At 69.8% G+C, this 223,870-nt stretch carries 221 protein-coding genes, 3 tRNA genes and 3 pseudogenes (1 of these 227 running past the window's edge); 92 read left to right on the top strand and 135 right to left on the bottom strand.

Annotation, left to right across the window (positions count from 1 at the left end):
• Positions 1–14: 14 nt before the first annotated feature.
• The 3 genes from LDL49_RS16580 to LDL49_RS16590 all read right to left on the bottom strand — a co-directional run bounded on the left by LDL49_RS16580 (position 15) and on the right by LDL49_RS16590 (position 1,888).
• Positions 15–743 (bottom strand): polysaccharide deacetylase family protein, encoded by a 729-nt coding sequence (locus LDL49_RS16580; RefSeq protein WP_225291953.1) that lies wholly within the window; start codon positions 741–743, stop codon positions 15–17.
• Positions 744–833: 90 nt separating this feature from the next.
• Positions 834–1,139, bottom strand: coding sequence for a hypothetical protein (locus tag LDL49_RS16585; protein ID WP_225291954.1), 306 nt, complete (start codon positions 1,137–1,139; stop codon positions 834–836).
• Between the two features lie 173 nt (positions 1,140–1,312).
• A complete protein-coding gene (locus tag LDL49_RS16590; RefSeq protein ID WP_225291955.1) occupies positions 1,313–1,888 on the bottom strand; it encodes a helix-turn-helix domain-containing protein in 576 nt (191 codons plus the stop codon).
• An 89-nt stretch (positions 1,889–1,977) separates the two neighbouring features.
• On the opposite strand from LDL49_RS16590, the gene LDL49_RS16595 reads away from it, so the two are divergent.
• A complete protein-coding gene (locus tag LDL49_RS16595; RefSeq protein ID WP_225291956.1) occupies positions 1,978–2,811 on the top strand; it encodes an EamA family transporter in 834 nt (277 codons plus the stop codon).
• Positions 2,812–2,919: 108 nt separating this feature from the next.
• Positions 2,920–3,864, top strand: a complete 945-nt coding sequence (locus tag LDL49_RS16600) for an anti-sigma factor RsbA family regulatory protein (RefSeq protein ID WP_308016129.1) — start codon at positions 2,920–2,922, stop codon at positions 3,862–3,864.
• Between the two features lie 31 nt (positions 3,865–3,895).
• Here LDL49_RS16600 and LDL49_RS16605 read toward each other — a convergent pair whose 3' ends face one another.
• Positions 3,896–4,480 (bottom strand): sigma-70 family RNA polymerase sigma factor, encoded by a 585-nt coding sequence (locus tag LDL49_RS16605; protein ID WP_225291958.1) that lies wholly within the window; start codon positions 4,478–4,480, stop codon positions 3,896–3,898.
• A gap of 243 nt (positions 4,481–4,723) precedes the next feature.
• Between LDL49_RS16605 and LDL49_RS16610 the strand changes: the two genes are divergently transcribed.
• On the top strand, positions 4,724–5,800 hold the full coding sequence (locus LDL49_RS16610; protein WP_308016130.1) for a PLP-dependent cysteine synthase family protein: 1,077 nt from the start codon (positions 4,724–4,726) through the stop codon (positions 5,798–5,800).
• A 75-nt stretch (positions 5,801–5,875) separates the two neighbouring features.
• Here the strand turns inward: LDL49_RS16610 and LDL49_RS16615 are convergent, their stop codons facing one another.
• Positions 5,876–6,841, bottom strand: a complete 966-nt coding sequence (locus tag LDL49_RS16615; protein ID WP_225291959.1) for an ABC transporter substrate-binding protein — start codon at positions 6,839–6,841, stop codon at positions 5,876–5,878.
• Positions 6,842–7,055: 214 nt separating this feature from the next.
• Between LDL49_RS16615 and LDL49_RS16620 the strand changes: the two genes are divergently transcribed.
• The 3 genes from LDL49_RS16620 (at position 7,056) to LDL49_RS16630 (ending at position 9,989) form a co-directional block, all read left to right on the top strand.
• Entirely contained in the window at positions 7,056–8,090 is a 1,035-nt protein-coding gene (locus LDL49_RS16620) for a FecCD family ABC transporter permease (RefSeq protein WP_225291960.1), read from the top strand.
• Between the two features lie 76 nt (positions 8,091–8,166).
• Positions 8,167–9,210 (top strand): FecCD family ABC transporter permease, encoded by a 1,044-nt coding sequence (locus LDL49_RS16625; RefSeq protein WP_225292245.1) that lies wholly within the window; start codon positions 8,167–8,169, stop codon positions 9,208–9,210.
• On the top strand, positions 9,207–9,989 hold the full coding sequence (locus tag LDL49_RS16630) for an ABC transporter ATP-binding protein (protein ID WP_225291961.1): 783 nt from the start codon (positions 9,207–9,209) through the stop codon (positions 9,987–9,989). The genes LDL49_RS16625 and LDL49_RS16630 overlap by 4 nt, the downstream gene beginning before the upstream one ends.
• 60 nt (positions 9,990–10,049) lie before the next feature.
• On the opposite strand, the gene ftsY is transcribed toward LDL49_RS16630, so the two are convergent.
• The 12 genes from ftsY to LDL49_RS16690 form a co-directional block, all read right to left on the bottom strand.
• Positions 10,050–11,231 (bottom strand): signal recognition particle-docking protein FtsY, encoded by a 1,182-nt coding sequence (gene ftsY, locus LDL49_RS16635; protein ID WP_225291962.1) that lies wholly within the window; start codon positions 11,229–11,231, stop codon positions 10,050–10,052.
• A gap of 136 nt (positions 11,232–11,367) precedes the next feature.
• Positions 11,368–15,051, bottom strand: coding sequence for a chromosome segregation protein SMC (gene smc, locus LDL49_RS16640; RefSeq protein WP_225292246.1), 3,684 nt, complete (start codon positions 15,049–15,051; stop codon positions 11,368–11,370).
• Between the two features lie 184 nt (positions 15,052–15,235).
• Positions 15,236–15,436, bottom strand: a complete 201-nt coding sequence (locus LDL49_RS16645) for a hypothetical protein (protein ID WP_225291964.1) — start codon at positions 15,434–15,436, stop codon at positions 15,236–15,238.
• 191 nt (positions 15,437–15,627) lie between these two features.
• Positions 15,628–15,897 (bottom strand): acylphosphatase, encoded by a 270-nt coding sequence (locus tag LDL49_RS16650; RefSeq protein ID WP_225291965.1) that lies wholly within the window; start codon positions 15,895–15,897, stop codon positions 15,628–15,630.
• A 75-nt stretch (positions 15,898–15,972) separates the two neighbouring features.
• A complete protein-coding gene (mutM, locus tag LDL49_RS16655; RefSeq protein ID WP_225291966.1) occupies positions 15,973–16,818 on the bottom strand; it encodes a bifunctional DNA-formamidopyrimidine glycosylase/DNA-(apurinic or apyrimidinic site) lyase in 846 nt (281 codons plus the stop codon).
• Entirely contained in the window at positions 16,819–17,538 is a 720-nt protein-coding gene (gene rnc / locus LDL49_RS16660) for a ribonuclease III (protein WP_225292247.1), read from the bottom strand.
• A gap of 238 nt (positions 17,539–17,776) precedes the next feature.
• A complete protein-coding gene (gene rpmF, locus LDL49_RS16665; RefSeq protein ID WP_033409409.1) occupies positions 17,777–17,956 on the bottom strand; it encodes a 50S ribosomal protein L32 in 180 nt (59 codons plus the stop codon).
• A 1-nt stretch (position 17,957) separates the two neighbouring features.
• Complete coding sequence (locus tag LDL49_RS16670; RefSeq protein WP_225291967.1) at positions 17,958–18,509, bottom strand: YceD family protein; 552 nt, start codon at positions 18,507–18,509, stop codon at positions 17,958–17,960.
• Between the two features lie 69 nt (positions 18,510–18,578).
• Positions 18,579–19,055, bottom strand: coding sequence for a pantetheine-phosphate adenylyltransferase (coaD, locus tag LDL49_RS16675; protein ID WP_219530151.1), 477 nt, complete (start codon positions 19,053–19,055; stop codon positions 18,579–18,581).
• Between the two features lie 15 nt (positions 19,056–19,070).
• Positions 19,071–19,637, bottom strand: a complete 567-nt coding sequence (rsmD, locus tag LDL49_RS16680) for a 16S rRNA (guanine(966)-N(2))-methyltransferase RsmD (protein WP_225291969.1) — start codon at positions 19,635–19,637, stop codon at positions 19,071–19,073.
• 416 nt (positions 19,638–20,053) lie between these two features.
• Positions 20,054–22,231 (bottom strand): ATP-dependent DNA helicase RecG, encoded by a 2,178-nt coding sequence (gene recG / locus LDL49_RS16685; RefSeq protein ID WP_225291970.1) that lies wholly within the window; start codon positions 22,229–22,231, stop codon positions 20,054–20,056.
• Between the two features lie 34 nt (positions 22,232–22,265).
• Entirely contained in the window at positions 22,266–23,885 is a 1,620-nt protein-coding gene (locus LDL49_RS16690) for a DAK2 domain-containing protein (protein ID WP_225291972.1), read from the bottom strand.
• A 201-nt stretch (positions 23,886–24,086) separates the two neighbouring features.
• On the opposite strand from LDL49_RS16690, the gene rpmB reads away from it, so the two are divergent.
• Complete coding sequence (gene rpmB / locus LDL49_RS16695) at positions 24,087–24,272, top strand: 50S ribosomal protein L28 (RefSeq protein WP_049556934.1); 186 nt, start codon at positions 24,087–24,089, stop codon at positions 24,270–24,272.
• A 93-nt stretch (positions 24,273–24,365) separates the two neighbouring features.
• Here rpmB and thiD read toward each other — a convergent pair whose 3' ends face one another.
• From thiD to LDL49_RS16710, 3 genes are all read right to left on the bottom strand, one after another.
• A complete protein-coding gene (thiD, locus tag LDL49_RS16700) occupies positions 24,366–25,169 on the bottom strand; it encodes a bifunctional hydroxymethylpyrimidine kinase/phosphomethylpyrimidine kinase (protein ID WP_225291974.1) in 804 nt (267 codons plus the stop codon).
• A gap of 133 nt (positions 25,170–25,302) precedes the next feature.
• The gene (locus LDL49_RS16705) at positions 25,303–26,547 is read right to left on the bottom strand and encodes a hypothetical protein (RefSeq protein WP_225291976.1); all 1,245 of its coding nucleotides are present in this window, start codon (positions 26,545–26,547) and stop codon (positions 25,303–25,305) included.
• A gap of 784 nt (positions 26,548–27,331) precedes the next feature.
• A complete protein-coding gene (locus tag LDL49_RS16710; protein WP_225291978.1) occupies positions 27,332–28,354 on the bottom strand; it encodes a thiamine-phosphate kinase in 1,023 nt (340 codons plus the stop codon).
• Between the two features lie 47 nt (positions 28,355–28,401).
• On the opposite strand from LDL49_RS16710, the gene LDL49_RS16715 reads away from it, so the two are divergent.
• Both LDL49_RS16715 and LDL49_RS16720 read left to right on the top strand, forming a co-directional pair.
• The gene (locus tag LDL49_RS16715; RefSeq protein ID WP_225291979.1) at positions 28,402–28,635 is read left to right on the top strand and encodes an Lrp/AsnC family transcriptional regulator; all 234 of its coding nucleotides are present in this window, start codon (positions 28,402–28,404) and stop codon (positions 28,633–28,635) included.
• Positions 28,636–28,649: 14 nt separating this feature from the next.
• Entirely contained in the window at positions 28,650–29,090 is a 441-nt protein-coding gene (locus LDL49_RS16720; protein ID WP_225291980.1) for a DUF3515 domain-containing protein, read from the top strand.
• A 1-nt stretch (position 29,091) separates the two neighbouring features.
• Here LDL49_RS16720 and LDL49_RS16725 read toward each other — a convergent pair whose 3' ends face one another.
• From LDL49_RS16725 to LDL49_RS16735, 3 genes are all read right to left on the bottom strand, one after another.
• Positions 29,092–30,186 carry a D-alanine--D-alanine ligase family protein gene (locus LDL49_RS16725; protein WP_225291981.1) on the bottom strand — a complete coding sequence of 365 codons (1,095 nt, stop codon included), beginning with the start codon at positions 30,184–30,186 and terminating at the stop codon, positions 29,092–29,094.
• 103 nt (positions 30,187–30,289) lie between these two features.
• Positions 30,290–31,300 (bottom strand): NAD(P)H-dependent glycerol-3-phosphate dehydrogenase, encoded by a 1,011-nt coding sequence (locus LDL49_RS16730; RefSeq protein WP_225291982.1) that lies wholly within the window; start codon positions 31,298–31,300, stop codon positions 30,290–30,292.
• A gap of 4 nt (positions 31,301–31,304) precedes the next feature.
• Positions 31,305–32,015, bottom strand: coding sequence for a lysophospholipid acyltransferase family protein (locus LDL49_RS16735; protein ID WP_225291983.1), 711 nt, complete (start codon positions 32,013–32,015; stop codon positions 31,305–31,307).
• A 74-nt stretch (positions 32,016–32,089) separates the two neighbouring features.
• On the opposite strand from LDL49_RS16735, the gene cofC reads away from it, so the two are divergent.
• Together cofC and LDL49_RS16745 are read left to right on the top strand one after the other, a co-directional pair.
• On the top strand, positions 32,090–32,725 hold the full coding sequence (cofC, locus tag LDL49_RS16740) for a 2-phospho-L-lactate guanylyltransferase (RefSeq protein WP_225291984.1): 636 nt from the start codon (positions 32,090–32,092) through the stop codon (positions 32,723–32,725).
• 48 nt (positions 32,726–32,773) lie between these two features.
• Positions 32,774–32,974, top strand: a complete 201-nt coding sequence (locus LDL49_RS16745; RefSeq protein ID WP_225291985.1) for a hypothetical protein — start codon at positions 32,774–32,776, stop codon at positions 32,972–32,974.
• 83 nt (positions 32,975–33,057) lie between these two features.
• On the opposite strand, the gene LDL49_RS16750 is transcribed toward LDL49_RS16745, so the two are convergent.
• The 4 genes from LDL49_RS16750 to leuC form a co-directional block, all read right to left on the bottom strand.
• Positions 33,058–33,357 (bottom strand): HU family DNA-binding protein, encoded by a 300-nt coding sequence (locus tag LDL49_RS16750; protein WP_225291986.1) that lies wholly within the window; start codon positions 33,355–33,357, stop codon positions 33,058–33,060.
• A 98-nt stretch (positions 33,358–33,455) separates the two neighbouring features.
• Positions 33,456–33,695, bottom strand: coding sequence for an SCO5555 family protein (locus LDL49_RS16755; RefSeq protein WP_225291987.1), 240 nt, complete (start codon positions 33,693–33,695; stop codon positions 33,456–33,458).
• On the bottom strand, positions 33,674–34,261 hold the full coding sequence (leuD, locus tag LDL49_RS16760; protein WP_225291988.1) for a 3-isopropylmalate dehydratase small subunit: 588 nt from the start codon (positions 34,259–34,261) through the stop codon (positions 33,674–33,676). Before leuD ends, LDL49_RS16755 begins: the two co-directional genes overlap by 22 nt.
• Before the next feature lie 12 nt (positions 34,262–34,273).
• Complete coding sequence (leuC, locus tag LDL49_RS16765; protein ID WP_225291989.1) at positions 34,274–35,662, bottom strand: 3-isopropylmalate dehydratase large subunit; 1,389 nt, start codon at positions 35,660–35,662, stop codon at positions 34,274–34,276.
• 97 nt (positions 35,663–35,759) lie between these two features.
• Between leuC and LDL49_RS16770 the strand changes: the two genes are divergently transcribed.
• Both LDL49_RS16770 and LDL49_RS16775 read left to right on the top strand, forming a co-directional pair.
• On the top strand, positions 35,760–36,476 hold the full coding sequence (locus tag LDL49_RS16770; RefSeq protein ID WP_225291990.1) for an IclR family transcriptional regulator: 717 nt from the start codon (positions 35,760–35,762) through the stop codon (positions 36,474–36,476).
• A 58-nt stretch (positions 36,477–36,534) separates the two neighbouring features.
• A complete protein-coding gene (locus tag LDL49_RS16775; protein WP_225291991.1) occupies positions 36,535–38,253 on the top strand; it encodes a hypothetical protein in 1,719 nt (572 codons plus the stop codon).
• Positions 38,254–38,380: 127 nt separating this feature from the next.
• Here the strand turns inward: LDL49_RS16775 and LDL49_RS16780 are convergent.
• The 4 genes from LDL49_RS16780 to LDL49_RS16795 all read right to left on the bottom strand — a co-directional run bounded on the left by LDL49_RS16780 (position 38,381) and on the right by LDL49_RS16795 (position 39,317).
• Positions 38,381–38,453 (bottom strand) — tRNA-Glu (locus LDL49_RS16780).
• An 18-nt stretch (positions 38,454–38,471) separates the two neighbouring features.
• Positions 38,472–38,547, bottom strand: a tRNA-Glu gene (locus LDL49_RS16785).
• 80 nt (positions 38,548–38,627) lie between these two features.
• Entirely contained in the window at positions 38,628–39,206 is a 579-nt protein-coding gene (locus LDL49_RS16790; protein ID WP_225291992.1) for a hypothetical protein, read from the bottom strand.
• Between the two features lie 39 nt (positions 39,207–39,245).
• A tRNA-Gln gene (locus LDL49_RS16795) sits at positions 39,246–39,317 on the bottom strand.
• Positions 39,318–39,481: 164 nt separating this feature from the next.
• On the opposite strand from LDL49_RS16795, the gene LDL49_RS16800 reads away from it, so the two are divergent.
• Complete coding sequence (locus LDL49_RS16800; protein WP_225291993.1) at positions 39,482–41,449, top strand: M3 family metallopeptidase; 1,968 nt, start codon at positions 39,482–39,484, stop codon at positions 41,447–41,449.
• 81 nt (positions 41,450–41,530) lie between these two features.
• Here LDL49_RS16800 and gltX read toward each other — a convergent pair whose 3' ends face one another.
• Positions 41,531–42,904, bottom strand: coding sequence for a glutamate--tRNA ligase (gltX, locus tag LDL49_RS16805; RefSeq protein WP_225291994.1), 1,374 nt, complete (start codon positions 42,902–42,904; stop codon positions 41,531–41,533).
• Complete coding sequence (locus LDL49_RS16810) at positions 42,897–43,673, bottom strand: fumarylacetoacetate hydrolase family protein (RefSeq protein WP_225291995.1); 777 nt, start codon at positions 43,671–43,673, stop codon at positions 42,897–42,899. The genes gltX and LDL49_RS16810 overlap by 8 nt, the downstream gene beginning before the upstream one ends.
• A 198-nt stretch (positions 43,674–43,871) precedes the next feature.
• On the opposite strand from LDL49_RS16810, the gene LDL49_RS16815 reads away from it, so the two are divergent.
• The 6 genes from LDL49_RS16815 to LDL49_RS16840 are packed head-to-tail and all read left to right on the top strand — an operon-like array spanning position 43,872 to position 46,584.
• Complete coding sequence (locus LDL49_RS16815; RefSeq protein ID WP_225292248.1) at positions 43,872–44,330, top strand: Asp23/Gls24 family envelope stress response protein; 459 nt, start codon at positions 43,872–43,874, stop codon at positions 44,328–44,330.
• Entirely contained in the window at positions 44,327–44,746 is a 420-nt protein-coding gene (locus tag LDL49_RS16820) for an Asp23/Gls24 family envelope stress response protein (RefSeq protein ID WP_225291996.1), read from the top strand. Before LDL49_RS16815 ends, LDL49_RS16820 begins: the two co-directional genes overlap by 4 nt.
• Entirely contained in the window at positions 44,743–44,931 is a 189-nt protein-coding gene (locus LDL49_RS16825; RefSeq protein WP_225291997.1) for a hypothetical protein, read from the top strand. The genes LDL49_RS16820 and LDL49_RS16825 overlap by 4 nt, the downstream gene beginning before the upstream one ends.
• The gene (locus LDL49_RS16830; protein ID WP_225291998.1) at positions 44,928–45,326 is read left to right on the top strand and encodes an Asp23/Gls24 family envelope stress response protein; all 399 of its coding nucleotides are present in this window, start codon (positions 44,928–44,930) and stop codon (positions 45,324–45,326) included. Before LDL49_RS16825 ends, LDL49_RS16830 begins: the two co-directional genes overlap by 4 nt.
• Positions 45,323–46,006: a DUF6286 domain-containing protein gene (locus tag LDL49_RS16835; protein ID WP_225291999.1), complete on the top strand. Its 684-nt coding sequence runs from the start codon at positions 45,323–45,325 to the stop codon at positions 46,004–46,006. The genes LDL49_RS16830 and LDL49_RS16835 overlap by 4 nt, the downstream gene beginning before the upstream one ends.
• The gene (locus LDL49_RS16840; RefSeq protein WP_225292001.1) at positions 46,003–46,584 is read left to right on the top strand and encodes an Asp23/Gls24 family envelope stress response protein; all 582 of its coding nucleotides are present in this window, start codon (positions 46,003–46,005) and stop codon (positions 46,582–46,584) included. Before LDL49_RS16835 ends, LDL49_RS16840 begins: the two co-directional genes overlap by 4 nt.
• 10 nt (positions 46,585–46,594) lie before the next feature.
• Here LDL49_RS16840 and LDL49_RS16845 read toward each other — a convergent pair whose 3' ends face one another.
• On the bottom strand, positions 46,595–47,191 hold the full coding sequence (locus LDL49_RS16845) for an HD domain-containing protein (RefSeq protein WP_225292002.1): 597 nt from the start codon (positions 47,189–47,191) through the stop codon (positions 46,595–46,597).
• A gap of 139 nt (positions 47,192–47,330) precedes the next feature.
• Between LDL49_RS16845 and LDL49_RS16850 the strand changes: the two genes are divergently transcribed.
• Positions 47,331–48,962: a heparinase II/III family protein gene (locus LDL49_RS16850; protein ID WP_225292003.1), complete on the top strand. Its 1,632-nt coding sequence runs from the start codon at positions 47,331–47,333 to the stop codon at positions 48,960–48,962.
• Here the strand turns inward: LDL49_RS16850 and cimA are convergent.
• From cimA to LDL49_RS16870, 4 genes are all read right to left on the bottom strand, one after another.
• Positions 48,959–50,536: a citramalate synthase gene (gene cimA / locus LDL49_RS16855; RefSeq protein ID WP_225292004.1), complete on the bottom strand. Its 1,578-nt coding sequence runs from the start codon at positions 50,534–50,536 to the stop codon at positions 48,959–48,961. The two genes, LDL49_RS16850 and cimA, sit on opposite strands and share 4 nt — an antisense overlap.
• Positions 50,537–50,759: 223 nt before the next feature.
• Positions 50,760–51,410, bottom strand: a complete 651-nt coding sequence (locus LDL49_RS16860; RefSeq protein WP_225292005.1) for a DsbA family protein — start codon at positions 51,408–51,410, stop codon at positions 50,760–50,762.
• Positions 51,411–51,472: 62 nt separating this feature from the next.
• Positions 51,473–52,114 carry a TetR/AcrR family transcriptional regulator gene (locus tag LDL49_RS16865; protein WP_263655138.1) on the bottom strand — a complete coding sequence of 214 codons (642 nt, stop codon included), beginning with the start codon at positions 52,112–52,114 and terminating at the stop codon, positions 51,473–51,475.
• Positions 52,115–52,326: 212 nt separating this feature from the next.
• Positions 52,327–53,556 (bottom strand): RNA-guided endonuclease InsQ/TnpB family protein, encoded by a 1,230-nt coding sequence (locus LDL49_RS16870; protein WP_225292007.1) that lies wholly within the window; start codon positions 53,554–53,556, stop codon positions 52,327–52,329.
• Between the two features lie 137 nt (positions 53,557–53,693).
• On the opposite strand from LDL49_RS16870, the gene LDL49_RS16875 reads away from it, so the two are divergent.
• Positions 53,694–54,338, top strand: a complete 645-nt coding sequence (locus LDL49_RS16875) for an O-methyltransferase (protein ID WP_225292008.1) — start codon at positions 53,694–53,696, stop codon at positions 54,336–54,338.
• 16 nt (positions 54,339–54,354) lie between these two features.
• Here LDL49_RS16875 and LDL49_RS16880 read toward each other — a convergent pair whose 3' ends face one another.
• Positions 54,355–55,308 carry an erythromycin esterase family protein gene (locus LDL49_RS16880; protein ID WP_225292009.1) on the bottom strand — a complete coding sequence of 318 codons (954 nt, stop codon included), beginning with the start codon at positions 55,306–55,308 and terminating at the stop codon, positions 54,355–54,357.
• A gap of 74 nt (positions 55,309–55,382) precedes the next feature.
• Here LDL49_RS16880 and soxR point away from each other — a divergent pair, with 74 nt between their 5' ends.
• The gene (gene soxR / locus LDL49_RS16885; RefSeq protein ID WP_225292010.1) at positions 55,383–55,832 is read left to right on the top strand and encodes a redox-sensitive transcriptional activator SoxR; all 450 of its coding nucleotides are present in this window, start codon (positions 55,383–55,385) and stop codon (positions 55,830–55,832) included.
• 7 nt (positions 55,833–55,839) lie between these two features.
• On the opposite strand, the gene LDL49_RS16890 is transcribed toward soxR, so the two are convergent.
• Positions 55,840–56,127: a hypothetical protein gene (locus LDL49_RS16890; RefSeq protein WP_225292011.1), complete on the bottom strand. Its 288-nt coding sequence runs from the start codon at positions 56,125–56,127 to the stop codon at positions 55,840–55,842.
• A gap of 53 nt (positions 56,128–56,180) precedes the next feature.
• On the opposite strand from LDL49_RS16890, the gene LDL49_RS16895 reads away from it, so the two are divergent.
• Positions 56,181–57,098 (top strand): FAD-dependent monooxygenase, encoded by a 918-nt coding sequence (locus LDL49_RS16895; protein ID WP_225292012.1) that lies wholly within the window; start codon positions 56,181–56,183, stop codon positions 57,096–57,098.
• Here LDL49_RS16895 and LDL49_RS16900 read toward each other — a convergent pair.
• Positions 57,079–57,420 carry a VOC family protein gene (locus tag LDL49_RS16900; protein WP_225292013.1) on the bottom strand — a complete coding sequence of 114 codons (342 nt, stop codon included), beginning with the start codon at positions 57,418–57,420 and terminating at the stop codon, positions 57,079–57,081. The genes LDL49_RS16895 and LDL49_RS16900 overlap by 20 nt on opposite strands.
• Positions 57,421–57,574: 154 nt before the next feature.
• On the opposite strand from LDL49_RS16900, the gene LDL49_RS16905 reads away from it, so the two are divergent.
• On the top strand, positions 57,575–58,042 hold the full coding sequence (locus LDL49_RS16905) for a cupin domain-containing protein (RefSeq protein ID WP_225292014.1): 468 nt from the start codon (positions 57,575–57,577) through the stop codon (positions 58,040–58,042).
• A gap of 94 nt (positions 58,043–58,136) precedes the next feature.
• Here LDL49_RS16905 and LDL49_RS16910 read toward each other — a convergent pair whose 3' ends face one another.
• Positions 58,137–59,390, bottom strand: coding sequence for an ATP-binding protein (locus tag LDL49_RS16910; protein WP_225292015.1), 1,254 nt, complete (start codon positions 59,388–59,390; stop codon positions 58,137–58,139).
• A complete protein-coding gene (locus LDL49_RS16915) occupies positions 59,378–59,974 on the bottom strand; it encodes a Uma2 family endonuclease (RefSeq protein WP_225292017.1) in 597 nt (198 codons plus the stop codon). Before LDL49_RS16915 ends, LDL49_RS16910 begins: the two co-directional genes overlap by 13 nt.
• A gap of 58 nt (positions 59,975–60,032) precedes the next feature.
• Between LDL49_RS16915 and LDL49_RS16920 the strand changes: the two genes are divergently transcribed.
• From LDL49_RS16920 to LDL49_RS16930, 3 genes are all read left to right on the top strand, one after another.
• Entirely contained in the window at positions 60,033–61,202 is a 1,170-nt protein-coding gene (locus LDL49_RS16920; RefSeq protein WP_225292018.1) for a helix-turn-helix domain-containing protein, read from the top strand.
• A 97-nt stretch (positions 61,203–61,299) separates the two neighbouring features.
• The gene (locus LDL49_RS16925) at positions 61,300–61,656 is read left to right on the top strand and encodes a hypothetical protein (protein ID WP_225292019.1); all 357 of its coding nucleotides are present in this window, start codon (positions 61,300–61,302) and stop codon (positions 61,654–61,656) included.
• A 50-nt stretch (positions 61,657–61,706) separates the two neighbouring features.
• Entirely contained in the window at positions 61,707–61,937 is a 231-nt protein-coding gene (locus LDL49_RS16930) for a hypothetical protein (RefSeq protein WP_225292020.1), read from the top strand.
• 154 nt (positions 61,938–62,091) lie between these two features.
• Here LDL49_RS16930 and LDL49_RS16935 read toward each other — a convergent pair whose 3' ends face one another.
• Together LDL49_RS16935 and LDL49_RS16940 are read right to left on the bottom strand one after the other, a co-directional pair.
• Positions 62,092–62,994, bottom strand: coding sequence for a GNAT family N-acetyltransferase (locus tag LDL49_RS16935; RefSeq protein ID WP_225292021.1), 903 nt, complete (start codon positions 62,992–62,994; stop codon positions 62,092–62,094).
• Positions 62,995–63,336: 342 nt separating this feature from the next.
• Positions 63,337–64,047: a 2-phosphosulfolactate phosphatase gene (locus LDL49_RS16940; protein WP_225292022.1), complete on the bottom strand. Its 711-nt coding sequence runs from the start codon at positions 64,045–64,047 to the stop codon at positions 63,337–63,339.
• Between the two features lie 172 nt (positions 64,048–64,219).
• Between LDL49_RS16940 and LDL49_RS16945 the strand changes: the two genes are divergently transcribed.
• Positions 64,220–64,387 (top strand): hypothetical protein, encoded by a 168-nt coding sequence (locus LDL49_RS16945; RefSeq protein ID WP_225292023.1) that lies wholly within the window; start codon positions 64,220–64,222, stop codon positions 64,385–64,387.
• A 391-nt stretch (positions 64,388–64,778) separates the two neighbouring features.
• On the opposite strand, the gene LDL49_RS16950 is transcribed toward LDL49_RS16945, so the two are convergent.
• From LDL49_RS16950 to LDL49_RS16960, 3 genes are all read right to left on the bottom strand, one after another.
• Positions 64,779–65,876, bottom strand: a complete 1,098-nt coding sequence (locus tag LDL49_RS16950) for a branched-chain amino acid aminotransferase (RefSeq protein ID WP_225292024.1) — start codon at positions 65,874–65,876, stop codon at positions 64,779–64,781.
• A gap of 215 nt (positions 65,877–66,091) precedes the next feature.
• Positions 66,092–67,138, bottom strand: coding sequence for a 3-isopropylmalate dehydrogenase (locus tag LDL49_RS16955; protein ID WP_225292025.1), 1,047 nt, complete (start codon positions 67,136–67,138; stop codon positions 66,092–66,094).
• A 180-nt stretch (positions 67,139–67,318) separates the two neighbouring features.
• Entirely contained in the window at positions 67,319–68,527 is a 1,209-nt protein-coding gene (locus LDL49_RS16960; protein WP_225292026.1) for an ROK family transcriptional regulator, read from the bottom strand.
• 99 nt (positions 68,528–68,626) lie between these two features.
• Between LDL49_RS16960 and LDL49_RS16965 the strand changes: the two genes are divergently transcribed.
• Genes LDL49_RS16965 through LDL49_RS16985 form a run of 5 tightly spaced genes read left to right on the top strand, consistent with a single transcriptional unit; the run spans position 68,627 to position 73,338 of the window.
• Positions 68,627–69,727, top strand: coding sequence for a sugar ABC transporter substrate-binding protein (locus LDL49_RS16965; protein ID WP_225292027.1), 1,101 nt, complete (start codon positions 68,627–68,629; stop codon positions 69,725–69,727).
• Complete coding sequence (locus LDL49_RS16970) at positions 69,727–70,446, top strand: ATP-binding cassette domain-containing protein (protein ID WP_225292028.1); 720 nt, start codon at positions 69,727–69,729, stop codon at positions 70,444–70,446. The genes LDL49_RS16965 and LDL49_RS16970 overlap by 1 nt, the downstream gene beginning before the upstream one ends.
• A complete protein-coding gene (locus tag LDL49_RS16975; protein ID WP_225292029.1) occupies positions 70,443–71,627 on the top strand; it encodes a sugar ABC transporter permease in 1,185 nt (394 codons plus the stop codon). The genes LDL49_RS16970 and LDL49_RS16975 overlap by 4 nt, the downstream gene beginning before the upstream one ends.
• A complete protein-coding gene (locus tag LDL49_RS16980; RefSeq protein ID WP_225292030.1) occupies positions 71,624–72,499 on the top strand; it encodes an ROK family protein in 876 nt (291 codons plus the stop codon). Before LDL49_RS16975 ends, LDL49_RS16980 begins: the two co-directional genes overlap by 4 nt.
• Before the next feature lie 29 nt (positions 72,500–72,528).
• Complete coding sequence (locus LDL49_RS16985; RefSeq protein ID WP_225292031.1) at positions 72,529–73,338, top strand: class I SAM-dependent methyltransferase; 810 nt, start codon at positions 72,529–72,531, stop codon at positions 73,336–73,338.
• Between the two features lie 478 nt (positions 73,339–73,816).
• Here LDL49_RS16985 and serA read toward each other — a convergent pair whose 3' ends face one another.
• The gene (serA, locus tag LDL49_RS16990; protein ID WP_225292032.1) at positions 73,817–75,406 is read right to left on the bottom strand and encodes a phosphoglycerate dehydrogenase; all 1,590 of its coding nucleotides are present in this window, start codon (positions 75,404–75,406) and stop codon (positions 73,817–73,819) included.
• 239 nt (positions 75,407–75,645) lie between these two features.
• Between serA and LDL49_RS16995 the strand changes: the two genes are divergently transcribed.
• Positions 75,646–76,500 carry a hypothetical protein gene (locus LDL49_RS16995; RefSeq protein WP_225292033.1) on the top strand — a complete coding sequence of 285 codons (855 nt, stop codon included), beginning with the start codon at positions 75,646–75,648 and terminating at the stop codon, positions 76,498–76,500.
• A gap of 146 nt (positions 76,501–76,646) precedes the next feature.
• On the opposite strand, the gene LDL49_RS17000 is transcribed toward LDL49_RS16995, so the two are convergent.
• Genes LDL49_RS17000 through LDL49_RS17010 form a run of 3 tightly spaced genes read right to left on the bottom strand, consistent with a single transcriptional unit; the run spans position 76,647 to position 80,385 of the window.
• A complete protein-coding gene (locus tag LDL49_RS17000) occupies positions 76,647–79,199 on the bottom strand; it encodes an ABC transporter permease (RefSeq protein WP_225292034.1) in 2,553 nt (850 codons plus the stop codon).
• Complete coding sequence (locus LDL49_RS17005; protein ID WP_225292035.1) at positions 79,196–79,876, bottom strand: ABC transporter ATP-binding protein; 681 nt, start codon at positions 79,874–79,876, stop codon at positions 79,196–79,198. The genes LDL49_RS17000 and LDL49_RS17005 overlap by 4 nt, the downstream gene beginning before the upstream one ends.
• Positions 79,873–80,385, bottom strand: a complete 513-nt coding sequence (locus tag LDL49_RS17010; RefSeq protein ID WP_225292036.1) for a PadR family transcriptional regulator — start codon at positions 80,383–80,385, stop codon at positions 79,873–79,875. The genes LDL49_RS17005 and LDL49_RS17010 overlap by 4 nt, the downstream gene beginning before the upstream one ends.
• Before the next feature lie 88 nt (positions 80,386–80,473).
• On the opposite strand from LDL49_RS17010, the gene LDL49_RS17015 reads away from it, so the two are divergent.
• Positions 80,474–81,022 (top strand): FHA domain-containing protein, encoded by a 549-nt coding sequence (locus LDL49_RS17015; protein WP_225292037.1) that lies wholly within the window; start codon positions 80,474–80,476, stop codon positions 81,020–81,022.
• 123 nt (positions 81,023–81,145) lie between these two features.
• Complete coding sequence (gene dacB, locus LDL49_RS17020) at positions 81,146–82,690, top strand: D-alanyl-D-alanine carboxypeptidase/D-alanyl-D-alanine endopeptidase (protein ID WP_225292038.1); 1,545 nt, start codon at positions 81,146–81,148, stop codon at positions 82,688–82,690.
• Between the two features lie 213 nt (positions 82,691–82,903).
• Here dacB and LDL49_RS17025 read toward each other — a convergent pair whose 3' ends face one another.
• The 15 genes and pseudogenes from LDL49_RS17025 to LDL49_RS17095 all read right to left on the bottom strand — a co-directional run bounded on the left by LDL49_RS17025 (position 82,904) and on the right by LDL49_RS17095 (position 91,119).
• Positions 82,904–83,356 (bottom strand): class I SAM-dependent methyltransferase, encoded by a 453-nt coding sequence (locus LDL49_RS17025; protein WP_308016131.1) that lies wholly within the window; start codon positions 83,354–83,356, stop codon positions 82,904–82,906.
• On the bottom strand, positions 83,353–84,003 hold the full coding sequence (locus LDL49_RS17030; protein ID WP_308016132.1) for a VC0807 family protein: 651 nt from the start codon (positions 84,001–84,003) through the stop codon (positions 83,353–83,355). The genes LDL49_RS17025 and LDL49_RS17030 overlap by 4 nt, the downstream gene beginning before the upstream one ends.
• 414 nt (positions 84,004–84,417) lie before the next feature.
• Positions 84,418–84,573, bottom strand: coding sequence for a hypothetical protein (locus tag LDL49_RS17035; protein WP_225292040.1), 156 nt, complete (start codon positions 84,571–84,573; stop codon positions 84,418–84,420).
• A 43-nt stretch (positions 84,574–84,616) separates the two neighbouring features.
• The gene (locus tag LDL49_RS17040; protein ID WP_225292041.1) at positions 84,617–85,402 is read right to left on the bottom strand and encodes a SigB/SigF/SigG family RNA polymerase sigma factor; all 786 of its coding nucleotides are present in this window, start codon (positions 85,400–85,402) and stop codon (positions 84,617–84,619) included.
• A gap of 117 nt (positions 85,403–85,519) precedes the next feature.
• Complete coding sequence (locus tag LDL49_RS17045; protein WP_225292042.1) at positions 85,520–85,990, bottom strand: hypothetical protein; 471 nt, start codon at positions 85,988–85,990, stop codon at positions 85,520–85,522.
• Positions 85,991–85,996: 6 nt separating this feature from the next.
• Positions 85,997–86,596, bottom strand: a complete 600-nt coding sequence (locus LDL49_RS17050; protein WP_225292043.1) for a hypothetical protein — start codon at positions 86,594–86,596, stop codon at positions 85,997–85,999.
• A complete protein-coding gene (locus tag LDL49_RS17055; RefSeq protein ID WP_225292044.1) occupies positions 86,584–86,976 on the bottom strand; it encodes a hypothetical protein in 393 nt (130 codons plus the stop codon). Before LDL49_RS17055 ends, LDL49_RS17050 begins: the two co-directional genes overlap by 13 nt.
• Positions 86,977–87,019: 43 nt before the next feature.
• Entirely contained in the window at positions 87,020–87,316 is a 297-nt protein-coding gene (locus tag LDL49_RS17060; RefSeq protein ID WP_225292045.1) for a GlsB/YeaQ/YmgE family stress response membrane protein, read from the bottom strand.
• A gap of 227 nt (positions 87,317–87,543) precedes the next feature.
• Positions 87,544–88,515 carry a LysR family transcriptional regulator gene (locus LDL49_RS17065; protein WP_225292046.1) on the bottom strand — a complete coding sequence of 324 codons (972 nt, stop codon included), beginning with the start codon at positions 88,513–88,515 and terminating at the stop codon, positions 87,544–87,546.
• 86 nt (positions 88,516–88,601) lie between these two features.
• A complete protein-coding gene (locus LDL49_RS17070; RefSeq protein WP_225292047.1) occupies positions 88,602–88,799 on the bottom strand; it encodes a hypothetical protein in 198 nt (65 codons plus the stop codon).
• 77 nt (positions 88,800–88,876) lie between these two features.
• Entirely contained in the window at positions 88,877–89,233 is a 357-nt protein-coding gene (locus LDL49_RS59165) for a TerC family protein (RefSeq protein ID WP_372470374.1), read from the bottom strand.
• Between the two features lie 130 nt (positions 89,234–89,363).
• Positions 89,364–89,570 (bottom strand): annotated as a pseudogene (locus LDL49_RS59170) (TerC family protein); the annotation flags it as partial.
• A 12-nt stretch (positions 89,571–89,582) separates the two neighbouring features.
• Complete coding sequence (locus LDL49_RS17085; protein ID WP_225292048.1) at positions 89,583–89,783, bottom strand: hypothetical protein; 201 nt, start codon at positions 89,781–89,783, stop codon at positions 89,583–89,585.
• Between the two features lie 3 nt (positions 89,784–89,786).
• Complete coding sequence (locus LDL49_RS17090; protein WP_225292049.1) at positions 89,787–90,788, bottom strand: acyl-CoA desaturase; 1,002 nt, start codon at positions 90,786–90,788, stop codon at positions 89,787–89,789.
• A 19-nt stretch (positions 90,789–90,807) separates the two neighbouring features.
• Positions 90,808–91,119 carry a UBP-type zinc finger domain-containing protein gene (locus LDL49_RS17095; RefSeq protein ID WP_225292050.1) on the bottom strand — a complete coding sequence of 104 codons (312 nt, stop codon included), beginning with the start codon at positions 91,117–91,119 and terminating at the stop codon, positions 90,808–90,810.
• A 540-nt stretch (positions 91,120–91,659) separates the two neighbouring features.
• Between LDL49_RS17095 and LDL49_RS17100 the strand changes: the two genes are divergently transcribed.
• From LDL49_RS17100 to LDL49_RS59175, 7 genes and pseudogenes are all read left to right on the top strand, one after another.
• Positions 91,660–92,622, top strand: a complete 963-nt coding sequence (locus LDL49_RS17100; protein ID WP_225292051.1) for an acyl-CoA desaturase — start codon at positions 91,660–91,662, stop codon at positions 92,620–92,622.
• A complete protein-coding gene (locus LDL49_RS17105; protein ID WP_225292052.1) occupies positions 92,619–93,164 on the top strand; it encodes a DUF5994 family protein in 546 nt (181 codons plus the stop codon). Before LDL49_RS17100 ends, LDL49_RS17105 begins: the two co-directional genes overlap by 4 nt.
• Positions 93,165–93,350: 186 nt before the next feature.
• Positions 93,351–93,749: an ATP-binding protein gene (locus LDL49_RS17110; RefSeq protein WP_225292053.1), complete on the top strand. Its 399-nt coding sequence runs from the start codon at positions 93,351–93,353 to the stop codon at positions 93,747–93,749.
• A gap of 411 nt (positions 93,750–94,160) precedes the next feature.
• Entirely contained in the window at positions 94,161–94,607 is a 447-nt protein-coding gene (locus tag LDL49_RS17115; RefSeq protein ID WP_225292054.1) for an STAS domain-containing protein, read from the top strand.
• A 163-nt stretch (positions 94,608–94,770) separates the two neighbouring features.
• Positions 94,771–95,166: an STAS domain-containing protein gene (locus tag LDL49_RS17120; RefSeq protein WP_225292055.1), complete on the top strand. Its 396-nt coding sequence runs from the start codon at positions 94,771–94,773 to the stop codon at positions 95,164–95,166.
• A gap of 75 nt (positions 95,167–95,241) precedes the next feature.
• Entirely contained in the window at positions 95,242–95,544 is a 303-nt protein-coding gene (locus LDL49_RS17125; protein ID WP_225292056.1) for a hypothetical protein, read from the top strand.
• A 17-nt stretch (positions 95,545–95,561) separates the two neighbouring features.
• Positions 95,562–96,098: pseudogene (locus tag LDL49_RS59175) on the top strand (protein kinase domain-containing protein); the annotation flags it as partial.
• 138 nt (positions 96,099–96,236) lie between these two features.
• Here LDL49_RS59175 and LDL49_RS17135 read toward each other — a convergent pair.
• Positions 96,237–97,343, bottom strand: coding sequence for an AI-2E family transporter (locus tag LDL49_RS17135; RefSeq protein WP_225292250.1), 1,107 nt, complete (start codon positions 97,341–97,343; stop codon positions 96,237–96,239).
• A 319-nt stretch (positions 97,344–97,662) separates the two neighbouring features.
• Here LDL49_RS17135 and LDL49_RS17140 point away from each other — a divergent pair, with 319 nt between their 5' ends.
• From LDL49_RS17140 to LDL49_RS17160, 5 genes are all read left to right on the top strand, one after another.
• Positions 97,663–97,962 (top strand): hypothetical protein, encoded by a 300-nt coding sequence (locus tag LDL49_RS17140; RefSeq protein ID WP_225292057.1) that lies wholly within the window; start codon positions 97,663–97,665, stop codon positions 97,960–97,962.
• Positions 97,893–98,342 (top strand): YhjD/YihY/BrkB family envelope integrity protein, encoded by a 450-nt coding sequence (locus tag LDL49_RS17145; RefSeq protein ID WP_308016134.1) that lies wholly within the window; start codon positions 97,893–97,895, stop codon positions 98,340–98,342. Before LDL49_RS17140 ends, LDL49_RS17145 begins: the two co-directional genes overlap by 70 nt.
• A gap of 320 nt (positions 98,343–98,662) precedes the next feature.
• Positions 98,663–100,204, top strand: coding sequence for an ISL3 family transposase (locus tag LDL49_RS17150; protein ID WP_263655141.1), 1,542 nt, complete (start codon positions 98,663–98,665; stop codon positions 100,202–100,204).
• Between the two features lie 277 nt (positions 100,205–100,481).
• Positions 100,482–101,210, top strand: a complete 729-nt coding sequence (locus LDL49_RS17155; RefSeq protein ID WP_225292058.1) for a CAP domain-containing protein — start codon at positions 100,482–100,484, stop codon at positions 101,208–101,210.
• Positions 101,211–101,405: 195 nt separating this feature from the next.
• The gene (locus tag LDL49_RS17160; RefSeq protein ID WP_225292059.1) at positions 101,406–101,804 is read left to right on the top strand and encodes a hypothetical protein; all 399 of its coding nucleotides are present in this window, start codon (positions 101,406–101,408) and stop codon (positions 101,802–101,804) included.
• Positions 101,805–101,819: 15 nt separating this feature from the next.
• Here the strand turns inward: LDL49_RS17160 and LDL49_RS17165 are convergent, their stop codons facing one another.
• The 3 genes from LDL49_RS17165 to LDL49_RS17175 are packed head-to-tail and all read right to left on the bottom strand — an operon-like array spanning position 101,820 to position 104,103.
• On the bottom strand, positions 101,820–102,599 hold the full coding sequence (locus LDL49_RS17165) for an ABC transporter permease (RefSeq protein ID WP_225292060.1): 780 nt from the start codon (positions 102,597–102,599) through the stop codon (positions 101,820–101,822).
• Entirely contained in the window at positions 102,599–103,354 is a 756-nt protein-coding gene (locus LDL49_RS17170) for an ABC transporter permease (RefSeq protein WP_225292061.1), read from the bottom strand. Before LDL49_RS17170 ends, LDL49_RS17165 begins: the two co-directional genes overlap by 1 nt.
• Positions 103,351–104,103: an ABC transporter ATP-binding protein gene (locus LDL49_RS17175; RefSeq protein ID WP_225292062.1), complete on the bottom strand. Its 753-nt coding sequence runs from the start codon at positions 104,101–104,103 to the stop codon at positions 103,351–103,353. Before LDL49_RS17175 ends, LDL49_RS17170 begins: the two co-directional genes overlap by 4 nt.
• Here LDL49_RS17175 and LDL49_RS17180 point away from each other — a divergent pair.
• Positions 104,102–104,731 (top strand): amidohydrolase family protein, encoded by a 630-nt coding sequence (locus tag LDL49_RS17180; protein ID WP_225292063.1) that lies wholly within the window; start codon positions 104,102–104,104, stop codon positions 104,729–104,731. The genes LDL49_RS17175 and LDL49_RS17180 overlap by 2 nt on opposite strands.
• A 19-nt stretch (positions 104,732–104,750) precedes the next feature.
• Here LDL49_RS17180 and LDL49_RS17185 read toward each other — a convergent pair whose 3' ends face one another.
• Positions 104,751–105,896, bottom strand: coding sequence for a PucR family transcriptional regulator (locus LDL49_RS17185; protein WP_225292064.1), 1,146 nt, complete (start codon positions 105,894–105,896; stop codon positions 104,751–104,753).
• 88 nt (positions 105,897–105,984) lie between these two features.
• Here LDL49_RS17185 and LDL49_RS17190 point away from each other — a divergent pair, with 88 nt between their 5' ends.
• Complete coding sequence (locus LDL49_RS17190) at positions 105,985–106,923, top strand: adenosine deaminase (protein WP_225292065.1); 939 nt, start codon at positions 105,985–105,987, stop codon at positions 106,921–106,923.
• A gap of 48 nt (positions 106,924–106,971) precedes the next feature.
• A complete protein-coding gene (locus LDL49_RS17195; RefSeq protein WP_225292066.1) occupies positions 106,972–107,565 on the top strand; it encodes an O-methyltransferase in 594 nt (197 codons plus the stop codon).
• An 11-nt stretch (positions 107,566–107,576) separates the two neighbouring features.
• On the opposite strand, the gene LDL49_RS17200 is transcribed toward LDL49_RS17195, so the two are convergent.
• The gene (locus LDL49_RS17200) at positions 107,577–108,128 is read right to left on the bottom strand and encodes a peroxiredoxin-like family protein (protein WP_225292067.1); all 552 of its coding nucleotides are present in this window, start codon (positions 108,126–108,128) and stop codon (positions 107,577–107,579) included.
• Positions 108,129–108,196: 68 nt separating this feature from the next.
• On the opposite strand from LDL49_RS17200, the gene LDL49_RS17205 reads away from it, so the two are divergent.
• Positions 108,197–108,820, top strand: coding sequence for a TetR/AcrR family transcriptional regulator (locus LDL49_RS17205; protein ID WP_225292068.1), 624 nt, complete (start codon positions 108,197–108,199; stop codon positions 108,818–108,820).
• Here the strand turns inward: LDL49_RS17205 and LDL49_RS17210 are convergent.
• The 7 genes from LDL49_RS17210 to LDL49_RS17240 all read right to left on the bottom strand — a co-directional run bounded on the left by LDL49_RS17210 (position 108,817) and on the right by LDL49_RS17240 (position 117,824).
• Positions 108,817–110,004, bottom strand: coding sequence for a low temperature requirement protein A (locus LDL49_RS17210; RefSeq protein WP_225292069.1), 1,188 nt, complete (start codon positions 110,002–110,004; stop codon positions 108,817–108,819). The two genes, LDL49_RS17205 and LDL49_RS17210, sit on opposite strands and share 4 nt — an antisense overlap.
• A 105-nt stretch (positions 110,005–110,109) precedes the next feature.
• Positions 110,110–110,322, bottom strand: coding sequence for a hypothetical protein (locus tag LDL49_RS17215; RefSeq protein WP_225292070.1), 213 nt, complete (start codon positions 110,320–110,322; stop codon positions 110,110–110,112).
• Positions 110,323–110,578: 256 nt separating this feature from the next.
• Positions 110,579–111,562, bottom strand: coding sequence for a ketol-acid reductoisomerase (gene ilvC, locus LDL49_RS17220; RefSeq protein ID WP_225292253.1), 984 nt, complete (start codon positions 111,560–111,562; stop codon positions 110,579–110,581).
• 22 nt (positions 111,563–111,584) lie between these two features.
• The gene (gene ilvN, locus LDL49_RS17225) at positions 111,585–112,109 is read right to left on the bottom strand and encodes an acetolactate synthase small subunit (protein WP_225292071.1); all 525 of its coding nucleotides are present in this window, start codon (positions 112,107–112,109) and stop codon (positions 111,585–111,587) included.
• On the bottom strand, positions 112,106–113,842 hold the full coding sequence (locus LDL49_RS17230; RefSeq protein ID WP_263655142.1) for an acetolactate synthase large subunit: 1,737 nt from the start codon (positions 113,840–113,842) through the stop codon (positions 112,106–112,108). Before LDL49_RS17230 ends, ilvN begins: the two co-directional genes overlap by 4 nt.
• A gap of 202 nt (positions 113,843–114,044) precedes the next feature.
• Complete coding sequence (locus LDL49_RS17235; RefSeq protein WP_225292073.1) at positions 114,045–116,678, bottom strand: putative bifunctional diguanylate cyclase/phosphodiesterase; 2,634 nt, start codon at positions 116,676–116,678, stop codon at positions 114,045–114,047.
• Between the two features lie 237 nt (positions 116,679–116,915).
• On the bottom strand, positions 116,916–117,824 hold the full coding sequence (locus LDL49_RS17240) for a 2-hydroxyacid dehydrogenase (RefSeq protein ID WP_225292074.1): 909 nt from the start codon (positions 117,822–117,824) through the stop codon (positions 116,916–116,918).
• A 29-nt stretch (positions 117,825–117,853) separates the two neighbouring features.
• On the opposite strand from LDL49_RS17240, the gene LDL49_RS17245 reads away from it, so the two are divergent.
• On the top strand, positions 117,854–118,915 hold the full coding sequence (locus LDL49_RS17245) for a PQQ-dependent sugar dehydrogenase (protein ID WP_225292075.1): 1,062 nt from the start codon (positions 117,854–117,856) through the stop codon (positions 118,913–118,915).
• Between the two features lie 131 nt (positions 118,916–119,046).
• On the opposite strand, the gene LDL49_RS17250 is transcribed toward LDL49_RS17245, so the two are convergent.
• The 3 genes from LDL49_RS17250 to LDL49_RS17260 form a co-directional block, all read right to left on the bottom strand.
• Complete coding sequence (locus tag LDL49_RS17250; protein ID WP_225292076.1) at positions 119,047–121,014, bottom strand: VanW family protein; 1,968 nt, start codon at positions 121,012–121,014, stop codon at positions 119,047–119,049.
• A gap of 153 nt (positions 121,015–121,167) precedes the next feature.
• Complete coding sequence (locus LDL49_RS17255; protein WP_225292077.1) at positions 121,168–121,830, bottom strand: response regulator; 663 nt, start codon at positions 121,828–121,830, stop codon at positions 121,168–121,170.
• Entirely contained in the window at positions 121,827–123,401 is a 1,575-nt protein-coding gene (locus LDL49_RS17260) for an ATP-binding protein (RefSeq protein WP_225292078.1), read from the bottom strand. The genes LDL49_RS17255 and LDL49_RS17260 overlap by 4 nt, the downstream gene beginning before the upstream one ends.
• Positions 123,402–123,558: 157 nt before the next feature.
• Between LDL49_RS17260 and LDL49_RS17265 the strand changes: the two genes are divergently transcribed.
• The 4 genes from LDL49_RS17265 to LDL49_RS17280 all read left to right on the top strand — a co-directional run bounded on the left by LDL49_RS17265 (position 123,559) and on the right by LDL49_RS17280 (position 127,323).
• On the top strand, positions 123,559–124,533 hold the full coding sequence (locus LDL49_RS17265) for a Bug family tripartite tricarboxylate transporter substrate binding protein (protein ID WP_225292079.1): 975 nt from the start codon (positions 123,559–123,561) through the stop codon (positions 124,531–124,533).
• Positions 124,533–125,045 carry a tripartite tricarboxylate transporter TctB family protein gene (locus LDL49_RS17270; protein ID WP_225292080.1) on the top strand — a complete coding sequence of 171 codons (513 nt, stop codon included), beginning with the start codon at positions 124,533–124,535 and terminating at the stop codon, positions 125,043–125,045. The genes LDL49_RS17265 and LDL49_RS17270 overlap by 1 nt, the downstream gene beginning before the upstream one ends.
• Positions 125,046–126,569, top strand: a complete 1,524-nt coding sequence (locus LDL49_RS17275; protein WP_225292081.1) for a tripartite tricarboxylate transporter permease — start codon at positions 125,046–125,048, stop codon at positions 126,567–126,569.
• Between the two features lie 304 nt (positions 126,570–126,873).
• The gene (locus LDL49_RS17280; protein ID WP_225292082.1) at positions 126,874–127,323 is read left to right on the top strand and encodes a VOC family protein; all 450 of its coding nucleotides are present in this window, start codon (positions 126,874–126,876) and stop codon (positions 127,321–127,323) included.
• 24 nt (positions 127,324–127,347) lie between these two features.
• On the opposite strand, the gene LDL49_RS17285 is transcribed toward LDL49_RS17280, so the two are convergent.
• Positions 127,348–128,256, bottom strand: a complete 909-nt coding sequence (locus LDL49_RS17285; protein ID WP_225292083.1) for a TIGR03564 family F420-dependent LLM class oxidoreductase — start codon at positions 128,254–128,256, stop codon at positions 127,348–127,350.
• 84 nt (positions 128,257–128,340) lie between these two features.
• On the opposite strand from LDL49_RS17285, the gene LDL49_RS17290 reads away from it, so the two are divergent.
• The 3 genes from LDL49_RS17290 to LDL49_RS17300 all read left to right on the top strand — a co-directional run bounded on the left by LDL49_RS17290 (position 128,341) and on the right by LDL49_RS17300 (position 130,882).
• On the top strand, positions 128,341–129,012 hold the full coding sequence (locus LDL49_RS17290; RefSeq protein ID WP_225292084.1) for a TetR/AcrR family transcriptional regulator: 672 nt from the start codon (positions 128,341–128,343) through the stop codon (positions 129,010–129,012).
• Positions 128,961–130,187, top strand: coding sequence for an IS30 family transposase (locus LDL49_RS17295; RefSeq protein ID WP_225292085.1), 1,227 nt, complete (start codon positions 128,961–128,963; stop codon positions 130,185–130,187). The genes LDL49_RS17290 and LDL49_RS17295 overlap by 52 nt, the downstream gene beginning before the upstream one ends.
• Before the next feature lie 146 nt (positions 130,188–130,333).
• Positions 130,334–130,882: a hypothetical protein gene (locus LDL49_RS17300; RefSeq protein ID WP_225292086.1), complete on the top strand. Its 549-nt coding sequence runs from the start codon at positions 130,334–130,336 to the stop codon at positions 130,880–130,882.
• Between the two features lie 318 nt (positions 130,883–131,200).
• On the opposite strand, the gene gatB is transcribed toward LDL49_RS17300, so the two are convergent.
• From gatB to LDL49_RS17340, 8 genes are all read right to left on the bottom strand, one after another.
• Positions 131,201–132,706 carry an Asp-tRNA(Asn)/Glu-tRNA(Gln) amidotransferase subunit GatB gene (gatB, locus tag LDL49_RS17305; RefSeq protein WP_225292087.1) on the bottom strand — a complete coding sequence of 502 codons (1,506 nt, stop codon included), beginning with the start codon at positions 132,704–132,706 and terminating at the stop codon, positions 131,201–131,203.
• A 197-nt stretch (positions 132,707–132,903) separates the two neighbouring features.
• Positions 132,904–133,083 carry an AAA family ATPase gene (locus LDL49_RS17310; RefSeq protein ID WP_225292088.1) on the bottom strand — a complete coding sequence of 60 codons (180 nt, stop codon included), beginning with the start codon at positions 133,081–133,083 and terminating at the stop codon, positions 132,904–132,906.
• A gap of 30 nt (positions 133,084–133,113) precedes the next feature.
• Positions 133,114–134,604 (bottom strand): Asp-tRNA(Asn)/Glu-tRNA(Gln) amidotransferase subunit GatA, encoded by a 1,491-nt coding sequence (gene gatA / locus LDL49_RS17315; protein ID WP_225292089.1) that lies wholly within the window; start codon positions 134,602–134,604, stop codon positions 133,114–133,116.
• Positions 134,601–134,900, bottom strand: coding sequence for an Asp-tRNA(Asn)/Glu-tRNA(Gln) amidotransferase subunit GatC (gatC, locus tag LDL49_RS17320; RefSeq protein WP_101787882.1), 300 nt, complete (start codon positions 134,898–134,900; stop codon positions 134,601–134,603). Before gatC ends, gatA begins: the two co-directional genes overlap by 4 nt.
• A gap of 173 nt (positions 134,901–135,073) precedes the next feature.
• Positions 135,074–137,146, bottom strand: a complete 2,073-nt coding sequence (locus LDL49_RS17325) for a putative bifunctional diguanylate cyclase/phosphodiesterase (RefSeq protein ID WP_225292090.1) — start codon at positions 137,144–137,146, stop codon at positions 135,074–135,076.
• A 173-nt stretch (positions 137,147–137,319) separates the two neighbouring features.
• Entirely contained in the window at positions 137,320–139,503 is a 2,184-nt protein-coding gene (gene ligA / locus LDL49_RS17330) for an NAD-dependent DNA ligase LigA (RefSeq protein WP_225292091.1), read from the bottom strand.
• Positions 139,504–139,662: 159 nt separating this feature from the next.
• A complete protein-coding gene (locus tag LDL49_RS17335; protein ID WP_225292092.1) occupies positions 139,663–140,082 on the bottom strand; it encodes a hypothetical protein in 420 nt (139 codons plus the stop codon).
• 14 nt (positions 140,083–140,096) lie between these two features.
• Positions 140,097–141,089, bottom strand: a complete 993-nt coding sequence (locus tag LDL49_RS17340; protein WP_225292093.1) for a methionine synthase — start codon at positions 141,087–141,089, stop codon at positions 140,097–140,099.
• A 23-nt stretch (positions 141,090–141,112) separates the two neighbouring features.
• On the opposite strand from LDL49_RS17340, the gene LDL49_RS17345 reads away from it, so the two are divergent.
• Positions 141,113–141,745: an MBL fold metallo-hydrolase gene (locus LDL49_RS17345; RefSeq protein ID WP_225292094.1), complete on the top strand. Its 633-nt coding sequence runs from the start codon at positions 141,113–141,115 to the stop codon at positions 141,743–141,745.
• 2 nt (positions 141,746–141,747) lie between these two features.
• On the opposite strand, the gene mnmA is transcribed toward LDL49_RS17345, so the two are convergent.
• A complete protein-coding gene (gene mnmA, locus LDL49_RS17350) occupies positions 141,748–142,809 on the bottom strand; it encodes a tRNA 2-thiouridine(34) synthase MnmA (protein WP_225292095.1) in 1,062 nt (353 codons plus the stop codon).
• 79 nt (positions 142,810–142,888) lie between these two features.
• On the opposite strand from mnmA, the gene LDL49_RS17355 reads away from it, so the two are divergent.
• Positions 142,889–143,941, top strand: a complete 1,053-nt coding sequence (locus LDL49_RS17355; RefSeq protein ID WP_225292096.1) for a DUF695 domain-containing protein — start codon at positions 142,889–142,891, stop codon at positions 143,939–143,941.
• Positions 143,942–144,142: 201 nt separating this feature from the next.
• On the opposite strand, the gene LDL49_RS17360 is transcribed toward LDL49_RS17355, so the two are convergent.
• Entirely contained in the window at positions 144,143–145,306 is a 1,164-nt protein-coding gene (locus LDL49_RS17360) for a cysteine desulfurase family protein (RefSeq protein WP_225292097.1), read from the bottom strand.
• 53 nt (positions 145,307–145,359) lie between these two features.
• Between LDL49_RS17360 and LDL49_RS17365 the strand changes: the two genes are divergently transcribed.
• From LDL49_RS17365 to LDL49_RS17380, 4 genes and pseudogenes are all read left to right on the top strand, one after another.
• Positions 145,360–145,866 carry a TetR/AcrR family transcriptional regulator gene (locus LDL49_RS17365; RefSeq protein WP_225292098.1) on the top strand — a complete coding sequence of 169 codons (507 nt, stop codon included), beginning with the start codon at positions 145,360–145,362 and terminating at the stop codon, positions 145,864–145,866.
• 100 nt (positions 145,867–145,966) lie between these two features.
• Positions 145,967–147,157 carry an MFS transporter gene (locus LDL49_RS17370; protein WP_225292099.1) on the top strand — a complete coding sequence of 397 codons (1,191 nt, stop codon included), beginning with the start codon at positions 145,967–145,969 and terminating at the stop codon, positions 147,155–147,157.
• A 77-nt stretch (positions 147,158–147,234) separates the two neighbouring features.
• A complete protein-coding gene (locus LDL49_RS17375; RefSeq protein ID WP_225292100.1) occupies positions 147,235–147,909 on the top strand; it encodes a rhomboid family intramembrane serine protease in 675 nt (224 codons plus the stop codon).
• Positions 147,855–148,214, top strand: a pseudogene (locus tag LDL49_RS17380) (HIT family protein); the annotation flags it as partial. The gene LDL49_RS17375 and the pseudogene LDL49_RS17380, both read left to right, overlap by 55 nt.
• 212 nt (positions 148,215–148,426) lie before the next feature.
• Here LDL49_RS17380 and LDL49_RS17385 read toward each other — a convergent pair.
• The gene (locus tag LDL49_RS17385; RefSeq protein ID WP_225292101.1) at positions 148,427–149,587 is read right to left on the bottom strand and encodes a serine hydrolase domain-containing protein; all 1,161 of its coding nucleotides are present in this window, start codon (positions 149,585–149,587) and stop codon (positions 148,427–148,429) included.
• A 394-nt stretch (positions 149,588–149,981) separates the two neighbouring features.
• Between LDL49_RS17385 and LDL49_RS17390 the strand changes: the two genes are divergently transcribed.
• The gene (locus LDL49_RS17390; RefSeq protein WP_225292102.1) at positions 149,982–150,662 is read left to right on the top strand and encodes a GbsR/MarR family transcriptional regulator; all 681 of its coding nucleotides are present in this window, start codon (positions 149,982–149,984) and stop codon (positions 150,660–150,662) included.
• A gap of 452 nt (positions 150,663–151,114) precedes the next feature.
• On the opposite strand, the gene LDL49_RS17395 is transcribed toward LDL49_RS17390, so the two are convergent.
• From LDL49_RS17395 to LDL49_RS17440, 10 genes are all read right to left on the bottom strand, one after another.
• Positions 151,115–152,068, bottom strand: a complete 954-nt coding sequence (locus tag LDL49_RS17395; RefSeq protein ID WP_225292103.1) for an electron transfer flavoprotein subunit alpha/FixB family protein — start codon at positions 152,066–152,068, stop codon at positions 151,115–151,117.
• Between the two features lie 20 nt (positions 152,069–152,088).
• Positions 152,089–152,868: an electron transfer flavoprotein subunit beta/FixA family protein gene (locus LDL49_RS17400; protein WP_225292104.1), complete on the bottom strand. Its 780-nt coding sequence runs from the start codon at positions 152,866–152,868 to the stop codon at positions 152,089–152,091.
• Positions 152,869–153,109: 241 nt separating this feature from the next.
• The gene (locus LDL49_RS17405; protein ID WP_225292105.1) at positions 153,110–154,324 is read right to left on the bottom strand and encodes a serine/threonine-protein kinase; all 1,215 of its coding nucleotides are present in this window, start codon (positions 154,322–154,324) and stop codon (positions 153,110–153,112) included.
• Between the two features lie 34 nt (positions 154,325–154,358).
• Positions 154,359–156,173 (bottom strand): serine/threonine-protein kinase, encoded by a 1,815-nt coding sequence (locus LDL49_RS17410; protein ID WP_225292106.1) that lies wholly within the window; start codon positions 156,171–156,173, stop codon positions 154,359–154,361.
• A gap of 16 nt (positions 156,174–156,189) precedes the next feature.
• Positions 156,190–158,253, bottom strand: a complete 2,064-nt coding sequence (locus LDL49_RS17415; protein WP_225292107.1) for a serine/threonine-protein kinase — start codon at positions 158,251–158,253, stop codon at positions 156,190–156,192.
• 145 nt (positions 158,254–158,398) lie between these two features.
• Entirely contained in the window at positions 158,399–158,911 is a 513-nt protein-coding gene (locus tag LDL49_RS17420; RefSeq protein WP_225292108.1) for a YbaK/EbsC family protein, read from the bottom strand.
• A gap of 59 nt (positions 158,912–158,970) precedes the next feature.
• Positions 158,971–160,521, bottom strand: a complete 1,551-nt coding sequence (locus tag LDL49_RS17425) for a flavin monoamine oxidase family protein (RefSeq protein WP_225292109.1) — start codon at positions 160,519–160,521, stop codon at positions 158,971–158,973.
• 148 nt (positions 160,522–160,669) lie between these two features.
• Entirely contained in the window at positions 160,670–161,512 is an 843-nt protein-coding gene (locus tag LDL49_RS17430) for a M55 family metallopeptidase (RefSeq protein WP_225292110.1), read from the bottom strand.
• Positions 161,513–161,798: 286 nt separating this feature from the next.
• A complete protein-coding gene (locus LDL49_RS17435; RefSeq protein WP_225292111.1) occupies positions 161,799–163,004 on the bottom strand; it encodes a DUF6395 domain-containing protein in 1,206 nt (401 codons plus the stop codon).
• Positions 162,995–163,549 (bottom strand): proline-rich domain-containing protein, encoded by a 555-nt coding sequence (locus LDL49_RS17440; RefSeq protein ID WP_225292112.1) that lies wholly within the window; start codon positions 163,547–163,549, stop codon positions 162,995–162,997. Before LDL49_RS17440 ends, LDL49_RS17435 begins: the two co-directional genes overlap by 10 nt.
• A gap of 145 nt (positions 163,550–163,694) precedes the next feature.
• On the opposite strand from LDL49_RS17440, the gene LDL49_RS17445 reads away from it, so the two are divergent.
• The 4 genes from LDL49_RS17445 to LDL49_RS17460 all read left to right on the top strand — a co-directional run bounded on the left by LDL49_RS17445 (position 163,695) and on the right by LDL49_RS17460 (position 166,306).
• Positions 163,695–163,916, top strand: a complete 222-nt coding sequence (locus LDL49_RS17445) for a hypothetical protein (protein ID WP_225292113.1) — start codon at positions 163,695–163,697, stop codon at positions 163,914–163,916.
• Positions 163,909–164,886 (top strand): phosphotransferase enzyme family protein, encoded by a 978-nt coding sequence (locus LDL49_RS17450; RefSeq protein WP_225292114.1) that lies wholly within the window; start codon positions 163,909–163,911, stop codon positions 164,884–164,886. The genes LDL49_RS17445 and LDL49_RS17450 overlap by 8 nt, the downstream gene beginning before the upstream one ends.
• 119 nt (positions 164,887–165,005) lie before the next feature.
• Entirely contained in the window at positions 165,006–165,545 is a 540-nt protein-coding gene (locus tag LDL49_RS17455; RefSeq protein WP_225292115.1) for a DinB family protein, read from the top strand.
• Positions 165,546–165,760: 215 nt separating this feature from the next.
• Entirely contained in the window at positions 165,761–166,306 is a 546-nt protein-coding gene (locus LDL49_RS17460) for an RICIN domain-containing protein (protein WP_225292116.1), read from the top strand.
• 99 nt (positions 166,307–166,405) lie between these two features.
• Here the strand turns inward: LDL49_RS17460 and LDL49_RS17465 are convergent, their stop codons facing one another.
• Positions 166,406–166,825 carry a MarR family winged helix-turn-helix transcriptional regulator gene (locus LDL49_RS17465; RefSeq protein WP_225292117.1) on the bottom strand — a complete coding sequence of 140 codons (420 nt, stop codon included), beginning with the start codon at positions 166,823–166,825 and terminating at the stop codon, positions 166,406–166,408.
• Positions 166,826–166,886: 61 nt separating this feature from the next.
• Between LDL49_RS17465 and LDL49_RS17470 the strand changes: the two genes are divergently transcribed.
• On the top strand, positions 166,887–167,690 hold the full coding sequence (locus LDL49_RS17470) for an alpha/beta fold hydrolase (RefSeq protein ID WP_225292118.1): 804 nt from the start codon (positions 166,887–166,889) through the stop codon (positions 167,688–167,690).
• A gap of 4 nt (positions 167,691–167,694) precedes the next feature.
• Here the strand turns inward: LDL49_RS17470 and LDL49_RS17475 are convergent, their stop codons facing one another.
• From LDL49_RS17475 to LDL49_RS17490, 4 genes are all read right to left on the bottom strand, one after another.
• Entirely contained in the window at positions 167,695–168,261 is a 567-nt protein-coding gene (locus tag LDL49_RS17475) for an SIS domain-containing protein (RefSeq protein WP_225292119.1), read from the bottom strand.
• An 82-nt stretch (positions 168,262–168,343) separates the two neighbouring features.
• Complete coding sequence (katG, locus tag LDL49_RS17480) at positions 168,344–170,575, bottom strand: catalase/peroxidase HPI (RefSeq protein ID WP_225292120.1); 2,232 nt, start codon at positions 170,573–170,575, stop codon at positions 168,344–168,346.
• Between the two features lie 32 nt (positions 170,576–170,607).
• The gene (locus LDL49_RS17485; RefSeq protein WP_225292121.1) at positions 170,608–171,045 is read right to left on the bottom strand and encodes a Fur family transcriptional regulator; all 438 of its coding nucleotides are present in this window, start codon (positions 171,043–171,045) and stop codon (positions 170,608–170,610) included.
• Between the two features lie 210 nt (positions 171,046–171,255).
• A complete protein-coding gene (locus LDL49_RS17490) occupies positions 171,256–172,479 on the bottom strand; it encodes a serine hydrolase domain-containing protein (protein ID WP_225292122.1) in 1,224 nt (407 codons plus the stop codon).
• On the opposite strand from LDL49_RS17490, the gene LDL49_RS17495 reads away from it, so the two are divergent.
• The 3 genes from LDL49_RS17495 to LDL49_RS17505 all read left to right on the top strand — a co-directional run bounded on the left by LDL49_RS17495 (position 172,478) and on the right by LDL49_RS17505 (position 174,447).
• Positions 172,478–172,627 (top strand): hypothetical protein, encoded by a 150-nt coding sequence (locus tag LDL49_RS17495; protein WP_225292123.1) that lies wholly within the window; start codon positions 172,478–172,480, stop codon positions 172,625–172,627. The genes LDL49_RS17490 and LDL49_RS17495 overlap by 2 nt on opposite strands.
• A 105-nt stretch (positions 172,628–172,732) precedes the next feature.
• Positions 172,733–173,677, top strand: coding sequence for an ATP-binding cassette domain-containing protein (locus tag LDL49_RS17500; protein ID WP_225292124.1), 945 nt, complete (start codon positions 172,733–172,735; stop codon positions 173,675–173,677).
• Entirely contained in the window at positions 173,674–174,447 is a 774-nt protein-coding gene (locus tag LDL49_RS17505; RefSeq protein ID WP_225292125.1) for an ABC transporter permease, read from the top strand. The genes LDL49_RS17500 and LDL49_RS17505 overlap by 4 nt, the downstream gene beginning before the upstream one ends.
• Here the strand turns inward: LDL49_RS17505 and LDL49_RS17510 are convergent.
• Positions 174,426–177,500 (bottom strand): AfsR/SARP family transcriptional regulator, encoded by a 3,075-nt coding sequence (locus tag LDL49_RS17510; protein ID WP_225292126.1) that lies wholly within the window; start codon positions 177,498–177,500, stop codon positions 174,426–174,428. The two genes, LDL49_RS17505 and LDL49_RS17510, sit on opposite strands and share 22 nt — an antisense overlap.
• A gap of 155 nt (positions 177,501–177,655) precedes the next feature.
• Between LDL49_RS17510 and LDL49_RS17515 the strand changes: the two genes are divergently transcribed.
• Positions 177,656–178,393 carry a VOC family protein gene (locus LDL49_RS17515; protein WP_225292127.1) on the top strand — a complete coding sequence of 246 codons (738 nt, stop codon included), beginning with the start codon at positions 177,656–177,658 and terminating at the stop codon, positions 178,391–178,393.
• A gap of 6 nt (positions 178,394–178,399) precedes the next feature.
• Here the strand turns inward: LDL49_RS17515 and LDL49_RS17520 are convergent, their stop codons facing one another.
• The 6 genes from LDL49_RS17520 to LDL49_RS17545 all read right to left on the bottom strand — a co-directional run bounded on the left by LDL49_RS17520 (position 178,400) and on the right by LDL49_RS17545 (position 181,569).
• Positions 178,400–178,972: a GNAT family N-acetyltransferase gene (locus LDL49_RS17520; RefSeq protein ID WP_225292128.1), complete on the bottom strand. Its 573-nt coding sequence runs from the start codon at positions 178,970–178,972 to the stop codon at positions 178,400–178,402.
• A 142-nt stretch (positions 178,973–179,114) separates the two neighbouring features.
• Positions 179,115–179,216: a DUF397 domain-containing protein gene (locus tag LDL49_RS58385; protein WP_308016135.1), complete on the bottom strand. Its 102-nt coding sequence runs from the start codon at positions 179,214–179,216 to the stop codon at positions 179,115–179,117.
• Between the two features lie 214 nt (positions 179,217–179,430).
• Positions 179,431–179,802: a hypothetical protein gene (locus LDL49_RS17530; protein ID WP_225292129.1), complete on the bottom strand. Its 372-nt coding sequence runs from the start codon at positions 179,800–179,802 to the stop codon at positions 179,431–179,433.
• Positions 179,803–180,193: 391 nt separating this feature from the next.
• Positions 180,194–180,448 (bottom strand): DUF397 domain-containing protein, encoded by a 255-nt coding sequence (locus LDL49_RS17535; RefSeq protein WP_225292130.1) that lies wholly within the window; start codon positions 180,446–180,448, stop codon positions 180,194–180,196.
• Between the two features lie 6 nt (positions 180,449–180,454).
• Positions 180,455–180,649: a DUF397 domain-containing protein gene (locus LDL49_RS17540; RefSeq protein ID WP_225292131.1), complete on the bottom strand. Its 195-nt coding sequence runs from the start codon at positions 180,647–180,649 to the stop codon at positions 180,455–180,457.
• Positions 180,650–180,660: 11 nt separating this feature from the next.
• Complete coding sequence (locus LDL49_RS17545; protein WP_225292132.1) at positions 180,661–181,569, bottom strand: helix-turn-helix domain-containing protein; 909 nt, start codon at positions 181,567–181,569, stop codon at positions 180,661–180,663.
• 152 nt (positions 181,570–181,721) lie between these two features.
• Between LDL49_RS17545 and LDL49_RS17550 the strand changes: the two genes are divergently transcribed.
• On the top strand, positions 181,722–181,907 hold the full coding sequence (locus LDL49_RS17550) for a hypothetical protein (protein WP_225292133.1): 186 nt from the start codon (positions 181,722–181,724) through the stop codon (positions 181,905–181,907).
• A 528-nt stretch (positions 181,908–182,435) separates the two neighbouring features.
• Positions 182,436–183,779, top strand: a complete 1,344-nt coding sequence (locus LDL49_RS17555) for a glycoside hydrolase family 30 protein (RefSeq protein WP_225292134.1) — start codon at positions 182,436–182,438, stop codon at positions 183,777–183,779.
• 110 nt (positions 183,780–183,889) lie between these two features.
• Here LDL49_RS17555 and LDL49_RS17560 read toward each other — a convergent pair whose 3' ends face one another.
• Both LDL49_RS17560 and tnpA read right to left on the bottom strand, forming a co-directional pair.
• On the bottom strand, positions 183,890–184,663 hold the full coding sequence (locus tag LDL49_RS17560) for an enoyl-CoA hydratase/isomerase family protein (RefSeq protein ID WP_225292135.1): 774 nt from the start codon (positions 184,661–184,663) through the stop codon (positions 183,890–183,892).
• A gap of 126 nt (positions 184,664–184,789) precedes the next feature.
• Entirely contained in the window at positions 184,790–185,206 is a 417-nt protein-coding gene (gene tnpA, locus LDL49_RS17565; protein ID WP_225292136.1) for an IS200/IS605 family transposase, read from the bottom strand.
• A gap of 34 nt (positions 185,207–185,240) precedes the next feature.
• On the opposite strand from tnpA, the gene LDL49_RS17570 reads away from it, so the two are divergent.
• A complete protein-coding gene (locus LDL49_RS17570) occupies positions 185,241–186,608 on the top strand; it encodes an RNA-guided endonuclease InsQ/TnpB family protein (RefSeq protein ID WP_225292137.1) in 1,368 nt (455 codons plus the stop codon).
• Positions 186,609–186,630: 22 nt separating this feature from the next.
• Here the strand turns inward: LDL49_RS17570 and LDL49_RS17575 are convergent, their stop codons facing one another.
• A complete protein-coding gene (locus tag LDL49_RS17575; protein ID WP_225292138.1) occupies positions 186,631–187,497 on the bottom strand; it encodes an NAD-dependent epimerase/dehydratase family protein in 867 nt (288 codons plus the stop codon).
• Between the two features lie 112 nt (positions 187,498–187,609).
• On the opposite strand from LDL49_RS17575, the gene LDL49_RS17580 reads away from it, so the two are divergent.
• A complete protein-coding gene (locus LDL49_RS17580; RefSeq protein ID WP_225292139.1) occupies positions 187,610–189,538 on the top strand; it encodes an N-acetylmuramoyl-L-alanine amidase in 1,929 nt (642 codons plus the stop codon).
• Here LDL49_RS17580 and LDL49_RS17585 read toward each other — a convergent pair.
• Both LDL49_RS17585 and glgP read right to left on the bottom strand, forming a co-directional pair.
• Positions 189,501–190,397 (bottom strand): MurR/RpiR family transcriptional regulator, encoded by an 897-nt coding sequence (locus tag LDL49_RS17585; protein WP_225292140.1) that lies wholly within the window; start codon positions 190,395–190,397, stop codon positions 189,501–189,503. The genes LDL49_RS17580 and LDL49_RS17585 overlap by 38 nt on opposite strands.
• A gap of 81 nt (positions 190,398–190,478) precedes the next feature.
• Positions 190,479–193,061: an alpha-glucan family phosphorylase gene (glgP, locus tag LDL49_RS17590; protein WP_225292141.1), complete on the bottom strand. Its 2,583-nt coding sequence runs from the start codon at positions 193,059–193,061 to the stop codon at positions 190,479–190,481.
• A gap of 238 nt (positions 193,062–193,299) precedes the next feature.
• Here glgP and LDL49_RS17595 point away from each other — a divergent pair, with 238 nt between their 5' ends.
• The 3 genes from LDL49_RS17595 (at position 193,300) to LDL49_RS17605 (ending at position 198,587) form a co-directional block, all read left to right on the top strand.
• Positions 193,300–195,450 (top strand): alpha-1,4-glucan--maltose-1-phosphate maltosyltransferase, encoded by a 2,151-nt coding sequence (locus tag LDL49_RS17595; protein ID WP_225292142.1) that lies wholly within the window; start codon positions 193,300–193,302, stop codon positions 195,448–195,450.
• A 68-nt stretch (positions 195,451–195,518) separates the two neighbouring features.
• Positions 195,519–197,219: a maltose alpha-D-glucosyltransferase gene (gene treS / locus LDL49_RS17600; RefSeq protein WP_225292143.1), complete on the top strand. Its 1,701-nt coding sequence runs from the start codon at positions 195,519–195,521 to the stop codon at positions 197,217–197,219.
• 3 nt (positions 197,220–197,222) lie between these two features.
• On the top strand, positions 197,223–198,587 hold the full coding sequence (locus LDL49_RS17605; RefSeq protein WP_225292144.1) for a maltokinase N-terminal cap-like domain-containing protein: 1,365 nt from the start codon (positions 197,223–197,225) through the stop codon (positions 198,585–198,587).
• A 7-nt stretch (positions 198,588–198,594) separates the two neighbouring features.
• On the opposite strand, the gene LDL49_RS17610 is transcribed toward LDL49_RS17605, so the two are convergent.
• Positions 198,595–199,434 (bottom strand): NAD(P)-dependent oxidoreductase, encoded by an 840-nt coding sequence (locus LDL49_RS17610; RefSeq protein WP_225292145.1) that lies wholly within the window; start codon positions 199,432–199,434, stop codon positions 198,595–198,597.
• Between the two features lie 82 nt (positions 199,435–199,516).
• Between LDL49_RS17610 and LDL49_RS17615 the strand changes: the two genes are divergently transcribed.
• The 5 genes from LDL49_RS17615 to sppA all read left to right on the top strand — a co-directional run bounded on the left by LDL49_RS17615 (position 199,517) and on the right by sppA (position 208,922).
• Positions 199,517–202,618 (top strand): ATP-binding protein, encoded by a 3,102-nt coding sequence (locus LDL49_RS17615; RefSeq protein WP_225292146.1) that lies wholly within the window; start codon positions 199,517–199,519, stop codon positions 202,616–202,618.
• Positions 202,619–202,799: 181 nt separating this feature from the next.
• Positions 202,800–204,959, top strand: coding sequence for a 1,4-alpha-glucan branching protein GlgB (gene glgB / locus LDL49_RS17620; RefSeq protein ID WP_225292254.1), 2,160 nt, complete (start codon positions 202,800–202,802; stop codon positions 204,957–204,959).
• Positions 204,960–205,024: 65 nt separating this feature from the next.
• Positions 205,025–206,899, top strand: coding sequence for a S8 family peptidase (locus LDL49_RS17625; RefSeq protein ID WP_225292147.1), 1,875 nt, complete (start codon positions 205,025–205,027; stop codon positions 206,897–206,899).
• A 67-nt stretch (positions 206,900–206,966) separates the two neighbouring features.
• Positions 206,967–207,143, top strand: a complete 177-nt coding sequence (locus LDL49_RS17630; protein WP_225292148.1) for a hypothetical protein — start codon at positions 206,967–206,969, stop codon at positions 207,141–207,143.
• Between the two features lie 81 nt (positions 207,144–207,224).
• The gene (gene sppA, locus LDL49_RS17635) at positions 207,225–208,922 is read left to right on the top strand and encodes a signal peptide peptidase SppA (protein WP_225292149.1); all 1,698 of its coding nucleotides are present in this window, start codon (positions 207,225–207,227) and stop codon (positions 208,920–208,922) included.
• Positions 208,923–208,943: 21 nt separating this feature from the next.
• Here sppA and LDL49_RS17640 read toward each other — a convergent pair whose 3' ends face one another.
• Genes LDL49_RS17640 through LDL49_RS17660 form a run of 5 tightly spaced genes read right to left on the bottom strand, consistent with a single transcriptional unit; the run spans position 208,944 to position 212,856 of the window.
• The gene (locus tag LDL49_RS17640; RefSeq protein ID WP_225292150.1) at positions 208,944–209,429 is read right to left on the bottom strand and encodes a flavin reductase family protein; all 486 of its coding nucleotides are present in this window, start codon (positions 209,427–209,429) and stop codon (positions 208,944–208,946) included.
• Positions 209,430–209,469: 40 nt separating this feature from the next.
• A complete protein-coding gene (locus tag LDL49_RS17645; protein ID WP_225292151.1) occupies positions 209,470–210,396 on the bottom strand; it encodes an ABC transporter substrate-binding protein in 927 nt (308 codons plus the stop codon).
• A gap of 36 nt (positions 210,397–210,432) precedes the next feature.
• A complete protein-coding gene (locus LDL49_RS17650; RefSeq protein ID WP_225292152.1) occupies positions 210,433–211,104 on the bottom strand; it encodes an ABC transporter permease in 672 nt (223 codons plus the stop codon).
• Positions 211,101–211,775, bottom strand: a complete 675-nt coding sequence (locus LDL49_RS17655) for an ABC transporter permease (protein ID WP_225292153.1) — start codon at positions 211,773–211,775, stop codon at positions 211,101–211,103. Before LDL49_RS17655 ends, LDL49_RS17650 begins: the two co-directional genes overlap by 4 nt.
• Positions 211,776–211,797: 22 nt before the next feature.
• Positions 211,798–212,856 carry an ABC transporter ATP-binding protein gene (locus LDL49_RS17660; protein WP_225292154.1) on the bottom strand — a complete coding sequence of 353 codons (1,059 nt, stop codon included), beginning with the start codon at positions 212,854–212,856 and terminating at the stop codon, positions 211,798–211,800.
• Positions 212,857–213,121: 265 nt separating this feature from the next.
• Between LDL49_RS17660 and LDL49_RS17665 the strand changes: the two genes are divergently transcribed.
• A complete protein-coding gene (locus tag LDL49_RS17665; protein WP_225292155.1) occupies positions 213,122–214,756 on the top strand; it encodes an RNA polymerase sigma factor in 1,635 nt (544 codons plus the stop codon).
• Positions 214,757–215,005: 249 nt separating this feature from the next.
• Here LDL49_RS17665 and LDL49_RS17670 read toward each other — a convergent pair whose 3' ends face one another.
• From LDL49_RS17670 to LDL49_RS17695, 6 genes are read right to left on the bottom strand one after another with little or no spacing between them, the layout of a single operon-like run.
• Positions 215,006–216,172 (bottom strand): lipid-transfer protein, encoded by a 1,167-nt coding sequence (locus LDL49_RS17670; RefSeq protein WP_225292156.1) that lies wholly within the window; start codon positions 216,170–216,172, stop codon positions 215,006–215,008.
• A 26-nt stretch (positions 216,173–216,198) separates the two neighbouring features.
• Positions 216,199–216,612 carry a MaoC/PaaZ C-terminal domain-containing protein gene (locus tag LDL49_RS17675; RefSeq protein WP_225292157.1) on the bottom strand — a complete coding sequence of 138 codons (414 nt, stop codon included), beginning with the start codon at positions 216,610–216,612 and terminating at the stop codon, positions 216,199–216,201.
• The gene (locus tag LDL49_RS17680; RefSeq protein ID WP_225292158.1) at positions 216,612–217,619 is read right to left on the bottom strand and encodes a bifunctional MaoC family dehydratase N-terminal/OB-fold nucleic acid binding domain-containing protein; all 1,008 of its coding nucleotides are present in this window, start codon (positions 217,617–217,619) and stop codon (positions 216,612–216,614) included. The genes LDL49_RS17675 and LDL49_RS17680 overlap by 1 nt, the downstream gene beginning before the upstream one ends.
• The gene (locus tag LDL49_RS17685) at positions 217,616–218,770 is read right to left on the bottom strand and encodes an acyl-CoA dehydrogenase family protein (RefSeq protein WP_225292159.1); all 1,155 of its coding nucleotides are present in this window, start codon (positions 218,768–218,770) and stop codon (positions 217,616–217,618) included. The genes LDL49_RS17680 and LDL49_RS17685 overlap by 4 nt, the downstream gene beginning before the upstream one ends.
• Positions 218,770–219,810 (bottom strand): acyl-CoA dehydrogenase family protein, encoded by a 1,041-nt coding sequence (locus LDL49_RS17690; protein ID WP_225292160.1) that lies wholly within the window; start codon positions 219,808–219,810, stop codon positions 218,770–218,772. Before LDL49_RS17690 ends, LDL49_RS17685 begins: the two co-directional genes overlap by 1 nt.
• Positions 219,810–221,441 (bottom strand): AMP-binding protein, encoded by a 1,632-nt coding sequence (locus LDL49_RS17695; protein ID WP_225292161.1) that lies wholly within the window; start codon positions 221,439–221,441, stop codon positions 219,810–219,812. The genes LDL49_RS17690 and LDL49_RS17695 overlap by 1 nt, the downstream gene beginning before the upstream one ends.
• A 242-nt stretch (positions 221,442–221,683) precedes the next feature.
• Here LDL49_RS17695 and LDL49_RS17700 point away from each other — a divergent pair, with 242 nt between their 5' ends.
• A complete protein-coding gene (locus LDL49_RS17700; RefSeq protein ID WP_225292255.1) occupies positions 221,684–222,277 on the top strand; it encodes a TetR family transcriptional regulator in 594 nt (197 codons plus the stop codon).
• A 195-nt stretch (positions 222,278–222,472) separates the two neighbouring features.
• On the opposite strand, the gene LDL49_RS17705 is transcribed toward LDL49_RS17700, so the two are convergent.
• On the bottom strand, positions 222,473–223,435 hold the full coding sequence (locus tag LDL49_RS17705; RefSeq protein WP_225292162.1) for a GlxA family transcriptional regulator: 963 nt from the start codon (positions 223,433–223,435) through the stop codon (positions 222,473–222,475).
• A gap of 71 nt (positions 223,436–223,506) precedes the next feature.
• Between LDL49_RS17705 and LDL49_RS17710 the strand changes: the two genes are divergently transcribed.
• Positions 223,507–223,870 carry the 5' end (the start) of an NADP-dependent oxidoreductase gene (locus LDL49_RS17710; RefSeq protein WP_308016137.1) on the top strand. The gene runs 623 nt beyond the window's last position, so 364 of the gene's 987 nt are visible here — the first part of the coding sequence; its start codon is at positions 223,507–223,509; its stop codon lies off the right edge, out of view.

The raw sequence follows: 223,870 nt of genomic DNA on the forward strand, positions 1-223,870 counted from the left end.
ACGCGCCGCACGGCTCATCGGGCTTTGTACACCCGGGCCGAGTACATGCGGCCCGGCGCCGGCGTCCTGCCGTACAGCTCCGAGATGGTCACCGGCGTGCAGCCCTTCTTCGCCAGCAGGTCGAGCAGGGCGGGGACCGCCTGGACGGTGCTGCGGTGGATGTCGTGCATCAGCACGATCGACCCCACTGCCGCCTTGCCCGCGCGCCTGGCCACGAGGGCGGGCACCCGGTCCTGCCAGTCCAGGGTGTCGACGCTCCACAGGACCTGCGCCAGCCCCAGGCGCCGCGCCTCGGCGGCCACCCGGCGGTTCGTCGCCCCGTACGGCGGGCGCATCACCCGCATCCGGACCCCGGCCACCCGCTCCACCAGGTCGTTCGTGTGCTTCAGCTGGAAGCGCAGCCCTCGGTCCGTCAACCCGGTGAGCGGCGGATGGTTCCACGTGTGGTTGCCGAGCTCGTGCCCCTCGGCCACGATGCGGCGGACGAGCTGGGCGCCGCCGTGCGCGGCGACCATCTGCCCCACGACGAAGAACGTGGCCCTGACCTGCCGGGCGCTCAGCAGGTCCAGCAGCTTGCCGGTGTAGTCGCCGGGCCCGTCGTCGAAGGTGAGCGCGACGCACTTCAGACGTCTGCAGTCGATCCTGCGGACCGTCGGCCAGCCCGGCTGCATGGCCTCGAGCCGCCTGGCCAGCTTCCTCGGCTCGATGGGCGCCTGTGGGCGGGCCAGCTGGGGTTGGATCATCGGCTGGGTCCCGCATCCCGCCACCGCGGCCAGCAATGCCAGAGATACCACCCAGACCCGCATGGCGCCCTCCGAGAGCGTCTACGGGGTTTAGGGATATTCCTGTACCGGGTTACCCCGCAACTCCTTGGCCAGGTCCTCCCACCAGAGTGGGATATCGGCCTGCAGTTCGGTGTATCGACGCGCCACTCGTATGGCACATCCAACCGGATCCGTACCCAAATGCCGACGTTTCACGGGCCCTTCCTGCCAGCGGTAAAACCCGTCCCTGTAATGCACGACCAGGCCGATCCACACCGAGACGGTGGCGTCGTCGCCCACCTCGTAGGCGCTGGTGACACCGAGGCCGTGCAGCTCCGCGTGGAGCTTCTCCGTCGCCGTGCGCCCTTCGGTCACGCGCCACCCCCAGCTGACGTTTCGTCGCACACACCGGGATGTACCCACCATCCGGCATCAGCCGTCAAGGACATGCTGTAATCATGAAACTCCAGAAGGTGATCGGGAGGCCGTTCGACGTTATTGGTAAGGCCCCCTCAATCGGTCAGCCGCCCTCAATCAGTCAGCCGCCTTCATTGGTCAGGCGCCTCTCTGGGCTCTGCGACCACCATCACCAGCCGGAGCTCCTCGGATCCCTGGTTGGCGTAGCGATGGGGCCTGTCGGCGGTGAAGAGCACGGCGGAGTCGGCCTTGACCACGTGGCTCCTGCCGTACACCGTGAGCGTCAGCTCGCCCTCCAGAACCGTCAGCATCTCGCGGGTGCCCGGCGGGTGGGCGTCGCCGTCGTGGTGCCGGCCGGGCGCCAGCCGCCAGTCCCACAGCTCGAGGATCATCGGCGTATCGGCCCCGACCAGCAGCTTCGCCTGCACCTCGCCCTGGTCGAACGTGACCACGTCGGCCTTCTCGACGATCCGCACCACCGGCACGTCGGAGACCTCCACCAGCCTGGCCACGGTCACGCCCAGCGCGGAGGCGATCCGGGTGAGCGTGGATACGCTGGGGTTCGTCCGGGCCTGCTCGACCTGGACCAGCATGCCTCTGCTCACTCCCGACCTGGCGGCCAGCGCGTCGAGCGTGAGCCCGCGGTGCGCGCGCTGGGCGCGCACGTTGTTGGCGATGGCCTGTGTGATCGTCTCCGGATCCTCCATACAGTGCAGTGTAGTGAAGATGATTTGCAGTGTGTTGTACTCTAATGAGCTGTACTAGTAGTGCACTCTGATGAACTGGACGGTGGAGCATGCTCGCGGTGATCCTCGCGACGGCCTGCGCGGTGGTCTATGGCACGGCCGACTTCTTCGGCGGCCTGGCCACCCGCCGATCGCAGGTGTTCTCGGTCGTGACGCTCTCGCAGCTCTCCGGCCTGGCCGTGATCCTCGTCCTGCTGCCCCTGCTGCCCGGCGTGTTCAGCAACGGAGCGATGCTCTGGGGGCTGGGCGCGGGCGTGGCGGGCGCCGCCGGGCTGGTGCTCTTCTACCGGGCGCTCGCCGTCGGCGTCATGTCGGTGGTGGCGCCCACGACCGCGGTCACGTCGGCGGCACTCCCCGTCATGTACGGCCTGGCGACCGGCGAGCGCCCCGAGCCCGTGGCGCTGGTCGGGGTGGTGCTGGCCCTCGGCTCCGTACTCCTGGTCAGCCAGGACCGCTCCGCCGCGAAGAGCGGCTCGATCGGCTCGGTGCTCATCGCCCTGGCCGCGGGCGCCGGGTTCGGCGGCTTCTTCATCCTGCTCGCCCTGGCTCCCGACGACGGCGGGCTGTGGCCCCTGGTGGGGGCCAGACTGTCCTCGGTGGCGCTGGTGGTGCTCCTCGCGGTGGCGACGCGGCGCACGTTGAAGCCGGCCGGCCGGTCGCTGCACATCATCGTCGCGGCGGGCGTGCTCGACATGCTGGCCAACGTGCTGTATCTGGAGGCCAAGCAGCAAGGCCTGCTGAGCCTGGTGGCGGTGCTGGTGTCCCTCTATCCGGCGAGCACGCTGCTGCTGGCCCGGCGGGTGCTGGGCGAGCGGCTGCACACGATCCAGGTGGCGGGCGTCGCGTGCGCGCTCGGCGCGGTGGCGCTCATCGCGGTCGCCTGACGCGGCTCGTGTGGGTTTCTGCCGTCGCTTGGCGCGCCGATTCGGCCGTCCGGCGCTGTGCTGTCCTCAGCCGTTGCGCAGATTGCAAGCGCTTGCTACGTTTCGGCCGTGCGCCCTGATCGGGCTCGTCCAGACCGCCAGTCGTTCAAGCACGTTGCGGTGACGTATGACTCCAATGACGCCTTCCTGAGGCTGATCGTGCCGCGCGTGCGCGCGGCGCTCGCCGACGACCGGCGGATCCTCGTGGCGATCTCGGCCGAGAAGCTCCGGCTGCTCGACGAGGCGCTGGGCGACGACGCCCGGCAGATCGACCACAGGGACTCCCGCACCTGGTACCTCCACCCGCCCCGGACGCTGGCCGCCTACCACGAGTACGTCCGGGGGCGGCGCACGCTCGTCGTCGGCGAGATCCCCTGGCCCGAGCGCGGCGAGCGTGAGACCCGGGAGTGGATCCGGTACGAGTCGGTGCTGAACGCCGCCTTGGAGGACAGCTGGGCCGTCGCGCTGTGCCTCTACAACCCGCGAACGGTCCCGGAAGCGGTGCTGGAGCATCAGCCGGTGATCCATCCCCTGCTGCTGGATGCCACCGGCGAGGCGGTCAGCACGGGCTTCGTCCGGCCGCACGAGCTGGTGCTGAACGGCGACCTGGAGCCGCTGCCCGCACCGAGCGGGCTGGTGGCGACGGTCAGGTTCACCGCGCGGGAGATCAAGGGGCTCAGGCGCACGGTCCACGACTACGCCAGCGCGGCGGGGATGGACGTGAACCTCATCGGCTCCCTGGTGCTCAGTGTCTCCGAGATCGCCGCGAACAGCGTCGAGCACGGCGCCGGCCACGGAATGATCAAGATGTGGGTGAGCGGAAGGGAGATGATCTGCGAGATCGCCGACCCGGGCGGCGCGCTCGATGACCCTTTACCGGGCTATATACCACCGGAGCCCGAATCCTCGAGAGGATACGGGCTCTGGATCAGCCGACAGCTCTGCGACTACGTCGACCTGCGCGCCGAGAACGGAACACTCCGCGTACGGCTCCATATGGGGTTGGACGGCTAGGCGACGCTTTGGGTATGGGGTTGGACGGCGGCTATGCGGCGCTCTGGGCCGGCACGCGTAGGGCGCCCTCTTCGCGGGCGTAGCCCTCGAGCATGCCGCGCAGCTGGCGGCGGCCCCGGTGCAGCCGGGACATGACCGTGCCGATCGGCGTGCCCATGCGCTCAGCGATCTCCTTGTAGGCGAACCCCTCGACGTCGGCCAGGTAGACGGCGACGCGGAAGTCCTCCGGCAGGGAGCGCAGCGCATTCATCACGACGTTGTCGGGCAGCCGTTCGATCGCCTCGGTCTCGGCCGACTTCAGGCCGGTGGAGCTGTGCGACTCGGCGGCGTGCAGCTGCCAGTCCTCGATCTCCTCGGCGGCGGCCAGCTTGGGCGAGCGCTGCTTCTTGCGGTAGTCGTTGATGAAGTTGTTGGTGAGGATCCGGTGCAGCCACGCCTTGAGGTTCGTGCCCTCACGGAACTGGTGGTACGAGGTATATGCCTTGGCCACGGTCTCCTGGACCAGGTCCTCTGCGTCGGCGGAGTTGCGGGTCAGGCGCATGGCGGAGGCGAACAGCTGTGACGTCACGGGCACGACGTCGCGCTCGAACCAGTCTTGTCGCTGTTCATCGGTCATGGTGATCAAATCATTCCCCCTTGCGCTATCCCCCATCTCGGCCAAGCCGCTGGCCTCGGTACCAGTTTCGCAATCGGCACGTAAGGGCCGCGTTAACGGTTCCGCCAGGTCAGAGAGGTTAAAGGTCCACCTGCTCGCGGCGTGCGTCATCACGTCCACGGCGGGACCAGTCTCATTAGCATAACACTATACCCCCAATTTCGCACTTAATGTGGTCAGAGTCACATGGGATAGCGTATGGACATGGATTTCGTGGATCGGCATGACATGGAGGCGCGACTGTGGGTGACGGAGGCGATTCGTAAGGTCGAAGCCGACGCCAACCGGAGCTGTGATACGCACCTCCACGTCTTCCCGCTTCCCTCGCATTGGGGGGTAAACCTCTACTTGAAAGACGAATCAGTCCACCCCACTGGTTCACTCAAACACCGACTTGCTCGATCTCTCTTCCTGTACGGCCTGGCCAACGGCTGGATCGGGCCGGCCACCACGGTCGTGGAGGCGTCGAGTGGATCTACGGCGGTCAGCGAGGCATATTTCGCCCGGCTCCTCGGTCTGGCCTTCATCGCGGTGATGCCCGCGTCCACGTCACCGGAGAAGATCGCACTGATCGAGTTCTACGGCGGCAAGTGTCACCTGGTCGACGATCCCGGCACCATCTATGACGAATCCCACCGCCTGGCGGCCGAGACGAACGGCCACTTCATGGACCAGTTCACCTACGCCGAGCGGGCCACGGACTGGCGGGGCAACAACAACATCGCCGAGTCGATCTACGCGCAGATGTCCATGGAGCCCCACCCGGAGCCCACCTGGATCGTGGTGGGCGCGGGCACGGGCGGCACCTCCTCGACGATCGGCCGCTACATCCGCTACCGCCGCCACCCCACGCGTCTCGCGGTGGCCGACCCTGAGGGCTCCGCGTTCTATCCGAGCTGGGTGTCGGGCGACATGTCCGTCACCGGGCGGGGCTCCCGCATCGAGGGCATCGGCCGGCCGAGGGTGGAGCCCTCGTTCCAGCCGATGGTCATCGACCGCATGATCACCGTTCCGGACGCCCGGTCGATCGCCGCGATGCACTGGGTCCACGAGGTGACGGGCCGCGACGTGGGCGGCTCCACCGGCACGAACGTGGCCGCCTGCGTGGACCTGATCCGCGAGATGCGCCGGACCGGCACCCGGGGCAGCGTCGTCACCCTGATCTGCGATGGGGGCGAGCGCTACCGGGGCACCTACTGCGACCAGGACTGGCTCGCCGCCCAGGGCCTGGACCTCGCACCTCACCTGGCAGACCTGCGTACGTTCCTGACGACGGGCTGACCTGGCTGCGGCCGGCCGGGATGGGCTTCCTGACCTGGTTGTGGCCGGTCAGGAAGGGCTTCTGGCCGGCTCGGCTCAGGAAGTGGTTCTGGCCGGATCGACGGCGAAGAGCTTCGCCACGTCGTCGAGGATCGCGTGGGCGCCCTGGATACCGACCGCGCTCATCCAGGTCAGGTCGCTGACCTCATGCTTCTCGCCCTTGAGCTTCCCCCACAGCGGATTGCCCACGAACTTCTCCTTGGGCCCCGCAGACGACGGGTCCGGATATGTCGCGACAAAGAGGTGGTCCGCGTCCAAGTCCGCGATGCGCTCCTGGCTCACGTCCACCACGATCGCGTCCTGCTTGGTGGGCTGGCCCTCAGGGCGTGGGAAGCCGACGTCCTTCATCACCACCCCCGAGTAGGACTTCTCGACGTACAGCCGCGTCGTCGGCTCACCGGCGAACCTGACGATGGAGATGGTCGGCAGCTTCCCGTCCTTCTCCTTGATCGCGGCGCCGATCTTCGCGGCCCGCTCCTCGTACGACGTGATCGTCGCGTCGGCGAGCTGCTCCTGACCCAGGGCCCGCCCCATGAGCCGGAGGTTGTCCTTCCAGATGGCACCGGTGGTCTCGCTGAAGACGGTCGGGGCGATCTTGGACAGCTTGTCGTAGAGCGCCTCGTGGCGGACCTTGGCCGAGACGATCAGGTCGGGCTTGAGCGCGATGATCTTCTCCAGGCTGGGCTGCTCCAGGGTGCCGACCGGGGTGGCCTCCTTGCCGTAAGCGGCGGCGACGGAGCCCAGGTAATCAGGCAACTTCGTGTCGATGGACCGGTAGGTGGTGTAGCCGACCACCGGCGTCCGCAGGGTCAGCACCGCGTCCACGAAGCTCTGGTCCAGGGCCACCACGCGCTTGGGCCGCACCGGGATCCTGGTCTCACCCATGGCGTGCTTGACGACGCGGAACGGCTCCGCCGGCCTCTGCTCAGCCGGAGTCGAAGAACCACAGGCGGCGAGCGCCGCCACGAGGACGACCCCCGCCAGAGCGCGCAACGGTCTCATCTGATCCCTTCCAGCAATCTTAGGCAAACCTAATTAAGGTTAGGCCTGCCTAACCTGGCATACTTCACCAAGGTCGGGCAAACAGGCGAGGGAGCGCCGTCGTCTGGAGGAGGAGCGCCGGGAGCGGAGCGACCAGAGCGACGGGGGAAGACGGCGGCATCAGGCGACCGAGCCCGCCTCACGGAGTGAGGCCTATCAACAAGGAGGAAACGGCGTGACCTCTACTGCTGTGACGCCGCGCCCGCACGGCGTTCAGCATCGGCGGCTCACCGTTCTCCTGGTCCTGCTCGGGGCCGTCGTGATCGGCGTGGTGCTGAGCATCACGATCGGCGCCAAGTCCGTGCCGCCGGCCGACGCCTGGCACGCGCTCACCGCCCCGACCGGTACCGAGAACGACATCGTCATCCGCTCGCTGCGCGTCCCGAGGACCGTGCTCGGCGTGCTGGCCGGCCTGGCGCTGGGCGTCGCGGGCGCGCTCATGCAGGGCCACACCCGCAACCCGCTCGCCGACCCCGGCCTGCTCGGCGTGACCCAGGGGGCGGCGTTCGCGATGGTCGCCTCGATCATCCTGCTGGGCGCCTCCAGCCTGCTCGCCTACATCTGGTTCGGCCTGGCCGGCGCCCTGATCGCCAGTGTCGGCGTGTTCGCGCTCGGCATGGTCGGCGGGCGCGGCGGCCCGACGCCGGTCACGCTCGCCCTGGCGGGCACCGCCGTGAGCGCCTTCCTGTACGCGCTGACCTCCGCGATCGTGCTCCTGGACGAGCAGGCGATGGACGTGTTCAGGTTCTGGCAGGCCGGCTCCATCGCCGCCCGGGGCTCCGAGGTGGTCTGGCAGGTGCTGCCGTTCATCCTGGCCGGCCTGGTGCTGGCGATGGTCAACGCCCCGGGACTGAACGCGCTGGCCCTCGGTGAGGACGTCGCCCGCGGCCTCGGCCAGAACATCGCCCTCACCCGCACCGTCGGCGTCGCCGCCGTCACCCTGCTCACCGGCGCCTCGGTGGCCGCCTGCGGGTCGCTGGCGTTCGTCGGGCTGATCGTGCCGCACCTGGTCCGCCCGCTGTCCGGCACCGACCATCGGTGGCTGCTGCCGTACTCCGGGCTGGTCGGCGCCGCGCTGCTGCTGCTCGCCGACGTGATCGGCCGCGTCGTCGCCCCGCCGGGCGAGCTGGAGGTCGGCGTGGTGCTCGCGCTGCTCGGCGCCCCCTTCTTCGTCGTCCTGGTCCGCCGCAGGAAGCCGGTGCGGCTGTGACGACGACTCTCCCGCTCTGGAAGACCGGTTGGGCTGTGATGATGACGACCGCGCTCAGCAGGCCGGTGCGGCCGTGATGACGACGATCCCGCTGCGGGTGGCGGGCCTGTCCTGGCGGGTACGGCCGCGCGCCGTCGCCGTCACGCTCGGCGGCCTGGCCCTCCTCGGCCTGCTCATGGCCCTGAACATGCGCATCGGCGACATCCCGATGAGCCTGTCCCAGGTGCTGGGCGGCACGTTCGACGTCAACAGCGCCGACCACTTCGTGATCATGGAGCTCCGTCTGCCGCGCGCGCTGACCGGCGCCCTGGTGGGCGCGGCGCTGGCGCTGTCCGGCGCGATCATCCAGTCCATCGCGCGCAACCCGCTGGCCAGCCCCGAGATCCTCGGCGTCACCACCGGCGCCTCCGTCACGGTCGTGGCCGGGGTGGTGGCCAGCGGCAGCGCGTACGGCGGGGTCAGCGGTCTGCTCTCGACCCTCGGCATCCCCCTCCTGGCCCTGCTCGGCGGCCTGACGGGAGCCGTGATCGTGTACGCGCTGGCCTGGCGGCGCGGGCTCGACGGCTACCGGCTGGTCCTGGTCGGCATCGGTGTGGCCGCGGTGTTCACCAACGTCAAGTACTGGCTGCTGACCGTCGGCGACGTGAACGACACCGGCAGAGCCATGGTCTGGATCAGCGGCTCACTCAACGGCCGGGGCTGGGAGCACGTGGTGCCCGTGGCGCTCGCGCTGGCCGTACTCGTGCCGCTGACGCTACTCGGCACCCGCTCGCTCGACGCGCTGCGCTTCGGCGACGACACGGTCACCGCGCTCGGCCTGCGGATGAACCCGGCGCGCGCGCTGATGATCCTCGCCGCGGTGCTCCTGGCCGCCGTCGCCACGGCCTCGGCGGGCCCGATCGCGTTCGTCGCGCTGGCCGCGCCGCAGGTCGCGCTCCGGCTGACCCGCTACGGCCAGCCGCCGCTGTTGTCGTCGGCGGTGGTCGGCGCCGTGCTGACCGCCGCGGCCGACCTGATCGCGCGTACCGTCTTCTCCCCGATCGAACTGCCCGTCGGCGTCGTGACCGCGGTCCTCGGCGCCCCGTACCTGATCCACTTGATCTGGAAGGCGCGCAAATGAGGCTCCAGGCCGTCGACGTCAAGCTCGGGTACGGCGATCGCACCATCGTCGATGGGCTCGACCTCGGCATCGAGGCGGGCACGGTCACCACGATCATCGGTCCTAACGGCTGCGGCAAGTCCACCCTGCTGCGCGCGCTCGGCCGGCTGCTCCGGCCGCAGGGCGGCGAGGTGCTGCTCGACGGCAAGCGCATCGACCGGACCCCCACCCGCGAGGTGGCCAAGATCCTCGGCGTACTGCCCCAGGCGCCCACCGCGCCGGAAGGGCTGACGGTCGCCGACCTGGTCGCCAGGGGCAGGCACCCGCACCAGACCTGGTATCGGCAGTGGTCGTCGGACGACGAGTCGGCCGTGGACGAGGCCCTGACCATGACCGGCCTGGCAGACCTCGCCGAACGCCCCCTGGACGAGCTCTCGGGCGGGCAGCGTCAGCGGGCCTGGATCTCCATGGCGCTGGCCCAAGGCACCGATCTGCTGCTGCTCGACGAGCCGACCACGTTCCTGGACCTGGCGCACCAGGTGGAGGTCCTGGAGCTGGTACGGCACCTGCACGGGGCGGCGGGCCGGACCATCGTCATGGTCCTGCACGACCTCAACCTGGCGGCCCGCTACACCGACCGGCTGGTGGCCATGCGGGGCGGCCGGGTGGTGGCCGCGGGCGACCCGCACGAGGTGCTGACGGAGGACCTGCTGCGGGAGGTGTTCGAACTGGACGCCAAGATCATCGCCGACCCGGTGGCAGGCACGCCCCTCGTCATCCCCATCGGCACCCACCGCTGACGGCCCGGCGACGGTTCAGCCGAGCTCGGTCAGCGCCCGCCGTACATCCTCATTTCCGATCTACTTGGAATTGTCGTCGCCGAGAATGGCGTCCACGAACACCTCGGGATCAAAGGGCGCCAGGTCGTCGGGGCCCTCGCCGAGCCCCGCCAGCTTGACCGGAACCCCCAGCTCCCGCTGGACCGAGATGACGATGCCGCCCTTGGCCGTGCCGTCGAGCTTGGTCAGCGCGATGCCGGTGATGTTGACGACCTCGGCGAACACCTGGGCCTGCCGCATCCCGTTCTGGCCGGTGGTGGCGTCGAGGACGAGGAGCACCTCGTCGACGGTGGCCTTCTTCTCGATGACCCGCTTGACCTTGCCCAGCTCGTCCATGAGGCCGGTCTTGGTGTGCAGGCGGCCGGCGGTGTCGACGATGACGACGTCGACCTTCTCCTCGATGCCCTTGGCCGTGGCGTCGAAGGCGACAGAGGCGGGATCGCCGCCCTCGGGCCCGCGTACGACGTCGGCGCCCACCCGGTCACCCCAGGTCTGGAGCTGGTCGGCGGCGGCGGCCCGGAACGTGTCCGCCGCGCCGAGCACGACCTTCTTGCCGTCGCCGATCAGCGCGCGGGCCAGCTTGCCGGTGGTGGTGGTCTTGCCGGTGCCGTTGACGCCGACGACGAGCACGACGGCGGGCCGCTCACCGTGCTTCTGGATGTGCAGCGTACGGTCCAGATCGGGGTTGATCTGGATGAGCAGCTGCTCCCGGAGCAGCTTGCGCACCTCCTCGGGGGTGCGACTGCCGAGCACCTTGACCTTCGTGCGTAGCTCCTCGACCATGGCGCGCGTCGGCGCCACGCCGACGTCGGCGGTGATCAGGCTCTCCTCGATCTCGTCCCAGACCTCGTCGTCGAGGCGGTCGCGGGACAGCAGTTCCAGCAGGCCGCGCCCGAGCGTGCTCTGCGAGCGGGCCAGCCGGGAGCGCAGCCGCACCATCCGGCCGGCGGACGGCGGCGGCACCTCGATCTCGGGCGCGACGACAGTGGGTTGCGCGGGCGGCGGGAGCGTGGTGGTCGCCCCTCCCCCCTCGCCCTCCTCCGCGGCGCTGGGCGCCGGCCGCTGCTCGGGGAGCGTGGGCGCCTGGGGCGGCTCGACCGGCGGCGCGCCCTTGCCACCGGGCCTGAAGAGCAGGAAAAGGCCGCCGGCCGCCAGCAGGGCGACGACGACCACGATCACGATGACGCCGAGGTAACCATCCACAACAGGTCAGTTTTCCAGATGGACCGGCATGCTGATGACCCGCGCCGCGCGGACCGGGCAGATCGGGGCGCCGACGATCAGTCCCGGACCATCAGTACCGGACGCCCGGGACCGGACGACTGGGGCCGGGCCGGCGTCAGGCGGACTCGCGCTCCCGGAGCCGCTGGCTGACCACCTGGGTGACGCCGTCGCCGCGCATCGACACGCCGTAGAGGGCGTCGGCGATCTCCATCGTCCGCTTGTTGTGGGTGATGACGATCAGCTGGGAGCTCTGCCGCAGCTCCTCGAAGAGCCGCAACAGGCGCTGCGTGTTGGTGTCGTCGAGGGCCGCCTCCACCTCGTCCATCACGTAGAACGGAGAGGGCCGCGCCTTGAAGATGGAGATCAGGAACGCCACCGCGGTCAGCGACCGCTCCCCGCCCGACAGCAGCGACAGCCGCTTGACCTTTTTGCCGGGCGGCCGGGCCTCGACCTCGATGCCGGTGGTCAGCATGTCGCCGGGCTGGGTCAGCACCAGGCGGCCGTCGCCACCCGGGAACACCCTGGTGAAGATCTGCTCGAACTCCCGCGCCACGTCCTCGTAAGCGGAGGAGAACATCTGCTCCACCCGGTCGTCGACCTCCTTGACCACCAGCAGCAGGTCGCGCCGGGTCTTCTTGAGGTCTTCGAGCTGCGAGTTGAGGAAGGCGTGCCGCTCCTCCAGCGCCGCGAACTCCTCCAGGGCGAGCGGGTTGACCTTGCCGAGCTGGTTCATCTGCCTCTCGGCGATCTTGGCCCGCTTCTCCTGCTCCTCGCGTACGTAGGGCACGGGCGGGTCGCCGGGGACCGGGGCCGCCGGGCCGTACTCGGAGATCAGCGACTCGGGCTCGACGCCGAACTCCTCCAGGGCGCGCTGCTGGAGCTGTTCGAGGCGGAGCCGCTGCTCGGTGCGGGCGACCGCGCTGCCGTGGACCCGGTTGACCAGCTTGTCGAGCTCCTGGCCCAGCTCGCGTACGTGCAGGCGGACCTGCTTGAGCTCGGCGTCGATCGCGACGCGGGCCAGGTCGGCCTCGTCGCGTTCGCGGGCGGCGAGCTGGATGGACGTGCCCAGGACCGTGAGCACCCGCTTGGCGCCGCTGCTGACGGCCTCGGCCACCGCGGCCTGCCGCCTGCGCCTGGCCCGCTGGGCGGCGGCCTCGGCGCGTTCGTGGCGCTCGCGCTGGGCCGCCCTGATCAGGCCGTCGGCCCGGCCCTCGATGCCCTTGACCCGCTCCTCAGCGGTACGGACCTGCAGGCGGGTCTCCATCTCGCGCTGCCTGGCGACCTGGCAGGTGCCGGCCAGCTCGTCGCGGAGGTCGGTGGTCGGCTCGGTCTCCAGCTCCTGGGCGTATTCGGCCTCGGCCAGCCGGATCTCCAGCTCGGCCAGCTCCTCCAGCCCTTCGGCGCGGGACTCCTCGGCCGTCGTGACGTTCTTGGCGAGGCGCTGGGCCTCGGCGCGCGCGGCGTCGGCGGCGGCTTCGAGCTGGGCCAGCCGCTTGGCCGCCGCGGCGTTGCGCTGGTCGGCCTCCCGCTGCCTGGCTCTGACCTGGTCGAGCGCGCCCTGGGCGGCGTTGACCCCGGCCTGGGCGGTGCCCGCGGCGGTCTGCGCCTCGTTGACCCGGCTCTGGGCCGACTCCAGGGCCAGCTGCGCGGCCTGCTCGGCGGCCGCGGCCTCCTCCAGGGCGGCGGCGGTCTCCTCCGCACGGCCCTCGGCCTCCTCCAGGTCCGCGACGGCGTCGTCGAGCGCCGCGCGTACCTGCAGCACGGAGGTGCCGCCCTCGGAGCCGCCGCTGGCCAGATGGGCGCCGACGAGGTCGCCGCCTCTGGTGACGGCCCGCAGCTCGGGATGGCGATCCACGATCGCGCGGGCGGCGTCGAGGTCGTCCACGACGACGACGCCGGCCAGTACATGGTCGAGGGCGGCCCTGAGGTGTCCGGGCACCGTCACCAGCGCGGCGACCCAACGACTCCCCTCAGGCGCCGCGGCGCGGCTCTGATCGGCGGCCTGGCCGTCGGAACCCGCCACCAGGAGGGTCGCCTGGCCCGCCTCCTTGACGCGGAGCAGTTCGAGGGCGCCGATCGCGGTGTCCACCGTCTTGACGGCGATCGCGTCGGCGATCGGCCCGAGCACGGCCGCCACAGCCGGCTCGGCGCCCGGGGTGACCTGCATCGCCGCCGCCAGCGGGCCCAGCACGCCGGCCAGGTCGGTCTCCAGGAGGGCCGCACCGCCGTCGCCCTTGGCCAGGCCGAGCTCCAGGGCCTCGCAGCGGGCCCGGAGGGCGGCCACGGACCGCTGGGCCTCCTGGTCGGTGGCGCGGGCCGTGGCGATGCCCGATCTGGCGGACTGAAGTGCCGCTCGCGGCGCGTCGAGCGCGGACTTGGCCTGCTCGACCGCGGCGCGCGCCTCGTCGGCCGCCGCCTTGGCCTCGTCGACCAGCGACTGCGCGGTGACCAGCTCCGCGGCCAGCGCCGGGTCGACGGCGGGCTCCTCCAGCCGCCGCGCTTCCAGATCTTCACGGGCCTGACGCTCACGCCCGGCGGCCTCGGTCACGGCGCGGGTGAGGCGGCCGATCTCGTCTTCGGCGGCACGGGCCCTGCTGCGTACGGAATCGACCTGGCCGCGCAGTTTGGCCAGGCCCTCGCGCCGGTCGGCGGCGGCCCGCGCGGCCATCGCGAGCCGCTGCTCCTCGGCGCTCAGCTCGGCCTCGGACTCGGCGCGCCGCTGGACCGCCTCCTCCAGCAGGTCCTGGGCGTGCTCCAGCTCCGCGCGGAGGATCAGCTCGTGCTCGCGTGCCTCGGCCGCCTCGCGTTCGAGCTCCTCCGGGTCGCGCCCGCGCCGCTCGATGGCGGCCGCGTCGAGCGCGTGCCGGTGCCGCTCGGCGGCCAGTTGTTCGAGGCCGGTGATGCGTTCGCGCAGGGAGGAGAGCCGGAAGTAGGTCTCCTGGGCCGCGCTCAGCCGGGGCTGGGCCTCGGCCTCGGCGCTCTCCAGGGCGGCCTCACGCTGCTGGCCCTCGGCCAGGTCGGACTCCACCCTGGTGCGCCGGGCCAGGATCGCCGCCTCGTCGGCCGCCTCGCGCTCCAGCGTCTCGCGCAGGACGCACACGTCGTCGGCCAGCAGGCGCAGCCGCGCGTCGCGCAGGTCCGCCTGGATGACGGCGGCCTTGCGGGCGATCTCCGCCTGGCGGCCGAGCGGCTTGAGCTGGCGGCGCAGCTCGGTGGCGAGGTCCTGGACGCGGGTGAGGTTGGCCTGCATGGCGTCGAGCTTGCGGAGCGCCTTCTCCTTGCGCTTGCGGTGCTTGAGGACGCCCGCGGCCTCTTCGATGAACGCGCGCCGGTCTTCTGGGCCCGCGTGGAGCACGGCGTCGAGCTGGCCCTGACCGACGATGACGTGCATCTCACGGCCGATGCCCGAGTCGGACAGCAACTCCTGGATGTCGAGCAGGCGGCAGGTGTCGCCGTTGATGGCGTATTCGCTCTGCCCCGACCTGAACATCAGGCGGCTGATCGTGACCTCGGTGTAGTCGATCGACAGTGCGCCGTCGGAGTTGTCGATGGTCAGCGTCACCTCGGCCCGGCCGAGCGGCGGCCTGGAGGAGGTGCCGGCGAAGATGACGTCCTCCATCTTGCCGCCGCGCAGCGACTTGGCGCTGTGCTCGCCCATGACCCAGGCCAGGGCGTCGACGACGTTGGACTTGCCCGAGCCGTTGGGGCCCACCACACAGGTGATGCCGGGCTCGAAGCGGAGGGCGGTCGCGGAGGCGAACGACTTGAAGCCGCGCAGGGTGAGGGTCTTCAGGTGCAAGACCACGCCCCCTTCTCCGAGAACCGATGTCGGAAAAGCCTACTGGTCTTCACTGCCCCACGAGGGCGTGTGCGGCCGAGACCGCGCCGGGCTGGTAAAGGAGGCACAAAACTCTAGGGAATAAGCAAATAACAAGGGACGCCTCTTCGAGACGTCCCTGGGGTGTCGTGCGCTCCGAACACTCTTAGGTGAGTGCCGGCTCGCGCTCTTGCATTTGCATACGGCTGAGCGCCTCGTCGCGGGTTTGCGCCGCAAGAGCGTCATTCGTGGCCTGGAGTCGGATGAGTTCTGCCTCCAAATCCCGGATCCGCTGTTGCAGACGGCGCATCTCCGAGACCATTCGAGGGTCAGGACCGCCGACGTGGCCGAGTAGAGCCTTCGCCATGGTAAAGGGTCCTCCACGCTGAGTGACCAGACTGGTTCGCGCACTTCTTATTCCGCGGGAGGGGTGCGCGTGGTACCTAACAAGAGTCGCACCGGCAGTGAGGGCGGTCAAGTCGAACGAACCGCAGAGACCTACCCTCGGGCACTCCCGACATACAACTATACCCTATTTGAGCTGTTTAACGAAACCCCTTACCTCTCCACAAAACCCCTCAAACTACCTCGGGCTTCGCTCCATCGTTCCACCACTCCATCGACTCTGCCCGGCGTGTCGCAACCCCTGAGCAGCTCCAGCAGCTTGACGCAGGCCTCTTGTGTGCCTTCCGCCACTATCTCCACCCGGCCGTCGGTCGCGTTCCGCGCCCAGCCCGTCAGTCCGAGCTCCAGAGCCCGCGCCCGCGTCCACCATCGGAAACCCACGCCCTGCACTCGACCCCGCACCCATACCGTCAACCGCACCATGGGATCCCCCTTTTTCCTTTACGCAAGCCGAACCCCGCCCACCCCACAGTCCTCCAGGCCCCAGGGAGGGCTCGCTCAGCGAGGCTTGCGCTGGCAGGTCGGGCAGCTGTAGGACGAGCGGTTCATGAACGGGTCGCGCCTGATCGGGGTGCCGCAGCGGGAGCAGGGCTGGTCGCGCCGGCCGTAGACCTCCAGGGAGCGCTCGAAGTAGCCGCTCTCCCCGTTGACGTTGACGTACAGGCTGTCGAAGGACGTCCCGCCCTGCAGGAGGGCGGCGCCCATGACCTGGCGGACCGCGGCCAGGAGCTCGGCGATCTTGGGGCGGGTGAGGGTCTGGGTGGGCCGGGCCCAGTGGAGTTTCGCCAGCCAGAGCGCCTCGTCGGCGTAGATGTTGCCGACTCCGCTGATCAAGGACTGGTCGAGCAGGGCCCGTTTGATCTCGGTCTTCTTCTTGCGCAGGTTCGCCGCGAAGGCGGCCTCGTCGAACGCCTTCTCGAACGGGTCGGGGGCTATGTGCGCGATCGGCGCGGGGATGCCCTCGACCAGGGGGGTGAGCATGACGTGGCCGAAGGTTCGCTGGTCCACGAAGCGGAGGTCCGAGCCGCCGTCGGCGAAGCTGAGGCGTACGCGTAGATGCTTCTCCAGCGGCGAGTCGGGCGGCACGATGAGCAGCTGGCCGCTCATGCCCAGGTGCGCCAGGAGCGCCTCGTCGTCGCCCGAGAGCGGCAGCCACAGGTATTTGCCGCGGCGCTCCGCCGAGAGCACCGTGCGGCCTCTCAGGCGCGCGCAGAACTCCTCGACGCCCGGCACGTGCCGCCTGGTGGCACGGGGATGGAGCACCTCGGCTGAGGCGATCTCCCGGCCGGTGACCCATTCGGCGAGGCCGCGACGGACGACCTCGACCTCCGGCAGCTCTGGCACCTAGCCCGCCGGCTGGCTCTCGCGCTGCTCGCGGCGGGCCCTGATGCGGGTCCACGCCGCCTCGGCCGCCTGCTGCTCGGCTTCCTTCTTGCTGCGTCCGGTGCCCGCGCCGTAGGGGTCGCCGCCCACGCGCACTTCGGCGGTGAACGACTTGGCGTGGTCGGGGCCGCTCTCCTCGACGTGGTATTCGGGCACGCCGAGCGCCTCTGAGGCGGTGAGCTCCTGCAGCGAGGTCTTCCAGTCGAGGCCGGCGCCCAGCGAGGCCGAGCGGACGATCAGTGGGTCGAACAGCAGGTGCACGACCCGGAACGCCTCGTCGAGGCCCTTGTCGACGTAGACGGCGCCGATCAGCGCCTCCAGCGTGTCGGCCAGGATCGAGGACTTGTCGCGGCCCCCGGTGCCCTCTTCGCCCCTGCCGAGCCGCAGGAACCGGCCCAGGCCGAGCGTGCGGGCCACGTCGGCCAGGGCACGCATGTTGACCACCGCGGCCCGCAGCTTGGCCAGCTGGCCTTCGGGCAGGTCGGGGTGGTTGCGGTAGAGGGTGTCGGTCACGACGAGGCCGAGCACCGAGTCGCCGAGGAACTCCAGGCGCTCGTTGGTGGGCAGGCCGCCGTTCTCGTACGCGTAGGAGCGATGGGTCAACGCCCGCTCCAGGATGTCGGAGCCGAGGCCGACCAGCAGCACCCGCTCCAGCTCTTCTCGGGCGACCTCGACGGCCACCGGCTTAGGACCTGCGCCCACGTGCTTCCTCCTCGGACATCTTCACATGGCGCGACGGCTGCGGAAGATGCCCGAAAACGTGGTGGGCGTCGGGGGACCAAACCCCGGCGTCCACCACGGCCGCGGGCGAACCGCCACCGCACGCGTCAGACGGTAACGCCGACCGGGGCACAATGGCACCCGGTCGGCAGTGCGTCAACCCTTCGAGCGGTCATGGTCCGCTCGCCAGGTGGTGCGATCAGGCGGACGGCTCGATCACCTGGCGGCGGTTGTAGGTGCCGCAGGTGGGGCACGCGATGTGCGGCTGCTTCGGCGAACGGCACTGCGGGCAGCTCACCAGGGCGACAGCAGTCGTCTTCCACTGGGAGCGACGGGCGCGGGTGTTGCTCCGCGACATCTTTCGCTTCGGGACGGCCACGTCACTTCTCCTGATCGTTATCGTTCTCGGTAACCAGACCTTGCAACGACGCCCAGCGAGCGTCGATCTTCTCGTGCCGGTGATCGTCGCCGGCCTCGGCCAGCTTGACCCCGCATTCCGTGCAGAGACCCGCGCAGTCTTCACCGCAGACGGGGCTCAGCGGCAGTGCGAGCACCGCCGCGTCGCGGAACGTCGGCTCGAGATCGAGCAGCTCACCGTCGAGCAGTGAATCCTCCTCCGAGGCGTCCTCGTCGGAGTAGAAGAACAGCTCCTGCAGGTCTACCTCGATCTCCGAGGTGACCGGGTCGAGGCACCGCGCGCACTCCCCGGCGAGCGGGGCGCGCGCCACGCCCGAGACGAGCACGCCTTCCATCACTGCTTCGAGCCGGAGATCCAGCTCGACTTCGGCGTCCTTGGGGACACCGATCATGTCGACGCCGAGTTTCACCGGTGCCGGGAGGGACAGGGTCATCCGCTTCATCGAGCCCGGTCGCCTACCCAGGTCGTGAGTGGAGATCACCCAAGGGGAGCGGGGGTCGAGGTGCTGAGTCATCTGCTCTCGCTAGGCATGGCGAAATGTCGCCGTCGTACAAGGCCGAAATCAAAGGATAGCAGGTCGGTGTCAGCTCCTGAGCCGCTCGATGAGGAGCTCGTGCACCAGGTCAGGCACCAGTCCGGACACGTCACCACCGTATCGGGCGATCTCCTTGACCCTGCTTGAGGACAGGAAGGAGTATTCGGGGTTGGTCGGCATGAACAGCGTCTCGACCCCGGACAACCGGTAGTTGAGCTGTGCCATCTGCAGCTCGTAGTCGAAGTCGCTGACCACCCTGATCCCCTTGACGATGGCGGGGATGTCGTTCTGCTTGCAGAAGTCTACGAGCAGGCCATGGAATTTCTGCACCTTGACGTTCGCGTACTCCTTGGTCACGGTGTGCAGGACCTCGATCCGTTCGTCGACCGTGAACAGGCCGCTCTTCTCGAGGTTGATGAGCACTGCCACGGTCACCTCGTCGTACAGCCGGGCGGCCCGGCCGATGATGTCGAGGTGGCCGTTGGTGATGGGGTCGAACGACCCCGGGCAGACAACGCGGCGCAAAACGCCTCCCCAGGTCTACGGGTTCCCGGCGGCGCGACCGTACCAAACGGATGCTTCGCCGTAGCGACGGACCCTCTCCTCTGCGTAGCCTTCGGGCCACACCAGGGCTTTTCCCCTGCTTTCCCGCTCGAACGCCACCAAAGCCCCATCGGTCAGCCAGCCGTTGTCGCGCAGTGACTCCAGGACGCGCGTGACCTCGGCGTCGGTGACGGCATAGGGCGGATCCGCGAAAACGATGTCGTATCCACTCTCCTCGGGCTTCCCCAGGAACCGCTCGACCTTGTCGGCCACCACCCGCGCCCCGTCGAGCGCCAGCGTCTCGACGTTCGCCTTGATCGTGCGGACGGCCCTCGGGTCGGACTCGACGAGCACGGCGAGGGCCGCCCCCCGGGACAGCGCCTCCAGCCCGACGGCCCCTGACCCCGCGTACAGATCGATCACCCGGGCGCCCGCCAGCCCGTGCAGCGAGTCGAGGGTCAAGAAGATCCCTTCTCGCGCCCTGTCACTGGTCGGTCTCGTCCCGCGCCCCGGCGGCACGGCCAGCCGCCTGCCACCCGCGCTCCCCGCGATGATCCGAGTCATGAGGGCCATTGTTCCGCATGTCGACGCAGGTCAAGAGTGGACAAGTGTCGGCCTCGAGTACGCAAGGGTGATTCCCATCACGGGGAGGGTCTCGCATGATGGGTCCTGCGGCCTTCAAGGTGACCCAGTTGGAGGCCGACCGGCGTGATCGTGAGCCCTTCCGCACGCCGGTTCCCTCGGCACCTGACCCGAGGGTGGGCCCAGCCGGGGACGGCATTCGGGGGGAGGCCGTCCCCGCGGCTGGGTTCCAACAACGAAGGGCTTTTTTCTTTGTTACGGCACGGCCTGGCCGGCCGCCACCCTCCGCACGTGGCCGAGGGCCTCCAGGAAAACGGCCGCTGAACCCGCACAGGGCCGGGCGCCGTTACGCGCGATTCTCACTCAGATTCCGTGGCTTCCCTGCGGCGCCGTACGCGTCAGGTCTTCTCCAAGTATTCGGCCCGTTCGTCCGCCAGCAGGCGGTCTATCTCCGCGCGCAGGGCCTCGTTGGACTTCAGCTCCGGGTCGGCGGTCAGCAGGGCCGAGGCTTCGTCCCTGGCCGCCTCTATGACGTCCTCGTCGCGGAGGAGCTGGAGCAGCTTCAAGGACGAGCGTTTGCCCGACTGGGCGGCGCCCAGGACGTCGCCTTCGCGGCGTTGTTCGAGGTCCACGCGGGACAGCTCGAAGCCGTCGAGGGTCGCCGCCACGGCCGACAGGCGGGCTCGGGCGGGGGTGCCCTCGGGGAAGTCCGAGATCAGGAGGCAGAGACCGGGCAGGCCGCCCCGGCCGACCCGGCCGCGCAGCTGGTGGAGCTGGGAGACGCCGAAGCGGTCGGCGTCCATGATGATCATGACTGAGGAGTTGGGCACGTCGACGCCGACCTCGATGACCGTGGTGGCGACGAGGACGTCGAGCTCGCCGCGGGTGAACGCGCGCATGATCGCGTCCTTCTCCTCCGGCGGGAGCTTGCCGTGCAGGACGCCCAGCCGGAGATCGCGGAAGGGCCCCTCGGAGAGCAGCTCGGCCACGTCGAGGACGGCCAGCGGCGGGCGCCGCTCCTCGTCGGACGGTGGTGCCTGGAGATCCCCCTCGTCGCCCTCCAGGTCGCCGATGCGCGGGCAGACGATGTAGGCCTGCCTGCCGAGGGCCACCTCCTCGCGGACCCGCTCCCAGGTGCGCTCCAGGAAGTGGGGCTTCTCGGCGGCGGGCACGACATGGGTGGTGATCGGCGCGCGGCCCGAGGGGAGCTGCGACAGCGTCGAGACCTCCAGGTCGCCGAAGACCGTCATGGCGACCGTGCGCGGGATCGGGGTGGCGGTCATGACCAGCACGTGGGGACGGCCGCCGCCGGCCTTCTCGCGCAGCGCGTCACGCTGCTCCACGCCGAACCGGTGCTGCTCGTCGACCACGACCAGCCCCAGGTCGGCGAACTGGACATGCTCCTGGAGCAGGGCGTGCGTGCCCACCACGATGCCCGCGGTGCCGGAGGCGGCGTCGAGCAGCGCGGACCTGCGCGCGGCGGCGCCCATGGAGCCGGTGAGCAGGGTGACGGCCGTGCCGCCGAACATGCCGCCCTGGGCGAGGTCGCCCAGCATGCCGCTGATCGAGCGGTGGTGCTGCTGGGCCAGCACCTCGGTGGGCGCCAGCAGCACCGCCTGGCCACCCGCGTCGACCACCTGCAGCATCGCGCGCAGCGCCACCACGGTCTTGCCCGCGCCCACCTCGCCCTGCAGCAGCCGGTGCATGGGGTGCTCGAGCGCCAGGTCGGCCGCGATCTCCTCGCCGACGAGCGCCTGCCCCTCGGTGAGCGAGAACGGCAGCCGCCCGTCGAAGTCGGTGAGCAGGCCGTCGGCGCGCCGGGGCCGGGGCCGGGCGGGCCACGCGGTCGCCGCCTGCCGACGCTGCAGCAGCACGGCCTGCAGGACGAACGCCTCGTCGAACTTCAGCCGCTCACGCGCCCGCCGCATGTCGCCGAAGTCCTTCGGCCGGTGGATGGACACCAGCGCCTCGGCCAGCCCCTCCAGACCACGCCGGTCCCGCAGCGCGGCGGGCAGCGGATCGTCGAGGGGCCCGAGCGTGTCGAGCACCACGCCGATCGCCCGCCTGATCGCCCACGGCGTCAGGTCCTTGCCCGCCGGATAGATCGGGACGGGCGCCGCCGCGAAGTCCTCCGCGCTCGCCTCGCCCTCCTCGAACAGCTCGAACTCCGGGTGCGACAGCTGCCACCTCGGGGTGGCCCTGGACCCGAACATGCCCACCTTCCCGGCGAACATCCCCCGCCGCCCCGGCTTGAGCCGCGACTCGGCCACGTGGGAGCCCTTGCCGAAGAACGACAGGTAGATCTTGTTGCGCCCGCCGTCGACGACCTCGACCTCCAGCCAGGTGCCGCCACGGTTGCGCATGGGCTTGCGCATCAGCCTCGTGACCTCGCCGACCACCGTGACGTGCTCGTCGACCTCCAGCGCGTCGAGCGAGGTCAGCTCCCCGCGCTCGGCGTAGCGGCGCGGGTAGTGGCGCAGCAGGTCGCCCACCGTCTCCAGGCCGAGCACGCTGTGCAGCAGCTTGGCGGTCTTGGGATCGAGCGCTTTCGTCAGGGGCTCGTCGAAACGGCTCACGGGACTATGTTCTACCGCCTGCGGCCGACAGGAATCATTCGACACCGATGAGCAGTGGATAACCGCCCTGCTCTCCGTCGTAGACGACCAGGTCCACGTCGGGCCTGATGGCCCTGAGGTGGGCTTCGACGTGCTCGGCCAGGCGTACCGGCGCGTCGGCCCCCGTGACCAGGGTGACCAGTTCGCCGCCGCCCGCCACCATCCGGTCCACGACGAGCGTGGCCACCTCCTCCAGCGTGCCGCCGATCACCGACACGTCGCCGTCGATCAGCCCGAGCACGTCGCCGGGACGGCACACGCCCGCGCTCGTCACCGCCTCACGGTCGGCCACCACAAGGTGCCCGTGGCGCGTGTGCCCGGCCGCGTCGGTCATGGCCACCATGTCGTCGTCGAAGCGGCGCAGTGGATCGTGCACGGCCAGCGCGGCCAGACCCTGCACGGTGGCCCTGGTGGGCAGCACGCTGACCACGACGCCGTCCTCACGGGCGATCTCGGCCGCCGCCGTCGCCACCGCCCCGGCGCCCTCGTCGTTCGGCAGCACCGCCACCTCGCCGCCCGCCTCCCGGATGGCGGCCAGCATCGCGGGCAGCGTGGGCCGCGTGCCGGGGGCGCGGCGTACCACCACCGCCCCGCACTCCTCGAACAGCGCCGCGATCCCGTCGCCCGCCGCGACCGCGACCACTCCCCGGCCCGCGCTGGCCCGGTGCGTACGCTCGGCCAGGTAGGTGATCCTGATCCGGTACGGCCGCCCCGCGCGCAGCGCCGCCTCAACTGCGGGGCCCGCCTCGCCGACATGGACGTGGACGTTCCACAGTCCCTCGCCGCCGACCACGACGAGCGAGTCGCCCATCGCGTCGAGCTCCTCGCGCAGCTTGGCCACCGCGGCGTCGTCGGCGTCGAGCAGGTACATCACCTCATAACCGGCCCCCACCTCGGCCATCGGCGAGATCCGCGAGGTCGGCGCGGGCACGTCATAGCGCTCGCTGTGGGAGCCGGTGATCACCCGTTCGAGCGACTCCAGGATGATCGCCAGCCCGGCGCCGCCGGCGTCCACGACGCCGCTGCGGGCCAGCACGTCCAGCTGCTCGGGCGTACGCCGCAGCGCCGCCCGCGCCGCACCGGCCGCCCGCCGCGCGACCGCCGCGAGATCACCTTTCACTTCCTGTACGACCGCTCCCTGAACGGCCGCTCCTTGTACGGCTGCTTCCTGAACGGCCGCTTCCTGTACAGGCACCTCCTGTACGGCCCGCGCCGCCGCCTCCAGCACGCTCAGCACGGTGCCCTCGACCGGCCTGGCCACGGCCGCCCGGGCCAAGGTGGCGGCACGCAGCAGCCCGGCGCGTAAGTCGGCGCCGTCCTTCAGCACCTCCGCGAGCCCGCGCAGCGCCTGGCTGACGATGACCCCGGAGTTGCCCCTGGCGCCGATCAGGGCGCCGTAGGAGAGCGTCTGCCACACCACCGCGGCGTCCACGTCGTCGGGCAGCGCCTCGACGGCCTCGGCCGCGGAGAGCACGGTCAGGTGCAGGTTGGTGCCGGTGTCGCCGTCCGCGACCGGGAACACGTTGAGCGCGTCGATCTCCGCCCTGGCGCCGCCCAGCGCGTCGGCGGCCAGGCGAGCCCAGCGGCGTACCGCGAGCGGGTCGAGAACCTCCATCTGCGCGCTCCGACCTCCCCGCATGCGCTACCGTTAATGCAGGAGGATATCTCCGCATTTGAGCCCGTCTAGTGCTCGTGGTTCGCGCCCAGTGGTGCGGATCGGATATCCTCGTCAGGCTGGCCGGTTGTCCCGGCATGCCCTTCGCCCGGAAAGCATCACGCGGACAGGGCTACATCGACTGTTTTAAGGAGCGATACCGTGGCTTCCGTCTGCGATGTCTGCCGCAAGGGGCCGACCTTCGGCAACAACGTGTCCCACTCGCACCGCCGCACCCGCCGTCGCTGGAACCCCAACATCCAGACGGTCCGCGCGGTCATCGGCGGCACGCCGAAGAAGCTCAACGTGTGCACCTCGTGCATCAAGGCCGGCAAGGTCACCCGCTAGCCGGTCCCGACTTTCGCCAAAGCCCGCCTGCTCGACACCGAGAGGCGGGCTTTCGCCGTGTCCGGGGTAGCTCGGCGTCGGGGACGGCTCGGCTCAGCGCCAGCGCCAGGCGTGGTCGACCGGGCCGATGCCGTCGCCGAGCGGGAAGCCCTTGGCGATGGCGCCCGTCACGTACTCCTTCGCCTTGCCCACCGCCGTCGGCACGTCGTCCCCCAGCGCGAGGTGGGAGGCGATGGCCGAGGCGAGCGTACAGCCCGTGCCGTGTGTGTGCCGGTTGTCCAGGCGTGGCGCGGAGAAGCGGTATTCGTTCGTGCCGTCCGTGAGCAGGTCCACGGGCTCGCCGGGCAGGTGGCCGCCCTTGATCAGGGCCCAGGTGGGACCCAGCTGCAGGATGGCGTCGGCCGCGCGGCGCAGGCCGTCCTCGTCCTCGACCTTGACCGAGGTGAGCTGCTCGACCTCCCACAGGTTAGGTGTGACGACGGTGGCGACCGGCAGCAGTCGCGTCTTGACCGTCTCGACGGCCTCGGGCGCCAGCAGCGGGTCGCCGTGTTTGGACACGCCGACCGGATCGACCACCACCGGCGCCGGGTACGCGCCGAGCGCCGCCGCCACGACCTCGACCAGTCCCGGCGAGGCCAGCATGCCGGTCTTGACCGACCGCGCCCCGATGTCGCCGAGCACCGAGTCGAGCTGCGCCCGTACGGCCTCGGGCGGCAGCTCCCAGTAGCCCTGGACGCCGAGCGAGTTCTGCGCGGTGACCGCGGCGATGACGCTCATGCCGTGGACGCCCAAGGCGAGCATGGTCTTGAGGTCGGCCTGGATGCCCGCCCCGCCGCCGGAATCGGATCCGGCGACGGTCAGCACGCATGGAGGGGTCGTAACCGTCATATCCCCCATCCAACCATCCCCCACGGGGAGAGCCGGTTAGCTGACGGTGCGCTCCCCACTGGGAGGGCCGCCGGTCGCCGACGGCTCGTCCCCGCTGGGATGGTCGGTCAGCCGACGGCCCATCCCTCGTGGGGATGGGCGGTTAGTTGACGGCGCAGTCCCCGCCCACCAGGCCGCAGTTCGCCGGCTCGGCGCCCCGGCCCGTGGCCGAGATCGTCAGCTGGGCGGTGCCGCCCGTGGCGAGCGACTCGGTCAGGTCGATGATCAGCTGGTCCCCGTCCTGCGTCCACCCGGCGCCCTTCACGTCCAGCACCCGGCCGCGGATCGGCAGGGAGACCGTGAGCGACGGCAGCGCCTCCAGGGAGGAGTTGACGACGTCCAGGTGCGCGGTGTAGCCGACCAGGCCCTGGTTGACCACGTCGAAGTTCAGGCTCACCGACTGACCGCCCGCGGCCTGGGGCTGGTCGGTGGGTGCGGGGGCCGTCGTGACAGTGCCGCTCGGGTTGTCGGGGTCGTTGATCGTCGTGGCCTCGTCGGTCGGCTCCTCCGTGAGGCTCTCCGTCGGGCTCGGGTCGACCGGCTGCCTCGTGGGCCTGACCCGTTCCTTCGTCTTCGTCTTGGTCGGCGTCGGTGTCGGGGAGGCGCTACGGCGCGGCGTGCGCACGTTGGTCGTGGCCGACGGCTTCGGGGTGTCGGCGGCCTTGGTCTCCTCCTTGGTCGGCTCCTCGGAGGGCTCCTCCGTGGGCTCCTCGTCCGCCGGGGACTCGCTGGGCTTCGCACCCGGCTGGTTGGTCACCTGTACGGCGGCGCAGGTGGCGCCGGCGCACTTGGCCGGGTCGTTCGAGGAGCTCATCATCTTGACGCCGGCGACGGTACCGCCGAGGACGACCGCCACGGCGGCGACGGAGAGCAGCGCCACCTTGCCCCGCCCGCCGCTGGGAGGCGCGGCGAGCACGTCGGGGTCGGCGGGCGGCTTCTTGCGGCCACGACGGCGGCGCGGCTCGGGCTGGTCGTCGATCGGCTCGTCCGACGACCAGCCCGAGCCGAGGAAGCCGTTGTCGGCGCTGTCCGCCCAGGCGGGCGTGGGTGCGTCGACCATGGTCGGCGCGCCGTACACCTTGATGTCACCCGGCGCGGGCGGCTCGTTCGACGGCGGCCCGAACACCTCGGTGGAACCGAAGACCTGGGTGGCGCCGAAGGGCTCGTTGAAGTCACGCGTCTCGTTCGAGCCGGGCTCGTCGGCGGGTCCCGGTGGCCGGCCGGGGGTGTCCCACTCCGGACGTGTGAAGGCGCCGGTCGTCTCGAACGGTCCCTCAGGGCGGTCGGACCGGCCGGCGCCGCCCGCCGGCGGCTGCTGCGGCTGGTTGAACACGCCTTCAGGGGGCATGAAGGCCCCGGTGGTCTCGGAAGGCCCCTCAGGGAACGCCCCAGGGCCCTCAGGACGCCCCTGGGGCGGAGCAACCGCCCCTTGGGGACGCATGAAGACGACCGACGCCCCTTCGGGCCGAGTGAAGCCGCCCGAGGGTCCTTCCGGGTGAGCGAAGCCGCCCGAGGGTCCTTCCGGATGGGTGAAGCCGTCCGCTGGCCCTTCAGGGCGAGGGAAGCCGCCTGCGGGTCCTTCCGGGCGCGTGAAGCCGCCCGCGGGTCCTTCTGGGCGGCTGAACATGCTCGGGGCCTCGGGGGACGACTCCGGGGGCCTGCCCGCGGCATTGGACCGCGGCGGCGGCGCGAACGCGCCCGTCGTCTCGAACGGGTCAGGCCGTACGCCGGAAGCGGGACTGACCGGGGCCGGTCCGCCTTCCCGTTTCGGCATCGGCGCCCACTGACCCGTCACCTCCACCTGGTCGGGCGGCGAGGGCCAGCCGGGTGGCTCGGCTCCTGGCTCGTCCGGGCCCCAGAAGGCGCTCTTGGCGGTCGGGTCCGGGACGGCGGCCCACCTCGCGGCGGGGTCGGTGGTGAACCTGGGGTCCTCCTGAGAATCGTCGGAGCCCTCGTTCCCCCATTCATCCTCGTCGTCGGATCCACCTGTGCCGTGGCGGCCCATATGGCTGCCCTTTCTGCAGGTTACAGTGGCCGCCAATCTTCATAACACCTTTACTACGGCTTTGTCCCAGTAATCCCGGTAGTCACACCCCAAATCCGCCAAACCTTACACAAATCGCGGCGGGTTGTCACGCAAAGTGATCCCATCCGACGTGACCAATTTCACGGCCACGCACGTGAACTCCCTGACCTGCCACTACGTCCCCCACGATCTGCCACGGCGGCGGCAGCGCCACCCCGGCGGGGAACACCGCCGCGAGCGCGTGGTCCTCGCCGCCCGACAGCACCCAGTCCAGCGGATCGGCCCCCAGCCGCTCGGCCGCCGCCGCCACCGGCTCCCCCACGACGAACGCGGCCGGGTCCAGCTCAATGCGTACGCCGCTGGCCGCCGCGATGTGCCCGAGGTCCTGGAGCAGCCCGTCGCTCACGTCGAGCATCGCGCTCGCCCCCAGGTCCGCGCCCTGGGGTCCCGCGGCGTACGGCGGACACGGCCGCCGATGCGCGGCCACGGCCTCCCATAGCGGCGCCTCTCGCAGTGGAGAGGAAGGCAAGGAGAGCGGCGCACGGCTCGGCTCCGGAGGGTGGGCAGGCGGCCAGCCGGATTCCAGCAGCGCCAGCCCCGCGGCGGCGTACCCCAGACGGCCGGCCACCGCCACCACCTGTCCGGGGCGCGCGCCCGACCGGGTCACCGGCGCCCGGCCGCCCAGGTCGCCGAGCGCGGTCACCCCGATGACGACCAGGTCGCCGCGCGCGATGTCGCCGCCCACGACACTCGCCCCCACGACCGCGCACTCGTCGCGGAACCCGTCGGCGAGCGCGTCGAGCCACTCCACCGGCAGATCCGCGGGCATCCCCAGGCCGACCACGATGGACGTCGGCACGGCCCCCATCGCGGCCACGTCGGCAAGGTTCTGAGCTGCGGCTTTACGGCCCACGTCGTAGCCGCTGGACCAATCGCGGCGAAAGTGCCTACCCTCGAGTAGCAGGTCCGTAGACACCACGACGCGCCCGTCGGGCGCCCTGACCATCGCGGCGTCGTCGCCCGGCCCGAGCAGAACCGTCGCACCCTGCGGCAATCGTCCGGAAATACGAGACACCGCTCCGAATTCGCCGAGATCTCCGACTGTGATGACGCACCTCCTGACGCACACAGGGTACGGTGGCCCTTCGGCGTGATCGAATCGCCCGGGAGGACGTAATGGTGCAGGCCTACATCCTTATTCAGACCGAAGTCGGCAAGGCCGCGAGCGTGGCCCGCGAGATTTCCGGCATTCCCGGAGTCACGCAGGCGGAGGACGTCACCGGCCCCTACGACGTGATCGTGCGCGCGGAGGCCAACAACGTCGACGAGCTGGGCAAGCTGGTGGTCGCCCAGATTCAGGCCGTGGAGGGCATCACACGTACTCTGACGTGCCCGATCGTCCATATCTGAGGTAAATCTAGTTCATGCGCCGCACCACTGTCCTGCTCGCCCTGCTGATCCTCGCCGGGTGCGGCGGTGCCGTTCGCGTGGAGCCGCCCAAGCCCCAGGGCGAGGCGGCGGCGGTCTGCGAGAGCCTGGCCGGACGGCTGCCCAAGACGCTCGACGGCGCCCCACGCGGTGAGTCCACGCCCGCCTCCCCGTACGTCACGGTCTGGGGGGAGGCGGAGATCGCGCTCCGCTGCGGTGTGCCGCGGCCGGCGCGGATGTCCCCGACCGACACGTTGCAGGAGATCGACGGCGTGGGCTGGTTCGCCGACCCCGACAAGCCGACCCTGTACACCGCGATCGAGGACCCCGCCTATGTCGAGGTCACGATCGCGGGCACCCACGTCGCCCCCTCGGTCCTCGCGGACCTCTCGGGGCCGATCAGCCAGGCGTCGGCTTCCCAGAAGCCGGCCCGGTAAGTCAGCGGAGCCCGGGTGAACGGTGCAGGGCGAGCTGGATGAGCCGGTCGACCAGCGCCGGGTACGACAACCCCGAGGCGGCCCACAGCTGCGGCGCCACCGACAGCGAGGTGAACCCGGGCATGGTGTTGATCTCGTTGAAGACCAGCTTCCCCTCGGGCGTGTAGAAGAAGTCGACCCGCGACAGCCCTTCGCAGTCGAGCGCCTCGAAGGCGCGCACGGCCATCTCCCGCAGCTCCTCGGCCACCGCCTCCGGGAGGTCGGCGGGCACGGTGAGCGACATCTGGTCGGGGTAGTACTTGGCCTCGAAGTCGAAGAACTCCTGACCGCCCTGGACCTTGACCTCGCCCGGCGTCGAGGCGATCGCCGGCTCGTCGCCGAGTGATTCCAGCACCGCGCACTCGATCTCGCGCCCCTCGATGGCGGCCTCGATGAGCACCTTGGGATCGTGCTCGCGGGCGACCTCGACGGCCCGCTCCAGCGAGGCCCGGTCGTGCGCCTTGGAGATGCCCTGCGACGATCCGGCCCTGGCGGGCTTGACGAACACCGGCCAGCCGAGCTCCTCGGCCTCCTTCAGCACCCGCTCCCGGTAGAGCCGCCAGTCGCGCTCGCGCACCACCACGTGACGCCCGATCGGCAGCCCGGCGGCGGCCATGACCGTCTTCATGTGGGCCTTGTCCATGCCCACCGCGCTGGCCAGCACGCCGGAGCCCACGTAGCGCACGCCGGCCATCTCCAGCAGGCCCTGGATCGTGCCGTCCTCGGCGAACGGGCCGTGCATGACGGGGAAGACCACGTCGACGCCGCCCAGCTCGACAGGGATGCTGCCGGGGTCGTAGGCCACCAGCGAGGCGCTGCCGGACGGCAACGCCAGGGCCGCGCCCGTGGTGTCGACGGCGGGCAGCTCGCCGGCCTCGATGGCGAACCGCTGGTCCGACGCGGCCAGCACCCACCTGCCGTCCTGGGCGATCCCGATGGGGATCACCTCGTACTTGCTCCTGTCGATCGCCTCCAGGACACTGCCGGCTCCCATCAGGGACACGGCGTGCTCGGAATTGCGACCTCCGAAAACGACGGCGACGCGTGGCTTGCTCATGAGGTCCGAATCTACCGGCGCGTACGCTGGACAGCGAGTCAAGCGCGCGGATGACGTCGCCATACGCCTGTTCGGCAGCGGGTCAAGCGCGCCCGTGACGTCGTCATACGCCGTAACGCTCGGGCTTGGGTGAGCGGGACATGAGCAGCATTCCGGCCTCGCTCGGCGACATGCCGTCGTGCACCACGCCGACGACGACCTCGGTGATCGGCATCTCCACGTCGTGCTTCCTGGCCAGCTCCAGCACGGACTCGCAGGACTTGACGCCCTCGGCGGTCTGCCTGGTGGCGGCGATGACCTCGGCGAGCGTCATGCCGCGACCCAGGTTCTCGCCGAACGTACGGTTGCGTGACAGCGGCGAGGTGCAGGTGGCCACCAGGTCTCCCATCCCGGCCAGTCCGGCGAAGGTGTGCGGGTCGGCCCCGAGCGCCGCGCCCAGCCGGGAGATCTCGGCCAGTCCCCTGGTCATCAGCATGGCGCCGACGTTGTCGCCCATCCCCATGCCCGCGGCCACGCCGACGGCCAGCGCGATCACGTTCTTGACCGCGCCGCCGAGCTCGACGCCGACCACGTCGGTGTTGGTGTAGGGCCGGAACCACGGCGGCAGGTGGCAGACCGCCTGCAGGCGCGCGGCGACCCCCTCGTCCACACAGGCCACGACCGTGGCGGCGGGCTGGCGCTGGGCGATCTCCTTGGCCAGGTTGGGGCCCGAGACGACGGCGACCCGATCCTCGTGCACCCCCGCCACCTCGCGGATGACCTCGCTCATCCGCTTGGTCGTGCCGAGCTCGATGCCCTTCATCAGGCTGACCAGGACCGCGTCGCGCGGGATATGCTCGCGCCAGGCGGCCAGGTTGGGCCGCAGGGACTGCGACGGCACGGCGAGCACCACGAAGTCGGCGCCGTCGAGCGCTTCGGCCGGGTCCGTCGTCGCGTGCAACGACGGGGGCAGCGCCACGCCGGGCAGGTAGTCGAGGTTCGCGTGGCTGCGCTCGATCCCCGCGACCAGCTCCGGCCGGCGGCCCCACAGCACGGTCTGGTTGCCCGCCTCGGCCAGGATCATCGCGAACGTGGTGCCCCACGAGCCGGTGCCGAACACCGCGACCTTCGTCATGCGGTCACCGCCCCGCCGGGTCGTAGGGGGCCGCGGGGGCCTTCTGCCCGCGCAGCGCGGCGAGCTGCTCGGTGATCGCCATCACGATGTCGTGGGTGGCCTCGCGCAGCACGTCGGCGTGCGGCTCCTGTCCTGTGTACGCCGACAGGTCGACCGGCGGCCCCACCATCACGCGGAACGTCTTGCGCGGGAACAGCCTGGGCCGTTTCTCCCCGTAGGGCAGCAGCTCGTGCGCGCCCCAGTGGGCCACCGGGATCACCGGCGCGCCGCTCTCCAGCGCCAGCCTGGCCGCGCCCGTCTTGCCGACCATCGGCCACAGGTCGGGATCCCGGGTGCAGGTGCCCTCGGGATAGAAGAGGATCGCGGCGCCGTCCTTCAGCCGCGCCGCCGACTCGTGCAGCGACTTGGCCGCCTCGTTGCTGCCCCGCTCGACGGGGATGGCCCGCAGGGAGCGGACGGCGTTGCCCAGGAACGGCACCTTGAACAATGTGGCCTTGGCGAGGATGACCGGCCACCGCCCGTTGTTGTAGAGGAAGTGCGCCAGCAGCACGGGGTCGGTCCAGGAGAGGTGGTTCGTCGCGATGATGATGCCGCCGGTGCGGGGAATGCGCTCGCCCCTGCGCCAGTCCTTCTTGATCAGGAGCCATGACAGTGGTTTCACGATCACTACGGCCAGGGTCTCCCAGAAACGCGATGGGCGCGTGGGGCGGCTCATGATCTCCTCCTACGGTCTGCGCCCCAAGTCTCCCGGTTGGCCGCATGGGATGTCGAGGCGCGATGCTTAACCCTATGAGCATCCGCTGGTCACTGGTCATTCCGGTGAAGACGCTGGTCGCGGCCAAGACTCGGCTGGCGGCCGCCACGGGTCCGCACCGCACCCGGCTGGCCGTCGCCGTCGCCTGCGACACCGTCGCGGCGGCGCTCTCCTGCCCGCTGGTGGCCCGGGTAATCGTGGTGACCGCCGACCCCGCCGCCGCCGGGCCGCTGACCGCGCTGGGGGCCGAGGTGGTGCACGACCCCGACCGCGGCCTGAACACCGCCCTGCGCACGGGCGCGGCGCACGCCGTACGCATCGCGCCCGGCGACGGGGTCGGCGCCCTGCAGGCCGACCTGCCCGCCCTGCGCCCGCCGGAGCTGGCCACCGCGCTGGGCCGCGCCGCGGAGTTCGACCAGTCCTTCGTGCCCGACGCGCTCGACGTCGGCACCACCTTCTACGGGGTACGGCCGGGCCGCCCGTTCACGCCGCGCTTCGGCGGGGAGTCGCGGGCCAAGCACCTGGCCGGCGGCGCCAAGGAGCTGTGCACGGAGGACATCGACTCGGTCAGGCGCGACGTGGACACCCCCGACGACCTGCGCGCCGCCATCGCCCTGGGACTGGGACGGCACACCGCGGCGGTCGTCGCCGAGCTGTGGCCTTCTTCGTGACGCGCCGGGGTCTCGTTGGGCCGGGACCCACCGTTTACGCTGGGCCGCATGCAGGGAACGGTACGCAGTTTCGATCCGGTGACGCGTTCCGGCTCGGTCTTCCTCGATGACGGGACCGTGCTGGAGTTCGGCACACCCGCCTTCGACGCGGGGCCGCTGCGGCTCCTGCGCTCGGGGCAGCGGGTCCGCCTCGCGATGACGGGTGACGAGATCACCTACATAACGCTGTCGACCTTTCCGCTCCCCTGATTCCCCGGGAATCGAGGAATCCCGGGGATAAGGAAACGCCCGGCCCCCTGACGGGGACCGGGCGCCCGGCTACCTCTCGCGGATTACTTCTTCTTCGAGAGCTTCTTGCCGCCGACGTTCACGAGTTCCTTGAAGTCCGAACCCGGACGGAACTTGGGTCCCCAGCTCTCCGGGACCGCGATTTCGGCACCCGTAGACGGGTTACGGGCGCTCCTGGCCCCCTTGTGGACCATCTCGAAGGCGCCGAAGCCGGTGATCGAGACCTTGTCTCCGCTGGCGACCGCCTTCTGGATGGCGTCGATGATCGCGTTCACGGCCTCCGTAGCCGTCCTCCTGTCGCCCACCCGGTCTGCGATGGCGTCGACGAGTTCCCGCTTGTTCATAAAGGTCTGCTCCCCCAGTTACGGCTCGGGGTTCCAGCTCATGAGTTCTCGGTAGAAACCCCTTACGCGCTCGAAAGTAGGCGGGATCGCGGGGGAACTCAATCACCGAGCGTGTTTTCGGGTGCGCGTGGCGTGTCGAAATCGCTGTCGAGTGCGGCGAGAAACGCGTCGAGGCGGGCCGCCGCCCTTTCCGGATCCCGCTTCGCCAGATCGCAGATCGCGACGTAACGGCGGCCCAGCCGTTCCTTCTCGGCGCCGGGCAGCATGCGGACGCGGCGGTGCGCTTCGCGCAGCCGCCGCGCCAGTTCGTCGTCTTCTAGACGGTCGTCGGCAGCCATGGCTGCCGACCATTCTCGTACGTCGCCACATCGTCGGCATGACGCAGGGTCAGTCCGATGTCGTCGAGGCCCTCCATGAGGCGCCAGCGGGTGTAGTCGTCGATCTCGAAACCGACGCTCTCCCCGGCCCAGCGGACCTGGCGCTCCGCGAGGTCAACGGTCACCTCCAGCCCCGGGTCGGCCTCGATGGCCGCCTGGAGCGCCTCGACCTTGTCGCCCGGCAGGACGACCGGAAGCAGGCCCATCTTGGTGGAGTTGTTGCGGAAGATGTCGCCGAAGCGGGCGGCGATCACGGCGCGGAAGCCGTACTGCTGCAAGGCCCACACGGCGTGCTCGCGGGAGGAGCCGGTGCCGAAGTCGGGACCCGAGACGAGGATCGAGGCGCCCTCGTAGGCCGGGTCGTTGAGCACGAACGTCGGGTCCTCGCGCCAGGCGGCGAACAGGCCCTTCTCGAACCCGGTCCGGCTGACCTGCTTGAGCCAGACGGCCGGGATGATCTGGTCGGTGTCGACGTTGCTGCGGCGCAGCGGCACCGCCGTACCGGTATGGGTGGTGAAGGCGTCCATCGGAAGGCTCTCCTAAGCGAGGTCTGCGGGGGCGGTCAGGCGGCCGGTGACGGCGGTCGCGGCGGCGACCTGCGGCGACACCAGATGGGTGCGGCCACCCTTGCCCTGGCGGCCCTCGAAGTTGCGGTTGGAGGTGGAGGCGCTGCGCTCGCCCGGCTGGAGCGTGTCGGGGTTCATGCCGAGGCACATCGAGCAGCCCGCCTCGCGCCATTCGGCGCCGGCGGCCTTGAACACCTCGTGCAGGCCCTCCTGCTCGGCCTGGAGCTTGACCAGCATCGACCCGGGCACGATCAGCGTGCGGGTGGTGACCTGGCGGCCGCGCAGGATCTCGGCGGCGGCGCGCAGGTCCTCGATGCGGCCGTTGGTGCACGAGCCGACGAAGACCGTGTCGACCTGGATCTCGCGCAGCGGCGTGCCTGCCGTGAGGCCCATGTACTCCAGCGCCCGCTCGGCCGAGGAGCGCGCGATCGGGTCGGCGAAGTCCTCGGGGCTGGGCACGGAGGCGTCCAGCGGCAGGCCCTGGCCCGGGTTAGTGCCCCAGGTGACGTACGGCGTGAGCGTCGAGGCGTCGATCTCGACGACCTTGTCGAACACGGCGTCGTCGTCGGTGCGCAGCGACTTCCAGTATTCGACGGCCTGGTCCCACGCCTCGCCCGTCGGCGCGTGCTGACGGCCCTTGAGGTAGTCGAAGGTGGTCTCGTCGGGCGCGATCAGGCCCGCACGGGCACCGGCCTCGATCGACATGTTGCAGACCGTCATGCGGCCCTCCATGGAGAGCTTGCGTACGGCCTCACCACGGTATTCGACGATGTAGCCCTGGCCGCCGCCGGTGCCGATCTTGGCGATGATGGCCAGGATCAGGTCCTTGGCCGTGACGCCGACGGGCAGCTCGCCCGAGACCTCGATGGCCATCGTCTTCGGCCGGTAGGCCGGCAGCGTCTGGGTGGCCAGCACGTGCTCGACCTCGGAGGTGCCGATGCCGAACGCGATGCCGCCGAACGCGCCGTGCGTGGAGGTGTGGGAGTCACCGCAGACGATCGTCATGCCCGGCTGGGTCAGGCCGAACTGCGGGCCGATGATGTGCACCACGCCCTGACCGGCGTCACCCATAGGATGCAGCCGGATGCCGAACTCGGCGGCGTTCTTGCGCAGCGTCTCGACCTGCGTCTTGGACACCGGGTCGGCGATCGGGCCGAGCACGGTCGGCACGTTGTGGTCTTCGGTGGCGATGGTGAGCTCAGGCCTGCGCACGGTCCGCCCGGCGAGACGGAGACCGTCGAACGCCTGCGGGCTGGTCACCTCGTGGATGAGGTGCAGGTCGATGTAGAGGAGGTCGGGTTCGCCGTCTGCGCGGCGCACGACATGCTGCTCCCAGACCTTCTCCGCCAATGTGCGGGCCATGATCTCCTCCTGGTTGATGCGATGCTCCCCATCGCGCTCCCTCGCGGGAGTGTCCTCCGACTTGCCTTCTCATATGTCGAGACGTCAGTATCGGTGTATGGACAACTCTAGCGGAGTCGGCGTACTGGACAAGGCCGTTCTGGTACTCAATGCCCTCGAAGCGGGTCCCGCTTCGCTGGCACAGCTGGTCCAGGCCACCGGCCTGGCCAGACCCACGGCCCACCGGCTCGCCGTCGCACTCGAGCACCACCGCATCGTGACCCGTGACACGCAGGGCAGGTTCGTGCTCGGCCCACGGCTTTCCGAGTTGTCCACGGCGGCGGGTGAGGACCGGTTGCTCGCGGTGGCCGCGCCCGTGCTGATGCAGTTGCGCGACCTCACCGGCGAGAGCGCGCAGCTCTACCGGCGCCAGGGGGACGAGCGGGTCTGCGTGGCCGCGGCCGAACGGTCCAGCGGGTTGCGCGACACCGTGCCCGTGGGCTCGGCGTTGCCGATGACGGCGGGTTCCGCCGCCCAGATTTTGCTGGCGTGGGAGGAGCCCGACCGCCTGCACCGGGGGCTGCGCGGCGCCAAGTTCACCGCCGCCACGCTGGCGTCGGTGCGGCGCAGGGGCTGGGCGCACAGCGTCGGCGAGCGGGAGCAAGGGGTGGCCAGCGTCTCCGCGCCGATAAGGGGCAGCGGCGGCAAGGTCATCGCGGCGGTCTCGGTTTCCGGGCCCATCGAACGGCTGACGAGAGCCCCCGGCCGGCTGCACGCGGTGCCCGTCATGGCGGCGGCCGAACGCATCACGGAAGCCATGCGCCGCACGTCATGATCAGCAAAAGCGCCTATTTGGGGAGCCGAGTGCCTCGCGGGCGCACTAGCCTGAGTGCGTGACAGATCGCATCGAGGTAGCCGCCACTGAGCTGCGACCCCTGCTCGAAGAGTTCATCATCTGGGCGCGCGACAACGCGCCCGAGAGCGACCCCGAGCTTGTAGGACCAGCGGCGCTGTGGCACCGCCTCGCCTTCTCCCAGGATCTCGGCACGTGGAAGCGTGCCGACCTGCGCAACCTGCTGCTCGACCGCATGCCCAAGGTCGTGGAGGACCCTGACGCCGCCGCCGACGGGATGCTCCCGGCCGTCGACGCGTACCTGACGTTCCTCTCGCAGACCGGACGGCTCACCGAGGGTTCCGACTCCCTCTCCGACCTGCAGGCCGAGCTCGACGACGTCGAGGACGACTTCGTCGAGCTGATGGAGGACCTCCTCGACGACGACGCCGAAGGTGACGACGACGAGGAGGAGGAGATCGGCGACCTGGGCGACTTCGAGCCGTTCGCCGACGCGCTGGCCGACCTCGACACGATCAGGCTGCGCCCCGACTCCGAGCTGGCCGCGGCCGCCCGCGAGGTGCCGCTGATCGCCCAGGCGCGCGACCTTGCCCTGTGGGTGGGCTCCGGGCGCCGGGTGGGGGAGGACACCCTGCTCTCCGACGACGAGGTAGCCGAGGCGCTGGCCGCCGTCGGGCTGCCCAGGCCGGAGACCGAGGGCTCGCTCGCCGAGGCCGTACCGCAGCTGTGGAACGTCTGGAACCTCGCCGTCGACCTGGAGTTCCTGGAGCCGGGTGACGCCAACACCGTGGGCGTCCAGGACGACACGTCCGAGTGGCCGTTCGACGACGACGAGGACGTTCTCGACGCCTGGATGCTCGGCCTGCACTCGGTCGACTACGGCGACCCCGAGCTGGCCGACGAGGACCTCACCATGGCCCTGGCGGGCCTCACGCGGGGCGTGCTGGTCAGGCTGCTCCTCGGCGGCGGCTCGCGCGACCTGGAGGAGCTCGGCCAGGAGCTGTCCGAGGCGGCCGCGGAGCTCGACGAGCTGGGCGCCGACGCCTGGGAGGCGGCGGGCGACCCGCTCGCCGGGGCGGTCGCCTGGCTGACCGGCTACGGCATGGTCGAGGTCACCGGCCAGACGGTCAGCCTCACGCCGCTCGGCACCGAGGGCGTCGTCCACCTGGTGGACGACTCCGACATCGAGGTCGACGCGCGGCCGGCCATCGAGTCGATGAGCGCCCACGAGCTGCTCGCGCTCAGCGCCGAGCTGCCGGAGGAGGAGGCCGACTCCGAGTTCGCGGACTGGATGCGGCTGCGCGAGCCCGGCAAGGCGGCCGAGGAGCTGCTGGAGGCCGCCGCGCAGGACGAGTCGGACGCGCTCATCCGGGTGCAGGCGGCCAGCGTGGTCGGCACACTCGGCGAGGCGGCGATCCCGGCCTGGCAGGAGGCGCTCAAGCAGTCCTCGCTGCGCCCCTACGCGGCCACGCACCTGAGCCAGCTTCAGGTGGAGGGCGCGCCGGAGCCGACGCAGGACGACACCCACTGGCTGATCCTCGACATGTGGACGATCTCGGCCGGGCTCGGCCGCTCGGAGTTCGTCGGCAGCCTGCGGGACATCGGGCCGGAGCTGCTCAACAACCTGCTCGAGGTGATCTGGAAGATCCCGCACGCGCACGTGGAAGAGCTGCTGGACCTGATCTCCCAGGTCCACCCGGACAAGCAGGTCGCCAAGGCGGCGCGGCGGGCGCTGTTCAAGGCCCGCTCCAACTCCTAGGCATTCTCCGTACCGATGGCGCCGCTCCAGCTGCTGGAGCGGCGCCATCGCCGTTTCTGCGACGTCTCAGGGCGGAGAAATGAAAAAGCCCCCGGCGCGAGACGCGACCGAGAGCGGTGATGAAATGTAGTCCCGACCGGATTCGAACCGGCGCTACCGCCTTGAGAGGGCGGCGTCCTGGGCCACTAGACGACGGGACCTTCGTGAGCTTGTGACAGTGGTAGTCCCGACCGGATTCGAACCGGCGCTACCGCCTTGAGAGGGCGGCGTCCTGGGCCACTAGACGACGGGACCCTGTCCACAAGCGATTTTGCCAGGTTCCCCCGGCAACGCAGGTAACTCTACCGCACCCTCGGAGCACCACCAAACCACTATCAGGCCAGCAGATCGGGCCTATGGCGGCGGACCCAGTCGCCCATCGGGCCGCGTTCCCAGAGTGGATCGACGGCGCCGAGCGGGATGCCGAGCCACTGGAGGCCGGTCTCCGGATCTACGGGCACCGCGGCGAGCCGGGCCCGCATCCACGGGGGCATCCGCGCCGGCACGTCACGCTCGCCCCAGCCGATCAGCCCGACGGACCGCAGGGCGCCGGCTCGCACCCGAACGCCCCCGAGGCGGCCGATCGGACGGGGACCGGCCATCCGGCTCTCCACGACGTCGATCCGCTCCATCCGGGCCCATGCCAGCCAAAGGCGGAAGCCATGGGCGTCCATCAGCTCCACGCCCTGCGGAGAGAAGCGCACGACGGTGCCCGCCACCATCCGGCGGTGCTTGATCGCCAGCACGCCGATGAGCGCGCCGACACCGAGGGCGCCGATCAGCACTCCGGCGGCCGTGCTGCCCGTCGCGATGGCGCCGAGCAGCAGGCACACGGGGAAGAAGAGCACGAGGGGCATCAGGAGGGGAGCCAGGAAGGCGGGGAACGACCCCGGCCGCATCCGAAATTCATCCATAAGCAAAAACGGACGCCTCTATGAGACATCCGTTAAGCGCTGGGGTACCAGGACTCGAACCTAGACTAACTGAACCAGAATCAGTCGTGCTGCCAATTACACCATACCCCACCGGCCCGAACCCCGTGGGGCGCGTTAAGGCGACGTCCGAAAGAATAGCCCAGCTTGGGCGCCAAGACCAAAACGATTGCCGAACCGCCTTCCTCCGGGGCACGGAAGGGGGCCGGGCGTGCCAAGCTGAGGGGGACAAAGCACCACGTGGAGGAGCCCAAGCGTTGGCAGAGAACCCCTTCTTCGCCCCCAGCAGCCTGCCCTACCAGCTGCCGCCCTTCGAGGAGATCCGCGAGGAGCACTACCTTCCCGCCTTCGAGCGCGGGATGGCGGAAGGGCTCGCCGAGGTCGAGGCGATCGCGGACAACGGCGAGCCGCCCACCTTCGACAACACGATCGCCGCGCTGGAGCGTTCCGGGCGCATCCTGGAGCGCGTGTCCGCGGCCTTCTTCAGCATCGTCTCCTCCAACTCCACGGAGGGCGTCCTGGAGCTGGAGAAGCAGATCTCGCCCGCGCTGGCCAAGCACAGCGACGCGATCCGGCTCAACCGCGCGCTCTGGGCCCGCGTCAAGCAGGTGACCACCGACGACCCCGAGGAGTCGTGGCTGCTGGAGAAATACCGCGAGGACTTCGTCAGAGCCGGCGCCGACCTGACGGAGGCCGAGCAGGGCGAGCTCCGGCAGCTCAACGAGGAGCTGTCCCGGCTGTCCACCGAGTTCGCCCAGAACCTGCTGAAGGCGCTGAGCGAGTCCGCGCTGGTCGTCGACGACGCCAAGGATCTCGACGGCTTGGACGAGGCCACGATCCAGTCGCTGGCCAAGGACGGCCGCTATGAACTGCCGCTTCTCAACTACACCAACCAGCCGGCGCTGGCCCAGCTCACCGACCGCGAGGTGCGCCGCAGGCTCTACACGCTGAGCGTGGAGCGGGCGCCGCGCAACTTCGAGCTGGCGATCAGGATGGCGACGCTGCGCGCCGAGCGGGCCGGGCTGCTGGGCTTCCCCAGCCACGCCGCCCACACGGTCGCCGACCAGACGGCCAAGACCGTGGAGGCGGTCGAGGCCATGCTGGGGCAGCTCGTCGGTCCGGCCGTACGCAATGCGAAGAAAGAGGCGGAGGCGCTCGCCGAGCAGGCCGGCTTCGCGATCGAGCCGTGGGACTGGTCCTACTACTCGGAGAAGGTGCGCCAGGCCCGCTACGACTTCGACGCCGGGGCCATGCGGCCCTACTTCGAGCTGTGGCGCGTCTACCGCGACGGCGTGTTCCACGCGGCCACCCGGCTCTACGGCGTCACGTTCACCGAGCGGCCCGACCTGAAGGGCTACCACGAGGACGTACGCGTCTACGAGGTGTTCAACGAGGACGGCGGCCGGCTCGGCCTGTTCCTGCTCGACCCGTACGCCCGGCCCAACAAGCGGGGCGGCGCGTGGATGAACAACCTGGTCGACCAGTCGGGCCTGTTCGGCGAGCTGCCGGTCGTGATGAACAACCTCAACATCACCAAGCCGGGCGCCGGGCCGACGCTGCTGACCTACGACGAGGTGAGCACGGCCTTCCACGAGTTCGGGCACGCGCTGCACGGGTTGTTCTCCGAGGTGCGTTTCCCCCGCGTGTCGGGCACCAGCGTGCCGCGTGACTTCGTCGAGTACCCGTCCCAGGTCAACGAGATGTGGGCGACCTGGCCGGAGATCCTGGCCAACTACGCCAAACACCACGAGACGGGCGAGCCGATGCCCGCCGAGCTGGTGGAGAAGATGAAGGCCGCGGAGAAGTTCAACCAGGGCTTCATGACCGTCGAATATCTGGCCGCGACGCTCCTCGACTGGGCCTGGCACAAGCTGGCCGCGGGCGAGGCGGTGGCCGACGCCGAGGCGTTCGAGTCCGCGGCGCTGGAGGCGGCCGGGATCGCCCTGCCGACGGTCCGGCCGCGTTACCGGACCAACTACTTCGCGCACATCTTCGCGGGGGGCTACAGCGCCGGCTACTACTCCTACATCTGGAGCGAGGTGCTGGACGCCGAGAGCGTCTTGTGGTTCAAGGAGAACGGCGGGCTGGAGCGGGCGAACGGCGACCACTTCCGCCGCGAGCTGCTGTCCAGGGGCGGCAGCATCGACCCGCTGACCGCCTTCCGCAACTTCCGCGGCCGGGAGCCCAGCATCCAGCCGCTGCTGGAGCGCCGCGGCCTCCTCTGACGCCCGCCGTGCCCACCCCCCGCGCCCCTGTCCTCCGCGCTTGTCCAGCGCACGGCTCAGGGGCGCGGCGGATCGTCGCGGTCAGCCCTGGAGGCGGGCCAGGGCGGCGCGGATCCGCTCCTCGGTGCGTTCGCGGCCGAGCACCTCGATCGACTCGAACAGCGGCAGACCCACCGTCCGGCCCGTGACGGCGACGCGCACGGGCGCCTGGGCCTTGCCCAGCTTGAGGCCGTGGGCGGCGCCGACCTGCTCCAGCGCCTCCTTGAGCGACTCGGGGTCCCAGCTGACGCCCTGGAGCCGCTCCAGGTAGCCGCTGAGGATCTCCACCGGGGAGTTCTTCATCGCCTTGTCCCAGGACGCCTCGTCGAACACGGGCTCGTCCAGGAAGAGGAAGTCGACGTTCTGCCTGATCTCGGACAGCACGGTGATGCGGGTCTGCGCCAGCGTGGCGACCTTGCTGAACATCTCCCGGTCCCAGTCGACCTCGAGATAGGGCGAGCAGCGCTCCTCGAACGTCTCGACGGGCAGGGCGCGGATGTACTCGCCGTTGAAGGCCCGCAGCTTCTTCTCGTCGAAGAACGCGCTGGCGGAGTTGACGCTCTCCAGCTTGAACAGCGGCATCATCTCCACCCACGGCATGATCTCGCGGTCGTCGCCGGGCCCCCAGCCGAGCAGCATGAGGTAGTTGACCATGGCCTCGGCCAGGTAGCCCTCGGCGCGGTAGTCCTCCAGCGCCACCTTGTCGCGGCGCTTGGACAGCTTCTTGCGCTGCTCGTTGACGATCACCGGCAGGTGCGCCCAGACCGGCGGGTTGGCACCGAGCGCGGGCCACAGGAGCTCCTGCTTGGCCGCGTTGCCCAGGTGCTCCTCGCCGCGCACCACGTGCGTGATGCCCTGGGTGATGTCGTCGACCGCGTTGGCCAGCACGTAGAGCGGCGAGCCGTCGGTGCGGGCGATGACGAAGTCCTCCTGGGCGTCGTTGGGGAACTCCACCCGGCCCCTGATGACGTCCTCGACGACCGTGACGCCCTCGTCGGAGGTGCGGAAGCGGACGGCGCCCTCGGTCAGGCCCCGCTCACGGCAGAACCCGTCATAGCCCTTGTGCTCGGAGCCGGTGCGGGCGACGAGCGCCTCGCGGGTGCAGTCGCAGAAGTACGCCTTGCCGTCGGCGAGCAGCTTGGCCACGGCCTCACGGTGCTGCGGCTCGTAGGCCGACTGGAAATAGGGACCCTCGAACACCGGGTTGGTGCCGTTGATGCCGATCCAGTCGAGCGCCGAGATGATGCCCTCGGTCCACTCGGGCCGGTTGCGCGTCGCGTCGGTGTCCTCGACGCGCAGCACGAAGCGGCCACCGGACTGCTCGGCCAGCGCCCAGTTGAACAGCGCCGTGCGGGCGCCGCCAACGTGGAACATACCGGTGGGCGACGGGGCGAAACGCACCCGTAGATCAGTCACGGGAGACCACCTTGTTCGTCAGAGTGCCGATGCCTTCGATGCCGACGCTGACCTCGTCACCGACCTCGACCGGGCCGACGCCCGCCGGGGTGCCGGTCAGGATCACGTCGCCGGGGATCAGCGTCATGACCGCGCTGACGTAGGCGACCAGCGCGGGGATGTCGTGGATGAGCTGGTTGGTACGGCCGCTCTGGCGCACCTCACCGTTGACCGTCGTCGTGAGCGCCAGGTCGGAGGGGTCGAGATCCGTCTGGATCCACGGCCCGAGCGGGCAGAAGGTGTCGAAGCCCTTGGCCCGGGTGAACTGGACGTCCTTCTTCTGCAGGTCGCGGGCGGTGACGTCGTTGGCGCACGTGTAGCCGAAGATGACGTCCTTGGCGCGCTCGACCGGCACCTCGCGGCACAGCCGGCCGATCACCAGGGCCAGCTCGCCCTCGTAGTCGACGCGGTGGGACAGCGACGTCGGGTAGGCGATCGGCTCGCCGTGGCCGATCACGGAGGTGGACGGCTTGATGAAGATGAGCGGCTCGTCCGGGACCTCGTTGCCCAGCTCACGGGCGTGCTCGGCGTAGTTTCTGCCGATGGCCACCACCTTGCTGGGCAGCATCGGGGCCAGCAGCCGCACCTGGGACAGCGGGTGGCGTTCGCCGGTGAACTGAACGTCCCCGAACGGGTGCCCGGAGATCGCGGACACGAACTCCTCACCGGGGCCACCCTCGACCACGCCGAACGACACGCCTTCGCCTGTGGAGAACCTCGCTATACGCACCTGACAAGGCTATCGCCGCCGCCACCCGCTCAGCCCGCCCCATGAATCAGTCACAAACATACCTAAAGTCCGTTTTGTCACGCATTTTCGGTTGCCTGGAGGTTACGAGGTCTTTGTGACACATCGAGTGTCGGGAGGTGACGGATCGTGGCTGACACGGTAGTCAATCAGCAGGGCACCGTACCGCGGGCCAGGACGATGGAAGGCGGCCCGTCCGGGTCACTGGTGACCGACAAGGGCACCACCACCATCGAGGACGTGGTCGTCGCGAAGATCGCCGGCATCGCGGCGCGCGAGGTGTCCGGCGTGTACGACATGGGAGGCGGCACCGCCAGAGCACTCAGCACCATGCGCGGCATCGTCGGCGGCGACAAGAGTCTCTCCCAGGGCGTCTCGGTGGAGGTGGGCCAGCGGCAGGCGGCCGTGGACCTCGACCTGGTCGCCGAGTACGGCATCGCGATCCCGGAGTTGGCCGGCGCCGTGCGCAGGAACGTCATCAACGCGATCGAGCGCATGTGCGGGCTCGAGGTCACCGAGGTGAACATCAGGGTCGACGACGTACACCTGCCCACACCCGCCGGGGAGGACAGCGGTATGAGCGCCGCCGGGGGAGAGCGGTCCGGCGGCAAGGCGGAGCAGGGGCCCAGGGTCCAATGACCAAGGCCCAGACGAGCGGCGCTCAGACGAGCGGCGCCCCGGCGAGTGCTGCCCCGACGAGCGGCGCTCCGGCAAGTGATGCGCGGACGACCGAGGCCCGGCCGACCGAGGCCCCGCCGAACGAGGCCCAGTTGGTCGCCGAGCGGGTTCGCGCCTGCGCCGGGGTGGCCGGGCTGTCGGGCGGCCTCTTCGGGACAGTGGCGACATACCTGCCCGGCGAGCGCCTCACGGGCGTCTACGTCAACGACCGCGAGGTGATCATTGACATCGTGGCGCGCCTCGGCCGCCCGCTTCCCGAGACGGCAGAAGAGGTACGGCGGGCGGTGGCCGACCTGGCCGGCGACCGCCCGGTGAACATCCGGATCGACGACGTGGCGCCCGAAGACGCGGCGCCCGCACCCGAGGAGACCTCATGACGAACATTTCATGGTTGCCCGTGATCGGCATGGCCGTGGGCATGGTGCTGGGCATCGTCGGCGCCATCGGCGGGCTCGGTGCCTTCCTCCTTGTGCTCGTCCTGGGCGCGATCGGTCTCCTGGTGGGCCGCCTCATGGAGGGCGGCGAGGTGAACCTGTCGAACCTCACCGTGAGGCGGAGATGACCACGGACACGCCCGCGTCCCAGGCGTCCGCCGTGCTGGTGCCGGGGCAGCGTCCTGCTCCGGCGGTACCGCCCGAGCGGCGTGGCCGTACCGAGGTCACGGACCGCGTGGCGGCCAAGATCGCCCGCCATGCCGCCCGCGAGGTGGCTGGGGTGCGCGAGGTGATCGAGCGCGGCGGGCTACGCGGGACGCGCCCGGCGAACGCCACGGTGCATGGTGACACCGTGGAGATCGCGCTGGCCGTGTCCGTGGCCTATCCGATGCCGCTGCGCGCGGTCGCGGCCGCGATCAGGAGCCACGTGGCGAGCAGGATCACCACGCTGACGGGACTCCAGGTGTCCCACGTGGACATCACGATGACCGAACTCACGGCCCCACCGGAGGTTTCGCCATGAGTACCGGCGCCCACGGGGCGAACGAACCGGTGACGACGACCCTGGGCGACCAGACGATGGAGGCGCCGCTGGGCGGTACGATCGTCCCGGCCACGGACCGGCCCTCGGGGGACGGCAGCGCCGAGCGGGCGGCGGATCGGGCGGCGATGCGGGCGTTCAGGCCGCGGCGGACCGTGCCCGCCGTCGTGGTGGCCGCGCTGCTCACCGTCCTGGGCGTGGTGGTGGCCGCGCAGACGATCTCGGCGCTGGCCGGGCGGCCGCTGCGATGGGCCCGCCTGGACCGGATGCTGAGCTGGGCGGCGTCCACTCCGTGGAACAACTCGCTGTTCCTGCTCGGTGCCGCGCTCGTCGCGCTGGTCGGGCTGGCGCTGCTGGTGGCCGCGCTGGTGCCCGGCAGGCCGCGGTTGGTGCCGGTACGTACCGGGGACCCGGACCTGATCATCGGCATGCGGCGCAGGAGCTTCGCCAGGGCGCTGGCGCATGCCGCGGAAGGGGTTCCGGGCGTGCACGCGGCCCGCGCCTCGGTCCGCGGCCACACGGCCGCCGTCACCGCGACCACCGCCGGGTGGGATCGGGAGCGGTTCGGCGCGGACGTACGCACCGCGGTGCTGTCCAGGCTCGTGGCGCTGAGCCCCGTCGAGTCGTACCACGTGAAGGTCAACGTGAGGGAGCGCAAGTGAACCGCAGAACGAGCCGCGGCAACCGGTGGGGTCTGGCCCTGACTGGAATCGTGCTGCTCCTCCTTGGCGCCTACGCGCTGGCCCGCGGCCTGGGGGCGTTCGGACGAGCCCGCGCGCTGACGCCGATCGTGAACTTCTCCGTGCGGTCGTTCTTCGCGGCCTGGAGCCCGTGGATCTGGTGGGCCATCGCCCTGGTGGCCGTGATCGTGGCGCTGCTCGGCCTGCGCTGGCTGTTCGTCCAGGGGCGCCGCGACAGCCGCGACTCGCTGCGGCTGGAGACCGGCCCCGGAGGCGTCACCGACCTCACCGCGAAGGGCATGGCCTCGGCGGTCGCGGCGGACGTCGAGACCAGCCCCGCCGTGCTGAGCGCCGGGGCCGATCTTGGGTGCTCCGGCGCCCGGCCGCTGGTACGGCTGCGCCTCGTGGCGGACGAGCAGGCGCCGATGAGCGAGCTCAGGGACCATCTGTCGGGCGTGGCGATCCCGCACATGCGCAGCGCGCTGGAGGCGGATCGCGTACCGGCGGTGGCCCGGGTGACCCTGGAACCCGCCCCGGCCGCACACCGCGTCGTCCAGTGAGACGCGCTCCTCAGTCGTCCAGCGGGTTGCGGGCGATGCGGTCGATGAGGCCCGCCCGGACGAACCCGCCCGCGAGGCTGGACGGCTTGCGGGTGCCCTGATCGGTCACGCAGGCCGCGAACTCCTTGGCGATCTCCAGCCGCGGATGGCGGGCGAGCACCTCCTGCCGCAACTCCGCGGGGATCTCGTCGGTACGCCGGCCCGAGATGTCCATGCCGGTCGAGAGCTCCAGCAGGTGTCCCTCGGGATCCTCCGCCAGCGGCACCTCGTCCCACATGTGGCGGATGATCACCTCGGCGGCCCGCGTCCTGCGCTCGACCGGCCATCCGGCCCCCGCCGCGAACGCCCAGGCCACATGCCCGCCCGCCTCCTCGAACGGCACCGTGTGGCTGTCGAACTCCGCGGTCAGCCCGATGTCGTGCAGCATCGACGACACGTACAGGAGCTCAAGGTCGAAGGCGATCCCGTGCAGTCCCGCGTACGCCGCCGCCCACAGGTAGGCGCGCACGGAGTTGTTGAGCAACGAGGGCGAGTGATACCTGGTCGCCACCTCCAAGGCGCCCCAGCAGACGGGGGTGTCCGGGATCACGATGTCGTCGTATCTCATGCCCTCAGCATGTCGTGAAATGTCCGGCCCGGAAACCGAGTCGCATCGAGCCGCTAACGATCCGGCACCCAACTTGACCAGTTGATCGTGATTCGGTCAGCATGTTCCGCCCCCATCTTTTTGCCCGGAAGGAACCGGCGTGCGCCGCCTTGCGATCCCCCTCGCTCTCATGCTCGTTTCCCCCGGGCTGGTGAGCACCGCGCACGCCGACACGTCGGTGAAGCGCACCTCGCAGTGCCAGGGCGACTGGCTGCCCGGCACGCCCACGGCGGACGAGGTCATGCGGGGTGAGCTGCCCCTGGTCGAGCAGCCTCCGGTGAAGATCGGCAAGAAGATCAACTGGAGCATGAGCCCGTACCACAACCGTTCGTGGGAGTTCGTCTTCCAGTCGCTGCGCTGGATGGGCACGCTCGTCGTGGCGTACGAGAACAGCGGCGAGGAGCGTTACCTCGACCGGGCCGTGGAGATCACCAAGGACTGGGCCGCGAGCAACAGGCGGGGCGCCCGCGGCACACCGTCGTACGCCTGGAAGGACCACCCCGTCTCGCTCCGCTCCCAGGCGCTGGTCTGCCTGAGCATGCACGTCAAGGACGCCTGGCTCAAGCAGACACTGGCCGAGCACGGCAAGCTCCTGTCCGACTCGCGGCTCTACAAGAAGGGCCACAACCACGGGATCGACCAGGACATCGCGCTCATGGGCATCGCCTGCCGCTACGACCGCAAGGACTGGCTGAGCCTGGCCGTCAAGCGGCTGACCGGCACGGTCAAGCTCGACGTCGACTCCCAGGGCGCGCTCATGGAGCAGGCGCCGCGCTACGCCGTCTACGTGCACAGCAGGCTCATGGTCGCGATGACCAACATGAAGGACTGCGGCCGCAAGGTGCCCGGCGAGATCACCAAGCGGGCCGACGCGCTCAAGACGTTCGTCGCTCACTCCACCCAGCCCAACGGCTTCATGGTGCCGATCGGCGACGGCAGCGCCGAGGTCGAGCCCAAGATCGAGACCGGCACGCCCAAGGAGAAGGTCAAGGTCTACAAGGCCGGTTACGTCTACGGCCGGACCGACTGGGGCAAGCCCGAATCCGCCTTCTACTCGATCAGGTTCGGCCCTGGCCTGAAGTTCCACGGCCACGAGGACCACCTGAGCGTGACCTACTACGCCCAGGGCCGCGACATCCTGGTCGACGGCGGTTTCAACTCCTATGAGAAGAGCTCCTACCGCTACTGGACGCTCTCCCCCGAGGCCCACAACGTGCCGTCCGTGGTGGGCGGGCGCTTCCGGCCGCGCACGGCCAGCAAGCTCATCAAGTCCTCGTACGGCAAGGACCGGCAGGCCTTCCGGCTGACCGACACGGCCTACGGCGCCTCCCGCACCCGATCGGTGCTGGTGAACCACGGCCAGGACGTGATGGCGGTGCTCGACACCGCCTCCGGCGGCAAGAAGGTCAAGAACCTGTGGCGGTTCGCCCCGTCGCTCAAGGTGATCTCCAACGGCGGCGGCCGGGTCGTGCTGGGCGACGGGAAGTATCGGGTCACGATGGTCCAGCTGGCGGGGTGCAAGCCGGTGGGCGGGCAGCAGGTGCAGCGGGGCGGGAAGCTGGGCTGGGTGTCGCCGACGTACCTGTCGAAGGTGCCGACGAACGTCGTCGTCTCCCCCGCCGCCACGTCGCTGCTGACCGTCATCGTGCCCGACACCGACGCGCCGAAGGTGTCCTGCTCGGGCGGGAAGGTCAAGGTCCAGGGCCTGACCTTCCCCGCCAAGCTGCTCTAGCCCGCTTCGCGGCCCGCGCGGAGCAGGCCGTACGTCACCGCTTGCTCCAGCGCCTGCCAGGAGGCGTCGATGATGTTCTCGGCGACGCCGACCGTGGACCACTCGGCCGTGTCGTCGCTGGAGGTGATGAGCACGCGGGTGATGGCGTCGGTGCCGTGGGTGCCCTCGAGTATGCGTACCTTGTAGTCGATGAGCTCCAGCCTGGCCAGCTCGGGGTAGAGCTTCTCCAGTCCCAGGCGTACCGCCCGGTCGAGCGCGTTGACCGGGCCGTTGCCCTCGCCGGTGGCGACGATGCGCTCGCCCTTGGCGTGCAGCTTGACCGTGGCCTCGCTGACCAGCTCGCCGCCCTTGGTGCGCTCGACGATCACCCGCCACGACTCGACCTCGAAGTGGCGCTTGCGCTGTCCGTGGACGGTGTCGCGCAGCAGCAGCTCGAAGGAGGCGTCGGCGGCCTCGAACGTGAAGCCCCTGGACTCCAGGTCCTTCACCCGGTCGACCAGCGTCTTGGTGGCCTCGGGGGTGAGTTCGTAGCCCAGCTCGCGGCCTTTGAGCTCGACCGAGGCGCGGCCGGCCATGTCGGAGACCAGCATGCGCATGTCGTTGCCGACCTGGGCGGGGTCGATGTGCTGGTAGAGGTTGGGGTCGACCTTGATGGCGCTGGCGTGCAGCCCGGCCTTGTGCGCGAACGCCGACATGCCGACGTAGGGCGCGTGGGAGTTGGGCGTGACGTTGGTGACCTCGGTGATCGCATGGGCGATGCGCGTCATGTCGGCGAGCGACTCCTGCGGCACCAGGTCGAAGCCCCGCTTGAGCTGGAGGTTCGCGACCACGGTGAACAGGTTGGCGTTGCCGGACCGCTCGCCGTAGCCGTTGGCGCAGCCCTGCACGTGCGTGGCGCCGGCCTTGACGGCGGCGAGCGTGTTGGCGACCGCGCAACCGGTGTCGTCATGGCAGTGGATGCCGACGCGGGCGCTGGTCTGGACGGCGGCGTGGACGATGTCGGCCAGCTCGTCGGGGAGCATGCCGCCGTTGGTGTCGCACAGGGCGATGACGTCGGCGCCCGCCTCGGCCGCGGTGCGCAGGACCTCGAGCGCGTAGGCTGGGTTGGACTTGTAGCCGTCGAAGAAGTGCTCGGCATCGAGGAAGACTCGCTGTCCCCCCGCACGAAGGTGGGAGACCGTGTCGCGGATCATCGCGAGGTTCTCCTGGAGAGTCGTACGGAGGGCCAGCTCCACGTGCCGGTCGTGGCTCTTGGCGACAAGGGTCACGACCGGCGCGCCGGATTCGCGCAAGGCGGCCACCAACGGGTCGTCGGCTGCCTTCACACCTGCTCGGCGGGTCGCGCCGAACGCGGCGAGCTGCGCGTGCTTCAGGTCGAGCTCTGTTTGAGCGCGCCTGAAGAACTCGGTGTCCTTGGGGTTGGCGCCGGGCCAGCCCCCTTCGATGAAGCCGACACCCAGGCCGTCCAGCTGCCGCGCGACGGCGAGTTTGTCGGCGACGGTGAGGGTGAGGCCCTCCTGCTGGGCGCCATCACGCAGCGTCGTGTCATAGACGTGAAAGCGGTCGTCGGCCATGGTGTCGTCTCCCTGGAAAACAAAAAGACCCCTCACGGACGTGAGAGGTCTGCGCGCTGGCGGTGTCCCTTTGTCAGCCAGCGCGCCTGCTGATAATGAGCAGACCGTAGAACATGGTGCTTGTGAGTCTGCCACATCTATCCACTGGTCGGCACATCGATCTCAACCCTTGGGATGTCTCCGACGGTGACGCGCGCCGATCCTGCGGCGATGGGGGACGCACTCAGACGGTGATGCCTGATCCGCCGGTGATGGCCCGCTCCAGGGTGGCCGGGTCGAAGGCCTCGTTGCCCAGCACCTCACCGTCGAGGAGCAGCGTCGGCGTTCCGTCGATCCCCGCCTTCGCGCTCTCCTGCAGATGCGCGTCGGCGTACGACTGCGAGGTCACGCACTGGTCGACGTCCGCGCCGACCTTCCTGGCCGCCTTGGCCAGCTCCTGTACGTCGAAGCCCGAGGCCAGCCCGTGCGGCGAGGGCTGCATCGCGTACAGCTCCTCCCTGAACGCCAGCCAGCTCTCCTCGGGCACGCAGCGGGCAGCGGCGGCGGCGCGGATGGAGTTGGACCGCATGGGCTCGTCCTCGAAGACCGTCACCGGATGGAAGACGACCTTGACCTTGCCCTCCTTGGCCAGCCGCTCGATCGTCGCGTTGACCCTGGTGTGCAGCTCCTTGCAGACGGGACAGTCGAAGTCCTCGTAGAGGTCGAGGACAGGGGCGTCGCCGCCCCTGTCCGCGAGCACCATGGAACCGTCGGGTTGCCGGGTGAGCCGCACTCCCTGTGCCGCCGACGTGCCGGGCTCAGAGAACGCCACGACAGTCAGCAGCACGACGAGCGCCACACCCACGGCCACGATGGCCGTCACCCGTTTGTTCATTTTGCCCGCCCTTAGCTCATTGATCGCCGAGACCTTACCCGAAGAGCGAGGGCGGGCGTCTGTCAGCCTCCAGCCGAGCCGTTGCCGTTTCCGTTGTGGTTTCCGTTGTGGTGACCGTTGCCGTTTCCGTTGCCGTACGCGCGCATGAACGTCCGGACCCCGGCGGCGATGGAGGCGTCGAGCTCGTCGTCTCGCATCGACGCCTCGCCGATGGTCCAGCCGACCTGGGCGTCATACGTGATCAACGCCAGGAAGTCGCGCGCCGCCTGATCGGGGTCGGCCAGGGAGAGCTTCCCGGCCAGCGCCAGCCGGGCGAACCTGGCGGCCAGGGACCCCGCGAGCTGGCCCTGACCACGCTGCCGCCACTGCCTGGCGATGTCGGGACGCCGAGATCCCTCTGCCTGGACGAGTGTGCGCAAGGCGCGCGCCCGCTCGTCCATGAGACAGTCACGCATGAGAGCACCGGCGAACGCCGTCAGCTCCGCCATGAGGTTCGCCGGACGATCGGGAAAGGTCTCGATCATGGCGAATTGCTGGGCATTGACCCGATCGAAGTTCTCGTCGATCAGGGACTCGAACAAGCGCTGCTTGTCGCCCAGATGGTTGTAGATGGTCTGTTTGGATACCGCCGCTTCAGCGGCGATGGTTTCGATGCTCGCACCCGAGTAACCGTCGCGGACGAACACCCTCATTGCAGCGGTCATGATCGCTTCTCGTTTGGCGATACGCCCGCGCGGAGCAGCCTTTCCGGTCGCCCCTAGGCCCCTCGCCGAGGTCGCCGTTTCACCCACCCCGTAAGAGTACCCGTTTGACATATCGGACGTTTTATGTCTTTAGACATTGGGGATTATGACTTTCCCCATTGCGCCCGGGCAACTGGCCGGAGCTGCTCCCATACTGATTGAGAATAAAATCATCAACTACCACCGACCGAAGCCGGTGATTTGCTCTCACGGTCCCGTCTGGCAGAAGGGAGACCGGTAGCGTGTGGCTGGTTGATAACAGCCCAGCCCGCAGCGCCGCGTGCGGCGATGTTGCGGGCCGCGATGTGGTCGGCGTGCCCAGCGAGGCCGCACCTTTGGCAGTCGAACCGGCCCCGCGCCGGCCGATTCGCCCTGCTGACGTACCCGCACTCCGGGCAGCCCTGCGAGGTGTAGGCGGGGTCGACCAGCAGGAAGGCGACTCCGGCCCGGGCGGCCTTGTAGCGGGTGAAGGTGATCTGCTGAGCGAAGGCCCAGCCGTGCAGGGTGCGCCGCTGGAACCGATGAGCCCTTACCCGCCCGCGGATACCCTGCAGATCCTCCAGGGCGACACCACGGCCGGTGCGTTCGGCTTCACGCACCACGAACTTGCTGATCTGGTGGTTGAGATGGGTCATCATCCGGTGCTCACGCCCGGACAGACGGCGCAGCACCCGCCGCGCCGCAGACGTCCCCTTCCTCTGCAACCGCCGACGTTGGCGATGCCGCCGCTCCCGCAGCGTACGGACATGGCCGTTACCACCGATCGGCCCTGGCAGGGCCGGGCCAGGCAGCACCACGCCGTCGCCGGTGACCGCCAGGTTCACCACCCCTTGATCCACCCCAAGAAAGCCGCCGACCGGCTCACGCACCGCCGGCTTGGGCAGGGTGAGGGCGACCTGCAGCAGCCACACCCCGCGCTGGCAGATCAGGTCCGCCTCCCCCACCGACAACGTGTCCACGGCCTTGAGGTCTTCCGGCCGACCGGTGTAGGGGACGGTGACGCGGCCGGTGGGAGTCCACAGCGACACCGTCCGGGCGTCCCGGTTGAAACTCATCAGCCGGGCGTCGTAAGGGACGGCGCCGTGCGGGCGGAAGATGTGAGCGCGTTTCTTGCTGGCGCGCCGGTTGGCGTAGGCGGCGGCGACCCGGGCGATCGCCCGCACCGCCGCTTGCGCGCCCAGCCCAGCCACCTGCGCCCGCACCTCGTAGTAGGCCAGCCGGTGCAACTCCAGCACGGTGAAGACGCGGTGCTGCCAGGCCAGGCGCGAGACGACGGTGGCCGCCTGATTGCACACCTGCACCGCCGTGGCCAGCGCGTCGGCTTGGGCCGGGGCGGGTGTGAGCCGCAACTGCACGGTCGTGGGCAGGCCGTTGCGTTTGGTGGTGGAGCGGCGGATCGCCATCGCGCACCTCCTGTCACAGCGGCCCCACCCACCGCACATATTACCGAACGTGACCGAGTCTTTCCATACTGTTTTCGAAAGGAGGGGTGGCGCTTCCTTCCGGCCCTGAAGGACCGGGTCTCCGCGCCACCATTTAGATGAAATCTGAATTCCTCGACCCTGCTGTTGCGCGCTACGTCGTCGACCACTCCACGCAGCCCGACCCCCTGCTGGAGGAGCTCGCCGCCGAGACGATCGCGGCGACAGGCGACAGCGCGGGCATGCAGATCACGCCCGACCAGGGCACGTTCCTCACGATGATCACCCAGCTCACCCAGCCGGAGGTGGCGGTCGAGGTGGGCACGTTCACCGGATACTCGTCGCTGTGCATCGCCAGGGGCCTGTCCGGCGGCACGCTGCACTGCTTCGACGTCAGCGACGAGTGGACGTCCATCGCCCGCCGCTACTGGGAGAAGGCCGGCGTGGCCGACCGCGTCACCCTGACCCTGGGCCCGGCGCTGGAGACGCTCGCCGCCTTCCAGCAGCCCGTCGACCTGGCCTTCCTCGACGCCGACAAGCCCAATTACCCGGCGTACTACGAGCTGCTGATCGACCGGCTGCGGCCGGGCGGCCTGCTCATGGTGGACAACACGCTGTGGAGCGGCCGGGTGGCCGACCCGGCCGAGACGGACGCGAGGACCGTGGAGATGCGCGAGTTCAACGACCTGGTGCGGGAGGATCCCCGGGTCACCGTGGTCGTTCTGCCGATCGCCGACGGGCTCACCATGGTGCGCCGGCACTAGCCTTCCCCACAGGCACCTATAGGTCGCGGACGGGCGTCACCCGCTCATGATGGACGACGGCGTCGAACCAGCCGCCGAACGAGCCCCCGGACAGGTGGTAGGCGGCGTCGTCCGCCGGGTCGTAGCGGGGCCCGATGAGCCGCGTCCTGGCCGGCGCGTCGAGCCAGGCCCGTACGGCGGCCGGACCTTCTACGCGCAGGTCCAGCAGGAAAGCGTCGAGACCGGCGGCGCTCAGGGCAGTCTCGGCGAAGTCCACCGGTGGGGCGGGCACCTCGAACGGCAATGTGCCGTGTCCGAAGGTCAGCCCGATCGACAGGTAGCCGGTCCCGAAGCGCTCGCGCAGATGCCCGCCCACATTGCGGTACCGGGCGACCTCCGGGGACGACGAGCCGGACCCTTGGAAGATCTGGGGAGATGAGGGCGGGCCGAGCCGCTGGAGGGCGACGCTGGTGTGCGCAAGGCCGCCCCAATAGACGATCTTGTCTCCGGTGCGCTCGTGCCACCAGATCGTGTCCTCGGCCATCCGCCGCTCGATGGCCGGCATGCCGACGGCCGGCTCGGTTTGGGGCCGCACGCCGGCGAACCGTACCGGATCGTCAGGATGGTCCTCGTTGTAGGCCCGCATCCAGTGGATCAGGTCGAGGATCTCCCCGGTCCGCCAGAAGGCTCGCGCACCGGCCAGCGACGTGCGCGGGTCGCCTTTCCCCGTACGGACGTAATCGTCGAGCCCGACGCGGGCCGGGTCGTCACCCTCCAGCGCGACCGAGCGGAAGCCCAGCTCCTCGACCAGGAACCGCACCATCCGATGCGCGGAGACCGACAGCTCGTGGGCCTGACGGGTCGAGGCGCCGAGGGCGACGATCGTGGCATCGCGCACGATGTCCCGCAATGGCGGTAGATCGGGGAGCGGATCCTGCGGGTCGAGCGGGTGGGCGTGACGGTTGATCCAGGCCGCTGTCGTATCGGTCATGAGGGCTCCCTGTCGTGGCGTTCGATGACAGGCTCGTACTTAAACCAATGTTCAAGTCAAGCTAGGCTCGGGGCATGCCCGAAGCGATCGCCAAGGAACTGACCATCGGTGAGCTGTCCGAGCGCAGCGGCGTTCCCGCGTCGGCGCTGCGCTTCTACGAGCGGCAGGGGCTCATCGACAGCCGCCGGACCACCGGCAACCAGCGTCGCTATCACCGCACCACGCTGCGGCGGGTGGCGTTCATCCGCGCGTCCCAGAGCGTCGGCATACCGCTGTCGGTGATCGGGGGCGTGCTGGCGTTCCTGCCGGAGGGCGTCCCGCCGACGCGGGAGTTCTGGGTCAGGGCGTCGGAGTGCTGGAGCGAGGAGATCAACGCGCGGATCGAGCGGATGGAACGGATGCGGGACCGGTTCACGGAGTGCATCGGGTGCGGGTGCCTGTCGTTCGAGCAGTGCGCGCTGGTCAATCCGGGCGACACGCTCGCCCAGCAGGGCCCGGGCCCGCGCCGCCTGCTGGAGTCCTGACGGGGGCCTACGTGGCGGGCTCCTGCGGTTGGTTCTCGCCGCCGGTTCGAGCCAGTGACTCGGCGGCGTGGCGCCAGATCTCCGCGGCCAGGTCGAAGTTGGCGCGCTCCTGCGCCTGCTCGGCCAGCGTTCGAAGGCCCCGCATGCCTTCCTCCTGCTTGCCGTCCAGCAGCAGGAGCTGGTTGCGCAGCACGTCCAGGCGGATCTGTTCCTGGTAGGCCAGGTGGTCGTGCGCGTCGGCGAGTTGGTCGAGCAGGGCGCCGGCGGGCAAGTACCGCCATCCGGGGCGGCTCATGGGTCGCCAAGAGCGGCAAGCCGCTGGCCACCCTGGGCCCCGACCTCATCGGCATGCGCGCCCCCGGCGACGACGAGGTGATGCGCGGCGACCTCGCCCGGCTCCTCTACGACGCGACACGTGACAGCTGCGAATACCTGTTCGGCGACACCATCACCTCTCTCCACGAAGGCCCCGACGGCGTCGACGTCACCTTCCGCCACGCTCCGCCCCGCCGCTTCGACCTCGTCATCGGCGCCGACGGCCTGCACTCCACCGTGCGCCGCGTGGCCTTCGGTCCGGAGGAGCGCTACGTACACCCCCTCGGGATGCACGCGGCCGTCTTCACCGTCCCCAACCACCTCGGGCTCGACCACTGGGAACTGCTCTATCCGACGCCTGGCAAGGTGGTGAACGTCTACGCCACCCGCCCCGACACCGCCAAGGCGCAGTTCGTCTTCCCGAGCCCCGCCGTCCTGCCCGACCGCTCCGACCGGGCCGCCCAGCAGCGCATCCTGACCGAGGCGTTCGCCGGCGTCGGCTGGGAGAGCGACACGCTGCTACGGGCCATGCCGCACTCGCCGGACTTCTACTTCACGCCGGTCAGCCAGGTTCGCATGGACCACTGGTCCACCGGCCGGACCGCCCTGATCGGCGACGCCGCCTACAGCCCGTCCCCGCTGTCCGGGCAGGGCACCAGCCTCGCGCTGGTGGGCGCGTACGTACTGGCCGGCGAACTGAGCGCGGCGGCAGGCGACCATCGTGCGGCTTACGCCGGATATCGCGAAGCGATGCGCGAGTACGTGGATGTGAACGTGACGCTCGGCGCGAGCAACGCCGCCCAGATGGTCGCGGGCAGCCCGATGCAGATCAAGATGCAGACCACGATGATGCGGCTGGTCAACCGCCTGCCGTGGAAGGACCTGGCGATGCGGCCGATCATGAAGCCGCTCAACGAGGCCGCCAACGCGCTCACGCTGGCGGCGTACTGAGGGTAGGGGCGGGTGCCTGCGCGAGCGACAGGCTGTTGCCGTCCGGGTCGAGGACTTCCACATGGCGCACACCGTTGCCGTAGGTCTCCACGGGCTCGTGCGTGATGCCGTGTGCGGCCAGCCGGGCCAGGATGTCGTCGAGGTCGGTCACACCGAGCGTGATCATGGTGCCGCCCACCCGTGCGGCCCGCATGTGCCGGTCGTCGATGACGACCCACGCGTTCTCACCAACCTGCCACAGGAGCTCCTCGCCGATGATCTCGTCCGCCGGCCGCCCGAAGAACACCTCGAACCACTTCTGCGATGTCGCCCGGTCACGCACGCACACAACGCTGTACAGGTCCACTGGAGCCGTTCCTTCCCGCCGTCGTTTCGAGAGTGAGACCACTCCCGCGCCTGAAACTCATCGGCGACTCCGGTTTCCGCAGGGAGCCTCCTTGACGGCCGCTCTGATGCCGTCAGCCGATAATGCAGAGATGATCGATAAGCAGATGCCGGGGCCGCGCCCCATACTCCGCCGTCCCGAGGACGGCGAGCTGATCGATGTGGCTGGAGTGGCCCACTTCTTCCGGTTGACAGGTGAGCACACGGGCGGCCGCTTCGCGTTCGAGGAGTTCACCCTGGCGGGAGGCGTGATGGGGGCCCGCCCGCACGTACATCACGAGCACGACGAGTATTTCTACGTCCTGCGGGGCGACCTGACCCTGCACCACGGCGACGGGGAGGTGGCGGTCGGCCCCGGGCACCTGCTCGCCGCGCCGCGCGGAACCCCGCACGGCTTCCGCAACGCCGGCACCGAGCCTGTCCACGCCTTGTGCCTTTACACGCCGGCCGGGTACGAGGGCTACTTCCGCGAGGTGCACGCGGCCGTGGCGGGCGGCGCGGAGGTGACCGACGAACTGCTGGCGGAGTTCCGGGCCCGCCACCACACGACCTCGCTTTAGCCGCTGCTGGGTACTGCAGTGACGGTCGGCCAAGCCCGCGCGAGACGTCGGGTGCTCGGCGCGGGCTACGGCGGGTGATCGCAGTCCGGAAGTGCTACCTGTCCCAGAGGGCGCTGAGGGGCAACGCCGTCAGCCGATCTCCGAAGGAGAGCGACCTCACTCCTGTGTAGAAGACGAACCCGTGCACGAAATCATCGCCGAGACTCTCGCGTAGAGCGACAAGGCCCTTGAAATCATCCTGATTCACAGAGTCGGTGGCCTTGGCCTCCACACCGACCACCCGTCCATTGTTTCGTTCGAGTACGAGGTCCACCTCAGCGCCCTGGCTGACCCTCCAGTGATGGAGTCCGACGCGAAACGGCGCCCACGTGGCCTGCTTCGCGATCTCGTTGACGATGAACGACTCGACAAGGGGACCTCGCGCGGGCGAGACCCTGGCAGCCAGGCCGTCCGCGTCGACACCGATCAGATGAGCGGCGAGGCCGGTGTCGGTGACGTGGAGCTTGGGACGACGAACCGACCGGGCCACAAGATTCCGCGACCACGCCGGAACCTGACGAATCAGAAAGACGGTCTCCAGCAAGCCGATGTAACGGGTGACCGTACTCCGATGGAGTTGGAGATCGTTGCCGACCTTGACGAAATTGGGCTCTTGCGCCGTACTCGCCGCGGCGAGGTTGAGCAGTTGCCGGAGACTGCTCGGCTCGTCGACTCTCGCCATCTCCCTGATGTCCGTGTCGATGACCGACTGAACGTAGGCCCGGTACCACCGGTCTCGGGTGAACTCCGATCTCATCGCGACCGCCTCCGGATAGAAACCTCGGCAGATCAGTTCGAAGTAGTCTCTGCGGCTGTAGTCGCTGAGTGACGAAGAGCGCAACGCTGCAGGATCGTTGAAGGCCGTCACAAGAAAGGACTCGCCCGTTCCGGCAAGCTCCTCCTGAGCAAAGGGCCAGACCTCAAGGATCCCCGCGCGACCGGCAAGCGATTCGCTCAACGACGGCGTGGACAGAAACCTCGTGGAACCCGCCAGAACGAACTGCCCCCGCTCAGCCTTCCGATCGACCTCCGCCTTGATCGCCAGGATCAGGTCGTCACCGCCCCGCTGAATCTCGTCGATCATCATCGGACGCGACCCATCCGCGATGAAGACAGCCGGATCGGCCTGCGCGGCCGATCTCAACGGACCGTCATCCAGAGTGAGGTAGGTTCCCCCTCCCCCCTTGTTGAGTTGGTGAAGCAGGGTGGTCTTGCCTGACTGCCTCGGTCCATTGACGATCACGACTCTGAAGGCGTCGAGGAACTCCTCGGCATGGCCGGTCACCCGGCGTGAGATCAACTCGGACATGGCAGCTCCTCCCTGCGACGATCGACACCAGCGTAAGGCCCAACCGACATTTGACGGCACAAAAAACCGACAGACTGCAGAGGGCCAACCGACATTTGACAGGACGAAAAACCAGCAGACCACGGGCCACCTACCGACGCTTGAGACGACGGATGCGGCGCCCGGCAGAGCGCCTGAGGGCCTGGTCGAGGTACGAACGGCTGAGCGTAGGCGATCGACGGCGAGGGCCACTCGGCGCGGAGCCGTTCGTCCCGCTCGCGGTCCAGGCACCGGTAGAGGGCGGCATCGGGTCGCCGGTTGAGCAACGGCTGATCTCCCAGGCGCAGATCCACGCTGGTGTTCACGGCGACACACTCGTGGCCCTTGCTCATCGCCTCGCGAGCATGGCGTTCGAGCATGTTGGCCAGCCGCCGAGCGGCGGTCTGATGATCCGGGGTAGGTGTCGCGCAGTAAGCCACGTAGCCGTCGACGATCTCGATGGCTTTGGCGATCTCCTCCGGAAGCGCCTCATACTCCTCAGCGGTGACCGGCATGGGCTGAGGACGGATGTTGAGAAGCCAACTGTCATCCAGTAGAGCTGTCATTCGGCATCCCCTCGCCACCGTCAGCCCCCGCTCGGCGGCCCGTCTTTAGCATGGATTCATGGCGACGATAGGCGAACGCGTTCGCAGCGTCCGGAAGCGCCGGGGCTTGACTCAGCAGGGCCTGGCTGACCTCGCCGGCGTATCCGCCTCGCTTATCCGCAAGCTGGAACAGGACGCGCGAAAAGACGTGCGCCTGGAGACGCTGCGCAAGGTCGCGGTGGCCCTCAAGGTGCCGACGACGTCGCTCATGGCCCGGCTGGACGCTGAGCCGGCGGACGAAGAGACACTCCACCAGTGGGCGCCGGTACGGCGGGCACTCTACGGTCTCGACGGTCAGCCCACAGAGGCGCCGACGCCAGAGGGCCTGGGCGATGCCTTGGGAGCGTCGATGCCGCTGTGGAAACAGGACCGCTACTCGCAGATCGCCGCCATGCTGCCCGTGATGCTCAGGGACGCGAACGCGCTGGTAGAAGTGGACCTGTCACAGCGTCACGTACGAGGCAGGCTGCTGCACCTCGTCGGCTGGCTGATGACCCAGACACGCCAGTTCGACGAGGCCGAGTTCGCGCTGTCCCGGGCCATGGACGACATGAACGACTCCCTGGACGCGGCAGCGACGATCAGCACACATTGCTGGCTTCTCCTGCGTCAGGGCCGCCTCGACGAAGCCCGCCAGATGGCGACGCGCTGGGCCGATGACGTGGAACCTCGTATCTCCCGCGCGACACCGCACCAGCTGTCCGCCTGGGGCTGGCTGCTGCTGCGGGCCTCCGCCGCTGCCATCCGCGACAACCGGCCCGGGGAGGCGGACGACACGATCCGCCTCGCGCGCACCGCCGCTGTGGCTATGGGCCGTGACCTGACGCCGGGCGATGACTTCCTTCGCACCTTCGGGCCGGTGACTGTCGCGATGAAGCGGGTGGAGAACGCCATGATCGAGGACCGGCCGGACAAGGTCCTCCAGCTCTCCCAGACGATCCACCTCACCGACCTGCGTCCCACCTCGAACAACCGGAACCGGCATCTCCTCGACGTGGCCGAGGCGCACCGCCGCATGCATCGGCAGAGTGAGGCCTTTGAGATCTTGCAGGGTGTTCGGCACGATGCCCCGGAGTGGATGACGAACCAGAGCTATGCCAGAGACATCCTGAAGGGGATCATCGGCAGACGGCGCACTCTCACCGATGAAATGTGCGATCTCGCGGACTTTGTGCGACTTGAATACTGAGTTATGGCACCGCTCGTGTCACTTCCGCCGCAGGCCATCAGGAGGTGACACGAAATCGCACTTCCGAGCCTATTCGGCCTGCTCATAGCGTTGCAGCATGCATCCGGCCTCCATGGGTTCCCGTCCCATCAACGCACACGGGAAATCGCCGGTCACGCCGTCGCGCGCCGCTAAGCGATTGAGCGATGAATTGGCGGCACTGGGAATCCGAACCGATATCCAGGAAGGACACGGGCTTGCTCTGGTGTCCGTATGGGTCGATCTGGTGGTCTGGACCGACGGCTGGTGCTATCGCTGGTGGTCTGGGCGGAAATCTGCGCGCAGTGGGCGATGGGTCTACGCGCTCACTCCGGTCGACGACCCGGTAATCACTGCTGGTCGAGTCGCTCTTCGATACAAAGATCTCCGCCAGAATCATCCGCTGTCCGCACTTCTGATGGGCCACTCATCGTGATCGACTCAGCATGCCTGAGTCCGCACCTGCCTCTGCCGCAACAAGATCACATGCAGTTGGTCTGGCACCCGCCGTTCTGCGGGGTGAGCCAGGTCCGCGTCCTGGCCTGGACCTGTGAATGCCGCGCGACGTTCTACGAGCTGTGCCAGGCCGGCGGCCAGTCCTTCATCCGCCGAACGCTCCAATGCGAGCGCCAGCGTGAGATCAAGGAGACCTTTCGCTGGCCGCTACGCCAGGCCCATGACGTGTGGGCCGCGCTGCTGTGCGGAGAGGCACGGTAGGTCCGGCTTCACCGAGTCATGGGCCTCCGGGCAGGCATCTCGCGCATTCCATCCGGCCAACCCCGGCGAAGCGCTGGGAAGGCCGTCCGAGCGGAGCGAGGTCGTTCAGGGGGCAGGCGGTAGCCCGATCCGGAGCGGAGCGGAGGCCCTTTGATCATGTGTTCCTCTCTACCACGTAGTAGGTCTTGCGATGGAAGCCGGTCACCGTGGCGCCCTCCTCCATGAGGCCGCCCAGCACGTCGCGCACGGCGTGCCGCCACGCCTTGGCGGCACCGGCGTCCACCGCGCGCAACCGCTCGATGTCCTCGGGGACGGCGACCAGCACCACGCGCCCGTCGGTACGGCCCTCGGCCGGGCGGACGCCGTCGTCGCCCAGCCCGACCACGGCGTCCTCCGGCACCGCCAGCAGGTACGGCACCCGCCGGACCGCTGCCTCGACCAGCGGATCGGTCAGCGGCCACACGGCCAGGATCCGGTCGGACTCGTCGTCCTGGTTGATGGCGTCGGCCATCACGCCGTAGAAGTTCGGCAGGTACTCCGCCGGCCGCGCGCCCAGCTTGGCCAGGTTGAAGTGCGCGTTGCGGCGGACCAGCGGGTCGTAGGTCCAGGTGATCCGGGAGATCCCGCGGTCCAGCGCCCACAGCCGCTGGTGCAGCTTCAGCTCGAAGCCGATGCCCTGTCCCGCCGCCGCGCCCGTGGTATTCGAGTGCAGGGTCGAGTCCTGCCCGAAGAAGCCCACCGCCGCCCCGACCATCCGGTCGCCGTCGAAGGCTCCGGAGACGTAGTTGCCCACGTGGGTCAGCGCCCGCATCAGCCCGGCGGTGAGCGGCGGCCGGCTGTCCGGCTCGAACTTCCAGATCCGCTCGAACAACTCCTCGACCTGCTCGAACTCCTCGTTCGCATGGAGTTCCCTGATCATGGCCGAGATCGTCCTTGTCGAGTAGTCGAACCCGGCGATCCCCGACACGGGCACGCGGCCGCCGTCGCCCACGGTGGCCGCGTGCACGATCTGTTCCCCGAAGGTCGATCCGCTGAGGATCGCGCGTCGCTCCGTCACCCGACGAACGCTAGGAGGACCAGGGGTGATACGTCCAATACGCGCTGGACGATGAGTTGATATCTGTAGACGTATGGCCGCCCCGAACTTCCCCTGCCACGACTGCATGCCTTCGTCGTGGTGGCCGACGAACTCCACTTCGGCCACCACCGCTGGCGTCCAGCAGCAGGGCCAAGAGCAGCGCCCGCTGCCGGCCGGTCAGATGGACGCGTCTCGGCATCGCGCAGCCGCCGCAACAACCCGGGCCAGCCGCCTGCCGCCGCCCCGAACCACCGCCACCGAGACATGCAGTTGCTACCTCATACCCGACAGGGCACTCGCTGTCGCATGCTGAAGCAGCGATCAGATCGGGTCCTCGTCAGCCAGCGAAGGCATCGAGTGTGGACGCAGGACCATGAGCGAGTCTTCCAAGGTCGCCACCATGGCAAAGGGGAACCGGTCGAGCTCAAGACAGAGTGCGACGTCATCAGGACGAACTCCTTGACGTACCCCCTCTGCCTGCTCGGCGGCGGCGCGCGAGGCGACAGCGCGGCGGAGGAACTCAGCAGCATCCGTTCCAGCCTCGGTGGCCCTCCGAGCGATGTACTGAGCACACGCCAGATCTTCATCGGCCTGGCCATCCTCGCCAGTGACCACGAACGTGACACTGCCACTCTTGCGCGTCCGCAAGAGCCGAGCCGTCGCCTCCGCCACCACGAAGCTGGCGCACAGCACCAGCGACGCCTCCTTGACCGCAAGGGCGCCGACCGTCCCTGCCGTGGTTTTCTGCACAACAGTCCGTCCGCCAAGGTCAAGAGACCGCAGCAGGGCCGGCGAGTTGACGGCGTCGAACCCGGGGGCGGGCGGACCGTCTTTGAGCGCCACCCAATCCCGGTGGTGAGCCTTGAGCTCCAGGGCTTCGTCCAGCGACTCAGCAAGGACGATCTTTTCCGCTCCCTGGGCAAAGGCCCAGGCGGCCACGGTGAAAGCACGCATGACGTCGACCACGACCGCCACGGACGGGGCTTCGACCAGATCGGGGATGCCAAGGAAACGAGTGTCCATTCCGGTCATGATTGCGTATGCCAGGCCCGAAGCACCCAGACAGAGATACGCATCACATCGACGGTCTCGGACCGCAATACCTCTGGCCGCCTGCGTCACGAAAGTGGTCCGCGACGACGCGCATGCTTAATCGCCACAGGGCGTCACCCGCGCACGGCCTCTGCGGACACATGACACACCAATGCTCGCCGCCACCGGCACCCTGACCAGGCTGTCGGGCCTGGCACAGCTCGATCTGCCGTGGCTGTCCGGGCATCAACTCGCTCAGCGGATCGCGGTCAGTGAGCTGAAGTGGACCGGCATGGAATTGCACCCGCACATCCCGGGCGTTGTGGCAACGACGCTGTGATCTGCTGAAGCGGCTGGACTCGGTACCTCGAGTGCTCGTGCACGGCGACATCTCTCGCGCCACCTCATTGCCGCCAACAATCGTGCCGACACCGTGGTGGTGGACACCGCGCCATGGGCCTCCGGCCAGGCATCCTGTGTATTCCACTCGGCCAACCCCGGGCGAAGCGCTGGGAAGGCTGTCCGAGCGGAGCGAGGTCCTCCAGGGGGCGGGCGGTAGCCCGCCTGGGAGAACGTCCGGAGCGAAGCGGAGGCCCTTTGTAGAAGGGTGGGCGTCAGACGGCCAACCACCCGAATCGGGTAACGGGTGGGCTGGAGAAAGACGCCCGGAGCGTAGCGGAGGCCCTTTGTGGGTGGGCGGCGAACGGCCGGCCACCCACGTCTACGGGCTGTTAGCTGATCTTGTGGACCCAGCCGTGGGTGTCGGGGCGGGAGCCGTACTGGATGCCCACCAGTTCCTCCCTGATCCGCATCGTCACTTCCCCAGGGGTGCCGTTCCCCACGGTCCACGAGCGGTCCGTGCCCTTGACCGAGCCCACCGGGGTCACCACTGCCGCCGTCCCGCAGGCGAAGACCTCCGTGAGCTCGCCCGACTCGCAGCCGGCCTGCCATTCCTCCGTCGAGATGAGGCGTTCCGACGCCTCCAGGCCCAGGTCGGCAGCCAGGGAGAGGATGGAGTCGCGGGTGATCCCCGGCAGCAGGGTGCCGGTCAGCGCGGGGGTGACCAGTTTGTTGCCGAAGACGAAGAACAGGTTCATCCCGCCCATCTCCTCCACGTACCGGTGCTCGTGCGCGTCCAGCCACACCACCTGGTCGCAGCCCTGCTCGACGGCCTGCCGCTGGGCGACGAAGGCGGCCGCGTAGTTGCCGCCGCACTTGGCGAAGCCGGTGCCGCCGGGGGCGGCGCGGGTGTACTCGGTGGAGAGCCAGACGGAGACGGGCTTGACGCCGCCGGTGAAGTAGGAGGCCGCCGGGGAGGCGATGACCATGTACCGGTAGGTACGGGACGGGTAGTTGACGCCGAGGCCGACCTGGGTCGCGATGATGAACGGGCGCAGGTAGAGGCTGTGGCCCTCGGTCGTGGGGACCCAGTCCTTGTCGGTCTGGACGAGGACTTCGAGCGACTCGACGAACACCTCTTCCGGAAGCGAGGGCATCGCCATGCGCTCGGCCGAGGTGTTGAAGCGGGCGGCGTTGGCGTACGGGCGGAAGGTGGCGATCGAGCCGTTGGCCTGGCGGTACGCCTTGAGCCCCTCGAACAGCTCCTGCGCATAGTGGAACACCGAGGTGGCCGGGTCGAGCGACAACGGCCCGTACGGCTCAAGCCGGGCGTCGTGCCAGCCCTCGCCCTCGGTGTAGTCGATCGACACCATGTGGTCGGTGAAGGTCTGCCCGAACCCGGGGTTCGCCAGTACCTGCTCCCGCTCGGCCGCAGTGCGAGCGTGGTCGGATAGCTGCACGTCGAAGCTGAGCTTCTGAGCGATGGTCATGACGGAGGTCCTTCTCTCTACGGTCCTGGACAATCTCTGCGGTTCTGGACAGTCTCTACGGTTCGCGACAGTCACTGCTATGAGCAGTCTGTACTTCCTAGTGTCTCGCTATTTGGGATGGCAAGGGGCCAATGGGGTGATTTGGCCGTTTAGACGTGAAAAAGCGCCCGGCGGTCCTCATGTGGACCGCCAGGCGCTTGGGGAGCTGGGCGGCCCTAGCTCGATACTCGCGCGGTGATGTCGTCACCGATCTCGTGTGTGGTCCGGCCGGCCCAGCCCGCCAGGCGCTCGACGATGTCCTCGGCGACGGCCTGCTCGACCCTGGCCGCCTCGGCGGACAGGCCGAGGTGCTCCAGGAGCATGGCGACCGACAGGATCGTGGCGGTCGGGTCGGCCTTGCCCTGCCCGGCGATGTCGGGGGCGCTGCCGTGCACCGGCTCGAACATGCTGGGCGCGGTGCGCTCCGGGTTGATGTTGCCGCTGGCCGCCAGACCGATGCCGCCGGCGATCGCCGCGCCGAGGTCGGTGATGATGTCGCCGAAGAGGTTGTCGGTGACGATGACGTCGAACCGCTCGGGCTGGCTCACGAAGAACATCGAGGCCGCGTCGATGTGGCAGTAGTCGGTGGTGACCTCGGGGTATTCCTCCCCCACGCGGTTGACCGTGCGCTGCCAGAGGTCACCGGCGTAGGTCAGGACGTTGGTCTTGTGGACGAGCGTCAGCTTCTTGCGCGGGCGGGACTTGGCCTTCTCGAACGCGTAGCGCACCACCCGCTCCACGCCGTAGGCGGTGTTGAGCGACTCCTGGGTGGCGATCTCGTACGGCGTGCCACGGCGCATCACGCCACCGGTGCCCGCGTAGAGGCCCTCGGTGCCCTCGCGGACGACGACCATGTCGATGTTCTCGGTGGGCGTGTCGGCCAGCCGGGTCTCGACGCCGGGGAAGAGCTTGACCGGGCGCAGGTTGACGTAGTGGTCGAAGACGAAGCGGAGGCGGAGCAGCAGGTCGCGCTCCAGGATGCCGGGCGGCACGCTGGGATCGCCCACGGCGCCGAGCAGGATCGCGTCATAGCCGCGCAGCTCTTCGAGCACGGCGTCGGGCAGCGTCTCACCGGTACGGTGATAGCGGGCGGCACCCAGGTCGTAGTGGGTGGCCTCGATCTTGGTCCCGACTGCCTCCAGGACCTTCAGCCCCTCGGCGACGACCTCGGCGCCGATGCCGTCTCCGGGGATGACGGCCAGGCGAATATTCCGCGACTCCATGTGCGTACCTTACCCGCTTGTCTCGACTGTCGAGCACGACATCTCACGTCTTGGACAAGACCTTTTCGTTCCACAAGACTGGCTCGCCGCAGACGGCCGGCTCCAGGGGCCTCGCCGCAGGCGGTCGGCCCCAGGCGGTCAGTCCCAGACCGTCAGTCCCAGACCGTCAGTCCCAGGCCGTCAGCCCTGTCTGGCGTCGAAGATCAGGTCCCACGCCCTGGCCCGGGCATGGGCGACCGCGCCCAGCAATACCCCACTGTCCCCCAAAGCGCTGGCGACCACCACCGGCCGCAGCGGACCCAGCTCCGCGATCCGATCCTCGATCGCCGCGCCCAGCAGGTCCAGGTTGCGGCCCACCCCGCCGCTCAGCACGATGACCTCCGGATCCAGCACCGCCGCCACCGCCACCAGGAGTCCGCCGATGCGGCGCCCTTCGGCCTCCACCACCGAGCGGGCCGCCGGATCACCGGCCGCCGCCACCGCGAAGACCTCCTTGGCCGTCTCGAGGTCCAGCCCGGCCGCCCTGGCCGCCCTCACCACGCCAGGAGCCGAGGTCACCGTCTCCGTGGCCCCGTGGGCCAGGGCGTCGTCCGTAGGGGGCGAGTCCGTGGGGACGTAAGAGGGCGAGTCCGTGGGGATGTAGGAGGGTGAGTCCGTGGGGACGTAGGAAACCTCTCCCGCCGCTCCCCTGGCTCCGACATAGAGCTCGCCGTTGATGACGATGCCCATCCCGACACCCGTACCGATGGAGACCAGGGCGAAGTTGGCCTTGCCGCGCCCCTCCCCGTACGTGTGCTCGCCGACCGCCGCCAGGTTGATGTCGTTCTCGATGACCAGCTCGACGTCGAGCGCCGACCGGAGGCGACCCGCCAGGTCGGGCGGGCCCGGCAGGTTGGGCGCGAAGTCCAGGCGGCCCTGGGCCGGGTCGTAGACACCGGGCGAGCCGACCACCGCGCAGGCGATCACCGACCAGTCGAGCTCGGCCTCCCTGGCCGCGGCGCGGCAGAGGTCGCCCACGAGGACCGCGAGCTCGGCCGAGTCGCGGGCGGTGTTGCGCCCGTCGGTCCGGCCCGCGAACGTGCCGCGCAGGTCGGCCACGGCGACGCGGATCCAGTCGCGGCCGATGTCGATGCCCGCCACGTGGGTGGAGGCCGCGTTCATGTCGTAGAGCGAGGTCACCGGGCCCGGCCGGCCCGATACCTCGCCGACCAGGTGCACCAGCCCGTCTTCCTCCAGCCCGGCGAGCGCCGCCGAGACCGTCGGCTTCGACAGGCCGGTGATCTTGGCCAGATCGGCCCGTGACGCCGGGCCGTTCGCGTGGAGCTGGTCGAGCAGCCGACGCTCGTTCAGCACCCGCAGCAGCCGCGGATTACCCAGCCCACCCCGCATCTTCAGCCCTCCTCGCGCCAAACTCTAGCCAACGGCCCTGGTAGTAAACTAGCTTTCTTACCAAACAGCGAGGCGGGCCCACCGAGAGGACGATGTGCGATGGACCGAGCATGGCGACTGATTCCGGCCGCGGCGCTCTTGCTGACCGCCGCCGCCTGCGGAAACTCCACCGGCACCGGCGGCAGCACGGCGAGCGCGAGCGCGAGCGCCGGAGCCGCTTCGAAGACGATCGCCCTCTTCCTGCCCGAATCCAAGACCACGCGGTATGAGGCGTTCGACCGCCCGCTGTTCGAGGCGAAGGTGAAGTCGCTCTGCGCCGACTGCAAGATCCTCTACAGCAACGCCGAGCAGGACGCGGCCAAGCAGCAGCAACAGGTCGAGGCGGCCCTCACCCAGGGCGCGAACGTCCTGGTGCTGGACGCCGTCGACGCCAACGCGGTGGCGCCGCTGGTCAACCAGGCCAAGCAGAAGAAGATCCCGGTGATCGCCTACGACCGGCTGATCTCCGGCATCGACTACGCGTACTACGTCTCGTTCAACAACGTCCGGGTCGGTGAGATGCAGGGCCAGGCCCTGCTCGACGCGATGAACGCCAAGGGCACGACGTCCAAGGGACAGATCGTGGAGATCCACGGCGCCCCGACCGACCCCAGCTCGGCCGACTACAAGAAGGGCGCCAAGAGCGTCCTGGACGGCAAGGTCAAGGTCGGCAGGGAGTTCGACACGCCCGACTGGAGCCCCGACAAGGCCCAGCAGCAGATGGAGCAGGCGATCACCGCCATCGGCCGGGACAACATCGTGGGCGTGCTGTCGGCCAACGACGGCATGGCGGGCGGCGCGATCGCGGCCATGAAGCGCGCGGGCTACAAGCAGCTGCCGCCGATCACCGGGCAGGACGCCGAGCTGGCCGCCGTGCAGCGCATCCTCACCGGCGAGCAGTACATGACCATATATCTGGACATCAGGGCTGAGGCGGAGAAGTCCGCCGAGCTGGCCGTGGCCGTGGCCAAGGGCGAGCAGCCCGCCGCGACCAGCAAGGTCAACAACGGCACCGTGGACATCCCCGCCTTCCTCCTCGACCCCATCGCCGTCACCGCGGACAAGGTCAAGGACACGATCGTGAAGGACAAGTTCTACACGGCCGACCAGATCTGCACCGCCGAGGTCAAGGCGGCCTGCGCGAAGGCGGGCATCCAGTAGTGCTCTCCGCGACAGGCATCTCCAAGCGCTACGGCGCGGTCCAGGCGCTCGACGGCGCGAGCCTCCACCTGCGACCCGGCGAGGTCACCGCCCTCATGGGCGACAACGGCGCGGGCAAGTCCACGCTGGTCAAGGCCATCTCGGGGGTGGTCGTCCCCGACGAGGGCACGATCACGCTGGACGGCACGCCGGTCAGGATCGCCAACCCGCACGACGCGCAGGCGCTCGGCGTCTCGACCGTCTACCAGGACCTCGCGCTCTGCGAGAACCTGGACGTGGTGGCCAACCTGTTCCTCGGTACGGAACGCCGCCGCTGGTCGCTGCTGCGCCACATCGCGATGGAACGCGCCACCCGCGACCTGCTCCAGCAGCTCGACGTGCGCATCAGGGACATCCGGGTGCCCGTCGCCATGCTGTCGGGCGGCCAGCGCCAGTCCGTGGCGATCGCCAGGGCGCTGATCGGCGAGCCACGCCTGGTCATCCTGGACGAGCCCACCGCCGCGCTGGGCGTGGAGCAGACGGCCCAGGTGCTCGCGCTGATCGGGCGGCTGCGCGACCGCGGGCTCGCGGTCCTGGTCATCTCGCACAACCTGGCCGACGTCCGGGAGGTGAGCGACCGCGTGGTGGTGCTGCGTCTGGGACGCAACGCCGGCGACTTCGGTACGGCCGACACCACGCAGGAGGAGATCGTGGCCGCGATCACGGGGGCAGGACGATGACCGACACGCTGGCGCGCAAGCCGTACACGCCGAAGGTCGCCGTCGAGCGGCTGCGACAGGGCGACGTCGGCGCGTGGCCGGTCGTCGGCGGGCTGGTGGCGATCGCGATCGTCTTCAGCGCGCTCAACGACCGCTTCCTCGCGCCGGAGAACCTCACGAACCTGGCTCTCCAGATGGCCGCGACCGGCACGATCTCGCTGGGCATCATCATGGTGCTGCTGCTCGGCGAGATCGACCTGTCGGCCGGCTCGGTCAGCGGCCTGTGCGCGACGATCATGACCATCATGCACGTCAAGCAGGGCTGGAACCCTTTGGCGGCCATCCTGATCGCCCTCGCCGCGGGGGCGGGGATCGGGCTGATCCACGGGCTGATGTTCACCAAGCTGCGGATGCCGTCGTTCGTGGTCACGCTGGCTGGGCTGATGGGCTGGCTCGGGCTGCTGCTGTTCCTGCTGCGGCAGGGCGGCACGATCAACCTGCCGTTCACCGGGTTCATCTCGAAGCTGAGCGACACCTGGCTGCCGTCCTGGCTGTCGTGGCTGCTGGTGGCGGCCCTGGTGGTCGTCTCGGGCGGCTCCGCGCTGCTCACCCGGCGTCTCAGGCTGGCCGCCGGGCTGCCCGTCACTCCGCTGTGGTGGCTGCTGGTCAGAACGGGCGGGCTGGCCGTCCTGCTCGCGGCGGGTGTGGTCATCATGTCGGCCGACCGGGGCGTGCCGCTGCTGCTGATCATCTTCGGCGCGCTGGTGGTGGTGTTCGATCTCGTGCTCAGGCATACCGCGTTCGGCAGGCATGTGTACGCCGTCGGGGGCAACGCGGAGGCGGCCAGGCGGGCCGGGATCAACGTGACGCGCATCAGGATCCTGGCGTTCATGCTGGCCTCCACGCTGGCGGCGGCCGGAGGTATCCTGGCGGCCAGCCGGCTGTCGGCGGTCAACCAGCAGTCGGGCGGCAGCGACATCCTGCTCATGGCGATCGCCGCGGCGGTCATCGGCGGCACCTCGCTGTTCGGCGGCCGGGGGCGGGCCTATGACGCGCTGCTCGGGGTGCTGGTGATCCAGTCGATCACCAGCGGCATGTACCTGCTCAGCGTCGACTCCTCCGTACGGTTCATGGTGACGGCCGCGGTGCTGGCCCTGGCCGTGGCGATCGACTCGCTGGCCCGGCGGGGAGCCGCCCAGTGAGCCGCGTGCTGGGCATCGATGTGGGCGGCACGAAGGTCGCCGTCGGCGTGTCCAGCTCCGACGGGCCGGAGATCGTCGAGCGGATCCGGCTCGACACCGGCGCCGGCACGCTCGAACGCGCCCTGGCGGCGGCCCGGGACCTGGACGGCGCGCCGGCCGCCGTGGGCTTCTCGACCTGCGGCGTCATCCGCGACGGCCGGATCTGGCTGGCTCCCAACGTGCCCGGCTGGGAGGGGCTGGAGCTGCCCCGGCTGCTGCGGGAGGAGTTCGGCGCGATCCCGGTGGCGATCGACAACGACGTGAAGGCGGCCGCGGCGGCCGAGCTGCGCTGGGGAGCGCTGCGCGGCGTGTCGGCGGGTGTCTACCTCAACCTGGGCACCGGGCTGGCGGCGGCGCTGGTGGTGAACGGCCAGGTGGTGAACGGGGCGCACGGCGCGGCCGGCGAGATCGGCTATCTCCAGGCCGTTCCGGGCGAGCCCGCCTTCGCCGACGGGCACGTTCCCCTGGAGGAGCGAGTCTCGGGAGGCGCGCTCGCGGCCCGGGGCACGGCCCTGCTGGGCCGCGAGACGACGGCGGCCGACCTGTTCGCCCTCTCCGCCTCGGCCCCGGACTCGGCGGTCGCGGAGCTGGTGGACGAGGCGATCGGGCTGCTGGCCATGAACGCGGCCAACCTGTGCGCGACCTTCGACCCCGAGTGTCTGGTGGTCGGCGGCGGCATGATGGGCGCGGCCGACCTGATCATGCCGCGCCTGACGGCAGAGCTGCGCCGGGCCGTACCCTTCCCGCCCGAGGTACGCCCGGCGCGGTTCACCGACGACGCCCCGCTGCTCGGCGCGCTGGCCCTCGCCCATGCAGCTTCACAGTCTTCATAAGTTCGTGAAACGGGTGTAGCTTCGACGGCATGGCTCCCGAAAAGGTGCGACTGGCCGCCGAGAAGGCCACGCTCCTCGCCACCCTGTACGGCAGGGCGCTGGACGCCCGCTCACCACATCCCCTGCTCGACGACCGCCTGGCGGCCGCGACCGTCGAGCGCATCGACCACGACTTCAGCCAGACCGGCATGGATGAGCGCACCGCCGCCTCGGTCGCGCTCAGGGCCCGCCACCTGGACGGCTGGGCCAGGGAGTTCCTCTCCCGCCACGCCGAGGCGACCGTGCTGCACCTGGGCTGCGGCCTCGACACGCGGGCCCACCGCCTGTACCCGCCGCCGAGCGTCGACTGGTACGACGTGGACTATCCAGACGTCATCGACCTTCGGCGGCGGCTGTATCCAGAGGAGCAGCGGACGATCGGCACCTCGGTCACCGACCTCGACTGGCTGAACCAGGTGCCCGCGGGCAAGCCGGTCCTGGTCATCGCCGAGGGCCTGTTCTACTACCTCGACCCGTCGGAGGGCCGCGCGCTGGTCAGGGCGATCGTCGACCGGTTCCCCGGCGGCCAGTTCGTCTTCGACGCGCTCAGCCCCTTCGGCCTGCGCTTGCAGAAGCTCAACAAACCGGTCAGGAAGGCCGAGGCCACGATGCGCTGGGGCATGGACGGCCCGGCCGACCTGCTGTCGATCAGCCCGAAGCTCCGCCTCGTCACCGCGATGAGCGCCTTCGACCTGCCCGGCCTCGGCCGCCTGTCGGCGTCGCATCGGATCTCGGCCGGGCTCGCCAAGGTCGTGCCCGGCTTCAGAAGGATGGCCGCCTTCTACCGGCTGGAGTTCTGAGCGCTACCCGCGGAGTTGGAGGGGCTAGCGGCTGGTGTTCTGCGGGGCGCCGCCGTTGTCCCTGCGGTCCAGGGCGGTCTGCAGGGCCTCGGCCGCCTCGTCGGTGGTCTCTTCGGCGGAGTTCCAGGCATACATCTCGTACATGTGTCTCATCTCATTTCGCGGGGCGTTGTGTGCTGTCAGTCGGACTCCGGTCACGAATCCGACCGGGCCTGAGCTCGTGGGGTCCGGATCGCGGACCGGACGGTGGGACTTACCGGTCGACGCAACGCCGCACACCACGGCGGGTCGTCGACCTGCCCTAACAGGCCCCGCCGCGGCAGGTAATAAGTACGAGAACCTGGCGCATCTTCCGAAAGAATACCTGGCGGTAGTTTGGCTGTCTCGTTGGACGTCCTACTATCTCGCATCCTGAGACAGAAAAACGGCCGCCGCGGAAGCGACAGCCGTTTTCTGGAACGCCCTAACGAGGCAGAGGTCAGTCCTCCAGGTCGACCGAGCGGCCGCTCTCGGCACCGATCTCGGTGCCGATCTGCTCGACCACGTCGGCCGGGATGGCGGAGTCGACCGTCAGCGCGATCAGCGCCTTGCCGCCCTTGGCGTCACGGGCCACCTGCATCGAGGCGATGTTGACGCCGTGCTCGCCGAGCAGGCGGCCGACGACGCCGACGATGCCGGGCCGGTCGGTGTAGGTGAAGAACGACAGATGCGCGGTCGGCTCGATCTCCATCTCGTAGCCGTTGACCTCGACGATCTTCGTGATCTGGCGCGGGCCCGACAGCGTGCCCGAGACCGAGACACGGCGGCCGTCGGCGAGCACGCCGCGCACGGTGACCACGTTGCGCCAGTCGGGGCTGTCGGAGCTGGTCACCAGATTGACGGAGATGCCGCGGTCCTTGGCGAGGAGCGGCGCGTTCACGTACGTGACCGAGTCCTCGACCACGTCGGTGAAGATGCCCTTGAGCGCGGCCAGCTCGATCACCCGGACGTCCTGCGAGGCGATCTCGCCGCGCACCTCGACGTCGAGCTTCGTGGCGACCTCGCCCGCCAGCGCGGTGAAGACGCGGCCCAGCTTCTCGGCCAGCGGCAGGCCCGGCTTGACGTCCTCGGCGACCGCTCCGCCCTGGACGTTGACCGCGTCGGGCACGAACTCACCGGCGAGGGCGAGCTTGACGCTACGCGCGACCTGGGTGCCGGCCTTCTCCTGGGCCTCGTGCGTGGAGGCGCCCAGGTGCGGCGTGACGACGACCTGGTCGAGCTCGAACAGCGGGCTGTCGGTGCAGGGCTCCTTGGAGAACACGTCGATACCCGCCCCGGCGACGCGGCCCTCCTTGATCGCCGAGTAGAGCGCGGCCTCGTCGACGATGCCGCCGCGGGCGACGTTGACGATCCGCACCGACGGCTTGACCTCGTGCAGCTCCTTGTCACCGATCAGCCCGAGCGTCTCCTTGGACTTGGGCAGGTGCACGGTGATGAAGTCGGCCTGCTTGATGACCTCTTCGAGGCTGACCAGCTTGACGCCCATCTGGTCGGCGCGGGCCGGCGGCAGGTAGGGGTCGTAGGCGATCAGCTCGACGCCGAACGGCTGCAGGCGCTGCGCCACGAGCTGACCGATCTTGCCCAGGCCGAGGATGCCGACGACCTTCTCGTCGAGCTCGACACCGGTGTACTTGGACCGCTTCCACTCGCCGTTCTTCAGCGCGGCGTGCGCCTGGGCCGTGTTGCGGGCGCTGGCCAGGATGAGCGCGACGGTCTGCTCGGCGGCGCTGGTGATGTTGGAGGTCGGGGCGTTGACCACCATCACACCGGCCTTGGTGGCCGCCTCGACGTCGACGTTGTCGAGCCCGACGCCGGCCCGGGCGACCACGCGCAGCTTGGGCGCCGCGGCGATGGCCTCGGCGTCGACCTGCGTGGCGGAGCGGACGATGAGCGCGTCCACGTCGGCGAGCGCGGGCAGCAGCTGCGAGCGGTCGGCGCCGTCGGTGTGACGGACCTCGAAATCGTTGGCGAGTACGGCGAGGCCTGCCTCGGACAGCTCCTCTGCGACCAGTACGACGGGCTTGCTCATGGAAGTGAATCCTTAGGGGCATGCGGGCGGGCGTTGAGGGACACCTCAGCGGGCCCCTCGGACCCCCCGAGTCTATCCGCGCTTGTGAACGTGTTCACGAGTGACCCAGGATCTGAGACAGCCGCCTCCGTACCCCGGCTCCCGGAAACTCATCCACACTGCTCCCATCTTTGTCTTGATCGGGGGATTTCTTGGCTATTAGCCTGATAAGCCGTGACCGACTACCTATGGTTCGTCATATGAGCATCGGGAATCCTGCGCTTGCCGACGTGCTCGCCCAGCGTGGCAGCCCACATCGCCTGCTGGCGGCGCTCGCTGACGGTGGGGTTCTGGTGGCAGTGCGACCAGACCGATCAGTCGTCCTGGGTACGACCCAGGCCGGCGACAGAGTGCTGCTCGGATACACGGGCGCGGCTACGTACGCCAGGCACCGCGGCAGTCACTCCCTCTCCGCCTGCGATCCGGACACGATCCTCGACATCCAGCGCGTCACGGGTGTGCGGGAGATCGTGATCGACGCGGCGGGGCCCGCAGCGGCGGCCGTGCCCATCGACGACCTGCAGCGCTTCCTCGCCTCGACGCGTTCGGGGCCCCATCCGGTGCTGTCGGGAGCCGTCCCCGCCGCGTACGCGACGGGCGCGATGGCCACCGTGTCACGGGGGGCCGCGCTCGCGCAGGTGGCACCGCGCTCGGCGGACGCCCCCTCGCTGCCCTGGATCCCGGCGCCGCGACCGCACCTGTCGGGGCCCATGCAGCAGGTCGACCCCGGCTACCGGCGGTGCACGCACCCGATCCTGCCCGCCCTGCGGCGGGCCATCGGGAACCTGCTCATGGACTACCCGCTCGTGCACCACGTCTGGATCTCCGAGGCGCGCACCGCCTCGGGGGCGCCGGGGATCATGCTGCACGTGAAGGTGCACATGTCGGCCGCCGAGGACGTGGTCCGTGACCTGCACCGCGGGGCCCGCGCCCGGCTGCCGCAGTTCGCGGCGAGCGGGGCGCCCATCCTGATGGCCCGGGTGGCGGACTCGCGCAGCGAGCAACGGATGATCGAGATCGGCGCCCACGTGGTCTGCGCGGACGTGATCGACTAGCCGCGACCCCTGCGGCCCGAGTTCGGCCCAGCCGTTGGCCCCGGCCGAAACCGGCCCAGCCCGTGGCCCGGCTGACACCGGGTCACGGACGCGCATGACCGCGGCCCGCATCGAGCGGACCGCGGTCACGAGCACGCGGGTACGTCTTACGCCAAGCGACGGGTCAACTCCAGCCGCGTCCTGGCGAACGCCCAGGCCACCAGCGCCGCCAGCAGCGGCAGACCCACCGCGACCGCGGCGAGGAACAGCCAGGGAATGGAGATCGTCGTGGGCCCGGGATTGAACCAGTCCGCCCCCTGGACCCCGTTGTGGCGGCTCATCGGCCACGACAGCGCGATTCCGCCCACCGTCCCAGCCCCAATGCCGACCAGCGCGCCCAGCCCGGCGATGTAACCCGCCTGACCGGCCACCACCAGCCGCCGGACGCGCGGCGGCGCACCGACTGCCGACATGGTGTTCAGGTCGTGGCGCATGTCGGCCGCGGCGAGCCCGGTGGCCGCGAACGAGCCGCCGAGCACCAGCACCATGGCGGCGCCCAGCAGGATCCAGAACATCTGCGTGAACGCGCCTTCCCTGGGGCTCTCGACGTAGAGGTCGACCCGGTTGTCGACCACCGAGAGGGACTGCCTCAGGCGATCCTGATCCGCCGGCTGGTACATGGCGTACAGCCGCCGCTCCTTCACCTGCAGTCCGACGGACCGCAGCACGGCCGGTGGAACGACCCCGCCGCTGACCCGCGGATCGGCGGCGCTCGCCAGCACGGCGGGAACCTGCTTGCGGCTGATCTCGCCCTTCCTCCCGTAGGACATCAGGGTGGCCAAGCCGTCCTTGATCAGCGCCGGATCGAACACCACGATCTTGCCCGCGGCCAGGGCCGCGGCGGCCTGCGGATCCTGACGTCCCTGGATGAACGCGAGCAACCGCGCGTCGCCGACCGGAAGGTCACCTCCATAATAGGAGTTTTCGCACTGCCCATCGCAGTCGCGGTCGAGGTCGATCCACGCCTGACGGCCCTGGGAGTTCACCGGACTCGAAGCTGGAAGCAGCTGGGTCTTCGGCAGCTCGCGCTCGGCCGCCACCCGCAGCCTGGCCCAGCCGCTGTCGTCCAGCTCATTGGCTTCGATCTTGATGCTGCCCGTCGGGGCGTAGGGATGGTAGGCGGCGTCATAGGCCGCATCGGAGCTGGCGAGCCCGGTGCCGAACGCGACCGCCGCCGTGGTGGCCGCCATGACGGCGGCCGTCGCGGAGGCCGTACGGGACCGGTGGCGCGAGGCGTCGCGGACCGACAGGCGCAGCGGGAGCGGCAGCCGGGCGGCGAACCGGCCCGTCCGGCGCACCAGCCACGGCATCAACGCGACCAGCCCCAGCACGACCAGCCCCAAGGCCGCGACGAGCGGCAACTCGTTGCCGCGCGAGCCCAGCCTGACCAGGCTCAGCCAGACCAGGACCAGCCCGGCCACCACCAGCAGAAGACCGAGCACCGGACGGCCCGCGCGGTCACGGAGCTCGCCTTCACGGCCCGCCAGCACCTGGGCAGGACTCTGCCGCGCGGCCTGCACGGCGGGCACCAGGGCGGCGATCAGCCCGCTGACCACGCCGAGCACGGCAACTCCCGCGACATTCGCCCACGGCACCTCGAACGGGCCGAGCGACCCGAACAGCTGCTCGGCCAACGTCACCACCGCAAAAGCGCCGCCGATGCCGAGGACCGTCCCGGTCAGCGCCGCCGCGCCGCCGAGGACCACCCCGTCGGCGAGCACGATGGCCCGCAGGTGCGTGCCCGAGCCGCCCTGTGCCGCGATCACGGCCAGTTCCCGCCGGCGGCGCCGCAGTCCCACGGCGAACGCGGGCCCGGCCAGCAGCACCGTCTCCATGACGATGAAGACGACGGCGAGCGTGATCCCGAGCAGCTGGTTCTTGTCCGGGGCACGTTGGGGGATGTCGGCGGGCGGATCCTCAATGACGGCTCTGGACTGGACATAGAGCCCGTCGGTGTTCAGCGCCCGTACCCGCGACCAGTCGAACGGCGCGGCGGTATCGGCGAGCCAGCCGGTGCCGTTGCCGGGGTTCTTGTCCGCCAGAAGCGCACCTTGGAGTCCGACGAACTCCGGTACACCCGGCCGGTTCGGAAACTCGATCACGCCGACCACGCGAACTCGCTTGTTCGTCCGGATCACATCGACTTTGTCGCCGACCTTGACTCCTTGCTCCAAGACCGCAGCTGTCACCACCGCCTCGCCGGGAGCGGCCGGGAGCCTACCCTCCGTCAGGCGTCGCATCCCCCGCGTCATCGGGTCCCGCAGGTCCACCTCACTGGCATCCGCCGTCTCGTAGCCGTCCTTGCCCGCGAACAGCACGGTGCCCTTGTCGGACGGGATGAGCCGACCGTCGACCAGCGCGGCCACCCTTGCGGTCGTCCACCGCGGGGCATTGGACGACTGTTGCTTGCCAGACCAGCCCCTGCCCGAGACTTCCTGCTTGATCCAGCTCTGGCCCGTCGTGGAGATCCGCGCGTCCGCGATGCCCAGATCGGCGGTCAGCCCCTCCCGCTCGTTCACGTCGAGGGTGGCGTACCCCGTGAGCACGCCGGTGATGAGCAGCACCGGCAGGCCGATCATCACCATGATCAGCGCCGTGCGTCCCTTGAACCGCAGCGCGTCCCTGCGGGAGATCCGCAGCGCGGCGGCGAAGGCGCTCATCGGGCGCTCTCCAGAGGTACGGCTGTCGAGTCGGCGATCTCCCCGTCGCGCAGGAACACCACGCGGTCGGCCCACCCGGCGTAGCGGGGCTCGTGGGTGACCAGCAGCACCGCCGCGCCCTCGTCGCAGCGCTCGCGCAGCAGTCGCAAAATCTCGTCGCCGCTCGCCGTGTCGAGCGCCCCCGTGGGCTCGTCGGCCAGCACCAAGCGCCGCTCGCCGACCAGCGCCCTGGCGATCGCCACACGCTGCCGCTGCCCGCCGGACAGCTCACCGGGGAAGCGGTCGGCGACGTGGTCCACCCCCACCGAGGCCAGTGCGGCCAGCGCCTCCTCGCGGGCCTGCCGGGAGCGGACGCCGTCGAGCTCCCTCGGCAGCATCACGTTCTCGGCGGCCGTGAGTGACGGGATCAGGTTCAGGTCCTGGAAGACGTACCCGACGCTGCCGCGCCGCAGCGCCGCCAGGTCCGTCACGCCGGCCAGGTCCGTGCCCTCGATCGTCACGCTGCCCGAGGTCGGCCGGTCGAGGCCGCCCGCTAAGTTGAGCAGGGTCGACTTGCCGGAGCCCGACGGGCCCATGACGGCGACCAGCTCGCCGCTGGAGACCTCGAGGCTCACCCCTCTGAGCGCGTGCACCTGGCCGTGCGCGCGCGTCACCTCGTCCAGTCTCAGCACACTCATGTGTTCTTCTCCTTGAGTACGGCCTCGCAGTGGTCCAGCCAGCGCTGTTCCGCCTCGGCCTGAAAGATCAATGAATCGAGGACGAGCCGCTGCGCGAGCCCATCCGTGTTCGCCCGTTTCGCCTTGGTCAGCTCCAGCAGCGCGCGCATGGTGGCGGTGCGCTGGGCCAGGATCACCGCTGACACGTCGACGTCCCCGGCGGCGACGGCCATGGCGAGCTTGATGACCAGTTCGTCCCGAGGCCGGTCGGTCTGGTCGACGGGGGTGCTGAACCATCGCTCCAGTTCGGCCCGACCGGCCTCGGTGACCGTGTAGACGGCCCTCCCCTGTTCGTCGGCCCCTCCGGGCTCGACGAGGCCGTCACGTTCCATCCGGGCGAGCGTCGTGTAGACCTGGCCGATGTTGAGCGGCCAGGTCGCCCCCGTAGACGCCTCGAACTCCACCCGGAGCTGGTAGCCGTAACGCGGCCCCCTGCTCAGTAACGCGAGCAGTCCGTGTCTGATCGACATGGATACTGAGTATGCATACTGAGTATGCTCAACGCAACTGATTCGCATATTCTGGACAGGGAACGCCGTTCAGGCCGATACTCAGGGCATGAGCTCGACGCATCCACCGTTCCGCGCGTCCGACGGGGAACGCGATCGCGCGATCGACGAGCTCCGCGACCGCGCCGTCGAAGGGCGGATCTCCCACGACACCTTCGTCGGCCGGGTGGATCAGGCCCTGCGGGCGCGCAACCGCCACGAGCTCGACGAGCTGGTCGCCGATCTGCCCCGCCGCCGGACGTTCCGCCAGCGGGTGACCGACGCGGTGTCGAACGTCTCCGACTTCACCACCCGCCTCCAGGCGGCCTGGCGCCGGCCGCGCCTGCCCAGGCTGGCCCTGCCCGACGACCACCGCGTGCGCTATGTGGTCGGTCGCGGGTCGGCCTGCGACCTGGTGCTGTCCGACCTGACGGTCTCGCGGGTGCACGCCGAGCTGCGGCGCGAGGACGACGGCGGATGGATGCTGGTCGACCTGGGTTCGCTCAACGGCACGCGGCTGAACGGCTGGCGACTGGTCGGACCCGCCAAGATCAAGTCGGGCGACGAGGTCTCGTTCGGCGACTGCGGCTTCATGGTGAACGCCGGCCAGCTCTCCTAGGCGCTTTCCTGGGTACGGGCCCGCCGTACGACTGACCCCAAAGATACGGATATTTGCGGATTACAGGCTGCGTGCGCTGCCGCATGATCCCAGGCGAGACCCCCAGTCCTCATTGGAGACCCCATGCGGCGCACCTCAGCATCCCTCGTCGCGGGCGCGCTCGTCGCGGCCCTCGCGTGGGCGTCCAGCCCCTCCTCCCCCGCCGTCGCGCTCGACCCCTCGGCGGGCGTCGCGGACCTGAACCAGGACATCAATCAGATTCTCGCCGACTCGCGGCTCACGGTCGGGCGGGCCGGCGTGGTCGTCAAGAGCGTGGCCAACGGCGACGAGCTGTACGCCACGGACGCCGGCAAGCTGATGATCCCGGCCTCCAACACCAAGCTGTTCACCTCCGCCGCCGCCGTCGATACGCTCGGCCTGGACTACCGCTTCCCCACGACCGTGCTGAGCGGCGGGCGCAAGATCGGCTCCGTGCTGACCGGCGACCTGGTCCTGCGCGGCACCGGCGACCCGACGATGCTGGCCGAGGACTACGACGCGCTGGCCGCCAAGGTCGCCGCCTCGGGCGTCAAGCTGGTCGCGGGCAAGCTGGTCGCCGACGACACGTGGTTCGACTCCGTACGGCTCGGCAACGACTGGACCTGGGACGACGAGACGGCCTACTACGCGGCGCAGATCTCCGCGCTGACCGCCTCCCCGGACCGGGACTACGACGCCGGTTCGGTGATCGTCTCCGTGGCGGCCGCCGGCAACGAGGTCAAGGTGTCGACGACGCCCGAGACCGACTACCTGAAGATCGTCAACAAGGCCACCGTGGGCACCACGACCGACGTGCTCATCGAGCGGCAGCACTCCACGAACACCGTGGTCATCACCGGCACCGTGGCCGACCCGTACCAGGAGTGGGTGGCCGTGGACGACCCCACCCGCTATGTGGCCTCGCTGTTCCGCAAGTCCCTGGCCAAGCACGGCGTCCGCGTGGCGGGTCCGACCGTCACCGGCGCGGCCCCGTCCGGCGCGACCACGCTGGCCGAGCACCAGTCGATGCCGCTGAGCGAGCTGCTGGTGCCCTTCCTCAAGCTCAGCAACAACATCCACGCCGAGATCCTGACCAAGGCGATGGGCCGCAAGGTCTCCGGCCAGGGCACCTGGGCGGCCGGGCTCAAGGTGAGCACCGACTTCGCCAAGGCCAACGGCGTGCAGGTGCTCAACATGCGGGACGGCTCTGGTCTCTCGCGCCGTGACGGCTTCGCGCCGGGCTCGATCGTCCAGCTGCTGAGCGCCGTACGCGCCAAGCTGTGGTTCAAGACCTGGTACGACGCGCTGCCCATCGCGGGCAACGCCGACCGGTTCACCGGCGGCACGCTGCGCAGCCGGATGCGCAACACCGCCGCCGCCAACAACGTGCACGCCAAGACCGGGTCGCTGACCGGCGTCACGTCGCTGTCGGGCTATGTGAACAGCGCGGAGGGCGAGCCGCTGGTGTTCTCCATCATGCTCAACCAGTTCCTGTCGGGCTCGCCGAAGGACATCGAGGACAAGATCGCCATCCGGCTCGCCCAGTTCTCGCGGACCGCGCCGGTGAACACCGTGTCGCAGCTCCGCGCGCCGGATGAGAGCGCGACCACCGACCTCGAGTGCTCCTGGCTCAAGCCCGCCGCGTGCTGACGCCTTCCGCTATGGCTGGAAGCTGACGCCTCCCGTCCTGCCCCGGCTCCCACCCATCCGCGCTCGACTTCCACCCCTGGCCGTGCGGCTTTTCGCCGCACGGCCCTATTTTTTTCGCACTAGACGCGCAGGTGGCTGTGACTGAGCGCTTCAGTTGGCGGGAATCGCCCTCTGAAACGCTCAGTCATCACAGCCGGTCGTGACGAGACGCCATCAGTTGGCTTCCAGCACGAAGAACAGGAAGCTCAGGAATCTCGTCCGGGTGGGCTCGATCTCGCGTAGCTCCTCGGGGAACAGTTCGCGGGCTTCCGGCACAAACGGCGGTTCGCTGATGACGCTGATGCGAAAGCCGGCCGCGGTGAAGGCTTCGGTCATCTCGTGCAGCGGGTCCCAGAAGCTCATCTGGGCGCTCTGCCCACCCATGGTCCATTCTTCGATCCGGTTACGGGTTCCGAAATAGCCGGGCTTTTCCCCGGCCATGGCGCTCATGAGGGTGAACACGAAAGGATGGTCGACCGAGACGAGAAGTCTGCCACCAAGCTTTAGCACGCGTCGCACCTCGGCCAGTGTCGGTCCCCAGTCTTCCAGATAGTGCAGCACCAGGGACGCAATGACATCGTCAAACGCGTCGTCGGGGAAGGGCAGTGGGCTGGCCAGATCGATCACCCGCAGATCCGCGTCGGTGCCCAGCCGCCGTCGGGCCTGCTCGGGCGGACGAGCAGGTAGGTGCCAAGCGTGGCGGACAGCAGCAGCCAGATGCTCAAGGTGGCGTTCGCCAGCAGGACCAGCGCCCACAACAGGGTGACCTGGACGAAGCAGCTGCGCATGCGCTCATGCGCCATGACGGCCCGGGGCAGCCGGACGTATTCGCCGACCAGTTTGCCGACCAGCGGGCGGCGCAGCCATACCGAGGCAAGGAACATCACGCTGAAGCAGATGGTGCCCAGCTCGGGTTGCAGGAAGTAGACGATGGCGCTGCCGCTCCAGGCCGCCAGCGAGACGCGGGCGGTGATCGTGACGGTGGCCAGGATCATGCTCGGGGAAAGGGGGCGGCCGCGCAGCCGCCGCCAGGCCAGGCTGCCGTAGGCCCAGGCGAGCACTGCGGCCAGTGCGCTGTTCAGGCCGAAGGCAGCCAGCGCGGTGTAGAACAGCGCGAGCGGGATGATGACCGCCTCTAGCAGGCGCGGTATGGCCTGTCTGGCCAGTGATTTCAGGCTGGGAAGGGCCACCGGCATCGCTCCCGGCCCCAGCTGGGCGGGACCGGCCACGGGCGGGGGCGAGCTGGTGCCGGTGCCGGCCTGGATGGTGGCCACGACGTCCCCCATAGACCCGAAGAGGCCTTGGCCGGGGTGTGCTGCGAGCAGCCGGGCGCCCAAGCATCCATCGCGGCTCACCGCCTCAGGCCGGCAGCCGGACACCTCTCAGTCAACGTCCGTCGCCGCCGTGCGGATACGGGTGAAGTCAGAAAGGCTCATCGTCGCCGCCGATCGCCAACACCCGCCCGGCGGCGCTTACGGGGATTGAGCGCCGGTCAGCGCGAGGGCGGCGCGGGCCATTGATGCCAGCCGCTTGACGGCCGTTCTCCCGTTCGGGCTGGCCTGCCCGTAGGCCACCTGGGCCAGTCGCCACAACGCCAGCCCGGCGAAACCGATGGCGACCAGCCATAAGGCGATGAATCCACCGGGGTAGGCGACGACGCGTGCATCGCTCCTGAGGCGTCGGCCGCCTCACCGCCGGCGCCCACGCCGATCTATTACCGCCAGCACGCCGATCAGCAGGTAGTTGACGCCGCATGCCGCGAACCCCGCCCGGGCCGGCCACTCCAGCCAGCGGCTTGTGGCCGCCTGGCGGCCCGCGGACTTGACGCCGCTCTTCACCGTCATCGCAGCCCTCCAGATGCAGCCAGCTGTTCGGCCAGTCGCTCGGTCAGTCGATCAGTTCCGTGCGTAGCCGGCCCAGGACGTTGCGCAGGATGCGGGAGACGTGCATCTGGGAGAGTCCGATCTCGGCGGCGATCTCGGCTTGGGTGTGGTTACCGTAGAAGCGCAGCAGCAGGATGTGCTTGTCACGCGTGGGCAGGGCGTCGATGAGTGGCTTGACGGACTGCATGCCGATGAGGGTGTCCAGTGCTTCGTCGGCGCAGGGCAGGACGTCGGCCAGGCTGGCGCGGTGGCCGCCGCCACGGCCGTCGTGGTTGTCGAAGGAGGCATCCAGCGACAGGGCGCTGTAGGCGGCCGAGGCGTCCATCGTCAGCAGGACGTCCTCCTGCGACAGGCCCATGTCGGCCGCCAGTTCGGCGATGGTCGGCGAGCGGCCCAGGGCCTGGCTGAGGTCGGCGGACAGCCGGTTCAGCTTCGAGCGGCGTTCCTGGTGGACGCGGGGAACCCGGATGGCCCACGCGCGGTCCCGGAAATGGCGTTTGACCTCGCCCGCCATGGTGACGGTCGCGTACCGGCGAAAGTCGTGGCCGAGGCCGGCGTCGAATCCGTTGATGGCCTTGATCATGCCGACGTAGGCGGCCTGCAGGAGGTCTTCCATGGGCTCGCCCCGGTTGCGGTAGCGGCGCGCGAGGGACTTGGCCATCCAGGCGTGCGTCTCCACCAGCCGCTCGCGCAGCCGGACCTTATGCGCTTCCGAGATCTGCGGCCGGACCATTTCGACCAGGAGCTCTTCGGCGGTCATCTGCTCCAGAGGAATGTCCAGGACGGCCATCTATTCCTTCCTTTGCTTCCAGTGCCGTGCCGGCGGCCGGCCGGTGGCCAAGGGCGCCAAGCCGGCGGACGTGCAGGACCGCCGGCCTCAGCGTTCCCCCGCCGGCATGGGAGGGGATTACCGGGTAGCTGGCTCTTCGGCGAATGGCAGCAGGCGGTGCATGACGTCGCGGTAGGAGCGCAAGGCCATCCTCAGCTGCTCGGTGTCGCTGTGGGCGGTGTTCTTCCAGAGGTACTGCAGCTCGCTGATGCGGCTTTCCAGCGCCTGGCAGAGCGAGGCCGCCACCTCGTCCAGCAGTGAGTCGGCGCGTTGCACCGCTTCTCGGGGGTCGTCGACGAAGGACGCCTGAAGGTCGTGCCACCGGGCGCGGACGTCGACCGGGTCGCTGCCGAGCAGAGACACCGCCGGTGTCGGCGACTCGGTTGCGGGTGGTAGCTGGACTGACTGGTCGAAGACGAGCTGGTCAGACGGGGTCGCCGGCTGGGCGTCGTTGTCGTGCGTATCGACGGGTCCGGGCCGGGGTGACGGCGCCTCGGCGAATTCGTCGAGGCGCTCATCAAGGCGTTCGTGGTCGTTACGGAGGTCCATGTCGGGTCACCTTTGCTGGGAGTCGTCGGTGAGTGCTGGTTCCTTGTCGCGGACTGGGGCCTGTTGAGGGTGGTGGTCGTCGCCGTCGTCGAGGAGTTCCTCGAACAGGACGCGGTAGTGCACCATGGCCTGCCGAAGGTCCTCGGCGCAGGCCTCGTCCGGGACGGCGCGTCTGCTGATCTCGTGGGCTTGGCGGTAGTGGTGCAGGGTACGGCCGTGCACCACCGACAGGTCCACCAGCTGCTGCTCGAAGTCTTCGGTGGGATATCCGCGCTCGGCCATGACGGCCGATACCAGCTCGTCGGCCTCGGTGACAGCGGGACCCGGCGCGTCGACGAACCGCTCCTGGAGCTTGGCCCACTGCTGGGCGTAGGCCTGCCGAGAGGCGGGCGTGAGCGGCGTGATGTCCAGGGTGGCGAAGCGTTTCTCCCGGGCGCGCAGCTCCTGCTCGGCCTCGCCGCGGCTGTCTTGTTCGTTGAGGGTGTGTTCGCATTCGGGGCCGAAGCGCCGGCGAAGGCCTTGCCGGCGCTGGCGCAGCAAGACGTAGCCGACGGCCAGCGCCAGGACCACCGCCACGGCGACGGCCAGCCAAATCATCGTGGACATGTCTGCCTCCTGCAGATGCCGATGTCTTCGCGCACGCCCTGCAAGGAGGGGCCGAAGACAGCGGGTTGACAAAGGTTGACGGCCTTCAGCGGCACGCCGATATATCGGTGTGCCGACTGATCCTGACTGTCAATCGGGGCTGTGGCGGCGGTACGGCCGTTGACGCGGTCGTCGATGACGTCCTGGCGGCTGCGAACCGTCGACTGGCTCCAGCGTGACCTGGTGCGCAGCAGCAGAGGCAGCAGTAACCCGACGCCGCCGCCGAGCATCAGGACGACACCGACAATGCGCAGGTCGACGCCGCCCACCGAACCGTCCGCCAGGGCGAAGGTGAGGATGGCGCCGAAGACGATGACCGCGATGGCTCCGGCGACGGGCATCACCCATCACCCCCGCCGCGGCAGGAACGTGAGCTGGGCGGGATCATCGGCGGCCGGCCCAGCGGCCGGTTCGGCGACCAGTGCGGCGGCCGGTGATCAGGTTGTAGGCGAGCAGCAGGACTGCCGCGCCGACGATGGCGCAGATCCAGGTGGACAGGTTGAAGAAGCCCTGGATGCCGGCGACGTGGAACACCTGGGTGGCCACGAAGCCGCCCAGCAGCGCCCCGGCGATGCCGAGCATGAGAGTGATGATCAAACCTTGCTGGTCTTTGCCGGGGACCAGCATTCTGGCCACCAGCCCGGCGACCAGTCCGAGGATGATCCAAGCGATGATGCCCATGGCCGAACTCCCTTTGGCGGTGCATCGATGTCTGCGCGGGATCGGTCTTCCGGACCGGTCGAAGCAGGGGATCGGCCGCTGCATGAGTGCCGGCGCCGACGGTCGAACTCGTTCGCCTTGAGCCAACACCCACGCGTGCCGTACGGGAACAGGCGATCCGGGAAGGGCCCATCTCCAGAACCGATCACCCCGGCTTCGAGGGGCGTACAGCGTTCAGTGTCGGTGCGTCAGACAGGCTCGTCGCTGTGGCTGGCGGCTGTCGGGGCGTCTTCGCTGGGTGCTGGTTCGGTGGGCGGGGCGGCGGGTTCCAGCCAGCCGCGCCGTTGGGCGAGGTGTCGGGCGCTGTTGAGGACGGTGGCGATGCGGGGCGAGGGGTTGGCGTCGTGCCATAGCAGTGACCAGGGGTAGTGCGTGGTGGGTTCGGTCAGGGGCCGCCAGGTGGTGCCGGGCCGGTTGGAGGTGCGGAAGGAGGAGGGGATGCAGTGTACGCAGCGGTGCTGCAGGACGAGGTCGGCGGCGGCGCGGGTGCTCTCGACGGTTCCCTCGTAGACGGTGGGCGCGAACCCGGCCGAGCGGCACAGCGCGATGACGAACTGGTTGAGCTCCGGGGTCTGGGATTCCTCGCCGAGCAGCAGGACTTCGTCGGCAAGGGCGGCGACGGGGACGCCGTCCATGTCGGCGAAGCGGTGGTCGTCGGGCACCAGGACGCCGAGCGGATCGAGCCTGATCAGCTTGGACGTCACCTCGGCCGGGGTCTGGGAGGCGTGTCCGATGGCGATGTCCAGGCGGCCGTCGGCCAGTTGCCGGTACTGCTCGGGGGTGCCCGCTTCGACCTGGTGGATGGTGAGGTCGGGATGGTTGCGCTGGAGTTCGCGCAGGATCTGCGGCATGGTGTCGTAGCCGGCGTCGATGATGCCGACGCGCAGCGTGGGCGCTGAGGCGACGGCGTTGCGTGCGGCCTGCCCGGCCCGGCCCACGTGGTCGAGGATCTGGCGCGCCTCGATGAGGAAAGCGGCGCCCGCCGGGGTCAGAGCGACGTGGTGGGTGCTGCGATCCAGTAGCCGCACTCCCAGCTCGCGCTCCAGCCGCTGCACCTGCTGGCTCAGCGCGGACTGCACGATGTGCTCCCGGGCCGCCGCCCGGCCGAAATGCAGCTCCTCGGCCAGCGTCACGAAATAACGCAACTGGCGCAGTTCCATGCCCACCACCCCTTCCCGACCGGGCGGCGCCGATATGGATCGTCTTCCTGCACTGTAGACCCTCGCGAGCTTCGACAGCCCTGGCGCTACTTGCTGGGCTGGGGAGTCTGGCAGGCGATCTTCGGGTTCATACCAAGATAGTTGAGCGGCCCTGCCAGGATCGTCACCGCGATGGTGGCCACCTGATTGCAGTTCTCCACCGGTCCTGTGTAGTAGCTGCGCTGGCCTGCGGCGACGGCGCCGGCGATCAGCCACAGGATCAGCACTGCTGATGCGATGCGCATCGGTCCTACCTCCATCTTTGTTCTTGCGCGGGGGTGGCGGAGACGATGGAGTTGTCGGGCGGAGTCATCGGGCGGAGTCATTGTGGAATTCGTCGGCGGTCCGGGTGGGATCCTGGCTCGGGACCTGGACCCGCCGTCTGCGGCACGTTCGGGAAGCTGTCGTGGGCGGCTTGGGCGATGATTTTGACCCCGATGAAGGCCGGAATGAGCGCCAGCCCGTGGGAGAGGTAGACCAGCCGGTCGAGCAGGCCGCCGAGCAGGAAGTACAGTTGGCGCAGCCCTATCAGGGCGAAGGCGTTGGCGGTGAACACCAGGTAGGGCTCCTGGGTCAGGCCGAAGATGGCCGGAATGGAGTCCAGGGCGAACATCACATCGCACAGCGCAATGGCCACGATGACCATCGCCATCGGGGTGAGCAGCCGGCGCCCCGCCACCCGGATCGTCCATGCGCCGCCGTGGTAGTCGGGGTGGTGGGCAGAAGCCGCGCGGCCAGGCGCAGGACCGGATTTCGGGCGATGTCGGGCTGAACGCCACGATGGCGGATGAGCTGCACCGCAGTGAAGATCAGGAAAGCGCGAACACGTAGAAGGTGGCGGAGAAGCGGTCGATGGCAGCGGCTCCGGCCAGGATGAACAACCCGCGCAAGACGAGCGCGGCGGCGATGCCGATGAGCAGCACCCGGGCCTGCTGTGCGGCCGGCACGGCGAAGGCCGCCATGACGACCCCGAAGACGAACAGGTTGTCGACTGACAGGCTGTATTCGGTGAGGTAGCCGGCGAAGAACTACACCGCCGTATCCACACCGGCGACCAGTCCCAGTCCGATGCCGAAGGCGATGGCCAGGGTGAGAGAGACGCTCACCCATACGCCGGCCTGCAAGGGGCTAGGGCGACGGCCGCGCCCGGCCACCAGGTCGACGACGATCACCACAGCTGCCGCCGCACCGGTGAGCAGCCATCCCAACGGTGACACCGCAAGAGACATCGGTCAGTCTCCGGCCGGGGCGCGGGCCTGCTGGGGGTGGTCGGCTCGGCGGCGCTGGATGCGCTCGTAGTCGGGCCAGTGCACGTCGCTCGCCCAGCCCAGCCGCTCGAACAGCCGGATCAGCCCGGTGGACGGGTCGAGCTGGCCGCGTTTCAGGCCGTGACGGGCGCAGTTGGGCTGGCTGTGGTGGCCGTTGTGCCAGCTTTCGCCGAAGGACAGCAGGGCCAACGGCCACAGGTTGGTGGAGCGGTCGTGGCGGCGGGTCTTGAAGGGCCTGCTGCCGATCATGTGGCACAGGGAGTTGACGCTCCAGGTGACGTGCTGGAGCAGCGCGACGCGGATCAACCCGGCCCACAGGAATGCGGTCAGGGCGCCGTACAGGGTGCCGGTGATCGCCCAGCCGGCCAGGAACGGCAACGCCAGCGACAGCGCGCACAGCGCGGGGAAAGCGCGGGCCACCCGGACCATGGCCGGGTCGGCCAGCAGGTCCGGGGCGTAGCGTTCGGCCGGGGTCTGGTCGTCGGCGAACAGCCAGCCCAGGTGTGCGTGGGCAAGCCCCCGAAGCTGCCCGCGCAGGCCGGTGCCGTACCGGTAAGGAGAGTGCGGATCGCCCGGCCGGTCGGTGAAGGCGTGATGGCGGCGATGGACGGCGACCCAGTCGATGACGTTGCCCTGAAAACCCAGCGACCCGGCGATGGCCAGCGCCACGCGTAACCATGGCCGCGCGGCGAAGGAGCCATGGGTGAGCAGCCGGTGGAACCCGACCGTCACCCCCAGCCCGGTCACCCCATACAAACCCGCCGCCAGCAGCAGATCGGTGAACGCGACTCCCTGCCCCCATGCCAGGACGATCGCGACGCCGAGCGCGAAGAACGGCAGGATCACGATCGCCGCCGTCAGCCCCATCTGGGCCTGGCCGACCGGAGGGTGCTCCTCCGCCCCGGGAAATGGGGATGCGCCGTCATAGTCCAGCCGATCTTTCACCGGCCGTTCGAAAATGGTCATGATGTCGCTTCTGTCCCATCTATACGGTTCGCCGGTGCACGTAGCACCAGCGCCAGGTCGAGCCCGGGTCCAGGGCGGCGACCACCGGGTGGTCGGTTTCCTGGTAGTGGGCCTTGGCGTGGCCTCCGCGCGCATCGTCGCTGCAGGCCACCCACCCGCAGGTCAGGCACACCAGCAACCGCGTCCAGGTCCGGCCCGCGGCCAGACATTCCTTGCATTCGGGCAGCCCGGGCTCCGCGGCCGGGAGCAGATCGATGTGATCGCAACGCGGCGCCTGACCGTTCAGACCGGCGCGCGCGGTCGCGTTCGTTCCTTCTGCGTCCAGGGTCATCACGACCCCCTCACGGTGACAGCGACGCAAGCTGCGCCGGCTGATCAGTCCTCAGTCAAGGTGATCTGCGAGCCGGTGGAAACGTCCATTCCCAGCAAGTCTCATCACCTGCGGCGATAGCGAGCCTGTGGGCGCGTTGCCGACGCGCCGCATCTGACACGCATCCGGCTCGATCCCGCGTCTCGACGGACCGCCACAAAGCGATGGACCGGGATCCCGGCGCACTTCGCGGACTTCCTCGCTCTCGCGGTGAGTGAATGCTGATCAGCTGGTGACCCCTGCCGGGGCCGGGCGCGGAACGCGTGTGAGCTGTCCAGAACGTCATCAACTCAGCCGGCAACGAGCTCGTAGCCGTCTCCCTCCGGATACCGGCACAGTGACGGCGAGCACTCTCCACGCATCAGAAACGCTTTTGCCACCATATTGCCCCGGTAGTCCCAAAACAGCGCCGGCGGAGTGTGAGCACTGAAGGCGTGGGCAGTCGGATTGGTTCCAAAGCGTGAAAGGACGCTGCTGCACGTGTGACGGGGGGAGGCCGGCATGGTTTCGACGGGTGCAGACGTCGTCGATCGGGAGCGGATCGGCGCGGCGCCGATCATCGACGGGCGTAAACCGGTCGCGGCGGTGGTCGTGTTGTGGGTGTTCGTGCTGGTGCCGTTCGCGGCGCTGGCCGCCGCCGTGCCAGTGGCCTGGGGGTGGGGGCTGAGCTGGGCCGACGTGGCGATCGCCGCCACGGCTTACGTCCTGACCGGGCTCGGCGTCACGGTGGGTTTCCACCGCTATCTGACCCACGGCGCGTTCAAGGCGGGCCGGTGGCTGCGGATCGGCCTGGCCGTGGCCGGGTCCCTGGCCGTGCAGGGCTCGGTCATCCAGTGGGTGGCCGACCACCGGCGCCATCATGCCTTCGCCGACCGCGACGGCGATCCGCACTCGCCCTGGCGTTACGGGCACAGCGTGCGCGGCCTGGCCAAGGGGCTGCTGTTCGCGCATGTCGGCTGGATGTTCGGGCGTGACCTCACCAACCGGGAGCGCTTCGCCAAGGACCTGCTCGCCGACGCCGACATCGGCCGGGTGGACCGGCTGTTCGGGCCGCTGGTCGCGGCCTCGCTGCTGCTGCCACCCGCCATCGGCCTGCTGGCGACCGGCACCTGGCGCGGCGCGCTGACCGCGTTCTTCTGGGGCTCGCTGGTGCGCATGGCGATGCTGCACCACGTCACCTGGTCGATCAACTCCGTCTGCCACGTCTTCGGTGAGCGGCCGCTGAAAACTCGCGCCGGGGACCGGGCCGCGAACTTCTGGCCGCTGGCGATCCTGTCGTTCGGAGAGAGCTGGCACAACGGCCACCATGCCGACCCCACCTGCGCCCGCCACGGCGTGCTGCCCGGCCAGATCGACATCTCCGCCCGGCTGATCCGGCTGCTGGAAAAGCTCGGCTGGGCCCGCGACGTACGCTGGCCGACCCCGGCACGCCTGGCCGCACGACGCCGCGAGCCTTCCCCATGACCGGCCCCGGCCACGAGCGGCTCAGCTTGGATCCCGACCTCACACGCCAGGGCGCGGTGGACGGGGCGTGGTGGCCCGCCACCTACGACGCCGGCGCGGAACTGCCCGCCCTGATCGCCGCCATCGACCAGCGGCTGAACCGACGGGTCCTGCGCGTGGGCCTGCACGTGGACACCTGGGACAACATCCCGCACCGCATCGCCGCCCCCGGGCGTCAGGTCAAAGTGGGCTGGTTCCGCACCATCGACCCCCACGTGGTCAACCTGATCATCCCGGGGATCGAGCACCTCAACCTGCTCGTCATCCCACCCGACACCACACCCGCCGCCGCTCACAAAGCGCTCGCCATGGCCACCCGGTGCCGGGCAGATTCCAGGGGCCGTACCCGTCCTGGCGACATCCTCGCCGCCGCAGGCCAGAAGGGCCCCGCCGACGCCACCGCCGAGCAGGAGCTGAGCCTGGCCGGCTGGGACAACGAAGGCGGGCAGACCCGAACGGGCAATCGCAGCAAGCCCCATCACCAGCCACGATCGCCACGTTGACCAGGCCCCGATAGCCCCGATGGCCCCGATGGGCGGGAGGGCGGGGATGGACTTGCAAGAGGGCTCGCCCCCGACTCGCCCTGGATCTGATGTTTGGCTGGTCAATGCGATCACCAACATGGCAGCGCAAGGACTGGGCAAGAGGTGGGCGGACCGGTCACCCCCGGCGAGAGGCAGCGATGCATCATGATCTCCGAGTTCCGGTTACAGTGGCCGATCACCCGCGACCTGGCGACGCTGCGCGAGTGTGTGCACGCCTTCGGTTTCGGAGCCGGCCTGACCGGACAGCGCTTGCAGGATCTGGTGTTCGTCGCTAACGAGGCTGCCACCAACGTGCTGCAGCACGGCGGCGCGGGCGGCGCCCTGATCGCGTGGAGCGACGACGTTGGGGTGAGCCTGGAGGTGGTCGACGCCGTCGGTGCCCTGAGCGAAGCCGATCTGAGCCTCGAACCTGACCTCGCCGCCGGCCACGGTGTGGGCCTGTGGCTGATCCGGCGCCTGTGTGACGAGGTTAGCATTGAAGGGGTCGCGGGGAGCGCTCGGCTACGTCTGCGCCTGCGTCGCCAGGCACCGGCCACGGCGTGACTTTCTGGGGCGAGGAATCGTCCATCGGAGCGTGACGAAGGGCATCCTATTTCTGAACCTGATTGGCCCCTTTTCGCGTGTTGTACGTGGAGAGGGCGCCTGGCGGGATTCGGTCGCCCACGAGATTCTGTCCGGTCTGCATTCCGCGGTTCTGAGGCGTGGCGATGGGGGCCGGCGAGGACGGCATTCCTCAGAGCGAGGTTCCCCGCCCTCAGCCCTGCCGGCACCTAGCCGGTGATCGGCGGTGGTGATAAGCCTGGCTGGCATCGGTGGTTTCCGCTCCGGCGAGCCTGCTAGATGATCAGAGCACTGCACGCACGACACCGCTCACGCTGACACCCTCGCCACGTGTTCATTCCGCCTCAAGCCCGCGGCCCTGTTGTCTCCCGTACTCCACCGTAGGAGCCCGGCATGAACACCACGCACGCTGCCAGCGCCTCCGCGCTCGTGATCGCCGCCCTGATCGAACGACTCGTGATCGCGCTCACCCCGATCACCGCCGCCGCCCGGCTCCTGCGCATCACCCCGCTCGCCGACTGCGCGGGCCTGCGGATCGAGGGCGAGCTCGACCGCTCCACCCTGCCCGCCCTGAGGCGGGCGCTGGCCTCGATGGCGAGCGACGGGTTCTGCGTCGATCTGAGCGGCCTGACATTCATCGACACCGCCTGCCTGCGCGCCCTGGTCAGCGCCGCCACCGCTCTGCACGACGGCGGCGGCGACCGTGTTCTGACCCTGCGGTCGGTGCCTCCACAGGTGCGACGCCTGCTCGAGCTCACCGGCTGGCACCAGACGCCAGGTCTCCGCCTGCAGGCGCCGGCGCGCCCCGGCCGACCCACGCCTGGCCGACCTCACTCATGAGTCCACCGGCCCCCGAGGGATGCCCCGGTGTGGTGCCGCCGGCCACGTGCGCAGCCCGTGACAGCAGCCCAGTCACCGACCACATTCGATTTCATTCGACCTCATCGCGAAGCCCTATCCCTGCGGTGCCAGCATCCCGTGATGCCCTCGATCGGAGCACCTCATGACCACCCTCCACCCCCGCCTCGGGGCAGGTCCGTGGCCCATCCCTGCCAGCGCCACCATCGTGCACCTGCGCGGCGAGCTCGACCTCGGCACCCGCGAGGCGGTACGCGAACGCCTCCTGCGGGCCTTGCAACACAGCACCAGCCTGCTCATCCTCGAGCTGTCCGGAGTATCGTTCTGCGACGCCGCCGGACTGGGCGTCCTGATCGGCGTCCAACACCAGGCCAGAACCCTGAACATCGCCCTCTGCCTGGCCGCCCCCCGCCCGCACCTGGCCAAGGTGCTGCGCCTCACCGGCCTGGACCACAGCTTCCCGATGTACGGCACCACCCCCGCCACGAGTACGGGCAGCGTCGGGGGCAGGGCCGGATCCGGCCCTGCGGCAGCGCGCTGAGACCTCGTGCCCCCCATGTCTGTTCTCCCCCCCGGCAGCGGAACGACCACTCGGCCTCGCCCCTATCCTCCCGTCGTGGCAACAGCCGAGCTGGACCGGCCGCGCCATCAGGTGCTCCAAGACGCCCAGGTCGAGGCTGCCGCGATCCTCGCCCAGGCCCGCTCCGACGCCGAGCAGATCATCACCTCAGCGCAGATCATCGCCTCGGCCACGCTGCAGCGTGCGCGGAGTCGGCACCTGCCGCGGCGGCAGGCCATGGCGGGCCAGGCGGGTCAGAGCACGCAGCAGCGCCCGCACCCGCCCACAGCGACGGCGACGGCGACGGCCCTGCGCCGATCATGGTGCTCAACGACCGCTGGCGCGTCTACGCCCCCTTGAACGCCGACGCCAGCGCCATGGCCGCCCTGTACAAGGCCTACGAACTCGCCGACTCCGCCACCGTCGTCGCCAAGGTGTTCCACCAAGCCAACAACGACCCCCAACGATTCCGCACCTTCCTGCGGGAAGTACGGAGCATGCGCCTGCACCACCCGCACATCGGGCAGATCCTCGACTCCGGCCAGGACCGCAGATCCCAGGCGGTCTACCTCATCTCGCTCCTCTACCAGCCAGGCAGCCTCCACCTCCAGCAGCGGGCAGGCGCCGGCGTCTCGCTGAATTGGAGCCTGCAGGTCCTGGATCAGGTGCTGGCCGGGCTGCAGGCCGCCGCCGCGAGCGGCATCATCCACCTGGACATCAAGCCGCAGAACATCGTGCTGGACGGGCCCGCCAACATCAGGATCATCGACTGGGGCATGTCCCAGTTGCACCAGGCGGGCAAGAGCGTCTCCACGGTGTCCCCGGGCGGCACCAAGTGGTTCGCCAGCCCCGAGCAACTCGGCGTCACCGACGCCGCCCCCAGCACGCTGTCCGACCTGTACGGCGTCGGCGCCCTGGCCTACTGGCTGCTGACCGGCCTGGCACCGCTGCGACGCGAGCTCGAAACCGGCAGCGGCACTGTAGTTGTCGCGGGCCGTGCAGTCATGATCTTGTCTAGTTCGAGCGCGCGTCTGCGCTCGCCTCCAAGCCCGTCAGTCCTTCTGCTCGGGTTCCTTCCGAGGAGGAACGGCCTGCGCCGGTGGTTCTGGGGCCGGTCTCGCCGGGAGGGGGATCGGATCGTCCTTGAAGAGCTCGGGCACGGCCCGGTAGAGGACGGCGGTGATCGGCACAGCCACGACCGCGCCCGCGATCCCGGCCAGGATGCCGCCGACGGCCAGCACGAGGATGATCGCCAGCGGGTGGAAGTGCAGTATCCGGCCGACGATCAGCGGCTGGAGCACGTGATTCTCCAGTTGCTGCTCGACGATCAGGATGCCGATGAAGATCAGCGCGTAGATCGGGCCCTTCGCGCCGAGCGTGACCAGCGTCGCGACCGCCCCGGCGAACAGGATGCCGACGATCGGGATGAAGCTGGCCAGGAAGATCAGTACGGCGAGTGCCGCCCAGAGGGGGACGCCCATGATGGCCAGCACCAGACCCATCAGCACGCCGTGCACTGCGGCCACGGCCACCGTGCCCTGCACGTAGTGGGACAGCGTGGCCCAGGCAGTCCGCCCGGCCCGATCGACCCGCGGCGCCCTCCGGCCGAACCCCTTGAGGAACCAGGACCAGATCCGGTCGCCATCCTTGAGCAGGAAGAACGTCACGAACAGCAGGAGGACGATCGAGGCCAGGACCTCAATCACCACCACGGTGCCCGCGAGAACCGTCGAGGTGATCTGCTGCTGCCGCTCGGTGACGAACTTGGCGATCTCGTCCACCCAGCGGCTGAGCTGGATCGGCTCCAGGTGCAAAGGGCCGGTGTAGAGCCAGCCCTCCACCGTCTTGGCCGTCTGCCTGACCTGTGTCACCAGGCCGGGGAACTCCTCGTTGGCCCGCACGCCGATGATCCAGCCCGTCCCGCTCAGCGCGGCGAGGGCGACGAGCATGGTGATCCAGGTGGCGTAGATTGCCCGCAGGCCAGAGGCGCGCAGGCGCCGGGTGAGCGGGAACAGCAGCGCGGTCAGCAGCAGGGCGACCGCCACTGGCAGGGCGAGGATGCGCATCGTCGCCACGAAGCCGAACACGTAGTTGGCCACGATGCCGATGACGATCAGACACGCGCACCACGCGGCCATCCTCGCCAAGGTCGCAGGCACTAACCGCAACAGGCGCTCCTGAGGTGGATCCATGCACAGAACCTTCCCCACCGGTCGGAGATAGGCACGCTTTCAGGATTCAAGCCAGGGAAATGTTGGAGAGATAAAAGGTGCGTCACGGGTAGGGGTCATTCCGCCCTACCAACTTTCTCACGACGACACGGTGAGCCATCTTCTGCGAAACGACCATGGCGCGCGCTCACGGCCGCATTCCGCCGACGTACCGGCCCCGGCCATGAGCGCCGCCCGGCGCTGGGCCGACCGGATGGCGACAGGCTGGAAGCGAGGGAAGAGCCGGCATGGCTGGTTGGATCACACGGTGCGTGCCCTGATCCGCTACGACAAGGCCGACGCCGCCCGACTAGCGGCCGCCCTCACCTACTACGCCTTCTTCGCCACCTTCGCCATGGCCCTGCTGGGGTTCGCAATCCTCAGCCGCCTCCTGGACTATCCGGCGGCGCTGGCCGAGGTGCAGCGCTACCTGAGCGACACCTTCCCACGCCTGGACGTCCAAGCGCTTCGCAATGCCGGGGGAACGGCCGCCTGGGCGTGGTGGCCGGGCTCGGGGTGCTGCCCTCCCTGTCGCTCACCGTCGCCTTCGCCGCCGAGTGGGTGCTGACCTGGCTTGCGGTGAACACCGTGGGTGTGGACGCCGCCCCCGCCCGGTGGGTGCTGTCGGTGGCGGCCTTCGTGCTGGGCATCGGCATCAACACCTTACTGGCCATGGCGCTGCTGACCGCGCCACCACGGCTGCGATTACCGCTACGCCGGGTGATCGCCCCGGCGCTCGTCATCACGATCGGCCTGGAGATCCTCAAGACCCTCGGCCAAGCCCTGCTCAACCTCACCGCCGCCAACCCCGCCTACCAGGTCGTCACCGGAGCGGTGGCGATGCTGCTCTTCCTCAAGGCGCTCAACCAGCTCATCCTGTTCGCCACCGCGCTGGCGGCCACCAGCGCCACCGGCGAGGTCACCGACCTGGCCACCTCGCGACAGTGACGATGACCCTCTACAACCAGGCTGCCATGACGGGGCAGGATGGTCGGGTGACCGATAAGCAGCAGGGTCGGCACAAGCGGGCGGACATTTCACCAAGGCCTACAAGGCGCGGATCCTCGCGGCCTTCGACGCCCTGCCGGAGGGCAGCCCCTGAGCGTGGCGCGCTGCTGGGGAGTGTCCGGAGATCGGAGGTCGCTCGGGGGCGGAGAGGGCGTTCCTCCAGGTAGTCGTATTGCCGCTATCGGCCGCCGACCGCACTCCCACCGTTCACCGGGCTCTGTCCCGTAATCGGTGGTGGCGCTGCGTGATCCCTGCCAGGGTTGGCCGTGCTGAAGATCGGCGATCTTACGAGTGTGGTGTTTGCGGGGCTGTCTTCCCTGGTCATCGAGGATGTAAGGGATGAGGACGACCTCATTCGGGTCATGGCCCGTACTCGCGACGAGCCGGTACCGTGCCCGGTGTGTGGGGCGCTGACTGGTCGGGTGCACGGCTACGGCAGCCGGACGGTCACGGATGTCCCGGTCGACGGGCGGCGGGTGGTGGTGTCGCTACAGGTACGGCGTCTGGTCTGCCCGGCATGGGGGTGCCCTCGGCAGACGTTCCGTGAGCAGGTTCCGGGGCTGCTCGAGCGGTACCAGCGTCGAACGAGCAGGCTCACCGGTCAACTGGGCGCAGTGGTCAAGGAACTGGCCGGCCGGGCTGGTGCTCGGCTTTCGGCGGTCTTGGCCGTCACGATCTCGAGGTCCACAGCGCTGCGACTGCTGGTGCGGCTACCACTGCCACGGCTGCGGATCCCGCGGGTGCTGGGTGTCGATGACTTCGCGCTCAAGCGCCGCTACCGTTATGCCACCATCCTGACCGACGCCGAGACTGGCGAGCGGATCGATGTCCTGCCCGGCCGCGGTGCCGATGTCCTGGAGACATGGCTGCGGTCCCACCCGGGGGTCGAGATTGTCTGCCGCGACGGGTCGGGCGCGTACGGTGAGGCGATTCGACGTGCCCTGCCGGAGGTGGTGCAGGTCGGGGACCGGTGGCACTTGTGGGCGAATTTCTGCGACAAGACCCTCGCTGAGGTTCGGTCGCACAGCGCCTGCTGGGCCACGATCAACCCGCCTCGGCCCGCCGGCGTCCACGAACAGACCACCCGCGAGCGTTGGCAGCAGATCCACGACCTGCTGGACAAGGGCGTCGGCCTCCTGGAATGCGCCCGCCGGCTGAACTTGTCCCTCAACACCGTCAAGCGCTACGCCCGCACCCACAAGCCCGAGGTTTTGCGCCGCGCTCCGCGCTACCGGCCCACTCTCGTCGATCCTTACCGCGATCACCTGCGTGAACGGCGCGCCACCGACCCAGCCGTTCCGGTCCAGCAGCTGTTCCGAGAGATCAAAGAGCTCGGCTACACCGGCAGCCTCAACCTGCTCTACCGCTACATCACCCAAGGTCGAGCCGAAGGGGAACGGCCCGTCATCACCCCGCGCCGCCTGGCACGCCTCCTGCTCACCCATCCCGACCGGCTACGCGATAGCGACACCCAACTGGTGCAGGAGCTCACAGCCGCCTGCTCCGAACTGACCGCACTCGCCCACCATGTCCGCAGCTTCGCCGAACTCCTCACCCCAGCCGCGGGCAACGACACCAAGCTCACCGCCTGGATCACCACCGTCCGCGCCGCTGACCTTCCCCACCTGCACGGCTTCGCCAACGGCCTCGAACTCGATCGCAACACCGTGAATGCTGCCCTCACCCTCCCGCACCACAACGGCCGAACAGAAGGCGTCAACACCCGCACGAAGAGGATCATGCGACAGATGCACGGCCGTGCCGGATTCGACCTTCTGCGCCACCGCATCCTGCTGCAATGAAGATCACCCAGCGCCACCACCGATTACGGGACAGAGCCGTTCACCGGACAGGCCCCCAACTGAAGCGCTAAGTCACAGTGGCACAGAAGGTTTACCGAGGTCGATGGGGCAATTGTTACGATTGGGACACCTGGTACTCCAGATATAGCAGCGTTTTTCGTGACATAGCCGTTGCGGGCGCACCAGAATGCGGGATCGACGCCGTATCTAGCAGGACCGGAGGGACAGGATGCGCAGGCAACTCCAGGCACTCGTTTGCCTCGGAAGTCTGGCGGCATTGAGCATCCCCACGCCCGCCGCCCAGGCGGGGACCACGAAGGCCCCGTGCCGGGTCGTGGCCGCCAAGCCGTCCCTGTCCAAGGGCATGATCGTCGGCTCGGCCGGCCGGATCGGCTGCGACGCCAAGGCCACGCTCAGGGTCCGGATCGTCCGGGACGTGGCCGGTCGCGACCGTACGGTGAAGAGCGGTGCCAAGCTCGTGCTGAACGGCCGGATCACCGTCCGCGCCGGCTGCGCGGCTCCGGGGCGCTACTACGTCGTGGCCATGGACTACCAGGGCAAGCCGAGCCGGTCACGGCCCGTGGCCCTGTCCTGCAAGGCGCGGACGCCGGCGAAGACCGGCACCGCCTCGGCCACCGAGGACCAGGTCGTCAGCCTCACCAACCAGGCGCGGGCCAAGAAGGGCTGCCGCCCGCTCACCCACGATCCCAAGCTCCACGCGGCGGCCGAGCGGCATTCCGCGGACATGGCCGCCCACGACTACTTCGACCACGACTCCGAGAACGGCCGGACCCCGGGTGACCGCATAGCGACGGCCGGCTTCGCGCCGGTCAGCACCTGGGGCGAGAACATCGCCATGGGCCAGCCGACGGGCGCCTCGGTCGTCCGAGCCTGGCTCGACAGCCCCGGTCACCGCGCCAACATCATGAACTGCTCCTTCACCCATATCGGCGTCGGCCAGTCCACGAAGGGCCCCTACTGGACCCAGGACTTCGCCGCCCACTAGACCGCAGAACCCCACCCAGCCAGGGAGCGTCGGGCCTCCACCAGGCGCGCCACCGCGCCGGTTCCCACCGCAACGCCACGGCGCTCCCATCCGGCGGGCCCGGTCGCGCCTCCCCCCGCACAGCGGACCGCGACCGGGCCCGCACCCTTTTACGGGGAATGACCCTCTGCGAGGCAACCGAGCTGTGGGGATCTCATGCACTGGCACGCGTACACGTGGGTGGGCAACGGCGAGGAGCGCGAACGGGAGGATGAGCGGCGTCCGGGCTCGCCCGAGTTCGCCGGTTCACTCCTTCCGCCGATGCGCACCGGCGACTGGCTGGCCAGACCGGCCTCCCGGATCCGCGCCAGCTTCGACGACCCAGGGCGGGCGGTGAAGTGGCTGGCCATGCAGTACGCACAGATCAGGGACGCGTTCCCGCGTCCGGACCGGATCGGGCTGACGGCCCGGCTCGACGGCGCGGCGGACGCGCTGCCCCGCGGGGTGGACGTCCAGTGGGGCGAGTGGCTGACCGGAGGCAGGTTCGCCACGATCAGCGTGATCTGCTGCCCGAACCGGCACACTACGCACCCCTGCCCCATCCGCCGCCCCTGACCTCGCGGGCGCGGGTCAGTCGCGGTTGTCCGAGAAGCGGGCCAGGACCAGGGACTCGACGACGCCCACGACCGCGTACGCCAGGATCGACACAGCGGTGACCACCACGATGTCCGCCCACACCTCGTCATACCGGAACCCGCCGATGGCCCGCAGGATCCCGGCGCCGATCCCCTGCCCGGTCGCCAGCCACTCGGCGATCAGCGCGCCGATGATCGAGGCGGGCACGGAGATCCGCGCGGAGGCGAACACCGAGGGCATCGCCGTCGGCACGGCCACCTTGCGCAGCACGGTCAGCCGCCCGCCCCCGTACGCCATGATCAGGTCGGTGGCCTGCGGCGAGGCGGAGCGCAGCCCGAAGGCGACGTTGACCAGGGCGGGGAAGAACACCACGATGCCGCCGATGACCGCGACGCCGACCAGCTCGCGGCCGAAGACGAGCGTGATCAGCGGCGTCATCACCACGAGCGGCACCGAGCGCAGCAACATCGCGACCGGCATGAACGTCTGCTCGACGGTCCTGAACAGCACGAACGCCATCGCCACGACCACCGCCGCGACCATCCCGCTGACGAAGCCGATGGCCGCGTCCCTGATCGTGATGCCCAGGGCGGCGAAGACCGCGTCGCGATGGGCCGGGGAGGAGCCGAACAGGTACTCCCAGACCTGCGGGGGACGCTTGCCCACCAGCGGGCTGATGCCGAACGCCTCCAGGGACAGCCACCAGATCGCCACCACGATGACCACGGAGGGCAGCAGCGGGCCGACGACGCGCAACACGATGCGGCCGATCATCAGGAGGACCTCGCTCTGCCGTACGACCAGGGTGTCACCACGCGGGCGACCAGCGCGACGATCGCGTAGCCGAGGCCCGCGACCAGGCCGGCCACGAGTGCCAGCCCCCACGTGCGAGGGACCTGGAACTGCTGCTGGGAGATCATCCGGGAGACGCCGAGGCCCTGGTCGTTGCTGCCGAGGTACTCGCCGATGATCGCGCCCAGCAGGGCGCCGGGGGCCGAGATCTTCAGCCCGGCGAACGTGCTCGGCAGCGCCGCGATGATCTGGACGTACCGCAGCTTGGCCAGGCGGCCGCCGCCGTACACCGCGATGAGGTCGAGGCTGGTCCGGTCGGCGGAGCGCAGCCCGAGCAGCGCGCCGATGAGCGTGGTGAAGAAGACGGAGACGGCCGCCAGGAACACCACGGCGGCCTCACCGCCGAAGACGACCAGGACGATCGGGCCGATGGCCAGCAGCGGGATGCAGTAGCTGATCACCGCGAGCTGGGTCGCCACCGCCTCCAGGCGCGGGACGAGCAGGACGAGCAGCGCCACCCCGATGGCCAGGCCGTTGCCCCAGAGGAAGCCCTGGAGCGCGGCGCTGACGGTGGCCGTCGTGTTGGGGCCGTAGAAGCCCCAGCCGTCGTGGCCCATCCCGGCCAGGACCGCCCACGGCGTCGGGACCGCGCCGCCGTCCGCGAAGACCGTCACGGCGAGCAGCCACCACAGGGCGATCAGCACGACGACGCCGAGCAGGCCGTGGATCCGCTTCATGAGCCGTGCCCGAAGAGCAGGTCGCTGAGGTGGTCGTGGATGGCGTGGAATTCCGGTGTACGCATCATCTCGGGCACCCGGGGACGCGGCAGGTCGATCTCCACCATCTCCACGATCCGGCCCGGGCGCGGGCTCATGACGGCCACCACGTCCGACAGGAAGATCGCCTCGCCGATGCCGTGGGTGACCATCAGCGTGGTGGCCGGCTTCTCGGTCCAGATGCGCAGGAGTTCCAGGTTGAGCCGCTGGCGGGTCATGTCGTCCAGGGCCCCGAACGGCTCGTCGAGCAGCAGCACGCTGGGCTTGACCACCAGCGCGCGGGCGATCGACACGCGCTGCCGCATGCCGCCCGACAGCTCGGCGGGCCGTGCCTTCTCGAAGCCCTGCAGGCCGACCAGCTTGATCAGGTCGTCGATCACGCCGGGCTCGGGCTTGATCCCCGCGACCTCCAGCGGCAGCCGGATGTTGGCCGCGACGCTGCGCCAGGCCAGCAGCGCCGAGTCCTGGAAGGCGATGCCGAGGTGGTGGCTCCTGCGGAGCTCCTCGGGGGCCTCGCCGTTCACCCGGATCTCGCCGGCGGTGGGCTTTTCGAGCCCGGCCAGGATGCGCAGCACGGTCGACTTGCCGCAGCCCGAGGGGCCGAGCAGGGACAGGAAGGAGCCTTTCGGCGTCTCCAGGTCGACCTTCTCGACCGCGGTCAGCCCGCTGCCGAACGTCTTGCTCAGCCCCGTGATGCCGATGCCGGTCATGAGCGGCTGGCGCAACTACACGCGCGACGAGATCAGGGCCGTCGTCGACGAGGCGCACGCGCTCGGCATGCTGGTGGCCTCCCACGCCCACTCCGAGGAGGGCATCCGCGTCGCCGTCGAGGAGCGCGTCGACTCGATCGAGCACGGCACGCTGCTGAGCGGGGATCTCGCCGAGGTACTCGCGGCGCGCCGCACGCCCGTCGCGCCGACGCTGCTGATCAACGAGGCCATCGCCGAAGGCCGGGTCCCGGTCACCGCGGAGTCGATGGCCAAGGCCGCCGAGCTCGTGGCCACGCGCAACGTGCTGCTCGCCGAGGCGGCGCGGCTGGGTGTCCGCTTCGTTCTGGGCACCGATGCCAACGGGCACCACGTCCAGTTCGGCGACCAGCTCGCCGAGGTGGTCCACATGACCGAGATCCTGGGCATGTCCGCTTCTGAGGCACTGCGCGCCGCGACCTCGGACGCCGCCGACTCGATCGGCGTGCCGGTGGGCCGGATCGAGCCCGGCCTCGGGGCCGACTTCATCGTGCTGCGCGGGCGCCCGTGGGAGCAGATCACGGACCTGGCCGTGGCGAACATCGTCGCCGTGGTCTCACGAGGACGTCTCGTCGCGGGCGAGCTACCCTGACCCGTCCGAAGGGGCCCCTTCAGGCAGGGTCCCCTTCGGACGGCTGAGCCGACCTGAGGGCCAGATAGAGGTCCGTACGGTCGCGCATCGACGACATCCGCCGCCCGGTCAGCTCCTCGATCCGCTGCATGCGGTAGCGCAGCGTGTTGACGTGCACGTACAGCTCGTCGGCCGTCCGCTGCCAAGAGCCGCACGTCTCCAGGAAGACGTCGAGCGTGCGCAGCAGCTCGGAGCCGTGCCGCGCGTCGTACTCGATGATCGGCCCGAGCAGGTGCTCCCTGAACGAGCGCCGCACGCTCACGGGCAGTTGGGCGAGCAGGAGTTCGTGGCTGTCCACGTCGGCGACCGACATGACCGACACCGGCCCCTCGCCGTAGCGGGCCGACTCCATGCCCCGCCGCGCGGTCTCCAGCGCCTCGCCGAGCTGCGACACGCTGGCGGTCGCGTCGCTGATCCCGGCCGCCACCCGCATGCCCGGCCGGTCGGTCACCAGCGCGCGCAACTCGTCGGTCAGCGCCTGGCGCGAGACCTTGCCGTTGACGAGCACGATCCCCTCGTCGGACCGCCCGCCGACGACCAGCTGCCGACCTCTCCTGGCCAGCGCGTACATGAGGGCGGGCACGTCGTCGTCGTCCGACCCACCCATCCTGGCCACCACCATGGCCGTGGTCGGCAGCCCCGGGTCGGCCCCGAGCAGCCGCAGGTGGGCCGACACCTCGCCGGGCGCGATCCGCTGCGTGCCCAGGAGGTCGAGCAGCGTCTGCGCCCGGGCCCGCTCGTCCCTGCGCCGCTCGGCCGCGAACGCCTCCTCGATCACCACCTCGGTGATCGCGCCGAACGGCTGGTCGGGCGCGGCCAGGAGCAGCGGCAACCGGCGGCGCTCGCACGCCTTGACCAGCGCTTCCGGAAGCTCCCCCAGCACGACCAGCCCGACGATCAACCCCGCGGCGTCGCTCGTCCACAGCGCGTCGGCGAACGTCTCGCAGTCGGACGGCTGGGTGTACCAGACACCGCTGGTCAGGACCAGGTCGCCGGGGCGCAGGTAGCGCCGCGGGTCGGGCAGATCCGTCGGATAGGCACGCCTGACCTCCCTGCCGAGCCCGTCATGTCCGGTCACCGGCACGAGGCTCAGGTCGTCACGCGCCACCAGATCCGCCAGCCGCATGAATCTGATGTTATGCCAGGTCATTGGGCGAGAGTTCGGAGGTTCGCACGATACCGTGGCCGGTGTCCTGTCAGGTTTACTCGATCACATGCGTCCCAAAGCCGAACTCCACCTGCACATCGAAGGCACCCTCGAACCCGAGCTCGTGGTCGAGCTGGCCAGGCGCAACGGGATCGACCTGCCGACCTTCGACGCGGAGGCCATCAGGGCGCGCTACGACTTCGCCGATCTCCAGTCGTTCCTGGACATCTACTACGAGAACATGGCCGTTCTCCGCACCGACCGGGACTTCTACGACCTCGCCACCGCCTACCTGGGGCGGGCCCAGGCGCAGGGCGTACGGCATGCCGAGATCTTCTTCGACCCGCAGGCCCATCTGAGCAGGGGCGTGTCGCTGGAGGCGGTGTTCGGCGGGCTGTCGGCCGCTCTCAAGGACAGCGACGTCTCAGCGGCTCTGATCATGTGCTTCCTGCGTGACCGGGGGGCCGAGGAGGCAGAGCAGGTGCTGCGGGCCGCGTTGCCGTACCGGGACCACTTCATCGGCGTCGGGCTGGACTCGGCGGAGGTCGGTCATCCGCCGGCGCTGTTCCGCCGGGTGTTCGACATGGCGGCCGCGGAGGGCCTGCGCCGGGTCGCGCACGCCGGCGAGGAGGGCGGCCCCGACTACGTGTGGGAGGCCCTGGACGTGCTCAAGGTGGAGCGGGTGGACCATGGCATCCGCGCCATGGAGGACCCCTCGCTGGTCGCCCGCCTGCGGGAGGAGCGGATCCCGCTGACGGTGTGCCCGCTGTCGAACGTCCGGCTGCGCACGGTAGCGTCACTGCGGGACCACATCCTGCCCGCGATGCTGGACGAGGGCCTGATGGTGACGGTCAACTCCGATGACCCGGCGTACTTCGGCGGTTATGTCGAGGACAACTACCGGGCGCTGCGCGACGAGCTGGGCATGACGGACGCACAGCTGGACCAGATCGCCCGCAACTCCTTCGAGGCGTCGTTCGTCGAGGTCCCGTCAGCCGGTCAATGAGGCGAGCCGCTGATCCACAAGGGCCTCTCGCCAGACGGAAGGTGATCAGTGAACACATCCTTGGCCGACTACCTCGACAGCCTCTACCAGCTGGGCCGCGAGCACGACGCGCCCCTGGCCGACCGCCTGCTGCGGCTGCGCAACATGACCCCGGGCGCGGCGGGCCTCATCGCGCTGCTGGTCCGCGTCCAGGGGAGCCGGCGGGTGGTGGAGATCGGGACATCCAACGGCTATTCGGCGATCTGGGTCGGCGACGCCGTACGGGACACCGGCGGGCACCTGGAGACGGTGGAGATCGACGCCGCACGGGTCGACCAAGCGCGGGCCAACATTGCGGCGGCCGGGGTGGCCGACCAGGTGACCGTGATCCACGCGGATGGCGGGGAGGTGCTGGCGGCCAGCCCGGACGGGTCGGTCGACCTGGTGGTGCTCGACGCCGAACGGCCCGCGTACGTGGGTTACTGGCCGCAGTTGCAGCGGGTGCTCTCCCCTCGGGGTGTCGTCGCGGTGGACAACGCGCTCAGCCATCAGGAGCAGGTGGCGGCCTTTCGTGACCTGGTGACGGCCGACGGGCGATTCGCCGTACAGCTGCATGAGGTCGGCGACGGGGTGCTCACGGTGGTGCGGCTACAGCAGTCTTGACCTGGCTACTTCTAAACCGGTTTCGGCGCATGGGACGCCACGTCGAGGATCTCGTCGACGGACCACTGGTCGTAGGCGTGCTCACCGTACTTGGCGGCGAGCACCCGGCCGTCCCGCCCGATCAGGAAATCGGCGGGCAGGCCCAGCCGGCCGCCGTGCGGCTTGGCCGCCGGGGCGCGTTCGCGACCCCGCAGGACCCCCCACGTGGTCACGGCGACCACGCGCAGGAGCGTCCCCCACACGCGCGGGTCGAGCAGCGAGCGGGCCGCCGACTCCACCCCGAACTCGACGTACAGCAGCTTGCCCGGGTCGGCGATCACCGGGAACGGCAGGCCGGGCGTGTGCTCGGCCAGCTCTTCGGCCGGTGAGTGGAAGACCACGACCTCGCGGACGCCCGCCGCCTCGATCTCGTCATGCCTGCGCACGATGGACCGCAGGTGCAGGTTGCAGACCGGGCACCCGGCGAAGCGCCGGAACTGCAGGTGCACCAGCCGCTCCGGGTCAGGGATGGCGACCGGCCGGCCGGACACCGCGCTCAGCTCTCTGGCATCAACGACACGCATGTGAACCCCCTTTAGGCGTACGGCATACGCTTACGATGATAGGCGTATGCCGTACGCTGTCAACTGTCATGCCGCGACCCCGTTCACTCACTCCTGACCAGCTGGCCACGGCCGCCCTCGCCGTCATCGACCGCGACGGACTCGCCGGGCTGTCGATGCGCGCGGTCGCGCAGGAGATCGGCATGAGCACCATGGGCCTCTACCGCTACGTCGAAGACCGCGGCGAGCTCGAACAACTCGTCATCGACCGCGTCCTCGACACCGTCGACCCCATGCCGCCCGACCGCGGCCGGCCCTGGCACGAGCGGATCGAGATCATGGTCGAGCGGCTGCGCGGCGTCGTGGGCTCCCACCCGTGGCTCGTGCCGCTGATCATCGCCCATCGGCACCGGTCGGCGACCATACTGCGCTGGTCAGAGCCGGTGGCCGCCATCCTCGCCGAGGCCGGGCTGGACGGCCGCGAGCGGGTGATCGCGCTGCGCTCGCTGCTCGCGTACGTGGTGGGGGCGATCCAGCTCGAACAGCTGGGACCGCTGGCCGGCGCGGGCACCCAGGTCATCGCGGACCGGGCCGAGCTCCCCTACCTGTCCGAGACCGCCAGGCACGCCCACGACGTCACCACGGACGAGGAGTTCCACGGCGGGCTCGCCCTCCTGCTGCGCGGCATCGGCGGCGGCCCGGCCATCCGCTAAGGCGGGGGCACGGGAAGCGAGCGGCGTCCCTCGCGCGCGAGTGTCGTCACGAGCAGGAGTACGAGCACCGCGGCGATGACGGTGAGCCCCGCGGCCACCCCCACACGGGGCGCGGCGAAGACGGTGAGCACCATGAGCAGCGTCGCCACGCCGATCGCCCCCGGCCGCACGACGGTCCTGCCCACCAGCGGGGCATGCAGCACCCACAGCAGGACGAGCATGACGACGACCGGAATGGCGACCGAGGTCACCACCGCTTGCGCGCCCGCCGCGATGTGATGCTCCCCCTCCCCCGCCGACGCCACCGCGACCTCGAGCCCGGCACCGAGCGCGGCAAGCGCCGCGAATATCAGATAGTGCCCATATCCCCAGATGAACGAGTGTTCCCGTCGCTCTTCAAGCCCGTCGCCGGCGGGCTCGGAGAAGTAGATCCACCACAGCGCGAAAAGGATGACGAGACCGGCCATCGCGATGACGACGAGGCCGACGCTCAAGCCGTGGGCGACCGAGCCCTGCACCGCGTTCGTCGCCGCGAGCACGCTCTCGCCGAGCAGGATGATGGTGAACAGCCCGTAGCGCTCGGCGATGTGGTGCGGGTGCCAGCTCGTCGAGCCCGTACGCTCGGCGATCGGCGGCACCGAGAGGTCGAGGAGCGCGCACGCGATGAACAACCAGACCGGCCCGCCCCCCGGCAGCGCGAGCTTGGACACCCAGAGCACCTGAACGAACGTGATGCCGATCGCGTAGCGCAGCGCCGTCGCCCGCCCCTCGGGGTGCGCGACCGCGGCGCGCAGCCACAGGCTGACGAGCCCGACGCGCATGACGAGGTAGCCGATCGTCACGACGGTGAAGTCACCCTCGAACGCCGCGGGCACCCCGGCCGCCAGCACCAGCACGCCGGCCATCTGCAGGAGCGTCATGACGCGGTACGGCACGTCGTCGGTGTCGTACGCGGAGGCGAACCAGGTGAAGTTCATCCACGCCCACCAGATGGCGAAGAAGACCATGAGGAAGGGCCCGACGGCTTCGAGACCGTGCCCCTGCTCGGTGGCGTGCGCGAGCCGGCCCACGATCTGAGACGCCGCGGCGACGAAAGTGAGATCGAAGAGCAGCTCAAGAGGGCTCGAGACACGATGCGGCTCTGTCAGATCGCGAGCGGCCATGCGGGTCCGGAGCGGCGACATGTGCCTACCCTAGTGACCTGCGCCTGCCTCGCTGACAGGCGCCTGCCTGCCGACCGGCGGTGAACGAGTGCCGGTCCCCGGCGAGCAGGGGACCGGCACTCGGGCCTACTTGAGCCAGAGGACCCAGGCGCTGGGTATCTCGGTGCACTTGTACGCGTTGAAGTTCTCACGCACATACTGCTGGCCTGCGTCGACACACTTCTTCTTGGTGGGGAACTGCCCGTAGGACACCCAGTCGGCCGCTTGGGCGGGCAGGCCGAGTCCGACGACCGCCATGACGGCGATTCCCGCGCCCGCTATTGCAGTACGTACACGCATTCTTGACTCCCTTTCACCACTGCGGCAATGCACGAAGATCATCCCAGGGGTGAACGAGCCGAGTGAGCGGCAAGACATATCAAGTGATCTAGTCAATCTCGGCAGCTCTCGCCCTTGCGGACGACCTCTCCCGCATGACAGAAAGGAAGGTCCGGTACGTTACTTCAGCACCCAGAGCGACTCTTCTCGGCGACTTCCGGCCGAGCACAGGCCGAGCCCGCGGCGCGCAGCGCCACGGGCTCGGAAAGCGAGCTTGTCAGGCCTTGAGCCAGCTCATCATCGGGCGCAGCTTGGCGCCGGTCTTCTCGATCGGGTTCTCGGCCAGCTCCTCGCGGTGACGCGTGAACTCCTTCTGGCCGCCGTCGAACTCCTCCACCAGCTGCCGGGCGAAGGTGCCGTCCTGGATCTCGCCCAGGATGCGGCGCATCTCCGCGCGGGTCTCGTCGGTGATGACGCGCGGGCCGCGGGTGTAGCCGCCGTACTCGGCGGTGTCGGAGACCGACCAGTACATCTTGGAGATGCCGCCCTCGTACATGAGGTCGACGATGAGCTTCATCTCGTGCAGGCACTCGAAGTAGGCGACCTCGGGCTGGTAGCCGGCCTCGATGAGGGTCTCGAACCCGGCCTTGATCAGCTCCGACACGCCGCCGCACAGCACGGCCTGCTCACCGAACAGGTCGGTCTCGGTCTCCTCGGTGAACGTGGTGCGCAGCGCCCCGGCCCGGGTGCCGCCGATGCCCTTGGCGTACGACAGAGCCAGGTCCAGCGCCTTGCCCGAGGCGTCCTTCTCCACCGCCACGAGAACCGGCACGCCGCGCCCGGCTTCGAACTGGCGCCGCACCAGGTGACCGGGACCCTTGGGGGCGACCATGCAGACGTCGACGCCCTCGGGGGCCTCGATGAGGCCGTAGCGGATGTTCAGGCCGTGGCCGAAGAACAGCGCGTCGCCCTCGACGAGATTCGGCGCGACGTGGTCGGCGTACAGGTGGCGCTGGATGTGGTCCGGCGCCAGGATCATCGTGAGGTTCGCCTCCTCCACCGCCTCCGAAGGCGTCAGGACGCGCAGGCCGTCGTTCTCGGCCTTCTCCCGGCTCTTGGAGCCCTCAGGCAGGCCGACGCGCACGTCGACACCCGAGTCACGCAGGGAGAGCGCGTGGGCGTGGCCTTGGCTGCCGTACCCCAGCACGGCCACGTGACGCCCCTGGATGATCGAGAGGTCGGCCTGGTCGTCGTAGTAAATCTCGGTCACTTGCATAAACCTTTCAGGCGGTACGGTCCAGTGCCCTGAGGGACCGGTCGGTGATGGAACGGGCGCCGCGGCCGATGGCCACCATGCCCGATTGGACGAGCTCCTTGATCCCGAACGGTTCGAGCACCTTGACGAAGGCCTCGAGCTTGTCGGGAGTGCCGGTGACCTCGATGGTCACGGCGTCGGCCGCCACGTCGATGCAGCGGGCGCGAAAGAGCTGGACGAGCTCCAGCACGTGCGAGCGGCTGTCGGCGTCGGCCTTGACCTTGACCAGCATGAGCTCGCGCTGCACGGACTGGGTCGGGTCGAGCTCGACGATCTTGAGCACGTTCACCAGCTTGTTGAGCTGCTTGGTGACCTGCTCAAGCGGCAGCTCCTCGACACTCACGACGATGGTCATGCGTGAGATGTCGTCGTGCTCGGTCTGCCCGACGGCCAGCGAGTCGATGTTGAAGCCGCGCCTGCTGAACAGCGCGGACACCCGCGCGAGGACGCCCGGCTTGTTCTCGACAAGCACAGAAAGCGTATGCCTGCTCATTCTTCGCTCTCCCACTTCGGCGCCATGTCACGGGCGATCTTGATGCTGTCGTTGCTCGTGCCCGCCGCGACCATCGGCCAGACCATCGCGTCCTGGTGGACCACGAAGTCGACCACGACGGGCACGTCGTTGATCTCCATGGCCTTCTTGATGGTCTCGTCGACGTCTTCCGGCCGCTCGCACCGCAGACCGACACAACCGTATGCCTCCGCCAGCTTGACGAAATCGGGGATGCGGCGCGTCGACTGGAGGTTGGTGTTGGAGTAGCGCTGGTCGTAGAAGAGCGTCTGCCATTGGCGGACCATGCCGAGGTTACCGTTGTTGATGACCGCGACCTTGATCGGCACCCCCTCCAGGGCGCAGGTGGCGAGCTCCTGGTTGGTCATCTGGAAGCAGCCGTCGCCGTCGATGGCCCACACGGTGCTGTCCGGCTGCCCCATCTTGGCGCCCATCGCGGCCGGCACGGCGAAACCCATCGTGCCGAGGCCGCCGGAGTTGATGAAGGTGCCGGGGTTCTCGTAGTCGATGAACTGCGAGGCCCACATCTGGTGCTGCCCCACGCCCGCCACGTAGTAGGTGTCGGGCCCGGCGATGGCGCTGAGCCGCTCCATGACGTACTGGGGAGCCAGCGACCCGTCCTCGAACTCCTCGTAGCCGAGCGGGTAGGTCTCCTTCATGCCGTTGAGCAGCTTCCACCAGTCGGCGTAGTCACCGTGCCGGCCGCCGGCCTCGACGGCGGCGATCAGGTCGGTGATGACCTCCTTGCAGTCGCCCACGATCGGCACGTCGGCGTGGCGGTTCTTGGAGATCTCCGCCGGGTCGATGTCGGCGTGGACGACCTTCGCGTGCGGCGCGAACGTCGACAGCTGGCCGGTCACCCGGTCGTCGAAGCGCACGCCCAGGCCGATGAGCAGATCGGCCTTCTGCAGCGCGCCGACGGCCGTGACGCTGCCGTGCATGCCCGGCATGCCCATGTGCTGGGGATGGCTGTCGGGGAACGTTCCGCGCGCCATCAGCGTGGTGACGACCGGGATGTTGGCGAGCTCGGCCAGCCTGAGGAGTTCGGGCGAGGCGCCCGCCTTGTGCACGCCGCCGCCCACGTAGAGCACCGGGCGCCTGGCCTCGGCGATCAGCTTCGCGGCCTCGCGGATCTGCTTGGAGTGCGGCCTGGTCACCGGCCGGTAGCCGGGCAGCTGCATGGTCGGCGGCCAGCTGAAGGTGGTGTCGGCCTGCAACGCGTCCTTGGAGATGTCGACCAGCACCGGACCGGGACGGCCCGTGGAGGCGATGTGGAAGGCCTCCATGATCGTGCGGGGGATGTCCAGCGCGTCGGTGACCAGGAAGTTGTGCTTGGTGATCGGCATGGTGATGCCGGAGATGTCGGCTTCCTGGAAGGCGTCCGTGCCGATCGCCGCGCTGGCCACCTGGCCGGTGATCGCCACGATCGGCACCGAGTCCATGTAGGCGTCGGCGATGGGCGTGACCAGGTTCGTCGCGCCCGGGCCGCTGGTCGCCATGCAGACCCCGACCCTGCCGGTGGCCTGCGCGTATCCCTCGGCCGCGTGGCCCGCGCCCTGCTCGTGCCGTACGAGCACGTGCCGGACCTTGGTCGAGTCGTACAGGGGATCGTAGGCGGGCAGGATGGCGCCGCCGGGGATCCCGAACACAGTGTCGACTCCCACGTGCTCCAGCGCCCTGACCAGGGCCTGTGCACCTGTCATCCGTTCGGTCATCGGCTCGTTCCTTGCGTGGCTACACCTTAAGGACATAAAAAATGCCCCATCCACCCGAGGGTGGGAGTGGGGCGGCGCGCAGGCTGTAGTGCTTCGCTATCGGCCTGCGCGCCGGCGAAGTACTACGAGGATCTCACTGCGAAGCATGGCCACACCTTAGCCCCTGTGGAGGCCCTGATGTCAACTTCTTGGGACAGATGTCTCAAACCGTGAGACTGGTCCTCATCAGCGAGTCCACTCCGCGAGCCGCCATCGGGCGTGCCACCAGGAAACCCTGGCCCCTTGTGCAGCCCATCTCCCGCAGGAGTTCGAGCTGCTCGGGGCGTTCGATGCCCTCGGCCACCACGATGAGGCCCAGGTCGTGGCCGAGCCGGACGATCGTGCGGGTGAGCAGGGTCAGGGTCTCGTCGCGGCCCAGCCCGGACACGAACGACGGGTCGATCTTGATCATGTCGACCGGGAGCTGCCGGAGGAACGCCAGCGAGGCGTAGCCGGTGCCGAAGTCGTCGATGGCCAGCCGTACGCCCAGGGCGCGCAGCTCGGACAGCCGCTTGACCGTCTCCTCGGCGTCCTCGACGAGCATCTCCTCGATCACCTCAAGGGTGAGGGCGGAGGCGGGCAGCCCGCTCTCGGCGAGCGCCTCCTCGACCGTCTCGACGAAGCGCGGCGCGGTGATCTGGCGGGCCGACAGGTTGAGCGACAGCCCGATGTCCCAGGAGGAGGCCCGCCAGGCGGCCACCTCGCGGCACGCCTCGTGCAGGATCCACTCGCCCAGCGGCACGATCAGGCCGGTGTCCTCGGCCGGGCCGAGGAACTGGTCCGGTGGGACGAACTCCGAGCCACGCCACCACCGCACCAGCGCCTCCACCGCGGTCACTCGGGAGGTGGCCAGGTCGACGACCGGCTGGTATTCGATGGCGAACTGGTGCTCGATCAGCGCCCGCTGCAGGTCGGCCGCCAGCTCCAGCCTGCGCACCACGTCGGCGTGCATCTGGGCGGCGAACACCTCCACCCGGCGCCCGCCCAGCTCCTTGGCCCTGGCCATGGCCACGTCGGCGTTGCGGATGAGATCGCCGGAGGGCATGTCGTCCTCGGCGAAGGCCACACCCACGCTCGCGGTCAGCGCCACGTCGCGGTCGGCCACCCGGAACGGCTCCTGCGAGACCGCCCTGACCAACCGCTCGGCCAGGTCGACCGCCTGTTGCGCCTCGCCGCCGGTCTCCAGCAGCACCGCGAACTCGTCGCCGCCCCAGCGGGCGAGCGTGTCGTCGAGGCGTACGGCCCCGCGCAGCCTGCGCGCGGCCTGCCCGAGCAGGTAGTCGCCGCTGGCATGGCCGACGGAGTCGTTGACCGAGGTGAACCCGTCGAGGTCGAGGAAGATCACCGCCACGTGGCCGGACATCCGGCCGGACAGCACCTCGCGCGTGCGCTCCTCGAAGTAGGAGCGGTTGGGCAGCCCGGTGACGCCGTCGTGGAAGGTCAGGTGGGCCACCTGGTTGCGCAGGGCCTCCTCGTCGCTCACGTCCCGGGTGGTCACCAGCAGCTGGTCCTCGCCGCCCACGTGGCGGGTGGCGACGGACTCGGTGGGCCGCCAGGTGCCGTCGGCCGCGCGTACACGGCAGGCGATCAGGCAGGCGCCGGACGTGGCACCCTCGTCGTCGAGGCCCATCGCGCTCAGCGCGGCCTGGATGCCGGGGACGTCTTCGGGGTGGATGTAGTCGAAGATCGATCCGCCGACGAGATCTTCGGGGCGGTAGCCGTACGTCACCTGCATCCCGGCGCCGATCTCGTACATGAGGCCGTCGTAGTCGCAGATGAACACCACGTCGCCGGTGCTCTCGGCCAGCTCCCTGAGCTGCCGGTCGCCGAGCGAGACCTTCCTGCGCAGCCGGATGTTGGCGGCGGCGAGCACGAACAGCCGGACGACCAGGAGCAGGACCACCGAGGCGATGAGCACCACGACACCGGTGACCGGTGTCTGCGGCTGGCCACCCACCAGGTGCACGAGCAGCGTGCAGGTCGCGACGGCGACCAGCACCATCGGCACCGTCGCGATCAGGTTGCCGATGCCGCTGCCGCTCGCGCGGGCCTGCGGCTCGGCGGGGCGCGGCCCCCAGGGCACGGCGGCCAGGAGCAGGAACGCCACGGGCGCGATCATGATGCTCCACGTCGGCGGCACACCGCCGGTGAGGCGCGCGGTCGCGGCCGCCACCCCGGCGACCGTGGTGGTGGCGAGCACGCCGGTGCCCGCGAGCCCGAGCGGCCAGGCCGCGGTCCTGCTGGTGATCACGGAGGGGATCACGGCACAGGTCACCAGCAGCGCGATCATCGGCGGCAGCATGGCGAAGGTGAACATCGCCGGGTCGGCGGCTTCCGCGTAGACCTGCCGCAGCGCCACCACCCAGGCGATCACGAAGAGCGAGGCGGCGCACAGGTAGGCGCCGGTGACGTGGCGCAGCACCACGGTGGCGGGCAGCCTGCGCCGGGCCGCGATGAGGACGCCGCCCGCGGTGAGCACCACGCCGAGCAGCACGAGCAGGTCAGCGAAGCTGACCGCGACGCTGGAGGTGTCGGCGATCGGACGCACTCCGACTCCGGCGGCCCAGACGATGGCGCCGCTGCCCATCCAGCGGGCGCCCATCGCGGTCGAGCGGTGCTCGTCCAGTTTGACCGAGGCGACCAGCAGGGAGACCGCGGCGAGCAGCGCCGCGAGGAGTCCGGCGATCGCGCCGGTGAGCAGAGCCGGGCCGCCCGCAAGGAGCGCAGCCGCGAACCCCGCCGCACCGAACGCCGCCGCGGCGGTCAGCGGTGCCCGTGGATCACGCCAGCGGATCACAGTCGTTAGCCCATCCCGTCTCGAACACTGTCCAGTGATCGCCGAAGTCCGGTCGATCACATCGCCAGTGTGTGCGTTTGCGGGTTTGCGGGTGGTGACAACGACGATGTCGTCACCGATCTGATAACCACACAGACCAATTGCCCCGAAGATTCACTTGACAGCGAGTCAGGAACCCTCAGTTAGAGGCAACCGTACGCACCGAAGGTCACGGACCAGCCACGTTCCGGAATCCTCTCAATATGTGTCGGTGATGACGTTGTTCAGCTGCTCACCGGACAGGTAGCGGAGGAGCTGAGAGCGCATCAGGCGCAGCATGCGCCGCCCGGACGCGGGGGTGCTGCCCGCGATGTGCGGAGTGATCAGCAGGCCGGGAGCGCTCCACAGGGGATGGCCCGCCGGCAGGGGTTCGGGGGCGGTCACGTCCAGGGCCGCGCGCAGCCGGCCGGTCTTCAGCTCCGCGACCAGGGCGTCGGTGTCGACGACGCCGCCGCGCGCCGCGTTGACCAGCACCGCGCCGTCCTTCATCCGGGCCAGGAACCCGGCGTCGACCATCCCGGCGGTCTCCGGCGTGGCGGGCACGAGCAGCACCACGACGTCGGCGGCCGGCAGCAGGGCCGGCAGCTCGTCGAGGGGGTGCACGCCGTCACGCGCGCTCCTGGCCACCCGGACGACCTCGACCTCGAAGCCGCCGAGCCGCCGCTCCAGCGCCGCGCCGATGGAGCCGTAGCCCACGATCAGCACGGTGGAGTCGGCCAGCACGTCCGTGTGGTGGTAGGTCCACTCCCCCTGGCGCTGCGCGTCGACGAACCCCGGGAACTCCCGCAGCACCGCGATCATCGCGCCGACCGCCCACTCGGCGGTCCCGGCGTCGTGCACTCCGCGCGCGTTGCACAGCACCGCGCCGTCCGGCATGTGGGGCCGGTACGGTTCCACGCCCGCGCTCACGGTCTGTACGAGGCGCAGCGAGGTCATCGCGGCCAGCAGGCCCGGCACATCCGGAACGGTGACCAGCGGCGGGATCCACACCTCCACCTGGCCGATGCCCTCGGGAATTGGCCCCGTACCGTCATAAACGTCGCATTCCACACCGGGCAGATCGGTCAAAACCCCGGCAACGGCATCAGACGGGACCCAGATCTTCATGCCGAGAACCTTACGGCCAGGGAGTAAGTATGGAACACATGGGAAAGCTCATGACCTTGATGCTGCTCGCCGTGCTGACCGCCTGCTCCAGTGCCGGAGGGGCGGTGCCGGACGTGGCCGTCGCCGCCGCGCCGCCACCCGGTGCGCCGAAGACGGTGGCGCGCGATCTGGCGGTGCCGTGGGGGATCGCCTTCGTCCCCGGCGGCGACGCGCTGGTGACCGAGCGCGACACAGCCAGGCTGCTGCGCGCGACGCCGGCGGGCAAGGTCACCGAGCTGGGCCGCATCGCCGGGGTCACCCCCGACGGCGAGGGCGGGCTGATGGGCGTGGCGGTCAAGGGGAATCAGGTCTTCGTCTACTTCACCGCCGCCGACGACAACCGGATCGTCCGTTACCGGTTCACCGGTGACACCGTGTCCGACCCGAGAGTCATCCTGCGGGGCATCCCCAAGGGCGCCATCCACAACGGCGGCCGGCTGGCGTTCGGTCCCGACGGCTTCCTGTACGCCACCACGGGCGAGACCGGGGACCGGCAGCTCGCCCAGCGGCGTGACTCGCTCGGCGGCAAGATCCTTCGTATGACGGTGGACGGCGCCCCCGCCCCCGGCAACCCGTTCGGCACGCTCGTCTACAGCCTCGGCCACCGCAACGTCCAGGGTTTGGCCTGGGACCCGGCGGGCCGGCTGTACGCCTCGGAGTTCGGCCAGAACGCCTTCGACGAGGTCAACCTCATCAAGCCGGGCGCCAACTACGGCTGGCCCGAGGTGGAGGGCAAGGCCGACGACCCGAGGTTCGTCAACCCGATCATCACCTGGCCCACGTCGGAGGCCTCACCGTCCGGCGCGGCCTACGCGGCCGGCTCGCTCTGGGTGGCCGCGCTGCGCGGGGAGCGCCTGTGGCAGATCCCGCTCGGCCGGGACGGCTCGCCCGGCACGCCGGTCGCGCACTTCACCGGCACGTACGGCCGGCTCCGCGGCCTGGCCACGGCCCCCGACGGCACGCTGTGGCTGTCCACCAGCAACAAGGACGGCCGCGGCGACCCCAGGGACGGCGACGACCGCATCCTGTCCGTGAACCCGAGCCGCCCCTAGCCCCGACGGACCGCCTTCATCCCTCCCCCGAAGGACGGCTTTCATCCTCTCCCCCGAAGGGGGTATCCCTCCAGGACACCAGCCACGACGAACGTGTCACGAACCACCCGGGGGGTTTGCGGCCACCCGCGCTAGTTGCTGGTGGCGCACGTGGTCTGCGCCTGCGGCCGGTACTTCGTCGTCAGCTTCTTGTCCCGCTTGACTTCCTTGCCGTCCTTGAAGAACACGCGGGTCACGTCGATCGTGAAGCCCTGCTCCCCGACCGTGGCCATGCACCCGGGGGCGGAGCTGGTCTCGCGACGGAATGGGGTGAAGTCCCGCTTCTCCGACTCGACGGCCTCGATCTTGTCGTACCGCTTGGTGCTCCACAGCTGCACGGAGACCGAGGTCCCGGTCGACACCGTCTTGATCAGCACGCCGTAGTCGGAGTCGTTGCGCCACTTGAGATCCAGGTCCGGGTACAGCAGGGCGGCGTCGCGACCGGCCGGGTAGCGGGCGGCGTGGTAGTCCATCGGCGTGTGCGAGACGTCGTCGAAACCGCCGAAGAAGGCCGCGTTGTACATCGTGGTGGCGAACTGCGAGACGCCGCCGCCGATGATGGGCACCATCCGGCCGCCGACGATCTGCCCCGCCTGGACGTAGCCGCCCTCGACGGTCCGCTCGCCCACGACGTCGTTGAGCGAGAACGTCTCCCCCGGCTTCACCAGGTGGCCGTCCACCTGGGCCGCCATCCGCTGGATGTTCGTCACGCGGGGCAGGCAGCAGTCGAAGGTCGTGGTGAACTCGGCGATGTTCGTCTTGATGCCGAGCCCCGTCACCTCTTCGGTGGTCACCTTCGGCGGGACCACCGACAGGGTCACGGGGATGATCCGCGCGCCGTTGCCGCTGACCACCTTGGCCACGTCGCGGGCCAGCTGCTTGGCGTCGATCCCCCTGCCGCGGTGGGCGGGGACCAGCACCGGCTTGCCGTTGACGATCTGGTAGGTGGCGTCCTGCGGCGCCTGCGCCGCGTCCACGAGCTTGCTCTCCACCGAGGTGAGCGCCGCCGCGGCGTTGAACTGCGGGACCAGCCCGCCGTCGTCGTCGGAGACGAAGGTCAGGTTGGCGGCGATCACGGCCGGGAGCAGCTGGGCCTGCTTGGCGCCGAGCTTGAGCGTCAGGGGAGCGGCGACCGCCCGCTTGGCGGCGGCCTCGGCCTGCTTGAGCGCGGTCGGCGTGGTGTTGGGCTTGGCCGGCCTGAGCGTGAGAACGGCGGAGTCGCGGCCGCGCAGGAAGGCCTCGGTGATCACGCGGACGGCGTCGGGCCGATCGATCACCACGCCGTCGCGCGGCTCCGACGAGACCGGCTGCCCGTTCTTGAAGGCCACCCGGCCGTCGCGCGGCTTCTTGTCGTAGGACTCCGCCAGGCCCTCGACGGTCCTGGACAGCTGGGAGGCGTCGATGGTCATCTTCGGCTGGAGCTCGGTGGTGCCGGTCAGCCCCTTCCACACCTCGACCGGGCCGGGGAAGCCACTGGGCGCCTGCCCGATCGTGCTCACCACGTCGAGCTCCAGGCCGGCCTCGTCGGCCTGGATGGTCTCCTTGCGCCCGGCGATGTCGACGACCACGGGCTTGTTCATCTTGGCCGCGAGCTCGGTGCGGAGCTTGTCCGCCGCCTGCGTCACGGTGAGCCCGCCGATGTCCACACCGGCCACGCGCGTGCCCCGCAGTACGGACCCCGACATGAGTACGGCCGGGACCAGGTACGCCAGCACGGCCAGGATCACCACGAGCAGCACCAGCGCGGGCAGGAGGCGACGGCGGCGGGGCGGCTCGGGGTCGATGAAGGCGGGCAGCCGCTCGGAGGCGGAAACGCCGAACACGGGGGCGGGCGGTTCCTGCCAGCGCCCCTCGTTCACCGGCCACGGCTGGGGCGGCGGCGCCACCGGCGGCAGAGCACCACTGCCGTTCTGGCCGTTCGTGCCGTTCTGCCCGTTGGACCCGTTCGCAACGCTGGGAGTCGCCGGCCGGGGCTCCGGCTGATTGGGCGGCCCGAAGATGTCACGGGAAACTCCCGGGGGCAAGCCCTCGACCCGTGGCTTCTTGCTACCGCCTGACATGGGCAGAGGCACTGAAGCGAAAGGGTCGGTCGGCGATTCGATCGGTCCGGCGTTACGCACGCCTCAATCTCCTCCCGCTCCGCAGCCACATCCTCAGGCAACAGTAAGGCACGCGCATTGGGATATGTCACGAGAAATGACTACGGAAGTGTGTCAACCTAGCCACCGGTAGCGATGTTCGGGGCGGCCGGCCGTACCGTACCGGGGCCTGAGTTCGGCATGCCCGGCGACGCAGAGGTATTCGAGGTAACGGCGGGCACTGACGCGGGACAGCCCCGCGAGCGAGGCGGCCTCGGCCGCTGACAGGTCGCGGCCGCAGTCCCGGAGGGTGTCGGCGACCAGCGCGCACGTCGCCGACGACAGGCCCTTGGGCAGCGGCGCCGCGACGGGCTGCGTGCCGAAGAGCCGGTCGACGTCGTCCTGGCGGGCCTCCACGCCGATGGCGGTGAGCTGCTTGCGGGTGTCGACGTACTGCTGGAGCCGCTCGGTCAGCGCGGCGGCCGTGAACGGCTTGATCAAATAGTTGACCGCGCCGCCGCGCATCGCCTCCCTGACCGTGGACACGTCGCGGGCGGCGCTGATCATGAGGACGTCCACGTCCTGCAGCGCCTTGAGCACCTCAAGTCCCGACATGTCGGGTAGGTAGATGTCGAGCAGGACGAGGTCCGGCCGCAGCTCGGCGGCCATGGCCAGCGCGGCGGCCCCGGTGTGCGCGGCGCCCACCACCCGGAAGCCGGGCACCCGCGCCACGTAGCCGCTGTGGATGCGCGCCACCATGAAGTCGTCGTCCACGACCAGCACCCGGATCTCGCTCATCGCACCCGCTCGCGAACCGGCGCCGGGAGCAGGGCGGTGAAGACCGCGCCGTCCGCGTTGCCCACCTTCACCCAGCCGCCTCGGCGCAGGCACGCCTGCCGGGTCAGCGCCAGGCCGAGCCCGCGTGGCCCCGAATGGGCGGCCTTGGTGGTGAACCCCTCCCTGAACACCTCTTCGACCAGGTCTGGAGCGATACCGGGGCCGGAGTCGCCGACCCGGACGTGCAGGCCGTCGGCGTCGGTCAGCACCGACACCTCGATCGTGCCCGTGGCCCCGTCGAGCGCGTCGAGCGCGTTGGCCACCAGGTTGCCGACCACCAGGACCGCGTCCTGCGGGTCGCCGAGCGCGCCCTTCTCCACGGCGGAGTCCTCGGACAGGACCAGCAGGACGCCGCGCTCGGCCGCCTCCGCCGACTTGGCGAGCAGCAGCGCGGCCAGCGTCGGGCACTGGACACGTTCGCGCAGGTCGGTGATGTACGTGCCGCGGGTGGTGCTGGTGATGAAACCGATCGCGGCCTCGTGCTCGCCCAGTTCGAGCAGGCCGACGACGGTGTGCATGCGGTTGGCGAACTCGTGCGCCTGAGCCCTGAGCGCCCCGGTGGCGCTGCTGGTGTCGTCCAGCTCGCGGGCCAGCCGGACGAGCTCGGTGCGATCCCTGAGGGTGACCACCCAGCCGCGGTGCTGGCCGCGTACGGAGATCGGCGTGCGGTTGAGTACCAGCACTCGCTCGCCGTGCAGCACGATCCGGTCCTCCCCCGGGTCGGCGCCGCCGAGCACGTCGCGCATCCGCTCGGAGACCGGCATCTGGGTGAGGTCCTCGCCCACCTCGCCGAGCAGCTCGCGGGCGGAGTCGTTGACCAGCGTCACGCGGCCCGCGAGGTCGAGCGCGAGCACGCCCTCCTTGACCCCGTGCAGCACGCCCTCGCGCTGCTCCAGCAGCGCGGCGATCTCGCGCGGCTCCAGGCCGAACGTCTGCCGGCGCACCCGCGCGGTGATCAGGGCCGCGGCCGCGAGCCCGGACAGCAGCACGGCCAGCGCGGTCCATATCAGCGGCGGCAGCGCGCCGGCCAGCTGGCCGGTGACCGTGGTCTGGAGGACGCCGACGGAGACCAGGCCGATGACGTCGCCGTACTCGTCGAAGATCGGCGCCTTGCCCCTGACCGTGGTGCCGATCGTGCCGGTTTCGGTGCCGACCCAGCTCTTGCCGGTGTTCAGCACCGTGGTGCCGTCGGTGGACAGCCGCTTGCCGATCAGCGCGGCGTTGGGATGGGCGTACCGCGTCTGCTCGCGGTTGGCGATGACCACGTAGTCGGCGCCGGTCGACTGCTGCACGCTCAGCGCGAGCGGCTGCAGCACGTTTTGCGGATCCTTGACATTGAACGCGGCCCGGACCTGAGGCAGGCCCGCCACGGACTGGGCGATCGCCAGCGCCCGCTGCTGGTGCAGCGAGTCCAGTTGCGCGCGTGTGTGCTCGGCCCACACGCCTCCGGTGCCTCCGACGGCCAGCAGCACGATGACCATCTGGAGCACGAACAGCTGGGTTCCGAGGGAGGCGTCACGTACCCGTCTCACCGCACCATGGAAACATGCCGAGGTCACAGGGGGGTTGCGAGGGGGGTTGCGACCAATACGACCTATATGACGGCTATCGTGAAAAGGGTCGACTCCATCGGCAACGGACTTCACCATCCAGTATTCCGTAACGTGAAATCCCCCCTTTGGAGTGATCATGCGTCTCCGCATACTCGCCGCCGTCGCGGCGCTCTCCGTCGCCGCGGTGTCCGGCTGCGGCGCCGGCTCCGGTTCCGACGGCGGAGGCACGGGCGCGCTGCGCATCATGGCTCCCGCCTCACCGGGCGGCGGCTGGGACCAGACCTCCCGTACGGCCGAGCAGGCGCTCAAGTCCGTCGACCCGAAGCGCAAGGTCGAGGTGTTCAACGTGCCCGGCGCGGGCGGCACCATCGGCCTGGCCCAGCTGGCGGGCGAGAAGGGCAACGGCAACCTGCTGATGACCATGGGCCTGGTCATGGTGGGCGCGATCGAGCAGAACAAGTCCAAGGTCACGCTGGCCCAGACGACGCCGATCGCCAAGCTGACCGAGGAGTACGAGATCATCGTGGTCCCGGCGGCCTCCCCGTTCAAGTCGGTGGCCGACCTGGTCGCCGCCTGGAAGGCCGACCCGAAGAAGGTGTCCATCTCGGGCGGCTCGGCCGGCGGCACCGACCACATCGCGGCCGGGCTGATGGCCAAGGCCGCGGGTGTGGACCCGAAGCAGGTCAACTACATCGCCCACTCGGGCGGCGGCGAGGCGCTGAACGAGCTGCTCGGCAACAAGGTGAGCGCGGGCATCTCGGGTGTCAGTGAGTTCGCCGAGCACGTGAAGTCCGGCAAGCTGCGCGCGCTGGCCGTGACCTCGGCCCAGCGGCTGCCCGACCTCGACGCGCCCACGCTCAAGGAGGCCGGGCTGAACGTGGAGCTGACCAACTGGCGCGGCTTCGTGGCGCCCGGCGGGCTCGACGAGGCGGCCAAGAAGTCGCTGACCGACCAGGTGACCAAGATGCACGACTCGCAGGTGTGGAAGGACGCGGTGGCCAAGAACGGCTGGATCGACTCCTTCCAGACCGGTCAGCAGTTCGCCGACTACCTCAACGCCGAGCAGACCAAGGTCAAGGCCATCATCGCCGAGCTGGGTGTCGTCTCCTGATGTCCTCTGATAACACTGGTCAGAAGCAGCGCCGGCGATGGCGGCCCGAGCTGGGGTTGGCCGTCATCGTGCTGGCGCTCGGCGTGTTCGTCGTGCTCGGGACGCTCGACGTGTCCGCCGCCGCCTCGCAGCTCGGCATCGGGCCGCGGTTCTTCCCGATGCTGGTGGGCTGCTCCATGATCGCCATCGGCCTGTTCTACGTGGCCGACGTGCTCAGGGGCGGCAGCGGCGACCCCGAGGAGAGCGAGGACGTCGACGTGGACGCCCCCGCCGACTGGCGCAGCGTCGGGCTGGTGAGCGGGATCTTCCTGGCGTTCACCGCGGTGCTGAACGTGCTCGGCTGGATCATCGCCGCGAGCCTGCTGTTCTTCGGCCTCTCGGTGGTGCTCGGCGCGGAGCACAAGCTGCGCGCGGCGGGCGTCGGGGTGGCCCTGGGGATCGCCACGTACCTGCTGTTCGTCAAGGGCCTGGGCGTGTCGCTGCCGGGTGGGCTGCTGCGGGGGGTGATCTAGGTGGATTCGTTCCAGCTGCTGCTCGACGGGTTCGCCGGGGCGCTGACGCCGGTCAACCTCATGTACGCGCTCATCGGCGTCACCCTCGGCACCCTCGTCGGCGTACTGCCCGGCATCGGACCCGCCATGACCGTGGCGCTGCTCCTGCCCATCACCTTCACCGTGCCGCCGACCAGCGCGTTCATCATGTTCGCCGGGATCTACTACGGCGGCATGTACGGCGGCTCGACCACCTCCATCCTGCTCAACACCCCCGGTGAGTCGTCCTCGATGATCACCGCGCTGGAGGGCAACAAGATGGCCCGGCGCGGGCGGGCGGCGCAGGCGCTGGCCACGGCGGCCATCGGTTCGTTCGTGGCGGGCACGATCGCGACCGCGCTGCTGGTCGTGGCGGCCCCCGCGGTGGTGAGCTTCGCCATCTCGTTCGGGCCCGAGGACTACTTCGCGCTGGCGATCCTGGCCTTCACCGCGGTGTCGTCGGTGCTGTCGCGCTCGGTCGTACGCGGGCTGGCCTCCCTCGGGTTCGGCCTGGTGATCGGGCTGATCGGCATCGACCAGCAGACCGGCCAGGCGCGGCTCACGCTCGGCCTGGACCAGCTGCTCGACGGCGTGGACGTGGTGGTCGTGGCCGTCGGTCTGTTCGCGCTGGGCGAGGCCCTGTACGTGGCCTCGCGGCTACGCCACTCGCTGCCCGAGGTGGTACCGGTCGGGCGGGCCTGGATGGGGCGTACCGACTGGCGCCGCTCGTGGCTGCCCTGGCTGCGCGGCACCGCGTTCGGCTTCCCGTTCGGCGCGCTGCCCGGCGGCGGCGCGGAGATCCCGACCTTCCTGTCGTACGCGGCCGAGAAGCGGCTGGCGCGCGGCGTGGCCAAGGAGGAGTTCGGCAAGGGCGCCATCGAGGGCGTCGCCGGGCCCGAGGCGGCCAACAACGCCTCGGCCGCCGGGACCCTGGTGCCACTGCTGACGCTGGGCCTGCCCACGTCCGCGACGGCCGCGATCCTGCTGGCCGCCTTCCAGCAGTACGGCCTGCAGCCCGGTCCGCAGCTGTTCGACCACAACCCGGCCCTGGTGTGGGGCATGATCGCGTCGCTGTTCATCGGCAACACCATGCTCCTGGTACTGAACCTGCCGCTGGCGCCGCTGTGGGCGCGCGTGCTGCGCATCCCCCGGCCGTATCTGTACGCGGGGATCGTGCTGTTCGCGGCGCTCGGCGTGTACGCGCTGAACGGCTCGGTGGTGGACCTGGTCGCGCTCTTCCTGCTGGGCCTGCTGGGGTACGCGATGCGGCGCTTCGGCCTGCCGGTCGCCCCGGCGGTCATCGGCCTGATCCTGGGCCCGATGGCGGAGATCCAGCTACGCCGGGCGCTGGCCATCGGCGCGGGCGACGTGACGACGCTGGTGCGCAGCCCTATCGCGGTGATCCTGCTGCTGCTCGCCCTGGCGGCGCTGGTCGCGCCGCTGTTCAGGAAGCTGATGACACGGCGCCGCACTGAGCCGATCGTGCCCGCGTCGCGGGAGGACTGATCCCCAAGGGGGTTCCCCTCTCAAGAACCCGAGCCATGACGGACCGTCTTGCGCCCCTCCCCCGAAGGGGGTCCCCCTCCCAAAGACCCCAGCCACCACGGACCGTCACAGGGGTCGAAACCGTCGTGCGACGGACCACCCGGGAGTCAAGCGTCCGGGCGGCCCCATGGGACTTGGCGCCGGGCTCCGTCGGTCTGCGTCCGGACCGGCGGAGCCCCGCTTCCGGTCCAGCCTGCCGAGGACCGTCTCTGGACCGGCCTGCCGAGGCCCGTTTATGTCGTACCGGCCGGGCAACATGGCGGGCATGGCCGTGAAAGTACAGGTGACGTTCGACTGCGCCGACCCCGACAAGCTGGCCCGGTTCTGGGCCGAGGCGCTCCGCTATCAGCTGGAGGAGCCCCCGCAGGGCTTCGCCACCTGGCAGGACTACTGGCGCGCCCGGGGGCTGCCCGAGGAGGAGCTGACGGGCGACGGCGGCTACGACTCGGTCATCGATCCGGCCGGGGTGGGCCCGCGGCTGTGGTTCCAGAAGGTGCCCGAGGGCAAGGTGCTCAAAAACCGCCTCCACCTCGACCTGTCCGTCACCTCCGGGGACCGGCCGGTGGAGGTCCGCCGGGCCCAACTCGACGCCGAGGCCGAGCGGCTGGTCGGGCTGGGAGCGACGCTGTCCAAGGTGCTCGTGGTGGAGGGCCTGCCCGACTATTACGCGATCACCCTGCTCGACCCGGAGGGCAACGAGTTCTGCATCAACTGAGCGCGTACACACCGGTCGGTCGTCCTAGGTGGCGAGGGCGGCTGCCGCTTGGATGGTGCGGTGCTGCTCCTCAGGAGTGCCGAACGGAGCGGCGAGGTACTCCGTGACGCCCGCGTCCGCCAGCCTGCCGATCTGCACGGCCACGGCCGCCTCGTCGCCCACGATGACCACGTCCTGCGGTCCGGCCACGCCCTCACGGTCGAGCATCGCTCGATACTCCGGCACCTGACCCGCCAGCGCGAACTGCTCCGCGACGCGTCCACGCACCCCGGCCTCGTCGCCCGTCACGCACACCACCAGCCCGGCGATCACCCGGGGCGCGGGGCGTCCGGCGGACTCGGCCGCCTTGGTGACGGACGGCACGATATGGCCGGCCAGCGTGCGCGGGCCGGTCATCCACGTCACCACGCCATCGGCGAGCTCTCCTGCCAGCGACAGCATGGCCGGACCCATCGCCGCCAGCAGCACCTGAGGCGGCTCCGCGCCGGGCACGGCGGCCGCGCCCGAGGCGGTGAGCAGTTCGCCGTGGTGCGCCACGGTTTCGCCGCGTAGCAGAGGTCTCAGCACCGACAGGTATTCGCGCATCCGCCGTACGGGCTTGTCGGCGGGCAGGCCGTACATCGACTCGACCATCATCGCGATCCCCGCGCCGATGCCGAGCGTGAGACGGTTGCCCGTGGCGGCCTGAACGCTGAGCGCCTGACCGGCCAGCACCAGCGGATGGCGCTGCGGCACCGGGACGACGGCCGTACCGAGCGCGATGCCCGGCACCCGCCCGCCCACGGCGGTCAGCGCGGTGAGCGCGTCCCAGCCGAGCGCCTGGCTTGCCCAGGCGGTGCTGTAGCCGAGCTCGGCGGCGGTCCTGACCTGCTCGCTCAGCTCCTCCAGCGTCGCGGGACCGCGTACGTCGCCGACGGCGATTCCGATCTTCAAGTGTTCAGCTCCCTTTAACGGAGAATCTCTCCGGTTCGATACGATAGGGAGAACCTCTCCACTTAGCAACCAGGGAGCCATCTGATGATGCGGGCCGACGCGCTGCGCAACCGCGAGCGGATCGTACGAGTGGCCAGGGCCGTCTTCACCGAGCACGGCCCCGACGCCTCGCTCAACCAGGTGGCGCAACAGGCCGAGGTAGGGCCGGGCACCCTCTACCGGCATTTCCCTACGCTGCAAGACCTGCTGGTGGCAGTGATCAGAGACGACGTGGCGGCACTCTGCGCCCGGGGGCGGACCCTGCTCTCCGAGTCGTCCGCGATTTCCGGGGCGTCGGCGGACGGGGCGTTGAGGGCGTGGCTGCGGGCGGTGGCCGTACACGCGACGGCCATGCGCGGACTGGTCGCGACGCAGTTGGCCTCATGGCCCGCCGACGGTGCCCTGGCGGCCTGCCACGAGGAGATCACCGCCGCCGGCGCCGCGCTGCTCGACCACGCCCGCCGCGCCGGCTCCGCACCCGAGGGGATGGACATCACGGACCTCCTCCGGCTGGCCAACGCGATCGGCTGGGCCAGCGAGCAGTCCCCTGAGGACGAAGGCCTCATCGACCGCCTGCTCGCGCTGGTGACGACCACCAAAGAAAGCCCCGCCACCTCACTCTTCCGTTCTAGTGGTCGTCGCAACACCCCACCTCGAGGGATGCGATGGACTTCGAGATCCGGGAGATTCGATCTCCTCAGGGACGCAAGAAGCTGACCAAGGAGCGAGAGCACTACCTTGCTCTCGTGCAGCAGGGCGTGAGCAGTAAAGAAGCGTGTCGCATCGTCGGCATCAACCGGCGAACCGGGCAGGAGTGGCGAAACGGAAGACCGGAAGGACGAAAGAAGAGGCCTCGGCAGCCAGCGCGTCGTGTGCCGGCGGCCGAGGCCTCTTCGCGTTCCCGCTACTTATCCCAGGAGGAGCGCCTCACCATCGCCGACCTGGTGCGCGAGGGCGCGTCTATCCGGTCCATCGCCGTCACGCTCGGACGGAGCGCTTCCACAATCAGCAGAGAGGTCCGCCGCAACGGCCACCCGACCAGCGGCGACTATCGGCCATACGCGGCGCAGGCCCGCGCGGACGCCCGACGGCCGCGCCCCAAGCCGGGCAAGATCGGCCAGAGCCCCGAGCTGCGGGCATACATTCAGGACCACCTGCATAAACGCTGGAGTCCCGAGCAGATCTCCCAGAGCCTGCGCAGGAGCTTCCCTGACCGGCCGGAGATGCATGTGTGCCACGAGACCATCTACCAGGCGCTCTACGTCCAGGGCCGCGGCGAGCTGCGCCGCGAGCTGACCAAGGCTCTGCGTACCGGCCGCGCCATGCGCAAACCTCACCGCCTCGCCAACAAGCGCCAGCCCCGCTACAGCGCGCCCATGGTCATGCTCAGCGAGCGCCCCGCCGAGGCCGACGACCGTGCCGTTCCCGGCCACTGGGAGGGGGATTTGATCATTGGCAAGAACCAGCTGTCCGCCATCGGAACCCTGGTCGAGCGGACGACGCGCTACGTCATGCTGGTTCACCTGCCACACGATCACAGCGCGGTTGGCATGCGTGATGCCCTGCTGGAGACCATCGCGACGCTACCGGCCCATCTCCGGCGTTCCCTCACCTGGGACCAGGGCAGCGAGATGGGACGCCACCACGAGTTCTCCGTCGCTGCCGACATGCCCGTCTACTTCTGCGACCCGGCCAGCCCCTGGCAGCGCGGCTCCAACGAGAACACGAACGGCCTGCTGCGCCAGTTCTTCCCCAAGGGCACAGACCTGTCCGTCCACACCCGCGAGGACCTGGCCGCCGTCGCTGCCGAATTGAACGCCAGACCACGAAAGACGCTCAACTGGGATACGCCCGTTGAGCGTCTTGACATGCTGCTCTCCGTTGGCGACTAGACCCACTCTGCTCTGGCCACCCGGAACTACCGATGGCTGATGCCATCCTCAGCTTCCCGCGTGAGGAATGAACGTGATGTGGCGTCCCGTCGGGTGGTGTATTTTGCGTGATTATGTACGGCTAGATCAGCCCCACCCGGTCACTAATGACCCCCAATGCGGAAGGCCTTTCATTGATCCGGACCATCGCCGGGACGGCCCGCCCGCTCGCACTCCTCACGGCCTTGTCCTATGCGGCAGCCGTAGCCGTCCTCACGTGGCTGACCGTCGGCGGTTATCTCGGCGATTCGATGTATGGGGGAGTGCTGATGCTGCTGCTGGCTTTCCCGGTCTCCCTGGTGGGCATGGTTGTCGATCAGTTGCTGTCCGTCCTTGAGGAGGCCACGCACGTCTCCCTCGGCGGGGGCTGGGACTACGTGCGGATGGCCTGGCCTGGACTGGTCGAAGCCGTCGTCCTCGCGTTCCTGCTGGCAGGGCGCCGTAGGAGTATCTCAGGCCGTGTCTTGGGCTGGCTGCTTGCTGGCTGCGTCATCGTGAGCGGACTGGCGATCACGTTCGACGAATGGATCCCGCGCCGCGCGTACGGTTGGGCGTTCCTGGTATGCGGCCTCGGAATGATCATCGGTTTGCTCGGCGATATGATCAGGAGCGCAAGAGCAAACCAGGCCGCCGGATCCGCGGGGAATCCTGGCTAGACGCCTGGTTATGTCGTTTTCCACCCGCTTCCACACCGCGGTGATGTCGGCCGTGCGGGTGCGGTCTCAAGGCACGGCCCGACGGCGATGGCACCCACCACGACAATGATCCTGAGCTTGCCGAACTCACGACCTGACAGCCGGACCACTCGCGGCCCCAGGCCAGGGGTCTTCTCTCTGCAAAGCGGCGAAAGACGCTCAGCGGGGTACTCCAGCCGAGCGTCTCGCTATGCTTCTCGCTGTCAGTAGTTGATCACGGTGTTGCGACGACCCCTGAAATTCACCACTCGGTGACGGGGCCTGAGTCGATCGGATCGCCTACTCGGAGACGCCCAGCTTCTCCAGGATCAGCTCGCGGGCCCGAGCGGCGTCGGCCTTGCCGCGGCTGGCCTTCATAACGCCGCCCACCAGCGCACCGGCCGCGGCGATCTTCCCGGAGCGGACCTTCTCGGCCGCGTCGGCGTTGCCGGCGATGACCTGGTCGACGATCGCCGACAGCTCACCCTCGTCGTTGACGATCTTCAGCCCGCGCCGCTCGACCACCTCGTCGGGCGAGCCCTCCCCGGCCAGCACGCCTTCGAGCACCTCGCGCGCCAGCTTGTCGTTGAGCGCGCCCGAGGCCACCAGCTCGGTGACGCGGGCGATCTGCGCGGGCGTGATGGGCAGGGTCGCCAGCGCCACAGCGGACTCGTTGGCGCGCCGCGCCAGCTCGCCCATCCACCACTTGCGCGCGTCGGCGGCCGGCGCGCCCGCCGCGACCGTGGCCTCGACCAGGTCGAACGCGTCGGCGTTGTGCATCGCCTGCATGTCGAGGTCGGACACCCCCCACTCGGCCTGCAGCCGCTTGCGCCGGACCGACGGCAGCTCGGGCAGCGCGTCCTTGAGCGTGGCCACCCAGGCCGGGTCGGGCGCGATCGGCACCAGGTCGGGCTCGGGGAAGTAGCGGTAGTCCTGCGCCTCCTCCTTGGACCTGCCGGGCGTGGTGACGCCGGTGTCCTCGTGGAAGTGCCTGGTCTCCTGGATGATCCGGCCGCCGTCGGCGAGGATCGCCGCCTGCCGCTCGATCTCGCTCCGCACGGAACGCTCGATGCTGCGCAGCGAGTTGACGTTCTTGGTCTCGGTACGGGTGCCCCACTCGGACGAGCCGCGGGGCATGAGCGAGACGTTGACGTCGCAGCGCATCGAGCCCTCCTCCATGCGCACGTCGGAGACGCCCAGCGTGCGCATGATCTCGCGCAGCTCGGTCGCGTACGCCTTGGCCACCTCGGGCGCCAGGCTCTCGGTGCCCTCGATCGGCTTGGTGACGATCTCCACCAGCGGGATGCCGGCGCGGTTGTAGTCGACGATCGAGTAGTCGGCGCCCTGGATGCGGCCGGTCGCCCCGCCCACGTGGGTGGACTTGCCGGTGTCCTCCTCCAGATGCACCCGCTCGATCTCGACGCGCACGGTCCGGCCGTCGACCTCGACGTCGAGATAGCCGTCGAAGCAGAGCGGCTCGTCGTACTGGGAGATCTGGTAGTTCTTCGGCATGTCCGGATAGAAGTAGTTCTTCCGGGCGAACCTGCACCACTCGGCGATCGAGCAGTTCAGCGCCAGGCCGATGCGGATCGTCGACTCGATCGCGACGGCGTTGGCCGTCGGCAGCGAGCCGGGAAACGCCAGACAGGTCGGGCAGACCTGGGTGTTGGGCGGGGCCCCGAAGGTCGTCTTGCACCCGCAGAACATCTTCGACGCGGTGCCGAGCTCGACGTGCGTCTCCAGCCCGAGCACTGGCTCGAACCGCGCGAGGGCTTCGTCGTACGGCATGTGCGTACCGACAGTCATGATGAAGTCCTTAGTTCAGATCGTCGCATTTCACGCTATCAATCAGGCGCTCAGAGGAATCCACGGCTCCCCAGCGCCTCAGTGGTCGCATCCACCCATTCGCGATACGCCGGAAACCGCGCCAGCACGGCCAGTGTCTCCCTCCGCGACGAGCCCCGGTACGAGAGGACGGCTCATGGAGCCTGCCCGAACGGCGCTCAGATAGGAGCGGACCCGGCGAGGAGACACGAAAACCGCCACCGGCGAGCGAAGCCCAGCGCGTCCAGCAGATTGGACTTACCACTCGAATTCGGACCGACCAGAGCGAGGAACGGCGGCACGTCGAGCTCGAAGTCCAGGAAGGACCTGAACCCGTCGATCTCGATGCGCGTGAGCACGCCGCCGTCCCCTCTCCCTACGAAGTTTCCCTACAGCGCCGGAGCCTTGGACAGCAGGCTGCCGCCCCAGCGGCTTTCCAGGGCCTGCTCGACCGCGGCGCCGACCCGGTAGCAGCGGTCGTCGCCCAGCACCGGGGCCATGATCTGCAGGCCGACCGGCAGCCCGTCCTCGTCGGCCAGGCCGCACGGGACCGAGATGGCCGCGTTGCCCGACAGGTTGGACGGGATCGTGCACAGGTCGGCGAGGTACATGGCCATCGGGTCGTCGGCGCGCTCGCCGATCGGGAACGCCGTCGTCGGCGTCGTCGGCGACACCAGCACGTCCACCTGGTGGTAGGCGGCCTCGAACTCGCGCGAGATGACCGTGCGCACCTTCTGCGCCTGGCCGTAGTAGGCGTCGTAGTAGCCGCTCGACAGCGCGTAGGTGCCGAGCATGATGCGCCGCTTGACCTCGGGGCCGAACCCGGCGGCCCTGGTCAGCGCCATGACCTCCTCGGCGCTGCGGGTGCCGTCGTCGCCGACGCGCAGGCCGTAGCGCATGGCGTCGAAGCGCGCCAGGTTGGAGGAGCACTCCGACGGCGCGATCAGGTAGTAGGCGGGCAGCGCGGTCGAGAACGACGGGCAGGAGACCTCGACGACCTTGGCGCCGAGCGATTCGAGCAGCTCGACGGCCTCGTGGAAGCGGGCCAGCACGCCGGGCTGGTAGCCGTCGCCGCCGAACTCCTTGACCACGCCGATGCGCATGCCGGAGATGTCGGCCTGCCGGGCGGCCTCGACCACGGACGGCACGGGCGCGTCGATCGAGGTGGAGTCCATCGGGTCGTGCCCGGAGAACGCCTCGTGCAGCAGCGCCGCGTCGAGCACGTTGCGGGCGAACGGGCCCGGCGTGTCGAGCGAGCTGGCGAACGCGATCAGGCCGTAACGCGACGAACCGCCGTAAGTGGGCTTCATGCCCACGATGCCGGTCACGGACGCGGGCTGCCGGATCGAGCCGCCGGTGTCGGTGCCGGTGGACAGCGGCGCCTCGTACGCGGCGACGGCGGCGCTGGAACCACCGGACGACCCACCGGGGATCCTGGACAGGTCCCACGGGTTACGGGTCGGGCCGTAGGCGGAGTTCTCCGTGGAGGAGCCCATGGCGAACTCGTCGAGGTTCGTCTTGCCGAGGATGACCAGTCCGGCCGCGCGCAGGCGGCTCGTGACGGTCGCGTCGTACGGCGGGCGCCAGCCTTCGAGGATCTTGGACGCGGCCGTCGTCGGCATGTCGGCGGTGGCGAAGATGTCCTTGTGCGCGATCGGCACCCCGGCCAGCGGGCCGAGCCGCTCACCGGCGCCCAGCCGGGCATCGACGGCCCTGGCCTGCTCGACGGTGGTCTCGCGATCGACGTGCAGGAACGCGTTGATCTTGGGCTCGACCTCGGCCATGCGGTCGAGATGCGCCTCGGCCACCTCGACGGCCGTGACCTCGCCACCGGCGATCAGCGCGCCGAGCTCGGCGGCGGTCTTGTGGATCAGGCTCATGCCTCCTCCCCAAGGATGCGCGGCACCCGGAAGCGGTCGTCCTCGACGGCCGGCGCGCCGGACAGCGCTTGCTCGGGCGTCAGGGACTGTCGCACCTCGTCGGCGCGGAAGACATTGGTCAGCGGAAGCGCGTGCGACGAAGGCGGAACGTCCTCGGCGGCGACCTCTGCCACCTTCGCGACCGACTCGATGATGGCATCGAGCTGCGTGGCGTAGTGGTCGAGTTCGTCGTCGGTGAGGGCCAGCCTGGACAACCGGGCCAGGTGTGCGACCTCGTCGCGGGTTATGGCGGACATGAGTCGTGTAACCCGTTTCGTGGATGGAGTTGGGACACTGTCATCCTAGGGGCCTTGACGGAGCGGGACAGAACCATTAACCCGCGCCACAGGGGTTCCACGCTCGCGGGGGCCGCGGCGCCGCGTACCTGGTCATTCAGCCGGCCCGGTGTACGTCCTCGGGAAGCGCCGGGTCACGCGGTCTGGGTGACCTCGGAGCGGTAGCCGTACTCGATCTCCGGCTGGGTCTCGATGTGTTCGCGCAGCCAGACCGTGGCCTCGGCGGGCGGCATGGGCTTCTGGAACAGCCAGCCCTGACCCATCTCGCAGCCCATCTCGGTGAGCCGGATGGCCACGTCGTCGGATTCGACGCCCTCGGCGACCGAGCTCAGGCCGAGCGAGCGGACCAGGTCGACGATGGAGCGCACGATCCGGTAGTCGTCGTCGGACTCGGCGATGCGCCGGACGAACGAGGCGTCGATCTTGACCTCCGACACCGCCAGCCGCTGCAGCCTGATCAGTGAGGAGTAGCCGGTGCCGAAGTCGTCCAGGGACAGCGGCACGCCGAGCACGGCCAGCGCCTTGATCGTCTCGTGCGTGTAGGCCTGGTCGCCCATCAGGATGCGCTCGGTGACCTCCAGCTGGATCGCCGACGGCGGCAGCCGGAGCTTGGCCAGCCCCGCCTCCAGCTGCTCGGGCAGGGCCGAGTCGAGCAGGTCGCGGGCGGAGATGTTGACCGAGACCTGCACCCGCAGGCCGCTGTGCCACCAGCGGGCGGCCTGCTCCAGTGCCGCATCGATGACGTATTCGGTGAGCTGGCGCATGAGGTAGGACTGCTCGGCCAGCGGGATGAACTCCGACGGCGGGATCTGGCCGTGCACCTGGTGATGCCAGCGCAGCAGGGCCTCCATGCCGTGTACGGCGCCGGTGGCCATGCCGACCTTGGGCTGGTAGTGCAGCCTGAGCTCGCGGTTGTCCACGGCCCGCCGCAGGTCGCCGAGGAGGTTGAGCCGTTCGGGCGAGTTGCGGTCCTTGTCCGGCTGGTAGAGCTCCACGCCGGTGCGCCCCTCCTTGGCGAGGTACATGGCCACGTCGGCGCGCTGGAGCAGCAGCTCGAAGTCGGGGGCGTGGTCGGGGTAGAGCGCGATGCCGACCGAGCCGTCCAGGTCGAACGACATGCCCTCCAGCCGCACCGGTTCGGTGAGCGCCGCGCGCAGCCGGGCGGCCACCTCGCGGGCCGCGTGGGCGTCCCTGATCGAGGGCAGCAGTACGGCGAACTCGTCACCGCCCAGCCGGGCCACGACGTCGCCGGGGCGTACGGAATGGGTGAGCCGGTGGGCGACCATCTGCAGCAGCCGGTCACCGACCGGGTGGCCCATCGTGTCGTTGACCTCCTTGAACCGGTCGAGGTCGAGCAGGAACAGGCCGACCCGCTCGTCCTGGCGGGCCTCGGCGAGCGCCTCCTCGGTGCTCACGATCAGCATCTTGCGGTTGGGCAGGCCGGTCAGCTCGTCGTGCATGGCCTGGTGGTCGCGGCGCATCGACAGGGTGGCGGTGAAGTAGACCGCCGCCAGGGGCGCCACGAACAGCGGCACAAGGGTGGGTGAATGGGTCATCACGACGACGACCAGGGGCGCCAGCCCGAGCAGCGCGGCGTAGACGAGGCTCTGCGGACCGAGGCTGGCCTTCAGCACGCGGGTGATCGACCGGCGCTCGTGCAGCGCCACCGCGCCGCTCACCAGGGCGGCCCTGACGGCGAAGTAGGCGATGCCGGCCAGCGAGATCGCCAGCAGGTCGGCGCCCGTGGGCACCCACGGCGCGGCCGGGCTCGGCACGATCCCGAACAGGCCGAGCACCACGGCGGCGGCGGTCAGCGCGAGCGTCGACTGGGCGATGTTGAACATCACCCGATGCCACGCCTTGCGGGTGACGACGCCGTTCATCACCACGGCCACCGCCTGCATCAGCACCGCCACGGGCAGGCCGAAGTGCAGGAGCACGGCGAAGGTGAACATGGTGGAGGGGTACGTGCCGCCGACGGCGGTCGCCGATGACACCATGACGGGCCTGAGCTCGCCCAGCACCGCGAGCGCGGTCAGCACCCAGAACAAGGGCGTACGGGCGAGCTCCGCCAGGCCGGCCGGGTCGAGTCTGAGCATGGCCACGGCCAGGGCGGTGGAGCCGATCACGGTGATGCCGGCGAGGAACGCCCACAGAGGCGTCCCGGCGCGTGGCCCCGTGTCGCGGGTGTCGGTTGGGTCAGCCATCAGTAACAGAACCCCCATTAGGTCACTATGGGAGGGTACGACCTTCACCCCACTTCGCGAAACCAACCGCGTACGTTCCGTCACTTATCCTTCGGACATATACCCCGAAATCACTCTTAGTATACTCGCTATCAACAGCGCGTATATAACCTATGGCTGGGAAGTGACAGCCCCTACGGCTGGGGAGTGACGGCCACCCGCGCAGCCGCCTCCGGCCCGTCGGCGAGGAGCACCCCGAAGCCCTCACCGTCGAGGATCGGCACGCCCAGGCTGACCGCCTTGTCGTACTTGGACCCGGCATTGTCGCCCGCCACCAGGAACGAGGTCTTCTTCGACACCGAGCTCGCGACCTTGCCGCCCCGATCGCTGAGCGCCTCGGCGGCGGAGTCACGGGTGAAGCCCGGCAGCGTGCCGGTCACCACGAAGGTCAGGCCCTCGAGCGTCTGCGGCCCCTTCTCGGGAGCGGGCTCGTCCTCCATGCGGACGCCCGCGGCCCGCCAGCGGGTGATGATCTCGCGATGCCAGTCGACCTCGAACCAGGCGCGGATCGTGGCGGCCACCCGCGGCCCGATGCCCTTGATGGCCGCCAGCTCCTCCTCCGAGGCCGCCATGACGGCGTCGATCGAGCGCAGGGCGACAGCCAGGTCGCGGGCCGTGGGCGGCCCGACATGGCGGATGGAGAGCGCCACCAGGACATTGGCCAGCGGCGCCTGCTTCGCCCGGGCCAGCTCCTCGATGAGCTTGTGGGCGTTCTGGCTCGCCTCGCCGTTGATGTTGGAGAAGAACGAGACGACCTTCTGCTCGCCCGTCTTCGGATCGATCTTGGGCAGGCCGCTGTCCTTGTCGCGGACCACGGACCTGATCGGGATCAGCCGCTCCAGCGTCAGGTCGAACAGGTCGGCCTCCGTACGCACGACCGGCTCCTGCGGCGGCAGCGGCTGCGTGAGCGCGGTCGCCGCCACGTAGCCGAGCCCGTCGATGTCGAACGCGCTGCGCCGGGCCGCGAAGAACAACCGCTCGCGGATCTGCGCGGGGCAACCGCGGGCGTTGGGGCAGCGCAGGTCGGCGTCGCCCTCCTGCTCGTAGGCCAGCTCCGTGCCGCACTCGGGGCAGTGGGTCGGCATGACGAACGGCCGCTCGGACCCGTCACGCAGGTCGGTGACCGGGCTGAGGATCTCGGGGATGACGTCGCCCGCCTTGCGCAGCACGACGGTGTCGCCGATGAGCACGCCCTTGGCGGCCACCACCGCGGCGTTGTGCAGGGTGGCGCGCTCGACCGTGGAACCGGCGACGCTGATCGGCTCCATCACCCCGAACGGCGTGACACGGCCGGTGCGGCCGACGCCCACCTGGATGTCGAGCAGCTTGGTGTTGACCTCTTCGGGCGGGTATTTGAAGGCGATCGCCCAGCGCGGCGCCCGCGAGGTGGAGCCGAGCTCGCGCTGGGTGCGGAAGTCGTCGACCTTGACCACCACGCCGTCGATCTCGTAGGGCGGGTCGTGTCGGTGCACGCGGTAGTGCTCGATGAAGGCGTCGACCTCGGCGGGGCCGCCGACCACCCGGTAGAGGTCGCTGACCGGCAGGCCGAACTCGCGCAGCCGCTCGTAGACCTCGGACTGCGCCTTGGGTTCGGCCGCGCCCTCCCAGACGCCGACACCGTGCACGATCATGCGCAGCGGGCGCTGGGCGGTGATCCGCGGGTCCTTCTGGCGCAGCGAGCCTGCCGACGCGTTGCGCGGGTTGGCGAAGGGGGCGACCCCCTGCGCGACCAGCTGCTCGTTGAGCCGCCCGAACTCCGCGACCGGCATGTAGACCTCGCCCCGGACCTCGATCAGGCTCGGGACGTCGGCTCCCTTGAGCCGGTGGGGCACGCCCTCGATGGTGCGGACGTTGGGCGTCACGTCGTCGCCCGTCCTGCCGTCGCCCCTGGTGGCGCCGCGCTCCAGCCGGCCGTCGCGGTAGACCAGCGCGATGGCCAGCCCGTCGATCTTGAGCTCGCAGAGGTACGGTCCTGGCTCGCCCTCGGCCAGCCGCTCGGCCCGCGCCTGCCACGCGGCCATCCCGGCCGGGTCGAAGGCGTTGTCGAGGCTCTCCATCGGCGCCAGGTGGTCGACCTTGGCGAAGTCGCCGGCCACGGGCGCGCCGACCTTCTGGGTCGGCGAGTCGGGCGTCTGAAGACCCGGATGCGCCGCCTCCAGGGCGAGCAGTTCGTTGAACCACTCGTCGAACTGAGCGTCGCTGACCGTGGGCCGGTCGAGCACGTAATAGCGATAGCGGGCTTCCTCCACCAGCTCGCTCACCTCGGCGTGCCGCTCACGCGCGGCCACGGGCACGCCATCGACGCTTGGCTCGCTCACCAGGGTCTCCTTCCGTCCAACACCCTAGGCAAACGCTATCGCCGAGCACCGACAACGGGCACCTCCCACGACACCCGGACGGGCGGGTCGCGGTGGGATCAGCGGCGTGGACGGCCGACCGCCCCTTACGGATCGGCCGTCCTGGAGCCAGTGAAGGGGTCAGCCGCCCTGGGACCAGACGCCGTCCCACCCCGAGCACTTGCCGGTGACCTTCACGGCCGTGCCGCGGCAGACCCGGCCCTCGATCGAGAGCATGTAGCCGGTGGGGAAGGAGAACTTCAGCGGCTTGGTCCCCGAGCAGTTGTGGAACGTCTTGGCGCCCCTGCCGCCGTCATCCTTGACCCACCGGAACTTCAGCCACGAGCACCCGCTTCGCCCGGGGAAGTCGTAGAGCTTACCGCTCACCACGAACCCCGGCCGGTCCAGGACGACCTTGCCCTTGGCCTTGCCCGCCTTGTCGGCGGAGTAGATGGAGCCCCAGTTCCAGATCTCCGGGTTGGCGGCGGCCGCGGCCGGTGCGGCGATCGACGCAGACGCGATCAGGAGCGTGACGCCGACCGCCACAGTGCGAAAAATCATGGAAGCGAGGCTACTCAACCGGCTTGCAGCCCGCTTGCCGGATCGTCGCGCAGCACCTGGGCGCCCTTGCGGCAGGCGGCCAGGGCGGCCCGCGCGTAGTGCGGAGAGGCTCCGGCGAGCCCGCAGGCCGGGGTCAGCACGACCTGCGCGGCCAGCTTGTCGGGCGGGAACCCGAGCCGCCGCCACAGATCCACCGCCGGCCTGGCGACGACGCCGGTGTCGGGCAACCGGGTGTCGGTCCCCGGCACCACACCGAGGAACAGCAGCAGCCCCGCCTCCAGCGCCTCCCCCACGGCGTCGTCGTCCCTGCGGCTGAGCAGGGAGGCGTCCACCGAGACGCCGCGGACACCGGCCGTACGGAGGAGGCGGAGGGGCACCGACGGCGCGCAGCAGTGCACGATCGGGTCGCCGAACAGGCGCAGCGACTCCGCCACCCGCGAGCCCTCCACGGCGGCCAGCCGCCCGAAGCCCGAGGCGGTCGGCACGGTGCCCATGAGCACGCCGGGCAGGCCGGGCTCGTCGAGCTGCAGGACGATCTCGGTGACGCCGGGCAGGCGCCGCCGTACCTCCGCGACGTGGTCGGCGACGCCCTGAGCGAGCGAGGCGGTCAGGTCGCGTACGGCTCCGGCGTCGGAGAGCATCTTGTCGCCGTACTTGAGCTCGATGGTGGCCGCCAGCGTCCACGGCCCGCAGACCTGCAGCTTGAGCGGCCCCGCGTAGTCGTGCCCGATCTCCTCCAGGCCGTCGAGATCGCGTCTGAGATGGTCGACCGCCCGCTGGTGGTCGCGCCCCGGCCGGTCGGACAGCCGCCAGCCCGACGGCTGCACCTCCACCGGCAGGTCCACGAGCAGCGCCGCCGTCCGCCCCACCAGGTCGGCGCCCACGCCGCGGCCTGGCAACTCGGGCAGGTACGGCAGACCGGGCAACTCACCGAACACCACTCGGAGGGCCTCGAAATGATCCTCACCCGGATGCGACCCAACCCCGGTGGCTTCGAACATCGACATGGGACAAGCGTAGGCTCTGAAAAATGGAGCTGACCAAATACGGCCACGCGTGCGTACGCCTGGAGAAGGACGGCAACGTCCTCGTCATCGACCCCGGCGCCTTCACCGAGGGGCCCGTCCTCGAGGGTGCCGACGCGGTGCTCATCACCCACGAGCACATGGACCACGTCGACGTCGAGCGGCTCAAGGCCGCCTCATCCGACCTGGAGATCTGGACCTGCGAGGCGGTCGCCGCCCAGTTGACGGAGGTACCGGGGAAGGTCCAGGTCGTCCGGCATGGCGATGATTTCACCGCGGCGGGGTTCGCCGTGAAGGTGTTCGGCGAGTGGCATGCCAAGAACCACCCTGACGTGCCGATTGCGCAGAATGTCGGCTTCATGCTCGACGACGAGGTCTTCTACCCCGGTGACGCGCTGACGGTGCCGGGCGTGGAGGTGCCCACCCTCCTGGTGCCGACGAACGCCCCTTGGCTGAAGCTCATGGAGATGGTCGACTACCTGCGGACGATCCGTCCGGCCAGGGCGTTCTCCACGCATGACGGGCTGCTCAACGACATCGGCCTCAGCCTGGTCGACAACTATCTGAAGCTGGAGTCCGACAAGCAGCACGCCGACATGCGGCGACTCAAGGTCGGCGAGTCGGTCGACCTTCCCTGAGATCAGCTAGCCGAGGCGATGGTGGCCGAGCCGATCACGGTCTCGCCCGAATAGAGCACCGCCGCCTGCCCCGCCGCGACCCCCGTGGCGGGGCGGTCGAGCGTGATGCGCAGCCCGTCGCCGACCTCCTCGAAGTGGCACCCGTAGACCTCGCCGTGGGCCCGCAGCTGCACTCTCAGCTCGCCCGGCGAGGCCGTCGGCCCGTTCCAGACCGGCCGGCCGCAGGTGATCGAGGTGACCTCCAGCGCCGAGCGCGGCCCCACCGTGACCGTGTTGGACACGGGCTCGATCGACAGCACGTAGCGCGGCCTGCCGTCGGCGGCGGGCCGGTCGATGTGCAGGCCCTTGCGCTGTCCGATCGTGAAGCCGTGGGCGCCGTGGTGGTTGCCGACGACCTCGCCTTCCTGGTCGACGATCGGGCCTTCGGCCGAGCCGAGCCGCTTGGCCAGGAAGCCGCGGGTGTCGCCGTCGGCGATGAAGCAGATGTCGTGGCTGTCGGGCTTGTCGGCGACCGTCAGGCCACGCCTGGCGGCCTCCTCGCGTACCTCGGCCTTGGTCGAGTCGCCCAGCGGGAAGATCGCGTGGCCGAGCTGCTCGCGGGTGAGCACGCCCAGCACGTAGGACTGGTCCTTGCCCTGGTCGGCGCTCCTCGACAGCACGCCGTCGACCAGCCTGGCGTGGTGGCCGGTGGCGACCGCGTCGAAGCCCAGCGCGAGCGCCCGGTCGAGCACCGCCGAGAACTTGATCTTCTCGTTGCAGCGCAGGCACGGGTTGGGCGTGCGGCCCGCCGCGTATTCGGCCACGAAGTCCTCGACCACGTCGCGCTGGAAGCGCTCGGCCATGTCCCAGATGTAGAACGGGATGCCGATCACGTCGGCCGCGCGCCGCGCGTCGCGGGAGTCCTCGACCGTGCAGCAGCCCCTGGCCCCCGTGCGGTGGGATTGGGGGTTGGCCGACAAGGCCAGATGCACACCAGTGACGTCGTGACCGGCCTCGGCGATCCGGGCGGCGGCCACGGCGGAGTCAACGCCGCCCGACATGGCGGCAAGCACACGCAATCCCATGACCATTCCAGCGTACTGTCCCGCCAAGCGTGCTCGGCCATCTGCACAACCGGGCTCCGCGTCTGGGAGTATTCAGGCCATGCGACTGTTCGGGCGCAAGGACGACGACGAAGAGCCCATCGAGCCGAGCGACGGCATCGCGCCGTTCTGGGCGTGGTGGGAGGAGACCAGGCCGCAACTCGACTCGCTGGTGGCCGCCGGTGACGCCGAGCTGCTGTGGGAGACGATCGCCCCGGCCGTCGCCGCGGTGCATCCCGGCCTGGTCTGGGAGGTGGCTCCCGGCAGGGAGGCGGCGCACGCGCTGGTCGTGACCGCCGCCGGCGACGCCGAGCTGCGCTCGCTGGCGCACCGCTTGGTCAAGGGGGCGCCGCCCGCCGACCTGCTGTGGGAGTTCCATCCGTCGCGCCAGGTCAACCCGCAGGCGCTGGAGCTCACGATCGACGTGGGCGGCTTCGAGTTCGCCTTCGACAAGCTGATGCTGGGGCTGCGGGTGCCGCCCAACTCGCCGCGCGTGGACGTGGCCGCCTATCACCCGATCTTCGGCCAGCTCGACGAGGACACCCGGCTGGAGACCACGCTGCTGGCCCTCGACTGGCTGCTCGGCGAGGACGACGTGGCCCGCTGGGTGGGCGAGATCACCCCGGCGACGTTCCAGCCGATCGACTCGGTCGCCGCCGTGCACCTGCCCGCCGTGGTGGCCGACCTGGCCTCCGGCTACGAAGAGGAGCAGTGGGCGCTGCTGGAGGGCCAGACGGCGGCCGGCGCGCCGCTGGTCGCCACCGCCCGCTATCCGCTGCGGCCGGTCGACTATCCGCTCTTCGACCAGCACATCGCGATCACGCTCCCGTACGCGCACCGCGACGAGAACGGGCTGCCCGTCGGGGAGTCGCTGACGGCGCTGCGCGACTTCGAGGAACGGCTGGCGGCACGGCTGCTCAAACTCCACGAAGACGCCGTGCTGGTGGCGCACCTGAGCGCGGAGAGCCACCGGGTCATCCACATCTACGCCGACCCGACCGGCGACGCGGCGATCCACGCCAAGGAGCTGATCGTGGGCTGGGAGGAAGGCGAGCCACGGGTCGACGTGGCCACCGACCCCGCGTGGAGCGCGGTGGTGGCCTTCATCAACTAGCTGGTTCGTCACGCGACCGTCTCGGCCCCTGTGACGGTCTGTGGTGGCTGGGGTCCTTTGGGAGGGATACCCCCTCCGGGGGAGAGGAAGAAACCGGTCCGTCGTGGCCGAGGTCCTCCGGGGAGAGGACGACGGCGGTCCGTCGTGTCGGGCTTCCTGAGAAGGGATCCCCTCCGGGGGGAGCGGATGCCCGGCGGGCGTTCAGCTCAGGCCGGCGCGGCGGGCGCGTTCGACCGCCGCCGGGAGCACTTCGATCAGGCGGTCGACGTCGTCGTGGGTCGAGGTGTGGCCGAGGGAGAACCTGAGCGAGCCCCTGGCCGCCGCCGAGTCGGCGCCCATCGCCAGGAGTACGTGCGAGGGCTGCGCCACCCCGGCCGAGCAGGCGGACCCGGTCGAGCACTCCACGCCCTTGGCGTCGAGCAGCATGAGCAGGGCGTCGCCCTCGCAGCCGGGGAAGGAGAAGTGGGCGTTTCCCGGCAGCCGGTCCGTCGGGTCGCCGTTGAGCAGCACGTCGGGGACCGCCTGCCGTACGCGCTGGATGAGCTCGTCCCGCAGCGCGGTCAGGCGGCGGCTCAGCGACTCCTGCTCCTTGACCGCGACCCGGATGGCGGTGGCGAGGCCGGCGATGGCGGGCGCGTCGAGCGTGCCTGAGCGAACGTCCCGCTCCTGGCCGCCACCGTGCATGACCGAGACCGGAGTCATGCCGCGGGCCAGCAGCAGCGCGCCGACGCCCATCGGGCCGCCGACCTTGTGGCCCGTCACCGTCAGCGCGTCGGCGCCGGAGCCGGCGAAGGACACCGGCAGCTGCCCGATGGCCTGCACGGCGTCGGTGTGGAAGGGGATGCCGCTGTCGTGGGCGATGGCGGCCAGCACGTGCACCGGCTGGACCGTGCCCACCTCGTTGTTGGCCCACATGACGCTGATCATGGCGACGTCGTCGGGGTCGCGGGCGATGGCGGCGCGCAGCGTGTCGGGATGCACCCGGCCGAGCTCGTCGACCTCCAGCAGCTCGAGCCGCGCGCCCTGGCTGTCGGCCAGCCAGTGGGCCGGATCGAGCGTGGCGTGATGCTCGACCGAGCTGACCAGCACCCGCTTCCTCGGCCGGCGCGCCCAGTAGAGGCCCTTGACGGCGAGGTTGTCCGCCTCGGTGCCGCCCGAGGTGAACACCACCTCGCTCGGCCTGGCGCCCAGCGTGTCGGCGATGGTCTCGCGCGACTCCTCGACCACTCTGCGCACCCGGCGGCCGGTCGCGTGCAGTGAGGACGCGTTTCCGACCAGGCCGAGTTGCTCCGTCATGGCCTCGATCGCCTCGGGAAGCATAGGCGTGGTCGCCGCGTGATCAAGGTAGGCCGACGGTCTGCTCACCAGGAAAGCGTATCCCCTTTGCCACTGTACCGTCCGGACGGTACAGTAGAGGCATGAGAAGGGACGAGCTACTGGACGCGGCAGAGGATCTCCTCTGCGACCAGGGCTCGACCGCGCTGACCCTGTCCGCGGTGGCCGATCGGGCCGGTGTGAGCAAGGGCGGCCTCCTCTATCACTTCTCCTCCAAGGAAGCCCTGATCAAGGGCATGGTGGAGCGGCTGATCGACGACTTCGACGAGCTGATGGCCGCCCAGGGCGACCCCAGCTACACCGAGCGCTACCTCGCGGCGACGCTTGAGGCCGTGCGCTCCAACCGGCTGCGACGATGGGCCGTCGTCACGGGGGCGTCGGGCAACCTCTTCCTGCTCGCGCCGATCCGCGAGGCGATGGCCCGCTGGCACCGCGAGGGGCTCGACGACGAACCCGACCCCGTGGCGTCGCAGATCGTCCGGCTGGCGTGCGAAGGACTGTGGGACGTGGCGAGCCACGATCCCGGCCTCCACGCAGAGAGCGACCTGCGCGCCCTGGAGGCCCGCTGTCGCGCCCTCCTCAAACCCTGACTTCTCCCTTCCGCGAACCTTCTTCGCCGCCCGCGCTCGCACTATGAGCTCCGGGCCGCGCCGCATGCCAATTAATGAGTGATTTGCGAGGTATGTACCAATGATCCGCGACTTGAGGATCGCCCGTTACGGGGCGGTTCTTACTTTCGTTCTGGCCGGGCTCCTGGTGGGCACGATGACCGTGCGCATCCCGGCGCTGACCGACAAGCTCGGCCTGTCCGAGTCTGCGGTCGGCCTGATCCTGCTGGCGTGGGGTGTGGGCGCCCTGATCACCATGCAGTCCATGCGCCGGGTCATGGGCCGGGCGGGCAGCAAGACCGTCCTGCGGATCGGCGGCCCGCTGACGGCGCTCGGGCTGGTGGGCGTAGCCTTCGCGCCGAACCTCCCGCTGCTGCTGGCCGCGGCCGCGTTCTTCGGCATGGCGTTCGGCATGGTGGACATTGCGATGAACGCCCAAGGGTCCACGGTCGAGCGGGCCTACGGGCGCCCGCTGCTGAACGGCATGCACGCGGGCTGGTGCGTGGGCGCGATCTCGGCGGGCGCTCTGGGCAGCCTGTCGATCGCCCTGGGACTGTCGTTCACCGCGAACGTGGCGCTGGTCGGCCTGGTCTCGTTGCCGGTGATGGTCCTGCTGGGCCGTACGTACCTGCCCGAGGCCCCGGCCGTGTCGACCACCGCCAAGGCCGGCCGCCGCCTGCCCCCGATCGTCTACCTGCTCGGCGCCCTGATGTTCTTCGCGTTCATGGTGGAGGGCACGGTCGCCGACTGGAACGGGCTGTTCATGCGCGACACCCTGGGCGCTCCGGAGGCGCTGGCCGCGCTCGGCTACCCGGTCTTCGAGGTCGGCATGCTGGTCGCCCGGCTCACCGGCGACCGGCTCCGGACCCGGTTCGGGGTACACGGCATCATGACGGCCTCCGGCGTGGCCACCGCGGGGTTCTTCGCCGTCGTCCTGGCCGCGCCCGCGCCGCTGGTGGCGGTGCTGGCGATGTTCTTCGTCGGCCTCGGCGTGGCGACGATCTCGCCGATGACGCTCTCGCTGGCCGGGACCGCCACCGACACCCCCGGCCCGGCGATCGCCCAGGCGGGGGCCATGGGCTACGCGGGGCTGCTGCTCGGCCCGGTGGCGATCGGCTTCCTGACGGACGCCACGTCGCTACGCGTGGCGCTCGGGATCGCGGTGGTGCTGGGCGTGGCGATCGCGGTGGCCGCCCGCTTCCTGCCGCGCGAGGAGCCCGCGGCGGTCACTGCCGGTCCGGCCGTCAGGGAGCCCGAACTCGCCACCGCCTGATCCTGTGACATTTGTCCTGGTTCAGTGGCTTACATTCGGCACTGCCCCGATCTGCAGAGCAGTGTGAGGCTGAGCCTATGGTCAAACCGTTCGTCACCGCCTCGGTCCTCGTCGTGACCGCCGTGCCGAGTGTCCTCCAGTTCTTCCTCCCGGGGCTGGAGCCCGCACTCATGCGCGACCCGGCGGCCATCCGCGCCGGGGAATGGTGGCGGCCGGCAACGTCCCTCGTCGTCCAGGACAGCGGCGTGTTGGGCACCCTGTTCAACCTGGCGTTCCTGGCGGTGCTCGGCTACCTCGCCGAGCGCTCGCTCAGGTCCGCCCGCTGGCTCATCCTGTACGGCGCGGGCGCCGTGGCCGGGCAGGCGGCCGGATACCTGTTCAACGACCCGGGAGCCGGGAACTCGATCGCCTTGTGCGGCCTGGCGGCGGGCCTGGCCATCGCCTGCGAGGGGTCACTGGAGCGCTCCGTGGGCGCCTTCTACGCGGTGATGCTGGGCGCGTCCGCCCTGGCGCCCTCCGGCGGCATCTGGAGCTGGGTGGTGACGGTCGCGCTCACCGCGGCCGGGTTCCAGCTGGTGGTCCACCACGAGCGGCTGCCCCTGTGGCTCTTCCCCGTCGGCCTCGCGGTCGTCGCCGTCACGCTCACCGCCCTCGCCGACCTCCACGGCGTGGCCCTGCTGGGTGGCATGATCGCGGCATGGGCACTGAGAGGAATGTCCCGTTCGACCTCGCGGCCTACGTCGCCCGCGTAAAGGGTGGGCCGTGCTTCATCTGCGCCATCGTGGCCGGTGACCCGGCCTATGACCTGGAAGAGATCGTCTACGAGGACGAGCGCCACCTGGCGTTCCTGGCCCGCTACCCGACGATGCCCGGCTATGTCCTGGTGTGCCCGAAGGTCCACGTCGAGCACGCGGTCCGCGATCTCGACGAGGACGGCTACCTCGGTCTCATGCGAGTCCTACGCCGGGTGGCGCTGGCCGTCGAGGCGGCGGTGCCGTCCGAACGCACGTACCTGCTCACGCTCGGCAGCCAGCAGGGCAACGCGCACCTGCACTGGCACGTGGCCCCGCTGCCGCCCGGCACCCCCTACGAGGAGCAGCAGTACTACGCGCTCATGTCGGAGAACGGGGTGATCCCCTGGTCGAGGAGCGGGTCAAGAGGGAGCGCCCGCAGGCGAAGCCGAGGACGAACGATCTTGACCCGGAACAAGGAGCGGCCACCGTCATCGCGTCGGGGGAAGAACACGACTCCGGAGGTCCGTCCGGCTCATCAGGAACCGTCCGGGCAGAATTCGGCGGCGAGCGCGTCGGTGAAGACGCTGAGCGGGGCCCAGTCGCCGTTGACCTGCGTGGTGAGGCGGTGTTTGCCGTCGCGGGTGCCCATGGCGTAGCTCCAGGAGCCGTAGGTGGCACCGGCGTTGCCCCAGACGCTGGTGCCGCAGGGCAGCTCTTGTTCGAAGATGCCCAGGCCGTAGCGGGTGTTGGGGATCCAGTTCGCTTCCTGGGTGGAGACGGTGGTGAGCATCTCGCGCAGTTGCGCGGCCGGCAGGACGCGCCCGCCGAACAGGGCGGCGAAGAACCGGTTGAGGTCGGTGGTGGTGGAGATGATGCCGCCGGCGGACCAGGCGAAGGACTGGTTCATCTGGGTGGCGTCGTAGATGGTGGGCTGGGGGTCGCGGGAGAACAGGGTGGAGTAGTGCACCGGGTGCGGGCCGCGGATCTTGGAGGCAGTGCCGGGCAGGGAGGTGCCGGTCAGGCGCAGAGGGCGGATGACGGTGCGGGTGAGTTCCTGTTCGAACGTCTTGCCTGTCGCCTTTTCGGCGATCATCGCGGCGAGAATGTAGTTGGTGTTGGAGTACTTGAAACGCTGGCCCGGCTCGCCGGTGGGCGGGTGGGCCAGGGCTATCTTCACCAGTTGTTGCGGGGTGTAGGTGTCGTAGCGGTGTTTGAACCACTCGGGACCGACGCCTGTGGCGAAGAACTCCTCGTCGTCGGAGTAGGCGTAGATGCCGCTGGTCTGGTTGAGCAGTTGTCTGATGGTGATCTTGCCAGGCTTGTAGGCGCTGCCGTCGAACAGACCAGGAAGGTATTCATCCAGGGTGTCGTCAAGGCTCAGCTTGCCTTCGGCAGCGAGCTTGAGCACCACGGTGGCGGTGAAGGCCTTGGAGGCGCTGCCGATGCGGAACCGCTCGTTCTGCTGGCGCTTGCGTCCGGTTTTGGTGTCGGATACGCCCGCCGAGCCGAACCAGGAGCGGCGGCCGTCGCGGACGTCGGCGACCATGCCGGGAGCGAGCTTGGCGGCCACCGTCTGGTCGAGCACCTGCTGCACCTTGGGATGTCCGGGAGCGGACGATGCGGTGGCGGGCAGGGCCGTGGCGGCCAGGGTCGCGGCGGCAAGTAGCGCCGCCTTGACGGACTGCGATGCGATCACGTCAGTTCCTTTTCGAGGGGTGGGTTGGAGGGATGCCGTCTGCTGGGGCGAGTCGAGGCCGACAGTCCACCAGGTGGCCGTGAACCTCGCCTGTCGCGCAGCCTGCGCGCGCCCGCCTGCCGAGAGGGCCGCCTGAAACGACGGCGGGACGGTGCCAGGACTTCATGGGGATTCCCATCGGGGGCGTCAGAAGCCGCGACACTTAGTCTTTGCAACGTATGAAAAGCTAACTTGCATTCGCAAAACTGTCAATTCCAATAGACGCTTTCATCAGGTATTTCACTGGACTTGCAATGGTGATGGCGATGAATGCAAGCAGATGAACTTGCAATGAGATGGGCGCGAATGCAAGACTGCACCCGTCCGCGCGCGTATGACCAGGAAGGGGCCGCCCATGCCCGGAGACAGGCTGACCCACCAAGACCGCCGGCAGATCGCCGATGGACTGACCGAAGGGCTCACCCACACCGAGATCGCCGCTCGCCTGAGCCGGCCATTGTCCACCATCTCGCGAGAGGTGGCCCGCAACGGTGGTCCCGATGGCTACCAGGCCGACCAGGCGCACCAGGCCACCCGGGACCGCGCCCGCAGACGTCCGCCGACCCCTGGGGGACGTGACCGTAAAGCGGTCGGCGATCTGGAAGAGCAGTTCATCGCAGTCATGATCAACACTGGGTTGTCGCGGATGACCGCCCGCGTCCTAGCCAGCCTTTACCTCACCGACAGCGGCAGTCTCACCGCGGCCGAACTCGCCCGCAAGCTGCAGGTCAGTCCCGCCTCCATCTCCAAGGCCGTCGGCGAACTCGAACAGCAGGAACTGATCCGCCGCGAACGCGACCCCCGCCGGCGGCGCGACCGCTACGTCATCGACGCCGACGCCTGGTTCCGCGGCTGGATGGCCAGCGCCCGCCAGAACACGCTGCTGGCCGGCTTCGCCCGCCAAGGAGCAGCAACGCTCGGCGCCACCTCACCCGCCGGGATCCGGCTACGGGACATCGGCGACTTCTTCGACCATGTCGGCCAAGCGATGTTGCAAGCGGCTGAGCAGTGGCGCCAGGCCTACAGCGCCAAGTGAACACCCGGCTGTGTCTGAACAGTCGATGTCGCCATGAGGGACCTGGAAGACTTGTACGCCAGCCGTCTGGATCTGCGTACCGAACACACCGATCTCCGCTGGGCCAATCTGACGCCGAGCTGCGACATCCGGTCCAGGCACACGCGCACAGGCTTCTCCACGCGGCGGAAAGGCGGTAGAGGTGCTGCTAACTCGGCGCCCAGATCATCGAACTGGGCGAGCACGGCATCCGCACCACCGAATGGGAGAACCTTCGACTGGTCGATGACTGGCGACGTTTCCTCGCCAAGCCGGACTTCTACCTGAGGTACGCCCTGGATGAGGACTGACGGGTCAAGAAGGGTGCGACCACCGGTACTTTATGAGGTCGGGAGCGGCCTTCCAGGGCCTGCTCTCCGCCATCGACTGGCGACCGGGGACGGCCGCGATGATGGCGCCGTCCCCGGTACGCGCTACTTGCGCTTGGTGACCTCTTCGGTGAGCTGCGGCACCACCTGGTTCAGGTCGCCCACGACGCCGTAGTCGGCGAGCTCGAAGATCGGCGCCTCCGGGTCCTTGTTGATCGCGACGATGGTCTTCGCGGTCTGCATCCCGGCCCGGTGCTGGATCGCGCCGGAGATGCCGGCCGCGATGTAGAGCTGCGGCGACACCGTCTTGCCCGTCTGGCCCACCTGGAACTGGTGGGGGTACCAGCCGGCGTCGGTGGCGGCGCGCGAGGCGCCCACGGCCGCGCCCAGGGCGTCGGCCAGGCCCTCGATGATCGAGAAGTTCTCGGCCGAGCCGACGCCACGGCCGCCGGAGACCACGATCGCGGCCTCGGTCAGCTCGGGGCGCGCGCCCTTCTCCTGCTTCACGCGCTCCAGGACACGGGCGGCCCTGGCGGACTCGGTCAGCGTGACCGACACCTGCTCCTCGGTGCCCGCGCCCGCGACGGCCTCGGGGGCCGTCGAGTTCGGGCGTACGGCGACGATCGGCGTGCCCTTGCGCACCTTCGAGCGGACGTTGACGCCGCCGCCGAAGATGGACTGGTCGGCCACGAAGCCCTCGCCGAGGCCCACGGCGTCGGTGATGACACCCGAGTCGGTCTTGACCGCGAGCCGACCGGCGACCTCCTTGCCCTCGGTCGTGGCGGCCACCAGCACGGCGGCGGGCGACTTGTCGGCCACCAGCTGGGCGAGCAGCTCGGCCTTGGGCGCGACGACGTAGTCGACGATCTCGTCGGCTCCGGCGACGTAGATCTTCTCGGCACCGTACTCGGCGAGCCTGGCCTTGGCCGCGTCGGTGATGCCGGGTCCGGCCCAGACGGCGGCCGGTGCGCCGAGCGAGCGGGCCAGGGTCAGCAGTTCGAGTGTGACCTTCTTGACCTCGCCGTCGACGTGCTCGACGAGAACGAGAATCTCCGACATATCAGCTGTCTCTCCCGTGCTCAGATGAACTTCTTGGACGCGAGGAAGTCGGCGGCCTTCGAGCCCCCGTCGCCCTCGTCCTTGACGATCGTGCCGGCCGCGCGCGGCGGGGCCGCGGCGAACTCGACGACCTCGGACCAGGCCGCGTCCAGGCCGACCTGGTCGGCCGCGATCTCCGCGTCGGCGATGGCCAGCGTCTCCACCGGCTTCTTCTTGGCCGCCATGATCCCCTTGAAGGACGGGTAGCGCGGGTCGTTGATCTTCTCCACCACGGACACGACGGCGGGCAGCTGGGCCGCGACCTTGTCGAACCCGTAGTCGGTGATCCGCTGGATCACGATCTCGGAGCCCTCGATGTCGACCTTCTTGGCCAGCGTGAGCTGGGGTGCGCCCAGGCGCTCGGCCAGCATCGCGGCCAGCACGCCGGTACGCGCGTCGGTGGACTCCGAACCCAGGATGACCAGGTCGAAGCCGATCTTCTTGAGCACCTGCGCCATCGCGTAGGAGGTCGACAGGGCGTCGGAGCCGTGCAGCGCGTCATCCGTCAGGTGGACGGCCTTGTCCGCGCCCATGGCCAGGGCCTTGCGGATGGTCTCGGTGGCCCGGCCCGGTCCCATGGTGAGAACGGTCACCTCACCGCCATGGGCTTCCTTGAGCTTCAGGGCCTCCTCGACCGCATACTCGTCAAGCTCGTTCACCACGCCGTCGACGGCGTCACGGTCGAGCGTCTTGTCATCGGACCGGAGCTTGCGCTCGGTCGCCGTGTCGGGGACCTGCTTCACGCAGACGACGATGTTCATGGCCGGTGGCCGACCTCCCGTGTTCGCGTGCGCCGACGCTCGGCGCCTGATGCTTGCTGACAGACTGCCAGGTGTCCCATGAGGGCCGTGACAGCGGGTGCTCTCGCGGCCATGTTACCCATGAGTAGCTTAGGCGCAAGCAAGCGAGGCTTACGACAAAGCACCCCCACCATACCGAACTTTATTCCGTTGCCTGAGTTCAGCCTGACAGCAGGAAGCTGCAGGCCGACAGCAGGAAGCTTCAGGCCGACAGCAGGAAGACGACTCCGACCACCAGCGCCGTACCGGCGAACAGCGCGAGCGTGAACGTGCTGAAGACCGCGCTCAGCCCCAGGCAGAGCCCCGCGGCGCCGAGCATCCCGGCGAAATCGAAGATGATCCGGCTCGTCCTGAAACGGCCGCGCGCGAACAGCGCCACCCCCGCGTCGGCCACCGCCACCAGCGCGTACGCGGCCAGCAGGAACAGCGCCACCTCCGGCAGCGGCTCCCGCGCGGCGGCGGCCAGCAGCGCCACGAACAGCCCGGAGCCGATCAGCCAGCGCCTGCGTACCTTCTCCCGGTGCCTGGCCCTGGACTCCTCGACCGACGGACGGACCCGCTCCTGGCCCGGCCGCCACTCTCGGGTCTCCAGGTCGTGCGCCTCGCCGGGGCGGGGGCGCAGAGCCGTAGCGGCTGGTCGGACGTAATGGGCGGCCTCGACACCGAGCCTGGCGCAGATCTGCGCGGCCGTCGGCCGCGCGGCCGGGTCGGTGGCCAGGCACTCGCGCAGCAGCGGGCCCAGCCAGTCGGGCACCCCCTCCAGGTCGGCCTCGTGGTGCACGACGCGGTAGGCGACCGCCGACGCTGGTCCCTGCCCGTACGGCTGGCGCCCCGTGGCCGCGTAGGCCAGCGTGGCCCCGAACGAGAACACGTCGGCCGCCATCCCCGACTCCTTGCCCTCCAGCACCTCGGGCGCCAGGTAACCGGGCGTGCCCACCACGGCCCCCGAGGCCGTCACCGAGAGGGAGTCGAGCGCGCTGGCGATGCCGAAGTCGATGACCACCGGCTCGCCTTCGGCCATCATCACGTTGGCCGGCTTCAGATCCCGGTGCACGACGCCCGCCTCGTGCATGGCCAGCAACGCGTCGGCCAGCCCGGAAGCCAGCTGCCCGAGCTCGGCCACCGGCGTGGGGACCGCGCTCAGCGGCCTGCCCTGCACGTAGCGGGTCACCAGGTAGGGCTTGGCGACGTCGAGCGAGGCGTCGAGCACCTCGGCCACGTGCGGCCCGCCCACTAACCGCATCGTCTCCACCTCGCGCGCCAGCCGGGCCAGCGCGCCGCTGCCGGCCGTCACGTGCGGGTGCAGAACCTTGACCGCCACCGTACGGCCCTCAGGGTCGAGCGCCAGGTGCACCTCACCGAACCCGCCCGCCCCGAGCCGGGAGAGTAATTGATACGGGCCCAGCCGCTCGCTCATACCCCTTTTCTCCCCCCGGAGCGGGCCAAGACACTTACGACCAGGGTGACAGGAACCCCATCCCCACGCCGTCGAGCAGATCGTTGATCAGACCGGTGATCAAGCCCATCGTGCTCCGCCGCGCGTCGCTGGTCAGCTCGTTGATCACGGTCTCCGGTGCCCGCCAGGGCGCCCAGGTCGGGGCCTGGCCCATCGCGAACATCACCGCGAGCATCGCGGCCGTACCGACGATCAGCGCGGCGACCAGGGCCGCGCCGGGAGTGCGCAGGATGCCGGTGAGCGAGCGCGTGACCGCTTTGCGCGGCGCGCCGCCGCCCGGCAGCACGAACAGCCCGGCCGTGAAGGCGCCCGCGCCGTACGCGGCGGCGGCGTTGACGCTCATGCCGCCGCCCCAGCGCAGCACGCCCCAGACGCAGGCACCGAACATCAGCGCCAGCGGCACATGGACCAGCGTCACGAGCGCGGCCTTGACCAGCGCCCACGGCGTGCCGACCAGGACCAGCAGCGGATCGGCCGCGCTGCTCCCCCGCACCTGCCGGCGCTTGACCATGTCGCCGAAGAGATATTCGCCCACCCGCAGCACCAACGCCAAAGCGACGGCCACCGCGCTCACCGCGACGGGCAGCATGACGGCCAGCGCGGTCAGCGTGACCAGCAGCAGCAGGCCGACGAACTGGCTGCCGACCAGATAGCGCTTGCGCTCGGCCGGCGGTGTGTACGGGGGCGGCGGCGCGACCGGCCGCTGCTGCTGACCCGCCTGCGTGGACGGGGAGTAGGCGGGCGGGCGGGTCGGCGGCGCCGGGTAGCCCGCCACCCGCTGGTCGACGCGCGGGGCCGGGTGCCGGTCCGGCATCGGCGCCGGGACGTAGGGCGGCGGCCGCTCCTCGCGCTGCCGTCTCTCCTCGCGCTGCGGTCTCTCCTCGCGCGCGGGCGGCGTCCCGTACGCGACCGGGGGCAGCAGGTCGGAGTAGTTCTCCATGACCCGCGTCCGGTTGCCCATCCGCTTGGTGCCGGTCGGCCCGTCGGCGGACGTCTCGTGGAAGGAGGTCACCGACGGGTCCAGCGCCCTGGCCATCCGCAGGAGCTCCTGGGCGCCGGGCCGGGCACCGGGCTCGACCCGCAGCGCGCGGCTCAGCCAGCCGCGCAGCCACGGGGGCGCCTTGTCGATCTGCGCGCGCCCTTCCATGATGTTGAAGCAGACCGCCTCGAACGTGCCCGTGCCGAACGGCGGCGCGCCCGTCGCGGCGAAGAACACCGTGGAGGCCAGCGCGTGCACGTCGGCCGCCTGGGTGATCTCCGAGTCGCGGATGATCTCGGGCGCCAGGTAGCCGGGCGTGCCGACGAACATCCCCGTCTGGGTCAGCCGGGTCGCGTTCACCAGGTGCGCGATGCCGAAGTCGATGACCAGCGGGTCGCCGTTGACCAGCATCACGTTGGACGGCTTGAAGTCGCGGTGGATCACCTCGGCGGCGTGGATGGCCACCAGCGCCTGGCACAGGCCCTGGGTGAGCCTGATGACCTCCCGCGCCTCCAGCGCGCCCTCCGCCAGCACGGTCTCCTCGAGCGTACGGCCGGGGGCGAAGCGGGTGACGACGTACGGCTGGCCGCCGACGAGCTCGGCGTCGAGCACCTCGGCCACGTGCGGGCTGCGCACCCGGCGCATGGTCTCGACCTCGCGCGTCAGCCGGTCGCGGGCCTTCAGGTCGGCCGCGACATGCGGGTGCAGCACCTTGATGGCGACCTCGCGGCCCTCGGTGTCGAGGCCCAGGTGGACCACGCCCATGCCGCCTTCGCCGATCTTCCTGACCAGCCGGTAGGGGCCGAGCCGCTCCGGCGCCTGCGTGCTCATCGCCACCGTCCCGGCGTCATCCCCCTGTGCTCCCCTTCAGTCCGTTGAGCTGGGTCACCACAGGTCCGACGTTCAGCGGAGCCCATACGGCCCTCCTCGCGTTGTCGAACGAGCTGTAAGCGAGGATCAGGGAGAGCGCGGCCCCCGCCGCGAGAACTCCCACCATCACCATCGCCGCTGTTCTCGAGGGTACGAGCGATGAGAGGGTTCTGCGCATCTGCCTTCCAGGCCCCTCCACTCCGGGGCCCGCGCAGACGGTCCACAGGGCGATCGCCGCGCCCCAGGCCAAGGCGTTGTAGGGGTTCATCTTGACGAACACGGTGAGCAGCAACGTCACCGGTAGCCCCAGGATAAGGGCGTAGAAGAACAGCGCGAATGTGATCCCCACCGACTTGGCCAGTTTTTTGGGGAAGGCGAACACCCGTACCACGTCGAGCGCCGCCGACCCGGTGGACCTGCGCGCGACCAGCTCCGGCTGGGCCAGGTCGGCCGCGCGGAGCAGCACCACGACCGGGATCACCAGCAGGCCCACCAGCACGGGCGCCACCACGGCCACCATGATCATCAGGATCAGCAGCATCGCGCTCGCCAGGCCGTAGGCCCTGGACCGCTGCAGCACCTGCCCCGGGCGGGCCGCCGGGATGAACGGCTCGCGCTTGGTCCGCAGGTCGGGCTGCCCGTAGGCGTCTCTCCTGGTCTGCGCCTCGTGCGGCAGGTACGGCTCGCGCTGCGCCTGGGGATCGTGCGGGAACTGGCCCTGCACCGGGATGTAGGGCGGTGGCTGGATCGGATTGCCGCGCCCGTAGTCGGGCGCTTCGGGGCGTACCCGGCGGGTGGGGACGTCGGGCGGGTCGGGGCGTACGCGCCGGGTCGGCACATCGGCCTCGGCCGGCGAGGGTGCGTGGCTGTTGCTCTGCCCGGAGACCTGCCATGGCTGCGGGGTGGCCTCGCGCTGCATCTTGCGCAGCTCCTCCGGGGTCACCCGGCGGGTCGGATAGGGGTCGCCCTGCTGCTCGGGGAGCAACGAGACGTACTGCTGCTCCTGCGGCGGCGGCTGGGGCGGCCGGCCCTGGGGCGGCTGGTTCGGGCCGGACCCCTGCTGCGGCTGGCCCTGGTGCGGGGGCTGCTGGCGCAGCTGGCCGTCGACGAGCCGGCGCGGCGTCATGGGCGGCGTCGAGATGTCGTACGACGGCTTGTCGGCCAGCGGCTGCGGCGTCGGCAGCTCGATCGACGGGTTGGAGCGGTCGGACCGGGGCACGGTCGAGATCTCGTCGCGCACGTTGCCCGGCGGCTTGGGCAGCATCCTGGCGGTCTGCTCGGCCAGCTCGGCCGCCTTGGGCCGCTTGGCCGGGTTGCGCTGGAAGGCCGCCTTGAGCAGCGGCTGCAGCTCCGGCGGGGCCGCGCTCACGTCGGCCTTGCCCGCGGTGATGTTGTAGAAGATCATCTCCAGCGTGCCCTTGCCGAAGGGCGGCTGGCCGGTGCCCGCGTACAGCAGCGTGCCCGCCCAGGCGTGGATGTCGACCTCGGGCCCGGCCTCCTGCCCCTCGATGATCTCGGGGGCGAGGTATCCGGGCGTGCCGATGAACATCCCCGTCTGCGTCAGCCTGGTCGCGTCGACCGCCTGGGCGATGCCGAAGTCGATCAGGACCGGCTCGCCATCGATGATCAGCACGTTGCCCGGCTTGAGGTCGCGGTGGATCACACCCACCGCGTGCACGGCGGCCAGCGCGGTGGCGACCCCGTGCGCGATCCTGACCAGCGCGGGCAGGTCGAGCGGGCCGTCGTCCTTGACGATCTCGTCGAGCGGCCGCCCGGCGACGTAACGCGTGACGATGTAGGGCCGATGACCCGTCACGTCGGCGTCGATCACCTCGGCGATGTACTTGCTGCGCGCGCGGCGCATGGTCTCGACCTCACGCGACAGACGCCGCCTGGCGACCTCGTCGCCGGCGACCTCCGCGCGCAGGACCTTGACCGCCACCTGCCTCCCCTGCGGGTCGACAGCGAGGTGGACAACGCCCATACCGCCTTCGCCGAGCCGCCTGAGCAGCCGGTAAGGGCCGAGTCGGTCATCGTTCATGGCATGAAGCACCATACCGGCTTAATCCCCGCCCACGAGATGAACCATGAGGCCACATTCCCACTCGTACAACGTCCCGAAGGGGCCCATCGGTTTCCCATTCAACGGTCTCGAATTGGCTTCAGTTTTGGCTTCGGCTCTGAGTTCAGCTCGCCAGGGGGAGGGTCTCCGCCCCCTTCAACCCGGCGAGCGCGGCCCCGGAGACGGCCAGCTTCGACCGCCGCACCCCGCTTCCGATCACTACCCTGTCGTGCTCGGCGACCTTCGTGTCCACCAGGATCGGCCAGTCGGCGGGCAGGCCGAGGGGGGTGATGCCGCCGTATTCCATGCCGGTGAGCTCGACCGCCTCCGCCATCGGGGCGAAGCTCGCCTTGCGCGCGTCGAGATGCCTGCGTACGACGCCGTTGACGTCGACCCGCATCGTCGCGAGCACCATGCACGCCGCGTAGCGCGTCTCGCCGCCGCGCTTGGCCGCGACGACCACGCAGTTGGCCGACTCGTCGAGCGTCACGCCGTAGCGCTCGCAGAACGCCGCCGTGTCGGCCAGCTCCGGGTCGATCTCGGCCACCTCGACGCCCGCCAGCCCCTGCACCGCAAGGGCCACCGGCTCGGCCAGCAGGTCGGTCCGGTCGGCCGCGGGGGCCCAGTCCAACGTCATCCCATCTCCTCGATCGCTCTCTCAGGACCTTACGCCGGTCACCTGAGCAGCGCGCGACGTCACGGTGACTGCAACACCCGTTGGTGCAGCTGGGTGACGGCGCCGCGGGCCGACTCCATGGAGCCCGCCTGCCACGCGATCAGATGGGTGAGCCAGTCGCCCGCGAAGTAGACCCTTCCGCTGGGGCGTTGCAGAAGAGTGAAGGACGAATCAAAGGCGGGCCAGCGTACCCAGCCGCCCTGGATGTGCTCCTGGCGGTCCCAGGCTATGGAGACGCTGGAGAGCAGGTCCTTGCCGTACTTGTCGCCGTGGATCTTCCTGCCCTGGGTGAGGGCGCGGCGTCTGCGGTCCTCCGGGGTGAGGGCGCCGTAGAGCCCGGCGTTCTGGTCGGTGTTGTAGTAGCCGACGAGCACGCCACGCTGGGCGTGGAAGCCGGCCGACGGGTACCAGATGTGGGTGATGTCCAGGTCGGTCTCGGTCACGCCGCCGTAGATGCGGTCTTCCAGCTCCCACCAGCGCCGGCCGTACTCCAGCCCGATCTTTCCGCTGGCGACCGGGATGGGCGTCTTGAGCGCGGCCGTGACGGGGGCGCCGAGGTTGTGCGGGATCTTGGCGAGCAGGTGGGGCGGCAGGGTGGCGATGCAGTAGTCGGCCTTGAGCGAGCCGCCGTCCCAGGTCACCTCGACGCCGTCGGCCAGGTTGGTGATCTTGGTGACCTTGACGCCGGTCCTGATCCGGTCCTGGCCGACCGCCTCGGTGAGCTTGGTGACGATGGCGTCCATGCCGCCGACCGGCTGCAACATGGGGGTCGACTGCTCGTAGCCGAAGTCGTTGGTGATGGAACGGCCGGTGCCGGCCGCGAGGACGGCGTGCAGGGTGCCGGGGGTCGCGAGGGGGGCGCCGCCGTCCAGCGCCGGATATTTCACGAAACCCCGGCGGTCGGAGCCTTCGTAGTCGAGCTTGGGCCCCAGATCGCCGAACCTGCGCAGAAACTCAAGCAGTCGTTCCCGATCGTCCTTGCCGATCTTCTTGTCGAGCGCGCCGATATTCGTCGCTTTAGCCAGCAACTCAGCCACATACCCGTACATATCTGCACGCGCGGCCCTTGCCCGGATTGTCTGCCCGTTGGTGTGGACGAGCGCCTGGCCGTTGTTGTTGATGAACGTCTCGATCGGGATGCCCAGCTCGCGGCAGTAGTCGAGGGTGACCATCCACGGCGCGATCCGTCCAGGGCCCGCGTTGAAGTAGACGCCCTCGCCGAACTTCACCTCCTGCGCAGGGCCGTTGAGCTCGGTGAGCCGATCGCCGCCGCGCAGCGTGAGATTCCGTCCGCCGGCCCGGTCCTTGGCCTCCAGCAGCGTGCAGTCGTAGCCGGCCTTGCCCAGCTCATACGCGGCGGTCAGCCCCGCGACCCCCGCCCCGAGGATCACCACCTTGGCCGCCGCCTTGCCACGCAGCGAGAAGTCACCCTGCTGGGGGGCGGCGAAGTCCTTGTCCTGCTGGGACGGCGCCAGACCCAGCGCGCCCATGGCGGCGTACATCGCTCCCGCGCCACCCACCGCCCCGATACCGACGAGTAACCCCCGCCGGGTCAGCGCCGCGCCCTCCATGCCACTCGCTCCCAACTATGCGGACCCGCTTCCACCGGCCTGCGCGTGCTGACCTGCCACTCACCGGCCCGCGTGTACTGACCTGCTCTTCACCGGCCCGCATGCGCCGACCAGCCATTCACCGGCCCGGGTGGGCTCTTTGTGGCGTTCAGCCGTAGGGGCCGCTGCCGCAGGAGATCTGACCACCAATCGTGGCGAAGATACCGAACAGCGCCATGATCTGTGCGAAGTCATCGGTAGTGAACTCGGTGTGCCGCGATCCCACCGCCTTCACGCCGGGAACAAGCCCCACGGCGGCCGCGATGGCAGTGGAGTTCCACTCCACCCCCAGCGTGTACGGCGCAGCCACCCGATAGGGCGTGAAGTCACTCAACCGCCCCAACGCTCTGACCGTCGCCTCACGAATCCGAGCCTGGGCGACGCTCGGCGGCAGCAGTTCGGCCGAGAACTTGTCGATCCCCTTCTTGACCGCCACCGTCTCCACATCACCGAGCAACTCGCGCGCCTCTTCACCGACGGCCTCGTCCCCGGTCACCAGCACCACCGGAACACCGTGGAAACCCGCACACGCCGCCACCAGCCGCGTCTCGCCGCACACCTCGCCGTTGAGGTAGACGTTCTGGATCTCCTTGCCCATCCAGGTGTGGTTGAGCACGCCGTTCGCTACTCCCGCGCGGGCGTGGTACCCCACGAAACACGCCGCCTGGAACGACCCGTCGACCCCCTGCGCCATCCGCTGCGCCTTACCCGGCCCCCGGATGAGGGTGGCTCGCGGGTCCAGCAGATCGATCCGCAGATTCTTGGTAGACCCGTGAGCGTCGTTCACCAGCACCCTGGTCGCCCCCGCCTCGAACGCCCCCTCCACGGCGGCGTTGGCGTCTGCGGTCATGAGCTCGCAACCCCGCTCGTAGCCCCGCTTGCCCGCGTGCATCTCCTCGGGGTCGGTCAGCCCGGTCACACCCTCCATGTCGACCGACAAGTACACCTTCACAGTCCCACTCCCTCACCTGCGCACCCGGCATCGAACAACGGCGCATCGACCAAAAACGGATCAACCAAGGGCGTATTAGCCAAACGCGGACCGACCGAAGATGCATGAACCGAAGCCGGACCAACCGAAGCCGGACCAACCAACGGCGGACCAACCGAAGATGTAAGAACCGAAGACGGATCGGCCGAAGACGAGCCCATCGGTCGGTTCGCCTCGGGGGTCACCGGGTCCCGGGCGACCGCTCGCCGCGTGACGAACAAGGCGGATCGAACAGGGCGTGGGGGCCTCACGTGCCCCATGTCTCCACCCGACGGACCTCGGCCTCGGTCATGAGCCCGACCTTGGACGTCATGAACCCGGTCGCCTGCTCACGCCACTGAACCGGGATCTCGTCGAGCGCCGGCGGGTAACAGTGGTCGAGCCAGCTCGTCGACTCCTCCGTGGCGTCGAAGTAGTCAAGCGCCTTCCCGAACAGCGTGTCCTTGATGCCGGGCACTCTCGCCAGGCCGTACTCGACCATCTCCTGTCCCCCGTACGGCGGAGGCTGGAGCCACTTGCGCACCCGGGGGTCGTCGGCGGTGAAGGGCGTGTCGAGCGGCCGCCGTTCGACGGCGGCCTGAATGAGCTCCTTGTACAGGCACTTGCCGCACGTACGGCACGGACCGTCGGTGCCCTGCAAGCACCATCGGACGTGATCCTTGAGCTCCGAGTTCAGCGCCAGCCGCATGGTGACCGCCTCACTCACGCCGCCCACAGGGAGCACGATGTGCACACCCGCCGCAGCGAACAACCGCCCCCACGCCCCGTGCGGCGCCCACATCAGGTTGTCGGGCGTGTAACGCAGAAGATAGCGATCCCCGCCGAGCCACCGTGAACCCAGTTCATACCCGAACGCCAGGCCACCGAGATCCATCCGGTCCGCGAGCAGCAACGCTCCTGCCGCGACCGCGTGATGTTCCGGATATCCGGGCCGGGGCTCGGACAGCGTGAACTCCAGGTCGGAGTCCACCACGGTGAGGTCCCGTCCGGTGCGCTTGGCCAGCCTGGCCAGGACGTCGGAGCGGTAGTGCGGCCACCGGTTCGGCACGCGCGGGTGCGGAACCCGCCGGAAGTGCACGAACGGCGCCTCGGGATAGATGGTCGCCGCCGCCACGGAGTCCGCGCCACCGCTGTAGGAGATCGCCAGATTCGTCCCGGTACGCCGGGCCTCCGCGCCTACCGGCCCGGCCTCGATCCCCCACCCGTCGTGCAGCGCGGCGGCCACCTCAGGGGAGATGGCCCGGTCGAACACGATCTCCTTGCGCGTCCACGGCGCCACCACGGTCCACGCGGCGACGGCGAAGAGGTCGGGGTGCGCGTCTGCGGGCACGCCGGCGATGGTGCAGGAGTTGGTGGCCAGCTTGACCGGGTGCTCGTCGGCGGCCTTGCCGGTGATCTCGTCATCGGCCCCGAGCCGGAACGTCAGCTCGCCTCCCGACCAGCTCACGCGCATGACGAATCCTCCGCCCGCACAGCATCATGGGAATGCGACGCCTGCCCGCCATCAGGCGGACCCGATCCCTGCGCGCCATCACGGGGATGCGATCCCTGCGCGCCATCACGCGGACCCGACCCCTGCGCGCCATCACGGGGATGCGATCCCTGCGCGCCATCACGCGGACCCGACCCCTGCGCGTCGCCGGACCCGGGGGCTCGTACATTATCGCCGGAGCCTGGTGCCCGTGACTTGAGGTCGTCGATCGCCTGCCAGAGGAGGACCTCGTTCTGGAGCACGCCGTCCAGCGCCTTGGCCGTCTCCTGAGCCAGGCGGTGGGTGTCGTCGAGCCGGGCTTTGTCCGTGGTGGGGGGTGTGGCGGGTCTGGCGTTTCGCAGACGCTCGACCTCGTCCTGCAAGCTCGCCATCTCCCGGCGCAGGGTCTGGACCTCCCAGAGAGCGTCCCTGATGTCCTGGCGATGATCGCCGATGGAGATATAGCGGGAATCGAACCACGCGCGCACGGCTTTGCGCAGGCGGGCGGGGACCAGGACGCGCATCATGAAACGCCACGATAGTGGCAAATCCACGGCCACCAGGACGCTGTTTCCGAATGGCAACCAAGCCATATAACTGGTGTCAACTTCCGCTGTCGCGACGGATAAATCGGCAGGCGTCCCAATACTCGCATCGCCCATACTGAGTCATGTGAACCTCGTCGTCGGCTTTGGCGTCAACGGCGCCGTCGACAGCAGTGGCAGCAACGTCGTGGGCGGCGACAGCGGCGTCGACAGCAGAAGCGGCAGCGGCAGCGGCAGCGGCAGCGGCAGCGGCAGCGGCAGCGGCAGCGGCAGCGGCAGCGGCCAGATTGTCGTGGTGCCCCCCGTCCGTCATCCCTCCTACTCTCCCCAGGAGTCTGATCGTGGTTGAGGAGTTGGTGGCCCACGCGCGGGAGGCGTTCGGGTGGGGTGAGGACGTCGTGGTGGCCGCGGGGCCGCGGGGCGCGCTGGGGCAGATCTGGCGGCTGGACGTCGGCCCGGCACGCTATGCGCTCAAGGAGATCTTCGCCGAGCCGCCGTCGGAGGCGTTGATCGAGGCGGAGCTGGCGTTCGGGCGGCGGGCGGCCGAGGCGGGGGTACGGCTGCCGGCGAGCCACCCCGACCGCGACGGGCGCCACCTGCTCGAACCGCCCGGCGGGACGTGGCTGCGCCTCTACGACTGGATCGACCTGCGGCCGGTCGAGCTGACGGCGCCGACCACACCCGGAGACATCGGGGCGCTGCTCGCGCGCCTGCACCGGTGCGCTCCCGCCGCGACGGTCGAGCCGGATGGCGGACCGCCCGCTCGCTGGTACGACCGCGTCCCCACCGCGCACGAGTGGGCGGAGGTGGCCACGTCGGACGCGGTGTGGGCCGCGAGACTCGCCGACCTGCTGGCCACGCTGCCCGAGCTGTGCGCGGCCGTCGCGCCGGCCGATCCCGCCGAGTTGATCCTCTGCCACCGCGACCTGCACCCGGAGAACGTCCTCGCCGACAACGCCGGCGCGCTCGTGGTCGTCGACTGGGACAACCTCGGACCGGCCACGCCGGGCCGGGAACTGGCGCGGGCGCTGTTCGACTGGTTCTGCGACGACTCGACCGCCGACCTCGATGCCATGCGCGGCATGTACGAGGCGTACGTACGGGAGGGCGGTCCTGGGCGGATCAGCGGCCTGGCGGACTTCACCATGCTCCTCGCGTCCCACCTGAACTTCCTGCTGGTCCAAGCCCGCGTCGCCCTCGACCCGCACGCCGAGCGGCGGCACCGCGAGTGGGCGGAACGCGAGATCGACGAGGCGCTGCGCACCCTGCCGACCGCACGGCAGCTGACCGACGTGCTGGAGCTCACGAGCAACCACTGATGTGCTGCAGCTCACCAGCAGCCCCTGATGTGCGAGAGCCCACCCGCAACCCCTGACGCGTGGGGGTGGACGACGGCCGCCCTAGAAGTCCCCCGGGCCGATGGGTAGACTCCCCGCGCGTGATCGACCTAGACGAGCATGGCCGCCCCGAACCCCCACTCGCGGCCGACGAAACCGCCACCCTCCTCGGCTACCTGGACTACCAGCGCGCGACCCTGGCGTGGAAGTGCGCCGGGCTGGACGCGGCCGGCCTGAACGCGACCGTCGCCGCCTCGACGATGACCCTGGGCGGGATGCTCAAGCATCTGGCCTATGTCGAGAGCTGGTGGTGCTCCGAGCGGCTGCACGGGCGAGCCCCAGAGGCCCCGTGGGACAAGGTGGACTGGGCGGCCGACCCGGACTGGGACTGGCACTCGGCCGCCGAGGACACCCCCGAGCAGCTCCTCACGCTCTGGCAGGACGCCGTGGCCCGCTCCCGCTCCCTTGTCGCGGACGCGCTGGCCGACGGCGGCCTGGACCGGCTGGCCCAGCGTCCCTGGTCCGACGGCCGGGCACCCAGCCTGCGGTGGATCCTCTTCCATCTGATCGAGGAGTACGCGCGGCACAACGGCCACGCCGATCTCCTCCGCGAGTCGGTGGACGGACGCACCGGGGAGTAGCCACCGAGCGGACGACCCCGAGGCGGCCCACCTAACTGATCAACCTGCGGGCGGCCCGAACCTGGACCGCCTGGACGCGGCACTCGCCGCCTCGTAAACCAGCTCATCTCCGCCACGCGACACGAATATCGTCACGGATAGCGACTCGCCGATACGCTGAGTGAATCGTGTTACTACGGACCTGCTGATCTTTCGAGAGCGTCTCAGGAGGTTCGATGACACTCATTCACGCTGGTCAAGCGGTCGCTGTCGCGGCCGCTCTGCTCGCTGCCCCGGTCATGGCGACGTCGGCGGCGAACGCCGACACCGCCGAGGCGGCGCAGCGGCTCCTTCCCAAGTTCTCGGCGACCCTGGTGGCCCGTCACAGCGGCAAGTGCCTCGACGTGGCGGGTGTCAGCACCGCCGACGGGGCCAACGTCCACCAGTGGACCTGCATCAACGGGCAGGCCAACCAGGAGTGGAACTTCGTGGCGACCAGCGACGGTTACTACACCCTCCGCGCGACGCACAGTGGCAAGTGCCTGGACGTGGCGGGCGTCAGCACGGCCGACGGCGCCAACGTCCACCAGTGGACCTGCCTCAACCAGCAGCGCAACCAGGAGTGGCGGCTCGTCCAGAAGGACAACGGCTACTTCTCCCTCGTCGCCCGCCACAGCGGCAAGTGCCTGGACGTGGCGGGTGTCAGCACGGCCGAGGGGGCCAACGTCCATCAGTGGACCTGCCTGATCGGACAGCGTAACCAGGAGTGGCGGCTCGCCTGAGCGCCGGCGGCACCTGAGATGGCGGCCGTACGCCACACACGCGTGGTGTACGGCGCCCGTTCGGGCCAGGCGTCCATTCGGGTCAAGCGTCCGTTCGGGTCAAGCGTCTCCGCCGTAGTTGAGGCGTTGCAGGAGATCGAGCAGGGTCGCGCGATCCCCTGGAGACAGAGGGGAAAAGCAGTCGGCCAGGACCTCGTCGGCGACCCGGTGTCCCGCGTCGAGCACCTGCTCGCCGGCCGGTGTCAGATGGTGCTCGATGCGTCGCCCATGGCCCGGCCGCCGCTCGATCAGGCCCTGGGCCATCAGCCGGCCGGCGAGTGTGCCGAATGCCTGCTCGCTCTGGAACGTCGCCGTGGCCAGGGCACGCGCCGGCGCCCCGGGTGACCGGCTGATCGCCCGCAGGGCATCCCACTGGGCCAGCGTGGTGCCGATGGCGGCGAGCCGGCTGTCCAGCGCCCGATGCTGCCGGTATTGGGCTTGCTTGACCGCTCTGCCAAGGACTTGCAGTTCACCGTGCACGAATCGAGTTTAGCAGCTACTCAACTAGCTTATATCAACAAGTTTAGTTATGATGATGGCCATGCCGACAACACGCCACACCATCGCGCTCTATCCGGACCTGCCGCTCACCCTGTCCGAGGCCGGAACCGGCCGTCCCGTCCTGATCCTGCACGGCGGTGGCGGCCCGGCCACCGTCGCCGGGCTCGCCGACCATCTGGCGCGGACCAGTCACGCCATCGTCCCTACGCACCCCGGCTGGGACGGCACCGACCGTCCCGGCTGGTTCACCGGCATCGACGATCTCGCCCTTGCCTATCTGCACTATCTCCATGACCGGCAGCTGTCCGACGTGCTCGTCATCGGCTCCTCACTCGGCGGCTGGACCGCCGCCGAGATGGCCGTACGCGACACGGCGGGGATCATCACCGGGCTCGTCCTGATCGACCCCGTCGGAGTGCACGTCGAGGCCGAGCCGATCAGAGACTTCTTCGCCCTCGACGCTCGTGGCGTCGCCGAGTACTCCTGGCACGACTCGGACCGCTTCTACGTCGATCCCGCCGGCATCCCGGCCGGGCAACTCGCCCTCCGGCAGGGCAACATGGCCACCATGCGCGTCCTGGCCGGCGACCCGTACATGCACGACCCCAAGCTCGCCCACCGCCTGGCCCGCGTCGACCTGCCCACCCTGCTGCTCTGGGGGGAAAGCGACCGCATCGTCACCCCCGCCTATGGCGCGGCGTACGCGGCCGCCTTCGGCGACGCCCGGCTTGAGATCATCCCCGAGGCCGGCCACCTGCCACAGATCGAGCAGCCGGGAGCCACCCTCGCCCTGATCGACACGTACATGCGCCAGACGAGCGCCGCTACCGTCAAGGCCCAGTGACCTGTCACTCCATGTTGGTGTGCCTGGCGCGCATCGCCTCTCGCGTGGCCCCGATCAGCGCCCCGAGCTTCAGCACCATCACATCGAACAGCACGAACAGCGCGCCCTCATAGGCCGACCCCATCGGCAGCACGGACGTGCGCCGGTCGCCGGCCATGGTCTGCGCCGGGATCAGCAGCACGGCGTCGGCGAGCTCCGCCGCACCGCTCTCGGGCTCAGCGGTCAGCAGCAGGTTCGTCGCACCCGCCGCCGTCGCCGTCCGCATCAGCGCCAGGACCGTGGACGCTTCGCCGGGGCCGGAGGTGGCGAGGAAGACGTCGTCGCGCCCCAGCGCCGGCATGGTCATGTCACCGACCACCGCCACCGGCAGGCCGAGATGGAACAGGCGCATCGCGAAACCCTTGATCTGCAGCGCCTCCCGGCCGCAGCCGTAGACGCCGATCGTTCTGGCGTCGGCGATCAGCCGGCAGGCCGCGTCGACCGACCCTTCGTCGACCTTCGCGAGCACGGCGCCCAGCTCGTCGAGCGCGCCGCGAAAGAGGTCGCCGTCGTTCACGACACCCGGTGACATACCTGCATGGCTACCCGGTACTGCCCGTTCATATGACAAAACGCCCAGGTCGGCCTATCACGGCCGACCTGGGCGTCAATGATCAGACGAGGTCGAACCGGTCCAGGTTCATGACCTTGTCCCACGCGGCGACGAAGTCGTCGACGAACTTCTTCTTCGCGTCGTCGCTCGCGTAGACCTCCGCGAGCGCGCGCAGCTCGGAGTTCGACCCGAAGACGAGGTCGACCCGGCTGCCGGTCCACTTGACCTCGCCCGTGGCGGCGTCGCGGGCCTCGAACGTGGTCGCGTCCTCGGACGTCGCCTTCCACGTCGTACCCAGGTCGAGCAGGTTGACGAAGAAGTCGTTCGTCAGAGACCCGGGGGTCGCGGTGAGGACGCCGACCGACGACTGCTGGTGGTTCGCGCCCAGGACGCGGAGACCACCGACGAGGACCGTCATTTCGGGGGCGCTCAGGGTCAGCAGGTTCGCCCGGTCGAGCAGCAGGTACTCGGCCGGCAGCCGGTTGCCCTTCCCGAGGTAGTTGCGGAACCCGTCGGCGACCGGCTCGATCGCGGCGAACGACTCCACGTCCGTCTGCTCCTGCGAGGCGTCCACGCGACCGGGCGTGAAGGGGACCTCGACGTCGAAGCCGGCGGTCTTGGCGGCCTGCTCGACGGCCGCGGCACCGGCGAGCACGATCAGGTCGGCGAGCGAGATCTGCTTGCCGCCGGTCTGAGCGGCGTTGAAGGCGCTCTGGATGCCCTCCAGGGTGCGCAGCACGATCGCCAGCTGGTCGGGGTCGTTGACCTCCCACCCGCTCTGGGGCTGGAGGCGGATGCGCGCGCCGTTGGCGCCGCCGCGCTTGTCACTGCCACGGAACGACGACGCCGACGCCCACGCGGTGGACACCAGCTGCGACACCGACAGGCCCGAGGCCAGGATCTGGCCCTTGAGGGCGGCGATGTCCGCGGCGTCGACGAGCTCGTGCGTCACGGCGGGGAGCGGGTCCTGCCACAGCAGCGTCTCGGCCGGGACCTCCGAGCCGAGGTAGCGCACGATCGGGCCCATGTCGCGGTGGGTCAGCTTGTACCAGGCGCGGGCGAAGGCGTCCGCGAACTCGGCCGGGTTCTCGAGGAAGCGACGCGAGATCTGCTCGTAGATCGGGTCGACGCGGAGCGCGAGGTCGGTCGTCAGCATCGTCGGGGCGTGGGTCTTCGACGGGTCGTGGGCGTCGGGGACGGTACCCGCGCCGGCGCCGTTCTTCGGCTTCCACTGGTGGGCGCCGGCGGGGCTCTTGAACAGCTCCCACTCGTAGCCGAACAGGATCTCGAAGAAGCTGTTGTCCCACGTCACCGGGGTGTTGGTCCAGATGCCCTCAAGACCGCTGGTGATCGTGTCGCCGCCCTTGCCGGTGCCGAAGCTGTTGCGCCAGCCGAGGCCCTGCTCCTCGATCGAGGCGGCCTCGGGGTCGGGGCCGACGTGGTCCGCGGGGCCCGCGCCATGGGTCTTGCCGAAGGTGTGACCGCCCGCGATCAGGGCGACCGTCTCCTCGTCGTTCATCGCCATCCGGCGGAACGTCTCACGGATGTCGCGCGCCGAGGCGAGCGGGTCCGGGTTGCCGTTCGGGCCTTCCGGGTTGACGTAGATGAGGCCCATCTGCACCGCGCCGAGGGGGCTCTCGAGTTCCCGGTCACCGGTGTAGCGCTCGTCGCCGAGCCAGGTGGTCTCGGGACCCCAGTAGACGTCCTCGTCGGGCTCCCACACGTCCGCGCGACCGCCGCCGAAGCCGAAGGTCTTGAAGCCCATCGACTCCAGGGCCACGTTGCCGGTGAGGATCATGAGGTCGGCCCACGAGAGCTTCTGCCCGTACTTCTTCTTGACCGGCCACAGCAGGCGGCGCGCCTTGTCGAGGTTGCCGTTGTCCGGCCAGCTGTTGAGGGGGGCGAAGCGCTGCTGGCCGGCGCCGGCGCCGCCGCGGCCGTCGCTGATCCGGTACGTGCCCGCGCTGTGCCAGGCCATCCGGATCATGAACGGGCCGTAGTTGCCGAAGTCGGCCGGCCACCAGTCCTGCGAGGTCGTCAGCACCTCGGCGATGTCCCGCTTGACGGCCGCGAGGTCGAGGGTCTTGAACGCCTCGGCGTAGTCGAACTCCTCACCGAGGGGGTTGGCCACGGCCGGGTTCTTGGCGAGGATCCTCAGGTTGAGCCGCTCCGGCCACCACTGGCGGTTTCCGCCGCCCTGAGTCGGGTGCGGGGCGCGCTCGTGCGCGACCGGGCAGCCACCTCCGCCCTCTGTCTTCGGGTCGGTGACGATCGCGTCATGGTTCTCGGTCATGGGAATCCTTCCGGACTATGTGGATCACGTGCTCAGGAGGTACGGGCGGTGGAACAGCCGGGGCACAGGCCCCAATAGATGACCTCGGCCTCGTCGACCGAGAAGCCGTGCTCGTCCGAGGCGGTCAGGCAGGGCGCCTCGCCGACAGCGCAGTCGACGTCGGCGACGGCACCGCACGACCGGCACACGATGTGGTGGTGGTTGTCCCCCACGCGCCCCTCGTACCGTGCCGGGCTGCCGGCCGGTTCGATGCGGCGTACGAGTCCCGCCGCGGTGAGCGCGTGGAGTGCCTCATAAACGGCTTGCAGCGAGATGTGGCCGACGCGATCGCGCACCCCAGAGGCGATCGCCTCGACGCCGAGGTGATCACCGTCCCGGACGGCCTGGAGCAGCGCGACGCGGGCCGCTGTCACCCGCAGGCCGGCGCCGCGCAGCTCCTCGGCGATGGTCGGAGTGCTGGATGCGGTCATGCGACCAAACCTACCTACATAAACACGAATGGTACAAGATAACGAATTATCCAAGTTTAGTGCGCCACCGGGGGACGTTTGCCCCGTTGCGGTGCGACACGCCGTCCGGACGGTGTCCGCGCATGCGAACGGGGCCAGGCCGAGCTCGGTGAGCTCGGCCTGACCCCGGTCAGCGTTGTGCCTGGTGCGCGACTGGTAAGGAGGCGACCCTCAGGATGTGCCGCAGAACACCGCCTTGATGATCTTGTCCAGGGCCTGCGGGAACACCACTGACTGGTCGATCGCGGCGTCCCCCATGGTCAGCGAGGCGGTCAGCGTCTTGCTGCCGTCGGGCGTGCTGTACATCAGCGACCCGTAGCCCCCCGGAGGGCTGCCGTCGTGGTTGAGGACGATTCCGGCGCAGTCCGGGCCGGTGTCCAGCACATACTGGCCGAGGCCGTACTGGCCGAAGAGGCCGGTGCTCCTCGGGTCCGGCTCGCGCATCTCGGCCAGCAGCGGGGCCGGCAGGAGCCTGCCGCCCTGCAGCGCGGAGAAGTACGTCTGGAGATCCCGGGTGGTCGAGATCATGTCACCGGCGCCGGCCAGCAGGGAGAGGTTCTGGCGGGTGACATCGACCACCTTCCACTGGTCGGCGTCCTGGTAGCGGTAGTAGCCGTGGGCATGCGGCTCGGGGAGCCGCGTCCGGGCGCCCGGCACCACGGTGTCCCGCAGCCCGAGTGGCCCCAGGATCCGCCGCCGCATCTCCTCGGCGTACGAGCGGCCGGTGACCTTCTCGATCAGCAGCAGGGCCAGCGTGTAGTTGGTGTTGGCGTAGCTCCAGTTCGTCCCCGGCGCGAACTTCGCCGGCTTGGACAGCGCCAGCCGTACCAGCTCCTCGGGCTGGTAGGTGTGGAACCGGTTGTCCACCCACTCTTCGCCGGTGGCGGGGATCCCCGGCACGTACGTCCCATCGGTGTAGTACTCGCCGGTGTAGTTGAACAGCCCGCTGGTGTGCTGCAACATCATCCGCACCGTGATCCGCCGGTCCAGCCCGAGCTCGGGCAGGTAGCCGGCCACCGGGCTGTCCAGCCCGATCTTGCCCTCGGCCACCAGCTGCAGGACCAGGGTCGCGGTGAAGCTCTTGGTGGAGCTGCCGATCCAGAACCGTCCGTCCGTCGGCGGCTTGGCGGCCTCGCCCAGCTTGCGCACCCCGGCGCTGCCGGCCCAGTCGCCCCGCTCATCGTGTACGCGCATCTGCAGCCCGGCGTAACCGGAATCGACGATCTCCTGGATGACCTTTTGCAGCTCCGGGCGATCCCGCCCGGCAGCGGCCTTCGGCACCGGCCTGCCGTCCGCACTGGCGGGTGTGGCCACCCCGGCCAGCAGCGCGGCCGCCAGCGCCGTGACCGCCACTCGCCTGAAGGCGCTGATCGCTGGTGGGAATGGGAGTTTCATGCTTCCTCGTCTCTGGTATCGCGCTCAGGCGAACAGCTCGTCGATGAGCCTCTGCACTGCCGTCTGGAACGCCCCTGCCTGGGACATCGCCGCGTTCATGGCGTTCACGATCGCCGACCGCTCTGATATCGGGCCGTTGCCGTCCTGACGCGGTCGCTGACACGGCAGCGCATGACTTGCTGTTAGCGCGGTGTCGGCGCCGTATCAGTGGCTCCCGGCATCGTCTTGCTCGTCGAATGATGAGGAGAAGGCGATGCATGTGATCCGAGCCGAAGGGCTGATCAAAAAGTACGGCGGGACGACCGCGCTGGACGGGGTGGACCTGGAGGTCCCCGTGGGCAAGGTCATCGGCATTCTGGGGCCCAACGGGGCCGGCAAGACCACCACGGTCCGGATCCTGGCCACCTTGCTCCGCCCCGACGGGGGGCGGGCCGAGGTCGGCGGTCACGACGTGGTGCGTGACCCGGTCCGGGTGCGTGGGCTGATCGGCCTGACCGGGCAGTACGCCTCGGTCGACGAGGGCCTGTCCGGCACCGAGAACCTGGTGTTGCTGGGCCGCCTGCTCAACCTGTCCAAGAGGCAGGCGCGGGCGCGCGCCGCCGAGCTGCTGGAGCGTTTCGCGCTCACCGAGGCCGCCGGCCGGCCGATCGCCACCTTCTCCGGCGGCATGCGCCGCCGCCTGGACCTGGCCGCCAGCCTCGTCGGCCGGCCGCGGATCCTCTTCCTGGACGAGCCGACCACCGGTCTGGACCCGCGTACCCGCAACGAGCTGTGGGGAGTGGTCCGCGAGCTGGTCGCCGACGGCACCACGGTCCTGCTCACGACCCAGTACCTGGAGGAGGCCGACCAGCTCGCCGATCGCATCACCGTCATCGACCGTGGCAAGGTGACCGCCGAGGGCCGGCCCGGCGAGCTGAAGCGCCGCATCGGCGGGCAGATCCTGCACGTCCGCCCCACCTTGCGGGGGGATCTGGACGCGGTCGCCCGGGTCCTGGCCGAGCTCACCGGTACGACTCCCGCCCGCGACGAGAACATCGGCCTGCTGAGCGCGCCCGCCGACGATCCCATGCTGGTCTCCGCCCTGGTCAGAAGGCTGGAGCAGGCCGGAATCCCGGCCGACGAGCTGGGCCTGCGCCTGCCCAGCCTGGACGAGGTCTTCCTTGCGCTCACCGCGACCACCGAGAGGAACGCGGCATGAACGCCCAGGCCCAAGCGCTCCGGCACAGCCTGGTCCTGGCCGGGCGCGGTGTCACCAAGCTCCGCAAGTCCCCCGTACAGCTCGTGGACGTCATCCTGACACCGGTGGTGTTCCTGCTGATGTTCGTCTACCTCTTCGGCGGCGCCATCGCCGGCGGCGACCTCGACGCCTACTTGCAGGCCATCGTCCCCGGCATCATGGTCATGACCGTCTTCCAGGCCAGCGTCGGCATCGGCGTCTCGCTCAACGCCGACGCGGGCACCGGCGTCTTCGACCGATTCCGCAGCATGCCCGTCACCCGCTCAGCCCCGCTGATCGGTGCTGTGCTGGCCGATCTCGTCCGCTACCTGGTCTCGCTGGCCGTCCTGCTCGGTCTCGCCCTGATCATGGGCTACCGCGTCCAGACCGGCCCGCTCGCCGCCCTGACCGGTATCGGCCTGCTGCTCGCCTTCGGTCTGAGCTTCGCCTGGCTGTCGGTCTATATAGGCATGCTGGTGAAGACGCCCGGCTCGGTCACCGGCCTGATGACCATCCTCATCCTGCCGCTCACCTTCGCCAGCAACGTCTTCGTCCCCAGCCAGACCATGCCCGGCTGGTTGCGGGTGTGGTCCGGCGTCAACCCGGTCAGCCTCATGTCCGACGCCATGCGCGGCCTGCTGAACGGCGGCCCGGTCGCCGGCTCCCTGCTCGGCGCCCTGGCCTGGATGACCGGCGCGATCGCCGTCTTCTTCCCGCTGGCGATGCGCGCCTACCGCAGGAACGCCTCCTGACCGGCCGGGACGAGCCCCGCCACCCGGTCGATCGCCTCCTGGCGGGGCATCTCGGCGCCCAGGCGATAGGCCTGGGCGTAGCCCTCCTCGCCCAGGCGCTCGGTGAGCCGGTCGACCAGGGCACGCAGCTCCGGTTCACCGTGGTCGAACTCACCGCGGATGACCTGGCTCATGCCGAGCGCGGCGGCCGCCCCCCGGGGGTCGCCCTCCAGCGCCAGCACGCCGGCCAGCAGCTCGGCGGCCCAGGCCAGGCCGGCGCTGTAGCCCTGGGTGAGCAGCGAGTCGACGGCCTCGACCAGCAGCTTCCTGGCCTGGAGGGCGTCACCCCGGGCGAGCCGGTTCTCCAGGCGGGTGCTGACGAACAGGTCCCTGGCCGACTCCCCGTGGGCCGCCGCCAGCTCGTCCAGGATCCGGTCGGCTCGCTCCAGATCGCCCGAGAGCCGGTGGACGTTGGCCAGGCCCACCAGGATGTTCACCTCCATGCGCCGGTGACCGAGCTCCCTGGCCCGGCGGTGGGTGGCCTGGATGTCGCGGAGCGCGCCGTCGAGGTCGCCACTGCGCCTGCGCTCGCGCGCCAGCCGGGCCCGGCTGAGGTAGAGGTGGTCCTCCGTGCCGAGCTCGGAGCTCAGGGCCACGGCCCGCTCCAGCGCGGCGATGGCCGGGCCGTACTCGCCGCGCAGGGAGTGGTCACGGGCCAGCGGCAGCAGGCTGATCACCAGCCCCCAGCGGTCGCCGACTTCCTCGAAGCCGCGCCGCGCCTCCTGACGGGAGGCGGCGCCGGAGTGCAGGTCTCCCTGCTCGGTCAGGAGGAAGTCGCGGGCCCAGTGGGCGCTGGCCCGCACCCAGGGGTCGGCCGAGACCAGGGCGTCATCCAGGTCGGACTCCCCTGCCGAGGCGGCGGCCAGCTGCGCCATCCGCATCAGCGGCCGGGCGGGGTGGAACTCCCTGGCTCCCGCCGAGTCGACCTCCATGCTCGCCCGTACCACGCCGAAGGCCGCCCTGGCCTGCTCGGGCAGCGCTCCGCCGTACTGGAGGTAGCTCTCGAACTGCGCGCTCCTGCCGCTGATGCCCCAGTACCAGAAGAGGGCGCCCACGAACCGGGAGGGGTCGGCGGCCTGGCGCAGGCCGTGCATCAGGTTGTCGTACTCGGCGTCGAAGACGGCGATCGCGGCCAGCTGCTCTCTGGTCCGCAGCAGCGGCTCGTTCCGCTCGGCCAGCGCGAGGAAGTACGCGGAGTACGGCACGGCGAGGTCGTCACCTGACTCGGCGAGCCTGCCCAGCGCGTAGGCGCGGACGGTCTCCAGCATGCGGTACCGGTCGCCCGACTCCTGGACGATGGACTTCTCCACCAGGGAGCCGATCACGTAGACGATCTCCTCGGCGGGCAGCGACGCGTCCGCGCAGACCGCCTCCAGCGCGGGCAGGTCCGCGCCGGCGGGGAAGAAGGCCAGGCGCCTGGCCAGCGCCCGCTCCTGCTCGTCCAGCAGGTCCCAGCTCCACTCCACGACCGCGAGCAGCGTGCGCTGGCGCGGCAGGGCCGCCCTGCTGCCCGAGGAGAGCAGGCGGAAGCGGTCGTCGAGGCGGCCGGCGATCTGCTCGACGCTCATCGAGCGCAGCTTGGCGGCCGCCAGCTCCAGGGCCAGCGGCATGCCGTCCAGCCGCCAGCAGATCTCCACGACGGCCTCCACCGTGGAGGCGTCGAGCGCGAAGCCCGGCCGCACGCTCGAGGCCCGGTCGACGAACAGCCGCACCGCCTCCGCCTCCGCCGCGGCCGCCGAGTCCCTGGGCACGTCGAGGGGCCCCAGGTGGCACAGGGCCTCGCCGGTGATGGCCAGCGGCTCGCGGCTGGTGGCCAGGATCCGCAGCCGCGGCAGGCGTCCCAGGAGCTGGTCGACCAACTCGGCGGCGGCCTCCACCAGGTGCTCGCAGTTGTCCAGCAGGAGGAGGGCGTCGCCGACGTCGAGCAGCTCGCAGATCCGGTCCAGCGGCGCGGCCTCGCCTCCCTCGTAGAGGCGGTCATTGAGCGCGCCCAGCACGGCGTCGACGATCTGGTCCGCTGCGCTCACCCCGGCGTCCGCCGCGCTCACCCCGGCCAGCGAGACGAACCAGGCGCGCCCGCGCGCGTGGGCCGAGTCCCTGGCCACGGCCTCCAGCGAGAGCCGGGTCTTGCCCGAGCCGCCGGGGCCGACGATGGTGACCAGGCGGCCTCCGGACAGCAGGGCGCCGAGCTGTGCCAGCTCCGGCTCCCGGCCCACGAAGCTGGTGAGCTGGGCGGGCAGCCGGTTGGGAGCGGTCTCAGCGGGTGCCGCGGGCCGCTCCATCTCGCCGCGCAGCAGCGCCAGGTGGATCTCCTGCAGCTCCGGCGCGGGATCCACGCCCAGCTCGTCGGCCAGCCTGCCCCGGATCTCCGCGTAGACCGCCAGGGCGTCGCTCTGGCGTCCGGCCGCGGCCAGGGCACGCATCCGCAGCCCGGCCAGACGCTCGCTCAGCGGCTGGCCCACGGCCAGCGACTCCACGTCGGCCAGGACCTCGGCATGCCTGCCCAGGTGAAGTTCGGCCTGGATGCGGTCTTCAGCGGCCGCGTGGCGGAGGTTGTGCAGCCTGGTCGCGACCGGATCGGCGAAGGGCGCCTCCTGCACGTCGGCCAGGGCGGCGCCCTGCCACAGGCCCAGGGCCGCGCCGAGCGTGGCCGCGGCCTCTTTGTGCGCGCCCGCGACCAGCTCGCGCCGTCCCCGGGTGACCAGCTCCTCGAACTGGCAGGCGTCGACGTCCTCAGCGCGCACGGGCAGCCGGTAGCCACCGGCGACCAGCTCCAGGGTCGCGGCTCCACCCAGGGCCTTGCGCAGCCGGGCGACGAGGCTGTGCAGGGCGGCGGCGGCTCCCGCGGGCGCCTCCTCGCCCCACAGGTCGTCGATCAGCGTCTCGGCGGAGACGGGCCGGCCGGGCTCGAGTGCGAGCCGAGACAGCAGCATGCGGAGGCGTACTCCGCTGATCTCCGCGGGCCCGCCGCTGTCCAGATAGGCCTTGACGGGGCCGAGAACCTCAACTCGCACCGGCCCAGAATGCCGGAAACGTTCTGCTTTATCCAACTAGCTGGTGATTTGCCATTCCCGGAGCGCCCGGAGTGAAGCACCGACGGCTCGCGACCGTGGCACTGGCCCGCCTGCTCATTCATGAACCTCATCTACCTGGTCATATGATCGGCGGCATGGCGTTGCGACTTGTTCAGGCGAATATCAAGGCTCGGGATGACTCGGCGCTCGGCCGGTTCTGGGCGGAGGCGCTCGGCTGGGGTCTTTCCAGCGAGGGACCCGGCGTGACCAACCTCGAACCCAAGGGCTTCGCCTGGCCGGACCCCGACGCCTTCTACATCGATCTCGTCACCGTCCCGGACCCCGAAACGGTGAGATACCGCGTACACCTCGACCTCGCCACCACCTCTGCCGCCCATCAGGCGGAGCTGGTCGCGCGCCTGAAGGAGCTCGGCGCGACGCCCGCCGACGTGGGCCAGGGCGACGTCCCATGGACGGTCCTGGCCGACCCGGAGGGCAACGTGTTCTGCGTGCTGGAGCCTCGGGAGATCTACCGGGACACCGGGCCGATCGCCGCGGTGGTGGTCGACTGCGCCGATCCACGGGCCATGGCCCGGTTCTGGGACGAGGCGGTGGACTGGACCCTGCACGAGGTCACCGACGATCACGCGCGGCTGCGCTCCGCCAAGGGCGTCGGCCCGTATCTGGAGTTCCTTCGCACGCCCGGCGTGCCGACCGTGTGGAACCGCATCCATCTCGACCTGCTGCCCGACCCGATTGACGATCAAGCAGCGGAGGTAGCCCGGCTGCAGACCCTCGGCGCGACACCCGCCGATGTCGGCCAGGGCGATGTTTCGTGGAAGGTCCTGGCCGACCCGGAGGGCAACGAGTTCTGCGTCCTCGGCCGGGGCTGACACGGTTCAGCTGTCTGTAGGGTGCGCGAGGAACTGGCGCGGAGTACGCAAAGCAGGCACGGCTCGCTCCAACTCGACCAGCGCCAGCGGAGGCCCGTCGCCGAAGTCGTGGTCGTGGGTCCTGCCGGTCTCGGCGAAGCCGTTCTTGGCGTAGAAGCGGCGCGCTTGGACGGAGTCCCGGAGCGTCCACAGATGCACGTCGTCGTACCCGGCGTCTCGCACTCGGTCCAAGACGGCTGTCAACAGGGCCCTCGAGATGCCGCTGCCCCAGACGTCCGGGTGGGCGAAGAAGGTATGGATCTCCGCGAGGCCGGGGCGGGAAGTGGAGGCCCCGAACCGGGCGAAGGCCCCCGGCCGCTCGTTCAAGCGCGCCAGCAGGATCGTGTCCATGCCCTCGGCCTCGGCCACGCCCTCGGCCAGAATGCCGTGCCACTTGGTGCGCCGCTCCTCGACTCCGGCCGCGGCGACCTTCGGCGTGCACAACGGGCCGTGCGAGACACCCCACGACAGGGCGTGGATCTCGCCGAGAATGTCCCCGTCACCGGGTTTCGCGGGGTGGACCGTGATCACGTCAGACATGGCGTAGACACTAACTCGCCTGGCCTGGCCATTCCGCGGCGGAGCCCTCGCCTCCGACTCCCTGTCAGTACGTGAACGCCCGATCGCCGTAGAGGGCGACCGGGCATTCATGGCTGTCTGCGGCAAGGACGGATGCCCTTACTCAGAACTCGCCGTCCTTGGCTCCTGCCAGGAAGGCTGCCCACTCGCCGGAGGTGAAGATCAGCGCTGGCCCGTGCGGGTCCTTGCTGTCTCGAATGGCCACATGGTCAGCAACGAAAGCGACTCACCGTTCGAGCCGCTGAAACTGCTGGCGCGCCATTGGGCACGGGAGAGATCGACTTTCTCCTTCGTCACCCCGCGCTCCTCTCACTTCGCGCTCGCAATTTGAGCTTGCAGTGTCACGCAGAACACCACGACTGGATGGAAACGCCAGTGGCAGACCCGGCCACCGGATCTTGAAACTCCAAAGACAGGTTCTAACGGACGCAGGCGCGGCCGCCGGAGACGACCTGCTCGGTGACGGCACCGGCGGCGTCGGTGATGGTGACCTTGGCCGCGAAGAACCCCCCCGGTATGCAGTTGCCGTCCACCCAAGTGCGGCGGGTCACCGAGTTGTAGTGGCTGGTGCCGAGCCAGGTGTTCGAGACGTTGCTCCATTGGGCGGTGGCCGGGTCCGTGCCGCCCTCCCACTGCGCCTCACAGGTCATCATGTAGACGCTGCCGATGGTACTACAGAAGGAGAAGGTGATGGTCGGGGCTGAGGTGGGAGCAGCTGCCGCCGGGGTGGCCTGAACCGTGGCAAAGGACAGAGCGCATAGGGCGGCGACGGCGGTTAGGTTGCGCTTCATGGTCCGCGACCTCATTAATCAGTCTCCCTTTGAAGAGGATTTGCCGGTCGGTGAACTGAATTGACTGGTTTGATGGGTACGCCTGCTCGCATATTAAGAGCTGATCGTCGATCAGTCCATGTCTTCCGTCTGGCCGCGAGCGGTCACCGAATCAGTGTGTGGTTCTCTCGTCTCGTAGGTAGGCGTACACGGCTCCACAGCTGATGCCGTACCGCAGGCCAGCGCCGCCTTGAGCGCCCGCCGGACAGCGGGCCGTCGCGCTCGCGCGTGAGCTGGGGGTCGCCGGCCTCGGCTACTACGAAGCACACGAGCGACCAGATCATGTGTCGCTTCCGGACTGACCGCTGTAAAAACGACTCGGGCGCTTTGCTGTTGGTTGTGGAGCGTCCTGCTAGATCAGGTCGAACTGGCTGCTCTTAGTGCCCTTGAGGAAGGCGTGCCACTCGTCAGATGTGAACACGAGTACGGGGCCGTTGCGGTCTTTGGTGTCGCGGACGCCAATGCGGCCCCCGCTCAGAGGGGCGACTTCGGCACAGTCGCCACCGGCGTTGCTGTAGCTGCTCTTGCGCCAGGCCGCACGGGAGAATTCTGCCTCCGCGCCTCCTGCTTGCTCATTCTCACGCTTCCTTCGCCACCGAGATGACATCGAGAGTTACGCCATGTAGTCGAACTCTCCGGCCTTGATCGCCTCCACAAAGGCATCCCACTCGGGCTTTGTAAAGATCAGCTTGGGACCTTGTCGATCCTTAGAGTCTCGGATGGCAATCATGTCCTCGACCGGGGCGATCTCAACGCAATTATCGGTCGATCCTTGGCTTCGTGAACTCTTCCGCCAAACGGGATCCATGGGAAGGTTCCTCACTTAAGCTTACTGATCATGTCGGACAGGTAGGCAACTGATGCTTCTGGAGTGAGCGCCGTCGAGCAGAGGTGCTGAAAAACCAGTGTATAACGGGCGATCTCGTCGAGTTTCTCCAGATACAAGCCGTCAGTTCCTGTCTCGACATAGACGATTTGGGGATCGTCCGGGAAGTCCAAGATCACAAACTGGCCTGCAAGTCCGGGGTGCATGCCAAGACTGAGCGGCATGACCTGAAGCGTGACGTGCTCCAGCGAGCCGACTTCGACAAGCTTCTGCAGCTGGGCGCATTGGATAGCGACAGTGCCCATTGGGCGTATTAGCGCGGCCTCATCAATGATCGCATGGAATGCCGGGTGTCGATCCTTGGTCAGGATGCTTTGGCGGTTCATACGTAGCGCTATCCTGCGGGGAATCTCCTCGGGATCGCGCAGAAGAGCGGCCTGCATGGTCCGCTCCGCGTAGTCGGCGGTTTGGAGCAGCCCTGGGATCACGAGCGGTTCAAAGGTACGGATGACAGACGCTTCAGCCTCTAGGTCGATGTAGCTACCCGCGAGGACATCTTTGTAGGCGATCCACCAACCCTGCTGGCGGGATTCCCTGGCAAGAGTGATGAGCGCATTGCGCTGCTCGGCATCAGAGATTCCGTACACGTCAAGCAGGTCTTGAACGTCACGCGGATTGGGGCGCTGCCACTGAGCGTTCTCAATCCGGCTCAGCTTCCCCCGCGACCATTCCAAAGTCTCGGCGACCTCGGTAGAGGTCATCTGGGCCTGGTCCCGGAGGCGGCGCAACTCTGCCGAGAGACGACGTCGGCGAACCGTCGGGCTGTGCCTGTCGCTGATCATGTCGGCGGGTTGCGGTTCATTCGCCGCACAGCTTTCCGGGCTGGGAAGAGCGTCATTCATGAGAGTGATCGATGGTCCGTCCGTGTGGCAGATGCCATGTGGAGCGCCCTGCTGATGGGACACGCGAGATGACCGGAAGATCATCGGACGGGGGGACACTGTGCGCTGGCTGTGGCAATGAGCGCAGCCAGTTCGGCCGGTGCCGTCCCCGAGTGACCAGCTCCTCGAACTGGGCCGGCGTCGACATCCTGAGCGCCCACCAGCAGCCGGTAGACACCGGCGACCAGCTCCAGGGCCGCTGCTCCACCCATGGCCTTGCGGAGCCGTGCGACGAGGCTGGGCAGGGCGGTGGCGGCTCCCGCAGGCGCCTCAGCCGGGCCGCACGGATCGCGGGGTAGAGGCCAACGATCGCGCCGGGGGCCGCAGCAGCTCGCTGCGGTGCGGTGCGGCACAGTCGATCGCGCGTGGCGGATCTGCTGGACGGTTCGCCGGAGGCCCCGGGTTCGGTGCTCGGAGTGGGTGGCTGGCGTGGAGCGGCAGTCGAGTGCGATCTCCTGCTCGGCGCGGTGTCATACGCGGGCTGACGCCAGCTCGGCTCGTGGCTGGCGGTTATCCATCATGGCTTGGCGCAGTGGGCCAACCTCCAGGGAACCTCGCCCGTCACGCGCCTCTGGCAGGACCGGCCAACCAGTGGCGAAGCGCGCGGGCGGAGCCCGCGCTCAGGGGGGCGTCTGAGCGAAGCGAAGGCCATGCAGTGCGCGTGAGCGCCAAAGGAAGAACGCCGAGCTTTCTAAGCGCGAAGCGCCGATCGGCGAGCCCTTTGTGGACGGGTGGGCGGCCACCGAAGAGGTTGACGAAGGGGCGGTGGGTGTTTACGGTTCCGGGGGCGAAATTATCACGAAGGCTTCGAAAGTTTCGGAGGCGGCATGTTACGAGGCGTTGTCGCGATCACCCTGCTCGGTCTACCCATCATCCAGACACCGGCCCTGGCGGATCCCCCGGCGATCACCGTACGCGAGCGCGTCCGGCACCAGCAGATCGACGGGTTCGGGATCTCCCAGGCGTTCCGCCGCAACGAGCTGGTCAAGGCGCTCGACGAGGGGCGGCGGCGCGAGATCCTCGACCTGTGGTTCGACCGCGACAAGGGCGCCGGGCTCAGCATTCTGCGGCTCGGCATCGGCTCGGCTCCCGTGGGCAGCCCGTACGACCAGATGGTCTCCATCCAGCCGGAGGACCCGGGCGGGCCCGGCGCTCCGCCCAAGTACGTGTGGGACGGCGACGACAACAGCCAGGTCTGGGTGGCGAAGGCGGCCAAGGGGTACGGGGTCGAGCGGTTCTACGCCGACGCCTGGAGCGCCCCCGCCTACATGAAGGACAACGGCGATGACAAGAACGGCGGCACGCTGAAGCCGGAGTGGCGGCAGGCCTATGCCCGCTACCTGGTGCAATACGCGAAGTTCTACGCCCGTGAGGGCATCAGGATCACCGACCTCGGCTTCACCAACGAGCCTGACTGGACGGCGACGTACGCCTCCATGCGGTTCACCCCGCACCAGGCCGCCGAGTTCGTCAAGGTGCTCGGTCCGATCGCCAAGGGCCTCAAGGTGGCCTGCTGCGACTCGTTCGGCTGGACCGAGGCCAAGGCGTACACGGCCGCGATCGAGGCCGACCCCGAGGCCCGCCGCTGGGTGAAGACCCACACCGGCCACACCTACGCCAGCCCGGTGGACGGCCCGCTGCCGACCAGCGCGAACACCTGGATGTCGGAGTGGAACCCCAACGGCACCACCTGGAACGAGGGCTGGGACGACGGCAGCGGCTACGACGGCTTCACGATCGCGGGGGCCGTGCATGACGCGCTCACGCTCGGTAACGTCAGCGGTTACGTCTACTGGCTGGGCGCCTCGCGCGGCGCCACCCGAGCGTTGCTGCAGATCGACGAGGCCGCGGGTACGTATCACGTCTCCAAGCGGCTGTGGGCGCTGGCGGCGTACAGCCGGTTCATCCGGCCGGGCGCGGTACGGGTGGACGCGGCGGCGGCCGATCCGGCGCTGAAAGTTTCAGCGTTCCGCAACCCCGACGGCTCCCAGGTGGTCGAGGTGCTCAACACCGGCACCGCCGCCGTGACATGGCACGGTGTGTACGGCCGGGCCACCGCGTACGTGACCGACAACGCCAACGCGCTCACCGCGAGGCCGGTCACCAGCGGGACCGTGATCCTCCAGCCCCGGGCACTCACCACCGTCGTCATCCCAGGCCGCCACGCCTAAGGATGACCGACGCAGACTCCCGGCCACCGCCGCTCAGGGCGACCGACACTGGCCCCGGCCACCGCTAAGGGCGACCGACGCAGACCCCGGTCGCCCGAAGCGGTCACCCGTCAGCGGCCGGTGAACTTCGGCTCGGCCTTGTCCGTGAACGCCCGCATCCCGATCTTGGCGTCATCCGTGGCGAAGAGACCGGAGAACTGCAGCCGCTCGATCTCCAGCCCCGTATCCAGATCGACCTCCACCCCCTGGTCCACCGCCTGCTTGGCGGCCCGCAGCGCCACGGCGGGCCCGCCCGTGAAGGTCCCCGCCCAGGCCAGAGCCGCCGCGTACACCTCCGCGTCGGGCACCACCCGATCCACCAGCCCGATCGACAGCGCCTCGGCGGCCGGCACGTGGCGGCCGGAGTAGATGAGGTCCTTGGCCCGCGCCGGGCCGATCAGGCGCGGCAGGCGCTGGGTGCCGCCCGCGCCGGGGATGAGGCCGAGCTGGATCTCCGGCTGCCCCAGCTTGGCCGACTCCCCGGCCACCCGGAAGTCGGCGCACAGGGCCAGCTCGCAGCCGCCGCCCAGCGCGTAACCGGTGACGGCGGCGATGACGGGCTTGCCGATGGCGGCCACCGCGGTGAAGCAACCCTGGAGCCCGCGGGAATGGGCGGCCATGTCGGCATAGGACATGACGACCATCTCCTTGATGTCGACGCCGGCCGCGAAGACCCGCTCGCCGCCGTAGACGACGACGGCGCGCACTTCGGGATCGGCGTCGACGGCTCGGGCCGCTTCGCCGAGCTCGTGCTGCATCTGACTGTTGAGGGCGTTCATCTTGGGACGGTCAAGCCGGATCGTGGCGATCTGGTCGGCCACTTCAACGCGTACGAAATCACCCATGCTCAGGACATTACCGAAGGTCCGCAGAAAACCTCGGCCTTCAGGCCGGGGATGAATGCGGTCGCCTGTGGGGATGGTCCGCCGTAGGCGGGGCATCCCGGAGCGGTGAAGCGTGGACCTGGAACCTCAGGTGGGGCGGCGCTGCTGTTCGATATACGCCTCGATGATCGATAGTGGCGCTCCGACACAGGAGGCGGCGAAGTAGCTGGGTGACCAGGAAGGGCCGCGCATGATGGCGCGGTTGACCTGGCCAGTGAACTCCTTGCGCAGGTAGTGCGAGGAGACGCCCTTCAACGAGTTGACGAGTTTGCTGATCGCAACCTTGGGCGGGTAGTGGACGAGCAGCTGGACGTGGTCGTGTTCGCCGTTGAACTCGCGGAGTTCGGCCTCGAAACTGTCGCACACCTCGATCATGATGTCTTCGCAGCGGCGCAGCATCACGTCGTCGAACACGTTTCTGCGATATTTGGTGACAAAGACCAGATGGACGTGCATCGCGGAAACCACGTTTCTGCCTCGTCGATATTCCACTTCCTGGCTCATAGACCAGATGATAATGTGTTCGAGTCGGTGAGACGTGAGCATCCCGAGGAAGAAGGGGGTGTTGCGCATGCTGGCGGGCCGGAAGTACCGCCTGGAGTTCGACTCCGGGCAGCGGGCGTTCGCCGAAAGGCTGGGCGGGATCTGCCGGGCCGTGTGGAACACCGGTCTCGAACAGCGGCGGGATTACCGGCGGCGCGGGCAGTGGCTCGACTACGCCGAACAGTGCAGGCAACTCGCCGAGGCGAAGAAGGACCCGTACTGCGGCTGGCTCGCCGACGCCCCCGCCCAGGTGATCCAGCAGACCCTCAAAGACCTGGACCAAGCGTGCCGCAAGCATGGCACGTGGACAGTGCACTGGAAGTCGAAGGCGAAGTGGCGGCCCTCTTTTCGGTTCCCCACCGCCCAGCACCTGCCCGTAGAGCGGATCGGCCGCAAGTGGGGACGAGTCTTCCTGCCCAAGTTCGGGTGGGCGCGGTTTCGGATGTCGCGCCCGCTCGGGGGGAGTGTCAAGTCCGCGACCGTGTCCCGGAACGGCAAGCACTGGTTCATCAGCTTCCTGGTCGAGGATGGGATCGCCGAGCGTGAGGAACACGCCCGCCCTGGATGGGTGGGCGTGGACCGGGGGGTGCTCACGGCCGCCGTGACCTCGGACGGGGAGTTTTTCGACCGCCGCCACGCCGGAACCGGCGGTGTCTCCTCCCGGCAGCTGCCACGGGAGACGAAACAGGACCGAAAGGACGACGTCGGGTATCTCACGGTCGGCGAAGCGGAACGGTATCTGCGGCTGCAACGTCGACTCGCCCGCACGAAGAAGGGATCGAAGCGGCGCAAGACGGTCGTGGCCGCGATGAGTGAGGTCATGCGACGGGTCCGGTGGCGGCGCGCTGACTTCAACGCCCAAGCCGCGCACCGGCTCACCCGTGCCTACGGGCATGTGGTCATCGAAGACCTGAACACCAAGGGCATGAGCGCGGCCGTCAAGCCCAAGCCCGACCCCGACCGGCCGGGCAGGTTCCTACGCAACGGCGCGGCAGCGAAATCCGGGCTCAACAAGGCGATTCTCGACAAGGGCTGGTACGGGCTGGAAGTCGCCCTGCGCTCCAAGGCCCGCTACACCGGCAGCGTCATCCATAAGATCAACCCCGCGTACACGTCCCAGACGTGCCCGGAGCCTGCGTGCGGGAAAGTGGACGAGAAGAGCCGCAAGAGCCAAGCGATCTTCTCCTGCACTTCTTGCGGGCACACCGAGCACGCCGACATCGTCGGGGCGAGGAACATCAAGGCCAAAGGACAGGCGGCCGGGCTGGTCGTCTCAGGGCGTGGAGACCCACCCGGGTCCGCGAAACGTCAAGCACCCCGTTCCACAGCGCGGGCCGCGCAAGCGGCACGAGCTGCCGCATAGCGGCACGGGAATCCCCGTCCCCTCAGGGCGGGGAGCAGGTCAAAAGCTGCTGGCGGCGGACCAGGTCCAGCAGATCGGTACGCGGCGTCCAGCCGAGCAGCGAGTGGAGGCGGCGGGTGTCGGCCAGCGAGTCGCCGGGCTCGTCGGGCGGGGCGGGTACGACGTCGAAGGTGAGGCAGGCGCCGGTCACCGTGGCGACCGCCTCCGCCATGGCCCGCAGGGTGTGGCCGCGGCCCGTGCCGAGGTTGACGATGCCGGGCGCGCCGATGAGCTCGATCATCGCGCGGGCGGCCTGGCGTACGTCGGTGACATCGCGCGTACGGTCGAGCGAGCCGAGCATCCGCAGCGGGCGGCCCTCCTGGGCGGCGCGCAGCCAGATCGACAGCGCCATGTCGGGCCGCTGCCCCTCCCCCGCGACGGTGAACGGCCGGACGATCGTGACGTCGGGGCGGTCGAGGCAGAGCCGTTCCAGGGCGGCCTTGCTCGTGGCGTAGCCGCCGATGGGGCGGACCGGGTCGGATTCCGCGCTGGGCCGGCCGTGGGACGCGCCGCCGTACACGGAGCTGGACGAGGTGATCAGGAGCGGGACGCCGGGTGGCGTGAGGGCCAGCACCCGCGCCCCGGCGAGCACGTTGTCCCGATGGCGCCGCCAGGCGATCCCGGGATCGGTGTCGCGCACGCCCGCGCAGCCGGCCAGGTGGTAGACCGCGTCCGCGCCGGAGAAGGCCCCCGGCTCCAGGTCGAGCAGGTCGGCCGTGAGCACGGTGAGCCCGGGTCGTTCCTCGACGGCCAGGCGGTCGATGGCGACGACCGGGGAGCCGGACGCGAGCAGGGCCGACGTCAGCGCGCGGCCGATGAATCCGGCCGCACCGGTCACGATCGACGTCACCCGCCCCACCCTAGGGCGTCAGATGCTGAAAAATGTCTTCGCAAAGCTCTCGCCGAAGAAGGAAATTGTTGAGACGCTGGCTCCGACTTTTCCCCCAGTCGAGGAGCAGTAGATGCGCAGAGCACTGGCGATCGCGGTGGTCGCCTTGCTGCCATTAGTCAACATGACGGCCGCGGCCGGCACCACTGCCGAGCAACCCCCGGATCGGCAGGCGGCGTTCGCCGCGGCCGCCAAGGAGTTCCAGGTTCCGGAGAGCGTCCTGCTCGGTGTCTCCTATCTGGAGTCGCGCTGGGACGCCCACGCCGGGCAGCCCAGCAACGACGCCGGATTCGGCCCCATGCACCTGACCGACGCCGCCGCCTTCACCGGGTCCAACCACCACGGCGAGGGTGAGGAGGACGCGCGCGGTGACGAGACCAGGCCGTTGGCCCCGGTCGCGACGGCGGTCGCGCCCACCGAGATCCCGGCCTCGCTCAAGACCATGGAGAAGGCCGCCCAGCTGACCGGCGCGAGCCACGAGGCGCTCCGGTCCGACGCCGCCACGAACATCAGGGGCGGCGCGGCGCTGCTGGCCGACTACCAGAAGTCGATCGGCGCGCCGCTGAGCGCGGACCCGGCCCAGTGGTACGGGGCGGTCGCCAAATACTCGGGCGCCGACGAGTCCGAGGCGGCCAAGGTCTTCGCCGACGAGGTCTACAGCACCATCGAGGACGGCGCCGAGCGGGTGACCGACGACGGGCAGCAGGTCAAGCTCACGCCGATCCCCGGCCTGGAGCGGATCGAGAAGTGGCTGGAGAAGCTCGGCCTGCGGCCGCCGCGCCGCGACGGCGTCGAGTGCCCTAGGTCGATCTCCTGCGAGTGGATCCCGTCGGCCTACGCGCAGAAGCCGAACGGCGACTACGGGCACTACGACCTGGCGAACCGGCCCGTCAGCCAGAAGATCCAGTACATCATCATTCATGACATGGAGGGCTACTTCCTCCCGTCGATCAAGCTGAACCAGGACGTCAACTACGGCGCGAGCTGGCAGTACTCGGTGCGCTCCACCGACGGCCACATCGCTCAGCACGTCAAGGGCAAGGACGTCGCCTGGCAGGCCGGCAACTGGTACATCAACGCCAAGTCCATCGGCATCGAGCACGAGGGCTTCCTGGCCGAGGGCAGCACCTGGTACACCGAGGCGATGTACCGCTCGTCCGCCAAGCTGGTGCGCTACCTGGCGGCCAGGTACGACGTGCCGCTGGACCGGGCGCACATCCTGGGCCACGACAACGTGCCGGGCACGCTGCCGACCACGGTGCGGGGCATGCACGAGGACCCGGGCCCGTTCTGGGATTGGAAGCACTACTTCGACCTGATCGGCGCGCCGCTGCATGGTTTCGGCGGCCCCAAGGCGGACTCCATCATGATCAGGCCCGACTTCGCCACCAACAAGCCGTACTTCTACGGCTGCGACCGCAAGAACCCGGAGGCCGCCTGCCCGCCGCTCCCCGCCGGGACCGTGTGGCTGCGCACCGAGCCGCGTGACGACGCGCCGCTGATCAAGGACATCGGCAAGCACCCGACGGGCACCAACGACTCGCTCTACAGCGTGTACGACCACAGCGCCAGGGCGAGCACCGGCCAGCGGTTCGCCGTCGCCGACCGGCAGGGCGACTGGACCGCGATCTGGTACCTCGGCCAGAAGAGCTGGTTCTACAACCCGCGCTCCGCGCCGACCGCCGTCCCGTCCGCGGGCCTGGTGGTCACGCCCAAGCCGGGTCTCGCGACCGTCCCGGTGTACGGCAGGGCCTACCCGGAGCAGGAGGCCTACCCGGCCGACATCCCGTACCAGGCGGTGACCCCGCTGCAGTACACGTTCTCGGCCGGAGAGAAGTACACCCTGGCGGGGAAGGCGGCCACCGAGTATTACCGGGCGGTCACCTTCGACGAGGCCAGCCACAAGGTGGTCAAGGGCAAGACGAAGTACCTGCAGATCCAGTTCGGGCACCGGGTGATGTTCGTCAAGGCTGACGACGTGCGGGTGTCGCTCGCCTGGTGAACTCCTTGACGGCGCGCCTGGTGCTCTGCAACGCCTCCTGAGAGGAGTCGAAGGTGCGCTGGGCGACGCCGACGAACACGCAGTCGACGACGAGGAGCTGGCTGATCCGGCTGGCCAGGGCGCCGGGACGGAACTCCGTCTCGCGCCCGGCCGAGATCAGCACGTGTTCGGCCAGCTCCGCGATCGACGAGCGGGGGTTGTTGGTGATGGCGACGGTCGTCGCGCCGGCCTCCCCCGCCCTCGACAGCGGTTCGAGCACGTCGGGCGTCTCGCCCGACGTGCTGATGCCGATCGCCACGTCGCCGGGCTTGAGCAGCACGGCGCTGGTCAGCGCCAGGTGGGCGTCCTGGAAGGCGTGGCTGGACAGGCCGATGCGCAGCAGCTTCTGCGCCACGTCCTCGGCGACCAGGCCCGAGGCGCCCACCCCGTAGGCGTCCACCCGCCGGGCGCCGACGATCGCGTCGACGACCAGACCGAGACGCTCCGAGGTGAGCTGGGCGACCGTGTCGTTGATCGCCTCTGACTCGGCCCTGGCCACCTTCTGGATGACCTCCGACAGCGGGTCGTCGGGCGCCAGGTCACCGGGCACCAGCCGGTCGGGCTGGGCGGCCGCCGCCGCCAGGGCGAGGCGCAGCTGCGGGTAGCCGGCGAAGCCCAGGAGCCTGGCCGTGCGTACGATCGTCGCCTCGCTGGTGCCCGAGGCGGCGGACAGCTCGGTGATCGTGCTCCGGGCCACCGTCGCCGGATCTTCCAGGATGAGCCGGGCGACGGTCTGCGCGGCCGGAGTCAGGGACGGAAGCACGCCGCGGACCGTCGCCACCAGAGTGTCTGCCCGCAGGCCGTTCGCGCTGTCGTCCACGGTCCCGATTATGACGCTCCTCCAGCGTTTTCCCTATTGCCCGGCCCACTCGACCCGTTCACGACGACTCATCCAGTCCGTTCACCGGAGCACGCCGTTCGTCATGCCCGCGGGCTCCTCGGGAACGGCGATGAGGCCGAGCTCGGCGCGGGAGGCGGCCAGCGGGTGGTGCGGGACCACGCGGACCGTGTAGCCGAACGCGCCGGTGTGGTCCAGCGGCACCACGCCCACGTAGTGGGCCCGGCCGTCGTCGTCGACGCCCTCGGTCCGCAGCTCCATGTAAGCGGGGTGGATCAGCTCGTCGTGCGGCCCGACCCGGCCATAGGCGGCCTCGACCAGGAGGTCTCCCGGCTCCAGGTCGCCGAGCGCGACCGTGGCGCGCAGTTCGAGCGCCGCGCCGACCTCAGGCGCGTCTCCGACGCCCGACGCCTCCACGTGCTCGACCCGGACGCCCGGCCAGGCCCGCGTGACGCGTACGCGCCAGGCCGCGAACGCCTTGGCCCCGGCGGAGGAGTCGGCCTCCAGCGCGCGGGCGGCCTGGGCGGCGGGCAGGTAGAGGCCGACCACGTAGTCGCGGAGCATTCGGCCCGCGAGCACCTTGGGACCGAGCGAGGTGAGCGTGTGCTTGACCATCTCCAGCCAGCGGCGCGGCAATCCGTCACCAGCCCGGTCGTAGAAGCGGTCGGCCACCTCGTTCTCGATCAGGTCGTAGAGGGCGGCGGCCTCCAGCTCGTCGCGCCGGTCGGGATCGGTCACCCCGTCGGCCGTGGGGATGGCCCAGCCGTTGGTGCCGTCGTACCACTCGTCCCACCAGCCGTCGCGGATCGACAGGTTGAGGCCGCCGTTCAGCGCCGACTTCATGCCCGAGGTGCCGGACGCCTCCAGCGGGCGGAGCGGGTTGTTCAGCCACACGTCGCAGCCCTGGACGAGCAGCTGGCCGAGCGCCATGTCGTAGTCGGGCAGGAACACGATGCGGTGCCGCACGTCGGGCCGGTCGGCGAACTTGACGATCTGCTGGATCAGCTTCTTGCCGCCCTCGTCGGCGGGGTGGGCCTTGCCCGCGATCACGATCTGGATCGGCTTGTCGGCGTCGAGCAGCAGGCCCGACAGGCGCTTGGCGTCGCGCAGCATGAGCGTGAGCCGCTTGTACGACGGCACGCGGCGGGCGAACCCGATCGTCAGCACGTCGGGGTCGAGCACGTCGTCGATCCAGCCGAGCTCGGCGTCGGAGGCGCCGCGGTCGCGCCACGCCTTGCGCAGCCTGACCCTGGCCCCCTCGACGAGCCGCCGCCGGAGCGTGCCCCTGATGTCCCAGAGGTCCGCGTCGGGGACCTTCTGGACGCCCTCCCAGCCGCGCGCCCGCTCGATCAGCGAGGGCAGCTCGCGGCCGGCCAGCTCCATGAGCTCGCGGCCGACCCAGGTGGGCGCGTGGACGCCGTTGGTGATCGAGCCGATCGGCACCTCGTCGACGTCGAAGCCCGGCCACAGGCTCTTGAACATCTCGCGGCTGACCGCGCCGTGCAGCACGGAGACGCCGTTGACGCGCTGGGCCAGCCGCATGCCCATGATGGCCATGTTGAACCGGCCGGGCTGGTCCTCGGCGCCGAGCGCGAGGATGCGCTCGACGGGCACGGTCGGCCAGGCGTTGTCGCCGCCGAACTGGCGCTCGATCATGTCGACGGGGAACCTGTCGATGCCCGCGGGCACCGGCGTGTGCGTGGTGAAGACCGTGCCGGCGCGCACGGCCTCCAGCGCCTCGTCGAAGGAGAGGCGGGACTCGGTCAGCTCGCGGATGCGTTCGAGGCCGAGGAAGCCGGCGTGGCCCTCGTTGGTGTGGAACACCTCGGGCTCGGCGTGCCCGGTGATGCGGCAGTAGGCGCGGATCGCCCGCACGCCGCCGACGCCCAGGAGCAGCTCCTGCAGCAGCCGGTGGTCGGTGCCGCCGCCGTAGAGGCGGTCGGTGACGTCGCGGGCCGCGGCGTCGTTGTCGGCCACGTCGGAGTCGAGCAGCAGCAGCGGCACCCGGCCCACCTGCGCCACCCAGATCTGCGCGTGCATCACCCGCTCACCGGGCAGCGAGATGCGGATCTTGACGGCCGTGCCGTCCTCCTCCTTCAGGAGGGTCAGCGGCAGGCCGCCCGCGTCGAGTGACGGGTAGTGCTCCAGCTGCCAGCCCTCTGGCGAGAGCGACTGAGTGAAGTAGCCGTGGCGGTAGAGCAGGCCGACCGCGAGGATCGGCACCCCGAGGTCGCTGGCGGTCTTGAGGTGGTCGCCGGCCAGGATGCCCAGGCCGCCGGAGTATTGAGGGAGTGCGGCGGCTATGCCGTACTCGGGGGAGAAGTAGGCGATGGCGCGCGCCGCGTCGGGCAGCGTCTGGTACCAACGCGGCGCGGTGATGTATTCGCGCAGGTCGTCGGCGGCATCGGCGAGACGGCGCAGGAATCGGCGATCGGCGGCCAGCTCGGCCAGCCTGGCGTGGTCGACGGCGCCCAGGAGGGCGACGGGGTCGTGCCCTACCTGCTCCCAGAGACGGGGATCGACCTCGGCGAAGAGGTCGGTCGTCTCCGGATGCCATGACCAGCGCAAGTTGTGCACGAGCTCGCCGAGGGCGGCCAACTCCGCGGGCAGGACAGTGCGGACGGTGAACCGGCGGATTGCTCTCACGTTTTCGAACCCTATGGGCTAGGAGGGACCTCTCAGTCCCTCACCTTCAGCAAGGCCGTTCAAACCCCTTCCGAGAAGAAGCATGAAGAGGGAATATTGGGGCAACTTCCACCAATGTTGGCTCTCCTGGGGACACTCGGGAGGTCCTCCACTGCTGCCCACAATTTACATGCAAGGATCGTTCCTACCACGGAAGCCTCCGGCGGTACCGAGCGTGCCGTCGCAACCTTGAAATGCGATGATCGGACGAATTCCCATCACGGACATCTCCCCCGTCGTCGACTGCGGGCAGTGGCCCGCCAAGGCGGTCGCCGGCGAGACCTTTCAGGTCTCGGCGACCGTGTTCAGAGAAGGCCACGACGCCGTGGCCGCGGGCGTTGTGCTCACCGCGCCCGATGGGCAGCGAGGCCGCCTGAGACCGATGCGCGAGCTCGCGCCGGGCACCGACAGGTGGGGCCTCGACGTGTCTCTGCCGGCCGAGGGTGACTGGCTGTTCAGGGTGGAGGCGTGGAGCGACCCCATCGCTACCTGGCTGCACGACGCGGAGATCAAGATCCCGCGTGGCATGGACACCGACCTCATGTGCGAGGAGGGCGCCCGGCTGTTCGAGCGCGCCGCCAAGGCCGTACGGCAGGCGGACTGCCCCGGCAACGGGAACGGGAACGGGCATCCCGCGGCCCACACCAGGACCGGCCGGACGACCACGTCGTCGGCCACGAAGCCAGCCACCAAGCCATCCACCAAACCGTCCACCAACGGCAACGGCAACGGCGACAGCACGTGCGGCCACCGCGCCGCGCTGCTGGCCGTCGCCGCCACGCTCCGCGACGAGCAGCTCGACCCCCGGGCCCGGCTGTCCATCGCGCAGCTGCCGGAGACGGCGGCGCTGCTGGAGGCGCATCCGCTGCGCGCCCTGGTGACCAGGGCGCGGCCGCGGACGATCAGGGTGGACCGGCGCCGGGCCCTGTACGGCTCGTGGTACGAGTTCTTCCCCAGGTCCGAGGGCGCGGTCGTCAACGAGTCCGGCGTCTCCAAGTCCGGAAATTTCCAGACTGCGGCCAAGCGTCTGCCCGCGATCGCCAAGATGGGCTTCGACGTCGTCTACCTGCCGCCGATCCATCCGATCGGCCACACGTTCCGCAAGGGGCGCAACAACACCTTGAGCCCCGAGCCCGACGAGCCGGGATCGCCCTGGGCGATCGGCTCCGACGACGGCGGCCACGACGCGATTCACCCCGACCTGGGGACGATCGAGGACTTCGCCGAGTTCACCGCCCGCACCCGCGAGCTGGGCATGGAGGTCGCGCTCGACTTCGCGCTGCAGTGCTCCCCCGACCATCCGTGGGTCAAGGAGCACCCGGAGTGGTTCACGATCAGGGCGGACGGCACGATCGCCTACGCCGAGAACCCGCCGAAGAAATACCAGGACATCTACCCGGTCAACTTCGACAAGGACCCCGAGGGCATCTACACCGAGGTGAGACGGGTCCTGCGGCACTGGATGGACCACGGCGTACGGATCTTCCGGGTGGACAACCCGCACACCAAGCCGGTGGGGTTCTGGGAGCGGCTGCTGGCCGACATCCACGCGACCGACCCGGACGTGATCTTCCTGGCCGAGGCGTTCACCCGGCCGGCGATGCTGCAGACGCTGGCCAAGGTGGGCTTCCACCAGTCCTACACGTACTTCACGTGGAAGAACTCCAAGTACGACGTGGAGACCTACCTCTCCGAGCTGGCCGGTGAGACGTCGTACTTCCTGCGGCCCAATGTGTTCGTTAACACACCGGATATTCTTCACGAATACCTGCAGCACGGCGGAAATCCTGCTTTCCGGATCCGCGCCGTGCTGGCCGCGCTCGCCTCACCCACCTGGGGCGTCTATTCCGGGTACGAGCTTGGGGAGAATGTCCCTGTCCGCCCGGGTAGTGAGGAATATCTCGATAGTGAGAAATATCAGTACAAACCTCGCGACTGGGTGGAGGCCGAGCGGGCAGGCTGGAGCCTGGCGCCGTTCATCACTCACCTGAATTTGTTCCGAAGAGCACATCCGGCGCTGCAGGAGTTGCGTAATCTACGGTTCCACCGGGTCGACCAACCGGACATGGTGTGCTTCTCCAAGCGCCTGCCGGGCGCCTATGACCCCGCCACACGACGGCACGGGCTGGGCGATGTCGTCCTGGCGGTTGTCAATCTCGACCCACACCACACCCACGAGGCGGCGGTCGAGCTGGACATGCCGGCCCTCGGTCTCGACTGGAATGCCGAGTTCGTCGTGGACGACGAGCTGTCGGGCGAGTCGTATCGTTGGCGGCAGAACAACTACGTTCGCCTCGACCCCCACATCCAGCCAGCCCACATCTTCACCGTACGAGCCGCGCCACGGTAGAACAGAATTCAGCGGGGAGTCTTCGACGTGTGTGAAAGCGCCTCCTTCATGAGCCCAAGGGAGTGCTCATGAGCATCACACCCATTCCCAACCCCTTCGACGAGGAGAAGCCGCGCGACCCCTACTGGTACAAGCGCGCGGTCTTCTACGAGGTCCTGATCAGGGGCTTCGCCGATTCCAACGGCGACGGCACCGGTGACATCAAGGGCCTGATCAGCAAGCTCGACTATCTCCAGTGGCTCGGCGTGGACTGCCTGTGGCTGTTGCCGCTGTACGAGTCACCGCTGCGCGACGGCGGCTACGACATCGCCGACTTCATGAAGATCCTGCCGGAGTTCGGCGATCTCGGAGACTTCGTGAAGCTCGTCGACGAGGCCCACAAACGCGGCATGCGGGTCATCGCCGACCTGGTGATGAACCACACGAGCGACGCCCACCCCTGGTTCCAGGCCGCGCGCCACGACCCGGAGGGGCCGTTCGGCGACTTCTACGTCTGGTCGGACAACGACAGCGCCTATCCCAACGCCCGGATCATCTTCATCGACACCGAGACGTCCAACTGGACCTACGACCAGGTCCGCGGCCAGTACTACTGGCATCGCTTCTTCCACCACCAGCCGGACCTCAACTACGAGAACCCGGCCGTGCAGGACGCGATGCTGGAGGTGCTCCGCTTCTGGCTCGACCTGGGCATCGACGGGTTCCGCCTCGACGCCGTGCCGTACCTCTTCGAGGAGGAGGGCACCAACTGCGAGAACCTGCCGCGCACGCACGACTACCTCAAGCGGATCCGCAAGGAGGTAGACCGGCTCTACAACGACCGGGTGCTGCTCGCCGAGGCCAACCAGTGGCCCTCCGACGTGGTCGAGTACTTCGGCGACCCGGTGGGCGGGGGCGACGAGTGCCACATGGCGTTCCACTTCCCGCTGATGCCGCGCATCTTCATGGCCGTACGCAGGGAGTCGCGCTACCCCATCTCCGAAATCTTGGCCCAAACCCCGAAGATTCCGGAACATTGCCAGTGGGGGATCTTCCTCCGCAACCACGATGAGCTGACGCTCGAGATGGTTACGGACGAGGAACGCGACTACATGTACACCGAGTACGCCAAGGACCCGCGCATGCGGGCCAACGTCGGCATCCGGCGGCGCCTGGCACCCCTGCTGGAGAACGACCGCAACCAGATCGAGCTGTTCACCGCGCTGCTCCTGTCGCTGCCCGGCTCGCCGGTGCTCTACTACGGCGACGAGATCGGCATGGGCGACAACATCTGGCTCGGCGACCGCGACGGCGTACGCACGCCCATGCAGTGGGACCCCGACCGCAACGCCGGGTTCTCCGACTGCGACCCGGGGCGGCTCTACCTGCCGGTCATCATGGACCCGATCTACGGCTATCAGGGGCTCAACGTCGAGGCGCACCAGAAGAACGGCGGCTCGCTGCTCCACTGGACCAAGCGCATGATCGAGATCCGCAAGCGGCACCCGGTGTTCGGCCTGGGTGAGTTCACCGAGCTCAACTCCTCCAACCCGAGCGTGCTGGCGTTCGTCCGCGAGCTGGGCGACGACCGGATGCTCTGCGTCAACAATCTCTCGCGCTTCCCGCAGCCGGTCGAGCTTGACCTGCGCAGATTCGTCGGCGTCTCACCTGTCGAGACGATGGGTGGAGTTCCATTCCCGGCAATTGGCGAACTTCCGTATCTTTTGACGCTTCCCGGGCATGGGTTCTATTGGTTCACACTCCCACCGGCCATCACCCAGGAGGAGTAAGACGTGCTTGACGAGCTCCTTGCCGCATGGATCAGTCGCCAACGATGGTTCGGCGGCAAGGGGCGCGCGATCGACTCCTTGTCGATCGAGTCGGACGTCGTGATCGACGCCGACGACCCCGGCCTCCGCCACCTGATCGTGTCCGTGTGGCAGGGAGCATCGAGAGACCGCTACCAGATCCTGCTCGGCATGCGGACCGAGCTGCCCGACCGGCTGAAACACGCGCTGATCGGCATCCACGGCCCCTACGCCTTCGAAGGCGGCCCCGACCACCCCGAGTGGTACGTCTACGACGCCGTCCACGACCAAGCCCTGACCCACTGGGTCCTGGAGTGCATGGCCGAGGGCTGCGGCTGGGACACCGTGCGCTTCCGCCACCTGCCCGGCGTCACCATCGACACCTCACCGCGCAGCCTGGTGCTCGGCGCCGAGCAGTCCAACACCTCCCTGGTGTACGGGGATGCCTACATCTGCAAGTTCTTCCGCCGCCTGATCCCCGGCGTGAACCCGGAGCTGGAGATCGTCACCGCGCTGGACGCCCTCGAGTCCGCGCACATCGCCAAGCCGTACGGCTGGATCGAGACCGATCTCGACGGCACCGCCACGACGCTGGCCATCATGCAGGAATACCTCTCCACCGCCAACGACGGCTGGGACCTGGCCCTGGCCAGCGTGCGAGACCTGTACGGCTCGATGCCCGAGCTGTCGGCCGGCGAGGTCGGAGGCGACTTCGCCGCCGAGGCGCACCGGCTCGGTGTGGCCACCGCGCACGTCCATCACGAGCTGGCCACCGCCTTCCCCACGGACCTGGTCGAGGTGCACGAGGTCAAGCGGATGGCCGAGGGCTTCCGGCGGCGGCTGGGCCGGGCCGTGTCCGAGGTGCCGGAGCTGCGCGAGCACGTCAACGCGCTGGAGACCGCCTACCACGCGGTGGAGGACCTGACCGTCGAGGTGCCCGTGCAACGGGTGCACGGCGACTACCACCTGGGCCAGGTGATGCGCATCGCGACCGGCTGGGTGGTGCTCGACTTCGAGGGCGAGCCGGGTCAGCCCCTGGCCGAACGCCGCGCCCTGTCGTCACCGCTGCGCGACGTGGCCGGGATGCTCCGCTCGTTCGACTACGCGGCCAGGCACCTGCTGGCCGACCACTCGCAGCCCGAGTCGCTGGAGGCGCGGGCCGCCGAGTGGGCCGACCGCAACAGAGCCGCCTTCCTGGAGGGCTACACCGAGGGCGGCGGGGTGATCACCCCGGCGGACGCGGCCCTGTTGCGCGCGTTCGAGCTGTCGAAGGCGGTGTACGAGGTGGTCTACGAGGCCCGCAACCGCCCTTCTTGGATCCGCATCCCGCTGGCCGCCTTCCGCCGCTGACCTCTCGCTAACGCAGCTCTTCGATCAGGCTCGACAGTCCCTCGGCGCCGTGGCCGGCCGCCACCCGCCGGTCGAGGATTTCCCTCATGGGCAGCAGCAGGTCCGGCTTCACCCCCTGCTCCTCGAAGGCGCGGATCAGGTTGACCATGCCCACCTGGTTGATCTCCAGGTTGGAGACGTCGGTCACGTAGGCGCCCGCCTCGATGTCCGCCGCCATCCGGGGCTGCTGCCCGGCCATCGCGTTCAGCCACGGCACCAGCAGCTCCGTGGTGAACTCCGCCACCGGCCGCTTCTCCGAGGCGATCAGCGCCGCCGCCTCCAGGAATCCGGCGATCTGGCCGTACATGCCGGTGAGCATGGCCAGGTCGTACAGCGGGGCGAGCCCCGCGTCCGCCCCCAGGTAGCGGGGCCTGGCCAGCGCGCTCAACGCCTCCTCGTAGCGCTCGAAGGCGGCCGGCGAGCCGCTGTAGAGGATCAGCGCGCCGGGCGTGCCGATCATCTGGGGCACGGCCATGATGCCGCCGTCCAGGTAGTCGCCGCCACGCTCGGCCACCCGGTCCGCCATGTCGCGGGCCTCCGCGGGCCTGCCGTTGGTGAGGTTCAGCAGGACCCGGTCGTCCAGCCGTACCGAGCCGAGGAGCTCCCGGACGGCCGCGTAGTCGAGCACGCAGACGATCACCAGCGGGCTGGCCTCGACCGCCTCCGCCGCGGTCGCCACGGCTGTGGCGCCCAGGCCGTCTGCCTTGCCTTCTGTACGGTTCCACACGGTGACGCTATGACCGGCCCCGACGAGGGTCCGGGCCAGGGCCTGGCCCATGAGGCCCAGGCCGAGGATAGAGATACGCATGCTGAGCAGTCCTTTCCGTTGACGGCTTCCACTTTGCTGGCCAGGGGTTATGGTCGGGTTCGGAGTTTGTTATGGGGGGCTGATGAGATTCGGGGTGCTGGGCCCCCTCTCGGTGTGGACGCCGGACGGGCAGCCGGTCCAGGTGCCCGAGGCCAAGGTCCGCGCGTTGCTCGCCGACCTGCTGGCGCACCGGGGCCGACCGGTCTCGACCGACCGGCTCATCGAGGACCTGTGGGGCGACCGTCCGCCCGGTGACGCGCCGGCCGCGCTCCGGGTCAAGGTCTCCCAGCTGCGCCGGGCGCTCGGTGACCGCTCGCTGGTGGTCTTCCGGCCGCCGGGGTACCTGCTCGCGGTGGACGCCGAGGAGGTGGACGCGGGCCTGTTCGAGTCCCTGCTCGCCCGTGCCGGGCAGAGCGACGACGCGCGGGTACGCCAGGCGCTGCTGACCGAGGCGCTCGGCCTGTGGCGGGGGGCTCCCTACGCCGAGTTCGGCGACTTCGCCAGGGCGGCCGTGGCCCGGCTGGAGGAGCAGCGGCTGGTCGCGCTGGAGGAACTGGCCGAGACGCGGCTGGAGCTGGGCGACCACGGGGCGCTGGCGGCCGAGCTGGCCGAGCTGGTGGACGCGCACCCGCTGCGTGAGCGGCTGCGGGCCGCGCACCTGCGGGCCCTGTACCGGGCGGGGCGGCAGAGCGAGGCGCTGGCCGGTTATGGACGGCTGCGCGGGCTGCTGGCGGAGGAGCTGGGCATCGACCCGGCGCCCGAACTGACGGCGCTGCACGCGGCGATCCTCCGCCAGGACCCGTCCCTCGACCCACCCGCACCCCTCGTAGACCGGACGCCCTCCCGTCCGCCCGCATCACCTGCGGACCCGCCGCACCCCCATCCGCCCGCACCACCCGCGGACCCGCCGCACCCCCATCCGCCCGCGACGAATCTGCCCGTGCCGCTGACCGAGCTGATCGGCCGGGACGCCGAGGTGGCCGAGGTGCGGTCGCTGCTGCGAACCGGGCGGCTCGTCACGCTGACCGGGCCGGGCGGGGTCGGCAAGACCCGGCTGGCCCTGGAGGCGGCGGCCGAGCCCGGCCGGCCGTTCCCCGGCGGGGTGTGGCTGGTCGAGCTGGCTTCGGCCGCACCCTCCGCTGAGGGCGTGGTGGCCGAGGTGGTGGCGACGGTGCTCGGGGTCAGGGATGATCTGCCCGGATCCGTGGTCGACCGGCTCGCCGCCGCGCTGCGTACCAGGGCGACGCTGCTCGTCCTCGACAACTGCGAGCACGTGGTCGACCAGGTCGCCGAGCTGGCCGAGCGGCTGCTGCGGGCCGCCCCCGAGCTGCGCGTGCTGGCGACCAGCCAGGAGTCGCTGCGCGTCCCCGGCGAGGTCCTGTGGAGCGTGCCGCCGCTCGGGCCGGAGGCCGCCGCGCGGCTGCTCGCCGCCCGGGCGGGCATCGGGCCGGGCGACGACGGCGTGGCCGAGATCTGCGCGCGGCTCGACGGGATCCCGCTGGCGCTGGAGCTGGCCGCCACCCGGCTGCGGGCGCTCACTCCGCGCCGGCTGGCCGCCCGGCTCGACGACCGGTTCCGGGTGCTCGCCACGGGGCATCGGGGCGCTCCCGCACGGCAGCGGACGCTGCGGGCGATGATCGACTGGAGCTGGGAGCTGCTGACCGGCGGCGAGCGGGTCGTGCTGCGGCGCCTGGCCGTGCACGCCGACGGCTGCACGCTCGAGGCCGCCGAGGCGATCTGCGCCGAACCGGGCCTGGACGTGCTCGACCTGCTGGCCAGGCTGGTGGACAGGTCGCTGGTGGTACGGGCTCCCGGCGGCAGGTACCGGCTGCTGGAGTCGGTGGCCGCGTACAGCCTGGAACGGCTGTCCGAGGCGGGTGAGACGGAGGCGGCCCGGCTGAGGCACGCCCGCCACCACGCCGACCTCGCCGAACGCGCCGAGCCTGGCCTGCGCGGACCCGAGCAGCGGCAGTGGCTCGCGCTCCTCGACGCCGACGCGGCCAACCTGCGCGCCGCGATCGAGACCTCGCTCCGGCTCGGCGCCACGGACGAGGCGGTCCGGCTGGTGAACGCGCTGGCCTGGTACTGGGTGCTGCGCGGCAGGCTCGGCGAGGGACAGCGGACCCTGGAGGCGGTGCTGGCCGTCGCCGACGACGCGCAGGCCCGTGTCTGGCTGGCCGGGCTGCGGATGCTGTCCGGGCAGGGCCGGCCCCCCGGCGTGGAGCGGCTGCCCGCCGGGATCGCGGATCCGGGGCGCCGGGCCAGGGCGCAGTGGTTCATGGCCTTCACGCTGTACGGCTTCGACGACCCGGTGGTCACCGACGCGTTCCTGGACAGCGCGTTGGAGTCCTTCCGCGCCTTGGACGACCGGTGGGGCACGGCGGCGGCGCTGAGCCTGCGGGCCAGGCGGGCGCTGCTGCGCGGCGATCTGGCGGCGCTGCGGCAGGACGGGGAGCGGGGCCTGGAGCTGTTCCGCGAGGTGGGCGACCGGTGGGGCGAGATGCGGGCGGCCGAGAACCTCGGCACGCTGGCCGAGATCACCGGCGACTACGCGCAGGCCGCCGACCTGCGGCGCGACGGGCTGCGCGGCGCCGAGGAGCTCGGGCTGTGGAGCGAGGTGTCCGGCGCGCTGTCCAGGCTGGGCCGGGTGGCGCTGCTGACCGGGGACCTCGACGGCGCGCGGGAGCTGCACGAGCGGGCCCGGCGGCTGGCCGTCGCCCGATCGGATGTGCCGTTGGAGGAGTTCGCCGAGGTCGGGCTGGCGTTGGTCGCCCGGCGGCAGGGGCGGCTCGATGAGGCGGAACGGCTGCTGCGCCGCTGGTTGCGCTGGGTGCGTGAGGTGGCCGGCGAGCCAGGGGCGGCGCTGATCCTGGCCGAGCTGGGGTTCGTCGCCGAACAGCGCGGGGACGCGGTGGCCGCGCTGGAGTGGCAGCGCGAAGGGCTGGCGGTGGCGCGACGGGTGGGCGATCCGCGCGCGATCGCGCTCGCCCTGGAGGGCCTGGCGGGCGCCCGCGCGCTCGGCGGCGATCACGAGGAGGCGGCCGGGCTGCTGGACACGGCCGGCGCGCTCAGGGCGTCGGTGGGCGCCCCGCTGCCCGAGGCGGAACGCGGCGATGTCGACCGGATCGCGGCCTCGGTCCGGACGGCGCTCGACCGGCGGGCCACCGTGACCGACCACTCCTGACACCGGCGGCGGTCGCGGACCCCGCCCCCGCAGATCATCCAGAACCCATCGCAAAGCGGGCATTTACCCCCGCCATCGCCTCGCGATAAACCCAAGATTCTCCACTTTCGGTGATTGTCTACGTGAATGCGGGCAGTGCCTGGGTTGTAGGTCTGACGTAGGGCAGGGTGGGAGCATGCCGATGAGGACAGAGCTCGACCGACTCGCGGGCGGAGCACACCACGATCCGCATTCCGTGCTGGGAGCACATCCCGTCGAGGGTGGTGTCACCTTCCGTACGCTGCGCCCGCTGGCCGAACGGGTCCGCGTGGTGCTGGACGACGGGACGGCCCACGATCTCAAGCACACGGCCCACGGGGTCTTCGAGATCACCGTCAAGGGGCTCGACAAGGTGCCCTCCTACTCCTTCAGCGTCCAGTACGCGGGCGCGGAGCCGTACCAGGCCCGTGATCCCTACCGTCACTGGCCCACGCTGGGCGAGGTGGACCTGCACCTCATCGGCGAGGGACGCCACGAGCGGCTGTGGGAGGTGCTCGGCGCGCGGGTGATGCGGCACGAGGACGTCGACGGCACCGCGTTCGCCGTCTGGGCGCCGAACGCGCGCGGCGTCCGGGTCGTCGGCGACTTCAACCACTGGGACGGCACCGCCTACCCGATGCGCTCGCTGGGCCGTTCCGGCGTGTGGGAGTTGTTCATCCCCGAGCTCGGGCGGGGCGAGCGGTACAAGTTCCACATCCTCGGCGCCGACGGCGTGTGGCGGGACAAGGCCGACCCGATGGCGCGGCGGACCGAGGTGCCGCCGCAGACCGCCTCCGTGGTCGAGCAGTCGGCCTACACCTGGGACGACGACGCGTGGATGACCGAGCGCGCCGGGAAGGACGCGCAGCGGGGCCCGGGAAGCGTCTACGAGGTGCACCTGGGGTCGTGGCGGCCCGGTCTGTCCTATCTGGAGCTGGCCGAGCAGCTCGTCGACTACGTCCAGGACATGGGCTTCACGCATGTGGAGCTGCTGCCGGTGGCCGAGCACCCGTTCGGGGGGTCGTGGGGCTACCAGGTGACCTCCTACTACGCGCCCACGGCCCGGTTCGGGACGCCCGACGAGTTCCGCCACGTGGTGGACCGGATGCACCAGGCCGGGATCGGGGTGCTGCTCGACTGGGTGCCCGCGCACTTCCCGATGGACGACTGGGCGCTGGCGCGCTTCGACGGCACGCCGCTGTACGAGCACGCCGACCCCGCCCGTGGCGAGCACCCCGACTGGGGGACCTACGTCTTCGACTTCGGCCGCCGGGAGGTGCGCAACTTCCTGGTCGCCAACGCGCTGTACTGGATGAAGGAGTTCCACATCGACGGGCTGCGGGTCGACGCGGTCGCCTCGATGCTCTATCTCGACTACTCGCGGCGCGAGGGTGAGTGGACGCCGAACATCTACGGCGGCAGGGAGAACCTCGACGCGGTGGAGTTCCTCAAGGAGATGAACGCCGTCTGCTACCGGGAGGCGCCGGGCATCACGACCGTGGCGGAGGAGTCGACGGCGTGGCCGGGCGTGTCGCGGCCCGTGCACCTGGGCGGGCTCGGGTTCGGCTTCAAGTGGAACATGGGCTGGATGCACGACACGCTCAGCTACCTCCGACATGAGCCGATATTTCGGCAGTACCACCACCATCAGATGACTTTTTCGCTCATGTACGCCTACTCCGAGAACTTCGTGCTGCCGCTGTCCCACGACGAGGTCGTGCACGGCAAGGGCTCGCTGCTGGGCAAGATGCCGGGCGACGAATGGCAGCGCTTCGCCCAGCTCAGGGCCCTGCTCGCGTTCATGTGGGCGCATCCGGGCAAGCAGCTGCTGTTCATGGGCGGCGAGTTCGGCCAGGGCTCGGAGTGGTCGGAGGAGCGCGGGCTCGACTGGTGGGTGCTGGAGTTCGACGGGCACGCGGGCGTACAACGGCTGGTGCGCGACCTCAACCGGCTCTACCGCGAGACGCCGGCCCTGTGGGAGCAGGACGCGGCGCCCGAGGGCTTCCGCTGGATCGACGCCGACGACGCGCGCGGCAATACGTTCTCGTTCGTCCGCTATGCGGCCGACGGGTCGGCGGTGGCGTGCGTGGCCAACTTCAGCGGCGGGCCGTACGAGAACTACCGGCTCGGCCTGCCGTACGGCGGGCAGTGGACGGAGATCGTCAACACCGACGCCTACGACTACTGGGGCAGCGGGGTCGGCAACATGGGCGAGGTCCAGGCCGTCGAGGAGCCCTGGCACGGCCTGCCGCACTCCGCCACGCTGCGGGTTCCGCCGCTGGGCGCCGTGTGGCTGCGTCACGACGCGCTGGGAAGTGAGTGAGAGTTCGCTGAGAGGGGCCCTCCACCCCTGTGCGCGCCGGATAAATCCCCCTAAACTCCGAGATCGTGCGACTTCGCTCCTTGATCGTGTGCGCGATCCTGCTGGCCTTGGTGCCGGCCGCTCCGGCCTTCGCCGACGCCCCGACGTCAACCCCCACACCCACGCCGAGCGCGACCCAGGAGAAGCTCGAAGACGGCCTGGCGCTCAGCGGCGGCACCGTGCGCGCCATTGTCGAGCTGACCGACCCGGCGCAGAACGCGCCGGTGGCCAGGCAGGCGGCGGCCGACAGCGTGGACGTCGTGCTGCGGCCGGAGAGCCAGCCGTTCATGGTGGTCCAGGGCACGGCCGAGGAGCTGGCCGCGCTCGCCGTGGACGCGCGCGTCACCTCGATCCACCGCGATCGCGCCTATCCCCCGACGGCGGCGAGCAACCTCACCCAGATCGGCGCCGACCAGGCGCACGCCCGGGGCTTCGTCGGCACCGGCCAGGCGGTGGCCGTGCTGGACACCGGCATCGACGAGGACCACCCGAACTTCGGCGGCCGGATCGTGGACGAGGCGTGCTTCTCCGCGGTGGACGCGGGCGTGGAGTCGCTGTGCCCGAACGGCCAGACCACGCAGACCGGCAAGGGCGCGGCCGACGCCATGACGGCCAAGTGCCTGGCCGACGGGAAGAACCTGTGCGAGCACGGCTCCCACGTGGCGGGCATCGCGGCGGGCAACGGCGGTGTCGCGCCCGGCGCGGGGATCGTCGCGGTGCAGGTGTTCAGCCGGGTCAACGACGAGTCGGTCTGCGGCGAGGCGTCGTGCCTGCTGGCGTACGAGTCGTCGCTGCGGCTGGCCCTGGACTACGTGGCCGCGTCGTCGCAGCCGATCGCCGCGGTGAACCTGAGCCTGGGCGGCCAGCCGTCCGAGGGCTCCTGCGACGACAGCGAGGAAGGCACGGTCTTCAAGCCGAAGATCGACGCCCTGCTGGCCAAGGGCATCGCGACCGTGGTCGCCGCCGGTAACGAGTACTTCGAGGGGACCTCGTTCCCCGCCTGCATCACCTCCACGGTGGCCGTGGGCGCGAACGACGACAGCGACGCGATCGCCGACTTCTCCAACCGGGGCGCCGGGGTGGACCTGTTCGCGCCGGGCGTGGACATCGACTCGTCGGTGCCCGACAACCAGACGGCCGTCTACAGCGGCACCTCGATGGCGACCCCGCACGTGGCGGGCGCGCTGGCGCTGCTGAAGGCGCAGTCGCCGCAGACCCCGATGACCGAGCTGATCGACAAGCTCAAGGCGGCCGGCCGCCCGTACGTCTATCAGGCCAACAACACCCAGGTCACCACGCCGCGCCTGGACGTGCTCGCCGCGCTGACCGGCAGCGCGCCGCAGCCGCCCATCACCCAGACCCCGGCGCCGGCTCCCGAGGACCCCGACCCGGCCGACCCCGACCCCGAGCCCGACCCGTCAGACAGCAGCGGCCCCACGCCGTCGCCCGAGCCGTCGGAGACGAACCCGACGCCGGTCCCGCTGCCGACCCTCACCGTGACCGTGACGGTGACGGTCACCCCCAAGGCCCCCGCCACGGTGTGTACGCGCGGTACGGCCGGCACCCGTCTGACGGCCAAGAAGTGGGCCGTGGAGCTGCACCGCAGCACCGGCAAGCTGCCCGACGCCACGCTCACCTGCTACCTGAGCCTGGTGCAGAAGGCCAGCACGGTCTTCCCCGAGCTGACCAAGGCGTCATCCCTGGGCACCGCGTACCGGGTGCTGAGGGCCGGAAAGACCAACCGGGAGAAACTGGACGCCGCCCTGCTGACGGGCTGGCTGAACTGGGCTCACGGAACCAATGGGACAACCACCTTGAAGTCCGCCGAAAAGGTGCGACTCACCGTCGAATCCACGAATGCGGCGCTGAAGAAGGCGGCGAAGAGCGTCCTGCCGAAGTAGTGGCAAAGGTTTCTCTGGCATAGATGCGTCACTTGGGAAACAGCGACATCACCCTCCTCGCGGTGGCATGACCGGCGCGTTCGCGGTGATGAAGCAGGCCTTTCCCGGCCTGAGCGTCGCCCAGGTCGTGGCGAAGCTGCAGAACACCGGTATGGACATCTCCTACAGCAGCGAGTTCACCGAGGTGAACACCGAACGGATCAACCTCGCCAGGGCGATTCCCCCGGCCCAGCCGGCCGTCTGACCCCTCGTCCAGCCTGCCGTCCGGCCCTCGGCAGGAGTTTGGTCAACCCATGACCGACTCCTGCCGCTTAGGGTGGCTTTTATGGACGCAGGCAAGGCGATCTTGGATACCGTTGACAGGTTTCGCCAGCGGCGCACCGCCCCGCTGGTACTCGAGCTCGATCTGACCGAAGGGCTCACCGAAGGGCCACCGGCGGACCCGCTCTCCGCCGTGCTGTCCATGCGCAAGACGCGGCTGGCCGATGTGCTCTCGGGCCTCAAGCGGGCCAGGCAGGACTCCCGGGTCAAGGCGCTGGTCGTGAAGATGGGCGGCAACCCGCTCGGCCTGGCGATGGTGCAGGAGCTGCGCCAGGCGGTGACCCAGTTCCGGGACTCGGGCAAGCTGACGGTCGCCTTCGCCGAGACGTTCGGCGAGTTCGGCAACGCCACCGTGCCCTACTACCTGGCCACCGCGTTCGAGCGGATCTACCTGCAGCCGAGCGGCGACGTGGGGCTGACGGGCGTGGCGCTGGAGCAGCGGTTCGTCAAGGGCACGCTGGCCAAGCTGGGTGTCGACTACGAGGTCGGCCAGCGGCACGAGTACAAGACCGCGGCCAACATGTTCACCCAGGACCACATGACCGAGCCGCACCGCGAGTCGATGACCCGCATCGTCGAGTCGGTCATCGAGCAGGTCGGCGCGGGCATCGCCGAGGGCCGCCGGCTCGACCCGGCCAAGGTGCGCGAGCTGATCGACCAGGGGCCCTTCATCGGCGCAGAGGCGCTGGAGGCCGGCCTGGTCGACGGGCTGGCCTACCGCGACGAGGTGTACGACGAGGTCAAGCGGGCCGCGGGCGGTGACCCGCACCTGCAGTACGTCTCCCGCTACGCCAAGGCCGCGGCCGTACGCAAGCTGCCGCACCCGACGGCCGACGGCATCGCGCTCGTCCACGGCAACGGGCAGATCAGGTCCGGCCGCAGCGGGCGCAGCCCGCTCGGCGGCGGCGGCGCGATGGGCTCCGACACGGTGAGCGCCGCGCTGCGGGCCGCCCGGCGCGACGAGCACGTCAAGGCGATCGTGTTCCGGGTGGACAGCCCCGGCGGCTCGTACGTCGCCTCGGACACGGTCTGGCGTGAGGTCGTGCTGGCCCGCAAGGTCAAGCCGGTGATCGTGTCGATGGGCGACGTGGCCGCCTCCGGCGGCTACTTCGTCTCGATGGCCGCCGACGTGATCGTCGCCCAGCCCGGCACGCTGACCGGCTCCATCGGCGTCTTCGCCGGCAAGCCGGTGATGCGGGAGCTGCTGGAGAAGGTCGGCATCAACTCCGAGCTGGTGGCCGGCGGCGCCAACGCGGGCATGTTCTCCGCGACGCGCGCCTTCTCCCCCGAGCAATGGGAGCGGGTCAACGCCTGGCTCGACCGTATCTACGATGACTTCGTGGGCAAGGTCGCCGAGGGTCGCGGCCTGACCAGGGAGCGCGCCCACGAACTGGCCCGCGGCCGTGTCTGGACCGGCTCCGACGCCCGGTCCTGCGGCCTGGTCGACGAGCTGGGCGGCCTCGAGGACGCGCTCGGCATGGCCAGGAAGCGCGCGGGCCTGGGCGCGGAGGCGCCCGTGCGGGTCTATCCGCGGCTCAACCCGCTGGAGCGGCTGCTGGGCCCGGAGTCGAGCGAGGACAAGGCCGCCGCGCTGGCCCGTGTCCGCCTGGAAGCCTGGGGACCGCTCGCCCGGCTCTCCGCCGAGCTGGGCCTCCCGGCCGCCGGACCGCTGTCCCTTCCGAGCTGGTACACGATCCGCTGAGAAGTTCGGTGGGCCCTGCCCTCAGGAGCCGCCCATGGGGCGGTAGCGGGCGCGGAGCCGTACCAGCGGCTGGAGCGAGGGCGTGACGTACGGCACCGCGAGCACGCGCGCGACGAACAGCGTGTGATCCCCGGCGGGGACCACCTGGGTGGTCTCCGCCTCCAGGGCCGCGACGCCGCCCTCGACGACGAGCGCGTCCGAGTGGCTGCCGCGGTGGTGCGCGGTGCCCGCCACCAGGTGGCGGGCGCTGGGCCGGCCGGCGGAGGCGAAGCGGCTGGCGATCGCGGCCTGCCCGGCCGACAGGAGCGAGGCCGCCCAGCGGTCCTGGCGCAGCAGCACCTCGCAGAGGTAGCCGCCGCTGCCCAGGCTCACCAGGATCAGCGGCGGCTCCAGCGAGACCGACATCAGCGCCGAGACCGTGGTGCCCAGGTCGTCGCGGCCGTCGCGGACGGTGACCACCGCCACGCCCGCCGCGAGCTGCGCCATCGCCTCGGTGAACTCGCTCACGACGAGAGCCCCCGGAGTGCGGGGACTCTCGCCGGGCGGGTCAGCCGAGACCGTTGGAGGTCAGCCATTCCTTGGCCACCGTGGCGGGCTCGTCCTTGTTGACGGCGATCTTCTGCATCATGTCGAGCAGCGACTGCGTCGTGAGCTTGGCCGAGATCGCGTTGAGCGTGGTCTTGACCGTGTCGTTCACGGCCGCCTTGTTGACCAGCGGCGTGACGTTCTGGGCGGCGAAGAGGTTCTTCGTGTCCTGGAGCGAGACGAGGTTGTTGGCGGCGATCTTCGGGTCGGTGCTGAACACGTTGCCGACCTGGACCGTGCCGTCCTTGATGGCGTCGGCGGTCGTGGCGCCGGTAGCCTTCCAGTCCTTGAACTCGATCCCGTAGACCGACTTCAGCTCCGCCTCCCAGCGCTTCTTGAACTCGGCCGGAGCTCCGATGACCATGGTCTTGGACGCCTTGGCCAGATCGTCCATGGTGTTGAGCGACTGCTTGGCCTGCGTGTCCTTGCTGATCGTCAGGGTGTCCTTGTCCTCGGCGGGAGAGGAGTCGAGGACTTCCAGCTCGGGCGGGAGCTTCTCCTTGAGCCCGGCGTTGACCTCGTCGGTGGTCTTCGCCTTGGTCTCCTTGTCGACGAAGGCCAGCAGGTTGCCGTTGTACTCGGGCACGACGGTCAGCCCGCCGCTCTTGACCTGGTCGTAGATGACCTCACGGGTGCCGATGTTGGGCTTCTCCTCCACCTGCACCCCCTTGGACTGGAGCGCCTGGGCGTAGATCGAGGCCAGCAGGGTGTTCTCATCGAAGTTGGCGGAGCCGATGATGACCTTGCCGCCACCACTCGCGGAGGCCGAACCGCTGGGCGCCGCGCTCGTGGTGTCGAGCGGGTTGCCTCCACTGCCGCCACCCCCACAAGCGGCCAACGCGAGCGATGCCGTCAGCAGCACCGCCGCGGTGCCGAACATGCGTTTCATCGTTATTTCCTTCCTTAGCGGCAGGTATTGGAGAGATTAGCGGACCTTGACCCGCTGGCTCACTCCTGGGGAGACCGTCATCCTCCGAACGAGGGTGAACAGCACCTGCACGACGAGCGCGAACAACACAATCAGTACTGAACCCCCGACGACGCTGGCGTAATCCTGAGTCGAGAACCCGTCGATGACGAATCGCCCCAGCCCGCCCAAGCCGGTGTAGGCCGCGATCGTGGTGGTGGCGACCACCTGGATGGCCGACAGCCGGAGCCCCAGGAGGATCAGCGGCAGCGCCACGGGCACCAGCACCCGCCCGAGCACCTGCCCGCTCCGCAGGCCCATCCCGTAGGCGGCGTCACGCAGCTCCGGGTCCACACCCCTGATGCCCTCGAAGGTGTTGACCAGGATCGGCGGTATCGCCAGGAGCACCAGCGGAATGATCACCGGCAGGATGGACGCGGTGCCGAGCAGCAGCACGAACAGCACCAGCAGCCCCAGCGTCGGCAGCGCCCTGGCCAGGTTTGCCGTGACCACCACGCCGATCCCGCCCTTGCCGGTATGCCCGATGAGCAGGCCGAGCGGGATCGCGATCAGCACGGCCAGGACCAGCGCCATGACCGAGAACTCCAGGTGTTCGAGCAGCCGCGCGGGGATGCCCGCCGGGCCCGACCAGTTGTCGGCCTTGCCGAAGAACTCCAGCAGCCAGTTCACGCGGACCTCCTAGCCCGGACCCAGGGCGTGAGCAGCCGTTGGGCGAGCACCAGGAGGCCGTCGGCGATGAGGGCCAGCAGCACGATCAGCACGATGCCGACGAGCGCCGGCGGCACGAACGGGTTCTGGTAGGCCCTGGTGAACAGCATGCCCAGGCCGCCCTGCCCGATCAGCGCCCCGACGCTCACGAGGCTGATGCTGGAGACCGCGACCACCCGGAGCCCGGCGATCACGACGGGCGTGGCGATCGGCAGCTCCACCTGCACCAGGCGGCGCAGCGGCGTGAACCCCATCGCGACGGCCGACTGCCGCACGTGCTCGGGCACCGCGCCGAGCCCGTCGACGACCGACGGGATGAGCACGGCGCAGGCGTAGAAGGTCAACGGCACGATGACGGTCGTCTTCGACAGGCCGGTGAACTGGATGAGCAGCATGAAGACCGGCAGCGACGGCAGCGCGTAGATGACGTTGAACACGCCCGTGGTCGGCTGGTAGAGCCAGCGCCAGCGCACGCTGGCCAGCCCGAGTGGCAGCGCCACGACCAGCGCGGCGACGATCGGCACCAGCGACATGATCAGGTGGTCGCCGAGCAGGTTCTTGATGCTGTCGACCCGCCCGGTGTCCCAGTTGCGCGCGATCCACTCCCATATGGAAGGAGGTCCGTCAGCCATCGCCCACATGGAGGGAGGTCCGTCAGCCATCGGCCGCCTCCGACAGTGCCTCGTCGAGCGCCTCCCGGGTGGCGGCGCCGACGACCTTGCCGTCCCCGTCGACGGCCACGGCGCAGCCCGACGGCGACAGCAGCGCCGCGTCGAGGGCCGAGCGCATCGAGTCGCGGCCGAGCACGAACGTCCCGTACGGCTCCAGCTCGGCGGGCCGCTCGCGCGAGATCCAGCCGACCGGCCGACGGTCCCCGGTGACGACGAGCAGCCACGGCTCGTCCGTGGGACCCTCGAAGCCTTCGGGCACGGTCAGGTCGTCGCGCAGGCGCAGGCCCTCCGTCGAGATGAACTGCAGGCGCCTGATGCCCCGGTCATGGCCGAGGAACTCGCGGACGAAGTCGTCGGCGGGCTCCGACAGCAACGTCTTGGGGTCGGCCAGCTGCGCCAGCTTGCCGCCCACGCGCAGGACGGCCACGCGGTCGCCGAGCTTGATGGCCTCGTCGATGTCGTGGGTGACGAAGACGATGGTCTTGTTCAGCTCCGCCTGCAGCCTGAGCAGCTCTTCCTGCAGGCTGGTGCGGACGATCGGGTCGACCGCGCTGAACGGCTCGTCCATGAGCAGCACCGGCGGGTCCGCCGCGAGCGCCCTGGCCACACCGACACGCTGCTGCTGCCCGCCGGACAGCTGGAACGGGTAACGCTCGCCCATGGCCGAGTCGAGCCCTACGCGTTCGAGCAGCTCCATGGCCCGGTCACGGGCCTTCTTGCGGTCCCAGCCGAGCAAATAGGGGACGGTGGCGATGTTGTCAACGATCTTCCGATGTGGGAAGAGCCCGGCCTGCTGGATGACATAGCCGATACCCCGCCGCAACGTCGGCGGATCGATGCCCTGCACAGGCTCACCGTCAAGGAGGATCCGCCCCTCTGAGGCGTCGATCATCCGGTTGATCATCCGAAGGGACGTCGTCTTCCCGCAACCGGAGGGGCCGACGAACACGGTGATCTCACCCGTCGGCGCCTCAAGGCTCAGGTGATCGACTGCGACCGTGCCGTCCGGATAGCGTTTGGTGACGTCGTCAAATGTGATCACGCGCGACCTCTCGCGTTCGTGGCGGGGGCCGCAGCCCCCCTGCTACGGCCGCCGCATGATCTCTCAGGACGACCAGACTACGGTGATCCAGAGCGCTCTGTCCCCTCGGCCCTCTCTGAAACGCTTCAGGTAGCTGCAAGATTCATGCGAAATGCCGTTCTGATAGTGCGCGGCACCTGGGTAAGTTGGCATGATTAACACCACAAACTCAGACGCCGCACCCCCCACCTCAAGCGTCCGTATTTCAGCAAGAGGATCCGGCCCCGTGACAGACTTGCTCACCGATCAACCCTCCCGGGCGGAACTGATCGCGGAGCTCTACGACCGCTACGCCGCCGGGCTGTTCGCGTACTGCGCTGACCAGCTCGGAGACCACGGTTCCGCGGCCGACGCCCTGGTATCCGTCCTGGGTTCGGCCGCCGCCGCCTCGGCGCCCACCCCGGGTCCCGCCACCTCGGTGTCCGCTCTTGCCGGTGTCCCGGCGAGACGGCCTGCCCGTGCCGCGCTGTTCGCGTTCGCCCGCCGCGAGATCCAGCGCCGCGACGTCGTCTACGCGCCGCCGGCGGTCGACCCGCTGATCGACCCGGCGTCCGCGCTGGTGGAGCGGGTCCTGCGGGAGCTGCGCCCGCACCAGCGCGAGGTGCTCGTGCTGTGCGAGGTGTGCGGGCTGGACCGCGCCGAGCTGGCCTGGGTGCTCGACGTGGCGCCCGACACGGCGGACGAGCTGGCCACCAGCGCCACGCACCGCTACCGGCAGGCACTCGACACCGCCCTGGCCTGCACCGAAACGCGCGTGTCCAAGCCGGTGGCCGACGTCTACGGGGCGCTCGGGGTGGCACCGCTGCGCGACGTGCTGGGGCGGCTGCCCTGGCCGCCGCCGCCCGCGTCTCTCCACTCGCACTTCGCTCTCCGGGTCCCGCCCGGCCGTACGGCGGCGCCGATGTTCGTCAAGCCGCTCTGGCCTGGGCCGCCCACGTGGCCGCAGCCGCTGGCGGTGGGGGATGCGGCGACCAGCACCGGAATCTTCCCGACCGAGCTGCTGACCCCGCCGTCGCCGTCCCGCGTACCGGAGCACGAGGCACCGACGGCACCGATGCCCAAACTCCGCGACCCGTTCGGCCCCGGCCCGGCTCTGGAGGGCCCCGCTCCTGCGCGCCCGGCTCGCGAGGGCCGGGCTGCTGATGGCCTAACTCCTGAGGGCCTGGCTCCTGAGGGGCAGCGGTTCTTCACGCCTCGATCACCCAGCGCGCGACTGCCCGGCGACCTGCTCTCCGGCGCACAGCCATTTGGGGACGCGCTGTTCGGCGCGCGGCCGCCTGGGGACGCCCTCTTCGGCACGCAACGGTCTGGGGACGCGCTCTCCGGCACGCGGCCGTCCGACGACGCCCTCTTCGGCGTGCGGCCGTCCTCCCACGCGCTCCCCGACGCGCGGCCGGTGCGTGACGGGCTGTTCCGCCTGCCGCAGCCCGCTTCCGAGAAGCCCGCGCCTGCCCAGCCGGCCGAGGAGCCCTTGCCGGAACGGCCGTTCACTCTCTCGGCGTCCATTCCGGCGGACGTGCTGGACGACGAGCCGATCACCGAGGAACTACCCGCCATCGGCGACATCCTCGTCCACAAGGGCGAGGCCAGGGAACCGGGCGCCTTCTTCGTCCCCAAGACCGCCGCCCGGGAGCCCGTCTACCGACTGCCGGCCCCGCTACCGTTCCCCCCGACCGTGGACGACCTGCCCATCGTGGACGACCTCCCCGAGGACCTTCCGGACGTACCGGCGGTCCCGCGAGCCCGGACACGGCCCGGCAAGGACCGACACTACGACTGGGCGTGGGAACTGGTCGGGTTCCTGGTCTGCGTCGCCATCGCGATGATCGTGTTCTTCGCGGTCCCACTCATCATCGGCTAGCCTTCCACGCCCCCGGAGGTGGCATCCCCCAAGGGACCCCAGCCACCACGGACCGTCTGCTTCCACTCCCTCCGCAGGAGCACTCCACCCAAGCGACCCCGCCCACACAGACCGTCTTCCTCCACCCCCCGCAGAGGGCCTCTCCCCTTAGGGACTCCAGCCACCACGGGCCGTCACAGAGATGGGGACGGTCGCATGACGAACCACCCGAGAAGCCTCCGTCGACAGCCGGAGCCGCCCGCGACGTCGTCAGCCGGCCGACAGGATCAGGCCGCTCGTCGGGACGCCCGTGCCCGCCGTTACCAGGACGTTGCGGACGCCGCTCACCTGGTTGGCGGAGGTGCCCCTGAGCTGGCGTACGGCCTCGGCGATGCCGTTCATGCCGTGGATGTAGGCCTCCCCCAGCTGGCCGCCGTTCGGGTTGACGGGCAGGCGGCCGCCGAGTTCGATGCCGCCGTCCTGGAGGTAGCCGGGGGCCTCTCCCCGGCCGCAGAATCCCAGCTCCTCCAGTTGGGCCAGGACGAACGGGGTGAAGTGGTCGTACAGGATGGCTGTCTGGATGTCCTGCGGGGTTAGGCCGGACATTTCCCATAAACGACGGCCGACGACGCCCATCTCCGGCAGACCGCTCATGTCATCGCGGTAGTAGCTGGTCATCATCATCTGCCCCGCGCCCGATCCCTGGGCGGCGGCGGTGATCACAGCCGGGGAGCGGCGCAGGTCCCGGGCCCGTTCGGTGGTCGTGACCACCAGGGCCACGGCCCCGTCGCTCTCCTGGCAGCAGTCGAGCAGGTGCAGCGGCTCCACGATCCACTTGGACTCCTGGTGCTCCGCCAGGGTGATGGGCCGGCCGTGGAACCAGGCGGCGGGGTTGGTGGAGGCGTGCCTGCGCATGGCGACGGCCACCCGGCCGAAGTCCTCTGATGTGGCGCCATAGGTGTGCATGTACCGCTGGGCGAACATGGCCACCCACCCGGCGGGCGTCATCAGCCCGAACGGGACGTGCCAGCTCATCTCCAGCCCCTGCGATGTCGGCTGGCCGCCCAGGCGGGCGTCCGGCTGCCCGAACCTACGGCCGGACCGCTCGTTGAACGCCCGGTAGCAGACCACGGTGGTGGCCACGCCGGTCGCGACGGCCATGGCGGCCTGCGCCACCGTGCCGCACGCCGCGCCGCCTCCGTACTCGACCCTGGAGAAGTACGTGAGCTCACCGGCGCCGATCTCGCGGGCCACGGCGATCTCCTGGTTGGTGTCCTGGGTGAAGGTCACCATCCCGTCCACGTCACCCGGTGCCACCCCGGCATCGTCGAGCGCGGCGAACACGGCCTCGGCCGCCAGCCGCAGCTCCGACCGGCCGGATCGCTTGCTGAACTCGGTGGCGCCGATGCCGGCGATGGCGGCTCGTGACTTGAGCACTGACGTGCCACTCCTTCGAAGTCGGGTCAGGGGGCTGTGGGGAGGGTGAGGGTGATCGTGCCGGTGGCGTGGTCGCCGAGGCTGACCTTGCCGCGTACCTCGACCGTGAGCTCCCCCGCCGCCCGCGAGACGATCGTGCCGGTGAAGCTCAGCCGGTCGCCCGCGTACGCCGGGACCCCGAGCTTGACGTTGATGCGTCTGATGATGGCCGCTGGACCCGCCCAGTCCGTGACGTACCGCTCCACCAGCCCCATCGTGGTCAGGATGTTGAGGAAGATGTCCTTGGAGCCCTGCGCGCGGGCGCGCTCGACGTCGTGGTGCACCGGGGTGAAGTCCATGGTGGCGAGGGCGGTGGAGACGACCACCGTGGGCGTGAGGTCGATCGACAGCTCGGGAAGCGCCGAACCTAGCTCGACCTGGTCTTCGGTCAGTGTCCGCATCACGACTCCCCTGGCGCCCACATGGGCAGGACTAGTTCGTCGTCCAGCGCGCGGTACGTCACGCGCAACGACATGCCGATACTGACGGCGTCGGTCGGACAGTCCACGATGTTTCCCACGATCCTCACCCCTTCTGGCAGTTCGACCACCGCCACCACGAAGGGCGTCTCGCGTCCCGGCACCGGCGGGTGGTGGTGGACGACGTAGCTGTAGACGGTGCCGTGGCCGCTCGCCACGGTGTGGGTGCGGTTGGTGGAGCGGCAGGCGGGACATACCGGGCCGGGTGGGTGGCGGAGTTCGCCGCAGTCGGCGCAGCGCTGGATGCGCAGCTCGCCCTGCTGGACGCCCTCCCAGAAGAAGGCCGTGTCGGCGTTGACGGCGGGGCGCAACGGGTACGGCTCGCGGCGGCCGGTCTCCTGGGGTTTCGCGGCCTCGGATCCTGCGGTCTCGGATGGTGGGGCGGCGGAGCTGGGGCCTTGGCTGGTGCGTGGGCGAAATTTCAGGATTCGGAACATCATCTCGGCCACTGGTTCGTCCGCCTCGCCGTACCAGGTGACGTTCCAGGTGGCGAAGTAGCCCTCGCCGAGCGCCGTCCGCTTCGGGCCCACGAGGCTCGTGAAGCGGGTCGACGGGGTCAGGCGCTCGCCGAGCCGTACGTACCGGTGATAGGTCTGCTCGCAGTTCGTCGCCACCACGCCCGTGTAGCCGTGCGCATTCAGTGCGGCGAGCGTGTCGTCGACCGGCGAGCGGTCCTTGGCGGCGTGCTGGCGGAGGCCCTGCATGGTCCAGACCTGGATCATCGCCGGCGGCGCGACTCCTTGGTCGAGGTAGGCCGGGTTCGCGTCGCCGAGGGCGTCCTGCCAGTGCCTGATCATGGGCGCGTTCACCGGATCGGCCGCGGGGGCGCCGCGCATCTCCCCGAGGGCGGCCTGCTTGTCCGCCAGCTCCCGCAGCTCCCTGTCCACGCTCGCGGGGTCGGGCGTCGAGGGGGCGGGGGCGTCGGTCATCGGGGCGGCCTCGGGAGGCTCAGGCCGAGCATGGCGATCAGTTCGCGCTGCACCTCGTTCACCCCGCCGCCGAACGTCAGCACCACCGCGCCCTTCACCCCATGATCGGTGCGCTCCAGGAGCTCGGCCGTCTCCGGGTCCGACGGGTCGCCGTAGCGGGACAGGATGTCGCCGATGAGCCGGCCGACCTCCTGGACCCGCTCCGAGGCGTAGACCTTGGTGGCCGACGCGTCGGGCGCGCCCAGCCAGCCGAGGTCCATGTTCGCCGCGACCTGCCAGTTGAGCAGCTCGTTCGTCCGGAAGTACGCCCGCACCCTGCCGAGCGCCCGCCGTACGTCCGGATTCTCCACCAGCCCGGTACCGCGCGCCCAGGCCAGGAAGCGGTCGTAGGTCTGGCCGAGGTTCCCGGCGGGACCGAGCGTGACGCGTTCGTGGTTGAGCTGGTTGACGATCAGGTCCCAGCCCTTGTCCACCTCGCCGACGACCATGTTCGCCGGGACGCGGACGTCGGCGTAGTAGGTGGCGTTCGTGTGGTGGCGGCCGTCCATGGTGACGATCGGGGTCCAGGAGAAGCCGGGATCCTCGGTCGAGGCGATCATCATCGTGATGCCCTTGTGCTTCTTGGCGTCGGGGTTGGTGCGGGTGGCGAGCCAGATGTACTGGGCGTAGTGGGCGCCGCTGGTGAAGATCTTCTGGCCGTTGACGACGTAGTGGTCGCCGTCGAGCACCGCCGTGGTCCGCAGCGAGGCCAGGTCCGTACCGGCCTCGGGCTCGCTGTAGCCGATCGCGAAGTGGCACTCTCCGGCCAGGATGCTCGGCAGGAACATCTCCTTCTGCTCCTGCGTGCCGTACTGCATCAGGGTGGGCCCGACCGTCTGCAGCGTGATGAGCGGGTACGGCACGCCGGCGCGGGCGATCTCGTTGGCGAAGATCTGCTGTTCGAGCGGGCCGAAACCGGCGCCGCCGTACTCTTTCGGCCAGCCGAGGCCGAGCTTGCGGTCGCGGCCGAGCCGGCGGCAGTGCTCCATGTAGGCGGTGCCGAAGGGGTCCTGGGCGATCTTGCGGCGGTCCTCGTCGGTGAGGCAGTTCTGGAAGTACTCGCGCAGCTCGTCGCGGAGCCTGCGCTGGTCGGGGGTCAGGTCGATCAGCATCAGACGAGCGCTCCGATCAGGTCGAGCTGGGCGTCGGCGCCGCCGAGCAGGTGCGTCAGGTGCTTGGCGTGCGCGAAGTAGCGGTGCAGCGGGTACGTCACATCGAGGCCCAGACCGCCGTGCAGGTGCTGGCAGGTGTAGAGCGCCTTGTACGCCTCACTGACATGGAAGGCGGCCACGGCCAGGTCCTCCTCCGCCGGGAGGTCGTTGGCGAGGAGCCAGGCGCCCGACCACACGGCCACGTCGAGCGCCCGCGTGGCGATGTAGACGTCGGCGATCTGTACGGTGACCGCCTGGAACTCGGCCAGGGCGCGGCCGAACTGCTTCCTGTTCTTGATGTACTCGGTGGTTAATGTGAGAGCTCCGGCCAGCACGCCGCTCGCCTGGGCCGCGACGGCCGCCGTGAAGATCTGCCGCAGACCCGAGACCGCCTCCGGACCCGCCAGCCGCTCGGCCGGGGTCCGGTCGAGCACGACGGTGGCCAGCGACTCGCCGTTGGCGGCGAACTCCGGGTGCGCCGTCCACCCCCCGGTGACCAGGAACACCCCCTCGTCGGCGGCGACCAGCACGTACGCGGCCTCGCTCCCGTACGGGACCCCGACCTTGCGGCCGGTCAGCACCCACCCGTCGCCGTCCCGCTCGGCGGCGGTCGACGGCGGGTCCGCCGGCGCCCGGCCCGCTTCCCGCAGCGCCACCGTGCCGACGCTGTCGGCGGGCGGCCGCTGCTGCTCGGGTGTGCCGTAGCGGGCCAGGGCGAGCGTGCTCACCAGTGTCGCCAGCGCGGGCGCCGGGGCGGCCCGCGCGCCGACCTCGCGGAGCACCACGGCCAGCTCGACGGACCCGAGCCCGGCGCCGCCGGCGTCCTCCGGCACGCACACGCTCATCAGCCCCGCCTGGCACAGCGCCTGCCAGAGCCGTTCGTCATACGGCCGGCCGCTCTTCTCGTGCGCCTCCAGCCGCTCCTGGGTCGCCTCCTTCGCCAGGAGGTCGGCGGTCAGGGTACGTAGGTCCTGCTGGGTCTCATCCAGGTTGAAATCCACTATTTCTCCAAAAGGTGTTGCCGGCCGTGCCGGGCGAACTCCCGCTCGATCGCCGCGACGTCCGCGCCGCCCAGTAATCGGATCTCCGTGCCCGCCGGACGCCACCAGACGGGGTCGGCCGTCCGCCAGCCCTCCTTCACCAGGACACGCTTGACGACCTTGTGCGAGGGGGTCTGGGGCAGACCATCGGAGATGCGTACGTACCGGGGGAACGACTTGGCACCCAGATTGCGGCGCCCGGCGAGGAACCCGGCGAACGCGACGGGATCGAACGCCGCCTCCAGAACCAGCGCCGCCATGACCTGGTCTCCGGCCGCCGCGTCCGGCACCGGGTAGACGGCCGCCTCAATCACGCCCGGGAACTCCCGCAGGACCGCCTCGATGGGCGCCACCGCCAGGTTCTCGCCGTCCACGCGGAGCCGCTCGGTGCCCCGCCCCGCGAAGAACACGTAGCCGTCGGCGTCCGCGTACGCCAGGTCGCCCGACCAGAACGCGCCCTCCCGCATCCGCTCGGCGTCGGCCTCCGGGTCGTTGTAGTAGCCGTCGAACAGGCCGAGGCCGCCGGTGTTCACCAGCTCGCCGACCGCCTCGTCGGGGTTGAGCAGCCGCCCGTCCTCGACCCGGCCCGGCGGGCACGGCAGGCCGGTCAGCCAGCTGCGGATCTCGATGCCCGGCGGCAGCCGGCCGAGGCAGCCGGGCGGCCCCGCCGGGTCCGGGGTGAGCGAGATGGCCGTCTCCGTCGACCCGAACGCGTCGATCACGTGACAGCCGAACCGCTCCCCGAACCGCCGGGTCGCCGTGGCGCTCCCCTCGTTGCCGAAGGCGAGCCTCAGGGGGTTGTCGGCGTCGTCGGGCTGCCGCGGGGTGGCCAGGACGTAGGAGAGCGCTTTGCCGACGTAGTGGAGGTACGTACAGCCGTACCGCCTGATGTCCGGCAGCAGGCCCGACGCGGAGAACCTCCGCCGCAGCACCAGCGCCGCCCCTGACGCCACGGCGGGGGCGTACGCGGCCATGACGGCGCCGGAGTGGAAGAGCGGCATCGCGCAGTAGACGGCGTCGGCGGGGGTCAGCATCGCGGCCAGCGAGACGCCGGGGACGGCGATCTTCCGCTGCGTGATCCGCACCGCCCGCGGCCGTCCGGACGTCCCGGAGGTGAAGATCAGCATGACCAACGCACCCGGATCAGCGTGCGGGCTCGCGTCCAGAGAGCTCGCGTCCGGGGCCGGCGTGTCTCCCGAGCCCCAGTCCGGGACGGGCATCGAGGCGGTCCCCGAGGTTTCGGCGACGGACCGCGCCACCGTCTCGTAAGGCGTGTCCCACAGCAGGAGGCCGACGTCGGTGGCGCCGGCGTCGCGGGCCAGCTCCTCCACCGATCGGGTCGGGTTCAGCGCCACCAGCACCCGCCCGGAGAGCGCGGCCCCACCCAGCAGGAACACCATCTCCGGCACGTTGTCGCAGAGCACCCCCACGTGCGGCGGCCCGTCGAAGGTGCGGGCGTTCAGCCAGGCGGCGGCGGTACGGCAGGCGGCCACGACCGAGCGCCACGACCACACGCGATCCTCGAAGACCAGCCCCGGACGGTCATCATCGGCCCGGGCCAGCAGCAGGGCGGCGAGTGTGTCCGCGGCCATCGACCCTCCCAGCAAGCGCTCGGTCAACAGTTCCGCAAACTAGAACAGATTCTAATATCTGTCCAGCCGCGACACATCCCAACAAGTCTGGATATATGCCTGTAGCGCCGCAGACATGCGCCTATACAGGTTCTTTGTGACTCGCGGGTAACAAGCCGAGTTATCGAGAAATCAGATAACGTGTTCTCATGCGTACCCCGCAGGCGACGACCGCCGCGCCCCCCAGCGACACCGAGGGGATCATGGAGAGCCATTCCACGTCCGGCGGTCACAGCGTCCGTACGCGTAGCCAGCACCAGCGCCGCAAGCGTATCGTCCAGGCGGCCGCCGCCCTGGCCTCGCGCGGTGGCGTCGAGGCCATGCAGATGCGCACGGTCGCCGAGCGGGCGGGCGTCGCGCTCGGCACCCTCTACCGCTACTTCCCGTCGAAGATGGACCTGGTCGTGGCGGTCGTCGGCGAGGAGATCGACCTGCTGGAGAGCAGCATCCAGCGCCGCCCGCCGAGCGCCTCCACCCCGGCGGGCCGCGCGGTCGACGTCCTGATGCGCGCCACGCGCGGCCTCATGCGCGAGCCTGAGCTGGCCGACGCGCTCATCCGGTCGCTGATCATGGCTGAGGTGGAGACGCCGTTCGGCGACCGGATGACGGGGCTGCTGCTGCGCGTCTCCGCCGACCTCACGCGGGAGCGGGCCAGCGAGGTGCAGCTCGACCTGGCGGGGTCGCTGTCCAGCGTGTGGGTGCAGGAGCTCCTGGAGATGCTGCGCGGGCGCCGCACCTATGAGCAGATCCAGCGCCGCATCGAGATCGCCGCCGCACGGCTCGTCAACGACCTCTAGTTTTTTTACCGCCAGTTTTTACGGCACCGCCTGGCCGGCCCCACCCACCGCACAGGGCTGAGCGCCTCCAGGGAGACGGCCGCTGACCCGCAAAGGGCTGGGCGCCGTGACGGCGCACTCTTGACCGGTGGCGTGGTCAGCCGACGACCCGCGGCGGTCGCCTGGACGGCCGGTGACCACCGACGGGCGTCGTCGTCAGCCGACCGCCCTGAACGTGCGGCGATACGCGTGTGGGGACACCCCCAGTGACGCGTGCAGGTGCTGCCGCAGAGACGCCCCCGTGCCGAAACCCGACCGCTCCGCCACCCGGTCCACCGGCAGGTCCGTGGTCTCCAGGAGGTGTCTGGCCAGCTCCACCCGTTGCTGGAGCAGCCATTGGCCGGGGCTCTGGCCCACCTCGTGACGGAAGTGCCGGGTGAAGGTGCGTCTGCTCATGCCCGCGTGTTCGGCCAGGTCGGCCAGCTGGAGCGGGGTGGACAGGTGCTGGAGTGCCCAGGCCCGGGTGGGGGCGGTGCCGGAGGCCGATGGTTCGGGGACCGGGCGTTCGACGTACTGGGCTTGGCCGCCGTCCCGCCACGGAGGGACGATGCAGTGGCGGGCCACCTGGTTGGCGATCTCACTGCCGTGGTCGCGCCTCACCAGGTGCAGGCAGAGGTCCACGCCCGCCGACGCGCCCGCCGAGGTGAGCACGTCACCGTCGTCCACGAACAGCACGTCCGAGTCCATCCGCACGTCGGGGAAGAGGCGGGCGAAGCGCTCGGCGTGCCGCCAGTGGGTGGTGGCCGGGCGGCCGTCGAGGAGTCCCGCGGCCGCGAGGACGAAGGTGGCGATGCAGATCGAGACGAGGCGGGTGCCCGGCCGTACCAGAGAGAGGGCGTCGAGGAGCTGGGGAGGCAGCGACTCCGGGCCGGTGATGTCCGCGAAGCCGGCGGCGGCGGCGATGACGACGGTGTCGGCGATGGCCAGCGCGCCCGCGTCGTGTTCGACGGCGATCGCGTAGTCGGCGGCCGTGGCGACGGGGCCGCCGTCGAGCGTGCAGGTGATCACCTCGTAGAGCGGCTCGCCTCCCGGACCATGTGCCGTACAGAAGATCCTGGACGGCACGCTCAGCTCGAACGGGATGACGTTCGGCAGCGCCAGTACGACCACACGATGCATGGCCCGATCTTTACACATATTGGCCACCGGGCCACTCGCAGCCAGGTGCCCCGGCGCAGCAGGCTTGACGCATGAAGATGCACGCGATCAGCCAGGACGCCCTGGGCGGACCAGAAGTACTGAAGATGATCGAGATCGACAGGCCCACGCCGGGACCGACCGAGGTGCTCGTGCGGGTGCACGCGGCCGGGGTCAACCCCGCGGACTGGAAGACCCGGACCACCGGCGGTCAGCTGGGGGTGCCGCCGTTCGTGCTCGGCTGGGACGTCTCCGGCGTCGTCGAGCAGGTGGGCCTGGGCACGACCCTTTACCAGCCCGGTGACGAGGTCTTCGGCATGCTCCGCTTTCCGTACGGCCACGGCGCCTACGCCGAGTATGTCAGCGCCCCCGCCCGCCATTTCGCCCCCAAGCCCGCGAACCTCGACCACGACCAGG

It is taken from the genome of Nonomuraea aurantiaca (genome assembly GCF_020215705.1).
Taxonomy (GTDB): domain Bacteria; phylum Actinomycetota; class Actinomycetes; order Streptosporangiales; family Streptosporangiaceae; genus Nonomuraea; species Nonomuraea aurantiaca.

Coding starts and splice junctions, on each gene's coding strand:
- LDL49_RS16580 (WP_225291953.1), bottom strand. CDS start 743: ATGATCCAACCCCAGCTGGCCCGCCCACAGGCGCCCATCGAGCCGAGG.
- LDL49_RS16590 (WP_225291955.1), bottom strand. CDS start 1,888: ATGGAGGATCCGGAGACGATCACACAGGCCATCGCCAACAACGTGCGC.
- LDL49_RS16595 (WP_225291956.1), top strand. CDS start 1,978: ATGCTCGCGGTGATCCTCGCGACGGCCTGCGCGGTGGTCTATGGCACG.
- LDL49_RS16605 (WP_225291958.1), bottom strand. CDS start 4,480: ATGACCGATGAACAGCGACAAGACTGGTTCGAGCGCGACGTCGTGCCC.
- LDL49_RS16610 (WP_308016130.1), top strand. CDS start 4,724: ATGGATTTCGTGGATCGGCATGACATGGAGGCGCGACTGTGGGTGACG.
- LDL49_RS16615 (WP_225291959.1), bottom strand. CDS start 6,841: ATGAGACCGTTGCGCGCTCTGGCGGGGGTCGTCCTCGTGGCGGCGCTC.
- LDL49_RS16625 (WP_225292245.1), top strand. CDS start 8,167: ATGACGACGATCCCGCTGCGGGTGGCGGGCCTGTCCTGGCGGGTACGG.
- LDL49_RS16630 (WP_225291961.1), top strand. CDS start 9,207: ATGAGGCTCCAGGCCGTCGACGTCAAGCTCGGGTACGGCGATCGCACC.
- LDL49_RS16645 (WP_225291964.1), bottom strand. CDS start 15,436: ATGGCGAAGGCTCTACTCGGCCACGTCGGCGGTCCTGACCCTCGAATG.
- LDL49_RS16650 (WP_225291965.1), bottom strand. CDS start 15,897: ATGGTGCGGTTGACGGTATGGGTGCGGGGTCGAGTGCAGGGCGTGGGT.
- LDL49_RS16670 (WP_225291967.1), bottom strand. CDS start 18,509: ATGACTCAGCACCTCGACCCCCGCTCCCCTTGGGTGATCTCCACTCAC.
- rsmD (WP_225291969.1), bottom strand. CDS start 19,637: ATGACTCGGATCATCGCGGGGAGCGCGGGTGGCAGGCGGCTGGCCGTG.
- LDL49_RS16690 (WP_225291972.1), bottom strand. CDS start 23,885: ATGGAGGTTCTCGACCCGCTCGCGGTACGCCGCTGGGCTCGCCTGGCC.
- thiD (WP_225291974.1), bottom strand. CDS start 25,169: ATGGGGGATATGACGGTTACGACCCCTCCATGCGTGCTGACCGTCGCC.
- LDL49_RS16705 (WP_225291976.1), bottom strand. CDS start 26,547: ATGCCCCCTGAAGGCGTGTTCAACCAGCCGCAGCAGCCGCCGGCGGGC.
- LDL49_RS16715 (WP_225291979.1), top strand. CDS start 28,402: ATGGTGCAGGCCTACATCCTTATTCAGACCGAAGTCGGCAAGGCCGCG.
- LDL49_RS16720 (WP_225291980.1), top strand. CDS start 28,650: ATGCGCCGCACCACTGTCCTGCTCGCCCTGCTGATCCTCGCCGGGTGC.
- LDL49_RS16725 (WP_225291981.1), bottom strand. CDS start 30,186: ATGAGCAAGCCACGCGTCGCCGTCGTTTTCGGAGGTCGCAATTCCGAG.
- LDL49_RS16730 (WP_225291982.1), bottom strand. CDS start 31,300: ATGACGAAGGTCGCGGTGTTCGGCACCGGCTCGTGGGGCACCACGTTC.
- LDL49_RS16735 (WP_225291983.1), bottom strand. CDS start 32,015: ATGAGCCGCCCCACGCGCCCATCGCGTTTCTGGGAGACCCTGGCCGTA.
- cofC (WP_225291984.1), top strand. CDS start 32,090: ATGAGCATCCGCTGGTCACTGGTCATTCCGGTGAAGACGCTGGTCGCG.
- LDL49_RS16745 (WP_225291985.1), top strand. CDS start 32,774: ATGCAGGGAACGGTACGCAGTTTCGATCCGGTGACGCGTTCCGGCTCG.
- LDL49_RS16750 (WP_225291986.1), bottom strand. CDS start 33,357: ATGAACAAGCGGGAACTCGTCGACGCCATCGCAGACCGGGTGGGCGAC.
- LDL49_RS16755 (WP_225291987.1), bottom strand. CDS start 33,695: ATGGCTGCCGACGACCGTCTAGAAGACGACGAACTGGCGCGGCGGCTG.
- leuD (WP_225291988.1), bottom strand. CDS start 34,261: ATGGACGCCTTCACCACCCATACCGGTACGGCGGTGCCGCTGCGCCGC.
- leuC (WP_225291989.1), bottom strand. CDS start 35,662: ATGGCCCGCACATTGGCGGAGAAGGTCTGGGAGCAGCATGTCGTGCGC.
- LDL49_RS16770 (WP_225291990.1), top strand. CDS start 35,760: ATGGACAACTCTAGCGGAGTCGGCGTACTGGACAAGGCCGTTCTGGTA.
- LDL49_RS16790 (WP_225291992.1), bottom strand. CDS start 39,206: ATGGATGAATTTCGGATGCGGCCGGGGTCGTTCCCCGCCTTCCTGGCT.
- LDL49_RS16815 (WP_225292248.1), top strand. CDS start 43,872: ATGGAAGGCGGCCCGTCCGGGTCACTGGTGACCGACAAGGGCACCACC.
- LDL49_RS16820 (WP_225291996.1), top strand. CDS start 44,327: ATGACCAAGGCCCAGACGAGCGGCGCTCAGACGAGCGGCGCCCCGGCG.
- LDL49_RS16825 (WP_225291997.1), top strand. CDS start 44,743: ATGACGAACATTTCATGGTTGCCCGTGATCGGCATGGCCGTGGGCATG.
- LDL49_RS16830 (WP_225291998.1), top strand. CDS start 44,928: ATGACCACGGACACGCCCGCGTCCCAGGCGTCCGCCGTGCTGGTGCCG.
- LDL49_RS16835 (WP_225291999.1), top strand. CDS start 45,323: ATGAGTACCGGCGCCCACGGGGCGAACGAACCGGTGACGACGACCCTG.
- LDL49_RS16845 (WP_225292002.1), bottom strand. CDS start 47,191: ATGAGATACGACGACATCGTGATCCCGGACACCCCCGTCTGCTGGGGC.
- cimA (WP_225292004.1), bottom strand. CDS start 50,536: ATGGCCGACGACCGCTTTCACGTCTATGACACGACGCTGCGTGATGGC.
- LDL49_RS16860 (WP_225292005.1), bottom strand. CDS start 51,410: ATGAACAAACGGGTGACGGCCATCGTGGCCGTGGGTGTGGCGCTCGTC.
- LDL49_RS16865 (WP_263655138.1), bottom strand. CDS start 52,114: ATGACCGCTGCAATGAGGGTGTTCGTCCGCGACGGTTACTCGGGTGCG.
- LDL49_RS16870 (WP_225292007.1), bottom strand. CDS start 53,556: ATGGCGATCCGCCGCTCCACCACCAAACGCAACGGCCTGCCCACGACC.
- LDL49_RS16875 (WP_225292008.1), top strand. CDS start 53,694: ATGAAATCTGAATTCCTCGACCCTGCTGTTGCGCGCTACGTCGTCGAC.
- LDL49_RS16880 (WP_225292009.1), bottom strand. CDS start 55,308: ATGACCGATACGACAGCGGCCTGGATCAACCGTCACGCCCACCCGCTC.
- soxR (WP_225292010.1), top strand. CDS start 55,383: ATGCCCGAAGCGATCGCCAAGGAACTGACCATCGGTGAGCTGTCCGAG.
- LDL49_RS16890 (WP_225292011.1), bottom strand. CDS start 56,127: ATGAGCCGCCCCGGATGGCGGTACTTGCCCGCCGGCGCCCTGCTCGAC.
- LDL49_RS16895 (WP_225292012.1), top strand. CDS start 56,181: ATGCGCGCCCCCGGCGACGACGAGGTGATGCGCGGCGACCTCGCCCGG.
- LDL49_RS16905 (WP_225292014.1), top strand. CDS start 57,575: ATGATCGATAAGCAGATGCCGGGGCCGCGCCCCATACTCCGCCGTCCC.
- LDL49_RS16910 (WP_225292015.1), bottom strand. CDS start 59,390: ATGTCCGAGTTGATCTCACGCCGGGTGACCGGCCATGCCGAGGAGTTC.
- LDL49_RS16915 (WP_225292017.1), bottom strand. CDS start 59,974: ATGACAGCTCTACTGGATGACAGTTGGCTTCTCAACATCCGTCCTCAG.
- LDL49_RS16920 (WP_225292018.1), top strand. CDS start 60,033: ATGGCGACGATAGGCGAACGCGTTCGCAGCGTCCGGAAGCGCCGGGGC.
- LDL49_RS16925 (WP_225292019.1), top strand. CDS start 61,300: ATGCATCCGGCCTCCATGGGTTCCCGTCCCATCAACGCACACGGGAAA.
- LDL49_RS16930 (WP_225292020.1), top strand. CDS start 61,707: ATGCAGTTGGTCTGGCACCCGCCGTTCTGCGGGGTGAGCCAGGTCCGC.
- LDL49_RS16940 (WP_225292022.1), bottom strand. CDS start 64,047: ATGACCGGAATGGACACTCGTTTCCTTGGCATCCCCGATCTGGTCGAA.
- LDL49_RS16945 (WP_225292023.1), top strand. CDS start 64,220: ATGCTCGCCGCCACCGGCACCCTGACCAGGCTGTCGGGCCTGGCACAG.
- LDL49_RS16950 (WP_225292024.1), bottom strand. CDS start 65,876: ATGACCATCGCTCAGAAGCTCAGCTTCGACGTGCAGCTATCCGACCAC.
- LDL49_RS16955 (WP_225292025.1), bottom strand. CDS start 67,138: ATGGAGTCGCGGAATATTCGCCTGGCCGTCATCCCCGGAGACGGCATC.
- LDL49_RS16960 (WP_225292026.1), bottom strand. CDS start 68,527: ATGCGGGGTGGGCTGGGTAATCCGCGGCTGCTGCGGGTGCTGAACGAG.
- LDL49_RS16965 (WP_225292027.1), top strand. CDS start 68,627: ATGGACCGAGCATGGCGACTGATTCCGGCCGCGGCGCTCTTGCTGACC.
- LDL49_RS16975 (WP_225292029.1), top strand. CDS start 70,443: ATGACCGACACGCTGGCGCGCAAGCCGTACACGCCGAAGGTCGCCGTC.
- LDL49_RS16985 (WP_225292031.1), top strand. CDS start 72,529: ATGGCTCCCGAAAAGGTGCGACTGGCCGCCGAGAAGGCCACGCTCCTC.
- serA (WP_225292032.1), bottom strand. CDS start 75,406: ATGAGCAAGCCCGTCGTACTGGTCGCAGAGGAGCTGTCCGAGGCAGGC.
- LDL49_RS16995 (WP_225292033.1), top strand. CDS start 75,646: ATGAGCATCGGGAATCCTGCGCTTGCCGACGTGCTCGCCCAGCGTGGC.
- LDL49_RS17000 (WP_225292034.1), bottom strand. CDS start 79,199: ATGAGCGCCTTCGCCGCCGCGCTGCGGATCTCCCGCAGGGACGCGCTG.
- LDL49_RS17005 (WP_225292035.1), bottom strand. CDS start 79,876: ATGAGTGTGCTGAGACTGGACGAGGTGACGCGCGCGCACGGCCAGGTG.
- LDL49_RS17010 (WP_225292036.1), bottom strand. CDS start 80,385: ATGTCGATCAGACACGGACTGCTCGCGTTACTGAGCAGGGGGCCGCGT.
- LDL49_RS17015 (WP_225292037.1), top strand. CDS start 80,474: ATGAGCTCGACGCATCCACCGTTCCGCGCGTCCGACGGGGAACGCGAT.
- dacB (WP_225292038.1), top strand. CDS start 81,146: ATGCGGCGCACCTCAGCATCCCTCGTCGCGGGCGCGCTCGTCGCGGCC.
- LDL49_RS17035 (WP_225292040.1), bottom strand. CDS start 84,573: ATGACGGTGAAGAGCGGCGTCAAGTCCGCGGGCCGCCAGGCGGCCACA.
- LDL49_RS17040 (WP_225292041.1), bottom strand. CDS start 85,402: ATGGCCGTCCTGGACATTCCTCTGGAGCAGATGACCGCCGAAGAGCTC.
- LDL49_RS17045 (WP_225292042.1), bottom strand. CDS start 85,990: ATGGACCTCCGTAACGACCACGAACGCCTTGATGAGCGCCTCGACGAA.
- LDL49_RS17050 (WP_225292043.1), bottom strand. CDS start 86,596: ATGTCCACGATGATTTGGCTGGCCGTCGCCGTGGCGGTGGTCCTGGCG.
- LDL49_RS17055 (WP_225292044.1), bottom strand. CDS start 86,976: ATGCCCGTCGCCGGAGCCATCGCGGTCATCGTCTTCGGCGCCATCCTC.
- LDL49_RS17060 (WP_225292045.1), bottom strand. CDS start 87,316: ATGGGCATCATCGCTTGGATCATCCTCGGACTGGTCGCCGGGCTGGTG.
- LDL49_RS17065 (WP_225292046.1), bottom strand. CDS start 88,515: ATGGAACTGCGCCAGTTGCGTTATTTCGTGACGCTGGCCGAGGAGCTG.
- LDL49_RS17070 (WP_225292047.1), bottom strand. CDS start 88,799: ATGCGCATCGCATCAGCAGTGCTGATCCTGTGGCTGATCGCCGGCGCC.
- LDL49_RS17085 (WP_225292048.1), bottom strand. CDS start 89,783: ATGTCTCTTGCGGTGTCACCGTTGGGATGGCTGCTCACCGGTGCGGCG.
- LDL49_RS17090 (WP_225292049.1), bottom strand. CDS start 90,788: ATGACCATTTTCGAACGGCCGGTGAAAGATCGGCTGGACTATGACGGC.
- LDL49_RS17095 (WP_225292050.1), bottom strand. CDS start 91,119: ATGACCCTGGACGCAGAAGGAACGAACGCGACCGCGCGCGCCGGTCTG.
- LDL49_RS17100 (WP_225292051.1), top strand. CDS start 91,660: ATGGTTTCGACGGGTGCAGACGTCGTCGATCGGGAGCGGATCGGCGCG.
- LDL49_RS17105 (WP_225292052.1), top strand. CDS start 92,619: ATGACCGGCCCCGGCCACGAGCGGCTCAGCTTGGATCCCGACCTCACA.
- LDL49_RS17110 (WP_225292053.1), top strand. CDS start 93,351: ATGATCTCCGAGTTCCGGTTACAGTGGCCGATCACCCGCGACCTGGCG.
- LDL49_RS17115 (WP_225292054.1), top strand. CDS start 94,161: ATGAACACCACGCACGCTGCCAGCGCCTCCGCGCTCGTGATCGCCGCC.
- LDL49_RS17120 (WP_225292055.1), top strand. CDS start 94,771: ATGACCACCCTCCACCCCCGCCTCGGGGCAGGTCCGTGGCCCATCCCT.
- LDL49_RS17160 (WP_225292059.1), top strand. CDS start 101,406: ATGCACTGGCACGCGTACACGTGGGTGGGCAACGGCGAGGAGCGCGAA.
- LDL49_RS17165 (WP_225292060.1), bottom strand. CDS start 102,599: ATGATCGGCCGCATCGTGTTGCGCGTCGTCGGCCCGCTGCTGCCCTCC.
- LDL49_RS17170 (WP_225292061.1), bottom strand. CDS start 103,354: ATGAAGCGGATCCACGGCCTGCTCGGCGTCGTCGTGCTGATCGCCCTG.
- LDL49_RS17180 (WP_225292063.1), top strand. CDS start 104,102: ATGAGCGGCTGGCGCAACTACACGCGCGACGAGATCAGGGCCGTCGTC.
- LDL49_RS17175 (WP_225292062.1), bottom strand. CDS start 104,103: ATGACCGGCATCGGCATCACGGGGCTGAGCAAGACGTTCGGCAGCGGG.
- LDL49_RS17185 (WP_225292064.1), bottom strand. CDS start 105,896: ATGCGGCTGGCGGATCTGGTGGCGCGTGACGACCTGAGCCTCGTGCCG.
- LDL49_RS17190 (WP_225292065.1), top strand. CDS start 105,985: ATGCGTCCCAAAGCCGAACTCCACCTGCACATCGAAGGCACCCTCGAA.
- LDL49_RS17200 (WP_225292067.1), bottom strand. CDS start 108,128: ATGCGTGTCGTTGATGCCAGAGAGCTGAGCGCGGTGTCCGGCCGGCCG.
- LDL49_RS17205 (WP_225292068.1), top strand. CDS start 108,197: ATGCCGCGACCCCGTTCACTCACTCCTGACCAGCTGGCCACGGCCGCC.
- LDL49_RS17210 (WP_225292069.1), bottom strand. CDS start 110,004: ATGTCGCCGCTCCGGACCCGCATGGCCGCTCGCGATCTGACAGAGCCG.
- LDL49_RS17215 (WP_225292070.1), bottom strand. CDS start 110,322: ATGCGTGTACGTACTGCAATAGCGGGCGCGGGAATCGCCGTCATGGCG.
- ilvN (WP_225292071.1), bottom strand. CDS start 112,109: ATGAGCAGGCATACGCTTTCTGTGCTTGTCGAGAACAAGCCGGGCGTC.
- LDL49_RS17230 (WP_263655142.1), bottom strand. CDS start 113,842: ATGACCGAACGGATGACAGGTGCACAGGCCCTGGTCAGGGCGCTGGAG.
- LDL49_RS17240 (WP_225292074.1), bottom strand. CDS start 117,824: ATGAAGATCTGGGTCCCGTCTGATGCCGTTGCCGGGGTTTTGACCGAT.
- LDL49_RS17245 (WP_225292075.1), top strand. CDS start 117,854: ATGGAACACATGGGAAAGCTCATGACCTTGATGCTGCTCGCCGTGCTG.
- LDL49_RS17250 (WP_225292076.1), bottom strand. CDS start 121,014: ATGTCAGGCGGTAGCAAGAAGCCACGGGTCGAGGGCTTGCCCCCGGGA.
- LDL49_RS17255 (WP_225292077.1), bottom strand. CDS start 121,830: ATGAGCGAGATCCGGGTGCTGGTCGTGGACGACGACTTCATGGTGGCG.
- LDL49_RS17265 (WP_225292079.1), top strand. CDS start 123,559: ATGCGTCTCCGCATACTCGCCGCCGTCGCGGCGCTCTCCGTCGCCGCG.
- LDL49_RS17270 (WP_225292080.1), top strand. CDS start 124,533: ATGTCCTCTGATAACACTGGTCAGAAGCAGCGCCGGCGATGGCGGCCC.
- LDL49_RS17280 (WP_225292082.1), top strand. CDS start 126,874: ATGGCCGTGAAAGTACAGGTGACGTTCGACTGCGCCGACCCCGACAAG.
- LDL49_RS17290 (WP_225292084.1), top strand. CDS start 128,341: ATGATGCGGGCCGACGCGCTGCGCAACCGCGAGCGGATCGTACGAGTG.
- LDL49_RS17295 (WP_225292085.1), top strand. CDS start 128,961: ATGGACTTCGAGATCCGGGAGATTCGATCTCCTCAGGGACGCAAGAAG.
- LDL49_RS17300 (WP_225292086.1), top strand. CDS start 130,334: ATGACCCCCAATGCGGAAGGCCTTTCATTGATCCGGACCATCGCCGGG.
- gatB (WP_225292087.1), bottom strand. CDS start 132,706: ATGACTGTCGGTACGCACATGCCGTACGACGAAGCCCTCGCGCGGTTC.
- gatA (WP_225292089.1), bottom strand. CDS start 134,604: ATGAGCCTGATCCACAAGACCGCCGCCGAGCTCGGCGCGCTGATCGCC.
- gatC (WP_101787882.1), bottom strand. CDS start 134,900: ATGTCCGCCATAACCCGCGACGAGGTCGCACACCTGGCCCGGTTGTCC.
- LDL49_RS17325 (WP_225292090.1), bottom strand. CDS start 137,146: ATGGCTGACCCAACCGACACCCGCGACACGGGGCCACGCGCCGGGACG.
- LDL49_RS17335 (WP_225292092.1), bottom strand. CDS start 140,082: ATGATTTTTCGCACTGTGGCGGTCGGCGTCACGCTCCTGATCGCGTCT.
- LDL49_RS17340 (WP_225292093.1), bottom strand. CDS start 141,089: ATGTCGATGTTCGAAGCCACCGGGGTTGGGTCGCATCCGGGTGAGGAT.
- LDL49_RS17345 (WP_225292094.1), top strand. CDS start 141,113: ATGGAGCTGACCAAATACGGCCACGCGTGCGTACGCCTGGAGAAGGAC.
- mnmA (WP_225292095.1), bottom strand. CDS start 142,809: ATGGGATTGCGTGTGCTTGCCGCCATGTCGGGCGGCGTTGACTCCGCC.
- LDL49_RS17355 (WP_225292096.1), top strand. CDS start 142,889: ATGCGACTGTTCGGGCGCAAGGACGACGACGAAGAGCCCATCGAGCCG.
- LDL49_RS17365 (WP_225292098.1), top strand. CDS start 145,360: ATGAGAAGGGACGAGCTACTGGACGCGGCAGAGGATCTCCTCTGCGAC.
- LDL49_RS17370 (WP_225292099.1), top strand. CDS start 145,967: ATGATCCGCGACTTGAGGATCGCCCGTTACGGGGCGGTTCTTACTTTC.
- LDL49_RS17375 (WP_225292100.1), top strand. CDS start 147,235: ATGGTCAAACCGTTCGTCACCGCCTCGGTCCTCGTCGTGACCGCCGTG.
- LDL49_RS17390 (WP_225292102.1), top strand. CDS start 149,982: ATGCCCGGAGACAGGCTGACCCACCAAGACCGCCGGCAGATCGCCGAT.
- LDL49_RS17395 (WP_225292103.1), bottom strand. CDS start 152,068: ATGTCGGAGATTCTCGTTCTCGTCGAGCACGTCGACGGCGAGGTCAAG.
- LDL49_RS17400 (WP_225292104.1), bottom strand. CDS start 152,868: ATGAACATCGTCGTCTGCGTGAAGCAGGTCCCCGACACGGCGACCGAG.
- LDL49_RS17405 (WP_225292105.1), bottom strand. CDS start 154,324: ATGAGCGAGCGGCTGGGCCCGTATCAATTACTCTCCCGGCTCGGGGCG.
- LDL49_RS17410 (WP_225292106.1), bottom strand. CDS start 156,173: ATGAGCACGCAGGCGCCGGAGCGGCTCGGCCCCTACCGGCTGGTCAGG.
- LDL49_RS17415 (WP_225292107.1), bottom strand. CDS start 158,253: ATGAACGATGACCGACTCGGCCCTTACCGGCTGCTCAGGCGGCTCGGC.
- LDL49_RS17420 (WP_225292108.1), bottom strand. CDS start 158,911: ATGACGTTGGACTGGGCCCCCGCGGCCGACCGGACCGACCTGCTGGCC.
- LDL49_RS17425 (WP_225292109.1), bottom strand. CDS start 160,521: ATGGAGGGCGCGGCGCTGACCCGGCGGGGGTTACTCGTCGGTATCGGG.
- LDL49_RS17435 (WP_225292111.1), bottom strand. CDS start 163,004: ATGCGCGTGAGCTGGTCGGGAGGCGAGCTGACGTTCCGGCTCGGGGCC.
- LDL49_RS17440 (WP_225292112.1), bottom strand. CDS start 163,549: ATGATGCGCGTCCTGGTCCCCGCCCGCCTGCGCAAAGCCGTGCGCGCG.
- LDL49_RS17460 (WP_225292116.1), top strand. CDS start 165,761: ATGACACTCATTCACGCTGGTCAAGCGGTCGCTGTCGCGGCCGCTCTG.
- LDL49_RS17470 (WP_225292118.1), top strand. CDS start 166,887: ATGCCGACAACACGCCACACCATCGCGCTCTATCCGGACCTGCCGCTC.
- LDL49_RS17475 (WP_225292119.1), bottom strand. CDS start 168,261: ATGTCACCGGGTGTCGTGAACGACGGCGACCTCTTTCGCGGCGCGCTC.
- katG (WP_225292120.1), bottom strand. CDS start 170,575: ATGACCGAGAACCATGACGCGATCGTCACCGACCCGAAGACAGAGGGC.
- LDL49_RS17485 (WP_225292121.1), bottom strand. CDS start 171,045: ATGACCGCATCCAGCACTCCGACCATCGCCGAGGAGCTGCGCGGCGCC.
- LDL49_RS17495 (WP_225292123.1), top strand. CDS start 172,478: ATGCTTCCTCGTCTCTGGTATCGCGCTCAGGCGAACAGCTCGTCGATG.
- LDL49_RS17490 (WP_225292122.1), bottom strand. CDS start 172,479: ATGAAACTCCCATTCCCACCAGCGATCAGCGCCTTCAGGCGAGTGGCG.
- LDL49_RS17500 (WP_225292124.1), top strand. CDS start 172,733: ATGCATGTGATCCGAGCCGAAGGGCTGATCAAAAAGTACGGCGGGACG.
- LDL49_RS17505 (WP_225292125.1), top strand. CDS start 173,674: ATGAACGCCCAGGCCCAAGCGCTCCGGCACAGCCTGGTCCTGGCCGGG.
- LDL49_RS17515 (WP_225292127.1), top strand. CDS start 177,656: ATGGCGTTGCGACTTGTTCAGGCGAATATCAAGGCTCGGGATGACTCG.
- LDL49_RS17520 (WP_225292128.1), bottom strand. CDS start 178,972: ATGTCTGACGTGATCACGGTCCACCCCGCGAAACCCGGTGACGGGGAC.
- LDL49_RS17530 (WP_225292129.1), bottom strand. CDS start 179,802: ATGAAGCGCAACCTAACCGCCGTCGCCGCCCTATGCGCTCTGTCCTTT.
- LDL49_RS17535 (WP_225292130.1), bottom strand. CDS start 180,448: ATGTCATCTCGGTGGCGAAGGAAGCGTGAGAATGAGCAAGCAGGAGGC.
- LDL49_RS17540 (WP_225292131.1), bottom strand. CDS start 180,649: ATGGATCCCGTTTGGCGGAAGAGTTCACGAAGCCAAGGATCGACCGAT.
- LDL49_RS17545 (WP_225292132.1), bottom strand. CDS start 181,569: ATGAATGACGCTCTTCCCAGCCCGGAAAGCTGTGCGGCGAATGAACCG.
- LDL49_RS17555 (WP_225292134.1), top strand. CDS start 182,436: ATGTTACGAGGCGTTGTCGCGATCACCCTGCTCGGTCTACCCATCATC.
- LDL49_RS17560 (WP_225292135.1), bottom strand. CDS start 184,663: ATGGGTGATTTCGTACGCGTTGAAGTGGCCGACCAGATCGCCACGATC.
- tnpA (WP_225292136.1), bottom strand. CDS start 185,206: ATGAGCCAGGAAGTGGAATATCGACGAGGCAGAAACGTGGTTTCCGCG.
- LDL49_RS17580 (WP_225292139.1), top strand. CDS start 187,610: ATGCGCAGAGCACTGGCGATCGCGGTGGTCGCCTTGCTGCCATTAGTC.
- LDL49_RS17595 (WP_225292142.1), top strand. CDS start 193,300: ATGATCGGACGAATTCCCATCACGGACATCTCCCCCGTCGTCGACTGC.
- treS (WP_225292143.1), top strand. CDS start 195,519: ATGAGCATCACACCCATTCCCAACCCCTTCGACGAGGAGAAGCCGCGC.
- LDL49_RS17610 (WP_225292145.1), bottom strand. CDS start 199,434: ATGCGTATCTCTATCCTCGGCCTGGGCCTCATGGGCCAGGCCCTGGCC.
- LDL49_RS17615 (WP_225292146.1), top strand. CDS start 199,517: ATGAGATTCGGGGTGCTGGGCCCCCTCTCGGTGTGGACGCCGGACGGG.
- glgB (WP_225292254.1), top strand. CDS start 202,800: ATGAGGACAGAGCTCGACCGACTCGCGGGCGGAGCACACCACGATCCG.
- LDL49_RS17630 (WP_225292148.1), top strand. CDS start 206,967: ATGACCGGCGCGTTCGCGGTGATGAAGCAGGCCTTTCCCGGCCTGAGC.
- sppA (WP_225292149.1), top strand. CDS start 207,225: ATGGACGCAGGCAAGGCGATCTTGGATACCGTTGACAGGTTTCGCCAG.
- LDL49_RS17645 (WP_225292151.1), bottom strand. CDS start 210,396: ATGAAACGCATGTTCGGCACCGCGGCGGTGCTGCTGACGGCATCGCTC.
- LDL49_RS17655 (WP_225292153.1), bottom strand. CDS start 211,775: ATGGCTGACGGACCTCCTTCCATATGGGAGTGGATCGCGCGCAACTGG.
- LDL49_RS17675 (WP_225292157.1), bottom strand. CDS start 216,612: ATGCGGACACTGACCGAAGACCAGGTCGAGCTAGGTTCGGCGCTTCCC.
- LDL49_RS17680 (WP_225292158.1), bottom strand. CDS start 217,619: ATGACCGACGCCCCCGCCCCCTCGACGCCCGACCCCGCGAGCGTGGAC.
- LDL49_RS17685 (WP_225292159.1), bottom strand. CDS start 218,770: ATGCTGATCGACCTGACCCCCGACCAGCGCAGGCTCCGCGACGAGCTG.
- LDL49_RS17695 (WP_225292161.1), bottom strand. CDS start 221,441: ATGGCCGCGGACACACTCGCCGCCCTGCTGCTGGCCCGGGCCGATGAT.
- LDL49_RS17700 (WP_225292255.1), top strand. CDS start 221,684: ATGGAGAGCCATTCCACGTCCGGCGGTCACAGCGTCCGTACGCGTAGC.
- LDL49_RS17705 (WP_225292162.1), bottom strand. CDS start 223,435: ATGCATCGTGTGGTCGTACTGGCGCTGCCGAACGTCATCCCGTTCGAG.